The organism is Mesorhizobium carmichaelinearum (assembly GCF_900199455.1).
GTDB lineage: Bacteria > Pseudomonadota > Alphaproteobacteria > Rhizobiales > Rhizobiaceae > Mesorhizobium > Mesorhizobium carmichaelinearum.
Genome location: NZ_FZQR01000003.1, coordinates 283,978 through 510,073, shown reverse-complemented (window position 1 = coordinate 510,073; position 226,096 = coordinate 283,978). Strand labels below are relative to the sequence as shown.

220 protein-coding genes, 2 tRNA genes and 3 pseudogenes (2 of these 225 running past the window's edge) are annotated in these 226,096 nt (G+C 63.3%); 108 read left to right on the top strand and 117 right to left on the bottom strand.

Going from position 1 to position 226,096, the window contains the following annotated elements; genetic code table 11:
- From phnD to phnG, 12 genes are all read right to left on the bottom strand, one after another.
- Window positions 1-858 carry the 5' portion of a phosphonate ABC transporter substrate-binding protein gene (gene phnD, locus CKW40_RS09120; protein ID WP_095199588.1) on the bottom strand. It extends 51 nt beyond the left edge of the window, so 858 of the gene's 909 nt are visible here — the first part of the coding sequence; it begins with the start codon at window positions 856-858; its stop codon lies beyond the left edge, outside the window.
- 102 nt (window positions 859-960) lie between these two features.
- Entirely contained in the window at window positions 961-1,818 is an 858-nt protein-coding gene (gene phnC / locus CKW40_RS09115; protein ID WP_095199587.1) for a phosphonate ABC transporter ATP-binding protein, read from the bottom strand.
- A gap of 130 nt (window positions 1,819-1,948) precedes the next feature.
- Window positions 1,949-2,659 (bottom strand): DUF1868 domain-containing protein, encoded by a 711-nt coding sequence (locus tag CKW40_RS09110; protein WP_095199586.1) that lies wholly within the window; start codon window positions 2,657-2,659, stop codon window positions 1,949-1,951.
- 79 nt (window positions 2,660-2,738) lie between these two features.
- A complete protein-coding gene (locus tag CKW40_RS09105; RefSeq protein WP_143748264.1) occupies window positions 2,739-3,179 on the bottom strand; it encodes a hypothetical protein in 441 nt (146 codons plus the stop codon).
- Window positions 3,180-3,283: 104 nt separating this feature from the next.
- Window positions 3,284-3,901, bottom strand: a complete 618-nt coding sequence (locus tag CKW40_RS09100; protein WP_095199584.1) for a DapH/DapD/GlmU-related protein — start codon at window positions 3,899-3,901, stop codon at window positions 3,284-3,286.
- Window positions 3,898-4,605, bottom strand: coding sequence for a phosphonate C-P lyase system protein PhnL (phnL, locus tag CKW40_RS09095; RefSeq protein ID WP_095199583.1), 708 nt, complete (start codon window positions 4,603-4,605; stop codon window positions 3,898-3,900). Before phnL ends, CKW40_RS09100 begins: the two co-directional genes overlap by 4 nt.
- Before the next feature lie 2 nt (window positions 4,606-4,607).
- Complete coding sequence (gene phnK, locus CKW40_RS09090; protein ID WP_015315654.1) at window positions 4,608-5,384, bottom strand: phosphonate C-P lyase system protein PhnK; 777 nt, start codon at window positions 5,382-5,384, stop codon at window positions 4,608-4,610.
- On the bottom strand, window positions 5,381-6,280 hold the full coding sequence (locus tag CKW40_RS09085) for an alpha-D-ribose 1-methylphosphonate 5-phosphate C-P-lyase PhnJ (protein WP_095199745.1): 900 nt from the start codon (window positions 6,278-6,280) through the stop codon (window positions 5,381-5,383). The genes phnK and CKW40_RS09085 overlap by 4 nt, the downstream gene beginning before the upstream one ends.
- A 274-nt stretch (window positions 6,281-6,554) precedes the next feature.
- On the bottom strand, window positions 6,555-6,974 hold the full coding sequence (gene fosX / locus CKW40_RS09075) for a FosX/FosE/FosI family fosfomycin resistance hydrolase (RefSeq protein ID WP_095199581.1): 420 nt from the start codon (window positions 6,972-6,974) through the stop codon (window positions 6,555-6,557).
- Window positions 6,971-8,083 (bottom strand): carbon-phosphorus lyase complex subunit, encoded by a 1,113-nt coding sequence (locus CKW40_RS09070; protein WP_095199580.1) that lies wholly within the window; start codon window positions 8,081-8,083, stop codon window positions 6,971-6,973. Before CKW40_RS09070 ends, fosX begins: the two co-directional genes overlap by 4 nt.
- Window positions 8,084-8,085: 2 nt before the next feature.
- Window positions 8,086-8,697 (bottom strand): phosphonate C-P lyase system protein PhnH, encoded by a 612-nt coding sequence (gene phnH, locus CKW40_RS09065; RefSeq protein WP_095199579.1) that lies wholly within the window; start codon window positions 8,695-8,697, stop codon window positions 8,086-8,088.
- The gene (gene phnG, locus CKW40_RS09060) at window positions 8,697-9,158 is read right to left on the bottom strand and encodes a phosphonate C-P lyase system protein PhnG (protein WP_095199744.1); all 462 of its coding nucleotides are present in this window, start codon (window positions 9,156-9,158) and stop codon (window positions 8,697-8,699) included. Before phnG ends, phnH begins: the two co-directional genes overlap by 1 nt.
- A gap of 122 nt (window positions 9,159-9,280) precedes the next feature.
- On the opposite strand from phnG, the gene phnF reads away from it, so the two are divergent.
- Window positions 9,281-10,030: a phosphonate metabolism transcriptional regulator PhnF gene (phnF, locus tag CKW40_RS09055; RefSeq protein ID WP_095199578.1), complete on the top strand. Its 750-nt coding sequence runs from the start codon at window positions 9,281-9,283 to the stop codon at window positions 10,028-10,030.
- A gap of 15 nt (window positions 10,031-10,045) precedes the next feature.
- Here the strand turns inward: phnF and CKW40_RS09050 are convergent, their stop codons facing one another.
- The 6 genes and pseudogenes from CKW40_RS09050 to CKW40_RS09025 form a co-directional block, all read right to left on the bottom strand.
- On the bottom strand, window positions 10,046-11,062 hold the full coding sequence (locus CKW40_RS09050; protein ID WP_095199577.1) for a zinc-binding alcohol dehydrogenase family protein: 1,017 nt from the start codon (window positions 11,060-11,062) through the stop codon (window positions 10,046-10,048).
- A gap of 71 nt (window positions 11,063-11,133) precedes the next feature.
- A complete protein-coding gene (locus CKW40_RS09045) occupies window positions 11,134-12,102 on the bottom strand; it encodes an ABC transporter permease (protein WP_095199576.1) in 969 nt (322 codons plus the stop codon).
- Window positions 12,099-13,652 (bottom strand): sugar ABC transporter ATP-binding protein, encoded by a 1,554-nt coding sequence (locus CKW40_RS09040; RefSeq protein WP_095199575.1) that lies wholly within the window; start codon window positions 13,650-13,652, stop codon window positions 12,099-12,101. Before CKW40_RS09040 ends, CKW40_RS09045 begins: the two co-directional genes overlap by 4 nt.
- A gap of 167 nt (window positions 13,653-13,819) precedes the next feature.
- Window positions 13,820-14,815, bottom strand: a complete 996-nt coding sequence (locus CKW40_RS09035) for an ABC transporter substrate-binding protein (protein WP_095199574.1) — start codon at window positions 14,813-14,815, stop codon at window positions 13,820-13,822.
- 335 nt (window positions 14,816-15,150) lie between these two features.
- Window positions 15,151-16,148 (bottom strand): annotated as a pseudogene (locus CKW40_RS09030) (aldo/keto reductase).
- Window positions 16,149-16,210: 62 nt separating this feature from the next.
- Window positions 16,211-17,716 (bottom strand): UxaA family hydrolase, encoded by a 1,506-nt coding sequence (locus CKW40_RS09025; protein WP_095199573.1) that lies wholly within the window; start codon window positions 17,714-17,716, stop codon window positions 16,211-16,213.
- A gap of 253 nt (window positions 17,717-17,969) precedes the next feature.
- On the opposite strand from CKW40_RS09025, the gene CKW40_RS09020 reads away from it, so the two are divergent.
- From CKW40_RS09020 to gnd, 6 genes are all read left to right on the top strand, one after another.
- Complete coding sequence (locus CKW40_RS09020; protein ID WP_095199572.1) at window positions 17,970-18,869, top strand: GntR family transcriptional regulator; 900 nt, start codon at window positions 17,970-17,972, stop codon at window positions 18,867-18,869.
- A 122-nt stretch (window positions 18,870-18,991) separates the two neighbouring features.
- The gene (locus tag CKW40_RS09015) at window positions 18,992-19,348 is read left to right on the top strand and encodes a DUF2946 family protein (RefSeq protein ID WP_095199571.1); all 357 of its coding nucleotides are present in this window, start codon (window positions 18,992-18,994) and stop codon (window positions 19,346-19,348) included.
- Between the two features lie 97 nt (window positions 19,349-19,445).
- Complete coding sequence (locus CKW40_RS09010; protein WP_095199570.1) at window positions 19,446-19,985, top strand: copper chaperone PCu(A)C; 540 nt, start codon at window positions 19,446-19,448, stop codon at window positions 19,983-19,985.
- A 39-nt stretch (window positions 19,986-20,024) separates the two neighbouring features.
- Window positions 20,025-20,546: a YcnI family copper-binding membrane protein gene (locus CKW40_RS09005; RefSeq protein ID WP_095199569.1), complete on the top strand. Its 522-nt coding sequence runs from the start codon at window positions 20,025-20,027 to the stop codon at window positions 20,544-20,546.
- Between the two features lie 55 nt (window positions 20,547-20,601).
- A complete protein-coding gene (locus CKW40_RS09000; RefSeq protein ID WP_095199568.1) occupies window positions 20,602-22,236 on the top strand; it encodes a copper resistance CopC/CopD family protein in 1,635 nt (544 codons plus the stop codon).
- Between the two features lie 146 nt (window positions 22,237-22,382).
- Window positions 22,383-23,810, top strand: a complete 1,428-nt coding sequence (gene gnd / locus CKW40_RS08995) for an NADP-dependent phosphogluconate dehydrogenase (RefSeq protein WP_095199567.1) — start codon at window positions 22,383-22,385, stop codon at window positions 23,808-23,810.
- 75 nt (window positions 23,811-23,885) lie between these two features.
- On the opposite strand, the gene CKW40_RS08990 is transcribed toward gnd, so the two are convergent.
- Entirely contained in the window at window positions 23,886-24,938 is a 1,053-nt protein-coding gene (locus tag CKW40_RS08990) for a LacI family DNA-binding transcriptional regulator (protein ID WP_095199566.1), read from the bottom strand.
- Window positions 24,939-25,344: 406 nt separating this feature from the next.
- On the opposite strand from CKW40_RS08990, the gene CKW40_RS08985 reads away from it, so the two are divergent.
- The 7 genes from CKW40_RS08985 to mgrA all read left to right on the top strand — a co-directional run bounded on the left by CKW40_RS08985 (window position 25,345) and on the right by mgrA (window position 32,869).
- Window positions 25,345-26,601, top strand: coding sequence for an ABC transporter substrate-binding protein (locus CKW40_RS08985; RefSeq protein WP_095199565.1), 1,257 nt, complete (start codon window positions 25,345-25,347; stop codon window positions 26,599-26,601).
- A 183-nt stretch (window positions 26,602-26,784) separates the two neighbouring features.
- Window positions 26,785-27,681, top strand: coding sequence for a carbohydrate ABC transporter permease (locus CKW40_RS08980; RefSeq protein WP_095199564.1), 897 nt, complete (start codon window positions 26,785-26,787; stop codon window positions 27,679-27,681).
- Window positions 27,678-28,613 carry a carbohydrate ABC transporter permease gene (locus tag CKW40_RS08975; protein WP_095199563.1) on the top strand — a complete coding sequence of 312 codons (936 nt, stop codon included), beginning with the start codon at window positions 27,678-27,680 and terminating at the stop codon, window positions 28,611-28,613. The genes CKW40_RS08980 and CKW40_RS08975 overlap by 4 nt, the downstream gene beginning before the upstream one ends.
- Window positions 28,613-29,713, top strand: a complete 1,101-nt coding sequence (locus CKW40_RS08970) for an ABC transporter ATP-binding protein (protein ID WP_179297890.1) — start codon at window positions 28,613-28,615, stop codon at window positions 29,711-29,713. The genes CKW40_RS08975 and CKW40_RS08970 overlap by 1 nt, the downstream gene beginning before the upstream one ends.
- Before the next feature lie 75 nt (window positions 29,714-29,788).
- A complete protein-coding gene (locus tag CKW40_RS08965; protein WP_095199562.1) occupies window positions 29,789-30,535 on the top strand; it encodes a sugar phosphate isomerase/epimerase family protein in 747 nt (248 codons plus the stop codon).
- An 11-nt stretch (window positions 30,536-30,546) separates the two neighbouring features.
- On the top strand, window positions 30,547-31,689 hold the full coding sequence (locus CKW40_RS08960; RefSeq protein WP_095199561.1) for a Gfo/Idh/MocA family protein: 1,143 nt from the start codon (window positions 30,547-30,549) through the stop codon (window positions 31,687-31,689).
- Between the two features lie 133 nt (window positions 31,690-31,822).
- Window positions 31,823-32,869: an L-glyceraldehyde 3-phosphate reductase gene (mgrA, locus tag CKW40_RS08955; protein ID WP_095199560.1), complete on the top strand. Its 1,047-nt coding sequence runs from the start codon at window positions 31,823-31,825 to the stop codon at window positions 32,867-32,869.
- Window positions 32,870-33,020: 151 nt separating this feature from the next.
- Here mgrA and CKW40_RS08950 read toward each other — a convergent pair whose 3' ends face one another.
- Both CKW40_RS08950 and CKW40_RS08945 read right to left on the bottom strand, forming a co-directional pair.
- On the bottom strand, window positions 33,021-33,527 hold the full coding sequence (locus tag CKW40_RS08950) for a GNAT family N-acetyltransferase (RefSeq protein WP_095199559.1): 507 nt from the start codon (window positions 33,525-33,527) through the stop codon (window positions 33,021-33,023).
- A gap of 26 nt (window positions 33,528-33,553) precedes the next feature.
- Window positions 33,554-34,651: a S1 family serine peptidase gene (locus CKW40_RS08945; RefSeq protein WP_095199558.1), complete on the bottom strand. Its 1,098-nt coding sequence runs from the start codon at window positions 34,649-34,651 to the stop codon at window positions 33,554-33,556.
- Window positions 34,652-35,164: 513 nt separating this feature from the next.
- On the opposite strand from CKW40_RS08945, the gene CKW40_RS08940 reads away from it, so the two are divergent.
- Together CKW40_RS08940 and CKW40_RS08935 are read left to right on the top strand one after the other, a co-directional pair.
- Complete coding sequence (locus CKW40_RS08940) at window positions 35,165-36,145, top strand: trypsin-like serine peptidase (protein WP_244571135.1); 981 nt, start codon at window positions 35,165-35,167, stop codon at window positions 36,143-36,145.
- A 167-nt stretch (window positions 36,146-36,312) separates the two neighbouring features.
- Window positions 36,313-38,121 carry an MORN repeat-containing protein gene (locus CKW40_RS08935; RefSeq protein WP_244571134.1) on the top strand — a complete coding sequence of 603 codons (1,809 nt, stop codon included), beginning with the start codon at window positions 36,313-36,315 and terminating at the stop codon, window positions 38,119-38,121.
- A gap of 153 nt (window positions 38,122-38,274) precedes the next feature.
- On the opposite strand, the gene amrB is transcribed toward CKW40_RS08935, so the two are convergent.
- From amrB to CKW40_RS08905, 5 genes are all read right to left on the bottom strand, one after another.
- Complete coding sequence (gene amrB / locus CKW40_RS08930) at window positions 38,275-39,939, bottom strand: AmmeMemoRadiSam system protein B (protein ID WP_095199742.1); 1,665 nt, start codon at window positions 39,937-39,939, stop codon at window positions 38,275-38,277.
- Window positions 39,940-40,145: 206 nt separating this feature from the next.
- The gene (locus tag CKW40_RS08920) at window positions 40,146-43,124 is read right to left on the bottom strand and encodes a caspase family protein (RefSeq protein WP_244571133.1); all 2,979 of its coding nucleotides are present in this window, start codon (window positions 43,122-43,124) and stop codon (window positions 40,146-40,148) included.
- Between the two features lie 56 nt (window positions 43,125-43,180).
- Window positions 43,181-43,888, bottom strand: coding sequence for a DUF4760 domain-containing protein (locus CKW40_RS08915; RefSeq protein ID WP_095199555.1), 708 nt, complete (start codon window positions 43,886-43,888; stop codon window positions 43,181-43,183).
- Entirely contained in the window at window positions 43,885-44,265 is a 381-nt protein-coding gene (locus CKW40_RS08910; protein WP_095199740.1) for a hypothetical protein, read from the bottom strand. Before CKW40_RS08910 ends, CKW40_RS08915 begins: the two co-directional genes overlap by 4 nt.
- 121 nt (window positions 44,266-44,386) lie before the next feature.
- Window positions 44,387-46,588, bottom strand: coding sequence for a caspase family protein (locus CKW40_RS08905; protein WP_179297888.1), 2,202 nt, complete (start codon window positions 46,586-46,588; stop codon window positions 44,387-44,389).
- Between the two features lie 245 nt (window positions 46,589-46,833).
- Here CKW40_RS08905 and CKW40_RS08900 point away from each other — a divergent pair, with 245 nt between their 5' ends.
- Window positions 46,834-47,238, top strand: coding sequence for a Fur family transcriptional regulator (locus CKW40_RS08900; protein ID WP_095199553.1), 405 nt, complete (start codon window positions 46,834-46,836; stop codon window positions 47,236-47,238).
- 9 nt (window positions 47,239-47,247) lie between these two features.
- On the opposite strand, the gene CKW40_RS08895 is transcribed toward CKW40_RS08900, so the two are convergent.
- Window positions 47,248-47,799 (bottom strand): hypothetical protein, encoded by a 552-nt coding sequence (locus CKW40_RS08895; RefSeq protein WP_143748263.1) that lies wholly within the window; start codon window positions 47,797-47,799, stop codon window positions 47,248-47,250.
- A gap of 1 nt (window position 47,800) precedes the next feature.
- Window positions 47,801-50,764, bottom strand: coding sequence for a DNA polymerase I (gene polA, locus CKW40_RS08890; protein WP_179297896.1), 2,964 nt, complete (start codon window positions 50,762-50,764; stop codon window positions 47,801-47,803).
- 525 nt (window positions 50,765-51,289) lie between these two features.
- Between polA and CKW40_RS08885 the strand changes: the two are divergent.
- The 11 genes and pseudogenes from CKW40_RS08885 (at window position 51,290) to CKW40_RS08835 (ending at window position 62,304) form a co-directional block, all read left to right on the top strand.
- Window positions 51,290-52,664: pseudogene (locus CKW40_RS08885) on the top strand (M20/M25/M40 family metallo-hydrolase).
- Window positions 52,665-52,742: 78 nt separating this feature from the next.
- Window positions 52,743-53,363: a ribonuclease D gene (locus CKW40_RS08880; RefSeq protein WP_095199551.1), complete on the top strand. Its 621-nt coding sequence runs from the start codon at window positions 52,743-52,745 to the stop codon at window positions 53,361-53,363.
- A gap of 93 nt (window positions 53,364-53,456) precedes the next feature.
- Window positions 53,457-53,660 carry a hypothetical protein gene (locus CKW40_RS08875; RefSeq protein WP_095199550.1) on the top strand — a complete coding sequence of 68 codons (204 nt, stop codon included), beginning with the start codon at window positions 53,457-53,459 and terminating at the stop codon, window positions 53,658-53,660.
- A 111-nt stretch (window positions 53,661-53,771) separates the two neighbouring features.
- The gene (locus CKW40_RS08870) at window positions 53,772-54,026 is read left to right on the top strand and encodes a GlsB/YeaQ/YmgE family stress response membrane protein (RefSeq protein ID WP_095199549.1); all 255 of its coding nucleotides are present in this window, start codon (window positions 53,772-53,774) and stop codon (window positions 54,024-54,026) included.
- A gap of 25 nt (window positions 54,027-54,051) precedes the next feature.
- The gene (locus tag CKW40_RS08865; RefSeq protein WP_082525739.1) at window positions 54,052-54,198 is read left to right on the top strand and encodes a hypothetical protein; all 147 of its coding nucleotides are present in this window, start codon (window positions 54,052-54,054) and stop codon (window positions 54,196-54,198) included.
- Between the two features lie 34 nt (window positions 54,199-54,232).
- On the top strand, window positions 54,233-55,147 hold the full coding sequence (locus tag CKW40_RS08860) for a hypothetical protein (protein ID WP_095199548.1): 915 nt from the start codon (window positions 54,233-54,235) through the stop codon (window positions 55,145-55,147).
- Between the two features lie 46 nt (window positions 55,148-55,193).
- Window positions 55,194-57,161 (top strand): acyltransferase family protein, encoded by a 1,968-nt coding sequence (locus CKW40_RS08855; protein WP_179297886.1) that lies wholly within the window; start codon window positions 55,194-55,196, stop codon window positions 57,159-57,161.
- A gap of 159 nt (window positions 57,162-57,320) precedes the next feature.
- Entirely contained in the window at window positions 57,321-58,331 is a 1,011-nt protein-coding gene (locus CKW40_RS08850) for a beta-propeller fold lactonase family protein (protein WP_095199546.1), read from the top strand.
- A gap of 112 nt (window positions 58,332-58,443) precedes the next feature.
- Window positions 58,444-58,824 (top strand): hypothetical protein, encoded by a 381-nt coding sequence (locus CKW40_RS08845; RefSeq protein ID WP_095199545.1) that lies wholly within the window; start codon window positions 58,444-58,446, stop codon window positions 58,822-58,824.
- Between the two features lie 359 nt (window positions 58,825-59,183).
- Window positions 59,184-61,460 carry a transglycosylase domain-containing protein gene (locus CKW40_RS08840; protein WP_095199544.1) on the top strand — a complete coding sequence of 759 codons (2,277 nt, stop codon included), beginning with the start codon at window positions 59,184-59,186 and terminating at the stop codon, window positions 61,458-61,460.
- Between the two features lie 91 nt (window positions 61,461-61,551).
- Window positions 61,552-62,304 (top strand): SDR family NAD(P)-dependent oxidoreductase, encoded by a 753-nt coding sequence (locus CKW40_RS08835; RefSeq protein WP_095199543.1) that lies wholly within the window; start codon window positions 61,552-61,554, stop codon window positions 62,302-62,304.
- Window positions 62,305-62,313: 9 nt separating this feature from the next.
- Here CKW40_RS08835 and CKW40_RS08830 read toward each other — a convergent pair whose 3' ends face one another.
- Entirely contained in the window at window positions 62,314-63,234 is a 921-nt protein-coding gene (locus CKW40_RS08830; RefSeq protein ID WP_095199542.1) for a zinc-binding dehydrogenase, read from the bottom strand.
- A gap of 103 nt (window positions 63,235-63,337) precedes the next feature.
- On the opposite strand from CKW40_RS08830, the gene CKW40_RS08825 reads away from it, so the two are divergent.
- A complete protein-coding gene (locus tag CKW40_RS08825; RefSeq protein WP_095199541.1) occupies window positions 63,338-64,144 on the top strand; it encodes an AraC family transcriptional regulator in 807 nt (268 codons plus the stop codon).
- A 264-nt stretch (window positions 64,145-64,408) separates the two neighbouring features.
- Entirely contained in the window at window positions 64,409-65,467 is a 1,059-nt protein-coding gene (locus CKW40_RS08820) for a CBS domain-containing anti-phage protein (protein ID WP_095199540.1), read from the top strand.
- Between the two features lie 72 nt (window positions 65,468-65,539).
- On the opposite strand, the gene CKW40_RS08815 is transcribed toward CKW40_RS08820, so the two are convergent.
- A complete protein-coding gene (locus CKW40_RS08815; protein ID WP_095199539.1) occupies window positions 65,540-67,321 on the bottom strand; it encodes a cation:proton antiporter domain-containing protein in 1,782 nt (593 codons plus the stop codon).
- A gap of 261 nt (window positions 67,322-67,582) precedes the next feature.
- Window positions 67,583-67,822: a hypothetical protein gene (locus CKW40_RS42825; RefSeq protein WP_143748262.1), complete on the bottom strand. Its 240-nt coding sequence runs from the start codon at window positions 67,820-67,822 to the stop codon at window positions 67,583-67,585.
- On the opposite strand from CKW40_RS42825, the gene cysG reads away from it, so the two are divergent.
- The 7 genes from cysG (at window position 67,814) to CKW40_RS08780 (ending at window position 75,233) form a co-directional block, all read left to right on the top strand.
- Window positions 67,814-69,265 (top strand): siroheme synthase CysG, encoded by a 1,452-nt coding sequence (gene cysG, locus CKW40_RS08810; protein ID WP_095199538.1) that lies wholly within the window; start codon window positions 67,814-67,816, stop codon window positions 69,263-69,265. The genes CKW40_RS42825 and cysG overlap by 9 nt on opposite strands.
- The gene (locus CKW40_RS08805; protein ID WP_032931682.1) at window positions 69,262-69,555 is read left to right on the top strand and encodes a DUF2849 domain-containing protein; all 294 of its coding nucleotides are present in this window, start codon (window positions 69,262-69,264) and stop codon (window positions 69,553-69,555) included. Before cysG ends, CKW40_RS08805 begins: the two co-directional genes overlap by 4 nt.
- Window positions 69,556-69,600: 45 nt before the next feature.
- On the top strand, window positions 69,601-71,271 hold the full coding sequence (locus CKW40_RS08800; protein ID WP_095199537.1) for a nitrite/sulfite reductase: 1,671 nt from the start codon (window positions 69,601-69,603) through the stop codon (window positions 71,269-71,271).
- A complete protein-coding gene (locus CKW40_RS08795) occupies window positions 71,246-72,010 on the top strand; it encodes a phosphoadenylyl-sulfate reductase (RefSeq protein ID WP_095199536.1) in 765 nt (254 codons plus the stop codon). The genes CKW40_RS08800 and CKW40_RS08795 overlap by 26 nt, the downstream gene beginning before the upstream one ends.
- A gap of 172 nt (window positions 72,011-72,182) precedes the next feature.
- On the top strand, window positions 72,183-72,716 hold the full coding sequence (locus CKW40_RS08790; RefSeq protein ID WP_095199535.1) for a DUF934 domain-containing protein: 534 nt from the start codon (window positions 72,183-72,185) through the stop codon (window positions 72,714-72,716).
- A gap of 95 nt (window positions 72,717-72,811) precedes the next feature.
- On the top strand, window positions 72,812-74,419 hold the full coding sequence (locus CKW40_RS08785; RefSeq protein ID WP_095199534.1) for a GMC family oxidoreductase: 1,608 nt from the start codon (window positions 72,812-72,814) through the stop codon (window positions 74,417-74,419).
- 193 nt (window positions 74,420-74,612) lie between these two features.
- Complete coding sequence (locus CKW40_RS08780) at window positions 74,613-75,233, top strand: DJ-1/PfpI family protein (RefSeq protein ID WP_095199533.1); 621 nt, start codon at window positions 74,613-74,615, stop codon at window positions 75,231-75,233.
- Between the two features lie 45 nt (window positions 75,234-75,278).
- Here CKW40_RS08780 and CKW40_RS08775 read toward each other — a convergent pair whose 3' ends face one another.
- Both CKW40_RS08775 and CKW40_RS08770 read right to left on the bottom strand, forming a co-directional pair.
- Window positions 75,279-76,301 (bottom strand): fatty acid desaturase, encoded by a 1,023-nt coding sequence (locus CKW40_RS08775; RefSeq protein ID WP_095199532.1) that lies wholly within the window; start codon window positions 76,299-76,301, stop codon window positions 75,279-75,281.
- 141 nt (window positions 76,302-76,442) lie between these two features.
- Window positions 76,443-76,640, bottom strand: coding sequence for a hypothetical protein (locus CKW40_RS08770; RefSeq protein ID WP_439330971.1), 198 nt, complete (start codon window positions 76,638-76,640; stop codon window positions 76,443-76,445).
- A 241-nt stretch (window positions 76,641-76,881) separates the two neighbouring features.
- On the opposite strand from CKW40_RS08770, the gene grpE reads away from it, so the two are divergent.
- Window positions 76,882-77,514 (top strand): nucleotide exchange factor GrpE, encoded by a 633-nt coding sequence (grpE, locus tag CKW40_RS08765; RefSeq protein WP_095199530.1) that lies wholly within the window; start codon window positions 76,882-76,884, stop codon window positions 77,512-77,514.
- 103 nt (window positions 77,515-77,617) lie between these two features.
- A complete protein-coding gene (locus CKW40_RS08760) occupies window positions 77,618-78,250 on the top strand; it encodes a trimeric intracellular cation channel family protein (protein WP_095199529.1) in 633 nt (210 codons plus the stop codon).
- Between the two features lie 155 nt (window positions 78,251-78,405).
- Here CKW40_RS08760 and olsB read toward each other — a convergent pair whose 3' ends face one another.
- The 6 genes from olsB to CKW40_RS08730 all read right to left on the bottom strand — a co-directional run bounded on the left by olsB (window position 78,406) and on the right by CKW40_RS08730 (window position 85,513).
- Window positions 78,406-79,281 (bottom strand): l-ornithine N(alpha)-acyltransferase, encoded by an 876-nt coding sequence (olsB, locus tag CKW40_RS08755; protein WP_056577807.1) that lies wholly within the window; start codon window positions 79,279-79,281, stop codon window positions 78,406-78,408.
- A gap of 286 nt (window positions 79,282-79,567) precedes the next feature.
- Complete coding sequence (locus CKW40_RS08750) at window positions 79,568-81,850, bottom strand: ATP-binding protein (protein WP_095199528.1); 2,283 nt, start codon at window positions 81,848-81,850, stop codon at window positions 79,568-79,570.
- A gap of 144 nt (window positions 81,851-81,994) precedes the next feature.
- Window positions 81,995-82,984 carry an acrylyl-CoA reductase (NADPH) gene (acuI, locus tag CKW40_RS08745; RefSeq protein ID WP_095199527.1) on the bottom strand — a complete coding sequence of 330 codons (990 nt, stop codon included), beginning with the start codon at window positions 82,982-82,984 and terminating at the stop codon, window positions 81,995-81,997.
- A 57-nt stretch (window positions 82,985-83,041) separates the two neighbouring features.
- A complete protein-coding gene (lspA, locus tag CKW40_RS08740) occupies window positions 83,042-83,539 on the bottom strand; it encodes a signal peptidase II (RefSeq protein WP_095199526.1) in 498 nt (165 codons plus the stop codon).
- 13 nt (window positions 83,540-83,552) lie between these two features.
- Window positions 83,553-84,410, bottom strand: a complete 858-nt coding sequence (locus CKW40_RS08735) for a TrmH family RNA methyltransferase (RefSeq protein ID WP_095199525.1) — start codon at window positions 84,408-84,410, stop codon at window positions 83,553-83,555.
- 17 nt (window positions 84,411-84,427) lie between these two features.
- Complete coding sequence (locus CKW40_RS08730; protein WP_095199524.1) at window positions 84,428-85,513, bottom strand: RsmD family RNA methyltransferase; 1,086 nt, start codon at window positions 85,511-85,513, stop codon at window positions 84,428-84,430.
- Window positions 85,514-85,838: 325 nt separating this feature from the next.
- On the opposite strand from CKW40_RS08730, the gene CKW40_RS08725 reads away from it, so the two are divergent.
- The 5 genes from CKW40_RS08725 (at window position 85,839) to CKW40_RS08705 (ending at window position 89,323) form a co-directional block, all read left to right on the top strand.
- Window positions 85,839-87,056 carry an RNA ligase RtcB family protein gene (locus CKW40_RS08725; RefSeq protein WP_095199738.1) on the top strand — a complete coding sequence of 406 codons (1,218 nt, stop codon included), beginning with the start codon at window positions 85,839-85,841 and terminating at the stop codon, window positions 87,054-87,056.
- Complete coding sequence (gene prfH / locus CKW40_RS08720; RefSeq protein WP_095199523.1) at window positions 87,043-87,654, top strand: peptide chain release factor H; 612 nt, start codon at window positions 87,043-87,045, stop codon at window positions 87,652-87,654. The genes CKW40_RS08725 and prfH overlap by 14 nt, the downstream gene beginning before the upstream one ends.
- An 81-nt stretch (window positions 87,655-87,735) precedes the next feature.
- Complete coding sequence (locus tag CKW40_RS08715; RefSeq protein ID WP_095199522.1) at window positions 87,736-88,425, top strand: helix-turn-helix transcriptional regulator; 690 nt, start codon at window positions 87,736-87,738, stop codon at window positions 88,423-88,425.
- 77 nt (window positions 88,426-88,502) lie between these two features.
- The gene (locus tag CKW40_RS08710) at window positions 88,503-88,883 is read left to right on the top strand and encodes a VOC family protein (protein ID WP_095199521.1); all 381 of its coding nucleotides are present in this window, start codon (window positions 88,503-88,505) and stop codon (window positions 88,881-88,883) included.
- On the top strand, window positions 88,880-89,323 hold the full coding sequence (locus tag CKW40_RS08705) for an EVE domain-containing protein (RefSeq protein ID WP_095199520.1): 444 nt from the start codon (window positions 88,880-88,882) through the stop codon (window positions 89,321-89,323). Before CKW40_RS08710 ends, CKW40_RS08705 begins: the two co-directional genes overlap by 4 nt.
- Here the strand turns inward: CKW40_RS08705 and lhpI are convergent.
- The 4 genes from lhpI to sppA all read right to left on the bottom strand — a co-directional run bounded on the left by lhpI (window position 89,313) and on the right by sppA (window position 92,030).
- Window positions 89,313-90,278, bottom strand: a complete 966-nt coding sequence (lhpI, locus tag CKW40_RS08700) for a bifunctional Delta(1)-pyrroline-2-carboxylate/Delta(1)-piperideine-2-carboxylate reductase (protein WP_095199519.1) — start codon at window positions 90,276-90,278, stop codon at window positions 89,313-89,315. The two genes, CKW40_RS08705 and lhpI, sit on opposite strands and share 11 nt — an antisense overlap.
- A 37-nt stretch (window positions 90,279-90,315) precedes the next feature.
- Window positions 90,316-90,672 (bottom strand): DUF1049 domain-containing protein, encoded by a 357-nt coding sequence (locus tag CKW40_RS08695; RefSeq protein WP_095199518.1) that lies wholly within the window; start codon window positions 90,670-90,672, stop codon window positions 90,316-90,318.
- Window positions 90,673-90,708: 36 nt separating this feature from the next.
- Complete coding sequence (locus CKW40_RS08690) at window positions 90,709-90,993, bottom strand: integration host factor subunit beta (protein WP_006200394.1); 285 nt, start codon at window positions 90,991-90,993, stop codon at window positions 90,709-90,711.
- Window positions 90,994-91,073: 80 nt separating this feature from the next.
- Window positions 91,074-92,030 (bottom strand): signal peptide peptidase SppA, encoded by a 957-nt coding sequence (gene sppA / locus CKW40_RS08685; protein WP_095199517.1) that lies wholly within the window; start codon window positions 92,028-92,030, stop codon window positions 91,074-91,076.
- A gap of 360 nt (window positions 92,031-92,390) precedes the next feature.
- On the opposite strand from sppA, the gene lptC reads away from it, so the two are divergent.
- From lptC to ptsN, 6 genes are all read left to right on the top strand, one after another.
- Window positions 92,391-93,104, top strand: a complete 714-nt coding sequence (lptC, locus tag CKW40_RS08680; RefSeq protein ID WP_095199516.1) for an LPS export ABC transporter periplasmic protein LptC — start codon at window positions 92,391-92,393, stop codon at window positions 93,102-93,104.
- Entirely contained in the window at window positions 93,091-93,681 is a 591-nt protein-coding gene (locus CKW40_RS08675) for an LptA/OstA family protein (protein WP_095199515.1), read from the top strand. The genes lptC and CKW40_RS08675 overlap by 14 nt, the downstream gene beginning before the upstream one ends.
- Entirely contained in the window at window positions 93,681-94,499 is an 819-nt protein-coding gene (gene lptB / locus CKW40_RS08670; protein WP_019861197.1) for an LPS export ABC transporter ATP-binding protein, read from the top strand. The genes CKW40_RS08675 and lptB overlap by 1 nt, the downstream gene beginning before the upstream one ends.
- A gap of 252 nt (window positions 94,500-94,751) precedes the next feature.
- The gene (gene rpoN, locus CKW40_RS08665) at window positions 94,752-96,278 is read left to right on the top strand and encodes an RNA polymerase factor sigma-54 (protein ID WP_095199514.1); all 1,527 of its coding nucleotides are present in this window, start codon (window positions 94,752-94,754) and stop codon (window positions 96,276-96,278) included.
- 321 nt (window positions 96,279-96,599) lie between these two features.
- Window positions 96,600-97,184 carry a ribosome hibernation-promoting factor, HPF/YfiA family gene (gene hpf / locus CKW40_RS08660; protein WP_095199513.1) on the top strand — a complete coding sequence of 195 codons (585 nt, stop codon included), beginning with the start codon at window positions 96,600-96,602 and terminating at the stop codon, window positions 97,182-97,184.
- Between the two features lie 59 nt (window positions 97,185-97,243).
- A complete protein-coding gene (ptsN, locus tag CKW40_RS08655) occupies window positions 97,244-97,708 on the top strand; it encodes a PTS IIA-like nitrogen regulatory protein PtsN (protein ID WP_095199512.1) in 465 nt (154 codons plus the stop codon).
- A 156-nt stretch (window positions 97,709-97,864) separates the two neighbouring features.
- Here the strand turns inward: ptsN and CKW40_RS08650 are convergent, their stop codons facing one another.
- Entirely contained in the window at window positions 97,865-98,119 is a 255-nt protein-coding gene (locus CKW40_RS08650; RefSeq protein ID WP_095199511.1) for a BQ00720 family protein, read from the bottom strand.
- Between the two features lie 77 nt (window positions 98,120-98,196).
- On the bottom strand, window positions 98,197-98,622 hold the full coding sequence (locus tag CKW40_RS08645; protein WP_013893014.1) for an Hsp20 family protein: 426 nt from the start codon (window positions 98,620-98,622) through the stop codon (window positions 98,197-98,199).
- A 256-nt stretch (window positions 98,623-98,878) separates the two neighbouring features.
- Here CKW40_RS08645 and CKW40_RS08640 point away from each other — a divergent pair, with 256 nt between their 5' ends.
- Window positions 98,879-99,820, top strand: coding sequence for a nucleoside hydrolase (locus CKW40_RS08640; protein ID WP_095199510.1), 942 nt, complete (start codon window positions 98,879-98,881; stop codon window positions 99,818-99,820).
- Window positions 99,821-99,878: 58 nt separating this feature from the next.
- Here the strand turns inward: CKW40_RS08640 and CKW40_RS08635 are convergent, their stop codons facing one another.
- The 10 genes from CKW40_RS08635 to CKW40_RS08590 form a co-directional block, all read right to left on the bottom strand.
- On the bottom strand, window positions 99,879-100,253 hold the full coding sequence (locus tag CKW40_RS08635; RefSeq protein WP_095199509.1) for a hypothetical protein: 375 nt from the start codon (window positions 100,251-100,253) through the stop codon (window positions 99,879-99,881).
- 3 nt (window positions 100,254-100,256) lie between these two features.
- Window positions 100,257-100,580: a hypothetical protein gene (locus tag CKW40_RS08630; protein WP_095199508.1), complete on the bottom strand. Its 324-nt coding sequence runs from the start codon at window positions 100,578-100,580 to the stop codon at window positions 100,257-100,259.
- 106 nt (window positions 100,581-100,686) lie between these two features.
- Entirely contained in the window at window positions 100,687-101,301 is a 615-nt protein-coding gene (locus CKW40_RS08625) for a LysE family translocator (RefSeq protein ID WP_010911482.1), read from the bottom strand.
- 107 nt (window positions 101,302-101,408) lie between these two features.
- Window positions 101,409-102,854: an amidase gene (locus CKW40_RS08620; RefSeq protein ID WP_095199507.1), complete on the bottom strand. Its 1,446-nt coding sequence runs from the start codon at window positions 102,852-102,854 to the stop codon at window positions 101,409-101,411.
- 1 nt (window position 102,855) lies between these two features.
- A complete protein-coding gene (locus CKW40_RS08615; RefSeq protein ID WP_095199506.1) occupies window positions 102,856-103,761 on the bottom strand; it encodes a ribokinase in 906 nt (301 codons plus the stop codon).
- Window positions 103,762-103,949: 188 nt separating this feature from the next.
- Entirely contained in the window at window positions 103,950-104,435 is a 486-nt protein-coding gene (locus CKW40_RS08610) for a hypothetical protein (RefSeq protein WP_179297885.1), read from the bottom strand.
- Window positions 104,407-104,931 (bottom strand): hypothetical protein, encoded by a 525-nt coding sequence (locus CKW40_RS08605; protein ID WP_095199504.1) that lies wholly within the window; start codon window positions 104,929-104,931, stop codon window positions 104,407-104,409. Before CKW40_RS08605 ends, CKW40_RS08610 begins: the two co-directional genes overlap by 29 nt.
- Window positions 104,898-105,218 (bottom strand): hypothetical protein, encoded by a 321-nt coding sequence (locus tag CKW40_RS08600; RefSeq protein WP_244571147.1) that lies wholly within the window; start codon window positions 105,216-105,218, stop codon window positions 104,898-104,900. Before CKW40_RS08600 ends, CKW40_RS08605 begins: the two co-directional genes overlap by 34 nt.
- 92 nt (window positions 105,219-105,310) lie before the next feature.
- Entirely contained in the window at window positions 105,311-105,781 is a 471-nt protein-coding gene (locus tag CKW40_RS08595) for a hypothetical protein (protein ID WP_095199502.1), read from the bottom strand.
- Window positions 105,782-106,002: 221 nt separating this feature from the next.
- A complete protein-coding gene (locus CKW40_RS08590; protein ID WP_095199501.1) occupies window positions 106,003-106,881 on the bottom strand; it encodes a methylated-DNA--[protein]-cysteine S-methyltransferase in 879 nt (292 codons plus the stop codon).
- A gap of 115 nt (window positions 106,882-106,996) precedes the next feature.
- On the opposite strand from CKW40_RS08590, the gene CKW40_RS08585 reads away from it, so the two are divergent.
- Window positions 106,997-107,812, top strand: a complete 816-nt coding sequence (locus tag CKW40_RS08585) for a class I SAM-dependent methyltransferase (RefSeq protein ID WP_095199500.1) — start codon at window positions 106,997-106,999, stop codon at window positions 107,810-107,812.
- Between the two features lie 2 nt (window positions 107,813-107,814).
- Here CKW40_RS08585 and CKW40_RS08580 read toward each other — a convergent pair whose 3' ends face one another.
- Window positions 107,815-108,309 carry a DUF2244 domain-containing protein gene (locus CKW40_RS08580; RefSeq protein ID WP_095199499.1) on the bottom strand — a complete coding sequence of 165 codons (495 nt, stop codon included), beginning with the start codon at window positions 108,307-108,309 and terminating at the stop codon, window positions 107,815-107,817.
- 22 nt (window positions 108,310-108,331) lie between these two features.
- Here CKW40_RS08580 and nth point away from each other — a divergent pair, with 22 nt between their 5' ends.
- Window positions 108,332-109,144, top strand: coding sequence for an endonuclease III (gene nth, locus CKW40_RS08575; protein ID WP_095199498.1), 813 nt, complete (start codon window positions 108,332-108,334; stop codon window positions 109,142-109,144).
- Here the strand turns inward: nth and CKW40_RS08570 are convergent.
- Window positions 109,132-109,587, bottom strand: a complete 456-nt coding sequence (locus tag CKW40_RS08570) for a DUF2214 family protein (RefSeq protein ID WP_095199497.1) — start codon at window positions 109,585-109,587, stop codon at window positions 109,132-109,134. The genes nth and CKW40_RS08570 overlap by 13 nt on opposite strands.
- A gap of 229 nt (window positions 109,588-109,816) precedes the next feature.
- Between CKW40_RS08570 and CKW40_RS08565 the strand changes: the two genes are divergently transcribed.
- Window positions 109,817-110,356: a GNAT family N-acetyltransferase gene (locus CKW40_RS08565; RefSeq protein ID WP_095199496.1), complete on the top strand. Its 540-nt coding sequence runs from the start codon at window positions 109,817-109,819 to the stop codon at window positions 110,354-110,356.
- Between the two features lie 14 nt (window positions 110,357-110,370).
- Here CKW40_RS08565 and CKW40_RS08560 read toward each other — a convergent pair whose 3' ends face one another.
- Both CKW40_RS08560 and CKW40_RS08555 read right to left on the bottom strand, forming a co-directional pair.
- A complete protein-coding gene (locus tag CKW40_RS08560; RefSeq protein WP_095199495.1) occupies window positions 110,371-112,860 on the bottom strand; it encodes an EAL domain-containing protein in 2,490 nt (829 codons plus the stop codon).
- A 270-nt stretch (window positions 112,861-113,130) separates the two neighbouring features.
- On the bottom strand, window positions 113,131-113,901 hold the full coding sequence (locus CKW40_RS08555) for an IclR family transcriptional regulator (protein ID WP_095199494.1): 771 nt from the start codon (window positions 113,899-113,901) through the stop codon (window positions 113,131-113,133).
- Between the two features lie 185 nt (window positions 113,902-114,086).
- Here CKW40_RS08555 and CKW40_RS08550 point away from each other — a divergent pair, with 185 nt between their 5' ends.
- From CKW40_RS08550 to CKW40_RS08530, 5 genes are all read left to right on the top strand, one after another.
- Window positions 114,087-115,064 carry a Bug family tripartite tricarboxylate transporter substrate binding protein gene (locus CKW40_RS08550; RefSeq protein ID WP_095199493.1) on the top strand — a complete coding sequence of 326 codons (978 nt, stop codon included), beginning with the start codon at window positions 114,087-114,089 and terminating at the stop codon, window positions 115,062-115,064.
- Between the two features lie 146 nt (window positions 115,065-115,210).
- Window positions 115,211-115,747, top strand: coding sequence for a tripartite tricarboxylate transporter TctB family protein (locus tag CKW40_RS08545; protein ID WP_095199492.1), 537 nt, complete (start codon window positions 115,211-115,213; stop codon window positions 115,745-115,747).
- 4 nt (window positions 115,748-115,751) lie between these two features.
- Window positions 115,752-117,275: a tripartite tricarboxylate transporter permease gene (locus tag CKW40_RS08540; RefSeq protein ID WP_095199491.1), complete on the top strand. Its 1,524-nt coding sequence runs from the start codon at window positions 115,752-115,754 to the stop codon at window positions 117,273-117,275.
- 14 nt (window positions 117,276-117,289) lie between these two features.
- Window positions 117,290-118,474 (top strand): CaiB/BaiF CoA transferase family protein, encoded by a 1,185-nt coding sequence (locus CKW40_RS08535; protein ID WP_095199490.1) that lies wholly within the window; start codon window positions 117,290-117,292, stop codon window positions 118,472-118,474.
- Entirely contained in the window at window positions 118,471-119,322 is an 852-nt protein-coding gene (locus tag CKW40_RS08530; protein ID WP_095199489.1) for a citryl-CoA lyase, read from the top strand. Before CKW40_RS08535 ends, CKW40_RS08530 begins: the two co-directional genes overlap by 4 nt.
- A 2-nt stretch (window positions 119,323-119,324) precedes the next feature.
- Here CKW40_RS08530 and CKW40_RS08525 read toward each other — a convergent pair whose 3' ends face one another.
- On the bottom strand, window positions 119,325-119,801 hold the full coding sequence (locus tag CKW40_RS08525) for an NUDIX hydrolase (RefSeq protein WP_095199488.1): 477 nt from the start codon (window positions 119,799-119,801) through the stop codon (window positions 119,325-119,327).
- A gap of 128 nt (window positions 119,802-119,929) precedes the next feature.
- Window positions 119,930-120,238: a hypothetical protein gene (locus tag CKW40_RS08520; RefSeq protein WP_244571132.1), complete on the bottom strand. Its 309-nt coding sequence runs from the start codon at window positions 120,236-120,238 to the stop codon at window positions 119,930-119,932.
- Window positions 120,239-120,708: 470 nt separating this feature from the next.
- Between CKW40_RS08520 and CKW40_RS08515 the strand changes: the two genes are divergently transcribed.
- Window positions 120,709-121,290: an invasion associated locus B family protein gene (locus tag CKW40_RS08515; protein ID WP_095199737.1), complete on the top strand. Its 582-nt coding sequence runs from the start codon at window positions 120,709-120,711 to the stop codon at window positions 121,288-121,290.
- 63 nt (window positions 121,291-121,353) lie between these two features.
- Here CKW40_RS08515 and coaBC read toward each other — a convergent pair whose 3' ends face one another.
- From coaBC to ubiE, 3 genes are all read right to left on the bottom strand, one after another.
- Window positions 121,354-122,823, bottom strand: a complete 1,470-nt coding sequence (coaBC, locus tag CKW40_RS08510) for a bifunctional phosphopantothenoylcysteine decarboxylase/phosphopantothenate--cysteine ligase CoaBC (RefSeq protein WP_198421141.1) — start codon at window positions 122,821-122,823, stop codon at window positions 121,354-121,356.
- A gap of 91 nt (window positions 122,824-122,914) precedes the next feature.
- A complete protein-coding gene (gene ubiB, locus CKW40_RS08505) occupies window positions 122,915-124,489 on the bottom strand; it encodes a 2-polyprenylphenol 6-hydroxylase (protein WP_095199735.1) in 1,575 nt (524 codons plus the stop codon).
- A 67-nt stretch (window positions 124,490-124,556) separates the two neighbouring features.
- Window positions 124,557-125,333: a bifunctional demethylmenaquinone methyltransferase/2-methoxy-6-polyprenyl-1,4-benzoquinol methylase UbiE gene (gene ubiE / locus CKW40_RS08500; RefSeq protein ID WP_095199486.1), complete on the bottom strand. Its 777-nt coding sequence runs from the start codon at window positions 125,331-125,333 to the stop codon at window positions 124,557-124,559.
- Between the two features lie 134 nt (window positions 125,334-125,467).
- Between ubiE and CKW40_RS08495 the strand changes: the two genes are divergently transcribed.
- The 3 genes from CKW40_RS08495 (at window position 125,468) to CKW40_RS08485 (ending at window position 127,882) form a co-directional block, all read left to right on the top strand.
- The gene (locus tag CKW40_RS08495) at window positions 125,468-126,442 is read left to right on the top strand and encodes an adenosine deaminase (RefSeq protein WP_095199485.1); all 975 of its coding nucleotides are present in this window, start codon (window positions 125,468-125,470) and stop codon (window positions 126,440-126,442) included.
- Window positions 126,443-126,567: 125 nt separating this feature from the next.
- On the top strand, window positions 126,568-127,197 hold the full coding sequence (upp, locus tag CKW40_RS08490; protein WP_095199484.1) for a uracil phosphoribosyltransferase: 630 nt from the start codon (window positions 126,568-126,570) through the stop codon (window positions 127,195-127,197).
- Window positions 127,198-127,318: 121 nt separating this feature from the next.
- Window positions 127,319-127,882 carry a TIGR02281 family clan AA aspartic protease gene (locus CKW40_RS08485; protein ID WP_095199483.1) on the top strand — a complete coding sequence of 188 codons (564 nt, stop codon included), beginning with the start codon at window positions 127,319-127,321 and terminating at the stop codon, window positions 127,880-127,882.
- On the opposite strand, the gene deoA is transcribed toward CKW40_RS08485, so the two are convergent.
- From deoA to CKW40_RS08455, 6 genes are read right to left on the bottom strand one after another with little or no spacing between them, the layout of a single operon-like run.
- Entirely contained in the window at window positions 127,883-129,202 is a 1,320-nt protein-coding gene (gene deoA, locus CKW40_RS08480) for a thymidine phosphorylase (protein ID WP_095199482.1), read from the bottom strand.
- The gene (locus CKW40_RS08475; protein ID WP_095199481.1) at window positions 129,202-130,011 is read right to left on the bottom strand and encodes a purine-nucleoside phosphorylase; all 810 of its coding nucleotides are present in this window, start codon (window positions 130,009-130,011) and stop codon (window positions 129,202-129,204) included. Before CKW40_RS08475 ends, deoA begins: the two co-directional genes overlap by 1 nt.
- 13 nt (window positions 130,012-130,024) lie before the next feature.
- Window positions 130,025-130,417 carry a cytidine deaminase gene (gene cdd / locus CKW40_RS08470; RefSeq protein WP_095199480.1) on the bottom strand — a complete coding sequence of 131 codons (393 nt, stop codon included), beginning with the start codon at window positions 130,415-130,417 and terminating at the stop codon, window positions 130,025-130,027.
- Window positions 130,418-130,473: 56 nt separating this feature from the next.
- A complete protein-coding gene (locus tag CKW40_RS08465; RefSeq protein ID WP_095199479.1) occupies window positions 130,474-131,445 on the bottom strand; it encodes an ABC transporter permease in 972 nt (323 codons plus the stop codon).
- A 1-nt stretch (window position 131,446) separates the two neighbouring features.
- Entirely contained in the window at window positions 131,447-132,586 is a 1,140-nt protein-coding gene (locus CKW40_RS08460) for an ABC transporter permease (protein ID WP_095199478.1), read from the bottom strand.
- Window positions 132,583-134,112, bottom strand: a complete 1,530-nt coding sequence (locus CKW40_RS08455; protein WP_095199477.1) for an ABC transporter ATP-binding protein — start codon at window positions 134,110-134,112, stop codon at window positions 132,583-132,585. Before CKW40_RS08455 ends, CKW40_RS08460 begins: the two co-directional genes overlap by 4 nt.
- A gap of 218 nt (window positions 134,113-134,330) precedes the next feature.
- Here CKW40_RS08455 and CKW40_RS08450 point away from each other — a divergent pair, with 218 nt between their 5' ends.
- Both CKW40_RS08450 and CKW40_RS08445 read left to right on the top strand, forming a co-directional pair.
- Window positions 134,331-134,537 (top strand): SlyX family protein, encoded by a 207-nt coding sequence (locus CKW40_RS08450; RefSeq protein WP_179297894.1) that lies wholly within the window; start codon window positions 134,331-134,333, stop codon window positions 134,535-134,537.
- A 22-nt stretch (window positions 134,538-134,559) separates the two neighbouring features.
- The gene (locus CKW40_RS08445) at window positions 134,560-134,961 is read left to right on the top strand and encodes a hypothetical protein (protein WP_095199475.1); all 402 of its coding nucleotides are present in this window, start codon (window positions 134,560-134,562) and stop codon (window positions 134,959-134,961) included.
- Here the strand turns inward: CKW40_RS08445 and CKW40_RS08440 are convergent.
- The 5 genes from CKW40_RS08440 to CKW40_RS08420 all read right to left on the bottom strand — a co-directional run bounded on the left by CKW40_RS08440 (window position 134,956) and on the right by CKW40_RS08420 (window position 138,562).
- The gene (locus tag CKW40_RS08440) at window positions 134,956-135,396 is read right to left on the bottom strand and encodes a GNAT family N-acetyltransferase (protein ID WP_244571131.1); all 441 of its coding nucleotides are present in this window, start codon (window positions 135,394-135,396) and stop codon (window positions 134,956-134,958) included. The two genes, CKW40_RS08445 and CKW40_RS08440, sit on opposite strands and share 6 nt — an antisense overlap.
- Before the next feature lie 103 nt (window positions 135,397-135,499).
- Window positions 135,500-136,489, bottom strand: coding sequence for a BMP family lipoprotein (locus CKW40_RS08435; protein ID WP_095199473.1), 990 nt, complete (start codon window positions 136,487-136,489; stop codon window positions 135,500-135,502).
- A gap of 212 nt (window positions 136,490-136,701) precedes the next feature.
- On the bottom strand, window positions 136,702-137,364 hold the full coding sequence (msrA, locus tag CKW40_RS08430) for a peptide-methionine (S)-S-oxide reductase MsrA (protein WP_095199472.1): 663 nt from the start codon (window positions 137,362-137,364) through the stop codon (window positions 136,702-136,704).
- A gap of 38 nt (window positions 137,365-137,402) precedes the next feature.
- Window positions 137,403-137,726 carry a hypothetical protein gene (locus CKW40_RS08425; protein ID WP_095199471.1) on the bottom strand — a complete coding sequence of 108 codons (324 nt, stop codon included), beginning with the start codon at window positions 137,724-137,726 and terminating at the stop codon, window positions 137,403-137,405.
- Window positions 137,727-137,842: 116 nt separating this feature from the next.
- Window positions 137,843-138,562, bottom strand: a complete 720-nt coding sequence (locus tag CKW40_RS08420) for a hypothetical protein (RefSeq protein WP_244571130.1) — start codon at window positions 138,560-138,562, stop codon at window positions 137,843-137,845.
- 366 nt (window positions 138,563-138,928) lie between these two features.
- On the opposite strand from CKW40_RS08420, the gene CKW40_RS08415 reads away from it, so the two are divergent.
- Window positions 138,929-139,018 (top strand) — tRNA-Ser (locus tag CKW40_RS08415).
- A gap of 181 nt (window positions 139,019-139,199) precedes the next feature.
- Here CKW40_RS08415 and CKW40_RS08410 read toward each other — a convergent pair.
- Window positions 139,200-140,702 carry a winged helix-turn-helix domain-containing tetratricopeptide repeat protein gene (locus CKW40_RS08410; protein ID WP_095199469.1) on the bottom strand — a complete coding sequence of 501 codons (1,503 nt, stop codon included), beginning with the start codon at window positions 140,700-140,702 and terminating at the stop codon, window positions 139,200-139,202.
- A 732-nt stretch (window positions 140,703-141,434) separates the two neighbouring features.
- Between CKW40_RS08410 and CKW40_RS42815 the strand changes: the two genes are divergently transcribed.
- Window positions 141,435-141,728, top strand: a complete 294-nt coding sequence (locus tag CKW40_RS42815; RefSeq protein WP_143748260.1) for a hypothetical protein — start codon at window positions 141,435-141,437, stop codon at window positions 141,726-141,728.
- A gap of 14 nt (window positions 141,729-141,742) precedes the next feature.
- Entirely contained in the window at window positions 141,743-142,045 is a 303-nt protein-coding gene (locus CKW40_RS08400) for a DUF982 domain-containing protein (RefSeq protein WP_095199468.1), read from the top strand.
- A gap of 139 nt (window positions 142,046-142,184) precedes the next feature.
- Here CKW40_RS08400 and CKW40_RS08395 read toward each other — a convergent pair whose 3' ends face one another.
- On the bottom strand, window positions 142,185-142,382 hold the full coding sequence (locus CKW40_RS08395) for a hypothetical protein (RefSeq protein WP_095199467.1): 198 nt from the start codon (window positions 142,380-142,382) through the stop codon (window positions 142,185-142,187).
- 119 nt (window positions 142,383-142,501) lie between these two features.
- On the bottom strand, window positions 142,502-142,738 hold the full coding sequence (locus CKW40_RS08390) for a DUF6894 family protein (RefSeq protein WP_095199466.1): 237 nt from the start codon (window positions 142,736-142,738) through the stop codon (window positions 142,502-142,504).
- A gap of 222 nt (window positions 142,739-142,960) precedes the next feature.
- Between CKW40_RS08390 and CKW40_RS08385 the strand changes: the two genes are divergently transcribed.
- A complete protein-coding gene (locus CKW40_RS08385) occupies window positions 142,961-143,680 on the top strand; it encodes a Crp/Fnr family transcriptional regulator (protein ID WP_095199465.1) in 720 nt (239 codons plus the stop codon).
- Between the two features lie 265 nt (window positions 143,681-143,945).
- On the opposite strand, the gene CKW40_RS08380 is transcribed toward CKW40_RS08385, so the two are convergent.
- Window positions 143,946-144,443: a YciE/YciF ferroxidase family protein gene (locus CKW40_RS08380; protein ID WP_179297884.1), complete on the bottom strand. Its 498-nt coding sequence runs from the start codon at window positions 144,441-144,443 to the stop codon at window positions 143,946-143,948.
- 441 nt (window positions 144,444-144,884) lie between these two features.
- On the opposite strand from CKW40_RS08380, the gene kdpF reads away from it, so the two are divergent.
- From kdpF to CKW40_RS08345, 6 genes are all read left to right on the top strand, one after another.
- Complete coding sequence (gene kdpF, locus CKW40_RS08375) at window positions 144,885-144,974, top strand: K(+)-transporting ATPase subunit F (protein ID WP_032918612.1); 90 nt, start codon at window positions 144,885-144,887, stop codon at window positions 144,972-144,974.
- A gap of 31 nt (window positions 144,975-145,005) precedes the next feature.
- Entirely contained in the window at window positions 145,006-146,709 is a 1,704-nt protein-coding gene (kdpA, locus tag CKW40_RS08370) for a potassium-transporting ATPase subunit KdpA (protein ID WP_095199463.1), read from the top strand.
- A gap of 215 nt (window positions 146,710-146,924) precedes the next feature.
- On the top strand, window positions 146,925-149,018 hold the full coding sequence (gene kdpB / locus CKW40_RS08360) for a potassium-transporting ATPase subunit KdpB (RefSeq protein WP_095199461.1): 2,094 nt from the start codon (window positions 146,925-146,927) through the stop codon (window positions 149,016-149,018).
- 11 nt (window positions 149,019-149,029) lie between these two features.
- Window positions 149,030-149,593: a potassium-transporting ATPase subunit KdpC gene (gene kdpC / locus CKW40_RS08355; protein ID WP_095199460.1), complete on the top strand. Its 564-nt coding sequence runs from the start codon at window positions 149,030-149,032 to the stop codon at window positions 149,591-149,593.
- A 57-nt stretch (window positions 149,594-149,650) separates the two neighbouring features.
- Complete coding sequence (locus tag CKW40_RS08350) at window positions 149,651-152,392, top strand: DUF4118 domain-containing protein (protein WP_095199459.1); 2,742 nt, start codon at window positions 149,651-149,653, stop codon at window positions 152,390-152,392.
- A gap of 6 nt (window positions 152,393-152,398) precedes the next feature.
- Window positions 152,399-153,088 carry a response regulator transcription factor gene (locus CKW40_RS08345; protein WP_095199458.1) on the top strand — a complete coding sequence of 230 codons (690 nt, stop codon included), beginning with the start codon at window positions 152,399-152,401 and terminating at the stop codon, window positions 153,086-153,088.
- An 83-nt stretch (window positions 153,089-153,171) separates the two neighbouring features.
- On the opposite strand, the gene CKW40_RS08340 is transcribed toward CKW40_RS08345, so the two are convergent.
- From CKW40_RS08340 to CKW40_RS08305, 8 genes are all read right to left on the bottom strand, one after another.
- Window positions 153,172-154,602, bottom strand: a complete 1,431-nt coding sequence (locus CKW40_RS08340) for an MFS transporter (RefSeq protein ID WP_095199733.1) — start codon at window positions 154,600-154,602, stop codon at window positions 153,172-153,174.
- A 218-nt stretch (window positions 154,603-154,820) separates the two neighbouring features.
- Window positions 154,821-155,303 (bottom strand): DUF992 domain-containing protein, encoded by a 483-nt coding sequence (locus CKW40_RS08335; protein WP_095199457.1) that lies wholly within the window; start codon window positions 155,301-155,303, stop codon window positions 154,821-154,823.
- 84 nt (window positions 155,304-155,387) lie between these two features.
- Window positions 155,388-155,864 carry a DUF992 domain-containing protein gene (locus CKW40_RS08330; protein ID WP_019861134.1) on the bottom strand — a complete coding sequence of 159 codons (477 nt, stop codon included), beginning with the start codon at window positions 155,862-155,864 and terminating at the stop codon, window positions 155,388-155,390.
- A gap of 222 nt (window positions 155,865-156,086) precedes the next feature.
- The gene (locus CKW40_RS08325; RefSeq protein WP_095199456.1) at window positions 156,087-156,929 is read right to left on the bottom strand and encodes a tetratricopeptide repeat protein; all 843 of its coding nucleotides are present in this window, start codon (window positions 156,927-156,929) and stop codon (window positions 156,087-156,089) included.
- A gap of 144 nt (window positions 156,930-157,073) precedes the next feature.
- Complete coding sequence (rpsU, locus tag CKW40_RS08320) at window positions 157,074-157,340, bottom strand: 30S ribosomal protein S21 (protein WP_027056687.1); 267 nt, start codon at window positions 157,338-157,340, stop codon at window positions 157,074-157,076.
- 176 nt (window positions 157,341-157,516) lie between these two features.
- Entirely contained in the window at window positions 157,517-157,903 is a 387-nt protein-coding gene (locus CKW40_RS08315; RefSeq protein WP_095199455.1) for an SET domain-containing protein, read from the bottom strand.
- Between the two features lie 111 nt (window positions 157,904-158,014).
- Window positions 158,015-158,773 carry an SDR family oxidoreductase gene (locus tag CKW40_RS08310; RefSeq protein WP_095199732.1) on the bottom strand — a complete coding sequence of 253 codons (759 nt, stop codon included), beginning with the start codon at window positions 158,771-158,773 and terminating at the stop codon, window positions 158,015-158,017.
- Window positions 158,774-158,882: 109 nt separating this feature from the next.
- Window positions 158,883-159,251, bottom strand: a complete 369-nt coding sequence (locus tag CKW40_RS08305; RefSeq protein ID WP_095199454.1) for a DUF2568 domain-containing protein — start codon at window positions 159,249-159,251, stop codon at window positions 158,883-158,885.
- Between the two features lie 215 nt (window positions 159,252-159,466).
- On the opposite strand from CKW40_RS08305, the gene CKW40_RS08300 reads away from it, so the two are divergent.
- From CKW40_RS08300 to CKW40_RS08265, 8 genes are all read left to right on the top strand, one after another.
- Window positions 159,467-160,720, top strand: coding sequence for a sarcosine oxidase subunit beta (locus CKW40_RS08300; protein WP_095199453.1), 1,254 nt, complete (start codon window positions 159,467-159,469; stop codon window positions 160,718-160,720).
- A 2-nt stretch (window positions 160,721-160,722) separates the two neighbouring features.
- Window positions 160,723-161,145: a hypothetical protein gene (locus tag CKW40_RS08295; protein ID WP_095199731.1), complete on the top strand. Its 423-nt coding sequence runs from the start codon at window positions 160,723-160,725 to the stop codon at window positions 161,143-161,145.
- Between the two features lie 11 nt (window positions 161,146-161,156).
- Window positions 161,157-161,453 carry a sarcosine oxidase subunit delta gene (locus tag CKW40_RS08290; protein ID WP_095199452.1) on the top strand — a complete coding sequence of 99 codons (297 nt, stop codon included), beginning with the start codon at window positions 161,157-161,159 and terminating at the stop codon, window positions 161,451-161,453.
- Entirely contained in the window at window positions 161,450-164,443 is a 2,994-nt protein-coding gene (locus CKW40_RS08285; protein WP_095199451.1) for a sarcosine oxidase subunit alpha, read from the top strand. The genes CKW40_RS08290 and CKW40_RS08285 overlap by 4 nt, the downstream gene beginning before the upstream one ends.
- Window positions 164,436-165,020 carry a sarcosine oxidase subunit gamma gene (locus tag CKW40_RS08280; RefSeq protein ID WP_095199450.1) on the top strand — a complete coding sequence of 195 codons (585 nt, stop codon included), beginning with the start codon at window positions 164,436-164,438 and terminating at the stop codon, window positions 165,018-165,020. The genes CKW40_RS08285 and CKW40_RS08280 overlap by 8 nt, the downstream gene beginning before the upstream one ends.
- Before the next feature lie 58 nt (window positions 165,021-165,078).
- Window positions 165,079-165,309 carry a hypothetical protein gene (locus CKW40_RS08275; RefSeq protein ID WP_095199730.1) on the top strand — a complete coding sequence of 77 codons (231 nt, stop codon included), beginning with the start codon at window positions 165,079-165,081 and terminating at the stop codon, window positions 165,307-165,309.
- Between the two features lie 77 nt (window positions 165,310-165,386).
- A complete protein-coding gene (locus CKW40_RS08270) occupies window positions 165,387-166,172 on the top strand; it encodes a ThuA domain-containing protein (RefSeq protein ID WP_095199449.1) in 786 nt (261 codons plus the stop codon).
- Window positions 166,173-166,188: 16 nt separating this feature from the next.
- Complete coding sequence (locus CKW40_RS08265; RefSeq protein ID WP_095199448.1) at window positions 166,189-167,238, top strand: Gfo/Idh/MocA family protein; 1,050 nt, start codon at window positions 166,189-166,191, stop codon at window positions 167,236-167,238.
- Window positions 167,239-167,288: 50 nt separating this feature from the next.
- On the opposite strand, the gene CKW40_RS08260 is transcribed toward CKW40_RS08265, so the two are convergent.
- The 6 genes from CKW40_RS08260 to CKW40_RS08235 form a co-directional block, all read right to left on the bottom strand.
- Window positions 167,289-167,537: a DUF680 domain-containing protein gene (locus CKW40_RS08260; RefSeq protein ID WP_095199447.1), complete on the bottom strand. Its 249-nt coding sequence runs from the start codon at window positions 167,535-167,537 to the stop codon at window positions 167,289-167,291.
- A 189-nt stretch (window positions 167,538-167,726) separates the two neighbouring features.
- Window positions 167,727-168,371, bottom strand: coding sequence for a TetR/AcrR family transcriptional regulator (locus CKW40_RS08255; RefSeq protein ID WP_095199446.1), 645 nt, complete (start codon window positions 168,369-168,371; stop codon window positions 167,727-167,729).
- Window positions 168,372-168,474: 103 nt separating this feature from the next.
- A complete protein-coding gene (locus tag CKW40_RS08250) occupies window positions 168,475-169,251 on the bottom strand; it encodes an SDR family NAD(P)-dependent oxidoreductase (RefSeq protein ID WP_095199729.1) in 777 nt (258 codons plus the stop codon).
- Between the two features lie 12 nt (window positions 169,252-169,263).
- A complete protein-coding gene (locus tag CKW40_RS08245) occupies window positions 169,264-170,298 on the bottom strand; it encodes a phosphotransferase family protein (protein ID WP_095199445.1) in 1,035 nt (344 codons plus the stop codon).
- Window positions 170,295-170,780 carry a MaoC family dehydratase gene (locus CKW40_RS08240; RefSeq protein WP_280175382.1) on the bottom strand — a complete coding sequence of 162 codons (486 nt, stop codon included), beginning with the start codon at window positions 170,778-170,780 and terminating at the stop codon, window positions 170,295-170,297. The genes CKW40_RS08245 and CKW40_RS08240 overlap by 4 nt, the downstream gene beginning before the upstream one ends.
- Before the next feature lie 39 nt (window positions 170,781-170,819).
- Window positions 170,820-171,635 (bottom strand): SDR family oxidoreductase, encoded by an 816-nt coding sequence (locus CKW40_RS08235; protein WP_095199444.1) that lies wholly within the window; start codon window positions 171,633-171,635, stop codon window positions 170,820-170,822.
- A 114-nt stretch (window positions 171,636-171,749) separates the two neighbouring features.
- Here CKW40_RS08235 and CKW40_RS08230 point away from each other — a divergent pair, with 114 nt between their 5' ends.
- The 7 genes from CKW40_RS08230 (at window position 171,750) to CKW40_RS08200 (ending at window position 178,205) form a co-directional block, all read left to right on the top strand.
- Complete coding sequence (locus CKW40_RS08230; RefSeq protein WP_095199443.1) at window positions 171,750-172,991, top strand: acyl-CoA dehydrogenase; 1,242 nt, start codon at window positions 171,750-171,752, stop codon at window positions 172,989-172,991.
- 58 nt (window positions 172,992-173,049) lie between these two features.
- A complete protein-coding gene (locus CKW40_RS08225; protein WP_095199442.1) occupies window positions 173,050-174,087 on the top strand; it encodes a zinc-binding dehydrogenase in 1,038 nt (345 codons plus the stop codon).
- A gap of 74 nt (window positions 174,088-174,161) precedes the next feature.
- Complete coding sequence (locus CKW40_RS08220; protein WP_179297883.1) at window positions 174,162-174,641, top strand: hypothetical protein; 480 nt, start codon at window positions 174,162-174,164, stop codon at window positions 174,639-174,641.
- A gap of 184 nt (window positions 174,642-174,825) precedes the next feature.
- Window positions 174,826-176,007, top strand: coding sequence for a glycosyltransferase family 87 protein (locus CKW40_RS08215; RefSeq protein ID WP_095199441.1), 1,182 nt, complete (start codon window positions 174,826-174,828; stop codon window positions 176,005-176,007).
- Window positions 176,000-176,983, top strand: a complete 984-nt coding sequence (locus tag CKW40_RS08210; RefSeq protein ID WP_095199440.1) for a glycosyltransferase family 2 protein — start codon at window positions 176,000-176,002, stop codon at window positions 176,981-176,983. Before CKW40_RS08215 ends, CKW40_RS08210 begins: the two co-directional genes overlap by 8 nt.
- Complete coding sequence (locus CKW40_RS08205) at window positions 176,980-177,798, top strand: ChbG/HpnK family deacetylase (protein ID WP_095199439.1); 819 nt, start codon at window positions 176,980-176,982, stop codon at window positions 177,796-177,798. The genes CKW40_RS08210 and CKW40_RS08205 overlap by 4 nt, the downstream gene beginning before the upstream one ends.
- Complete coding sequence (locus CKW40_RS08200; RefSeq protein WP_095199438.1) at window positions 177,795-178,205, top strand: GtrA family protein; 411 nt, start codon at window positions 177,795-177,797, stop codon at window positions 178,203-178,205. Before CKW40_RS08205 ends, CKW40_RS08200 begins: the two co-directional genes overlap by 4 nt.
- Before the next feature lie 62 nt (window positions 178,206-178,267).
- On the opposite strand, the gene CKW40_RS08195 is transcribed toward CKW40_RS08200, so the two are convergent.
- Window positions 178,268-179,095: a MurR/RpiR family transcriptional regulator gene (locus CKW40_RS08195; RefSeq protein ID WP_095199437.1), complete on the bottom strand. Its 828-nt coding sequence runs from the start codon at window positions 179,093-179,095 to the stop codon at window positions 178,268-178,270.
- Window positions 179,096-179,231: 136 nt separating this feature from the next.
- Between CKW40_RS08195 and CKW40_RS08190 the strand changes: the two genes are divergently transcribed.
- The 9 genes from CKW40_RS08190 to CKW40_RS08150 all read left to right on the top strand — a co-directional run bounded on the left by CKW40_RS08190 (window position 179,232) and on the right by CKW40_RS08150 (window position 189,949).
- The gene (locus CKW40_RS08190; RefSeq protein WP_095199436.1) at window positions 179,232-180,050 is read left to right on the top strand and encodes an N-formylglutamate amidohydrolase; all 819 of its coding nucleotides are present in this window, start codon (window positions 179,232-179,234) and stop codon (window positions 180,048-180,050) included.
- A gap of 22 nt (window positions 180,051-180,072) precedes the next feature.
- Window positions 180,073-181,614: an amino acid permease gene (locus CKW40_RS08185; protein ID WP_095199435.1), complete on the top strand. Its 1,542-nt coding sequence runs from the start codon at window positions 180,073-180,075 to the stop codon at window positions 181,612-181,614.
- 96 nt (window positions 181,615-181,710) lie between these two features.
- The gene (locus CKW40_RS08180) at window positions 181,711-183,081 is read left to right on the top strand and encodes a glutamine synthetase family protein (protein WP_095199434.1); all 1,371 of its coding nucleotides are present in this window, start codon (window positions 181,711-181,713) and stop codon (window positions 183,079-183,081) included.
- Window positions 183,082-183,168: 87 nt separating this feature from the next.
- Entirely contained in the window at window positions 183,169-184,557 is a 1,389-nt protein-coding gene (locus tag CKW40_RS08175; protein ID WP_095199433.1) for an aldehyde dehydrogenase family protein, read from the top strand.
- Between the two features lie 18 nt (window positions 184,558-184,575).
- Window positions 184,576-185,748 (top strand): iron-containing alcohol dehydrogenase, encoded by a 1,173-nt coding sequence (locus tag CKW40_RS08170; RefSeq protein ID WP_095199432.1) that lies wholly within the window; start codon window positions 184,576-184,578, stop codon window positions 185,746-185,748.
- 243 nt (window positions 185,749-185,991) lie between these two features.
- Entirely contained in the window at window positions 185,992-187,098 is a 1,107-nt protein-coding gene (locus CKW40_RS08165; RefSeq protein WP_095199431.1) for an ABC transporter substrate-binding protein, read from the top strand.
- A gap of 66 nt (window positions 187,099-187,164) precedes the next feature.
- A complete protein-coding gene (locus CKW40_RS08160) occupies window positions 187,165-188,082 on the top strand; it encodes an ABC transporter permease (RefSeq protein ID WP_095199430.1) in 918 nt (305 codons plus the stop codon).
- The gene (locus CKW40_RS08155) at window positions 188,079-188,870 is read left to right on the top strand and encodes an ABC transporter permease (protein WP_095199429.1); all 792 of its coding nucleotides are present in this window, start codon (window positions 188,079-188,081) and stop codon (window positions 188,868-188,870) included. Before CKW40_RS08160 ends, CKW40_RS08155 begins: the two co-directional genes overlap by 4 nt.
- Window positions 188,871-188,884: 14 nt before the next feature.
- The gene (locus tag CKW40_RS08150; protein ID WP_095199428.1) at window positions 188,885-189,949 is read left to right on the top strand and encodes an ABC transporter ATP-binding protein; all 1,065 of its coding nucleotides are present in this window, start codon (window positions 188,885-188,887) and stop codon (window positions 189,947-189,949) included.
- Between the two features lie 104 nt (window positions 189,950-190,053).
- Here the strand turns inward: CKW40_RS08150 and CKW40_RS45950 are convergent.
- Window positions 190,054-190,162, bottom strand: a pseudogene (locus CKW40_RS45950) (ClpX C4-type zinc finger protein); the annotation flags it as partial.
- Between the two features lie 43 nt (window positions 190,163-190,205).
- Window positions 190,206-190,832, bottom strand: a complete 627-nt coding sequence (locus tag CKW40_RS08140; RefSeq protein ID WP_095199426.1) for a glutathione S-transferase family protein — start codon at window positions 190,830-190,832, stop codon at window positions 190,206-190,208.
- A gap of 125 nt (window positions 190,833-190,957) precedes the next feature.
- Between CKW40_RS08140 and CKW40_RS08135 the strand changes: the two genes are divergently transcribed.
- The 3 genes from CKW40_RS08135 to CKW40_RS08125 all read left to right on the top strand — a co-directional run bounded on the left by CKW40_RS08135 (window position 190,958) and on the right by CKW40_RS08125 (window position 194,488).
- Entirely contained in the window at window positions 190,958-192,511 is a 1,554-nt protein-coding gene (locus CKW40_RS08135) for a cation:proton antiporter (protein WP_095199425.1), read from the top strand.
- Between the two features lie 215 nt (window positions 192,512-192,726).
- Window positions 192,727-193,635, top strand: coding sequence for an endonuclease/exonuclease/phosphatase family protein (locus tag CKW40_RS08130; RefSeq protein WP_095199424.1), 909 nt, complete (start codon window positions 192,727-192,729; stop codon window positions 193,633-193,635).
- 7 nt (window positions 193,636-193,642) lie between these two features.
- Window positions 193,643-194,488, top strand: a complete 846-nt coding sequence (locus CKW40_RS08125) for an EamA family transporter (RefSeq protein WP_095199423.1) — start codon at window positions 193,643-193,645, stop codon at window positions 194,486-194,488.
- Here CKW40_RS08125 and CKW40_RS08120 read toward each other — a convergent pair.
- The 14 genes from CKW40_RS08120 to CKW40_RS08045 form a co-directional block, all read right to left on the bottom strand.
- Entirely contained in the window at window positions 194,485-195,708 is a 1,224-nt protein-coding gene (locus tag CKW40_RS08120) for an MFS transporter (RefSeq protein ID WP_179297880.1), read from the bottom strand. The two genes, CKW40_RS08125 and CKW40_RS08120, sit on opposite strands and share 4 nt — an antisense overlap.
- 90 nt (window positions 195,709-195,798) lie before the next feature.
- Window positions 195,799-196,116 carry a Dabb family protein gene (locus tag CKW40_RS08115; RefSeq protein WP_095199421.1) on the bottom strand — a complete coding sequence of 106 codons (318 nt, stop codon included), beginning with the start codon at window positions 196,114-196,116 and terminating at the stop codon, window positions 195,799-195,801.
- Between the two features lie 11 nt (window positions 196,117-196,127).
- Complete coding sequence (locus CKW40_RS08110) at window positions 196,128-197,756, bottom strand: GMC family oxidoreductase (protein WP_095199420.1); 1,629 nt, start codon at window positions 197,754-197,756, stop codon at window positions 196,128-196,130.
- Between the two features lie 12 nt (window positions 197,757-197,768).
- Window positions 197,769-198,530 carry a 3-ketoacyl-ACP reductase gene (locus CKW40_RS08105; protein ID WP_095199419.1) on the bottom strand — a complete coding sequence of 254 codons (762 nt, stop codon included), beginning with the start codon at window positions 198,528-198,530 and terminating at the stop codon, window positions 197,769-197,771.
- Window positions 198,531-198,729: 199 nt separating this feature from the next.
- A complete protein-coding gene (locus tag CKW40_RS08095) occupies window positions 198,730-200,247 on the bottom strand; it encodes an FAD-dependent oxidoreductase (RefSeq protein ID WP_095199417.1) in 1,518 nt (505 codons plus the stop codon).
- A gap of 88 nt (window positions 200,248-200,335) precedes the next feature.
- Window positions 200,336-201,451, bottom strand: a complete 1,116-nt coding sequence (locus CKW40_RS08085; RefSeq protein ID WP_095199415.1) for an ABC transporter ATP-binding protein — start codon at window positions 201,449-201,451, stop codon at window positions 200,336-200,338.
- A gap of 20 nt (window positions 201,452-201,471) precedes the next feature.
- Window positions 201,472-202,416 (bottom strand): carbohydrate ABC transporter permease, encoded by a 945-nt coding sequence (locus CKW40_RS08080; protein WP_095199414.1) that lies wholly within the window; start codon window positions 202,414-202,416, stop codon window positions 201,472-201,474.
- Window positions 202,413-203,363, bottom strand: coding sequence for a carbohydrate ABC transporter permease (locus CKW40_RS08075; RefSeq protein WP_095199413.1), 951 nt, complete (start codon window positions 203,361-203,363; stop codon window positions 202,413-202,415). Before CKW40_RS08075 ends, CKW40_RS08080 begins: the two co-directional genes overlap by 4 nt.
- Before the next feature lie 150 nt (window positions 203,364-203,513).
- A complete protein-coding gene (locus tag CKW40_RS08070; protein WP_095199412.1) occupies window positions 203,514-204,767 on the bottom strand; it encodes an ABC transporter substrate-binding protein in 1,254 nt (417 codons plus the stop codon).
- Window positions 204,768-204,825: 58 nt separating this feature from the next.
- Complete coding sequence (locus CKW40_RS08065) at window positions 204,826-206,337, bottom strand: aldehyde dehydrogenase family protein (RefSeq protein ID WP_095199411.1); 1,512 nt, start codon at window positions 206,335-206,337, stop codon at window positions 204,826-204,828.
- 14 nt (window positions 206,338-206,351) lie between these two features.
- Complete coding sequence (locus tag CKW40_RS08060) at window positions 206,352-207,128, bottom strand: enoyl-CoA hydratase/isomerase family protein (protein WP_095199726.1); 777 nt, start codon at window positions 207,126-207,128, stop codon at window positions 206,352-206,354.
- Window positions 207,121-208,722 (bottom strand): acyl CoA:acetate/3-ketoacid CoA transferase, encoded by a 1,602-nt coding sequence (locus tag CKW40_RS08055; protein ID WP_095199410.1) that lies wholly within the window; start codon window positions 208,720-208,722, stop codon window positions 207,121-207,123. The genes CKW40_RS08060 and CKW40_RS08055 overlap by 8 nt, the downstream gene beginning before the upstream one ends.
- Window positions 208,719-209,735, bottom strand: a complete 1,017-nt coding sequence (locus CKW40_RS08050; protein WP_095199409.1) for a Gfo/Idh/MocA family protein — start codon at window positions 209,733-209,735, stop codon at window positions 208,719-208,721. The genes CKW40_RS08055 and CKW40_RS08050 overlap by 4 nt, the downstream gene beginning before the upstream one ends.
- Complete coding sequence (locus tag CKW40_RS08045) at window positions 209,732-210,790, bottom strand: LacI family DNA-binding transcriptional regulator (RefSeq protein ID WP_095199408.1); 1,059 nt, start codon at window positions 210,788-210,790, stop codon at window positions 209,732-209,734. The genes CKW40_RS08050 and CKW40_RS08045 overlap by 4 nt, the downstream gene beginning before the upstream one ends.
- Window positions 210,791-211,029: 239 nt before the next feature.
- On the opposite strand from CKW40_RS08045, the gene CKW40_RS08040 reads away from it, so the two are divergent.
- The gene (locus CKW40_RS08040; protein ID WP_095199407.1) at window positions 211,030-212,184 is read left to right on the top strand and encodes a dihydrodipicolinate synthase family protein; all 1,155 of its coding nucleotides are present in this window, start codon (window positions 211,030-211,032) and stop codon (window positions 212,182-212,184) included.
- Between the two features lie 787 nt (window positions 212,185-212,971).
- Here the strand turns inward: CKW40_RS08040 and CKW40_RS08030 are convergent.
- Together CKW40_RS08030 and cpdR are read right to left on the bottom strand one after the other, a co-directional pair.
- Window positions 212,972-213,046, bottom strand: a tRNA-Val gene (locus tag CKW40_RS08030).
- Window positions 213,047-213,151: 105 nt separating this feature from the next.
- A complete protein-coding gene (cpdR, locus tag CKW40_RS08025; protein WP_010911372.1) occupies window positions 213,152-213,514 on the bottom strand; it encodes a cell cycle two-component system response regulator CpdR in 363 nt (120 codons plus the stop codon).
- 163 nt (window positions 213,515-213,677) lie between these two features.
- Between cpdR and CKW40_RS08020 the strand changes: the two genes are divergently transcribed.
- Complete coding sequence (locus tag CKW40_RS08020) at window positions 213,678-214,619, top strand: N-formylglutamate amidohydrolase (RefSeq protein WP_095199724.1); 942 nt, start codon at window positions 213,678-213,680, stop codon at window positions 214,617-214,619.
- Window positions 214,620-214,989: 370 nt separating this feature from the next.
- Window positions 214,990-215,763 carry a histidinol-phosphatase gene (gene hisN, locus CKW40_RS08015; RefSeq protein WP_095199723.1) on the top strand — a complete coding sequence of 258 codons (774 nt, stop codon included), beginning with the start codon at window positions 214,990-214,992 and terminating at the stop codon, window positions 215,761-215,763.
- A 30-nt stretch (window positions 215,764-215,793) separates the two neighbouring features.
- Here hisN and CKW40_RS08010 read toward each other — a convergent pair whose 3' ends face one another.
- The 4 genes from CKW40_RS08010 to CKW40_RS08000 all read right to left on the bottom strand — a co-directional run bounded on the left by CKW40_RS08010 (window position 215,794) and on the right by CKW40_RS08000 (window position 218,374).
- Window positions 215,794-216,624: a helix-turn-helix transcriptional regulator gene (locus CKW40_RS08010; RefSeq protein WP_095199722.1), complete on the bottom strand. Its 831-nt coding sequence runs from the start codon at window positions 216,622-216,624 to the stop codon at window positions 215,794-215,796.
- Between the two features lie 217 nt (window positions 216,625-216,841).
- On the bottom strand, window positions 216,842-217,078 hold the full coding sequence (locus CKW40_RS08005) for a DUF1127 domain-containing protein (protein WP_095199406.1): 237 nt from the start codon (window positions 217,076-217,078) through the stop codon (window positions 216,842-216,844).
- A 3-nt stretch (window positions 217,079-217,081) separates the two neighbouring features.
- Window positions 217,082-217,237, bottom strand: a complete 156-nt coding sequence (locus tag CKW40_RS43695) for a hypothetical protein (RefSeq protein ID WP_179297878.1) — start codon at window positions 217,235-217,237, stop codon at window positions 217,082-217,084.
- A 159-nt stretch (window positions 217,238-217,396) separates the two neighbouring features.
- Window positions 217,397-218,374, bottom strand: a complete 978-nt coding sequence (locus CKW40_RS08000; protein WP_095199405.1) for an alpha/beta fold hydrolase — start codon at window positions 218,372-218,374, stop codon at window positions 217,397-217,399.
- A 479-nt stretch (window positions 218,375-218,853) separates the two neighbouring features.
- On the opposite strand from CKW40_RS08000, the gene CKW40_RS07995 reads away from it, so the two are divergent.
- On the top strand, window positions 218,854-219,321 hold the full coding sequence (locus tag CKW40_RS07995; protein ID WP_013893124.1) for an Hsp20 family protein: 468 nt from the start codon (window positions 218,854-218,856) through the stop codon (window positions 219,319-219,321).
- 82 nt (window positions 219,322-219,403) lie between these two features.
- On the opposite strand, the gene CKW40_RS07990 is transcribed toward CKW40_RS07995, so the two are convergent.
- A complete protein-coding gene (locus CKW40_RS07990) occupies window positions 219,404-220,456 on the bottom strand; it encodes a threonine aldolase family protein (protein ID WP_095199404.1) in 1,053 nt (350 codons plus the stop codon).
- 513 nt (window positions 220,457-220,969) lie between these two features.
- Here CKW40_RS07990 and gltB point away from each other — a divergent pair.
- Together gltB and CKW40_RS07980 are read left to right on the top strand one after the other, a co-directional pair.
- Window positions 220,970-225,715, top strand: coding sequence for a glutamate synthase large subunit (gltB, locus tag CKW40_RS07985; RefSeq protein ID WP_095199403.1), 4,746 nt, complete (start codon window positions 220,970-220,972; stop codon window positions 225,713-225,715).
- A 141-nt stretch (window positions 225,716-225,856) separates the two neighbouring features.
- Window positions 225,857-226,096, top strand: the start of a protein-coding gene (locus tag CKW40_RS07980; RefSeq protein WP_095199402.1) for a glutamate synthase subunit beta. It continues 1,215 nt past the right edge of the window; 240 of the gene's 1,455 nt are visible here — the first part of the coding sequence; its start codon is at window positions 225,857-225,859; its stop codon lies beyond the right edge, outside the window.

Here is a 226,096-nt window from a genome sequence, read left to right as displayed (position 1 = left end):
AGGCTTCACCGGGACGTAGCCGGTGAAATCGCCGCCTTCAACGCCCTCGAAGCAAGCCTTGTCCTTCTTCGGCAGCTGCGTGAAGAAATTGGCAAGCTTGGCGGTCATGTCGTCGCCGAGCGCGGTGCGCACGACCAGCGGGCCGTTCGGGATCAGGCCCGAACGCCAGACTTCGACGAAGTCGTTGGGGTCGACGGCGCCCTTGGCGACTTCCTTGTGGAAGGTGCCGGAGGTGTAACCGTTCTTGAAGTCGCCGATGCCGGAGGAATCGTCCACCGCGACATCGACCTTGCCGTCGCGCACGGCCAGGATGTTGTTCTCGTGGCCGCCATTGAACTGCGTCGAAGCAAAGAAGGCTTCGTTCGAGGCGCCGGTCGTCTTCGGAATCTGGGTCAGCGGGATCAGGTAGCCGGAGGTCGAATCCGGATCGGCATAGCCGAGCTTCTTGCCCTTGGCCGACTTGATGTCGGTGATGCCGGAAGACTTGAGCGCCAGGCCGATCGAATAATAGCCGGTGGCGCCGTCGGTCTGCTGGGTGGTGAGGATCGGGGTGACGGCCTTGGGGTCCTTGATGTAGACGCTGGCGTAGCCGGAAGCGCCGAGTTCGGCGAAGTCGAGCGTGCCGCCGAGCAGGCCCTGGATCACGCCGTCATAGTCGGCGGCGGGGAACAGCGAGACCTTTTCGAAGCCGAATTCGGCCTTCAAATGGTCGGCCAGACACTGGTAGTTGCGCAGCCGGTCGGTTTCGTTTTCACCGCCGAGGATGCCGACGCGGAATTCCTTCAGATCGGCGGCGTGGGCCATGCTGGTCGCCATGGCGAGCACCGAAACGGCGCTGAAAACCATCTTCCTGAACATTTGATGTCTCTCCTGTAAGTTCCGGCCCCGCGCCGGCAGCGTTCTTGATCTTGACGATTGCCCTTGACGTGGGCGGACGATCCGAGCCGCTCTTTCTTGAACTCAGTAACCTGGGAATGCAGGTTCGAGCGGTCCGGCGGATGCAGCGATCTTTTGCTTGAAGGCAACGCTTGTGGAGGTGATGGCCTCCGATATCTCTGCGCCATTGCTGTCGGCGCCGTAGACGAGGCGGACGGCCTCACGGTTGAGCTCTTCGGGTGGGCCATCGAAGACGACCTTGCCGGCGGCCATGCCGATGATGCGGTTGCAGTAGGTGCGGGCGGTATCGAGCGTATGCAGATTGGTGACGACGGTGATGCCTTCGCGCAGATTTATGTCCTGAAGCGAATCCATCACTACCTGGGCGTTGAGCGGGTCGAGCGAGGCGATCGGCTCGTCGGCGAGGATCACCTTGGGCTGCTGCATCAGCGCGCGGGCGATAGCGACGCGCTGCTGCTGTCCGCCGGACAGGGTGCCGGCGGGCTGAAGTGCGGTGCGGGCTATGTCGAGCCGCTCGAGTGCGGCGACGGCCTCGGCGCATTCGGCGCGCGAGAACATGCCGAGAAGGTTGGACAGGGTCGAACGGTGGTTCAACTTACCAAGCAGCACGTTGGTCAGCACGTCGAGGCGCGGCACCAGGTTGAACTGCTGGAAGATCATGGCGCAGTCGCGCTGCCAGCGCCGCAGCGGCGAGCCGCGCAGCTGGGAGACCTCGGCGCCGTCAAAAAAAATCGACCCCTGGCTGGGGTCGACAAGACGGTTGATCATGCGAAGAAGGGTCGATTTGCCAGCGCCCGAACGGCCGATGACGCCGACCATCTGACCCTGCGGGATCGAGATGTTGACGTCGCTGACAGCGGTGTTCTTGCCAAATCGTCGGCTGACACCGCGGATTTCGAGCGTGGCAGAGCTTGCTGACATGAGCAGGTTCCAGTCCGGACCTTATTGATCGTCAGGCATTCGCCTAGCGCAGCCACATGAACCTGCCGTGTCGCCACCATGTCAGTTTTGTTACGCTCCACAGGCTTGGCGACCGGCGACTTGCGGACAATCAGCCGAGCACCAGCAATTCCTCGAAATGCTTCATGTCGCGGAAGGCGCAGAAGGCGGGTGGCTTGATCTCGATCACCGGCGCCTGCCGTGCGAAAAGCGCCAGGTAATCGTCGAACAGCGCCTGCCATGCCGCAGCCCTGTCATCTGCCAGACGCTGGATCTGATAGGCAAAGGTGATGTGGAAGACATAGGCGTCGTGATCGGGATGCCGGTAGCCGAACGGCACCGCCAGCGTATCGCGCCATTGACGCATGATGCGTACGTCTTCGTCCGTCGCGCCAGCAACGGTGAGGCCAGTCGGCACGATCTCGACCACCTTGATGTTGAACGGACCGAAGCCCTCGAAACCCTTCAGGCGCTCCAGATAGAGCCGGGTCATGGCGTCGATGCTGGTGTCGAGCGGCACGTCCTGTGGCCAGTAGGGCAGGCGGCGGCGATATTCGATGATGCCTTGGAACAGCGTCATGTGCAGGCTGGAGACGGGCGTGAAGGCAAGCCGGTCGGCGTCGGGCATCGCCAGCATCTTGTCTCGCACCGCAAGCACCACAGCCTCGGACGGCGAACCGCTGACGAGATGACTGACCACAGTGTTGCCGGGCTCGGTCAGGAAATTGCCTGAGGTGTCGTAGCGCGTGCCGAGATGCGTCGGCGGCATCGGATTGGAGCCGGCAAAGAATCCGGCGAGCGAGGGTGTGACAGTGTCGAGCATGGCGATCTCCTTGGGGGAGATGGCGTCCTGTCCGAGTCATGTGTCAGGGATATGAAACAGGACCGGACGCGAAGGGTTTTCAAAGGCAAGGATTTGCTACAGGCTCACGATCAACTTCAAGGAGCTTATCCATATCGGCAATGATTTGCCGACGGTCGACCGACTTGATTGCATTGTACATTTGCACACTCTCGCTGTCCGGCTGGCATGAGACGCTGCTGCGATGCGCCTCGCTCGCCCGGACTTGGCGTTGCTGCTCTTCGAGCGCCGCCTGCGTGGTATTTGAATTCCGCACGATAAACGCTTTAATGCGATCGATCTGAGATTGAAGGAAGACGAGAAAGTCGCGATCCTGTTGCGGAGAGCAGGCCTCGCCGACCGCTTCAATTTCGGTATAAATCATCCAAGCGCACAAGACAGCGCCGCGAGGATCGGTCTTTGGCACTTCGGCCGTGATGGCATGCTGAGGCAGGAGCGCCGCTAACCCAAATAGGCAAGGCCCAATCCACCGTTTGAGCATACCGACCTCCACGACTCTCAAGCGTGGTAAAAGTACACCCAATGATGGGCTAAATACGGCCTCAAGGCCGATCGCTATTCGCCGCCGCGGGCGAACGCAAATCGTCAGCCGCCATGCTTCTCGAGGAAAGCCTCAGCCCCAAGCTCGCGAAAATCCTCTAGGCAGGCGCGCAGTCTGGCATGGTCCCAGTCCCACCAGGCAAGTGCCTGGTAGCGTTCGGCGGTGCGGCGGTCGAAGCGTTCGCGGATCGGCTTTGCCGGCACGCCGGCGACGATGGTGTAGGGGGCGACATCCTTCGACACGACGGCTCCGGCGCCGACCGCCGCGCCATCGCCGACGGTGACGCCGGGCAGGACGGTCGAGCCGTGGCCGAGCCAGGTGTCGTGGCCGATGGTGACGCGCTTGGCGCGGCGCTGGGCGAAGAATTCACTCTCATGCTCGGCGTCGTCCCAATAGTCCGAGGCGCGGTAGGTGAAGTGGTGCAGCGTCGGCCGCCAGGTCGGATGGTTGGTGGCATTGAGGCGCACGCTTGCGGCGATGTTGGCGAACTTGCCGATTGTCGCGCACCACACGGCGCAGTCCTGCATCATGTAGGAATAGTCGCCGAGTTCGCTTTCCGAAACCCGGCTGCGGTCGGCGATCTCGGTCCAGCGGCCGAGCGTCGAATTGTGCACCTCCGCCGTCGGGTGGACCAGCGGCGTCTCCGACAATTTCCTGGTCATGCGGCGAGTTTTCCCGGGGCAAAAGCGGTGACGTCGATGATGCGGTCGGCCACCGCCTCGCGCACATCATGGTCGTGGAAGATGCCAAGCAGGGCGACACCCGCTGCCTTCTTGGCGGCGATGAGTTCGATCACCACGTCGCGGTTGGTGGCGTCGAGCGAGGCGGTCGGTTCGTCGAGCAGCAGGATCGGGTGTTCGGTGATGAAGCCGCGCGCGATGTTGACGCGCTGCTGCTCGCCGCCGGAGAAGGTCGCCGGCGGCAAAGCCCAGAGTTTTTCCGGCAAGTTGAGCTGCGCCAGCAAGGCGCGCGCCTTGCCGCGGGCAATTTCGCGCTCTTCGCCGCGCTCGACCAGCGGCTCGGCGACGACATCGAGCGCCGAGACTCGCGGCACGGTGCGCAGGAACTGGCTGACATAGCCGATCGTTTGCCGGCGTACGGCAAGCACGGTGCGCGGGCTGGCATGGGCGAGATCGATCAGCCCGTCCTCATGCTTGACGATGATCTGGCCTTCGTCGACGGCGTAGTTGCCGTAGAGCATTTTCAGGATCGAGCTCTTGCCGGCACCGGACGGGCCGCCAAGCACGGTGCATTCGCCGGCCTTGATCGAGAACGAGACACCGGAAACGACAGGCAGTTTGATGCCATCGCGCAGATGCATGGTGAAGCTCTTGGCGACGTCGGAGACAACGAGGGGCGTCGGCATGGTTACACCTGCAGGATGGAAGAAACGAGGAGCTGCGTATAGGGCGCGCGGGGATCGTCGAGCACGCGGTCGGTGAGGCCGCTTTCGACGACGCGGCCGTCCTTCATCACCATCATGCGCTGCGAAAGAAGCCGCGCCACGGCGAGATCGTGGGTGACGACGATGGCCGCCAGACCAAGATCGGTGACCAGTCCGCGCAAGAGATCGAGCAGGCGTGCTTGCACCGAGACGTCGAGGCCGCCCGTCGGCTCATCCATGAACACCAGCCGTGGGCCGGTGACGAGGTTGCGGGCGATCTGCAGGCGCTGGCGCATGCCGCCGGAAAAGGCGCGCGGCTCGTCGTCGATGCGGTCTTCCTCGATCTCGACGCGCGACAGCCAGTCGACCGCCGTGGCGCGGATCTTGCCGTAGTGGCGGTCTCCGACCGCCATCAGCCGCTCGCCGACATTGGCGCCGGCCGACACCGTCATGCGCAGGCCGTCGGCCGGGTTCTGGTGGACAAAGCCCCAGTCGGTGCGCATCAGGAAGCGGCGCTCGGCCTCGCTCATGCGGTAGAGTTCGCGGAACTGGCCGTCGCGCATGCGATAGCTGGCGGTGCCGGAGGAGGGTAAGAGCCGCGTCGACAGGCAGTTGAGCAGCGTCGTCTTGCCGGAGCCGGATTCGCCGACGACGGCCAGGACTTCGCCCGGCCATAGGTCGAAGGAGACGTTGTCGCAGCCGACGCGCGAACCGTAGAATTTGGAGAGCGCCGAGACACGCAGCAGCGGTTCGTCGGTCATTGTGCCGGCTCCATTTTTTGCGAGGTAGGATGGGTCTCGGGGGCAAGGTGGCCGCGATGGCCATCCGCCCGCCGCTTCTCGCAATGGTCGGTGTCGGAGCAGACGAACATGTGGCCGCCATGGTCGTCGAGGATGACCTCGTCGAGATAGACATTCTCGGCCGCGCACAGCGCGCAGGGCTGGTCGAAGGTCTGCACCTCGAATGGATGGTCCTCGAAGTCGAGGCTGACCACTTCCGTGAAGGGCGGCACCGCGTAGATGCGCTTTTCGCGGCCGGCGCCGAACAGCTGCAGCGCCGGCGAGCGGTGCATCTTGGGATTGTCGAATTTTGGCGTCGGCGAGGGGTCCATCACATAGCGGCCCTCGACCTTGACCGGATAGGCGTAGGTGGTGGCGATGCGGCCGTGCTTAGCGATGTCCTCATAGAGCTTGACGTGCATGAGGCCGTATTCCTCCAGCGCATGCATCTTGCGCGTTTCGGTCTCGCGCGGTTCGAGGAAGCGCAGCGGCTCGGGGATCGGCACCTGGTAGACCAGCACCTGGCCCGCGGTCAGCGGATGTTCGGGGATGCGGTGGCGGGTCTGGATGATGGTGGCGCTGGCGGTGTCGGTGGTGACGGCGACATTGGCGACCTTCTTGAAGAAGGCGCGGATCGACACCGCATTGGTGGTGTCGTCGGCGCCCTGATCGATGACTTTCAGCACATCGTCGGGGCCGATGATCGAGGCGGTGACCTGGACGCCGCCTGTGCCCCAGCCATAGGGCATCGGCATTTCGCGCGAGGCGAACGGCACCTGGTAGCCGGGGATGGCGATGCCTTTGAGGATCGCGCGGCGGATCATCCGTTTGGTCTGCTCGTCGAGGTAGGCGAAGTTGTAGGTGGCGATGTCGGTCATGGCGATCACATCCACATTGTGCTATTGAATTGGCGTCCAGGACGCGGAAACAGGGGCGAATTCAGATGAACTCGACCGGATGGATGCATCTCGGAATTCTGCTGGTGGTGTTCGCTAGCGTTGTTCTCTTTTTCCTTCGGCGCATGATTCTTCCCGCCCCTAAAGAGGGCTCTCACGGTGAGTCCATGGGCGGCGGAGGTGGCGGCTACTCCGGGTATGATGGCTATGGCGGTCATTCCCACGATGGTGGCGGCCATGGGGGCGGGCACTAAGTTCATCGCGCAGCCTCCAATCCCTTGGCATAGCGCGCCAGCCGCTCGGTGAGCGTGCCGGTGTGCAGTTCGAACATGTGGTTGTCGTCGTCGTAGAAATAGATCGAGCGACCTTCACCCTCGACGCGCGGACGCGGCGGGCGCATGTCGAGGCCTAACTTGCCGATGCGCTCGGCATAGCGGTCGAAATCGGCGCCATCGATCTTGAAGGCGATGTGGTTGTAGCTGCGCTCCGGCAGCGCCTCGCCTTGCATGATGGCGATCCAGATGTCGCCGATCAGGAAGAATTTTTCGCGCGACAGCGAGAACTGCGCGGCGTCGCTGGCGTAGACCTCTCGCGCGTCGAAAACTCCGGTCAGGATCTCGGTCATCCGGTCTAGATCGCGGACGATGAAGGTCATGTGGGACAGGCCTTCGATCATTCCGCGGCCTCCCGCTTTTCTTCGGCCTTGGCGGGGTTCTCTCGGGCCTCGTACTCGGCACGCATGCGGCGCACGAGGTCGAGCTCGGCCTGGAAGTCGACATAGTGCGGCAGCTTCAAATGCTCGACGAAGCCGGTCGCCTGGACATTGTCGGAATGCGAGATGACGAACTCCTCGTCCTGCGCCGCGGCGACAATATCCTCGCCGAGCTCGGAGGCGCGCAGGGCCCGGTCGCACAGCGCCATCGCCATCGCCTTGCGCTCGCTCTGGCCGAAGACCAGGCCGTAGCCGCGAGTGAATTGCGGCGGCGCCTTGGCCGAGCCTTTGAACTGATTGACCATCTGGCATTCGGTGACCCGCACGGTGCCAAGGGGGGCTGCGAAGGGCAGTTCGGGAACGTCGAGTTCCAGCTCGACCTCACCGATGCGGATTTCGCCGACAAAGGGATGGTTGCGAGCATAGCCGCGCTGGGTCGAATAGCCGAGCGCCAGCAGGAAACCCTCGTCGCCGCGCGACAGCGCCTGCAGGCGGATATCGCGCGCCATCGGGAATTCCAGCGGCTCGCGGGTGATGTCGCCCGGCACGTGGTCCTGAGGCATCTCGCCGTCCGGTTCGATCAGGCCTTCGCGGGCGAGGATCGCCGAGACGCGCGGCATGGCCTGGGCTTCCGCCTCGCGCTGCAAAGGCTCGGCGACATCGGCGCTGGCGGCAAGTTCGGGGTCGAGCAGCCGGTGGGTGTAGTCGAAGGTCGGGCCGAGAAGCTGGCCGCCGGGCAGGTCCTTGTAGGTTGCCGAGACACGCCGTTCGACCCGCATGGTGCCGGTGTCGATCGGCTTCGAATAGCCGAAGCGCGGCAGCGTCGTGCGATAGGCGCGCACCAGGAAGATCGCCTCGATCATGTCGCCGCGCGCCTGGACGATGGCGAGTGCGGCGAGCTCACGGTCATAGAGCGAGCCCTCGCTCATCACCCGGTCGACACCAAGCGCCAGCTGCTCGACGATCTGGTCGAGGCGCAGTGCCGGCACCGAACGGTCGCCGCGCCGGCGGTCGGCAAGCAGGCTGTGGGCGTTGGCAATCGCGGCCTCGCCGCCTTTTACCGCGACATACATCTTCAAGCCTCCATCGTCTTGATGCGCGTCGTGCGCGGCAGGCAGGCTAAGCCTTCCGACGTGGCGAGGATGATGTCGACGCCGCGCGGAAAGCGCTTGTTGTTCTGCTTCCACTGCTCAGTGAAATGACGCGGCATCTGCGCCGGCGCGATCGTGGCGCTGGTTTCGATGCCGGGGCCTTCAAGCCGCAGCGGAGCGCCCGAGGTGAAATCGCTGACCTGGAGGATCAGGGTGGTCGAGCGGTCGGGATAATCCTGCGTTCCCTGCGAAAAGCCGTCGAGCGCCATCATCTCGGCCGGCGTGGCGACAAAGGCGAAATGCGCATCAGCCGGCGTATTGGCCAGTGGCGCGCCAGAGTGGAAGCCAAGCCAGGAGATGACCGCGGCGGAGGCGTGCAGGGCCGGGTCGAGCCAGAGCGGCGTGTCGTTGTCACAGAGCGCCAGTGCCACGGCGCCTGCTGTTGCCGAGAGCGGCGCCGGTGGGCGGGCCAAGGCTGACAGTGGCTGTACGCTGCCCGGCCGTGCCATCGCGTCCATGACCGCGCGGAAAACGGTCTGGGCGTTGAAGACCGAATCGGCGAAACCGCCTTCGATCGATTGCGCTGCGATATCCATCAGTCTTCTCCGCGAACCATGGTGAAGAAATCCACCTTCGTTGCCGCCGTCTCGGCGCGTCGTTTTTCCTGGGCAGTCGTGAGCGCCGACCGCAAAGGCGCGATCAGACTGGTCTCCACCTCGGCGCGGCGGGCAGGGTCCTGCCACAGCGCGTCGGCTATTGCCGCCAGCTTCGCCTTCTGCTTGTCGCGGCCAAGCGCGTAGCAATGGCCGACCTGTCCGGACGGCAATCGGACAGTGGCCCGGGTGACGGTCGCCTCGCCGACATTGAACGGCGCGCCGCCGCCGCCGATGCGGCCGCGCAGCGTCACCAGACCGGTCTCGGGGCCGCGCAGCAACTCGGCTTGCGAAGGCAGGCTGGCTTCGTTCCAGAGCCGGACGATGTCGTCGCCGCTCGATTGCGCCAGCGTCGCCATGGCGGCCTTGCGTTCGGCTTGGTCGCGGGCTTCCTGTCCTCGCATCGGCAGCATTCCTCTTTGCTAAATTTGTCTATTGATATAGACAACTATACAAATTATACATATTACCTAACGCGAGTCCATGACGGGTGGATGACAAGGGGTAGAAGCTTGGGGGGCAATCCATGATCGGGCGACAGGAAGCCGACAGCATCGAGCGGCGCAGCGGCGTCTCGCTGTGGCGGCAGATCGCCGACAGGATCCTGCAGGCGATCGCCACCGGCGATTTCGCCGAGAATGCCGCGCTGCCGCCAGAGGTGGTGCTGGCCGAGCGCTATGGCGTCAACCGCCACACGGTGCGCAGCGCCATATCGGCACTTGTGCAGGAAGGGGTGCTGCGGGCCGAACAGGGACGCGGCACCTTCGTGCTGTCACGCAAGCGGCTGTCCTATCCGATCGGCACGCGCACACGCTTTTCGACAGGCCTGCAAAGCCAGACCTCGGAACGGCACATCGTGCTGCTCTCATCATCGGTCGAGCCGGCCAGCCAGCGTGTCGCCGAAGGGCTTGGGCTGGCCAGGGGCACCGAGGTGATACGGTTGGAGACACGCGGCGAAGCCGACGGACGGCCTGTTTCGCGCGCCGCCGGTTGGTTCGAGGCCAGGCGCTTTGCCGGTATCGACAGGGCGATGGCCGAGACAGGATCGATCACCGCGTCGCTGGCGCGTTTCGGCATCGACGATTATCTCCGGCAATCGACCGTGCTGTCGGCGCGCCACGCCGATGCGGCCGATCTTGCCGACCTCGACCTGCAGCCAGGCGCCATCGTGCTGGTTACGGTGGCCGTCAACGTCACGCCGGACGGCGAGCCGCTCCAGTTTTCCGAGACGCGTTTCTCGGCTGAGCGGGTGGAATTGAGGCTGTCGGCGTTGTGAGCCGGATTCTGCTGGCTATCCGATCTCGATCACAGCCTTGATCAGGCCGGATTTCTCCTGCGCCCAGCGCGCGAGATCGTGCGGCGTGCCGGCCAGCGTGGTGCGGTGGGTGACGAGTTTGGCCAGAGGCACGGCGCCGTTGCGGATCGAGGCGGCGACGTGGTCGAAATCGGCCTTCAGCGCATTGCGGCTGCCGACCAGCGTCATCTCGCGCTTGTGGAATTCCGGGTCGGAAAAGACGATGTCGTCCTTGACGACGCTGACCAGCACCAATGTCCCGCCATGCGCGACATGGGCGAAGGCCGACTGCACCGATTGGGTGTTGCCGGTAGCGTCGAAGACCACGTCGAAGCCTTCGCCCGCTGTCGCTTCCCTGACCAAATCCGGCACCGCGCCGCGTGAGCCATCGAGGATACTGAAACCAAGTTCGTTTTCGGCGAAAGCGAGGCGTTCACTGCTCATGTCGAGCAGCGTCACGTCGAGGCCGGCAATGCGGGCGAAGATGGCGTTGCCGAGCCCGATCGGGCCGGCGCCGATGACCAGCGTGCGGGCGCCGGGCTCGGCGCGGGCGCGCCGCACGGCATGCGCGCCGATGGCGAGGAATTCGACGGCGGCAGCGTCGGCCAGCGACAGGCCGTTGGCCGGATAGAGATTTTGCGCCGGGACAAGAATATTTTCGCACATGGCGCCGTCGCGATGGACGCCGAGCACTTCGATCCAGACGCAGCAATTCGGTTTGCCGTGCCGGCAGGCGATGCATTTGCCGCAGGAGAGGTAGGGGTTGATGACGACCGGTTCGCCAATGGCAAGATCGACACCGTCACCGGTTTCGACAATCGTTCCCGACACTTCATGGCCCATGATGCGGGGATAGGCGAGGAACGGGTGCTTGCCCTCGAAAATGTGGTAGTCGGTGCCGCAGATGCCGACATGGCTGACCGCCACCAATGCCCAGCCAGCAGGCGGCGCGACAGGCGCGGGCCGGTCCTCCAGAACGAGTTCGCCCGGTGAGCGGCAGACGACGGCTTTCATGCTTCAATCCAGTCAAGGTTTATAAAAACGCCGGCCCGTCATGACAGGCCGGCGATCGATCTCGGTGGTGATCACTTGCCGCCGCGGCGGCGCAGGCCGTCAAAATAGACGATGACGATGATCAGCACGCCGGTGATGATGCGCTGCCAGAAGGCGTTGACGTTGAGCAGGTTGGCGCCGTTGTTGATGGTGGCGAGAATGAAGGCGCCGAGCAGCGGGCCGTGCACCGAGCCGACTGCGCCGAACAGCGAGGTGCCGCCGATCACCGAGGACGCGATCGCCTGCAGTTCCCAGCCCTCAGCCTGGGTCGGGTTGCCGATGCCGATGCGCGAGGCGAGCAACACGCCGACAAAAGCCGCGCACAGGCCCGACAGCGTGTAGGCCATGTAGATGGTGCGCTGGACATTGACGCCGGACAGGCGCGAGGCTTCGGCATTGGAGCCGACCGAAAAGAGGTAGCGGCCCCAGCGGCTGTGATGCAGGAAGATATAGGCCGGAATGCCGACCAGGATCACCATCCAGAACAGATTGGGGACGCCGAGGAAGGAGTTGCGCGAGAACTCCTGGAAGGCATCGTTGTTGATGGAGATCGAGTTGCCGTTGGTCATCAGAAGGCCGATGCCGCGCAACGATGTCAGCGTCGCCAGCGTGATGATGAAGGGCGGCAGGCCCATCTTGACGATGCCAAAACCGTGGAACAGGCCGATGGCGACGCCGACCAGCAAGGTGAGGAGGATGGCGAGGAAGACGGGCACCCCGGCATTGATCAGCATCGCGGCAATGACGGTGGCAAAACCGACCACCGCACCGACGGACAGATCGATGCCGCCGGTGATGATGACGAAAGTCTGGCCGACCGCCAGGATGGCGATCATCGAACCCTGACGCAGAAGGTTCGAGATGTTGTTGGCCGAGGCGAAGCTCGATGTCGACAGCGACAGGATGACCCACAGCAGCACCAGCAGCGCCAGCAGCGTCAGCCCGAACAGGGCGTTGTAATTGCGCTTGGGTTTTTCGGCAGGAATCGCCTCGGTGCTCATGTCTTTCCTCCCAGCTTTTCTTGTTTCTCGGCGAGCGCCTGTGTGAGAATTTCCTCGTGATCGGCGGTGCGGAAGCCGTGTGTCGCCACCAGCTTGCCGCGGCGAAACACATGCAGCGTGTCGGCCAGTTCATAGACTTCCGGCAGATAGGACGAGATCAGGATGATGCCGGCGCCCTTCGACAAGAGTGCGCCGAACAGGCGGTAGATTTCCGCCTTGGTGCCGACATCGACGCCGACCGTCGGCTCGTCGAAGATGAACAGCTTGGCGCCATGCGCCAGCCATTTGCCAATGACGATCTTCTGCTGGTTGCCGCCCGACAGGCTGGAGGCCAGCGCATGGCGTGTCGGCGTCTTGATGCGGAGATCGGCGATCTGGCGGTCGGCCTGGGTCTTCTCCTGCGCGCCGGAGATCAACAGATTGTTGGAGATGCGCTTGTAGATCGGCAGGTTGAGATTGAGGCCGACCGGCAAATTGAGACAGAGGCCCTGGTCGCGGCGGCTTTCCGGCGCCAGCGCCATGCCGAGCTTGATCGCGTCATGTTCGGAATTGACCTGAACCGGCTTGCCCTCCCACAGGATCTGACCGGCCGATTTCTTGTGACGCCCATAGAGGGTGGTGACGAACTCGCTGCGTCCGGCGCCGATCAGGCCGTAGAGGCCGACGATCTCGCCGGCGCGGACCGTCATCGAGACATTTTCGAAGCCCTTGCCCGACAGATTCCTGGCCTCGACGATCGCGGCGCCCGGCGTGAAATGCTCCTTGTGGTAGACCTGCTCGATCGAGCGGTTGATCATCAGCTTGACCAGTTCGGCGTCATTGGTCTCGGCGATGTTGCGGGTGCCGACCAGTGTGCCGTCGCGCAGCACGGAGACGCGATCGGCCAGCTCGAAGACTTCCTCCATGCGATGGCTGATATAGATGATCGTCACACCTTCACCCTTCAGCCGGCGGATCAGGGTGAAGAGTTGGTCGGCCTCCTTGCGGGTGAGGTAGGCGGTCGGCTCATCGAAGATCAGGAATTTGGTGCCGCGCACGGTGGCGCGGGCGGCGGCGATCAGCTGCTGCTGGCCGATGGTGAGGTCGCCGAGCACGACATGCGCCGGCAGGTCGAAGCCGAGATCGTCGATGATCTTCTGCGCTTCCTTGACCATGGCGCGCTGCTGCAGGATGCCGAAACGCGAATTCTCCTCGCCGAGGAACATATTGGCGGCGACGGTCAAATGACGGCAGAGCACGACTTCCTGGTGCACGGCATTGATGCCGAGCGCCATCGCCTCATGCGGGGTCGCCAGCGGCGCCGGCTTGCCTTCCCAGATGACCTCGCCTGAGGTGCGCGGCATGACGCCGGTCAGAAGCTTGATCAGGGTGGATTTGCCGGCGCCGTTTTCGCCAACGATGGCGTGGATTTCGCCGGACTTGAAAGCCAGCGTCACTGGCTTCAGCGCATGGGTGCCGGGATATTTCTTCTCGAGGCCGCGCAGTTCGAGGATCGTCCTGCCGGGCTCCAGCACGGGGGCAGGGTGCAGGTCTTGCGCCGTCGATGTCATGACAATCCTCCCAGATTGGCCTCCCAGATTGGTCTCACGATCTGGCACGCGGCGAGGCTTTGAAATGCCCGCAAGAGCAACCTAGCCCAGGCTGGCGGATTTCCAAGCGATATGGCTGTCGTTTCCGGGGCACGAGGCCCCGGAAACGAGTGCGGCTACGCGAAGGCTCAGTTGAGCTTCGGGTTGAGCAGCGCGTCGATCTTGGGGTCCTTCATATTGGCCTTAGTGACAAGGTTGGCACCGGTGTCGACATTGGCCTCGACCTTCTCGCCCTTCGAAGCGGCGAGCGCGGTCTTGATGCCGTCATAGCCCATCCGATAGGGATCCTGGACGACGAGGCCGGAGATGACGCCGTCATTGAGGAACTTGATCAGCTTCTCGTCGCTGTCGAAGCCGATCAGCCCGACCTTGCCGGCAAGCTTGTTCTCGGCGATCGCCTGACCGACGCCCTGCGCCATGATCAGGTTGGAGGCGAAGATGCCCTTCAGGTCCGGATTGGCGGTGATCAGGTCGGTCGCGATGTTGAGGCCGGTGGTGGCCTGGCCGTCGGCATATTTGTCGGCGATCAGTTCGAGGCCGGGATACTTGGCCTTGAGCTGTTCCTTGAAGCCCTGGGCGCGCTGCTCGAGCGAACCGGCGCCGGGCAGTGCGGTGATCAGGGCAACCTTGCCTTCGACCTTGCCGCCATTGGCCGCGCCGATGGCAGCTGCAAGACCGTCCGCGGCGACGCGGCCGCCCTGGACGTTGTCGGTGGTCAGGAACGAGGTGAAGGCCTTGGAGTCGGCGCCGGAGTCGATGCCGATGACCTTGACCTTCGCCGCTGCCTCGTCGATCGGCTTGCCGAGCGCCTTGGCTTCGGTCGGCGCGATGACGACGGCGGCCGGGTTGCCGGCGACGGCGTTCTCGAGGATGGAGATCTGGCCGTTGACGTCGGTTTCAGCCTGGGCGCCGAGTTCCGGCACGTTGACGCCGAGATCCTTGCCGGCCTTGCGGGCGCCGGCGAGCACGATCTGCCAGTAGAAGGACGTGGTGTCCTTGACGATGATCGGAATGGTCACGTCCGCTGCCGAAACCGGCGCCGAATGCATGACGCCGGCGAGCATCGAGGCTGCTGCCAGAGCCATGACGGCGCGGCGGTTGAGAATGCTGGTCACGAATTTCATAGGATTCCTCCCTAAGTCGCCCGGTGAACGTTACGGAAAGCTCCGTTCGGATAGGCGTGGCCCAAACAGAACTTTATCAATAAAAAACATTTACGCTGTTTTGATAGTGCATCGACCTGGACGATGCAAGCGGTGTTTCGCACCTGACCTCCCATGGCAGGCACAGACACATTCACACGCCGCTCCTCCCTGGACGCAGCCAACGCTCCCGTTCCGTTCCGTAAACACATGGAATATTAATTCCATATGTTAGTCAATATGGAACATTCATTCTTTCTGCCGGGTCGCGGGTTTGTGAAGTCGGGCCTCTCCCACCAAGGCCGATAGTGCCGCCTTCACGCCAGCTCCTGCACCACCGTGTAGGGACGATATTTCTGGTATTCCGTCTCCGGCACGTCGATGTCGAGCAGTTCGAGGTTGCGTGTCAGGTTCGCCAGTTTGGCTGTGCCGGTCAGTACGGTGGCGACCGTCGGCTCGTGCAGGGGAAACTGGAACGCGGCGGCGGGCAGAGGATAGCCGCCTTCGCCGGCGATCTTCTCCATGGCGTCGACCCGGTCGAGCATATCGCGGCTGGCGGGCAGGTAGTCGAAATGCGCGCCTTGCACCGGCCCGGTCGCCAATATGCCGGAGTTGAACACGCCGCCGATCACCAGTGACGTCTGCTGCTCGCGGCACAGCGGCAGCAGTTCGGCTTCGGCGCTGCGGTCGAGCAAGGAATAGCGGCTGGCAAGCAGGATGCAGTCGAGCGGCGCCGGCGCATGACGTCGCGGCAGATCTGGACTTCGTTGACGCCAAGCCCATAGGCGGAAATCGTACCGGCCCGCTTCAGTTCCTCGAGCGCCTTGAGTCCGCCATCCATAAACTGGCGAAAGTGCAGCTCGGTCTTCTCGACGCCATGCGTGTAGACGCCGATGTCGTGCACATACAAGATATCGATCTTGTTCAACCCAAGCCGCGCGTAGCTGAAGTCGACCGAGCGCATGATGCCGTCATAGGAATAGTCGTAGTCGAGCGCGAATGGCAGCGGATCGACATAGGAGTGGTCGGGCACCTGGTCTTCAGGCACCGGGCGGAACAGGCGGCCGACCTTGGTGGACAGCACGTAGGAATCGCGCGGCTTGTAGCGCAGGAAATCGCCGAAGCGGCGTTCCGACAGGCCGAATCCGTAGAAGGGCGCGGTGTCGAAATAGCGCAAGCCTGCCTCCCAGGCGCCCTGCAGCGTCTCCATCGCCGCTTCGCGCGAACAGGCGCGGTAGAGGCCGCCGATCGCGGCACCACCGAAGCTGACCTCGGTGACCTCGAGCGCCGTCTGGCCGATGCGGCGTTTTTCCATGCAAAGCCTCCCCGTTGCCGACCGCTGTCCGGCTTGGCCATTCTACCACATATCAGCCAAATCTAGAGCGTCGCGCCGAGATGCCAGGGCACGAACTCGTTGTCGCCGTAGCCGAAATCCTCGCTCTTGGTCTTGCGGCCGGAAGCCGTCTCGACGATCAGTTCGAAGATCTCGCGGCCCATGCCGGCGATGGTCTTTTCGCCCGAGGCGATGACGCCGCAATTGACGTCCATGTCCTCTTCCATCTGGTGATACATGGTCGAGTTGGTGGCGACCTTGATCGACGGCGTCGGCCGGCAGCCGAAGCAGGAACCGCGACCGGTGGTGAAGACGATGACATTGGCGCCGCCCGCGACCTGGCCGGTGGCCGAGACCGGGTCGTAACCGGGCGTGTCCATGAACACCAGTCCGTTGCCGGTGACCTTCTCGGCATAGCCGAAGACGCCATTGAGCGGTGTCTGGCCGCCCTTGGCGACCGCGCCCAGCGACTTTTCCAGGATGGTGGTGAGGCCGCCGCGCTTGTTGCCGGGCGAGGGGTTGTTGTCGATCGAGGCGCCATGCTTGGCGACGTGATCTTCCCACCATTTCACGTAGCCATCAAGCTTCTTGGCGATCTCGGGCGTCGCCGCGCGATAAGCGAGCAGGTGCTCGGCACCGTAGATTTCCGTTGTCTCGGAGAGGATGCCGATGCCGCCGACGCCGGCCAGTATGTCGACGGCCGCACCGAGCGCCGGGTTGGCGGTGATGCCCGACATGCCGTCGGAGCCGCCGCATTGCAGGCCCACGACGATTTCGCTGACCGGGATCGGCTCGCGCTTCAACTGGCCGACTTCCTCGGCGATTTCGGCGAGCACGCCCATCGCCTTTTCCACCGATTTGCGTGACCCGCCGGCATCCTGGATGTTGAAATGGCGTTTGCCGGCGGCAACGCCCTTCTGGCCATAGAGGGTGAGCTGGTTGACCTCGCATCCCAGGCCGACCATCAGCACACCGCCGAAATTCGGGTGGCGGGCATAGCCGGCGAGCGTGCGGTGCAGCACCATCATGCCGTCGCCGGTGCCGCTCATGCCGCAGCCCTGGCCATGGACGATCGGCACGAAGCCGTCGATGCCGGGATATTTCGGCAGCAAGGTCCGGTTGGCGGTGTCGGCGATGGAATGGCAGACCGTGGCCGAGCAATTGACGCTGGCGATGATGCCGATGAAGTTGCGCGTGCCGGCGCGGCCATCGGCGCGGCGATAGCCCATGAAGGTGCGGGCGCGGTCGGCCTCGGTTGCGTGCTCGGCCTCGCTCGGCGGCACCACGGGCAGGCGGCCGGCCTCGAACACCAGATTGTGCGAATGAACGTGTTCGCCGGCTGCGATGTCTTGCGTGGCGCGGCCGATCGCCTGGGCGTATTTGACCACGGCTTCACCGGCGGCAATCGGCTTGATCGCCACCTTGTGGCCGGGCTCGATGATTGCGGAGGCAAGCGCGCCGCCCGGCAGAACAGTGCCGATTTCGATGCGGCCATTGGCAACGGCGACATTGTCGGCGGGGGACAGAAGAATGGTGTTCGAGACGTTCACGGGCGGTTTCCTGGGTGATCCTGGGATGCGCTGATTGACACGCGCCTGTTAAGAGTTAATGTCTTTTATCGTGAAAAAACAGTTTTGCGTCAATTGTTTTTTCGCGGGCGTTCCGCGTGCCCCGGGTGTGTGTTGGCGCTGCAAACAATGAACCGGACCCCGGCGAAAGCGATTCCTGCTTCTCAGGGTCACGGGAACGTCATATTGCGCTTCAAGCCGGCCGCCGCAAGCGCCGGCATGATTGGGTCAGGGGATGTCGAAGAGCAACAACGTCTACAAGGACGCCTACAACAGGTGCCTCAGGCTGCTCGACGAAACGCGCAGCCTGCCGTCGGAACCGGAACTGGGCACACTGCTCGGCGTCAGCCGCACCACCGTGCGCAGCATCCTGGCGCGCATGGAGGAAACCGGGCTGATCGCCTGGAACAAGCGCGCCAAGACGGTGCTGCGCGACCCGCGTCCCGACGACTTCTTCCCCGAGGAAGAGACCGATACGCTGGCCGAGATCATCGAGCGCTCATTCATGCGGCGCCTGCTCGCCGGCGGCGCCGAGGCCGGCATGCAGATCAACGAGCTTGAACTGGCGCGCGAGATCGGCGTCGGCACCACCAGCGTGCGCGAGTTCCTGATCCGCTTCTCGCGCTTCGGCCTTATCGAGAAGCGCCGCAACAGCCATTGGGTGCTGAAGGGTTTTACGCGGGCCTTCGCGCTCGAACTGACCGAGATCCGCGAAATGTTCGAACTGCGGTCGGCTGCAGCTTTTGCCGCTCTGCCGACGGACAGCCCGGTGTGGGCCGATCTCGAACGGTTGGAGGACGAACACCGGCAGCTGGCACGAGAGATCGCCACGCGCTTCAACGCGTTTTCCGAGCTGGACGAGCGCTTCCACCGGCTCATTCACCGTGCCTCGCGCAACCGCTTCATCGTCGATTTCTACGACGTCATCGCCATGATCTTCCATTACCACTATCAGTGGAACAAGGCGCAGGAGCGCGAGCGCAACGAAGTCGCGGTCGGCGAGCATCTCGCCTATATCGAGGCGCTCAAATCGCGCGATCTCGGCAAGGTCGACGCTGCTTGCCGCAAACACCTGAAGTCGGCGCGACAGACATTGCTGACCTCGATCCCCGAAAGCCGTTCCCCAAAATCCTGATAGCGCCGCGTTGCCGCAGCATCGAATTGGCGATTTTCGACCTGCCGCTGCCATGATACGTATCCTTCCAGGAATTGCTTGAAGAGGCAGATGGCTTGAACCGCCGGGGGAGACGCTGGAGCATGCCGGCCGCGCTTGTCGCGGCCTACCTGCTGCTGCTCCAGTCGACGCTCGGCGCGTTCGCCTTTGGCACCGGCCCGAATGCAGCGCAGCTCGACGCTTTCGGCAACGTCATCTGTACCCGCGATGGCGCCACCCAGCTTCCCGGCGGCGACCAGCATCCGTCCCATCTGCCGGCCTGCTGCACGCTTGGCTGCAGCATGTTTTCATCGGCCTTCGCGCCGCCGCCCGATGCCGGGCTAGCCCTGGGCAGCCTTTCCGTTGAAGCGGTCGCCTTCGTCTTTCCGGCGAGCACTCATCTCGACTTTGCGCGCGAACGCTCGCCGTCGAACCCGCGCGCGCCGCCGCCGGCGGCCTGAGCCTTTTTGCCCGTCGGAACCTTTCGCGGGCGCACCCATCCAAAGATCAAACGGCTCGCGACCGGCAACGGCGCGATCATCACTTCATGGAGCAACCATGTCCCATTCTTCCCTCACAGCGGCAGGCACGCTGTTCAGCCGCATTCTGTCCCACGTCAGGGAGCATCTCGGCGCTGTCGCACTGGCTCTGGCGATCATGCTCGCCGGCGCCCAGTCCGTCCTGGCGCATGAGTTCAAGGTCGGCGATATCGAGATCGGCCATCCCTGGTCGCGTGCCACGCCGGCCGGCGCCAAGGTGGCCGGCGGCTATTTCACCATCACCAACAATGGCAGTACGCCGGACCGGCTGCTGTCGATTTCGTCCGACATTTCAGACAAGGCCGAGCTGCATGAGATGGGTGTCAAGGACGGCGTCATGACCATGCGGCCCGTTGTCGGCGGCCTGGAGATTCCAGCCGGCGGCAAGGTCGTTTTGGGTCCCGGCAGCTATCATGTGATGTTCATGGATTTGAAGCAGCCACCCAAGCAAGGCGAGATGTTCGCCGCCACGCTGACCTTCGAAAAGGCCGGGACGGTGACGATCAAATTCGCCGTGCAGGCCATCGGCAGCGCGGCGCCTCAAGAAGACAACGACTGAACCGGCCATCGTACCGATCAAGATTCTAGAGGGACCATCATGAACAAGTATGTTTTGTCGGCTGCAGCGCTTCTCGCGCTGGGGACAAATGCCGCCTTTGCGCACATCACGCTCGAAACCCAGGAAGCGGCGGTTGGCTCGACCTACAAGGCAGTGCTGCGCGTGCCGCATGGTTGCGACGGCAAGGCGACGACCGCTGTGCGCGTGCAGATTCCGGAAGGGGTGATCGCGGTCAAGCCGATGCCGAAACCCGGCTGGACGCTGCAGACCAAGAAGGGCAAATATGAAAAGTCCTATCAGCTCTATGGCCAGGCGGTGACCGACGGCGTCAAGGAAGTCGACTGGAGCGGCGGCAATCTCCCTGACGAATTCTACGACGAGTTCGTCTTCCGCGCGACGCTGACGGCGGATCTGCCCGTCGGCCAAAAACTCTACTTCCCAGTGGTGCAGGAATGCGGCGACGCCGCCGACGACCGCTGGATCGAAATCCCGGCGGCCGGGCAGGATGAAGACGCGCCCGAGAACCCGGCGCCCGGCATCAAGCTCACGCCGAAGAAATAGCTTTCTCCCCTGGCGCGCTCTGCTCGCGGAGCGCGCCGCATCCCCGTGGCATGGCATGACCGCAATATTTTCCCGAATGGTCGATACCAACAGCAAGTTCGTCGGCTGGATTGCCGGCGGGCTGCTGGCCCTGCTCATGGCGCTTATCGTCATGGCATCGACAGATCAGGCCTTTGCCCATGCGGCGCTGATCAAGACCGATCCGTCCGACGGTGCGGTCCTGACAGAGGCTCCGAAGCAATTCTCGCTAACCTTCAGCGAGCCGGTTTCGCCGTTGGTGCTGACCCTGGTGACGCCCGACGGCACGCCGGTCGCGCTGACGTCCTTCCGCCTCACCGACCAGACGGTCGAGATCGACAATCCGCAAGCGCTCAAATCCGGCACGCATGTGCTGAGCTGGCGCGTCATTTCCGCCGACGGCCATCCGGTCGGCGGTTCGCTGCTGTTTTCCATCGGCGCACCGAGCGAACCGCCCGCTGTATCCGAAGCCGTCGATTGGTCGCTGCGGTCGGCGATCTGGATCGGCAAGGTCTTGCTCTACATCGGCCTCTTCTTCGGCGTCGGCGGCGCCTTTGCCCTTGGCTGGCTGGGCGGCGACGGACGAACCGGTCAACGCTTTGTCGCAGCCGCGATGCTGTGCGGCCTGGTGGCGGCACCCTTGTCGTTGGGCTTTCAGGGGCTCGACGCGCTCGGGGCGCCGCTCTCCCATCTGGGACAGCCGGTGATCTGGCGGACCGCGCTCGGCACCAGTTTCGGTTGGACGGTGCTGGTCGCCCTAATTGCGCTGGGGCTCGGTCTGCTGTCGCTGGCCGGACCGCGTGTGGCCGCCAGGCCATTTGCGCTTGCTGGGCTGGCTGGCGTCGGCGTCGCGCTCGCCGCCAGCGGCCACGCCAGCGCGGCCGAGCCGCAATGGCTGACGCGGCCGATGGTGTTCGTGCACGGCGTCGGCATCGCCTTCTGGGCCGGCGCCCTGGTGCCTCTCGGTCTCGCGCTGAAGCGCCAAACGACCGATGCTGTCGCGTTCCTGCGCCGCTTCTCCGCAGCGATCCTGCCTGTCGTGGCCGTGCTTGCCGCGGCCGGCATCGTGCTGGCCGTCATCCAGGTGCAGACGCCCTCGGCGCTGATCGGCACCGCCTATGGTCGGCTGCTGCTGGTCAAGCTGGCGCTGCTGGTCTTCCTGTTCACGCTGGCCGCCGTCAACCGCTGGAAACTCACTGCTTCGGCCGAGGCAGGATCAACGGAGGTGCAACGCAGGCTAACCCGCTCGATCGGCGTCGAAATGCTGATCGTGCTGGCGATCTTCGGCGTTGCCGCGGGCTGGCGCTTCACGCCGCCGCCACGGGCGCTGGCGATCGCGGCGGCGCAGCCGGTTTCGGTCCACATCCATGCGCTGCAGGCGATGGCCGATCTCAGCATCACGCCCGGCCATGCCGGGCCGGTCGCCGCCTCGATGATCATCATGACCGGCGATTTCGGTCCGCTCGACGCCAAGGAAGTGACGCTGGTGCTGTCGAAACCCGACTCCGGCATCGAGCCGCTGAAGCGCGCGGCGACCAAGCCCGGCGATGGCAGCTGGCGTGTCGACAACCTCGTCATTCCGGTTCCCGGGCGCTGGATGGTGCGCATCGACATCCTGGCTTCGGATTTCGAGATGGTGAAGATCGAGGCGCCGGTGGACATCAGGCCGTGATGGTCTATATGGCCGCCTGCGAAGCGGCCGGGTGTCTTGCTTGCAACACAATTCGGCGAGGCGGTTGACGCGGCGCGAAAGGCCCGTCAATCATCCGCGCAAATCACGGGCTCCGACCAACAAGATCCGAAAGCAGGGAAGAAACGATGGAAAAAGCCGAAATCGGCCTGATCGGCCTTGGCACGATGGGCTCCAACCTGGCGCTGAACATTGCAGAACACGGGCACCGCATCGCCGTCTTCAACCGCACCCGGGCACGCACGGACGCTTTCGTCGAGAATGCCGGCGCGCTGAAAGACATGGTGGTGCCTTGCTACAGCCTGGAAGAACTCGCCGCAGCGATCAAACCACCTCGCCCGGTCATCATCATGGTGCTGGCCGGCAAGCCGGTCGATGAGCAGATCGAAGCCTTGCGCGGCGTGTTGTCGGCCAACGACATCGTCATCGATGCCGGCAACGCCAATTTCCGCGACACGATGCGCCGTTTCTCCGAATTGTCCGGCTCGGGCCTCACCTTCATCGGCATGGGCGTGTCCGGCGGCGAGGAGGGCGCGCGCCACGGCCCGTCGATCATGGTCGGCGGCACGGAAGATAGCTGGAAGCGTGTCGAAAAAGTGCTGACTGCCATCTCGGCAAAATTCAAGGACGAGCCCTGTGCCGCCTGGCTCGGTACTGATGGCGCCGGGCATTTCGTCAAGACCATCCACAACGGCATCGAATATGCCGACATGCAGATGATCGCCGAGATATACGGCATCCTGCGCGATGGCCTGGGCATGGGGCCGACAGAGATCGGCACGGTGTTTTCCAACTGGAACAAGGGCCGCCTCAATTCCTACCTGATCGAGATCACCGCCAAGGTGCTGGCCGCCGACGATCCCAAGACCGGCAAGCCGGTGGTCGACATCATCCTCGACCGCGCCGGCCAGAAGGGCACCGGCAAATGGTCAGTCATCGAGGCGCAGCAGCTTGGCATTCCGGCGACCGCGATCGAAGCGGCGGTGGCGGCGCGCGTGCTGTCGTCGATCAAGGACGAGCGGCAGGCGGCAGAAAAGGCCTATGGCAACATCGGTGTGACGAAAATTTCCGGCGACAAGGACGCCCTGCTGCACGACCTCGAATTGGCGCTGTTCGCCGGCAAGATCGCCGCCTACGCGCAGGGCTTCGCGGTGATGAGCGGCGCCTCGAAGGAGTTCAACTGGAACCTGCCGATGCCGACCATCGCCAGGATCTGGCGCGCCGGCTGCATCATCCGCTCGCAGATGCTGGACACGATGGCCGAGGCGTTCAGCAGCGGCGGCGCTTCCACCAATCTTTTGATGGCGCCGGCTTTCATCTCATTGATGCAGGAGGCGCATCCGTCGCTGCGGCGTATCGTGGCCAAGGCTTCCGAAGCCGGTGCGCCGGTGCCGGCGCTGTCCTCGGCACTGGCCTATTTCGACAGCTATCGCCAGGGCCGCGGCACCTCGAACCTGATCCAGGCGCAGCGCGACTTCTTCGGTGCGCATGGCTTCGAACGCATCGGCGAGCAGGGCGCATTCCACGGCCCGTGGGGCAGCGGCGCTGCCGGCTAGCTAGAGCATCTCTAACTCTTTGTTTTTGACGCAATTCCGGACGGAAAACCGCTTCACACTTTTCCTGGAATTGCTCTAGTCCGTGGAACGCTTGTAAGCCAGGACCTCGCCTGGCACGCTGAGACTTTGCAGCGAGCCGGGCGCGGCGCCGCCGATCCAGCCGAGCACCGAGCGGGCGAGTTCCGAGCCCGCCAGCCGGAAGTTCTCGTTGACGATCAGCAGTTCGGGCCGAAACAGATGCAAAAGGTCCGATGATTGCTTGGAGACGATATCGACGTCACGGCCAAGCTTGAGGCCGGCATCCTCGATGCCGGCAACGAGCGCGAGCGTGGCGGCGGCGGCGCTGCTGACAAAGCCGTCCGGCCTGACATCGCGGCGCATCAGCTGCGCGGTCCTCGTCCTGATCTGCTCGATCGAATGGTCGATCGACACGGTGCTGAACGGGATCTCGGTGGCGCCGACCTCGCTCAGCGCATCGGCAAAGCCGTTGACCGTATGGCCGTGATAGGTCAGTCCGACGGGTGGCGTCAGCAGAGCGAGCTTGCGGCGCCCCATGCCCGCAAGGCGCCGTACGGCTTCGACCGCGAAAGCGTGATTGTCGAAATCATGATAGGGATGAACCAGCCCCATGTCGGTGCGGCCATGCGTGGCAAACGGAATGCCGTGCTCCAGCATATAGCGGGCCCTGGCATCGTTCGGCTGCGTGCGTGAAATGATGACGCCATCGGCGGAACCGGTCTCGACCAGATAGCGTATGGGGTCGAGCGGATCCTGGGAACGCGAATAGGGCGTGACGATCAGGTGATAGGGCGTGTCGGCGAGCACTTCCGAAACGCCGTAGATGATGTCCGAGACGAAGCTCATGATCTCGCGCTCGGTGTTGAGTACCAAGCTAATGACATTGGTCCTGCCGGTGCGCAGGCGCACACCGGCGCGGTTAGGCCGGTAACCGATCTGTTTGGCGACCAGCTGGACGCGCCGCCTGGTCTCGGCGCCGATCTCCGGAGCGTCTTTCAGGGCGCGCGATACGGTGGTCACGCCAAGCCCGGTCATGAAGGCAAGCGTCTTCAGCGTCGGCCGTTCCTTGGCCGACGTCTCGTCGTTCTTTTCCGTACGCCGTCTGTCCATTCATCCCGCCCGTCAGGCGCATAGCAGTCGCAGGGCGGGTCGGCAATCGCCGCGATTTGCGGCGTCGCACAATTTCAAGCCCGGCGAAGGTGGCAATATACTGAAACGTTACAGATTGCCAATCTCGATTGCCGGTTGGCGAATGAGCAGGCGGACACGGGGTCGTGATTTCTCTTGAGAATACAAGGCGAAGCGCCCTTCCGGCACTCCCTTTGCCGACTTCCGCAGCTGAACTGTTTGTTTTGCGCTGCGATGGCTCATATTGCGGCGCACAACAAGAAGGTTGGCAGCACATTTTATTCGCGACTCGAAAAAATATCGGACGGGCCGCCTGACCAGGGTTGCGTCGTCCCTGCAATTGCCTTATCCAAAATCTGTAACGTTTCAGATTCTGGGAGGAACCGAAATGCGATACAGGATTTTGGCCGCTGCGCTGGCAGCATCGGCCGCGCTGCAGTTTGCCGGCCCGGCCAGGGCCGCGGACCTGGAAGTCATCCACTGGTGGACGTCGAAGGGCGAGTCGGCTGCGGTCTCGCAGTTCGCAAAGGCCTTCGACAATGACGGCCATGGCGACAAGTGGGTGGACAGCGCGATTGCGCTCGGCGAAACCGCCCGCTCGACAGTCATGCAGCGCGTGCTCGGCGGCGATCCGCCCGGTGCGGCCCAGTTCAATCCCGGTCGGCAGTATGAGGAACTGATTTCGGGCGGCAAGCTGCTCGACCTCACCGACATCGCGACCGCCGGCAAGTGGGATCAGGTCATTCGACCGAAGGCAATCGGCAGCGCCTGCCTCGTTGACGGCCACTGGTGGTGCGTTCCGGTCAACATTCACTCGAACTACTGGGCCTGGTATTCCAAGCCGGTGTTCGAGAAAGCCGGCGTACCGGAGCCGAAGAGCCTGGCCGATTTCATCGCGGCCGCACCGAAGATCAAGGAGGCAGGCTTCATTCCCTTCGCCATCGGCGGCGACGGAAACGGCTGGCAGATCCAGTTGCTCTTCCAGGACATGGTCACCGAGGCTCTCGGTGTCGCCAAGCGTGACGAGATGTATACCAAGAAGAGCGCCGAAATTGCAGGCGGCCCCGAGATGAAAGGCGTCTTCACGCAGTTGAGGGCGCTGAAGCAGTACACTGACAATGGCTACGCCAATCGCAACTGGAACGACACCACGAATCTGGTGATCACCGGCAAGGCCGGACTTCAGGTGATGGGCGACTGGGCGCGCGGCGAATTCGCGGCCGCCGGCATGACCGGCGTCAAGGATTTCGGCTGCATGATCGGCCTGAACGAGGCCAAGCCGGTGGTCAGCACCGACGGCGACATCATCGTCTTCTTCAAGCAAAACAATCCGGATGTCGAGGCAGCGCAGAAGCGTCTCGCCGCACTGCTCATCAGCCCGGAGGTGCAGGTCGCCTTCAACAACGCCAAGGGTTCGATGCCGGTGCGCGGCGATGTCGATATGTCGACGGCCGATCCCTGCATGCAGAAGTCGCTGAAAGCGGTGGAAGATCCGGCCAACATCGTCACCGCGACGAACCGGTTCATCACCGAGAACACCAATCAGCAGCTCAATGAGCTCGTCGCGCAATTCTTCGCCGACGACTCCATGACGGCTGACGACGCCACCGCGAAGTTCTCCACCATCATCGGCAATTCCGACTAGGAGCCGATCAGCATCCGAGGCGCCGCACTTGCAGCGGCGCCTCGGCCTAACTCGCTCGCCAAGCAAGAAGACTTTGCCGGCGGGCTGACAATCGCCGGATCGGAAGCCGCGGCGGTTCGGAAGGCTGGTTTGCGCGCCGGCAGATGGGCCCGGCGTGTCGGTAGAAGCGGAGAAAAACGGACGATGCAGAGGAGTTGGAGGCAGAGATTTCACCTGCCCGCCGTGATCGGCACGATACCGATGATTCTCGTTGCCGTCGGCGTGTTCGTGATCGGCATCGGCTTCTCGGTGCTCTGGTCGTTCACCAGCTCGAAGCTCTTCCCAACCTACGATTTCGTCGGCCTGGCGCAGTACAGGCGCCTTTGGGCCGACAGTCGCTGGCTGGTCTCGGTCAACAACATCTGGTTCTTCGGCCTGATGTCCATCAGCTGCAACATGGTGTTCGGCTATCTGCTCGCCGTTTTCATGGACCAGCGCATCCGCCAGGAAGACCTGTTCCGCTCGATCTTCCTCTATCCCTTCGCCATGTCGCTGATCGTCACCGGCCTCGTCTGGCAATGGGTGCTCGATCCCAATCTCGGCCTGCAGGCGGCAATGCGCAATCTGGGCTGGTCGAGTTTCAGCTTCGCCCCTCTGGTTGACGCCAACACCGCGATCTACGCGCTGGTCGTCGCCGGCATCTGGCAGGGTTCGGGCGTGACGATGGCGATCCTGCTTGCCGGCCTGCGCGGCGTCGACGAGGAGATCTGGAAGGCGGCAAGGGTCGACGGCATCCCAACCTGGCGCACGCATTTGTCGATCGTCGCGCCGATGATGAAGGGTGCCTTCGCCACCGCCTTCGTTCTGCAATGTGTCGGCGTGGTGCGCGTCTATGACCTGGTCATTGCCATGACCGGCGGTGGTCCCGGCATCGCGACCTCCATGCCTGCGGTCTATGTCATCCAGCTAATCACCGTTCGCCAGAATGTCGGCCAAGGCATGGCCGCGGCAACGATGATGCTGTTGCCGGTGCTGGTCGTGCTGGGTTTCAGCGGACTTGTCCTGTGGCGGCGAAATCGCCGGCAGGGGGCGCGCGTATGACCGCCGGCCAGATCACCGCAATTCAACCCGTCCAGGACGCGCCGGATCAGGCCGGCGTGGCGCCCTTCGGGCCAAAACCGCGGCACGTATCGCCCGGCCGCATCGGCATCTACGTATTCCTGGTCGTTGCGGCGCTGTTCTTCCTCATCCCGGTCTACATCATGATCGTCACGTCGCTGAAGGGGATGCCGGAGATCAGGCTGGGACATCTTTTCAGCCTTCCGGCCGAGCCGACCTTCCAGCCCTGGGCCGACGCATGGCTCCATGCCTGCACCGGCCGCGACTGCAACGGCCTGAGCCCCGGCTTCTACAATTCGCTGAAGATCACCGTGCCGAGCGTGATCATCTCGATCATCTGCGCGTCGATCAACGGTTACGCGCTGACCTTCTGGCCATACAAGGGCGCCAATCTGCTCTTTGGCTTACTCGTCTTCGGTGCCTTCGTGCCCTATCAGGTCGTGATCTATCCCCTGATCATCGGACTGAGCTCCGTCGGGCTGTTTGCGACCCTTCCCGGCATCATCATCGTCCACACGATCTTCGGCATGCCCATCCTGACGCTGCTGTTCCGCAATTTCTACGCGGCCCTGCCGGTCGAGCTGTTCAAGGCGGCGCGGGTCGACGGTGCCGGGTTCTGGCGCATCTTCTTCTCCATCATGTTGCCGATGTCGGTGCCGATCACAGTCGTCGCCGTCATCCTGCAGGTCACCGGCATCTGGAACGACTTCCTGTTCGGCATCGTGTTCGCCGGCCGGTCCAACTGGCCGATGACGGTGCAGCTCAACAACATCGTCAACACCACGACAGGCGTGAGGGAATACAATGTCAACATGGCGGCCACCATTCTGACGGCGGCGGTACCTCTGATCATCTACTTCGTCTCCGGAAGATGGTTCGTGCGCGGCATCGCCGCCGGCGCGGTGAAAGGCTGATGGATATGGCGCAAAACGGTACCAGCGTATCGATCCAGGACCTGTCGCTGAACTTCGGCGCGGTGTCGGTGCTGAAGACGCTCAATCTCGATGTCGCCGAAGGCGAATTCGTCGTGCTTTTGGGCCCCTCCGGCTGCGGCAAGTCGACTTTGCTCAACTGCGTCGCCGGCCTGCTCGATATCTCCGAGGGCCGCATCTTCATCAAGGGCAAGAACGTCACCTGGGAAGAGCCGAAGGATCGTGGCATCGGCATGGTGTTCCAGTCCTACGCGCTCTATCCGCAGATGACGGTGGAGAAGAACCTGTCGTTCGGCCTGCGTGTCGCAGGCCTGCCGAAGGAGGAAATCGCCAAACGCATCGCGCGTGCCGCGGAGATCCTGCAGATCGAACCGCTGCTGCAACGCAAGCCCTCGGCGCTTTCCGGCGGCCAGCGCCAGCGCGTGGCGATCGGGCGGGCGCTGGTGCGCGATGTCGACGTCTTCCTGTTCGACGAGCCGCTGTCTAACCTCGATGCCAAATTGCGCTCGGAGCTGCGCGTCGAGATCAAGCTGCTGCACCGCAAACTGCAGAACACCATGATCTATGTCACCCACGACCAGATCGAGGCGATGACGCTCGCCGACCGCATAGCGGTGATGAAGGGCGGTGTGATCCAGCAGCTCGACGCCCCGCAGACCATCTACAACCGCCCGGTCAACCGTTTCGTTGCCGGCTTCCTCGGCTCGCCGGCGATGAATTTCATCGACGGCAGGCTGGAGAAGGACAAGGGCGACTGGTACTTCATCGTCGAGGATGTGCGCATTCCGCTTGCGACCTATGCCTTCGAGAAGGAACCGGTGCCGGGGCCGGCCGTATTCGGCATGCGCCCCGAGCACGTCGCCTTCAACAGCGGCACCGGCTGGCCGTTTACGGCTGACGCAAATGTCGAAGTCGTCGAGCCGATGGGCTCCGACACACTGGTCTGGCTGAAGCTCGGCAAACAGAATTTCACCGTCCGGGTGACATCGGAGCGCACGCCCAGGAATGCCGATGCGGTGAGCATCGGCTTCGACCCGATGCGGGCCTCGCTATTCGACGCCGAAACCGGCAACCGCCTTTAATTTTCCCCCAGGATCCATCCCCCCAAGAGATCCATCCCCCAAGAGACCCACCCACAAGCAGAACGGACAAAGACGATGAACTGGTCATTCCAACTCTACAGCGCCCGCAACTTCCAACCCTGGGAAGGCGTGCTCGCCACACTCGGCAAGCTCGGCTACACGCAAGTCGAAGGCTTCGGCGGCGTCTATGAAAATCCCAAAGCCTTCCGCGCCGAACTCGACAAGAACGGCCTTTCGATGCCGACCGGGCATTTCTCCATCGATGCGCTGGAAAAGGATTTCGACGGCGTGCGCAGGACAGCCGAAGCGCTCGGCATCAAGCTTTTGATCTGCCCCTATCTGATGGCCGAGGACAGGCCGTCCGATGCCGCCGGCTGGCGCGGGTTCGGTGAACGCCTGGCCAAGGTCGGCGAGGTGGCCTCGAAGGCCGGCTACGGCTTTGCCTGGCACAACCATGATTTCGAGTTCAAGGCACTCGCCGACGGTTCGCTGCCGCAGGACCACATCCTGTCTTCCGCCCCCGGTATCGGCTGGGAGATGGACCTCGCCTGGGTGGTGCGCGGTGGCGCCGATCCGCTGCCCTGGATCGAAAAGCATGGCAAGCGCATCGTCGCCGTGCATGTGAAGGACATCGCCAGGCCGGGCGAAGGACTGGACGAGGATGGCTGGTCGGATGTCGGCCATGGCACGATCGACTGGGCCGGCCTGATCAAACTGTTGCGGGCCAAGAGCGCGGCAAATTACTTTGTCATGGAACAGGACAACCCCAACGACATCGAGCGCTTCGCCCGCCGCTCGCTCGCATCCGTCAAGGCTTACTAGGAACAATCATCATGGCAAAGAAACTGGGTATTGGCGTCATCGGCTGCGGCAACATCTCGAAGGCGTATTTCTCGCTGGCGCCGCTGTTTCGCGGCATCGAGATGCGCGCCTGCGCCGACATCAACATGGACGCGGCCAGGGCGCGGGCGAAGGAATTCAAGCTGCGCGCCGAGACCGTCGAGGACCTGCTCAAGGCCGATGACATCGACATCATCGTCAATCTGACGATACCGGCCGTGCATTACGAGGTGTCGAAACGGGTGCTCGACGCCGGCAAGCACGTCTATTCGGAAAAGCCGTTCGTGCTGTCGCTCAAGGAGGGCCAGGACCTCAAGGCGCGGGCTGAAAAGAAGGGGCTGCGCATCGGCTCGGCGCCCGACACTTTCCTCGGCGGCGCGCACCAGCTGGTGCGTGAGCTGATCGACGAGGGCAAGCTTGGCAAGATCACCAGCGGCACCTGCCATGTCATGGGCCACGGCATGGAACACTGGCACCCCAATCCGGATTTCTTCTTCCAGCCGGGCGCCGGACCGGTGCTCGATATCGGGCCGTACTACATCACCAATCTGATCCAGCTGATCGGGCCGGTGAAGCAGGTGGCGGCTTTCGCGACAACCCCTGCCAAGGAGCGGACGATTTCATCGAAACCGCGCGCGGGCGAAAAAATCCCGGTCAACACGCCGACCACCATCCACGGGTTGCTGGAGTTCGAGAACGGCGCCGTGGTGACGCTGAACACCAGCTGGGATGTCTGGGCTCACGGCCACGCGCCGATGGAACTCTATGGCGAGGCGGGCACGGTGTTCGTGCCGGATCCGAACTTCTTCGGCGGCGACGTGCGCTTCACCGAAGAGGGCAAGCCGGTCAAGAAGCTGCCGAAATGGAAGCATCCGCTTGGCGTGCCCAATGAGATGCATGGCCAAGGCATGATGGCCAATTACCGCACGTCAGGCCTCGCCGACATGGCGCTGGCGATCGTCGAGGGGCGGCCGCATCGTTGCTCGATGGAGCTGGCGCTGCATGCCGTCGATGTCATGACCGGCATCCTGCGCTCCGGCGAGACAGGAAAATTCGTCGCCATGCAGACCACGTGCGAGCGGCCGGCCGCGCTTGGCGTCAAGGCAGCCAAGGAGTTGCTGGCCAAGAAAAAGTAGGCCGCAAGGATTATCAATAATTTTTCAAATCTCCCTCTCCCCGTTTCGCCGGGGAGGGGGTAAGGAGAGGGCGAGCATCGATTCAATCGTTCCTTCCGGCGATCCCCGCGCCGCCTGATCCTGAGGATTTCCCATGCCCTACATCGCCGCCGAAAACCGCTACGAAAAAATGATCTACAACCGTTGCGGACGGTCCGGTCTCAAGCTGCCGGCGATCTCGCTTGGGCTGTGGCACAATTTCGGCAATGACACGCCGCACAAGACCAAGCAGGCGATCGCCCGCAAGGCGTTCGATCTCGGCATCACTCATTTCGACCTCGCCAACAATTACGGGCCGCCGCCCGGCTCGGCCGAGACCGCTTTCGGCGAAATCCTGCGCACCGATTTCGCCGGATATCGCGACGAGCTGATCATCTCGACCAAGGCTGGCTACGAGATGTGGGCGGGGCCCTATGGCGAATGGGGCGGGCGCAAATACATGCTGGCCAGCCTCGACCAGAGCCTGAAGCGGATGGGGCTCGACTATGTCGACATCTTCTATTCGCACCGCTTCGATCCCGACACGCCGCTGGAAGAAACGATGGGCGCGCTCGACCATGCGGTGCGCTCGGGCAAGGCGCTTTATGCCGGCATCTCGTCCTACAATTCGCAGCGCACCCGCGAAGCCGCCGATATTTTGAAGCAACTCGGCACGCCCTGTGTCATCCACCAGCCGAGCTATTCGATGCTGAACCGCTGGGTCGAGGAGGACGGCCTGCTCGACACGCTGGAAGGGCTCGGCGTTGGTTCGATCGTGTTCTCGCCGCTGGCCCAGGGCATGCTGACCGACAAATATCTCGGCGGCATCCCTGAAGGCAGCCGCGCCTCCCAGGGCAAGTCGCTGAAGTCGGCTTTCATCAACGACCGCACCATCGCCAACATCAAGGCGCTCAACGCCATTGCCGGCAAGCGTGGCCAGACGCTGGCGCAGATGGCGCTGGCCTGGGTGCTGCGCAAGGGTAAGGTGACGTCGGCGCTGATTGGCGCCAGCCGGCCGGAGCAGGTCGAGGACTGCGTCGGCGCACTGAAGGTGCTCGACTTCAGCGATGCCGAATTGGCCGAGATCGATAGTTATGCGCGCGAATCCGACATCAATCTGTGGGCGGCCTCCGCCGAGCGCAAAGGCCCGCCGAGGAAATAGGCTTGTCCGACAAGCCGGCAACAAACGGCGAGGGTCTCTCTCGCCGTTTGTTGGGCCTCAAATGGCGCGAGGGAGCGGAGCGCCGACCTCCGGACGTTTGGTTTGCCACGGTTGCCCGCACCCGTCGGTCGTGGGCCAGAGGATTTCGTCGTCAGATGGCCCGCTCCATGAGGATGGAGGGCAACATCGGCCCAGGGCCAATGCGCAGTTCGATCCGTCTCACCGCTCGAAAGCCCAAGGCGGCATAGAACCCCTCCGCGTTGAGGCTGGCCTGGCATTCGAAACGGCACACGCCGGACGACCGGGCATCTTCCTCGCAACGCCGGTACAATTCGCGCCCTATCCCTCGACGCAACCACTCGGGATGTGTGGCGAAATGCCTGATATGCGCGAGGCCGGGCGTCACCTCGGAGCTTCCTGGCAGTTCCCGGGACCAACCGCCGCAGCCGACGGCAAGGTCATCGTCATTTGCCGCGAGATAGTAGGTGCCTGAAGAAAGCAGTGCCGGGTTCGCGCGTGTGATCAAAGGCAGCGCGCCCTCGAGAATGGCCTCATCGTACGCCGTGCGCATCGAGCCGGGGTAGGAAGCGAGCAGCAACGCACTTACCCCGGCTTCGTCCTGCGGTGTGGCGCGCCTGACTGTGAAGGTGGCAGACACGCGCTTTCCCCGGGATCGCGCCGGCGTCAGGGCGTTTTGGGCTTCTGGGCGGTGCCGAGCCCGGCTTTCGGCTTTTCCGGCGCCGGAGCAGGGGTCTTCATCTTCGCCTCGATCCAGCCGCCATAGTTGGCCAGCCGCGTGTAGATGCCATAGGCGTCCTTATGGCCGCAGGCCGCGCTGCCGTCGGCCGGGCCTTCGCCCCAGCTGACGACGCCGACCTGGACCGGGCCGCCGGCGCCGGTCATGAACAGCGGGCCGCCGCTGTCGCCGTTGCAGGCGTCTCGCACGCCGCTGGTGGTGCCGGCGCAGATCATGTTGCCGGTCAGCGGGTCGGTCATGTCGGCGGCAATCGCGTTGGCGGCGGCATCGATGCCCTTTTCCGAATAGCGCATGCGGTGAGACAGATCGCCAAGCGCCGCCTTCAGATCATGCGCATAGATGGCCTTGATGCCGCTGTTGCAGGCGCTGTTCGGCTGCAGATCGAGATCGGCGACCATCAGCGTCGTCGGGAACGTCCCGTCCTGCATCTTGCCCCAGCCGGTGACGGTGGTCTTGCCGGTGTCGGGGGTCGCGTCATGGGTGAGCTTGATGGTCGGCGCATCGGCCGGCTCGGCAAGCCGGAGCAGGCCAAGGTCGTTGTCGAGCGTCTGCTCGCTGTAGCCCTCGTTGACGATGACCTGCAGCACCTTGTGGCGCTTGCCTTCGCTGAGGTCGGTGGCGCCGGTCAGCACGGTGACCGCGTCTGGCGAGATCGGCTTGCCCTTGTCGTTAAGGCAGTGCGCCGCCGTCAGCACCCATTGCGGCGCGATCAGGCTGCCGCCGCAGAATTGCGCATTGGCCTGCGAGGCCGGGTTCTCGTCCAGCCTGGCGGTGGTGAGCAGCGCGACCTGGAAAGGATAGGCGCCCTTTTCGGCCTGGTTGCCGCCATAGACCCGGTCGGCGCCGTCGGGATTCTCCGCCGCTGCCTTGGCCCTGGCCTCGGTCACCCGCTGCATCGGCGAGACCGCCGCTTCAGGCCTTGCGGTGTTTTCATCCGCCAGGCCGGTGTTGATTGAAGTAATGGCAGCGGCAAAGCCAAGCAGCGATGCGGCAACGATTGGCCCGAACCGATTTGTGATGTGCACCTGAACCTCCTGAGACAATTCTCCCGCGCAGATCGACGCCGGGCATTGTGCAAGGAGGTGTTGCCGGTTCAGCGATCCGCACGCGTGCCGTATCGAAACGGCGCGCGATCGGTCACAAAACCGAATCCCACTTTTGCTAACCGTGCCCGCGAGCAGAACCCGCACAAAACCCTATAGCCCCCCACGGGCTACGTGGAAGCGATTTGTCATTGCCAATCTTGGATTATTTTAGGCAGTATGTCGCGATAGGGTCTTTTGGCGGGGGCTTAGATTGACCGTGGCAAACAACGATCCGGTACGTGCGCCGATAGCTTTAACCATTTTTTCGGTACCACCACGATCTCGACAATATTTCTGTATTTTGATCCAGTCCTTGCTGACTTTTGGGAGAGTCTCACCATGACAAAACTGACAAACGCACTCATTGCGTCTGCATTGCTTTCCACCGCAATGTGGACGGTCCCGGTCTTGGCCGCTGACCCTGGTTCCGCCAGTGCCGGTAATGGCGAAAGCATGCGGGACGTATCTTCAGGCGACTTCAAGGCCGGTCGGGCAAAACCGATCACGACACCGAAACTTACTGACGAAGACAACCGCGCCGCGCCGCTCACCGACGAGAAGACGGCTGTCAAATCCTATGGCATCGTCGGACGGTCCGCCGACGGCAAGGAGATCAAGATCGAGCCGAGCGAAGCGCTGCGCGAGCTCATCATCAAGGAACTGAACGCTCCGGCCAATGGCGCGGAGGGGGCTCAGCGCAAGACCGAGGATCCCGGTCTCGGCGAAGGCGAAGCCGGCCGCCAGGTTTTCGGCCCTGACGATCGCGAGCAGGTCAAGAACACCAAGACCTATCCGTTCTCGGCAATCGGCTATCTCGAAGCCAAGTCGGCGAAGACAGGCAGCTATGGCAGCTGTTCGGCGACGCTGATCGGCCCGCGCACGGTGCTCACCGCGGCGCACTGCCTCTACAGCCATGAGGACAAGGACTGGCTCTCTGAATATCTGTTCGTGCCAGGCCTCAACGGCAGCACCGCCGACGACGCACCGTTCGGCGCTTTCACCTTTGAAAGCGCCTATGTGCTGCAGGGCTTCATCGACAACTACCAGGGCTATTACGGTTCGGTGATCCCGTGGGACCTCGGCATCATCACGCTGAAGCAGGATGTCGGCACCAACCTCGGCTGGCTGGGCTACGCCAACTATGACGATCTCGGCGACTTCACCGCCAACCTCGTCGGCTATCCCGGCGACAAGCCGATGGGCACGATGTGGAAGGCAAGCTGCGAAGTGCATGCCGAGAACATCGCTCCGGAATATTTCCAGTATGACTGCGATACGTTCCCGGGGTCGAGCGGCAGCTCGGTCTATGCCTATGACACCAAGTCCAAGCAGCGCATCATCACCGGCGTCAACGTGGCGGAAAGCCCCGACGCGAACACCGCCGTGCGCCTGAACGCCGCCAACGTGCAGTGGATCAACAGCCTGTACAAATAACACGCGTACAAGCAGTTACAAAAACGGCGGCGGAGCAATCCCGCCGCCTTTTTCGTGCCGATCCTTCCGCGCGGCTTCTCTTGCACGCGGCAGGCGCGCCGACTACGCTTGGCTTGCCAAGAGGGCGAGGCATCCAAGGGGTTCAAGGGATGGCGCGGGCAAGGGTAGTGTTCGGGGTCGCGGCCGCATCGACGCTGGCCACGCTGATGCTTTCGACGGCTTTCGCCGATCCCGCCCCAGTCGGCGGCGCCTGGGCGGAGCGCGTGCAGATCCTCTATCAGGCCGACACACGCTCCGTGCTGCGCAGGACCGTGCGTGTCTGGGACTTTCATCCCGAGAAAAACCTCGACTTCGTCTGGGAGCCGGCACCGGGCCAGTCGCCCGACAAGACGATCGGCCAGGACGGTACCATCAACGGCAAGGGCAGGCTGGTGTGGCGGGTGCGCGGCTCGGCGAGCTATGATCCGAAGACCGTCTATTCCAGCTATTTCGGCGATGTCAGGAACGGCCGGCCCGATGGGCAAGGCCGGCTCGAACTGCGCTCGGGCGAGGTTTTCGACGGCCATTGGCTTTCAGGAGAACTCGACGGAAAAGGTATTCATATCGATGCCGACGGCAACCGCTATGAAGGCCAATTCGTTGACGGCATCCCGAATGGCGAGGGCCGGTTGCTGTCGAAGACAGGCGAGATCTTCGCCGGCTCTTTTGTCGGAGGGCTGAAGAACGGCAAGGGCCAGACACGGCTCGCCGGCGGCACCGTCTATGAATCGCAATGGGCGATGGGCAAGGAAGTCGACGGTTCGCGCCCGGACGTTCTGGCCGATGCCAGGGTCGGCGGACTGCTCAAGGCGCAGGCCGGCGGCGGCGATGCCGACAAGGTCGAGATCGGCGTCATCGTCGACCAGCGCATGACGCAGCAGGCCCAGACACAATACCAGCATCTGGTGCGGGACGAGGACATCGCGATCTATCCCGCGGATAATCTTTACAATGACGCCTGGAACGGCACCGGCACGGTCAACACCACCAATGTCTATGACGGTCCGGATTGGGAGGACACGCCGGCCTTTGCCGAGGTCGACCTGAAGACGACAGACGAGTCCAGGGTCAAGCTCGACAGTCTGGAAATGAAGGTCGCGGCAAGCGATGCCTACCGCAAGCCGATGCTGTCGATCTCCGAGCATTTCGGCTGCATCGGCTTCCGGCCGGATTTCTCTGTTCTCAACAATGGCTGGGGCGACGCCAAGGACATGAAGATGTCGATCCAGTTCACCACGGTGGACGAGGAAGGCAATCCGACCGGCCAGCCTAGCCGCATGTTCACTAAGGACATCGGTGGTTTCGGCGATGGCGTCGACGTGTCGATCAAGAGCGTGCTCGACGAGGCCGGCGTCGATACGGCGAGCCTGGAAACGGGGCGTTTTCCCTGTCCCTCGGTCGACAGTCTCAATGTCTGCCGCAGCCAGCTCACCAACAAGATCAAGTTCGGCGAGGTCGGCGACTATCTCGGCAATTTCAACCAGGCGATGACGCTGAATGCGATCGGCAAGTTGGACTATTCCTGGGCCGACGATCAGGGCAATGTCTACCAGCAGAGCGAGCCCTTCCGTGCCCAGATGACCATGGCTGTCTTCGAGACCCCTGAATCGATGGCCGAATGCGGCGATGGCGGTGGCGGCAGCCCGGAAGCGATGCGCTACCAGAACATCGAATTCCCGATCGGCAAGCACGACTACACGATCGCCATGCCGGTGCGCGGCAACAAGAATGTCAGCGCCTACACGGCACGGCTGAAAATGTGGTCGGCGATGTCGTCGATCCACAGTTTCAGCATCGCCGCGCATTTCGCCGACGGCAGCGTGCGCGAGAGCAAGCCGGTGACCTTCTTCTATTTCCGGCCGAAGCAGTCGCTGTTCGAGACCAAGACCGAGCCGGCGGCGTGCTATTTGCCTCGCCAGATGGCCGGCTGCGGCTAGGTATGTCGATATTCAGGTGAGGCCGGCCTCCAAACGGAGGTTCCCTGCGCTTCCGGTGCTCACGTGCTTAAGTACGCTCCGCTCCGGTTCTCGGTAACCACCGTTTTCGACTCGGCCTGACCTGAATCTCAACATACCTTGGTCGGGCAGACGCTATTTGCGGCCCATCTCGAAATAGTTGGGCAGCGGAATGAGGCGGGTGAAGATCGTGCCCTGGGCGAAGACGCGCAGTTCCAGCATCGATCCGGACGAGCGCTCTGCGCTCTGGTCGAACAGGAAATTGCCGAGCGAATAGACTTCCGCCACATCGCCGCCGGCAAGCGGGACGATCGCCTCGCTCGACACATGCGGATGGCCGCCGACAATAACTGAAGCGCCGCGCAGCCGCATCTCATCGGCAAGCATGTCTTCGCGCACCGAAGGTTCGGTCTTGTATTCGCGGCCCCAATGGACGAAGGCGACCACTGGCCGCTGCGCGTTCTCGTGCAGCAGCCGGTCGAGCAAGGCAGGGGTCAACAGGTCGGTGTTTTTCGAACCGTTGGTGTCGATGTCGGTCAGGCCGACGAGATCGAGATCGGCAAGCGCCAGCGTCTCGCCCTGGCCGAAATGCGGGATGCCGGCCTCGTCTAGGGCGCGCAGCGTCTCGGCATAGCCGGACGGGCCGAGATCATAGGCGTGATTGTTGGCAAGGCTGACGCCGGCGACATGCAGCCGCTTCAGCATGCTGGCGGCGAGATCCTCCGGCATGGCTAGCGTCATGTCGTCGATCGCTTCCGGCACGTTGGGCAGGATGACACCTTCGAGATTGACGATCAGCGGCCGCGATCCGGTCAGCGCCAGGATGCTGTCGACGATCCTGTCGGCGACACCGTCGCGGACCAGGATCTTCTTCATGGCACGGCCGAAATTCACGTCGCCGGCAAGATAGTAGATCCTGTCCTTTGGCCGCGCCGGGTTGTCGAAGCCGGGGCCAAAGGCGCCGAACAGCGCCACGACATAGCTGGTGGTGCGCTCGACATAATCGGACGTATGTTCCTGTGAGTTCTCGTTGGCGATGACCAGCGGCTGGGCGCCAAACAATTCGCGCTGCAGCCTGGTCTGGATGTAGAGCGCGCCGACGGAATCGGCATGATCTGGCTGGCGAAGTGCGGCGATGCCGTCGAGCGATCCGGCGGCCAGCATGTTCAGCGTCTGCTGGTCGAAGCGCCTGGAATCATGCTGCGGCAGATAGTGCGAGAAATCGGTGGATTCGACGATCAGCGTGTCCTGGTCGACGATGGGTTTCAACGCCTCGGCCAGCCTGTCCCAATCGCCGCGCTTTGCCTTCACCGACATCGCCACCGGCACGATCTTCGCCTCAGGGAAGTAATGGTGCAGGAACGGCAGCATGGCGCGCACGCCATGTTCCTTGTCGAACAGGCAGGAGTCTTCGACCATGTCGCCATGTGTTTCGAGAAGACGCACGGCATCGCTGTCGGTGGACACCGGGCCAAGCACGGTGTCGAAGCCGCGCAGCGTGGTGGCGTAGAGCTTGTGCGTCTTGTGGAAATGGTCCGGCGACAGGATGACGATGCGCTTGTAGCGGAAGCCTGACGCGGCCCGGAAGCCGAGTGCCACGAGGTCGGCGGCCAAGAGATGATGCGGCACGGTGATGCCGGTCAGCCGCTGGTTGGAGGGCTGGATCGTGGCGACGCTGGCGATGGAATCCTTGAACAGCGTGGCGTCGTCGTAGAAAGGCGGAAAGTTTTCGGTGCCGGGTGGGCAAACGATCGGGGCGGCGAAGGCGTGGGAAGGCAACGTGAAGAGGAATAGTAGCATTACCGCGATAATGGGCCACGATCGCGCGAGACGGCCCCCCTCTGTCCTGCCGGACATCTCCCCCTCAAGGGGGGAGATTAGTTTCTTCGTCGCTGGTTGATCGCTTGAGACGTTGGCGATTGGCGAAGTCGAAGATAACAGCCGATCTCCCCCCTTGAGGGGGAGATGTCCGGCAGGACAGAGGGGGGCAACTTGGCGCAGACCCCTCACGGCTCAGCCAACACGATATTCTCCACGCCACCGACATAATAGAACGGCTTCTGCTTCGACGCGGTCAGCCGCACCACCTCGCGCGAAATGAAATCGGCGAGCCCGAACAGCGTCACGCCGCCGTCGGATGTCCGCGCCTTGCCGCGCAAGCCTTCGAGGATCGAATAGGTGAAGACGCCGTGGCCGAGTTCCGGCAATTCGGCGGCGGTGTTGTTGGCCGCGGTGGCGGAGAACACGACGATGCGCGCGTCCTGCGCATCCTTTTCCAGGCGCGGGTTGAAGGCATTGGCGGCGTGGCAGGTGTCGAGCAGCATGAAGCGCATGCCCTTGGCCCGTTCGACCGATTTCTGGATGTCACCCCAATCGACAAGCGACGAACGCTTCCAGCGTTCGGCATCCTGTTTGCGGCCATCGGTCGGGATGAAATAGTAGTCCTCGTCGATGTTGATGCCATGGCCGGCGACGAAGACGATGGTGGTGTCGTGCTCGCCAGGCTTGTCGAGGAAGTCGGCGAGCTGATCATCGATCGTGTGCGAATCCGGCTCCATGATGTTGTCGGCGCTGGCGACCGTGTAGGTCTGTTGCGCCTTGTCGGGGCTTTCGTCGAGCGCCTCGCGGTTGACCAGAACCAGCGTCTCCATCGACGAGAACAAAGGCGCCGATTTCTGTGCGACCACTTTGAGGAATTCGGTGGCGTCGTCGACGGGGTAGCGCAAATCGCAGGCGTGGCCGGAGCAGGCGTCGGTCAGGAACGGATATTTGTCGACGCCGATGACGGCGACATAGAGCTTGCCCTTGGCTTCGGCCTTCTCGGTCTTCCTCGCCAGCGCCGTCACGCTGCGTTCGGTCAGATAGCCATATTCGTTGGTGCCGGTGATGCGGATGGTGTTTTGGCCGTCCTCGACCGGCACCTCGACGATGGTGTGGTTGCCGTCCGCCGAACGCGTGGTGACGTCGCCGACATTGCGGCTGTTCGACAGGATCGAGAAACCGGCGACATCGGCGCCGGCTTCCTTGGCGCCTGTGATCTCGACGGCGACATAGCCGTCGCGGACCTGGCTCTGGTCTTCGGCCAGGCGGATGCCGAATTCCGGCGGCTTGCGCTGCAAAAGCTTCTGCAGCTCATTGTCGACGCCCGGCCGCATCTCCTTGACCGCCTGTTTGGCGCTGCGCAGGATGATCGCCCTGCGCACCATTTCCGGGCTCCAGAGATATTTCTTCAGCTGGCCGGCGCGGATGAAGCGGCCTTCATGATCGCGGCCCTGGTTGACGTGCCAGCCAATCAGCTTGTCGCCCTCGTCAGAGGAATAGTAATAGCCCTGCGGCATCCAGGCGATCCATTGCGAGCCGGCAAAGAACATCGACACGATCAGCTCGTGCGTCGTCAGGTTCCACAGCCTCACCGTCTGGTCGGCACTGCCGGTGACCAGCAGGCCGGCTTTCTCCGAGGCGACCATGGCGTTGATTTCGCCAGTATGGCCGGTGAATTCGCCGGAAACCCTGGCGGTCGCGGCCTTGTATTCCAGCAGCGTGCCGTCATTGCCGCCGGTGATCAGCCCAAGCCCGTTGTCGATCAGCGTGAAGGCGGAATGGACAAAGCCGTTGGTGGCGTCGTTCTCGATCGAGCGCACCGTCTTGCCGCCATTGGCGATCTCCAGCACCGCGTTTTCCAGCGCGTCCTTGCCGCCTGCCGTGGCATGCAGCGACCACTCACCGTCAGTCAGCGTGGCGCGGGCAAACGAGCCCGGCTCCGTCAGAGGTTGGGGATCCTCGAAGAACCGCTCGGTGGTGGGCAGCTCCAGCTTGTTGTCCAGCGCGCCCAACTGCTCCGGGCAAGCCACGCGCTCGGGGCAAGGGTTGGCATTGCCCCAGGCGATGATGCCGTTCGCCGCGTCGAGGCCGATGGCGGTCACCGGCTCGCCCGCCCCTTGCAGCAAGGCCTTGCGCTCGCCGGTCGCCGGATCCCAGACCTGGATGGCGTTGCGGGTGCCGCCGGCGGTCGCCACCAGCGAGCCGTCGGCATTGACGGCGCCGGCATAGACGGTGCCGTCATGGCCGCTGTAGTCGCGCAGCTTCTCACCGGTGTCGGTATTCCAGACGGTGGAGCGATGTTTGTCGGCGCAGCGATAGCCGCAGGAGGCAACCAGAAGCGATCCCTTGGCGAAGGTCAGCGAGCCGATGAGGAAATCCTGCTTCGGCATGGCGCGCACCAACGTGCCGTCGACGGCGTGCCAGAGCTGGACCTGGCCGTCCTTGCTGCCGGTGGCGAACAGGCTGCCGTCCTGCGAGGCGGCCAGCGCCATGACGCTGATGTCCCGCAATGGCTCGGCGTCAGCCGGCAAGGCGATCTCCTCGCCCTTGGCGACATCCCAGAGCCGGATGCCGTTGTCGGTTGTCGTTGCCGCCAACCGGGTTCCTCCTGCGGCGAAAGCCAGCTTGTCGATGTGCCAGGAATCGGCATCGAGCTTCCTGTCCAGCGTCCAGCCGGACGTAGCCTTGTCGTCCTGTTTCCAGAGATAGACGACGCCGTCGGCACCGCCGGCGGCAAGCGTCTTTCCATCGGGCGAGAAGGCGAGGTCATAGGTCGCGTAGTCGGCGGCCTTGAGCAAGGCCTTGATCTTGCCGGTGGCGAAGTCGAACAGCCTGATATCGCCATAGGGCGGCTTGTCGCCGAGGCCGGCGCCGAAATAGCCGCCGGCGGCGATCGTCTTGCCATCCGGCGAGACCGCGACCGCGAAGATCTTGCCGTCATTGCCATTGCCGAGATAGCCGCGGATGGTGCGCAGCGTCACGCCGCTCTGCCAGTCCCAGATGCGGATGGTCTTGTCGTCGGATGCCGAGACGAGATCCTCACCGTCGGGTGTGAAGGCAAGGTCGGCAATCCGTGCGGTATGGCCGCCAGTGTCGAGGTCGAGATGGAAATCAGGGGCGTCCTCGGCACGGACGGCCGAGGCCGTGACCAAGGCTCCAGCCATGGCCAGCCACCTGCAGGCACGCATGAGGCGGACGCTGATCCCGGCCTTTCCCATCGCTATTTGGCTTCGGCCGCCGGTTGCCCGTTGCGCACATAGGCCTCGATCGCCGTGGCGAAAGTCGGCGAACCGGCCTTGCGCTGCTTGTCGACATAGCCGGCAAAATAACTCCAGAACGAGACGGCATAGTCGCGGAAATAGGCGTCGGTCACCTTGCGCGAACACAGGTTACCGTCGACGCAGAAGGACAGGCGGTTGAGGAAGTAGACGATGCGGTCGAAATTCTCGTTGAAATCGGCAAGCGGCATGTCGCCACCGGAGGCGGTCATCGCCTCGATGCCGATGCGTTGCCGAAAAACCTGTTCCTCGGTCGGCGAGGGATTGGCGCTGAGCAGATTGTCGTATTTGGCATTGAGGGCGGCGAGACGATCCTTCAGTGCCCGCTGCGCCTGCTGGTAGTCCTTGGTTTCCCAGAGCTCGACCAGCGACATGGTCTGCTCGACGCGCTTCTGCTCCTGGTTGGCCAGGAACTGATAGACCGAGAATGCCAGGGTGAAGATGATGGCGAAACGCACCAGCAAGCCCGACCAGGCATAGACGAGCATGCGCCAGTCGCGATCGGTGAAGGGATTGCTCTCCTTCTTGATCTCATGGCTGCTTGGCCAGGGAAAGCCTTCGGTGGTTTCCGGCAGTGTCTGCTTCGCCGCCGGCGCCTTGGCGGGCGCTGCCACCTCTGCCTGCTTTGTCGTGCCCCCCGGCTTCTTCATTTGCAGTTGTCCAGTTCGATGGTGGCGGAGGGATCAAGCACGATGCCCGGCGTCTCCAGCTGCTTCTTCAGGCACTGCAGTTGCGGGCGCGAAACCATGAACTGCACGTCCGGTTCCGCAGGCGCCTTTGTCGGTGACGGCAGTGCCTCGACGATGCCGCGCGAGGCACAGCTCGAGAGATCGACCACGACGGCGTTGCTGTTGCTTTTGGCGATCTGATCGTACTGATCGAGAAAACAGGTCGCCAGTTCCGAGTTGGTGACGATCTGCTTGACGCACAGGCCGCAAGCGTCCTCTGCCGAAGCGTTGGCGATCAGCAACAGGCTGCCGGCCAAGCCGGCCACCGCGCCACGCCAGGAAAACACAGAATTCTTCACAATCGATCCTATCTGCTTTTGTCCGGCCATCATGCGCCATGGCTGCGGCCGGGAATGTTCTCATATCGCGCCAATCGCGCAAGAGCCGGCTGCACCGGGCCGTGCGGTCCGGCGCCGGAATTCAGGCGCGTGGCACCGTCTCCATCGGGAAGATCATCACCGCGCCCTTCGGCCCGCTCTTGTCGGCAAGCCGCATCACCGAGCGGGTCGGTGGCGCCGCGCCGATATCGGCGAGCATGTCGGAGAAGCTGGCGGGGCCGAGGCCGCGCGTCATCGACGCGACGCCGTCCTGCGCCAGGAAGCTCAGATCCTCCTTCTCGCTCTCAGGCGGCGCCTCGGTCAGCACCGCGATCATCCGCTCCATGCCGAAGCTGGTGTCGGTGAAGGCGAGCAGCCCTTCCTCCAGCGTGGCTTGCGGGGCGAGGCGCTCGGCAACGATGTGGGTGATCGAATAGTCGCTGCCGACATAGAGCACGTTGATGTCGACCAGCTGGGCCGAGCTGTTCTTGGCCAGCACATGCACCTCGTCCCCCGGCGAGACGCGCGGCACAGCGGAAGCTTGCAAGGGCTCGAGCCCATCCTTGTCACGGCGCTTGACCTGGAACTGGACGTCGACATCCTCGGGCTTGTAGTCGGAGGCCGCCGCCAGCCGCGACAGCCCGGTGGCCCGGAAGATGGTGCGCAAATTCCTGGTCGTGGCATCGACCAGCTTCTGGCGGTCGTCCGGATGGATGATGATCAGCGGCGGCTTGCTGCCGTCCTTCAGGGTCACGTCGCCCGATGCCGGCAGGAACCACAGCGCCGGCTTGTCGGACGCGTCCTTGGCGGCGCCTGCAATGGCGTTCTCGCGCATCACCGCAAAGCGCAGCTCGGCGCTCTTGCCGGGATCGACCAGCTCGATGTTGAAGCCGGTCTCCTTGGCCGCGGCCAGCTCGTCGAGAACCGAATTGACCAGCTCGGTTTCCTTCTCCAGTCCCTTGGTCGCGGCCGGCCGCGCGACGGCGAGTTTGTAATCGACGGCGATCTCCGCCACCCGCGCATAGGCGTTGGCGGGAATGTCGGCCAGTTTGAGTGCCGGCTTCTTCTCGAACTCGACCGGCTTGACGTGGCTTTCCAGGTTTTTTGCCGATTGCACTTCGAGATAGCCGACCGCGTCGGACAGCGACGACAGCGCCGACGGCAGGATGGCGAGCTTGCTGCCAGGGGTAAGGCGATGCAGCAGGCCGGCGCCGATCGTCGCTTCACCGTCCTTGACGACGATGGGCCACTGCATGACCGCGTCGGTCTTGTCGGTGCCGAAGACGCGCGCGTCGAGTTCGCCCTCGAACAGCGGCGTCGGCCGGGTGCGGCTGTCGGCCGAATATTGCTGCAGCACGGCCTGGCCAAGCTGGCGATAGGTGACGTTGGGGTTTTCAGCCAGTTTCGACAGGATGGTGAAGGTGAACAGGCCGAAGCGCGGCGCATCCGTCGTGCCCTTGGGCAGCGGCATCTCCGGCGTCGTCTCGACCGTCTGCGCGGCATAGAAGGCGACCAGCTTGCCCTTGGTGATCGGCTCGCCGCCGGTGGGCGTCAGGTTGAAGGCGGGTTTGCGCGCGCCGTTCTCGTCGAGGCCGCGCGAAGCGCTTGCGACCGTGTCCTCATAGGTCTTGATGGCGGCCGCCCTGGCAGCCTCGTCGCCGCCGACCAGGTCGGCGAATTCGACCTTGCGTTCCAGCTCGTCGTCGACCTCGACGGCGCGGGTCGCGGTGCCGGAATGGCAGCAGTCAAAGACAGCCCAGACGAAGGCGCCCTTGTTGCGGATGGCATCGAGCGCATCACCGATCTCATTGTCGACCAGCGCGTTCGGGACGCCGGCGTCGCGGTTTATCCATTTCTCGATGTCGACCGGCAGGAAAATCTCGTCGAGCCCGTCGGTCTCGTCGCCCTTGACCATTTCAGGCTGCTGGGCGCCATGGCCGGACAGATGCAGATAGACGAAATCGTCACGCTGAACCTTGGCCGCCAGATCTGCCAACGCCGCCTTGATCGCCGCATGGGTCGGCAAGCCATTGGCGCCGGGCACATCCTTGGCGAGCAGCGTGACATTTTCAGGCGCGAAGCGCACCGGGTCGGGCACGTTCTTCAGCAGATACTCGTGCACCAGGCCGGCATCGTTCTTCGGCCCGATCAGCCAGTTCCTCTGCGGCAGGGCAGGATATTCGGTGCAGGCGACCAGCAGCGCATGGTAGGTGCGCGATGCCGCCAGTGCGCGGAACGAGAGCGTACCGGCCGCCATCAGCGCGGACGTGCCGACAAGCAGCGTCCGGCGTGTCAATTTGATCATATCGCTTCCCCAAGCCCGATCGAATTTCCCAAGCGAAACCACCCTCGTCGAGGATTTTGTCAGTATTTTGAATGTCGCTGCGCCATCAACCCTGTCATCGTCAAATGTGCCGGCACTTTATCGATTGGCCCGGGACAACAACAGAAGAGTAGCAAAGACGACGGTTCGTCGCTATCTGAATGGGATCGGGCCGTTTGCACAGGCAAACAGCTCGGGGATGGCGCAGGACAAGTTGGAACAGAACCATGGCGGCAAGGGATGTGCTGACGAAAAACCAGGTGTGCGTGCTCGAGAAACTCGAGGCCGCCAGCGGGCCGCTCAGCGCCTACACCTTGCTTGACCAGCTGCGCGAGCGCGGTTTCCGCGCGCCGTTGCAGGTCTATCGAGCCCTCGACACGCTGGTGAAATCCGGCTTCGTGCACCGGCTGGAAAGCATCAATTCCTTCGTCGCCTGCGCCGAACCGCACGACCACAGCCATTCGATGACCGCTTTCGCCATCTGCGACACCTGCGGGCAGGTGACCGAGATGTCCGATCACGATGTCGACCACCGGCTGAACGAATGGGTCAGTTCGACCGGCTTCGCCGCCAAGAAGGCGGTGATTGAGTTTCGCGGCGTGTGTGCCAAGTGCCGGGCTGAGGCTGCTTAACTGCCAATTTCAGAACAGCATGGCTAGGTTTGCAAATGTGACGGCCGACGGTGACGTCCTGATCCTCACAAACACAAAAGATTCGCTTGGGTCGTTCGAATCTAGGTACGGCGCGAGCGAGGCTGTTACCTCTTTTACAGAACTGTCGTCGTCCATAACGCAGTACCAACGAGAGTCCGGCTCAAGGCTCGCGATAATTTCGCCTTTTTGAGTAGGCGCGCGAAGTGCGTCGATTATTCGCTTTAAGCGATTGTCCAGATCGCCGCTCCTGATAACCGCCTGCTGCTCCGGCAAACCAGTCAGTAGTTTGATCTCTAGTTTCACGCCGACGCCGGCCGCCTCGCTGTAAAATGGAACGAACAGTTGATCGCCGACTTTGCGTAGAAAGTTCGGTGCCTTTGCAGCGAAATTCGAATCTTCCCATTTTTTGAGGATTGCGAAAGGCTCTTTGCCCCAAAGCTTCATCAACTGGCCATGGAAGCTCCTTCGCATGTTCCAAATCGCGTCCAAGCTGCTTTTTTTCGACGGAATTTGGCCGCGGTAGGTGAGATAGATGTCCACCTCAATGCGCCTCATCCCAGTTGTTAGCGGCTCGCGCGTCGACATGCAGCGGCACCGACATCGATACCGCCGGCATCGCCGCGTTCTCCATGACATGGCGCACGACGGGGATGGTAGCCTCGACTTCGGCCTCGATCGTCTCGAAGATCAGTTCGTCATGCACCTGCAGGAGCATCCGGGCCGACAGTTTCGCGTTGTCCAGCGCTTCCTCCATGCGCACCATGGCGCGGCGGATGATGTCGGCGGCGGTGCCTTGCAGGCGGGCGTTGATCGAGGCGCGCTCGTTGAACGCGCGCAGCGACGGGTTGGACGAGCGGATGTCCGGATAATGGATGCGGCGGCCGAAGATGGTTTCGACGAAGCCGTGCTCGCGGGCATAGGCCTTGGTTTCCTCGATATAGTCGCGGATGCCGGGGAAACGCTCGAAATATTTCTTGATGTAGTTGCTGGCTTCCTCGCGCGGGATCGACAGCTGGTTGGCGAGGCCGAAGGCGGAGATGCCGTAGATGATGCCGAAATTGATCGCCTTGGCGCGGCGGCGGATTTCGGACGGCATGCCCGCCACCGGTACGTTGAACATTTCCGACGCGGTGATGGCATGGATGTCGGCGCCGTCGGCGAAGGCCTGCCGCAATTGCGGGATCTCGGCGACATGGGCGAGCACGCGCAGTTCGATCTGGCTGTAGTCGGCCGAGACCAGCCGGTTGCCCTTGTCGGCGATGAAGGCGGTCCTGATCTTGCGGCCTTCGGCGGTGCGCACCGGAATGTTCTGCAGATTCGGATCGGAGGAGGATAAACGGCCCGTCGTCGTCGCGGCCAGCGCGTAGGATGTGTGGACGCGCCTGGTGTCTGGGTGGATGAAGCCGGGCAGCGCATCGGTGTAGGTCGATTTCAGCTTGGTCAGCTGCCGCCAGTCGACGATTTTGCGCGGCAGTTCGTGGCCTTCGGCGGCAAGGTCTTCCAGCAGTTGCGCCGAGGTCGACCATTGCCCGGTCTTGGTCTTGGAGCCGCCGGGCAGGCCCATGCGACCGAACAAGATATCGCCGAGCTGCTTGGGCGAGCCGATGTTGATGCGCTCGCCGATGAGCTGGTAGATTTCCTCTTCGAGCCGGGCAGCGCCTTGCGCCAGTTCGCCCGACAGTCGCGACAGGATCTGCCGGTCGACGGAGATGCCGCGCTGTTCCATGCGCGCCAGCACCGGCACCAGCGGCCGTTCCAGCCGCTCATAGACCGAGACCAGGCCCTTGGCGGCAAGCCGGGGCTTCAACACCAGCCAAAGCCGCAGCGTCACATCGGCGTCCTCGGCGGCATGAGCGGTCGCCCTGTCGATGTCGACCTGGTCGAAACCAACCGAGCTCTTGCCGGATCCGGTCACATCCTTGAGCTGGAGCGGGGTGTGGCCTAGCCATTTCTCGGCCAGCGCGTCCATGCCGTGACCATGTGGCGTGCCGGCATCGAGCACGTAGGAGATCAGCATCGTGTCATCGAACGCCGCGACATCGATGCCGTAGCGGCTCATGATGACCAGATCGTATTTCAGGTTCTGCGCGATCTTGAGGACCGATTTGTCCTCGAACAGCGGTTTCAGCACCGCCAGCGCCTCGCGAAGCGGGATCTGGTTTTCGAGCGTGCCGCCGCCGAGCAGGTCTCCATTGCCGCTCTTATGGGCGAAGGGAATGTAGCCGGCGCGGCCGGGCGCCGTGGCTATCGCCATGCCGATCAGTTCGGCTTGCATCGGATCGCCCGATGTTGCCCTGACGTCGAAGGCGGTGATGCCAGCCTCGCGCGCCTCGGCGACCCAGGCTTTCAAGGTCGCGATATCGCGAATGCAGGGATAGGCCGCCGTGTCGATCTTGCCGGTTGCCGCACGCTCCAGCCGCAAGGCTGAGAGCAGGGAAGGGGTATCGCCTTGCTTGGCGGTGTCCGTCGTCGGTGTGGTGGCTGCCGCGCCGTTGGCCTGGCCCGGATCGGCACCGCTGCGGGCCACAACCGGCGCTCCGGCGCCGACATCAGGGCCGTGCGCGTGGTCGGCGCGTTCGACCGTCACCGCGACGGCCTGGACGTCGCCGGCCTCGGTGCTGGTGGCTTCCGCCACGCGGCGGGTCAGCGAGGTGAATTCCATGGTCTTGAGGAAGCCGATCAGCTTCGGCCCGTCCGGCGCATGCAGGACGAAATCGTCCAGCCCGTCGGTCACCGGCACGTCGTTCTTCAGCGTCACCAGTTGGCGCGAGATCAGCGCCTTGTCGGTGTTGGCGATGATCGATTCGCGCCTTTTGTCCTGCTTGATCTCGGCGGCGCGGGCCAGCAGCCCATCGAGGTCGCCGAACTGCTCCAGCAACTGCGCCGCCGTCTTCGGCCCGATGCCGGGCACGCCGGGCACATTATCGACGGAATCGCCGGTCAGCGCCTGCAGGTCGACCATCTTTTCCGGCGGCACGCCCCATTTCTCGATGACCTCGGGAATGCCGATCTGACGGTCCTTCATCGGGTCGTACATGCCGACCGTGTCGCCGACCAGCTGCATCAGATCCTTGTCGGAGGAGATGATGGTGGTGTCGCCGCCGGCTTCGCGGGCCAGCCGGCAATAGGTGGCGATGAGATCGTCGGCCTCGAAGCCTTCCATCTCGATGCAGGGCAGGTTGAACGCCTTGGTCGCCTGGCGGATCAGGCCGAATTGCGGGATCAGGTCCTCCGGCGGCGCCGAGCGGTTGGCCTTGTATTCGGGGTAGAGCTCGTTGCGGAAGGTTTTCGAGGAATAGTCGAAAATGACCGCGAAATGCGTCGGCACAATGCCTACATCGGTGTTGCGGGCATCCTGCATCAGCTTCCACAGCATGTTGCAGAAACCGGAAACGGCGCCGACCGGCAGACCATCGGACTTACGGGTCAGCGGCGGCAGTGCGTGATAGGCCCGGAAGATGTAGCCGGAGCCGTCGATGAGGAAGAGATGATCGCCTTTTTTCATGCCGGCAGGGATAGCGCGGCGCGATGGCTTGGTCCATGCCAAAGACACCGCCCGGTATCGGTTCCGGCAACACCCTGACAGATCGGGGTCATACAGGCCCGGTCACGAGCACGTTACAAAAGTGTAACGTTGATGCCCTTGAATCGCCACGTTCGGAGACCCAAATACACGTCATCGGCAGTTTTCGCCGAAGTCCGGAGCAAGGCCCGTCCCCCGCCTATCCCGGACAATTGCGGCAGCCTATCCCCCCTCTCCGGGCTGCCGCATCGTTTCGAGTATGAGGCCGCCGTGGTTCCCCCTCCACCACGGCGGTCTTTTTTTGCCTAAAGCGCATCGCGTTTGATCGGATTCGGGCGATGCGCTTTAGGTCATTGTTTTTATGCATGTCGTTCTCCCAAAACCGGGGCCACTTTTGGGCGACATGCATTAGCGGCAGCCGACTTGGGCCGTGGTCCAATCGTCCCGGGCTTTTCGTTTCGCCGCTCTGCCTTTACGGTTCCGGCACTGAATCGAAAGGCTTGCCAAATGTCCGCAGTTTCCCCCGTCCTCGACCGTCTCGACAAGAATCTCGACCAGAGCCTCGAACGCCTGTTCGGCCTGCTCAGGATCAAGTCGATCTCCACCGATCCGGCCTATGCCGCCGACTGCCGCAAGGCGGCGGAATGGCTGGTGGCGGAGCTCAAGCTGATCGGCTTCGACGCCAGCGTGCGCGACACGCCAGGCCATCCGATGGTGGTTGCGCATCATGAGGGCCCGGCCGGCGCGCCGCATGTGCTGTTTTACGGCCATTACGACGTGCAGCCGGTCGACCCGATCGAATTGTGGGAAAACGATCCGTTCGCGCCCGCCATCAAGCAGGTTGGGCCCGACCACAAGGTGATCACCGGGCGCGGCTCGGCCGACGACAAGGGCCAGCTAATGACCTTCGTCGAGGCTTGCCGCGCCTGGAAACAGGTGCATGGCAATCTGCCGTGCCGTGTCACCATCCTGTTCGAGGGCGAGGAGGAATCCGGTTCACCGTCGCTGAAGCCGTTCCTCGAGGCCAATGCCGCCGAGCTCAGCACCGATTTCGCGCTGGTCTGCGACACCGGCATGTGGGACCGCGAGACGCCGTCCATCTGCGTTTCGCTGCGCGGGATGGTTGGCGAGGAGGTCACGGTCAAGGCGGCTGACCGCGACCTGCATTCGGGGCTTTATGGCGGTGCTGCCGCCAATCCGATCCGTATTCTGGCCAAGGTGCTGGCCGACATCCACGACAAGGATGGCCACATCACCATCCCCGGCTTTTATGACGGTGTCGAGGAAACACCCTCACAGGTTCTGAAGTCTTGGGAAAGTCTGGGCGAGACGGCTGAGACTTTCCTCGGGCCTGTCGGCCTGTCGATCCCGTCAGGCGAAAAGGGCCGCTCGGTGCTGGGCGCGGCCGACGGCCGAGTTCAACGGCATCATTGGCGGCTATACCGGCAAGGGATTCAAGACGGTGATCGCGGCGGAAGCCTCGGCCAAGGTATCATTCCGCCTCGTCCACAAACAGGACCCGAAGGCAATCCGTGCTGCGTTTCAGGCGTTCGTGCGGGAACGTATCCCGGCCGATTGCTCGGTCGAATTCCACCCGCATGGCGGCTCGCCGGCGATCCAGCTTTCCTACGACTCGCCGTTCCTGGCCAAGGCCAAGGACGCACTGTCGGACGAATGGGAGAAACAGGCGGTCACGACCGGCAGTGGCGGATCAATCCCGGTTGTCGGCGATTTCCAGACTTATCTCGGTATCGAGTCACTGCTGGTCGGCTTCGGCCTCGACGACGACCGCATCCACTCGCCCAATGAGAAATATGAGCTCTCCTCCTTCCACAAGGGCCAGCGCTCCTGGGCGCGTATTCTCGATGCACTGACGCGCTGAGCGGCGGAGAAGTCGTTTTCTTGTTGATTTTTCACCGGATCGCGGCGAGGACGGGGAACGCCGCGACCGGAGAAGACAATGGCCGACATCCGTTTCCACAAGCATGATTTGCCCGACCTTTCGCATTACAATGTCGAGGCGGTGGCTATCGACACCGAGACGCTGGGGCTGAACCCGCATCGCGACCGGTTGTGCGTGGTGCAGATATCGCCCGGCGACGGCAGCGCCGACGTCATCCAGATCGCACCCGGCCAGAAGAAGGCGCCGAACCTCGTCAGCCTGCTCAGGAATCGCAGCGTCACGAAGCTCTTCCATTTCGGCCGGTTTGACCTTGCCGTGCTCTACAACGCGTTTGGGGTGATGCCCGAACCGGTGTTCTGCACCAAGATCGCCTCACGGCTGACCCGCACCTATACCGACCGGCACGGACTGAAGGATATCTGCTTCGAGCTTCTCGGCGTCGGCCTGTCCAAGGCGCAGCAATCGTCGGACTGGGCGGCCGAGACGCTGTCGCCCGAGCAGCTCGAATATGCCGCCTCCGACGTGCTCTATCTGCACCGGCTGCGCGATGTGCTGGCCGGGCGGCTGGCACGCGATGGGCGGACAAAGGAAGCCGATGCCTGCTTCCGCTTCCTGCCGACGCGGGCGAAGCTTGACCTGATGGGCTGGGACGAAGAGGATATCTTCGCTCACAGCTGATGGCTTGAAAGCCTTCTGGCCGGTGGCTGGCTGGAACCAGATGCTGGCCGCCGCGTTTTGTCGGCGCAGGTTAACGGCTCAATGGGGGATTGGATGGCCGACCGAAAGCCGATATCGACAGCGCCGACCGACGGCTCCAAGTTTTCTGTCATGTGGAAAGACAGCGACGGCGTCGTCAACGAATCCATCGCGCAATACCGCGATGGCGGCTGGTGGGTCTACATCGACAGCAATACGCAAAAGAAGGTCGAGCCGACCAGTTGGCGACCCACTGCCGGTGACGATGACGACCAGTGAGCGCGAAGCTGGCGAGGCCAGTTGCTTTCGAATAGCCTGAAGCCGTTGATATCGGGGCCGATTCGGAGCCTTCCGCTCCGCGCTTGCCCTCTTTGCTCGGAGGAAATCGCCATGGGCGTCGAAAGCCTGCTCGTCTTCATCATCATTGGTGCCATCGCCGGCTGGCTTGCCGGTCTCATCGTTTCCGGTTTCGGCTTCGGCCTGATCGGCAACATCATCGTCGGCATCGTCGGCGCGTTTATCGCCGGCTGGCTGTTGCCGCGGATCGGCTTTTCCATCGGCGGCGGCATTCTCGCTTCCATCATCCACGCCACGATCGGCGCCATCATCCTTTTGGTGCTGGTCAAGGTCCTGAAGCGAGCGTGAGGCTCGGCAACCGAAAGAGCGCGCCATGAAGCAGAACACACTTTATCTCCTCATTGGCGCGCTCGTCGTCGTGGTCATTGCTCTCGGCATCTATGTCTACCGCGAGCAGACGAAGCCGAAAGGCGTCGAACTCAAGATCGACGACAAGGGCATTTCGATCCAGCAGAACTGAGCCTGCCGATAATTGGCGGATGCAGGAGCGCGCTATGGGGGCTTCCGACGCGCCGGAAGGTGAAAATCCGCCCAGGATTTCCATTGCGGAATGGGAGCGGCTGAACAGGCCGCCAAGGCGCGAGGCGTTGCTGCGCTATCGCTGGCGGACTTTTCGCTTCCTGAGGACATCTGCGCCGGTCAGTGAATTGCAGGGGCGACAGCAAGCGTTTCGCAACGCGATCGTCGCCACCGTCGCCTTCAATCGGCCTGATGTGATCGCATGGCAAATCCATCTCGTGCGCCGATACCTGGCCGAGCACGAGAGCTACATCGTCTTCGACAACAGCAAGAAGGAGGAGGCAAGGGACGCAATCCGCGACCTCTGCCGTCGCCAGCACGTCCCCTATGTCTCGTTGCCGAGGAACAGGCTGGTGGTCAGCAGATCGCACGGCCAGGCGCTCAACTGGATCGTTCGGAATTTCATGACCGGCTTTGGCCCGAAGCTCTTCGGCTTCATCGACCATGACATCTTTCCGACGGAGCCATTTTCAATCCGTGACCGGCTTGAAGGCAAGAGCCTCTATGGCAGCGTGCGGCACGACACGCCGACGCCGGGCGGCTGGTTCCTATGGCCTGGCTTCTGCTACTTCGACGGAAGCCTGCTGCGACGACCGCTGGATTTCGCCCCGAGCTACAGGTTTCATATGGATTCCGGCGGCGGCAACTGGCCGCTGCTTTACCGGTCGATAGATCCGGCGTCGGTCAGGTTCACGCAGAACAGCTTGCTTCGCTTCGGCGAGGGAGATGATCAGCATGAGGACTTTTTCATGTTGGTTGATGGCTGGCTGCATGTAACGAATGCCTCGAACTGGCGAAAACAGCCGGTCGACAGGCGCGAACACCTGGTTGCCCTGCTGCGGCAAGCCGGTGGTCCTGACCAGCCGGATGTGAAGTTCGAGCCGATCTGAAAAATGGGGGTCATCACATCGCTCGATTTCCAGATGGCGGGCAGCCTTGATCGATAGAAGCGAGGAGCATGGCTGGCGCCCCGAAATCCAGGGGTTGCGCGGCGTTGCCGTCGCCCTGGTGGTGGTTTTCCATCTCTGGCCCACGGTTCTTCCCGGCGGCTATGTCGGGGTGGACGTGTTTTTCGTCATCTCGGGCTTTCTCATCACCGGTCTGCTTGCCCGCATGGCGACAGCCGGCGGCCGCGCCTGGCTGGTCACATTCTATTCGCGGCGCGTGCGGCGGCTGTTGCCGGCGGCGGTCCTGGCCCTTCTCGTCACGCTCGCCGGGACGCTGTTGTTTCTGTCCAAGGCGCGATGGGAAGAGACGGCCGTCCAGGTCGCGGCCAGCGCGCTCTACGTGCAGAACTGGCGGCTCGCCTTGCAGGCGGTCGACTATCTCGGGGCGGCGGAAGCGCCAAGCCCGGTGCAGCATTACTGGTCGCTGTCGATCGAGGAGCAGTTCTATATCGTCTGGCCGTTGCTGGTGGCGGCGGTCATCTGGCTTGCCCGGCGTCTCGGGCGATCCCCGAAGGCTGCATTGCTGGTCGCACTGACCCTTGTTTTCGCCGGATCCCTGGCGGCCTCGGTGGTCGTGACCCAAGCCGATCCGGCCTGGGCCTATTTCGTCACCCATACCCGTCTCTGGGAACTGGCGCTGGGCGGGCTGTTGGCGCTGGCCGGCGAAGGGTTCTCGCCAGCCGCGCCATCGCGCCTTGCCATGGTGGCGGCAGGTATCGGCGCCATCGTGATCTCGGCGTTGCTGTTTTCCGCCTCGACACCGTTTCCCGGCTTCCACGCCTTGCTGCCGACGCTGGGCGCCGTGCTGGTCATAGCGGCTGGCGATATCAGGCTTGGCCGGTTCCGCGGGCTCGACGTTACGATCCTGCGCTATGTCGGCGATCGCTCTTATTCGATCTACCTCTGGCACTGGCCGCTGATTGTCTTCTACACGGCAGATCGCCCCGCTGTCGGAGTGCTTGCGGGGCTTGGGCTGATGGCGCTGACGCTCGGCATCTCCGAGCTGTCATACCGCTATATCGAACAGCGGTACCGCCGGCCGCAATCGCGAACAGAATGGCGCCCGCTGGCCTACGGTTCGGCTGCAATTGCCGTCTGCGTGATAGCATCCGGCGGTCTTGGCTACGCGCTCGACCGTCAAGGCGTCGACATCAACCTGATCGGAACCCCTGGATATCCCGGGCCTGCCGCGCTGCTGGCCAATGCCGCGGTTCCGGATGGCGTGGAGTTGCTGCCGCCGCTTGGCAAGCTGAAGCGCGACGTGCCGGTCGTCTACCGCCTGAAATGCCACCAGGAGCAGGACAGCACGGAGCCGGTGGGCTGCCAGCTGGGCGATCCGGAGGGAAGCCGGACCATTGTGGTCACCGGCGATTCGCATGCCGCGCAATGGGTTCCCGCCATCGACAAGATCGCCAGGGACCGCAAATGGAAACTGGTCACCTTCACCAAGGCGGCTTGCCCTTTCACCCGCGCTGTGGTGACGGAAAACGGCAAACCCTATGAAGCCTGTGTGCAATGGCGCGACAATGTGCTGGCCGAGATCGGCAAGCTACGGCCCGATCTGATGTTCACCAGCCAGTCGCGCTATTCCGACACGCCGGAGCCGGCGATGATCGAAGGCCTGCGCAGCATCTGGAGCGAGTTGAACAAAGCGGGTGTGAAGATCATCGCCATCCGCAACACGCCCTTCGTCAAGTTCGATCCCGGCGACTGCCTGGCCGCCGACCCGGACAAATGCATCACCGCGCGCAAGGAGGTGGAGGCAAGCAACGTCTTTGCGCTCGCCGCCGCGCCATTGCCTGATGTCCGTGTCGTCGACATGAACGATGCCATGTGCGGCAAGGAAACATGCGCCGCTGTTGTCGGCAACATCGTCGTCTGGCGCGATTATCACCATATGACGGCGACCTACGCGCTGGCGCTCGCGCCCTATCTGGCGAAGGCGGCGGGACTCTAACCGGTATGGCCTGGGAATCCCTGTATTGCGCTTGACCGTCGAGGGCGCGATCGGGCTTAGTCGGCACCATCAAAGCGGGGCAAGCAGTCGTCGATGGACCGGGAACAATTAGACACTTCTCGGTCCTTTCCATCGTTCGATATCCTGGGCGGATCGCAAATGATTCCCGGGATCGCCTTCAAGGCCAGCGCGGCGGTGCGGGCGGCGCTTTCGGCTATCGGACGCACGGAGGACCTACGCTTTTCACCGGACAATCGATTGCTGGCCATTGCCGGCTATGCGCGCAAGTGCTTGCTGGTCCTGCGCATCGACATCGAGGCCGGATCCGATGGTCCAGATGTCACGATCCACGATTTCATGGAGCTGACATCAGACGATATGGGCGAAATCCATGGCCTGGATTTCATCGACGACCGCACCCTGGCGATCGCCAACCGCGATGGGCTCGTTGCGATCTTCAGCCTGCCGCGTGAGGAACCGGCTGGCCAGAGTTGCGCGATATCAGCTATGCGCCGGGTGAAGGGCAGGCGGCTATGCAAACTGAATTCGCCGGGTTCGATTGCCGTCAGGCTTGAGTTGCACGGCCGCGTCAGCCTGCTGGTCTGCAACAACTACACGCATCTGGTCACCCGGCACGTGATCAACCGTTGGCTTGGCTATCGCACGACAAGCAACCAGCGGCTGCTGGAACGTGGTCTCGATATACCGGACGGCATTGCGCTCAGCCATGACGGCCGCTGGATCGCGGTCAGCAGCCACGGCACCCAGGATGTGAAACTCTACCGCATGTCTACGTCGCTTGGACCAGACACCGAACCCGCCGGCGTCCTGCAGCACGCCGGCTATCCGCACGGCGTGCGCTTCACCGGCGACGACCGGCACATCCTCGTCGCCGACGCCGGCAGCCGGATGGTGCGTGTCTATGCCGGCGATGGTGACTGGACGGGACCGCGAGCGCCCGCGCGCTCGGTCACCGTGCTCGACGAGGACACCTTCCTGCGCGGCAGGGCCAGCCCCGAGGAAGGCGGCCCGAAAGGCCTCGACATCGACCGGTCGAACAGCGTCGTGGCGGTGACCTGCGAGGAGCAGACGCTGGCCTTTTTCGCGCTGTCGTCGATACTCGGTGGGGTTGAAAATTGCCGGCAAGACGGGGCCATTGCATCGGCGTAGTGCCGGAAGCGCGCTTGCGCCCACATGGAATTAGAATGACGGATCGACGCTTCGGCGCTATGATGTCGATACAGGGCGTTTGGGGTCAACCAACTATTACTAGGAGGTTGCCATGAAACACCAAACACTGGACCAACTGCATGCAGTGGCCGAGGTCAACACACAGCCGGTAATGAGCCGAACCCAACGTCTCGCACGTTGGGCCGAGCTTCTTGAACGTGAGCCCAGCCGGCTGCTGACCGCGCTTGCCGGGACCGAATACCGTGCGCTGCCGGAGCGCGATGTCATGCGAGGCGATGGCTCGCCGATAGCGGTTGCCTTCACGGACCCCATTTTGCACGACGAGGGTCTGAAAGACGACAGTTATGGCGAAGCCAAGCGCTTCTTCGAGCTGACCGACCACCAACTGCACGAGATCGTCTGCTACTGCCATGTCGGCGAGGTTATGCAATCGTCCAGGGCAGCGCTCTCGGTCCGTGCGGCGATCGGCTGACGCATGTCCACCAGGTGATCACCTGGTGATGGGTGATTTGGGGCGCGGTCGAACGCGAAGCTGTGACCATTTGCGATCGCGCCCTAATGCGGAACATGTCCGCGACTGCATGGGTCGCGGTTGAGAGTGGCTTTGGCTTGCCGCCCCAGACAAAATGCCATGGCGAGGATTGTTCCATCGCGGCGGCCGCGACCGTTTGCCAGCGCCAAAATCAGGGCCTCGAACAGAGCGATAGCTGCCTGACCCCAGGCATTTGATTATCAATTGCTTTGAATTTTTCCGACTTAACCCGCCTTTAAACCGCCGCATCTACTCTTCAACCCGGACGCCGTTAGCACCGGGGATATCAAGCGCAAGGCATGGCGAACCGCAGAGACAGCCGCATCGAGCCCAGTTTTGAGGGACCGCCTCAGACGCGATCCCAGACGGGCCTTTCGGTGAGCGAGGAGGACCGCGTCGTGCCGAGCAACCGCAAAGCCTCCGCCAAACGCAGATCGTCGAAGGCGAAATCGTCGCGCGGCGGGCGCGGCAGGAGCCGCCGCGGCCTGTTCGGCGTGCTTGGCCGGCTGTTCTACTGGTGCTTCGTGCTCGCCATCTGGGGCGGCATCGCTGTGGCGGGCGTCGTCATCTACTACGGCGCCAAGATGCCGGCGGCCACCACCTGGTCGATCCCCGACCGTGCTCCCAACATCAAGATCGTCTCGGCCGATGGCCAACTGCTCGCCAACAGGGGCATGAGCGGCGGAGAGGCGGTCGGCCTGCACGAAATGTCGCCCTATATTCCGGAAGCCGTCATCGCCATCGAGGACCGCCGGTTCTATTCGCATTTCGGCGTCGACCCGATCGGCCTGTCGCGTGCCATGGTGACCAATCTGCTTGGCGGGCATTTCTCGCAAGGCGGTTCGACGCTGACGCAGCAATTGGCCAAGAACCTGTTCCTGAAGCCTGACCGCACGCTGGAGCGCAAGGTGCAGGAGGTGTTGCTGGCGCTGTGGCTGGAGCACAAGCACACCAAAGACCAGATCCTCGAAATGTACCTCAACCGGGTCTATTTCGGTTCCGGCGCCTACGGTGTCGAGGCGGCGTCGCGGCGTTATTTCGGCAAGAGCGCGCGCGATGTCACTTTGTCGGAGGCCGCCCTGCTTGCCGGGCTCTTAAAGGCGCCGTCGCGGCTGTCGCCGGCGCGCGATCCCAAGGCCGCCGAGGAGCGCTCGCAGCTCGTGCTCGCAGCGATGCGCGAAGAGGGCAAGATCAGCGACAAGGAGTTGAAGACGGCGCTGAGCGCGCCGGCAACGCGTTCGCCGTCCTACTGGACGGGCTCGGAAAACTATGTCGCCGACACGATCATGGAAGAACTGCCCGACCTGATCGGCGACGTGCGCGGCGACATCGTCATCGACTCCACCGTCGACCTGAACCTGCAGAAGCTTGCCGAACAGTCGATCCGCCGGCTGATCGATGAAAGCGGCAAGAAGCTCAACGTCACCCAGGGCGCGCTGGTGTCGATCGACGATTCCGGCGCGGTGCGCGCCATGGTCGGCGGCTACGACTATTCGACCAGCCAGTTCGACCGCGCCTCGGAGGCGCGCCGGCAGCCGGGCTCGGCGTTCAAGCCGTTTGTCTATATGGCCGCGCTTGAAGGGGGCCGCACGCCAGACAGCATCCGCAACGACGCGCCGATCAAGATCGGTAACTGGACGCCGGACAATTACGGCGGCAAGTACTTTGGCAAGGTCACACTGGCGACGGCGCTGGCCAAGTCGCTGAATTCGGTTGCAGCGCAACTGACCATGGAGGTCGGGCCGAACGCGGTGGTGGAGGCCGCGCATCGCATGGGCATCCAGTCCGAGCTGCAGGCCAACACCTCGATCGCGCTCGGCACTTCGGAAGTGACCCCGCTGGAGCTGACCTCGGCCTATGTGCCGTTCGCCAATGGCGGCTACAAGCCGGATATCCACTTCATCCGCCGCATCACGACCGCCGAGGGCAAGGTGCTCTATGACAGCGGTGGCGGCAGCGCGCCGCGTGTGGTCAAACCCGAGATCGTCGGCATGATGAACTCGATGATGACCGGCACCGTCGAGATCGGCACCGCCAAGAAGGCGGCTTTTGCCTGGCCGTCGGCCGGCAAGACCGGCACCAGCCAGAATTCGCGCGATGCCTGGTTCGTCGGCTACACCGCCAATCTCACCACCGGCGTGTGGTTCGGCAATGATGACGGCACGGCGATGAAGAAGGTCACCGGCGGCGCGCTGCCGGCGCAGGCCTGGCACGAATTCATGGTCGCAGCACACGAAGGCGTGCCGGTGCGGCCGCTGCCCGGCACCTGGAAATCGACGCCGGCCGATACGATCGTGCCCGACGACATACCGTCGGCCGACAACAACCAGCCGGCGCCGGTTCCCTCAGCGTCGATTGGCCAGCAGGCGCCATCAGCGCAGGCAGCCGCGCCGGCGGCCCAAGCGCCGGCCCGCGTGGCGCGGCCTGCCCAGACCGTCGATGCCGATGGCTTCAACATGCCGGCGGACGACGGCACCACCGCTTCGGTCGGGCATCCGGTGCCGCCGGGCAATGTTGGCGGTCCGCTGAAGAAGAAGAAACAGACCTCGATCCTGGATATTCTGGGCGGGGGCTGAGCGGCGATCGCCCCGGCGGCTCGTAGAGGCGTCAATCCGCCTCTCGCCAGCGCCACGGTGTTCGGCTACACCTCCGGCCGGAGACCGCGACATGGCTGAACTCGACACCAGAAAAACCATCGTGCTGACCGGCGCCAGCCGCGGCATTGGCCATGCTACGGTCAAGCGTTTTTCACGCGAAGGCTGGCGCGTCATCACTTGTTCGCGCCAGGCCTTTGCCGAGGATTGCCCGTGGCCGGCAGGCCCCGAGGACCACATCAAGGTCGACCTTGCCGACCAGGAAGATGTCGGCATTGCCGTCTCGGAAATCCGCCATCGGCTGGAAGCGCATGGCGGGCAGTTGCACGCGCTGGTCAACAATGCCGGCATTTCGCCCAAGCTCAAGGACGGCAACAGCCGCATGGACTCGATCGACACGCCGATGCATGTCTGGCGCGACGTGTTCCAGGTCAATTTCTTTGCGCCGATCATGCTGGCGCGCGGCCTGTTCAAGGAGTTGGCGGCGGCCAAGGGCTCGATCGTCAACGTCACCTCGATCGCCGGCACCCGCGTGCATCCCTTCGCCGGCACCGCCTATGCGACATCGAAGGCCGCACTCGGCTCGCTGACGCGCGAGATGGCGCATGATTTCGGCCCGCACGGCATCCGCGTCAACGCCATTGCGCCGGGCGAAATCGACACCGCGATCCTGTCGCCGGGCACGGACAAGATCGTCGAGACCATTCCGCTGCGGCGCCTCGGCACCACGGCCGAAGTCGCGGACATCATCTTCTTCCTGTGCTCGCAGCAGGCCTCCTACGTGACCGGCTCGGAAATCCACATCAATGGCGGCCAGCACGTGTGAGCCGGTTGCTTATCCGGCCATGGTGAGAACAGCCTTGCCGCTGAAGCTGCGCTGTCGCAGGGCGTCCAGGGCCTGGGCGATGTCTGTCCATGGCAAGGTCAAGGCTACGCGGGTCTCCAGCCGGCCGGCCGCGACCAGGGTGAGCAGCGCGGCGATATCAGTGCCAATGCCTGAGCCGGACGTGTAGTAGGCGAAGGTCTGAAGCCTCGCGCCCTCATGGCCGGGAACAAACTGGCGGAATCCAACCGGCGTCAGCTCGCCACTGCTCGAACCGAACATGACGATGGTCCCGCCAGGTGCGACGCTTTCGATCGCGTGAGCGAGGCTTTGGCCGCCGACCGATTCAGTGATCAGCGAAAACGGTCCCTTGGCCAATTCGATCGCGTCGACGACTTGTTCGGCACCCAGGCCGCGAAGATCGTCGCCATGCCGGGCGGCGGCGATTGCTGTTACCGACGCGCCTTGCTCGCGGGCGATCTGGATCTGGAAACGGCCGACCGCACCGCTCGCACCGGTGATCAGTACCTGCTGGCCAGTGAGGTCACCGCCGTGGCGCAAGGTCCTCAGCGCCGTCGTGCCCGCCACCGGAAGCGTGGCCGCCGAGACGAAGCCGACCTCATCGGGCAGAACGGCGAGACGCTCGGTCGGAACGGCGACACGTTCGGCCCAGCCGGCTTCGTCGACCAAGGCCACGACCCTTGTGCCCACGGCCGGCCCGGAACCATCGGCTGCCGCCCGTTCGACGATCCCGACGACGTCCTGGCCTGGAATCCAGCCGTCCGGGCGTATGGTGAGCAGGCGCAGTTCGCCGCGGTTCAACGAGGTCGCGCGGACGGCGATCAGAGCTTCGTTCGCGCAAGGCTGTGGCTCGTCCACTTCGGTGAGTTTCAATCTGGTGGCATTGTCGGAAGAGATGGTGAGGGCGAGCATGGGTGCACCTTTGCCAATTGTGGCGAGAACGACCCGAGCCTATCGATTTGCGCTGACGAATAATCTAGATATAAATGCAATCGATCGCTAAAAACGGGCAAGTATGAGACAGCCGCTTCGCTACCCATGGCTCGATTTCGACGTCGATGACGTCCTTGCTCCGGCGATCGCCGTGCGCGTCGACGTCACCGAGACCAAGGCCGAGGTGTCGCAGCATTGGCATCGCAAGGGACAACTCGTCTTCGCGCTTAGCGGCGGCGTTACCTGCCGCGTTCCCAGCGGCTTGTGGATGGTGCCGCCGCATTGCGGCGTCTGGGTGCCGAGCCGCATGGAGCACAGCAACATCGCGACCGCCAATGCGCGGATTTTCTTCGTCTATATCGAGCCGGGCGCGGCCGAACTGCCGGATCGGTGCTGCACGCTTTCGATCTCGCCGCTGCTGCGCGAGCTCATCATCGAACTGTCGGACTGCGCGCCGGACGATGCGAGGTGCGCTTTCCTGGGAAGTGTCCTGCTTGCCGAACTGCCCGGTATGCCGGTCCAGCAATTGCATCTGCCGATCTCTTCCGAGCCGCGCTTGCGGCGGATCGCCGAAGCGTTGGCAAACGATCCTGCCGACCGCAGCACGCTGGCCGAGTGGGGAAAACGCGTGGCGCTGAGCGAGAGTAGCCTGGCGCGTCTCGTGATGAAGGAGACGGGGCTCAGTTTTGGGCGCTGGCGCCAGCAGTTGCATCTGATCGTCGCGTTGCGGGAGCTTGCCTCGGGCGCCAGCGTGCAGCAGGTCTCAGGGGATCTCGGCTACGAGTCTGTCACCGCCTTCATAACCATGTTCAAGAAGGCGCTGGGCAAGCCACCGGCAAAATACCTCAGCGATATATCACAGGCCGGCGGTTCCGCATTCGCGGCCTGACCAACCCGCTTGCGAGCGTGGCCGAGGCGATCCCACTCCGGCGGCTCGGCGTTACGAGGACGCCGACACATCTTCGTCCTGTGCTTGGGCCAAGCGTCCTGTGTGACAGGGCCAGAGATCCGCATCAACGACGGCCAGCACGTGTGAGCGGGCTGGTGGCGGAGCTTTGGTTGATAATCAAGCCGGTACGCCCGACGCCATCAGAACTTGCAAATCTAAGGAGTTGGGCAGAAATAGGAACCCTGGTTCTAAGGGGAGGAAATCTTGGCGACCGACATTCAAGAGCTCAACAATGTTCTAAAAGATTTAAAGGACGGTAAAACAGCAACTCCGGCTACGATAAGAGATTTCTTGAGTTGGTTTGGAGCTCAGAGGCGTACATCTGCAAACGTAGATTTTATAAATAAGCAATTAAAGAAAGCTGGCGTGCGTACAGTTCCTAACTACCTAAATATATGGGTTGACACGCCTATAGCATTTGAACTTGTTGCTGAGCATCCGATTGAGAGCAATGGCGTCGAAATTAAAGACGTTGGATCTACTGCGAGTCAGGGCATTGGGACTGAAGGTGATGAGCCATCGGCAGGCGATCCCTCTTATCGGATTGGTAGAATCGCTTCTGCCAACAATCCGCCAGTCAGCGTAAAACCGAACGCGACCTTACTAGAAGCAACGACTCTGATGCTTTCCCGAAATTTTTCTCAACTTCCTGTCATGACGACTGAACGTGAGATAAAAGGGGTGATAAGCTGGGAGTCGATCGGCGCAAGGTCAGCAGCGAATGTCGGAGGATCCGACGTTCAGTCATATATGGACGAACATCACGAGATCCCGGCAACTGCTTCTTTATTTGTAGCTATCAAGACTATTGTTGAACACAATTATGTTCTCATTAGATCTTCTGACAGAAGAGTGTCGGGGATCGTTACTGCGACCGACATTGCCCTTCAGTTCGAAGAAATAAGCACTCCTTTCCTCCTTTTGGCGGAAATCGAAAATAGCATCAGAATTTTGGTTTCTGCAAAACTCAGTATATCAGATGTCAAAAATGCGTGTAGCCCTGAACATCTCCCAGCAGGATTTTCAAAGATATCCGACCTTACGTTTGGCAACTATGTTAAAATCCTCGAGAATCCTCCGAGCTGGGAGAAGATTGGTTTGAAACTCGATAGGGCGACATTCTGTTCGGAATTGGCAGAAATCAATAATATACGAAACGATGTTATGCACTTTGATCCAGATCCGATAACCAGCAAAAATCTCTCGAAACTGAAGAACGTAGCTAAAATGTTTGATTTGCTTAGAAGCATAGGGGCATTCTAGCATCCCTCGTGAACGCAGCTTGAACGCATATCGAGAGGATTCCGTTCGGATAGGCTGGCACCTACAATCCGCTTAGGGTCCCGATGTCTGCTCCACGTCGCTTCCCAGCACCTCTTCGACGATGCCGCGCGCGATTTCGCGTTCGCCCATGATCACCGTGTCGGCGCCGAGCCCTTTGAGATGCTCGACCTCAGCATCGGAATGGGCGCGGGCGACGACGTTGATCTTGGGATTGGCGGAGCGCGCCCTGAGCACGATCTGGCCGGCCTCGAACGCATTGGGGATGGCGAGGATCAGCCGGCTGGCGCCTTCGGGATTGGCGGCAGCGAACACTTCGGCATTGGCCGCATTGCCGGCGACGGTTTCGACGCCGTCGGCCTTCAGCTTGGCCAGCGTCTTGTCGGCGTCCTCGATGACGAGGAAGGGCAGGGCTGCTTCTTTCAGCGCCGCGCCGACGAGGCCGCCGACACGGCCATAGCCGATCAGGATGGCATGGCCGGTAAGCGCCGTCTTCGGCGGCGGTCCGTCTTCCTCTTTGGAGGTTGCGGCGGCGACAGAGGCCACCTGGCCCGGTTCCGTCGCCGGGCCGACCGGCTTGGCGTCTGCCGGCGGCCCCGTCCTGGCGGCGCGGGCCTCAAGCCATGGCTTCATCCAGTCGATGACCAGGAACATCAACGGGTTGAGCACGATCGACAGGATGGCGCCGGCCAGGATCAGGTCGCGGCCCTGTTCGGGCAGTAGTTTCAGCCCGACGCCGAGTTCGGCCAGGATGAAGGAGAATTCGCCGATCTGGGCAAGGCTCGCCGAAATCATCAAGGCTGTCGCCAGGGGATAGCCAAAGGCGACGACGATGACGAACGCGGCCAGCGACTTGCCGATGACGATGATGGCGAGCGTGGCCAGGATCGGCAGGCCGTTGCTGAACAGGCTGAATGGGTCGAACAGCATGCCGACCGAGACGAAGAACAGCACCGAAAAGGCATCGCGCAGCGGTAGCGATTCTTCGGCCGCGCGGTGGCTGAGCTCGGACTCGCTCATGATCATGCCGGCGAAGAAGGCGCCGAGCGCCAGCGACACGCCAAACAGTTTCGCCGCGCCGAAAGCGACGCCGAGCGCGATCGCCAGCACAGCCAGCCGGAACAGTTCACGCGACCCGGTATGGGCGACGTAGTGCAGGATCCAGGGAATGACCCGGCGGCCGACCACCAGCATGACGACGACGAAGGCGGCGACCTTGGCGAGCGTAATGCCGACGACGCCCCAGATGCCGTAGCTGGCCGGCAGCGACAGCAGGCCGCTTGAATGCACATCCGCCTGTTCCTGGCCGCCGAGCACGCCGGCAAGGGCCGGCAGCAGCACCAGCGCCAGCACCATGGCGAGATCTTCGACGATCAGCCAGCCGACCGCGATGCGGCCACGTTCGGTCTCGATCAGCCGGCGCTCCTGCAGCGCGCGCAGCAGCACGACGGTCGAGGCGACCGACAGCGCCAGGCCGAACACCAGACCCGCGCCCATCGACCAGCCGAGCATCCAGGACAGCCCGGCGCCAAGCGCCGTGGCAAAGCCGATCTGGACAATGGCGCCAGGCACGGCGATGGCGCGGACCGACAGCAGATCCTTCAGCGAGAAATGCAGGCCGACGCCGAACATCAAGAGGATGACGCCGATTTCGGCCAATTCATTGGCAAGGCCGGCATCGGCGACGAAACCGGGCGTGTTCGGCCCGACCAGCACGCCGGCTACGAGATAGCCGACCAGCGGCGGAATGCGGAAACGATTGGCGAGAGCCCCGAAGACGAAAGCCAGCCCCAGACCGGCGACGATGGTGGCGATAAGGGGCGTGTCATGCGGCATTGTCTATGGAGCGCCTTTCAAGCTGGGGATGTCGGATGTGCGCCGCCCGAAGCCGCCGCCTGTTTTCCAATATGGTGGAAGGGGTGACGGTGATGCAACCCGCAGGGGGTGTGAAATCGACGGTGGGACGACAAAATGCTTGGCCGGCCGCGCCAGGAGTTCCCCTATCGGGCTGAATTCACAAGCGGATTGCGCCTCGGCATGCGGCATCAAAGACGGGAGCAGCCAGCAGACGACTTTAATCTACTAAATTGGTAGAAATTAGAAAAAACTATTTTGCGCGACTGCGGGCAGGCGGCTAAAAAGACCTGAAATCAAGGCCCGCTTCAGCGGCTTGAATCCGTCCGCGTCCTGGATGTGGAATATTTTTCTCCTGCCTTTCGCAGTTGCGAAAAAGCGATTGCCTGCCATCACAGGATGCGCGAGTGCTTTGCTTCTGGTTTTTCGCGCCCGGGCGTAAAACTGCCAATCTGTTCCAGGATTGCACTTGTCATGCCGCATGCCGTGCCCAAGCTCAACGCCTTTCCCGTCTTCGTGCGGGTCGAGGGCGAAGCCGTGGCCATTGTCGGCGGCGGCGACGAAGCCCTGGCCAAGGCGCGGCTGATCGGACAGTCGAGCGCGGTGCTGCGCATCATCGCCGAAAATGCCGAACCCGAGCTGCTTGCCTTCATCGCTCAGTCCGGCGCCAGTCATATTATGGCGGCTTACGATGCCTCGCAGCTCGACGGCGCGGTCATGGTGTTTGCCGCCAGCGGCGATGAGGCGCTTGACCGCCGCGTCGCCGCGGACGCGCGTCGGCTGGGCATTCCGGTCAATGCCGTCGACCGGCCGGAGCTCTGCGATTTCTTCACCCCGGCGCTGGTCAATCGCGCGCCGGTCGCCATCGCCATCGGCACCGAAGGCGCAGGCCCGGTGCTTGCCCAGATGCTGCGCAGCCGCATCGACCAGATGCTGTCGCCGTCGCTCGGTTCGCTGGCAACGCTTGCCGCTTCATTGCGTGGTGCCGCCGAGAAAGTGCTGCCGAGAGGCAATGCCCGCCGCCGCTTCTGGAGCAGTTTTTTCCAGGGCGCGCCTGCCCATGCCGTGGAAGCCGGCCAGCTGTCGCGGGCGCATGACGCGGCCGTGGATCTGCTGCTGTCGAACGCACCCGCTGCCGGCCACATCGCCCTGGTCGGCGCCGGTCCCGGCGCCGAGGATCTTCTGACGCTGCGGGCGCATCGCCTGCTGATGGAGGCCGATGTCATCGTCCATGACGCGCTGGTGCCGGAGACGGTCGTCGCCATGGGCCGCCGCGATGCCGAGCGCCTGCCGGTCGGCAAACGCAAGGGCTGCCACACCAAGAGCCAGGCCGAGATCAACGCGCTGCTGGTCGAGCTCGGCCGCCAGGGCAAGCGCGTCGTGCGGCTGAAGTCGGGCGATCCGCTGGTATTCGGTCGCGCCGGCGAGGAGATGGCGGCACTGCGCGACGCCGGCATCGCCTATGAGGTGGTTCCGGGCGTCACCGCGGCCTTTGCCGCCGCCGCGGATTTCGAGCTGCCACTGACCTTGCGCGGCGTGTCGTCGTCGATGGTCTTCACCACCGGCCACGACCTCAAGGGCAATTCATTGCCCGACTGGGCCAAGCTCGCGATTTCCGGCGCGACGGTCGCCGTCTATATGGGCCGCTCGGTCGCCGCCGAAGTCGCCGGCCGGCTGATCGAGGCCGGCCTGTCGCCGGATACGGCGGTGGCCGTGGTCGAGAATGCCAGCCTGGCCAACCGTCGGCGCTTCCACGGCACGCTGGCCGATCTGCCGTCGCTGGAAGCGCGTGGTGATCTTTCCGGGCCGGTCATGACCATCATCGGCGACGCGGTCGCCGGGGCCAACTTTGAACGGTCCGAGCCGCTTGCGGCACACAGGAATGAAGGCGCGGTCCCAGCCGCGAGTGAGAGAGTTCAGCCATGAAGATACTGACCGCCAACCGCCTGACCGACGGCATCGCTGTCTGGTACGCTGATGGCGGCTGGGCCGAGACGGTGGGCCAGGCCGACCTTGCCCATGACAAGGCTGCCGAGGATCGGCTGGAGGCGATCGGCGCCAAGGCCTATGCCGACAATGAAGTGGTCGATGTCAATCTGATCGACGCGGAAGTGGTCGACGGTGTCGTCGAGCCGGTGCGGCTGCGCGAAAAGATCCGCGCCGCCGGCCCGACCATCCGCGGCGATCTCGGCAAGCAGGCCGAGCGGGCGGCATAGCCAGGATTTGAGTGAAACGGGCGGACGCGCCCTGAAAGACGAAGCATGTACCGTTACGATGAGTTCGACCACGATTTTGTCCAGGCCCGTGTCGCCGAGTTCAGCGACCAGGTCCAGCGCCGGCTGTCCGGCGAGATCACCGAGGACCAGTTCCGGCCTCTGCGGCTGATGAACGGCGTCTACCTGCAACTGCACGCCTATATGCTGCGCATCGCGGTGCCCTATGGCACGCTGAACGGCAAGCAGCTGCGCATGCTTGGCCACATCGCCCGCAAATACGACAAGGGCTACGGCCATTTCACCACGCGCCAGAACATCCAGTTCAACTGGCCGGCGCTTTCGGACATTCCGGCGATCCTGGCTGATCTGGCCAGCGTCGAAATGCACGCCATCCAGACCAGCGGCAACTGCATCCGCAACGTCACCGCCGATCATTTCGCCGGTGCCGCCGCCGACGAGGTCGCCGATCCGCGCCCCTATGCGGAGATCCTGCGGCAATGGTCCTCGGTGCATCCGGAATTCTCGTTCCTGCCCAGAAAATTCAAGATCGCGGTGACCGGGGCCGAGCGCGACCGTGCCGCCATCCAGACGCACGATATCGGCCTGCACCTGAAGAAGAACGCCGCCGGCGAGCTTGGCTTCGCCGTCTATGTCGGCGGCGGCCAGGGCCGCACGCCGATGGTGGCGAGGAAAATCCGCGACTTCCTGCCGGAAGCCGACCTGCTATCCTACTGCACGGCGATCCTGCGCGTTTACAACCTCTATGGCCGCCGCGACAACAAGTACAAGGCGCGCATCAAAATCCTCGTCCACGAGACCGGCGTCGAGGAAATCACCCGCCAGGTCGAGGCCGAATGGCAGGAATTGAAAGACGCCGAGCTGAAGCTGCCGGATGCCGATATCCGCGCCATCGAGGCCTATTTCGCGCCGCCAGCGCTCGCTGATCGGCCGGAAGGCGACCAGGCGGTCAAGCTGGCACGTCTCGATTCCAAGGGCTTCTCCGAGTGGCTCGACCAGAATGTGGTGACGCACCGCCATCCCGACTATGCGGCGGTGACGATCTCGCTGAAGGGCATCGGCGAGGTGCCGGGCGATGCTTCCGACAGCCAGATGGAAGCGGTGGCCGACATCGCCGAGAAATATGCCTTCGACGAGCTGCGCGTCAGCCATGAGCAGAACCTGATCCTGCCGCATGTGGCGCGCGCCGACCTCAAGGCGGTCTATGACGCACTCGTCGACATCGGGTTGGCGACGGCCAACTCCAATTTGATATCGGACATCATCTCGTGCCCCGGCCTCGACTATTGCGCGCTGGCCACCGCACGCTCGATCCCGATCGCGCAGGAAATCTCGCAACGTTTCGCTTCGCTGGAGCGGCAGCGCGAGATCGGCGAACTGAAGCTGAAGATCTCGGGCTGTATCAATGCCTGCGGCCATCACCATGTCGGCCATATCGGCATCCTCGGCGTCGAGAAGAAGGGCTCCGAGCTCTATCAGGTGACGCTGGGCGGTTCGGCCGACGAGAACACGTCGGTCGGCGAGATCATCGGCCGTGGCTTCTCGTCGGAAGAGATCACCGACGCCATCGAGCAGATCGTCGAGACCTATCTCGGCCTCCGGCTCAACCCACAGGAAAAATTCATCGACGCCTACCGCCGTGTCGGTCCCGCGCCGTTCAAGGAGGCGCTCTATGCTGGCGAAACCAAGGCCGCTTGACCGTATCGCCGATGTCGATGACGGCGTCGCCGCCAAGGCGGCGGGGCTGGATGCGCTCTACGGCCATCTGAAGCCGCTCGAGATCATCGAACGTTCGGCGCGCGAACTGTTTCGCGACGAGATCGCCGCTGTGTCGTCCTTCGGGGCGGATTCGGCGGTGCTGCTGCACATGATCGCCGAGATCGACCGCACGCTGCCGGTCATCTTCCTCGACACCGGCAAGCATTTCGAGGAGACGCTCGGCTACCGTGACGCGCTCGTCGCCGATTTCGGTCTGACCAATATTCAGGTGATCAAGCCGGACGAAGCCGCGCTCGAGCGGATCGATCCGACGGGCAATCTGCACCAGAGCAACACAGATGCCTGCTGCGACGTGCGGAAGGTCGAGCCGCTGGCGCGTGGCGTGGCGCCCTTCCGCGCCTGGTTCACCGGCCGCAAGCGTTTTCAGGCCTCGACGCGGGCGGCTTTGCCGGTGTTCGAGGCGGTCGGCGCGCGCATCCGCATCAATCCATTGGCGCACTGGACGACGTCGGACCAGGCCGACTATATGCGCGCCCATGCATTGCGCGAAAATCCGCTGGTCGCCTATGGCTATCTGTCGATTGGCTGTTTCCCGTGCACGCAACCGGTGCAGCCGGGCGAGGACGCACGCAGCGGCCGCTGGGCCGGTCATGCCAAGACCGAGTGCGGCATTCACCTGTCGGGGCTGGAAGTGTCGCTGACCGACGCATCCCTATAGGATATGCCGATATTCAGGTGAGGCTGGCCTGCAAACGGCAGCTTCCGGTGCTCACGTACTTCAAGTACGCTCCGCTCGTCGCAAGGGCGACCCCGGAAGCCGCCATTTTCGGCGCAGCCTGGCCTGGATATCAACACATCCTTGGCTCGTTTGAATATTTAGGACCTTTTTTATGACCGAAACGACGACACCGGAGACCCGGCTCTGGACCCCGCAGGGGTTTCGCGAGGACGAATGGGCCCATGCCGAAAGTGCTGACGCGCTTTCCGGCAATGGCCGCTTCATCCTGCCGCTGCAGGCATTCCTCGGCCTTGATCCGGAGGTGCGCCGGTCCGCCAAGGAGCGGCTCGGCGTGGTGCTGCAGCCCGGCGATCTGCTCGAGAAGATTGCTGACCTGCTCGACCAGCTGTCGCTGGTGGCGCTGGTCTTCCCGGCCTTCAGCGACGGGCGCTCCTTCTCCAAGGCTGAACTGCTGCGCAGCCGCTATCATTTCGAAGGTGCCGTTCGCGCTACCGGCCAGGTGCTGGTCGATCCGTTGCCGCATATGCTGCGTCTCGGTTTCGACGAGTTCGAGATCTCCAATCCAGTGTTGTTGAAGCGCCTGGAAGAGGGCCGCGTCGGCGGGCTGGGCCTCTACTATCAGCCAACCGAAGCGTCGGAGCCGAAGGGACCGAAATACTCCTGGCGGCGCGTTCGCAACAGCTGACGCAGCGGTAATCGCGCGCGTCTTTACATCGGCTGTGATCAGGCCTTCTCTTGGCTGTCCGGACGGAAACATCCGCCGGGCGGGAGGAGAAGATCATGGATTTCGACTATGTCATCGCCGGTGGCGGATCCGCCGGCTGCACGCTTGCCGCGGGGCTTTCCGAAGATCCGTCGAAAACGGTGTGCCTGATCGAAGCCGGCGGCGAGGGCAAGAACCTGTTGATCCGCGCGCCTGCCGGCATCATCGCGCTGCTGCCGGGACGGCCGAAGATCAACAACTGGGCCTTCCAGACGGTGCCGCAAGAGGGTCTCAACGGCCGCAGGGGTTTTCAGCCGCGCGGCAAGGCACTGGGCGGGTCCAGCGCCATCAATGCCATGCTCTATACGCGCGGGCACCGCGGCGACTATGACGAATGGGCCGACCTCGGCTGCGACGGCTGGTCATGGGACGAGGTGCTGCCCTATTTCCGGCGGGCGGAAGGCAATCAACGCGGCGCTGATGCTCTGCATGGCGGTGACGGGCCGCTGCGGGTTGCCGAGCAGCAAGAGCCACGTCCGCTCTCCCGCGCCTTTGTCGAGGCCTGCGGCGAAAACCAGATCCACCGCAACGATGATTTCAACGGCGTCGAACAGGAAGGTGCTGGACTTTATCAGGTGACGCAATTCTGGGGCGAAGGCCGTAATGGCGAGCGCTGCTCGGCGGCCGCTGCCTATCTGCAACCGGCCATGAACAGGTCGAACCTTACCGTCATCACTGGGGCGCATGCCACGACGGTCATCCTCGATGGCAAGCGCGCCACCGGCGTGCGGTATCGCGCGGGCAAGGGCGAAGCCGTTGCGAAAGCCAGGCGCGAGGTGATCGTCTGTGGTGGCGCCTTCGGTTCGCCCCAGCTCCTGTTGCTGTCTGGCATTGGCCCCGCTGCCGAGCTTGCCGTGCATGGCATCCCGGTCATTCATGAACTGCCCGGTGTCGGCAAGAACCTGCAGGATCATCTCGATTTCATCCTGGGCTGGACGTCGAAGGATGCCGATATGATGGGCATTGGCCTGCGCGGCCTGCCTGCCCTGCTGCGGCATGTGTTGCGCTGGCGCAAGGACGGCGGCGGTATGATCGCCACGCCCTATGCCGAAGGCGGTGCCTTCCTCAAATCCGATCCGGCGATAGAACGGCCCGACCTGCAACTGCATTTCTGCATCGCGATCGTCGATGATCATGGCCGCAAGCTGCATATGGGATATGGCTTTTCCTGCCATGTCTGCGTGCTGCGGCCGCATTCGCGCGGTGAAGTCGGGCTGTCCACACATGATCCCATGGCACCGCCGCGCATCGATCCGCGCTTTCTTTCGGACGACCGCGACGCCGAGCTTTTGCTCAAGGGGGTCAGGATGATGCGCGGTATCCTGCAGGCGCCGGCGCTGGCCAGATATCGCCACAAGGAAATCTACACCGCCGGTGTTTCGAGCGACGCGGAGTTGATGTCCCACATCCGTGCCCGCGCCGACACCATCTATCACCCGGCCGGCACCTGCAAGATGGGCGTCGACGAGATGGCGGTGGTCGATCCGCAGTTGCGGGTCTACGGGCTCGAGGCCTTGCGGGTCGTTGACGCCTCGGTGATGCCGACGCTGATCGGCGGCAACACCAATGCGCCGACCATCATGATCGCCGAAAAGGCGGCAGATATGATTAAGGCAGCGGCCTGACTGCCGCTCTGGTCGAACCAGCGGTGCTGTTTTCGTTAGAAGCAGGACTGCCTGGAGCGTCTGTGGCAGAGAATGAAGAAAACTGGTCGTACCAATTGTGCGATTTGCACTTTCCCTTTCGCTGCCCTGCCCTTAGGATAGGTCTATTATTTCACGATCCGAAATAAATATGGCCACAAGGGAGGAACCGGGAATGGCTGGCAAGAAAATATTGATGCTCGTTGGCGAGTTCAGCGAGGAGTATGAGATCTTCGTCTTTGAACAGGCCATGCATGCCGTCGGCCACACGGTGCATGTCGTCTGCCCGGACAAGAAGGCGGGCGATGTCCTGAAAACCTCGCTGCACGACTTCGAAGGCCATCAGACCTATACGGAAAAGCTTGGCCACGACTACATCCTCAACAAGACGTTTTCCGAGGTGGATCCGGCCCAATACGATGCCGTCTACGCGGCGGGTGGGCGCGGCCCCGAATACATCCGTATCGACAAGCGGGTGCAGGCGCTGGTGCGGCATTTCCACGAGGCCGGCAAGCCGATCTTCACCATCTGCCATGGCGTGCAGATCCTGATCGCGGTCGACGGCGTGGTGCGGGGCAGGGAAGTGGCGGCACTGCACTATTGCGAGCCGGAAGTGACGCTGGCCGGCGGCATCTATATCGACGTCGCGCCGACCGGTGCCCATGTCGACGGCAATCTCGTTTCAGCCAAGGGCTGGCCTGGCCTATCCAACTTCATCCGCGAATGCCTGAAGGTGCTGGGCACCGAAATCCGCCATGGCGAGATCCTGATGCGCGACGAGCGCCAGGCAGCCTGAACAGGATTTTTGTTCCCACCGCCGCGCCACGGCGCGGCGGTCGTTCTACATCGTCGCTCGTGCTTCTCGGAACGAGACCAGCTTGCGGCGGTTTTCGTCCCACAATGCCAGTTTGACGCAGCGCAGGCTGTCGAGCAGCGTGACGCGGCCGATGCCGCGCAACTCCGGATAATCGCGCAGCACTTCCTGCAGCCGATAGCCCGGCACCTTGGCGGAGAGGTGGTGTACATGGTGGACGCCGATGTTGCCGGTGAACCAGTTCAGCACCGGCGGCAGGTCGTAATAGGACGAGCCGTGCAGGGCGGCATGCTGGAACTCCCAGTCGTCATCCTTCGCCCATTCCGTCTCCTCGAACTGGTGCTGAACGTAGAACAGCCAGATGCCGGCCGAGCCGGCGAGAATGACGATCGGCAGATGGACAACCAGGAACGCACCGGGGCCGACGGCCCAGATGAGAAGGGCTGCCGCAAGCGCGATGGCGAGGTTGGTGGTCATCGACGACACCCATGGCGTCAGGCCGCCGCGCATCATGCCGATGGGCAACCTTTGCGAGAAGATGAACAGCCAGATCGGTCCCAGGCCGAACATCACCAGCGGATGGCGATAAAGGCGGTATGCGAGGCGCCCGCGCCAGGACAATTGCCGGTATTCAGCAACGGTCAGCGTCCGGATATCGCCCATGCCGCGCTCGTCGAGATTGCCGGCGCTGGCATGATGCGTCGCGTGGGCGCGCCGCCAGCAATCGTAGGGCGTCAGCGTCAGGACGCCGAGCGCGCGGCCGATCCAGTCGTCGGCGTATCGATTGGCGAAGAAAGAGCCATGGCCGCAATCGTGCTGGATCATGAAGATGCGCACCAGGAACCCGGCCGCCGGCAGGATCAGGATCAGCCCCCACCAATGGCCATAGGCATAGGCCGCCGAGGACAGCGCCCAGAGCGTGGCAAACGGAATGAGGGTGATGGCGAGTTCGATGGCGCTGCGTCGCCGGTCCGGCTTCTTGTAGCGCGCCAGAATCTTCAGCCAGGCGCGCTTGCTGTTGGCGGCCGCATCGGGGGAAATCATGTTCATCAGGAAGCATAAGCGGGGCGTGTGGCCGCCGCAAGGCAACCTTCACGCAAAATTACTGTGCGTAATTGTCGCGCGAAAGGCGCTCCCGGGGTCGGTCCACTAAGAGTCCGCAGATCCCGGGATGGCCGGCCGGGGTGCCCCCTATTGGCGGCCACCACCGAGGCTTTTGCTCTCCATCCGATCGAGATGGTCAAGCAACTCCCTGAAGTGATTGGGAATGTCGGCTTCGGCGCGGAAAGTCGGCAAGGTGCGCAGAAAGCGCGTCATCGCCTCGGCACCGAACTGGCGCCTGACTTCGGTGGCGAGCTTTTCTCCTTTTTCGGCCTTGTCGCGGGTCATCACTACAATATCCTGTGTCGGCTCGGAAACTCCTCCAGCAAGGGAATGGTTCCCTCATCACGCTTCTGTGGCAAGCCAAGCCGGCAGTTTTGGTAAAATTTGAATTAAAATCGAAGGATCGCCATTGGTCGCCGCTCATTTCCGGCCAAAGGCCTAACGGTCGCTTACCCCTTGATTTTTGGCTGCCAAACCTCGATATCGGGCACAAAATCCATACCATTCGAGATGACGGGAAACGGCGATGAGCGACCAGGCAAAAGACGAACGCGCGCCCAGTGAAGCCGAGGCGGCCGAGGCCAATGCCGAGCGCACGGAAGGCAGCATTGACGGCGATTATGAAGCGCTTGTGCGGCTGCTGAAGGAAAATGAAGAGCTGAAGGACCGCGCGCTGCGCGTCGCGGCCGAGATGGAGAACCTGCGCCGCCGCACCGCGCGCGACGTGCACGACGCGCGCACCTATGCGGTTGCGAATTTCGCCCGCGACATGTTGTCGGTGTCGGACAATCTGCGCCGCGCGCTGGATGCCATTCCGGCCGAGGCCAAGGCGTCGGGCGACGCCGGCTTCAAGGCGCTGATCGAAGGCGTCGACCTGACCGAGCGCGCCATGCTGTCGGCGCTGGAACGGCACGGGGTCAAGAAACTCGCGCCGGAAGGCGAAAAGTTCGATCCCAATTTCCACCAGGCCATGTTCGAAGTGCCCAATCCCGATGTCCCGGCCAACACCGTGGTCCAGGTCGTGCAGCCGGGCTATTCGATCGGCGAGCGGGTGCTGCGCCCGGCCATGGTCGGCGTCGCCAAGGGCGGCCCGAAGATTGCCGCCGAGGCGCCGGTCGAGCCGGGGCCGGTGAATGACGAGGCGGAGAAGGATGCGTGATAGTGAGTAGCGAATAGGGAGTAGTGAGTAGGGGCCTGATACTAATCCGCAGCTTCGTGCTATTCCCCTACTCACTATTCGCTACTCACTACGCACTCGGCCCATGCATCCCATCGCCCTTCTCGACTATGCCGGCGTCGCCGTATTTGCGGCGACCGGGGCGTTGGCGGCTTCGCGTAAGCAGCTCGACATTATCGGGTTCCTGTTCCTGGCCAGCGTCACCGGCATTGGCGGAGGGACCTTTCGTGATCTCATCCTCAATGTGCCGGTCTTCTGGGTGGGAAACCGTGACTATGTGCTGATCTGCGCTGTCGTGGCGGTTCTGGTCTTCTTCACCGCGCACCGCGTCGAATCCCGCTACAAGCTGTTGCTGTGGCTCGACGCCATCGGGCTGGCCGCCTTTTCGGTGATGGGCGCGGCAAAGGGCCTGGCAATCACCGGTTCGCCGGTGGTTTCGATCATCACCGGCATGCTCACCGCGACCTTCGGTGGCATATTGCGCGATCTCCTGGCCGGCGAGCCATCGGTGCTGCTCAGGCCGGAAATCTACGTCACGGCCGCCCTGGCGGGCGCCGCCATCTTCACACTGGGCGATGTCACCGGATTGCCGCAGATCGTCTCGGGGCTGGCCGGCTTCGTCGTGGCACTCGCCGTACGCGGCGGCGCGCTGCGTTTCGGCTGGTCGTTTCCGTCCTACAAGAGCCGGCCCGGCCGACGGCCGGAAGATATTCCGTGAAAAGGAAGCGAATAGGGATGACAGTCCGCAGGAGTGCGGCTTAGCTCTCGCTATTCGCTATTCGCTATTCGCTATTCGCTATTCGCTATTCGCTATTCGCTATTCGCTATTCGCTATTCGCTATTCGCTATTCGCTATTCGCTATTCGCTATTCGCTACGCCGCGAAGCGCTGCGCTTCGCCGCCATAATAGTTGACGTAGCGGGCGCCGATCTCCTTGACCGGCATCACCACGAAGACGTCGACGGTCGAGAATTCGCGGTCGATGACGCAGCCATCGCCGATGCGGGCGCCGACCCTCAGATAGCCCTTGACCAGAGGCGGCATTGCCGCGATCGCTGCTTTGGCATTGACCGCCTCGATCGGCATCAGATCCATGGAGCAGTACCGATCGGAAACCGCGCGCACGTCCCAGGCGGAGTTGGTGCGGCAGTGATGGGCAAGATAGGTGAGCGCCTCCGCGTGCGCGGCCGGCACGGTGCCATGGAAGGAAGCGCAGCCGGTCATCACGCCGATTTCGTAGTGGTTGATGTAGGCCCAGATGCCTTGCCACAGCGCCTCGATGGTGCGCTTCGAACGGTATTGCGGCAAAACGCAGGAGCGGCCGAGTTCGAGAAAACGCTGGCCGGGATGACGGGCGATGAGCTTGGTCAGTTCGAACTCGCCTTCGGAATAGAAGCCGCCGGCGGTGGCCGCGATTTCTTGCCGCAGCAGGCGATAGGTACCGACGATACGGCGATGTTCGGGACCGGAAAGCGTCGTATCCAGGACCAGAAGATGGTCGCAGAGCGGATCGAAGCGGTCGGCGTCGCGACGGTCCTGCGCCTGGAAGAGGTCCTTCCGGGCGCCAAGCTCGTCGTAAAATACCCGGTAGCGCACTTCCTGCGCGGCCGCGATCTCGGCCTCGTTGCGGGCGAGCCGCACTTCGAGATTGCCGATACGGCCGAGTGCTGCGCCTTTTATGACGGAATCGACATTACGTCCGGCAAGCAAGGCGCTGCTGGCGTTTGGCCGAGTGTCACATTCCGGCATAACTGTATGCACGAGTGATTCTCCTTCGAGCCATCCCTCTTGGCACGGGGATACGGTGTAGGTGCAACAGGATTGTGACAGTACCGTGATACGGCGTCGCGGGCAATACTTCGTCGGCTGGCGAAAACGGTCAACCGGCTATGTTCGGGGAGGAGAGCGGAGGCATGTCTCGTCCACGCGAGCCCATGCGAAGCGCTCAAGGTCCCTGTTTCCACGCATGTCATCCTTGCAGAATGGCGGTCACTTTTGGGTGACATGCATCAGCCGCGCGTGGAAAAAAAGCAGATCAAGCGGCGACCTGGCCCTCGACCGCGTTGACCAGCGCGTCGGGGTCGAGCGGCTTGGTGACGAAGCCGCTGGCGCCGTGGGCGAGCACCGCATGGCGGGTCTTTTCCTGGCTGTCGGCCGACAACACCATGATCGGTACGGGCGGCGCCGATGTTTCCTCTTCATGGCGCCGGATCGCGGCAATGGCGTCCAGCCCGTCCATGATCGGCATATGCAGGTCCATCAGCACAACGTCGAAGCGGTGCTTGTGCCCGGCGCCAGTGACGGCCTCGACGGCCGCTTTGCCATTGCCGACCACCTTGACGCGGTGCCCCGCCTTCAACAGCGTGGCGCGGGCCAGCATGGCATTGATGTCGTTGTCTTCGGCGATCAGCACGGACAGGCCTTGCTGGCGGTCGCTCGAGGCGCGAAGCGCCGGGGTGCCGCGCTTTTCCGGCTGTGGCTGGGCAACGGCCGGTGCATGGCTGGTCAAAAGGACACGCAAAAGTGTTCCACCGCGCACCGGCCGGGCCAGGAAGGTCGCGTAGCCGCTGGCGCGGAACTCGCCAAGCATGCCGCGGTCGGTCGGCGCGATCAGCGTGATGGCTTCGCAGTCGGAAAAGCCGCTTTGGCGCAGCCGCTTGAGCACTCTCCCGTCGCTCTCCTCCATGGCCGCGTCGACCAGAAGCACGTCGCAGCCCTCGGCCAGGGGTGCGGCCTGCGCCACGGTGGTGGCGATACCGGCGGTGCCGCCATTGGCGCGGATGGTGCGGGCGATGGCGTCGGCCTCGACGGCGTTCCTGGACAGGATCACCGCGCGCCTGCCGGCGAGCACGTTCTGCCGGCCCTGCGGCGCCCCGGTGGCCTCCGTGGCCGGGATTTCGAAGACGAATTCCGATCCTTGGCCAAGCCGGCTGGAGACTGAAATCGTGCCGCCCATGGTAGCCACCAGGCGCTTGGAGATGGCAAGCCCCAGCCCCGCCCCGCCATGCGTGCGTGTGGAGGTGCCGTCGGCCTGCTCGAACTCCTCGAAGATGCGCTCCATATCCTCCTCGCGCAGGCCGGGGCCGGTGTCGGTGATGGTGAAACAGATGCGGTCGCTGGTCTCGGTGCGGGCGCGCGCGACGCTGACCAGCACGCCGCCGCTGTCGGTGAATTTGATGGCGTTGCCGATCAGGTTGAGCAACACCTGCCTGACGCGGCCCGGATCGGCGGTGATCAATTGCGGTACATCCGGTTCGACATGGCAGCCGAGGCCGATACCCTTGGCGAAGGCGCGCGCGGCGAGCAATTCGACGATGTTGTCGGCGATCTCGCGCACCGACATTGGCTGCGGTTCCGGATCGAAACGACCGGCCTCGATCTTGGAATAGTCGAGCAGGTCCTCGATCAGGGCGAGCAAGGCGCTGGCCGAGGTCGAGATGGCGCCGACATAGGTCTGCTGTTCCGGCGACAGGCTGGTGTCGGCCAAGAGCCTGGCCATGCCCATGATGCCGTTCATCGGCGTGCGGATTTCATGGCTGACGGTGGCGAGAAAGCGCGATTTGGCCTGGCTTGCGTATTCGGCCCGCTCGCGCGCGGTGATCAGCGAGGATTCGGCGCGCTTGCGGGCGGTGATGTCGCGGGCGATGGCGCGATGCGAAACCGCTCCGCTCTCCTTGTCGCGCACCGACAGTTCGATCCACGAGAACCAGCGCGGGCCGCTTGGCGTGCGGATGGCAACGTCGGTGGAACTCAGGCACTCATGGTCGGAAAAGGCGGCGTCGGGCACGATGCCGACTTCGACACCGAGCTCGGCCAGGGTCTTGCCGGCAAGATCGCGCTGATCGGTTTCGACCAGATCGGCGAACACCTTGTTGGCATAGACGATGTAGCCGTCGCGGTCGCGATGGATGACGAGATCGCCAAGCGCGTCGATGAGACCGCGAAAGCGCTCCTCGCTCTCCTGCATTTCCCACATGCGGTCGGCCAGCGTCTCGATCTCGGCGCGACTGCGAGCGGTGGTCTCGTCCAGCAACACCACGGTCCGGTGGACGCTGCGCCTGGCATGCAGATGCAGGCCAAGGCCGGCGAGGCCGGTTGCCAGCAAGGCGAGGCTGATGAAGATCGGCGCCCCGGTCAGATGCGCGAGGCCCGCCAGGACCATGATGGCAACGAAGGTGAGCAGCGGCAGGCTTTCCCGCCTGGCCAATTGCTGCTCGGGCACCAGCGGCGGCGCAGCGATAAACCGCCGCGCCGGCGCCGGAACCGCATCGACGTCGTCGCCTTTGTCCACCTGCTGGCTGTCGGATTCCGCGATCATGCGAAACCCTTGCCAGACAGAGATTATGGAAAATTGCGGCGGATCGTTCGAATTTTAGCGGATAGGGCGTTTTTGCCCCGGTAGCGGCGGATTTGCCACCGGATCTGGCAATTCCGTCCGCTGCCTGCGACCGGCCAGGCGGGTCTACATGTCGACGACGACGCGTCCGCGGATCTTGCCGTCGACGATATCGCGCGCGGCATCGATGATGCCGCCGAAGCCGATGGTCGTGGACAGGCTGGCGAGCTTCTCCAGGTCGAGATCGGAGCTGATGCGCCGCCAGGCCTCCAGGCGCACAGCCTTCGGCGCCATCACCGAATCGATGCCGAGCAGCGAGACGCCGCGCAGGATGAAGGGGGCCACGCTCGACGGCAGATCCATGCCGCCGGCCAGGCCGCAGGCCGCGACCGCGCCGCCATAGGAGGTCATCGACAGCACATTGGCCAGCGTGTGGCTGCCGACCGAATCGATGCCGCCGGCCCAGCGTTCCTTGGCCAGCGGCTTGGCCGGCTGGCTGAGTTCGTCGCGCGAGATCACCTCGGCGGCGCCGAGGTTGATCAGATAGGGGCTTTCGGCATTGCGGCCGGTCGACGCTACGACGTGGTAGCCGAGGCTGGACAGGATAGAGACCGCGACCGAACCGACGCCGCCGGCGGCACCTGTCACCACAACCGGGCCGCGGTCGGGCAGGATACCGTGCCGTTCCAGCGCCATGACGCAGAGCATGGCGGTGTAGCCGGCGGTGCCGACCGCCATCGCGTCATGCGCGCTGATGCCTTCCGGCAACGGCACCAGCCAGTCGCCCTTGACGCGGGCGCGCGACGCATAGGCGCCGAAATGCGTCTCGCCGACGCCCCAGCCGTTCAGGATGACCTTGTCCCCCTTGCGCCAGTCGGGATTGGAGGACGAGATGACCGTGCCGGCGAAGTCGATGCCCGGCACCAGCGGCCAGCGGCGGACCACCGGCGCCTTGCCCGTAATGGCCAGCCCATCCTTGTAGTTCACCGTCGTCGCCTCGACCGCGACGGTGACGTCGCCCTCCATCAGGTCGGCGTCGGTGAGGTCGGTCACGGCGACCGACTGCTTCTTGTCGGCGTCGCGCGAGACGAGGATGGCTTTGAAGGTTTCGGACATCTTTTTCTCCGCGAGCTGGCTTGGCGTCCTGGACTGTGCGGCGATGGCCGCGTGGGGTCAATCTTTGGAAGGCTTGGCGTTCGAAGGTTTGGGTTCGCGGCGCCAGCCGATGAGTTCGTCGAAGACGACCAGTGCCGCGCCGACCGAAATGAAGGCGTCGGCGAGATTGAAGATCGCAAAGGACCAGATCGGCGTGTGGAACAGGATGTAGTCGATGACGTGGCCGTAGACGGCGCGGTCGATCAGATTGCCCAGCGCGCCGCCGATGATCAGGGCAAAGCCGGTGCGGGCGATGACATGGCCTGATGGCGTGCGGGTGGCGAGGTAGAGCACGAAAGCGACGACCAGCACGGCAATAACCACCAGGCCGGTGTCGCCAAAGGATGAGAACATTGAGAAGGCGATGCCGGTGTTGTAGGTGCGAAACAGCGCCAGGAACGGCACCAGATCGAGCTTTTCCTGGAAGGGCAAGCCGGTCTCGACCAGATGCTTTATCCACTGATCGAGCGCGATGGCCGCGACGACGAGCAGCGCGTAGGGGGACCATGATCTCACGGGCGGGCAACCTTCATTGCTGGTCGGCGATTGGTTCGAGCTTCAGCGCGCCGCGCCGGATCTCGAACAGCATGATGCCGGTGGCGACGGCGAGATTGAGTGAATCGGCGCGGCCCGCCTGCGGAATCCTGAGCAGTCTGTCGCAGCTCGCGGCCAGGCTTTCGGGCAGGCCCTGCTGCTCATTGCCCATCATCAGCAGCACCGGCCCACGGGAAAAATCGACCGAGCGGTAGTCGACGGCACCTTTCAGATGCGTGCCGGCGACGAGGCCCGAGAATCCGCCGCGCCAGGCAAGGAATGCCTCGGTGGTTGCTTTGGCCACCGGCACGGCGAAGATCGAACCCATCGTGGCGCGCACCGTCTCGACGGAAAACGGATCGGTGGTGTCGCCGACCAGGATGACACCCTTGGCGCCGACGGCATCGACGGTGCGGATGACGGTGCCGAGATTGCCGGGGTCGCGCACCCGGTCGAGCGCCACCCAGACATCGCCATTGTCGGCGCGGATATCCCTGAGGGCCAGGAATCTCTGCGTGAAGACGCCGACCACCATTTGCGGATTGTCGCGGCGGGTGATGGCGACAAGCACTTTTTCCGACACTTCGAGCACCGTGCCGCCGGCGGCAACCGTGCGCGCCGCGACCTTTTCCACCGCGGCATTGCCGCGTCCGGCCTTGGCGAACACCAGCGTCCTGATCTGCCAGCCCAAGTCGAGCGCGTCGATGACCAGCTTCAGTCCCTCAGCCATGAAGGCGTTCTGCTGGTCGCGGAATTTCTTCAAGGCGAGCGCCTTGATGTCCTTGATCAGCGGATTGGCGAGGCTGGTGACTTCCTTCACCTGGCCGGGTGCGCCGACGTGCCGCTCGTTCATTCAGGACTCCGAGGCATTCAGGCCACCCAACGCGAAAACAGTGAGGTCGAAAGCGCCCTGCCGGCGGACTTTTCGCGAATGATCAGCTCACCCGATTCAACCTTGCCGCCCATGCCGGCGAAGGTGTCGCGCATCAAGGCATGGATGGCGAAGAAGGAGGCGCGGATCGAATAGGCGGTCAGCACCACGGCAAGTGGTTTCGGCGTCAGGATCGCGCGGCAGAGGTCGGTCAGATCAGGCAGATCCTCGAACAATTGCCAGACCTCGCCCTTGGGGCCGCGGCCATAGGCCGGCGGGTCGAACAGGATGATGTCGTAGCGGCTGCCGCGGCGCTCTTCGCGCTCGGCGAATTTCACCGCGTCGTCGACGATCCAGCGGATCGGCTTGCCGCCAAGCCCGGCCATCTCCTGGTTTTCACGCGCCCAGCCGATCGCCTTCTTCGAGGCGTCGACATGGGTGACCTCGGCACCGGCGCGGGCCGCCACCAGCGAGGCAAGGCCCGTATAGCCGAACAGGTTGAGCACCTTGACCGGCCGCTTCGCCGCCGCGATCAGGCCGGCCATATGATCCCAGTGCGAGGCCTGCTCGGGAAAGACACCGACATGGCGGAACGAGGTGAAACGGCCGAGATAATCGATGCCGTCATGCTTCATCGGCCAGGTCTCACCGAGCGGCGTCTTCGGGAAACGCCAGCGGCCGATGCCTTCCTCGTCGGTGTCGCCGGTGAAGATGGCGTCGGCACGCTCCCAATCCTTCGCCGGCAAGGCTTTCTGCCAGATCGCCTGACCCTCGGGTCGCACGATGCGGTAGGGGCCGTATTGTTCGAGTTTTTGGCTGGCGCCGCTGTCGAGCAGTGCATAATCGGCGTTGGGCGCCACTTCGAGAATCAGCGGAAGCTGCTCGGCCGGCAGGACGCCGTCACGGCGGGTAAGGATGCGCGGTGCGGATTTCGCTGCGGGCTGGCTATCCGGTTTCATGTCGCGCGGTTCGCGCGGCCTGGCGTCCGGCCGTGGGGCTCCACGTGCCTCGTGCGGACGCACCTCTCCGGTTCCGCCTTTCGCGGGCGGGCGGTTGTCGCGGCGTTTGTCGCGAAAAGACTTCAAGCGGGAGCATCTCCGAGCGGCGTGCCGCTTTTGGCATGAGGACAGCGGCGGTGCAACAAGCGATGGCCCGCAGGTCGATTGGTGCAGCTGGAAGCCTTCGCCTTCGAAGTGGTGCGGCGGTGTTGCGGCATCGCGCTTGTTTTTTCGCGCGCTTGGTTTATGAGGGCGCTATTGTTGTTTCTGGAATGGGAGCGAAAGATGACGAACATCTTCACCGCGCACCCCTCGAGGGTTCCGGCGTAAGCCAGCATTTTGCTGACTGAAGCCGGTCGAACGGATGCCTGACAGCGTCCGGTTTGTGACCTTTATCCAGAAGTGTTCCATCATGGGCAATTTTATCGGGGGCCCAGGCCTCCCTTCGTCGTGCGCCGCGCCTGTTGCGCATATCCAGCATTGTTTTTCGCCGCAGACATGGATCGAGGGCGCGGCGCTCCAGCAGCTCGGCAACGTCGCGGCCTTGCCGGGCGTCACCTCGGTTGCGGCCTTTCCAGACCTGCATCCGGGCAAATACGGTCCGACCGGCATTGCCGTGTTGTCGCAGCGGCTGCATCCGCAACTGATCGGCAATGACATCGGCTGCGGCATGTCGCTGTTCGAGCTCGATCTGCCGCTGCGCAAGCTCAGGATCGACAAGGCTGTCGAATGCCTGCGCCGGATCGAAGCGGAAGACATCGATCCGCACGCGGCGCTCGCTGCCTCGGATTTGCCGACGGATCTCTATCCGGATGCGCTGGGCACGATCGGCGGTGGCAACCATTTCTGCGAGCTGCAGGCGGTCGACCAGACCGATGTGGCCGGCGAAGGCCTGTTCGACCGCCAGAAGCTCTATCTGCTGGTGCATTCCGGCTCGCGCGGACTTGGCGCCTTTGTCTTCGGACAGATGCTCGACCTCCAGTCCGCGGTCACGGCCGGGCTCGATCCGGAGTCCGCGGAGGGCAGGAACTGGCGTCGCCAGCATGACCTTTGCGTCACCTGGGCGTCACTCAACCGCCGGCTGATCGCCGAGCGCGCGGCAAGCGCCTTGCGCAGCGAAGTCCGGCTGGTGGCAGATGTGCCGCACAATCTTGTCCGCGACCGGGCCGATGGTTTCGTCCATCACAAGGGCTCGGCCGCGGTGCGGGCGGGAGATGTCGCACCGATCGCCGGTTCGCGTGCCAGCCTGAGCTATGTCGTGCGGGCGCTCGACGCGACGGGTCCGTCGCTGGGCGGCATTTCGCATGGAGCCGGCCGCAAATACGACCGTGCCACCATGCACGGCCGTGCCGGGCGCAACAGGTCGGAGCGCGACGCCTTGCTCAGAAATGCGTGGGGCGGGCAATTGATCTGCGACGACCGCAACCTGGTCATCGAGGAAGCAGCCTCCGCCTACAAGGATGCCGGGCAGGTGGTGCAGGATCTTGCCGATGCCGGCCTGGTCGTGACGCTTGCGGCGATGAAACCGCTGGTGACCTACAAGAAGGCGATGGAAGGTCCGCCCGACCGGACGCGCAGGAAACCATCGCGCGAACGTGTGGCAAGGAGGGCGAACCATGGCCGCGATTGACATGCTCGTCACCTCAGGCAACGGACCGGTCGAATGCCGCATCGCCTTGATGGCGCTAGTCGAGATCATCGAGAAGGAGGCCGATCGGCTTGGTTGCGCGGTTGAGGTCACGTTTGGTCACAGACCGGACCGGCATGGTGCCAAATCCGCCGTGCTCAGCCTCGACGGCCGCAACGCCGAAGCACTGGCACAGGCGTATTGCGGCACCGTCAAGTTCGTCTTCAAGAGCCCGGTGCGCGCAGGCCACAAGCGACAGAACTGGTTCGTCGGTGTGCAGGTGGTGGATCTGGCGGATGCCGCTACCGTTTCGATCGCACCGTCCGACGTCCGTTTCGAAACCTTGCGGGCCGGGGGTCCCGGCGGACAGCATCAGAACACCACCGACAGCGCCGTGCGCGCCGTTCACCTGCCGACCGGCATTGTGGTGACGGCGCGCAACGAACGCTCGCAGCACCGCAACAAGGCCATCGCGCTGCGCCGGCTGGAAGCGATGCTGCGTGTCCTTGCCGAGCGTGAGGTTGAAATGTCGAAGACGCAGATGTTCGTGGCCAACAAGGCCCTGGAACGCGGCAACGAGGTCAAGGTATTCCACCTCTGACGGCGCGGCGGCGTCAAGCTCAGACGCCGGCGCGCTTCGGAGCGAGATATACTATCGTGAAGACTGCAAACCGCGAGAATCATGTCCCGCTCCGAACGCCTGCTTGACCTGATCCAGCGCCTGCGCCGGCATCGCCGGCCGGTGAGCGGACAGGTGCTGGCGGATGAGCTCGGGATTTCGATCCGCACGCTCTACCGCGACATCGCCACGCTGCAGGGGCAGGGCGCACCGATCGAGGGCGAGGCGGGGCTGGGCTATGTGTTGAAGCCCGGCTTCATGCTGCCGCCGCTGATGTTCAGCGACGAGGAGATCGAGGCCATCGTGCTGGGATCGCGTTGGGTCGCCAAGCAGCCGGACCAGCGCCTGTCGGCTGCCGCCGCCAACGCGCTGGCCAAGATCGCGGCCGTGCTGCCGGATGATTTGCGCGAGGATCTCGATGCCTCGACGCTGCTGGTTGGGCCGCCGGCGCATGCCATCGAGGGCATCGATCTCGGCACGGTGCGGCAGGCCATCCGCAACGAACGCAAGCTCGGCTTTCTCTACCGCGATGCCGGCGGTGCCGCTTCGCAACGTGTGGTCTGGCCGTTCGCGCTCGGCTTCTTCGACAAGGTGCGGGTTGTGGTGGCTTGGTGCGAGATGCGGCAGGATTTTCGGCATTTTCGTGCCGATCGCATATCCGGCCTCAACGCCATCGATGCGCGCTATCCGCGGCGTCGCCAGGTGCTGCTCAAGGAATGGCGGGCGACGCTCGACAAGCCGCGTGGGTCATGATTGCTACTGCCAGAATCTGACAGTAGGGCATCTTATATCAGCCAAGTCGAAACGCTGAAACAGCTTGGAGAGCAGTCATGACCACGCCGAATTTCGTTATTCTCTATGTCGACCAGCCGCTCAAGAGCGGCGCCTTTTACAGTGCGCTGCTGGGGCGCGAGCCGGTTGAAAGCGCGCCGACCTTCGTGCTGTTCGTGCTCGACAACGGCTTCAAGCTCGGCCTCTGGTCGCGCCATACGGTCGAGCCGGCGGCGGCTGCCGCAGGTGGCGGTTCCGAGATCGTGTTTGCGCTGGAGACGCCTGAGGCGGTCGACGCCACACATGCCGACTGGGCAGGGCGTGGCTTGAAGATCCTGCAGACGCCGACCGACCTGGATTTCGGCCGTACGTTCGTTGCGCTCGATCCCGACAATCACCGCCTGCGCGTCTACTGGCTGTCCGACGGGGAACAGAAATGAGCGCGTATTGGATCGCCGTGGCGTCGGCGCAACATGTGCGGCGCGGCCGCGAGGCCGGCTTCATGCAGGTCAACCACGGCAAGGCGGCACCGCTGCGCCGCGTCAAGCCAGGTGATGGCATCGTCTATTATTCACCGACCACCGTTTTGGGCGAAAAGGACGGCCTGCAGGCTTTCACGGCAATCGGCACGGTGCGGGAAGGCGAGCCCTATCAAGGCGAGATGGGCGGCGGCTTCACGCCGTTCCGCCGCGATGTCGAGTGGATGGCGGCAGAAGAAGCGCCGATCAAGCCGCTGCTCGACCGTCTGCACTTCACCGCCGGCAAGTCGAACTGGGGGTATCAGCTTCGCTTCGGCCTGTTCGAAATCAACGATCACGATTTTCATCTAATCGCCGAGGCGATGGGTGCCGCGAAGAAGCTTGCTGAGGCTACGGCTTGAGTGCGTTGTAGACGGCAATGCCGGCGGCGAGGTCCTCGAGTGCTGCGCCAACCGACTTGAACAGCGTGATCTCGGTGGAACTTTGGCGGCCCTGTTTCTCGCCGCGCGCCAGTTCATGCAGGTCGGCGAGGATGGCTTCCGGCTTCAGCACGCCCGACGCAAGCGGGATGACGATGTCGCCGGCCTCCTTGGTGGCGCCGGCGCGGGTGTCGACATAGACGCGGGCGCGCCGGATCGCATCGTCGTCGCTTTCGCGCATGGTCGGCGTGAAACCACCGACCATGTCGACATGGGCCCCCGGCTTCAGCAGCGCGCCCTTGATCAGCGGCTTGGTGGCGATCGTTGCCGAGGAGATGATGTCGGCCTCGCCAAGTTCGGCATCGAGATCACTTGCAGCACTTGCCGCGAAGCCATCGGCGCGCAGATCGGTCGCGACCTTCTCGGCATTGGCCAATGTCCGGTTCCAGATGCGGATGGTCTTGATCGGCCGCACGGCCGAATGCGCTTTGGCGAGAAAGGGTGACAGTGCGCCGGCGCCGATCACCAGCAGCCTGGAGGCGTCCTCGCGTGCCAGATAGGAAGCCGCCAGCGCCGAGGCGCAGGCCGTGCGCCACTGGGTCAGCCGCTGGCCGTCGATCAGGGCCTCCGGTTCGCCGGTGGCACCATTGAGCAGGAGATAGAGCCCCATCACCGCGGGCTTGCCGATGGCGTTGTTGTCAGGCGAGACGGTGACGATCTTGACGCCGATATGACCGCCGGAAGACGTGCCGGCGGCGTTGAAATCGGTCCATGCCGGCATCAAGAGCAAGGTCGAGGCCGCACCATCCGGCCGCTCCACGGGGTGATGGTGTCTTACCGGCTGAACCGCGCCGTCGCGAAAGGCGGCGCGCAGTGTCTCGACCAGGCCGGGAAAGGTCAGTGCGCGATCGACCTCGGCAGCCGAAATGGTCAGCATGAAAGGCTCCGTGGAAAGAAAGGCGCCGGCCGGCTCATCAATTGGTCGGCTTCGGCAATGCCTGTCCTTGGGCTGGCCCTGGGACCGGCCCTTGCGGTGCCGATGGCGCGCGGCTGACCGCCTGGCGCAGGTTTTCCGCCTCGACGCCGCGCTGGCGCGCCAGCTTGCGGTAGCGGCCCTGCTTGACCCAGGTCGCCAGGCTGCCGACGATCATGCCGATGGCAAGCGCCAGGAACAGGAAAATGAACAGCGGCAAGGTGAGCGTCAGCTTCGGATTGCCGGGGTTGAACGGGTCCAGCGTGAAGGCGACGAGTTCGCGGTTGGCGACGGCCAAGGCAATCAGAATGATCGCCAGGGGCACGAAGACCACGATGAGCATGAAACGATTGAGCATTGTGTTTTCCGTCGGAAGCTGGCGCTGAAGCCGCGCCTACTTGCCGCCGTTCAGCCTTTCGCGCAGTTCCTTGCCGGTCTTGAAGAACGGCACCCATTTCTCCTCGACCTCGACGGATTCGCCGGTACGCGGGTTGCGGCCGGTGCGGGCGGGGCGGTTTTTCACCGAAAAAGCACCGAAGCCGCGCAGCTCGACCCGGTTGCCTTCGGCAAGGGCGTCGGTGATCTCGTCGAAGATCGCGCCGACAATGTTTTCGACGTCGCGCAGGAAAAGATGCGGATTGCGCGTGGCAATAATCTGCACAAGTTCGGACTTGATCATCAGACGGGTCCCCGTGAAAGCAGTTCGGTCAAAATTATGAGGATGATTTTATTGGCTTTTTCAGCTATCCCAAACCGCGCTCAAGGGTGCCAGACGGAAACGAGGCCGTCAAGAAACAAGCGGTCGGCGCCAAGCTCGTGGATGATATCGCCGCTGGAATCCGGCAGGCCGACCGCGCTGCCGACCATTTTCACCATGGCTTTTGACCACAGGAAGCTGCCGCGCCGGTCCGTGTCCTTCCATTCGACGACCTTGAGCTTGGCGTCGACACCCTTGGTCGCCAGCCAGTCGACCGCCTCGGTCTCGCCGCCGACGGCGTCGATCAGCCCGTTGGCGACACCCTGGCGGCCGGTGAAGATCGACCCGTCGGCGAGCGCCAGCGCCTGTTCGTGGGTCATCTTGCGGCGTTCGGCGACGATGCCGACGAACCAGTCGTAGCTGTCGAGGATAAGCTTGCGGACCATGGCGCGCTCGTCGTCATTGGTCGGCTTGAAGGGAGACGGCGAGGCCTTGAGCGGCGAGGATTTCACCTCCTCCAGCTTGACGCCGAGCTTGTCCATCAGGCCGCTGACGTCAGGATACTGGATCAGCACGCCGATCGAGCCGACGATCGAGGTCTTGCGGGCGACAATGTGGTCGGCGGCACTTGCGATCATATAGCCCGCCGATGCGGCGAGCGTGCCGACCTCGGCCACGACAGGCTTGTCGGCGGCCACCTTGCGCACTTCTTCGTAGATTGATTCACCGCCAACGGTGGTGCCGCCGGGTGAATCGATCGCAAGGATCACGCCCTTCACCTTCGACGACTTGCGGATGTCCTCCAGACGCTTGATGAGTTCCTCGTCCTCGGTGATCGTGCCTTCGATCCTGACCTTGGCGATATGGTCGACAGACGAGCCGCCAAGATCGTCGCGATAGAACCAGGCCGACAGCGCAATCACCCCGATTGCCACGATGCCGATGGCCGCAACACGCCAGAATGTCAGCTTGCGCCGCAAACGGCGGCGGTCGATCAGGTCGTCGGCTCTCAATGCCATGGTCAGCCTCACAGTCGGCGGGAAGAGACGCTTTTAGACCATGAAGTCCTCATCGGGAAGCAGTTCCGTCTTCCCTATGGCGCGGCAATCCGCCCGCCGCGATCCCAGCGCTGTCTGTTTTGTGACTGGCCTGCGCAAGGGACGCAAGGTAAAGGGGAGCAACGGCGGCGATGAAAAAACGGCGCAAGGACGTTCATTTCTGCTATGAAGTGGCGGCTGTTGTGCCGACCTCGTTTTCGTTTGTACAACAACAGTTGTCACATTTTTGCGGTTTTCGTGGGCTTGTGCTTGCTTGAGGGCGCCGGCCCCCCACCTATAGGCGGTGCTCCCTGGCGGGCAGGGGTTTAGAAGAAAGCAGTCATGTTAGCGCGATCGAATGAACCGACCAGCCCCGAGATGGAGTTGGCTCCCCCGGCGGATGGCTGGGAGCGGGGCGATGCGTTCGACCGCGCCCAGCGTCATTCGCGCCGTGTGCGCGTGCTCAAATTCGCCGTGCCCCTGGCCGCGGCGCTAATCGCCGTCGCCTTTCCGGTTTATTCCTATCTGGCCGCACCGGTCTCCGTCGCGGTGCAGGCGGAAGGCGCCGCCTTTTCCAACGGCAAGCTGGTGATGGCCAATCCCAAGCTCAACGGCTTCACCAAGCAGAAGCAGCCCTATTCGATGACCGCCCTGCGGGCGATACAGGATGTCAACACGCAAGGCATCATCGAACTCGAAGGCATAGACGCCAAGGTGCCGGTCGGTCCGGACAATGTCGCCGCGATCAAAGCTTCGCGCGGTACCTACGATCGCGACGGCAATACCATGAAAATGACCAGCGACGTCACGATCACCACGACCGACGGCATGCAAGCCAAGTTCAAATCAGTCTTCCTCGACATGGGCAAAGGCACTATGAAGACGGATGATCCCGTCGACGTCAGCAGTGGCGGGTCGCAGATCACAGCGAATTCCCTGTCGGTCCAGGACAATGGCAAGATCCTGGTGTTCGAGAACAGGGTGCGCGTCAACATCGATCCCGCCAGTGCGAAGGCGGCTGAGGCAAAGGGCGAAGAAGCGAATGTGGCTCAATAGTTCGACACGGCTTGCGGCCGCAACTTCGGCGTTGCTCCTGCTGAGCCTTGTGCCGTCGCTGGCGCAGTCCAGCGCCACCAGTCAGGTATCAGGCCTCAAACTGTCCGGCGACAAGCCGATCCAGATCGAAAGCGACAAGCTTGAGGTCCGGCAGGCCGAAAATGTCGCCATCTTCACGGGCAATGTCACCGTCGTCCAAGGGCCGACGCTGATGAAGGCCGGCAAGATGATGGTCTATTATATCAAGGATCCCAATGCCGCGGCCAAGGGCACGGAAGCCGCGGGCGCGGCGATGACGGGCTCGGCCAACATCGACCATCTGGAGATTTCCGACAAGATCTACATCAAGTCGGATCAGCAGGTCGCGACCGGCGATCAAGGCAGCTTCGACATGAAGAGCCAGGTGCTGGTGCTTTCGGGCAAAAAGGTCGTTCTGTCGCAGAACGACAACGTCCTGGTCGGCTGCAAGCTGACCGTCCAGATGAAAAGCGGGCTGGCCCAGGTTGATCCATGCTCTGGGCAGCGTGTCCAGATGTCGATCACGCCGCCGCCGAAATCGGGAGCGACGAACCCCTGATGGCCAGCCTGTCATCGCTGACGGCGCGTCTTCCGGGACGAGCCGCGGCTAAGGTTTCGGCTCCGGCCACGATCACCGTCGACAAGGCGAAGTTCAAGGGAACCTTGATCGCCAAGGGCCTGACCAAGAGCTACAAGGGCCGCAAGGTGGTCAGTGGCGTTACGCTCGGCGTGCGTGCCGGCGAGGCCGTCGGGCTGCTTGGCCCCAACGGCGCCGGCAAGACGACCTGTTTCTACATGGTCACCGGCCTGGTGCCGGTGGATGAAGGCACGATCGAGATCGACGGCTTCGACGTCACCTCGATGCCGATGTATCGTCGCGCGCGTCTCGGCATCGGCTATCTGCCGCAGGAGGCGTCGATCTTCCGCGGCCTCAATGTCGAGCAGAATATCCGCGCCGTGCTCGAAGTGGTCGAAAAGGACCGCAAGGTGCGCGAGCGCAATCTCGATGAGCTGCTCGAGGAATTCCACATCAGCCATCTGCGCAAGGCGCCATCCATGTCGCTCTCCGGCGGCGAGCGGCGGCGCCTGGAGATCGCGCGCGCGCTGGCGACGCGCCCGGCCTACATGCTGCTCGACGAGCCCTTTGCCGGCATCGATCCGATCGCCGTTGCCGATATCCAGCAGCTGGTGCGTCACCTGACCGCACGCGGCATCGGTGTCCTCATCACCGACCACAATGTGCGCGAGACGCTCGGTCTGATCGACCGCGCCTACATCATCCATGCCGGTCAGGTGCTGACCCATGGCCGCGCCGACGAGGTGGTGGCAAACCCGGATGTGCGGCGGCTTTATCTCGGCGAGGGTTTTACACTCTGACCCGTTTTTCCCGCACAATTGCGGACCGCAACACACTTGGCCTGGAATTGCCTTGGGCGTGAAATTTGTTTCCTGACACGATTTTTTGCGTGTGACGGCCTGATTTTCGGCGATTTTGCTCCGAGATAACGCTCCGGTAAGCGGCTTTTGCTAGGCTTTGCCTTGACAAGCAAAAGCCGGGCCAGTTTCTATGGTCGGCCGCGAAATTTGCGGCAAGTCCGGACGCGTAGAGGAGGCGTTTGAAACCGAACCATGGCGTTGGCGGCGAAACTACAGCTCCGACAGTCGCAGTCGCTGGTGATGACGCCGCAGCTGATGCAGTCGATTCGGCTGCTGCAGTTCACCCATGTCGAACTCGAGCACTTCATCGACGAGGAAATCGAGCGCAACCCGCTTCTGGAGCGCGCCGAGCCGCAGGATGACGCGGCGAGCGACCAGGCGCAGAAGATCGATGCGGAGCCGCAAGCCGCCGTCGAGGGCGACTGGTTCGAGAACGAGGCGGGATGGAGCGCCGAGGCGATCTCGGAGAAACTCGATACGTCGCTGGAGAACCTGTTTCCCGACGATCCCGGCACCAGCGAGCGGCTCGGACCCGACCTGACGGCGCAATGGAAATCGGCTGCCGGCAATGGCGGCGGCTCCTCGTCCGAGGGGCTCGACGCCGGCGACATGGCGGCGGGCGCCATCACCTTGCGCGACCATGTCGGCGAGCAAGTCGCACTCGCCTTCGCCGATCCCGCGGCGCGCCTGATCGCGGCCGATCTCGCCGACGGGCTCGACGAGACCGGTTATCTACGCGCCGACCTGGCCGAAGTCGCCGCGCGCCTGGGCACTGACGCAGCGGCCGTGGCCAAGGTGCTGGCGGTGTGCCAGACCTTCGAGCCAGCCGGCCTGTTCGCCCGTGACCTTGCCGAATGCCTGTCGCTGCAGCTTGCGGTGCGCGACCGCCTCGACCCGGCGATGAAGGCCCTGGTTGCCAATCTCGAGCTCCTGGCGAGACGCGATTTCCAGACGTTGAAGCGGATCTGCGGCGTTGACGAAGAGGATTTGCTCGACATGCTGGCCGAGATTCGGGCACTCGACCCGCGCCCGGGCATGGCGTTTTCGGGCGGTGCCAGCGACGCCATCGTCGCCGATGTCGAGGTGCGCGCGGCCAATGACGGCAGCTGGACCGTCGAACTCAACGCCGAAACGCTGCCGCGCGTGCTGGTCGACCATATCTATTTCGCCCAGGTCTCGCCGCATGCGAAGAACCAGGCGGAAAAGGATTTCCTGGCCGAGTGCCTGCAAAACGCCAACTGGCTGACGCGCAGCCTCGACCAGCGGGCAAAGACCATCCTCAAAGTGGCCTCGGAAATCGTGCGCCAGCAGGATGCGTTCCTGGTTCATGGCGTGCGCCAGCTGAAGCCGCTCAATTTGCGCACGGTGGCCGACGCCATCGGCATGCACGAATCGACCGTCAGCCGCGTCACCGCCAACAAATACATGCTGACCCCGCGCGGCGTGTTCGAACTGCGCTATTTCTTCACCGCCTCGATCGCCGCGTCGGGCGGCGGCGACGCGCATTCCTCGGAAGCGGTGCGGGATCGTATCAAGCAGCTGATCGACGAGGAGAAACCCGTCGATGTCCTTTCGGACGACGCGATCGTCGACATGCTCAAGGAGAGTGGCGTCGATATCGCCCGGCGCACGGTCGCCAAGTATCGGGAAGGCATGAATATTCCGTCTTCGGTGCAGCGCCGACGCGAGAAGCGGGCGCTCGCCAGCGCCGGGCGTTAAAGCAATTCCAGGAAAAGTGTGAAGCGGTTTTCCCACAGGAATTGCGTCAAACAAAGAATTCCCGATTTTCCACAGCTTTCGAGCTTCATTGACAAGCCGCGGGGAAGTGGCTAGAAGCCCGCCCGCATGAGACGGGCCCGATGCCCGCTAGCGGATGGTCCGTCACGACAATGGCCTCGGGACGGTCAAAACGGCGGCTTGTGATCAACCGGAAAGTTCGGATTTAAATCGGCGCGAGTGACGCCGCAAAGCTTGTGCGCACGGATCACGAGTATAAACTCGGGCCAGTTTGAAGCCTGAGCAAGGAAGGTCAGTTTTCAGATGAATCTGCGCATATCGGGAAAACACATGGATATCGGCGATGCGTTCCGCACACGCATCAACGATCGTGTCGGCGAAGCGATCGGCAAATATTTCGATCGCGGTTTTGCGGGACACGTCACCGTCATCAAATCGGGTTCGCGCTATTCGGCGGATTGCATGATCCGGCTGGATTCCGGCGCCTCGCTGCAGGCCACGGGCGATGCCCAGGATCCGACGCTCGCCTTCGAGGCCGCGGCCGATCGGCTGGAGACCCGGCTTCGGCGCTACAAGCGCCGTCTCAAATCGCACAATTCGGGCAATGGCAATGATGGGTTGACCGACATCGCCTATACGGTGATGGCGCCGCTGGCCGATGACGACGAGGAGATCCCGGAGGATTTCGCGCCGGCCATCGTCGCCGAATCAACCATGACGCTGAAGACCATGTCGGTGGCCTCGGCGGTCATCGAGCTCGATACCAAGGACAGTCCGGTGTTCGTTTTCCGCAACGCCGGAACCGATCATCTCAATATCGTCTATCGCCGGCCCGACGGAAACATCGGCTGGATCGACCCGTCCACGACCAAGGTCGCACAGGGATAAAAGCCAGCCGCACGAGGGGTGAGGACTGGTGACGGCAGGCGAACAAGGGATTTTCAAGCATGGATCTGAGCGATCTTATCAGCGTTCCGGCGATTTTGCCGGCGTTGAAGGCGAACTCCAAGAAGCAGCTTCTGCAATTGCTGTCCGAGCGGGCCGCGGGGATTTCGGGCATTCCGGAGAGGGAAGTGTTCGACACCATCCTGCAGCGCGAGCGGCTGGGTTCGACCGGCGTCGGCAACGGCATCGCCATTCCGCATGGCAAGCTCGCCGGCGTGAAGCGCATCGCCGGCGTTTTCGCCCGGCTGGAAACGCCGGTCGATTTCGAGTCGCTGGACGACCAGCCTGTCGATCTGGTGTTTCTGCTGCTGGCACCGGAAGGGGCTGGCGCCGATCACCTGAAGGCCCTGTCGCGCATCGCGCGGGTGCTGCGCGACGCCGACACGGTGGCCAAGATCAGGGGGACGCGCGACGCCACGGCGATCCACGCGCTGTTATCGGACACGCAGGCCTCGCACGCCGCCTGAAGCTGGATTTTTGAGAAAGACTGCCAAGGGCCGCCGCGAGCGGCCCTTTTCGTTTCAGCCAACCGGTCGCCAATTCTTTGTTTTGGCGCAATTCCCAAGGGAAAACGCCATGCGTTTTTCCCGGGAAAACCGCCAAACACTTTTCCTGGAATTGCTTTAGTGAATGGCGACGGTGGTCAGGTCGTTTTCCATGGCGCCGGCCAGTGCGCGGTCACGCGCATCGGAAAGCAGGATCGGCTGGCCGTTTGCGGCAAACAGGGCCCACAGCTCCAGGCCGGGCGCGATTTCACCGATGTTCGGGAAGCGCCCGAGCAGGTCATCGCTCGAGACCTTGCGCAGATAAGCGACCGAGCCTTCGCCGAGATGGGCGAATTCGCCATTGGTCATGGTGATCGTTTCAGTTCTGGTCATTTCAAGCCTCCTTGGCGCGTGGACGCCGCCCTTTCCTGGGGCAATAGGCCATCCCGCATGAGAGCCATCGGTAAAGATCAGTCTTTCACCGATATGTTTATTTTCCGTACCAGCCGTTCGGACTCCGGCCGATCGAGGTCGATCGACAACAGGCCGTTCTTCAGCTCCGCCGCGATCACCCGCATGCCGTCGGCCAGCACGAAACAGCGCTGGAACTGGCGCGCGGCGATGCCGCGATGGAGGAATTCGCGCTCGGTGTCGTCGGTCTGACGGCCGCGCACGACCAGCTGGTTTTCCTCCGTTGTCACATCGAGATCGCTTTCGGCGAAACCGGCGACGGCGAGCGTAATGCGCAGCCTTTCGGCCTTGCCGTCGGCACCGCTGAGCCGTTCGATGTTGTAGGGAGGGTAGCTGTCCCCGGATTTCGCCAGGCGCTCCAAGGTCTTTTCCATGGCGTCGAAACCAAGGAGAAGCGGGCTGGAGAAAGGCGTCATTCGGCTCATGTTACACTGTCCTCTCAAGAGCGACATAAAGTGGAAAAACCCAGATGGCATTTTTCCCGATGGTCTTGATATGGTCCGCCCCGCGACCAAGTTCAAGCCACCACAAGACCCGCCCAAAAAGACCAGGCCTTGGACTCACAGGAATAATCGACATGGCGCTTGAAACGACGCGCGGATGCAAGGAGAAGCGCCGAGGTCGTCCTTCAGGCGTGCTCTCGATCCGGTGAGCTCACGGCCAGCCAAACAAGGAATTGAAATGCCCCAACCACGCAAGATCATCATCGACACCGACCCCGGCCAGGACGATGCCGTCGCCATTCTGCTGGCGCTCGGCAGCAGCGAATTGGAGATCGTCGGCATCACTGCCGTTGCCGGCAACGTGCCGCTGAAGCTCACCGAAAAGAATGCCCGCAAGATCTGTGAACTGGCCGGCCGGCCGGAGATCAAGGTCTATGCCGGTGCCATCCGTCCCCTGGCGCGCACGCTGGTCACCGCCGAGGAAGTGCATGGCAAGACCGGCCTCAACGGGCCGCAACTGCCCGAACCGACGATGAAGCTGCAGGAGCAGTATGCCGTCGACTTCATCGTCGAGACGCTGATGAAAGAAGAGAGCGGCACCATCACGCTCTGCCCGCTCGGGCCGCTGACCAACATAGCGCTGGCGCTGATCCGCGAACCGCGCATCGCTCCGCGCATCAAGGAAATCGTGCTGATGGGCGGCGGCTTCTTCGAGGGCGGCAACGTCACGCCCGCGGCCGAATTCAACATCTATGTCGATCCGCAGGCCGCCGATCTGGTGTTCAAGTCCGGCATCCCGATCGTGATGATGCCGCTCGACGTCACCCACAAGGCGCTGACGACCACCAAGCGCACGCAGGCCTTCCGCGCGCTCGGCACCAAGGTCGGCATCGCGACCGCTGAGATGCTGGAGTTCTTCGAGCGTTACGACGAGGGCAAATACGGCACCGATGGCGGCCCGCTGCACGACCCCTGCGTCATCGCCTATCTCTTGAAGCCGGAGCTGTTCAAGGGCCGCAGCTGCAATGTCAGCGTGGAAACCGCCTCGGAACTGACCATGGGCATGACCGTGATCGACTGGTGGGGCGTGACCAAGCGGGAAAAGAACGCCATGGTGATGCGCGATATCGACCATGACGGCTTCTTCGCGCTGCTGGTGGAGAGGCTGGGGCGGCTTTAGTTTTCTTCGATGTGGGTCGTCCACGGCTGTGCGCTTTGGACGCCCCGCATTCGCTTGCTTAATCGGGGAGCAGACGAAAAGTGTCGGCGCCTTTCTTATGGCGCTGCCGTTCGATCGTCACTTCCGATCCGATCGTGTGCGGCGTATCCAACTCGCCGTCGACAGATATCAGGGCATTGTCGTTAAGACGGATGCCATACTGGTAATAAAGTCCGCGACCGGAGACGGCCTTCGGGGCTACGGGCATGGACGTGGCGTTTTCAACGATGCCCGCAACGCGTTGTGTGCCGACGACAGGATTGTCCTGGTTCATCGCAATCGGGATCAGCGCCGCCAGAGGCAGTGCGCAGAAGAAGGCGAGGCCAATGACCGCCTCGCGATATTCGGCCTGAAGCAGGAGCAAGCGGCTTTTGCGAGAAAATCCTGTCGCCATGTCTCACTCGGGAAACCGGTAGAAGACGACGCCATTTTCGCGCGTGACGCGTTCGATGCTGGCATCTGACTCAATCAGATGCGGGCGGTCATCGTCGATGAGCACGGACGAGCCATCATTGAGAACAAGCACATAGAGGATGTACTTACCGTCTCTCCATTGGGCACTTTTGATCGTTGCATCGATGGCACCGACAGACCGGATTGGGCTTGCGTCGTTGGCCCATTTGTTTGCCGCCAACATAGTTATAATCGCAAACGCACCAATGAAAAGGATCACGCCAGGCGCGTTCCTCTTCAAACCATCCCAAGTCCAAAAGACAGACATGAATCCCTCAGTGCAGATTCATGTGGTGGTGGGAGAACAGACTTTCAATCGATTGCCATTCCAGGGCGCCGCAACTTTCGCGGCGCCGGGCTCGCGACCGCTGCCGTTACTTCGACCTTGAAAACGCCAGCCACAGGCCGCCGCCGACCAGGAAGCTGCCGCTGATCCTGGACATGAGCTTGATGCGGCTGGCCGACAGCAGGCGCCCGGCGCGGCCGGCGGCGAGTGCGTAGGTCGAATCCGACATGGCGGCGAAGATCATGGCGGTCAGGCCCATGACGACGATCTGCAGCGAATAATTGCCTTGTGGTGCGATGAACTGCGGAAAGAAGGCACCGAAGAATACCAGCGTCTTGGGGTTGCTCAGCGCCACCAGCAGGCCTTGCAGGAAGAAGCCCCCGCGCGGCTTCCTCGCGGTGCCGTCGGCGTTCAGCGTGCCCTTGGAGCGGAACATCTGCACGCCCATCCAGATCAGGTAAGCGGCGCCGATCAGGCGCACCCATTCGAACCAGTGGCCCATGCCCGCGATCAGCGTGTTGAGGCCGATGCCGACGATGGCGATCATGATGGCAAGCCCGGCCTGCGTGCCGGCGACATTGGCGAGGCCGGCGCGGGTTCCGTGGCGAATGCTGTTGGCGATGATCAGCGTGACCGTCGGACCGGGCACCAGGATGATGACGATGCAGGCGAGGACATAGGCAGCGTAGAGTTCCAGCGACATGATTTTTCCTCAAAATGCCGCCAATGCGGCGTAGTGGACGACAATCAATGCATGGCGACAGCCTCCGCGCAAGCCGCACGCGAAGGCGCCGGGCCGCTACACGCGCGTCAAGCGCCGGCTTGCCAGGGCAGTGTCGCCTCATAGGCTGCGGCCGCCCTCAGCACGGCGAGGTCGCCGCGCGGCCGGCCGATTAGCTGCATGCCCATTGGCCGGCCCTTGTCGTCGAAACCGACCGGCACGTTGACCGCCGGGCAGCCGCCCAGCGTGGCAAAGGCGGAAACCTGCATCCAGCGGTGATAGCTGTCCATTGGCCGTCCGGCGACCTCGCTTGGCCAGTGCGTGCCGATCTCGAAGGGGAAGACCTGCGCGGTCGGCAGCGCGATGAGATCGAAGCGGTCGAAGATCGACAGCAGCGTGCGATGCCAGGAGGTGCGGATCACCGAGGCCGCGCGGATCTGCAGCGCCGTCAGCCGCATCGCGTTCTCGATTTCCCAGATGGCTTCCGGCTTCAGCAGGCCACGCCTGGAGGGGTCGTCGTAATGGACCTTGAGGGCGCAGCCGCTGCTGGCCTGGCGCAGCGTGACGAAGGCATGCCACAGTGCTTCGAAATCGAAATCCGGCAGCAAGGGTTCGACCGCGAAGGACTGGCCCGCGAGCCGGCCGAGTGCCGCCTCGCACAGATCGAGGATGCCCGCTTCGATCGGCAGATGGCCGCCGAGATCGCCAAACCAGGCGATGCGGCCGCCGGTCGGCGGTATTGCGAGGCCTTCGAGGAACGAGCCCGGTTTCTCATAGGACAGGGGTGCCTGCGGATGGTAGCCCGCCTGCACGTCGAGCAGCAGCGCCATGTCGGCGACGTTGCGGCCCATCGGCCCTTCGACGCCCATCTGTGCATGAAAGACCTCGAAGTCCGGTCCGCCGGGCACAAGCCCCTGCGACGGGCGGAAACCGTAGACATTGTTCCAGCCTGCCGGATTGCGTAGCGAGCCGCCGAAGTCGCTGCCGTCAGCGACAGGCACCATGTCGAGCGCCAGCGCCACCGCCGCACCGCCGCTCGAGCCGCCGGCGGTGAGCGCCGGGTCGAAGGCGTTCAGCGTCGGCCCGAAGACATTGTTGTAGGTGTTGGATCCCAGCCCGAATTCGGGGACATTGGTCTTGCCGATGATGATGGCGCCGGCGTCGCGGATGCGCTCGACGAAGAAATCGTCTTCCTGCGGCACGAAATCGGCGAAGATCGGCGAGCCGAAGGAGGTCCTGAGCCCGGTCGTCGAGGCGAGGTCCTTGATTGCGATCGGCAGGCCAAAGAGCGTACCGGTTTCGCCTCCCCGCCTGCTATCGGCTGCATCGGCCTCGCGCAGGATGTCGCTGCGGTCGCGCAAAGAGACGATGGCGTTGACCAGCGGGTTGACCGCTTCGATGCGGTCGAGGAAGGCGGTCACCACCTCGCGTACGGATAGTTTCTGGCGGCGGATCGCGTCGGCAAGCTCGATGGCGGACAGGCGGCAGATATCGCCGGCCGGCGGCACGGCATGTTTCGTCGCGGGACGCATCATCTCAACGGGTTTCCTGCAAGGCCTGATCGACATCCTTGGCCAGCGGGATAGCCGGTTGGGCACCCGGCTTGAGGCATGCGAGCGAGCCTGCCGCACCGGCGCGCGCCAGCGCCTTGTCGAGCGCAAGGCCGGACGACAAGCCGGCGGCGAAGTAGCCGCAGAAGGTGTCGCCGGCGCCGACCGTGTCGACAGGCGTGATCTTCATGGCTGCAACAGTCAGGAAATCGCTCGGCGTCGCCGCCATCACACCGTCGCTGCCGAGGGTGACGACGATGGTGCGGCCGGTTTTTGCTGCGAAGTCGCGCATGCGTGCCGCCCGGTCGCGGCCCTTCAACGCCAGCGCCTCGCCATAGAGGTCGAACTCGGTCTCGTTGGCGACGGCATAATCGGCCTTGCCGAGGAAAGCCGCCGCATCGCCCTGGAAGGGAGCGGTGTTGAGCACGGTGATGGCGCCGGCGACCCGTGCCTGGTCGAGCGCGGCATCGACGGTCGCCAGCGGGATCTCATGCTGGAGCAACACGACGTCGCCCTTTTTCAGGAAGGCCTTGGAAAGATCGCCGGGCACCACCGACGCATTGGCGCCGGGGACCACGGCGATGATGTTCTCGCCGTCGTGGCCGACCATGATCAGCGCCGTGCCGGTCGAGGCAAAGGTTTCCCCCACGCCCGACAGGTCGACCTTGGCCTCGCGCAGCAATGCCAGCGCCTCGCCGGCAAAACTGTCCTTGCCGACGGCGCCGACCATGCGCACGGGGACACCGGCGCGCGCGGCGGCCAGCGCCTGGTTGGCGCCCTTGCCGCCGGGCGCCGTGGCGAAACCGGAGCCGCTCACCGTTTCGCCGGGGGTTGGCAAGCGGTCGACTTTGGCGATTAGGTCGAGGTTGATCGAGCCGATGACGACTATCAAGAAAGTGCCTCCCTGCCAGCGCTGGCCGGAAATCAGGATCGACTTTCGGAAAGCACGATGTGGATCGAAGATGGCGGGGTGCGCCGATGCATCACTATGGCTGCACCGGCACCCCGGTTGCGCGGGAAGCTAGCGCGTCATGCGGTGACTTGCCAGACCATGTGGATATCAAAAGGCGATTTGTCGCCTCACTCGCAGCGCACGGTGACCGTGCCCTGATAGCTGCCGGCGGGAAAGATGCCCGATGATTTGGTGGCGGTGAGGTCAACCTCGATAGTGTGGGTGCCGTTGACGACGCGCTGCGGCACGCTTCCGGAGGTGTCGACGCCGGTGCCGTCGAGGCGGTAGACGGTGCTGAAGTTGACATTGGTGCCGCCGCCGCTTGGCGCCGACGAGAACGATGCGGGCGCCGGTGCGGAAACGGAATAACAATCGAGCAGGTTGAGCAAGGTGCAAAGCAGCGAGCTGGCGGTGATGGTGGCGCCCGCGCTCGATCCGCCGGCCTGCTTGGAGCCGAACACGTTGAGGCCGGGATTTGCCTTCATCGTTCCCGACGCCCCGACCATGATGGTGCAGGTGCCGATGATTGCCGCCGGCGCAGGCTGGCAGAAGCCGGCAAGGGCTGCCATCGCAAGCAGCGTGCGGCTATTTCTTCTTCCTCTTTTTCTTGCCATCGCCATTTCCGGTCCTGATGCTCCAGCCTTCGTTGGCCCATCCAGGTGACGCGGCCGCGGTGGCGGGAGCGCCGGCGGCCACGCTTCCCGTCGGGCCGTCGCCGCCGAGGCCCATTTTGAGCAGTTTCAGCTCCAGCTGCAGGCGCTGGACCTCAAGTTCGTACAATCGGCTGCAGTCGAGACGCGTCGGTGTACGCCCGATCGGGATCACCACCCGGCCATAGGTGGCGACGCCATTGTCCGTCTGGTTGTTGCCTCTGATAACGCCGAGATCCATATAGGCACCGGAACCGGAAACGGCGGAACGGCAAGTGGTGCCGTCCGCGGCATGGACCTCGTCCTGGCCCTGGGGCAAGGTGACACCGGGCAAATTGAAGCCGTTCTCGTTCTGGTTGAGATTGTAGATCTGGTCCTGGGCCTGGGTTGGAACGGTGCTTGTCACAGCAACCGCGACTGCCAGCGTCAGGACTTGCGGTGCCCAAAAAACTTTCCGCATATCTGTGCCCTTATCTGCGTCTGTTGATTGGGGAAGGGGATGCTTTCGGTACAGATACGCACTTTACGCTCGGCAGCGCCGCCGAAAGGCACGACCACAAGGACAGGACGGGAAGCCTGGGAACCCAGTTGGAAGGCACTCGGAGAGATCCTGGCGGCGACCGGCTGAAAATCCTGATCGTAGACGTGGATTTCGACCTTGATCTTCTGGTCGTATGGATTGGCCGGGTATACGCGGACCGCGAAGACGTCGGTGAAACTGTTGACCTCGCCGCGCATCGGCGACATCGACTGCGCCGCCGCGGCAACGGGGATCAGGCCGACGGCCAGCGCCGCCGTCAGGGTTCCAAAACGTGTCAAGGATGCCTCCTTCCCGGGCGCTACTCGCAGCGAAGCGTTACCGTTGCCTGATAGTTTCCGTTGGCGAAGCGGTTGCTGCCACCCTTGGTGCCGGCGAGATGGACCGAGACAAGGTCGGCGCCAGGTGTGCTGATGGCGGTCGCCGAGCCGGTCTCGACGATGGAGTGCGCACCAGCGGAAGAGTAGGTTGGTGTCCAGGTGGTCGATGTCGTGTCGGCCGCCGGCACCGTCGTGGTGGTGACCGGATCGACGCTCAGCGACACGCCGCCGGTCGTCGTCAGCGTGACGGTTCCGGCCGAGCCGCCGCTGTTGTGGGAGCTGAGGGTCTGGAGGTCGGGACTGACCGTCATGGTGCCATTGGTGGCAATGACAAGCGTGCAGGTCGGGGAGATCGTGCCATTGAAAATGACATTTTGTGTCGTTGCCAATGCAGGCTTGTCCAGACATGCGACCAGCAAGGCTGCACCGAAAGCGGTGCGAAACAATTTCATCGAGACCTCCTATTAAGTCGGCTCGCCCGAATTAATATGGGTCATGATCGCTTTATCGTGGTTAATTTAGCGTAAACTTAAATAATGCGCGGCAATAATAACCATGAAGAAACCGATGGTTGTCCTCGGTTGCATCCGGAAATTCCGATGAGAAATCGCACTAATACTTTATAGTGCGACTATTCATATATTTCTTGAGTCGAAATTGAAAAATCGACATTTTAAGACGAAACCTGCCCTGCCTCCCAGCCCAGGATGGCGCGCTTGCGGGTCAGGCCCCAGTGGTAGCCGGTGAGGTCGCCGGACTTGCCGATGGCGCGGTGGCAAGGCACCACGAAGGAGAGCGGGTTGGCGCCATTGGCGGCGCCGACCGCGCGGCTGGCGCTCGGCGCGCCGATGCTGGCGGCGATCGAGGAATAGGTGCGCGCCTTGCCCATCGGGATCTGCAGCAGCGCCTCCCAGACGCGGACCTGGAAGTCGGTGCCGATCATGACGACATGCAGCGGCTGGTCGGGGCGCCACAATGTTGGATCGAAGATGCGCGCGGCATAGGGCCCGGTCGCGGCCATGTCCTCGACATAGAAGGCGTTCGGCCAGCGGCTGGACATGTCGGCGAAGGACGCACGTTCCTCGCCGGGGTCGCTGAAGGCGAGGCCGGCTAGGCCACGGTCGGTGGCCATGATCAGGGCGGTGCCGAAAGGCGAGGCATGGTAGCCGTAGCGGATGGTGAGGCCGGCGCCGCGTGTCTTGTAGTCGCCCGGCGACATCGCCTCATGGGTGACGAACAGGTCATGCAGCCGGCCGGGACCGGACATGCCCAGTTCGAACGAGGTTTCGAGCAGCGGCATGCCGGAATCGAGCAGCCGGCGCGCGTGGTCGAGCGTCACCGCCTGCAGGAACGCCTTGGGCGACAGGCCGGCCCAGCGGGTGAAAAGCTTTTGCAGGCCGGTCGGCGTCTCGCCGACCTCTTCGGCAAGCTCCTCGAGCGAAGGCTGGTCGCGGTAGTCGAGGCTGATCTTCTCGATGGCGCGGCGCACGATCTCGTAGTCGCTGCCTTGCGGCGTGATGTCCTTCTTGAGGACGGCTGTCTGTGTGCTCATCGAACTGTCTCCTTGGCCAGGAATATCGCCCCTTGGGGCGGCGATCGCCACCCGAAACTTGCCTTCTTGCCGCACATGCCCAGATAGACTCGGGGTTTCGTGCCAGGAGTCGCTTATGGCTGGCGAGAAAGTGCATCTGACAGGGGCCAAGGAAACCTTGCTGATGACGCTCTATGGCAAGGCGCTGGAGAGCCGGCTGCCGCATTCGCTGCTTGCGGATCATTTCGCCGACGAGGCGGTGCGCAAGATCGACTATGATTTCTCCAGGCTCAAAGTAGACGAGAATCTCGGCATTGGCCTGGCGATCCGGGCCAAGACGCTGGACGTTCGTGTCGAGGATTTTCTGGCCAGAAATCCCGGCGCCATCGTGCTGCATCTCGGCTGCGGGCTCGATACGCGCATCTTCCGTGTCGATCCGCCACCAGGCGTGGACTGGTTCGATGTCGACTATCCCCAGGTCATTGAGCTCAGGCGCAGGCTCTACCCGTCCCGCGACCATTACCACCTCATCGCTTCGTCGGTGACCGAGCCCGGCTGGCTGGCCGACGTGCCCCGCAACCGCCCGGCCATCGTGGTGGCGGAGGGGCTGACACCCTATCTCCCCGCAGACGAAGGGCTACGCCTGGTTTCGCGGCTGGTCTCGCACCTTGCCGGCGGCGAATTGATGTTCGACGCCTACAGCCGTTTCGGCCTGACGCTGCTTCGCCTCAATCCGACCATCAAGGTGACGGGTGCCGAGGTCCACTGGGCGATCGACGACCCGCACGAGCTGGAACTGGCGGTCCCCAAGCTGCGGTTCGTTGAGGATATCTCCGCCTACAAACCTGAACACGCCGCCCGCATGGGCTGGTCCGCCAAACTGTTCGTTAGGCTGTGGAAACACATTCCGGCGCTGCGCAAGGTCGGCAGGCTTTTGCGATATCGGTTCTAGATTCAGCGTGCCTTGGCGGTCGCCAGTGCGCGTGAGAAAGCGGTGGCAAAGCTCTCGCGGGACTCGGGGTCGAGAAAGCCGCCGATCGGCACGTTCTGGCCTTGCCCTTCGACGGTCATTTTGGTGATGCCGATCTCGGCGTGACGAGCGACCGAAAACCGCGCCCAGAACGGGTTGAAGCGGTGCGCTTCCGATTTCCCCGAGGGGGCCGTCTTGCGGATGTCGAGGCTGGTGCGCGAGACCGACACTTCCTCGCGGGCGCGGGCGGCGCGGTAGTTGGCGCGGAAGGCGATGTAGACGGCGATCACGTCGAGGCCGAAGAAGCCGAACACCGGCCAGGCGCCGCGCGACAGGAAAAACGCGCCGGTCACCAGCCAGCCGAACAGCAGCGCGCCCATCAGGACCAGGAAGCCCGTCCTGCCCAGCGACCGGTGCGGCGTCAGCAATGCGTGAAAGAAGGGCTCGTCAGCCTGAAACGAGGCGTTTGTGTCGCTCATGACAGGATATTATAGGAGGGAAATGGCGCCCCCCAAGTCCAAAGATTCTTCCATGCCCAAAAATGAGTTGCCAGCCGGCCGGCGTGACGGTTCGAACGCCAAGCCGCGTCCACGGCCGGTGCGGCGGACGTCGCGCTACAGTCCGGCGGAAGTGCACGAGATCTTCCGGCGCTTTTCGATCCAGCGGCCGGAGCCGAAGGGCGAACTCGAACATGTCAACGCCTTCACGCTACTGGTGGCGGTGGTGCTTTCGGCGCAGGCGACCGACGCCGGCGTCAACAAGGCGACGCGGGCGCTGTTCCAAGTCGCCGATACGCCGCAGAAGATGCTGGCGCTGGGTGAGGCCAAGGTTGGTGACTATATCAGGACCATCGGTCTGTGGCGCAACAAGGCCAAGAACGTCATCGCGCTTTCAGAAGCGCTGATCCGCGATCATGGAGGCGCGGTGCCTGATGATCGCGATGAACTGGTCAAGCTGCCCGGGGTCGGGCGCAAGACCGCCAATGTCGTGCTCAACATGGCCTTCGGCCAGCACACGATGGCGGTCGACACGCATATTTTCCGCATCGGCAACCGGCTCGGCCTTGCGCCCGGCAAGACACCCGAACAGGTCGAGCAGGGGCTGTTGAAGATCATCCCGGACGAGTATATGCGCCATGCGCATCACTGGCTGATCCTGCATGGCCGCTATGTCTGCAAGGCGCGCAAGCCGGATTGCCCGGCCTGCGTCATCGCCGACATCTGCAAGGCCGAGGACAAGACGACCAGCGTTCCAGCGCCGCTGGTGCCGATCGCGCCGCTTGAAACGGCGGTCTCTGGCGATCAGGTGCCGTAACCGCGCGCCATAGCTGCCGCGAAAACCGGGATCAGCAGGAAGACGAAGGCCTCAGTGCGGATATAGGTCTTCACCGAGGCCAGTTCGCTCGCCGGCACGGCGAAGGAGGGATTGGCGCTGGCCTGCCGGTTCCAGGAAATCAAGCGCACGGTCGGGATGATCGACAGCAGGCCGACAATGCCGAAGGCCGCCATCTTGGCCCAGAACACCCAGTTGTAGATGTAGAACTCCCAACCCTTCAGACCCCAGAAGACACGACCGATGCCGACGATGATGATCAGCGCGGCGATGATGCCATAATGGCGGTCGATGCCGGCGAGCCGCTTGAGCGTCGCGGCCGGCAGGTCGCCGCGGATCAGCACGAATTCGGCGCCGATGATCCCTGCCAGGGAAAACACCAGCAGATGATGGACAATGGCAAGCACAAGGTCGGTCGTGTCCATGCTTCTTTCCCTGGGTTTGAGCACCAGCCCGCATCTGAAAAGGTCGAGTTGCCAAGTGCTGAATCAGCCTGCCGGGAAAATAGCACCGTCGGACAGAATTCCCATAGCGGAGCCGCCACCGCAGAACATTGCCCGCTGCCGCTTGTCTGGATGATGGCGCATCTTCTGCTGGCCCTTGCACCGTAGGGGCCATTTGCTAAGCGCAGGCACCATTAGCGAGGCAAGTCCCATGAACAACCGCCAAGTGACCGTCGCCCCCGTCATCGAGACGCAGCGGACCATCCTGCGGGCGCACCGGCTGGACGATTTCGACGCCTATGTCGCCATGTGGTCCGACCCGGTCGTCACCCGTTTCATCGGCGGCAAGCCGCGCACGCGCGAGGAAAGCTGGATGCGCTTCCTGCGTCATGCCGGCCTGTGGTCGCTGCTCGGTTACGGCTTCTGGGCGATCGAGGAGAAGGCGACAGGCCGCTTCGTCGGCGAGGCCGGCTTTCATGACCTGAAGCGCGACATGGAACCGTCGATCGAAGGCATTCCCGAGGCCGGATGGGCATTGGCGCCGGCCGTCCACGGTGCCGGCCTTGCCACCGAGGTTGTCGGCCGTGTCCTGGCATGGGGTGAAGAAACATTCGGGCGCACGAAAACCGTCTGCATCATCGATCCGGAAAATACGGCTTCACAGAATGTCGCCAGGAAGTGCGGCTACAGCGAGGTGACGCGGACCCTCTATCACGATGCCCCGACCATCCTGCTGGAGCGACGGCCCTAAACCGGGGTGAGGCCCTAACCGGCCTTGCGGCGCAGCTTCCGTGTCAGATCGGCCCATGGATCGGCGCTCTCCGCGGCCGGCGTGGCACCCCGGCCAAGCAGCACCGTCGAGGCATCGAAAGGCTTCGGCCTGGCGATCCCATAGCCCTGGGCATAGTCGACGCCGATCGTCTTCAGGGCGGCGATGATGCCGTCGCTTTCGACGAATTCGGCGATGGTGCGCTTGCCCATGACCTTGCCGATATGATGGATCATCTCGACCATGGCGCGGTCGATGCGATCCTCCAGCATGTCCTTGACGAAGCTGCCGTCGATCTTGAGGTAGTCGACCGGCAGGTGCTTCAGATAGGCGAAGGATGACATGCCGGAGCCGAAATCGTCGAGTGCGAAACGGCAGCCCAGGCCGCGCAGATCGGCGATGAAGCGCATGGCATTGGTGAGATTGGCGATGGCGCTGGTTTCGGTGATCTCGAGGCAGATCACGGCCGGTGAAATGCCATGGACGAGGAACTGCTCGCGCAGGAAGCCGAGAAAGGTCTCGTCGCCGAAAGTCGCACCGGAAAGATTGATGGCGCATGTGGCGATCGGCGGCGTGAGCGGATCGGCTTGCCGTGCGGCCAGGATGCGGAAGGTGTTGCGCACCACCCAGCGGTCGATCGACGGCATCAGGCCGTAGCGCTCGGCTGCGGGAATGAAGCTTTGCGGGGTGACGAAGGTGCCGTCTTCGTCGGTCAGCCGCAACAGGATCTCGATATGCGCTCCCGCCTCGGCGGCGGCGTCGTTGAGCGGCCAGATTTCCTGGGCATGCAACCTGAAGCGGTTTTGCTCCAATGCGGCGTGCAGGCGCTGCACCCAAGCCATCTCACCGAAACGCTCGCGTAGGGCCATGTCGCCATCGCTGTGGATCTGGACGCGGTTGCGGCCCTTTTCCTTGGCCATGTAGCAGGCGACATCGGCGGCACGCAGCGTCTCCTCGATTGTCACGTGCGCATCGGCGATCTGCACCATGCCGATGCTGACACTGGTGTTGAAAGGCCTGTTATCCCAGGCGAAATGCAGGTCCTGCACGGCTGTGCGCAGCCGTTCGGCGGTGTCGGCGGCGGTTTCGCAGTCACTGTCCACGAGCAGCACACCGAATTCGTCGCCGCCCAGCCTGGCCAGCACGTCGCCGGGCCGCAATTCGTGGGTCAGCAGCGCGGAGATCTGGCGCAGCAATTGGTCGCCAGCGGCATGGCCGCAGGTATCGTTGACCAGCTTGAACTGGTCGAGATCGAGATACATCAAGGCGTGCTGCCGGGGCTGGCCCTGCAATTCGACGATCGTCCTTTCCAGCCGGCTTTCAAAATCGCGCCGGTTGGCGAGCCCGGTCAACGCATCGTGCGATGCCTGCCATGAAAGCCGCTCGATATAGTCCTCTTCGCGCGTCATGTCGTGGAAGGCGAGCACCGCGCCGACGACCTCACCGGAAACGAGCAGCGGCGCGCCGGTCAGCGCGACGGGAACAACAGAGCCGTCCGGCCGCTGCAGCAGTTGCGGACGGGCGCTGGAACGGCGTGGTTCGCCGGCCAGGAGACGCTCGACCAGCTGCGTTTCTTCAACGCTGGTGTCCTTGTCGACAAGGCGAAACAGCGATGCGATCGGTTTCCCCCTGGCAGTGCCGAACGGGCAGGCCAGCAGTTTCTCGGCAACTGCGTTCATGTAGTCCAGCCGCCCGTCACGGCCGGTGCTGATGACAGCCTGGCCGATCGAAGCCAGCGTGACCTGGGCGCGCTCGCGCTCGGCATTGAGCGCCAGCTGGAAGGCCTGGCGCTGGGCCAGGAGTTTGCGCGTCCGCAACACGGCAAGCAGGATCAGCAAGGCGGCGGTGACGAGATTGGCGAAGGTGAGCAGCATCCGGATGAAGCGCGACCCCTCGCCGAGACTGTCCGAGAAAGCCTTGGAAAGGGGGCTGATCTGACGATCTAGCTGATGGATATACGTCTTCCAGGCGTTGATCTCAGCCGGTGACGCCTGCCCCTTGCTCAACGTCGCGTGCATCGCGTCGCCGAGCTGCTGGATGGCCAGGATCATCGCGTCGGCAGCGGTCCAGTGCCGGATAGCGGTGTCGAGATAGATAAAGCCGCGGAAATTCTGGAACAGCCAGATCATCCCGGTCACGTCGTCAGCGTGGTTGCCGCCCTGCAGGAAGCCGGTCCGTGCCGCGTTGATGTCGGGCTGGGGCTGCTCGAGCGCCAGGCGGGCCGAGCGGTCGGCCAGCGGAACAGCGATCGCTGCACGATACTCGCTGAAGAACTCCTCCTTGCCGGTGTCCGCATAGAGGCTAAGGAAATAGATGGCGTGCTTCTGCCCCTTGGACCATTGGCTTTCGCCGCCGACATAGGCGCGAACCGCCGAAAGCGTGTAGAGGCTGAGGCTGGCGACCAGCGCCTGGATGAGGACGACGGCGATGAACGGCCAGACGAGCCCGAGAAGACGGGGATTGGCGTTCCTCGATGACAGCTTCATCGAATTCACGGACGTGCCATGATCCTGTCAGCGCGTCCATCCGACTGTTTCATCCGTCGGTTCAGGACGCTGTCCTTCCCTCATGTCGCTCAGATGGCGACAACAGTCCGGTTATCACGGCCGGACTTAACAGCGAATAAATAATTTCCTTTTTACAAAACCGATTCTTGCCGCGAGTGAGCCTAATATTACGCGACGTCAAGCAATTGCTTCAAGTTTGATCAATTTGTATTTGAAATATCGAGCCTTTCCGGGCTGCGACCGCGGGAACTAGGGCAAAGCCTCCGCCGCAAGACTTGCCTGTTCGAGCATGGAGGCATCCTCACCAAAGGCGCGGGTGGCGCGAGCCGCCGCCTCGAGCAGCGGACGTTTCATGCGCTGAAGGAAGGCGGCATCGACGCGTGTGCTCGGACCGGCCAGCGTCAAGGCGCCGAGCAGGACGCGCCCCGGTCCGAACACCGGCGCCGAGATGCCTGCCGTCTCGGGATCGCGATCGCCGACGGCGAGGCAGTTGCAAGTCCTGCGGATGGTCTCGTAGGGTTCGCCCGGCTGACCGGAAAACGCCGCAAGCACGCGTCCGCCGGAACCGACGAGCAAAGGCAATACGTCGCCCTCCCGGATGGTGTAGCGGATCGGATGTTTGGATTCGACGCGGTAGAGACAGGTGCGGACGTCGCCCGAGCGGACATAGAAGGCAACGCTCTCCCAGCTTCGCTCGGAGAGGTCGCGCATGATCGGCAGCAGGATGTCGACCGCCACGACCGAACGCTGATAGAGCGCGCCCAGCCGAAAGGCGGCCGGCCCGACGCGGTAACGCCCATCGTCGAGGCGCTCGAGCAGTTGCCCGCGTAGCAGCGAATTCGCCAGCCGCAGGATCGTGCTCTTGTAGAGGCCGGTACGCGCCGCGATTTCGGCCAGGCTGAGCGAGCGGTCGGTCGCGGTGAAGGCATCGAGGATGGCAATCGCCCGATCAAGTGCCGCAACACCTTCGGCCGAGGCGCGCCGGCTTTCCGCATTAGTCGATCTGCTTGGTAGGTCCATCGCGGTTCCCAGTTCGGAGAAGCCCGAGCGGAGCCACTCTGTCGCGCCACTGGACCGTTCTGTCCAGCAGAATATCGTTCCCGTTGACAGAACTCAGTAACATCTGCTTGAACTCGATCACGGGTCTGTGAATGCAGGCGCGTTTGGCAGGCACCGGAGGAGGTGTCGTGATCTGGAGGAATCCCATGCTGAACAGACGCAGATTTTTGATGAGCACGGCGGCGGCAGGTGCTGCCGGCCTTGCAGGACTTCATCTCACGCCCGCTTTCGCTGAAGGCGCACCGCAGATCCAGATTTTCGTGCCGGCGGCACCCGGCGGCGGCTGGGACCAGACCGGGCGCACGATGGATCAGGTGCTGCGCAGCGAGAAGCTGATCTCCGGCTCGCAGATCACCAATGTCGGCGGCGCCGGCGGCACGGTCGGGCTGCCGCAGTTCATCAGCCAATGGAATGGCAAGGGCAATTCGCTGATGGTTGCCGGCATGGTCATGGTTGGCGCCATCATCGCCAACAAGGCCGCCAACAATCTGACGCAGGTCACGCCGATCGCCCGCCTCACCGGCGAATTCGAGGCCCTGGTGGTGCCGGCGGAGTCGCCGTTCAAGACCGCCGCCGATTTCGTCGCCGCGCTCAAGGCCGATCCGACCAAGGTTCCGGTGGCCGGCGGTTCCGCCGGTGGCTCCGACCACATCCTGTTCGGCCTGATCGCCAAGACGGTCGGCGTTCCGGCGACCAGTCTTTCCTATGTGCCGTTCGCCGGCGGCGGCGAGGCCTTGTCGGCGCTGCTCGGCAACCAGGTGGCAGCCGGCATCTCCGGCTTTGGCGAATTCTCCGAGCAGATCAAGGCCGGCGCACTGAGGCTGCTCGCCATCTCGGCCGACAAACGCCAGGACGGTATCGACGCGCCGACGCTGAAGGAAGCCGGCATCGATGTCGAACTGTTCAACTGGCGCGGTGTTTTCGCGCCTCCCGGGGTGTCCGACGCCGACAAGGCAGCGATGATCACACTGGTCGAGACCATGGCCAAGAGCGATGCCTGGGCCACCGAATGCAAGAACCGCAACTGGACACCCATCCTGCTCACCGGCGATGACTATGCGAAATTCGTCGCCGAGGATTCGGCGCGCATCGAAGCCATCCTCAAGGATCTCGGCCTCGCCTGATTTTCCCCAGGGGGACGGCGCGAGCCGTCCCTCATTTTTCTATTCCAGCCGATCGCAGGAGAGAGTGCGGTCGGCCAATGAGTGAAGGTACGTGAAGCCGGCAGCGGCTGCCGGTTGTCTTGGCCAACTACCGGGGAGGGACGTTCATGAGCACCATCAACCAGCCAGCGGCGCCCTCGCGCCTTGCTGTGCCGGAATTGCTTGTTGGCATCGGCCTTCTGGCCTGTGCCGGCGCCGTGGCCTGGCAGACGCTGGCGATTCCGGTGTCGCCGCTCTATTCCAAAGTTGGCCCGACCGTCTTCCCCTATCTCACCATGGTCGGCCTGGTGGTGCTCTCGCTGCTGCTCATCCTCGCAGCACTTCGCGGCGGCTGGCAGCCGGAGGAGGAAAAGGAAACGCCGACCGACTGGAAGGCGATGGGCTTCGTTGTCATCGGCCTGATCGCCAACCTGCTGCTCATCCGGCCTCTCGGCTTCACAGCGGCATCGGTCATCATGTTCGTTCTCGTCTGCTACGGCTTCGGCAGCAAGCATACGCTGCGTGACGCGCTCACCGGTCTCATCCTGGCGCTGGCCGCCTATTTCGGCTTCGCCAGGGCGCTCGGCGTCAACATCGGCGCCGGATTCATCGAGAACCAGTTGAACACGGTGATCGACGCGATCATCGACGCTCTGGGAGGCTGATGCCATGGAAACGCTTGGCCATCTCGCCCACGGATTCTCGGTCGCCTTCACACCGATGAACCTGATGTGGTGCCTGCTCGGCACCACGCTCGGCACGGCCATCGGCGTTCTGCCCGGCCTCGGGCCGGCACTGACCATCGCCTTGCTTCTGCCGATCACCTATCAGGTGGCGCCGGAGGCGTCCTTCATCCTATTCGCCGGCATCTACTACGGCGCCATGTATGGCGGCTCGACGACGTCGATCCTGCTCAACACGCCGGGCGAAAGCGCCACCATCGTCACCGCGCTGGAAGGCAACAAGATGGCGCGGTCTGGCCGTGGCGGTGCCGCACTCGCCACCTCGGCGATCGGCTCCTTCGTTGCCGGCACGATCGGCACGCTGGGCGTCGCTTTTCTGGCGCCGGTGGTGGTCAAGTTCGCGCTGGCCTTCGGCCCGGCCGAGTATTTCTCGCTGATGGTGCTGGCCTTCATCACGGTTTCGGCGGTGCTCGGCTCGTCTTCGGTGCGCGGGCTCACCAGCCTGTTTGCCGGCTTCGTCATCGGCATGATCGGTGTCGACCTGCAGACCGGCCAGCCGCGCTTCACCTTCGGCTCGACCGAGCTGCTCGACGGCGTCGACGTCATCATCGCCGCCGTCGGCCTGTTCGCGGTCGGCGAGACGCTCTACATGGCTTCGCGCCGCTATGCCGGCAAGGATGAGATCGTGCCGCTGAAAGGCTCGCTCTACATGACCGCGGCCGAATGGGGCCGGTCATGGAAGGCCTGGCTGCGCGGTGCGGCGATCGGCTTCCCGATCGGCGCCATGCCGGCCGGCGGCGCCGAAATCCCGACCTTCCTGTCCTACGCCATCGAAAAGAAGCTGTCGAAGCATAAGGAGGAATTCGGCACGGTCGGCGCCATCGAGGGCGTTGCCGGTCCCGAGGCCGCCAACAATGCATCGGCCGCCGGCGTGCTGGTGCCGATGCTGACGCTCGGCCTGCCGACCTCGGCGACGGCGGCAATCATGCTGTCGGCGTTCCAGAGCTACGGCATCAATCCCGGGCCGCTGCTTTTGACGACGCAGGCCGACCTGGTCTGGGGCCTGATCGCCAGCCTGTTCATCGCCAATGTCATCCTCGTCATCCTCAACCTGCCGCTTATCGGTCTGTGGGTGCGGTTGCTGAAGATCCCGGCGCCGCAGCTCTATGCCGGCATCCTGGTGTTCGCCACCGTCGGCACCTATGGCATCTCGCAGTCGCCGATCGATCTCGTCATCCTCTATCTGCTGGGGGCGGCGGGCTTCCTGATGCGACGCTTCGATTTCCCGACCGCGCCCGTCATCATCGGCATGATCCTGGGGCCGCTTGCCGAAACCCAGTTCCGCCGGGCGATGACGATCTCGAATGGCGACTGGTCGGTGTTTTATACGCACAAGCTGTCGCTGACGCTGCTGACGCTCGCCTTCATCGGCCTCGCCGGACCGCATATCTGGGCCTTCATCGAGCATCGCCGGCGGCGCGGACCGGAGCATGTGCCGGGCGATGCCTGACCGATTGAGACGATATGACTGACCTGCTTTCCGGTATCCGCGTCCTCGACCTGACCAATGTTCTGGCCGGGCCTTATTGTGCCTATCAGCTGGCGTTGCTGGGGGCCGACGTAATCAAGGTCGAGGGGCCGCAAGGCGGCGACCTGGCGCGCCAGCTCGGCGGCTCGCCAAAGCTCAACCAAGCCGGCATGGGCGCCTCGTTCTTGGCGCAGAACGCCGGCAAACGATCTGTCGTGCTCGATCTGAAGACGGAAGCCGATCGCGAACGCTTCCTCGATCTTGTCGCCAGCGCCGACGCGCTGGTAGAGAATTTCCGCCCCGGCGTGATGGATCGGCTCGGCCTTGGCTATGAGGCGCTGAAGGCGGTCCGGCCGGGCCTCGTCTATTGCGCGATATCGGGTTTCGGCCAGACCGGGCCGATGCGCGACAATCCCGCCTATGACCAGATCGTCCAGGGCCTGTCGGGCATTATGAGCATCACCGGCACGCCGGAAACGGCGCCGCTGCGTGTTGGCTATCCGGTCGCCGATACGCTGGGCGGGCTGGTCGGCGCTTTCGCGATCGCATCGGCGCTGGTCAGGCAGAAGACATCGGGCGAGGGCGCCTTTCTTGACGTCTCGATGCTCGAATGCACGCTTTCCGCGCTTGGCTGGCCGGTTTCGAACTATCTGACGGCAGGGGTCGATCCGAAGCCGATGGGCAATGAGAACATGACGGCGGCACCGTCCGGCGCCTTTCGTACCGGCGATGGACTGCTCAACATTGCAGCCAACAAGCAGGAGCAGTTCGTGACGCTTTGCCGGCTGATTGGTCGAGCGGAGCTGGCTTCGGACACGCGCTTTGCCGAGCGCGAGACGCGCAAGTACAACCGCGCGGCGCTGAAAGCCGAGATCGAGGAGGCTCTTGCAGGCGCCTCGGCGGCTGTCTGGGAAGAGACGCTCAACCGCGCCGGCGTGCCGGCGGGCAGGGTGCTGACGATCCCGCAAGTGCTGGCCGAACCGCAGGTGCTGGCGCGCCAGGTGACCGCGAATTTTGACGATGTTGCCGGGATGGACAGGCCGCTGACCGTCCTGCGCGCCGGCTTCATGGTCGATGGTGAAGCGCCTTTGCCGATGAAGCCGCCGCCGGTGCTCGGTGAGCATATGGACGAGATTTTCGCCGGCCTGCCGCCACGCGCCAAGGCAAAGGCCCGGGCATGAGCGATACGCAGAAGAAGTCAGGCCGTGAGCGCGGCGAGGAATGGTGGCAGACCGGCATCATCGAGATGAGCCCCGGCGTCATCCGGCTGCGCGGCTATGAGATCCAGGACCTGATCGGCCGCGTCAGCTTCCCGGCGATGATCTGGCTGATGCTGCGTGGCGAATTGCCCAGCGAGGACCAGGCGGCACTGCTTGGCATTGCGCTGGGGGCGGCCGTCGATCATGGGCCGCAGGCACCGTCGATCGCCATTGCCCGCATGGCCGCCACCTGTGGCGTCGGCATCAACAGCGCCATGGCTTCGGCCATCAACGTGCTCGGTGACGTGCATGGCGGCGCCGGCGAACAGGCGCTGTCCTTCTACGGTGATATCGCCGTGGCGATCGATGGCGGGACGGTGCTGAATGAGGCGGTCGCGGCACGGCTTGACCGGTTCTTCGCCGAGGAAAAGGGTTATGTGCCGGGGCTCGGTCACCGCTTCCACCCCGTCGATCCGCGCGCGCCGCGGCTGCTTGAACTGACCCGCGCATTTGCCGCGCGTGGCGTGGTCAATGGACGGTTCGCCGACATTGCCGAGGCGATCGAGGCCGATGTCGCGCGGCGCAAGGGCAAGAAAATCCCGCTCAACATCGATGGCGCCACGGCGGTCATCTATGGCGAACTCGGCTTCCCGCCGCCGCTGACACGGGGGCTTTTCGTGCTGTCGCGTTCCGTCGGCATCCTGGCGCATGCCTGGGAGCAGTCGCAGCAGAGTGAGCGCAATAAGGGGCCGCTGCCGCGAGAATGGCTGTGGGCCTATACCGGCACGCCGCTGCGGCCGTTTTCGGGAGAGGACGAGGCCGGCGAGTGAGCCTATGACTCGCCGAGAGGCATAGGCCCGGGAAGCTTCAGCGTCCTCACCAGCGTCGAGAGGTCAGGCTCGTCGATCAGCGTCGCCGCGTCGGCCGGCGTAAGCCAGGCCCGCTGCCGCCGCTTGGCTTCCTGCCAGCTGGCCAGTTCCTCGGCCACCTCAAGCAGATAGACGATGACGTCGACACGAATGAAGTTGTTGGCCAGCCGTTTCCAGTAGGAATAAGTGCCCGCCGGTTGCTTCAATGTCTTGCCGAGCACGCCGGCTTCCTCCATTGCCTCGATGGTGGCTGCCTTGCGGCCGCTCTTACCCTTCATCGGCCATCCCTTGGGGACGATGAAGCGTTGCGTCGTCCGCGACGTGACCAGCATCACCTCGATATCGCCGACCGCGTTCAACCGAAAGGGGATCGCCGCGACCTGGCGGATCCGCTCGCCTTTCTTGGCCTTGCGCACGGCCTTTTTCTTGGTGGCTGCCATTCGTAACAATCCAGTCGGTGCAGTGCCCCATAGCGTGACGCGGCGCCTTTGCAAAACCCAAACTGCCGCAGGGGCACCTGAAAGGCCCCTATCATGTAAGTCGGCTAAATAAAAGAGTGGTCAGCCTGTCAGCGACAGGTGCTCACGGCGGTGTTGCCGATTATCTGTATCTGGCAACTCGACCTGACCTGCGGCACCACCAGCGGCGGTTGCTGGACGATCACGCGGTCTTGTGCGCGATACTGCTGTTGCTGCTGTTGAAATTGCTGCCGCTGAATCCGGTTCTGCAAGATCTGCAGATCGTTCTGCTGGACCAGCGCGTTGCCGTTGGCCGCGGGATTGAGCACCTGCGCGGAAGCGGGCAGCGCAAAGCCGGACACAAAAGCCGCGACCAGCAGCGCTGATGCAAGTTTCATCGATGGTCGACGCGCCGACATCCGCCCATTCCCGCGAAAAATCCTGTTCATCCGCCATATATAGGGCGTTCGCCCGGCGATGCCATGGCCGGCCCATCGGTCGCGTTGAAATCGATCACGCCCTCTGCTGGCCATCCGACCGCGACCGCGGATTGCCGACGACGCCAACGCTTGAGATCGGCATGGACATCGCGCCCGGCGACACTGCGGCATTCGCTTCATGGAAGTCCAGGTGGAGTTGCCCCAATAAAGGTCGCTTCGCGGCTGCGGAGAATCTACCCGGCAACCCCGCATTGCACTTGACGGAAGCGATCGATTCGCCGCTCTATCGGGTCGGCGCTGGCCTCGAACTGAATGGCGTCAATGGCGTCGGCATGTCCGTCAGGTACAACGGCGCCTTCGGGGAAACGGTCAAACAGAATGCAGCCAGCGCGTCTCGCAAGGTCAGTTTCCAGGCTGGCTCGAGACGGAGCCGGGCGGGAGAGGTCTTGATGAGGAAGTACGTGTTTTTCGCAGCCATGCTGGGTGCGGCCTGCACTGCCGGCCTGCCGGCAGTGGCCGCGCAGACCAAGGGCGACAAGGTTGCGGCGGCGCCCGCGCCCGCCGCGGATGCGCCGCAACTGCCCGGCGGTGCATCGGCCTTGTCCGAAACCCATGGCGACTGGACGGTCAACTGCCAGATATCGGGCACGAACAAGGTCTGCAGCCTGTCGCACCAGCAGTTCAACAAGCAAAGCAACCAGCGGCTGCTGGCGATCGAGCTGTCGAGCAAGACCGGCGACGATGCCACCGGCACCCTTGCCTTGCCGTTCGGGCTGGCGCTGGCCAAGGGCGTCACCCTGACCATCGACGACCAGAAGCTCGATGGCAGCCTGGCGTTCAACACTTGCCAGGTGGTCGGCTGCCTGGTGCCGGTGGCGTTCGATGCCAATGTCACGCCGCTGCTCAAGAACGGCACGACGCTGAAGATCGACGCCTTCGCGGCCGATACCGGGCAAGCGGTGAGCTTTTCCATTCCGCTCAACGGTTTCGGCGGGGCGCTTGCCCGCACGGCGGAACTGTTGTCGAACTGACGGCTTAGTCCGGAATCTGATGCGCGGCGTCCAACTGGCGCCGCGTATCTTGTCTTTTGCGCGTCAAACGACTGTTGTTTTCAACCGTTCGGCGATGAGGGCGGCGAGCCGCGCCGCCACCTGGTCCTTAGTCATTTCAGGCCATTCCTCGACGCCGGCCTTCGACACGATCCGCACCCGGTTGCGATCTCCACCCATGACGCCTGAAGGGCCGATGCCGCTCTCGTGCGAGACATCGTTGGCGACGATGAAATCGGCGCCCTTCTTCTTCAGCTTGGCCTCTGCATTGCGCAAAAGATCCTGCGTCTCGGCGGCAAAGCCGACGACCAGGCCGGGCCGTTGGCTGTGATGGCCGACGCCGGCAAGGATGTCGGGGTTCTCGACCATGCGCAGCACCGGTGGTCCTTCGCCCGCCACCTTCTTGATCTTCTCGCCGGCCGAATTCTCGCTGCGCCAGTCGGCAACGGCGGCGACAAATATTGCAGCGTCGGCGGGCAGAAGCTGTTCGACCGCATCGCGCATCTCTTGCGCACGTTCGACATGGATAGTCTTCACGCCGGCTGGATCGGCAATGCTGACGGGACCGGAGACGAGGCGCACATCGGCGCCAAGCCTTGCCAATGCCGCGGCGATGGCGTGACCCTGCTTGCCGGAGGAACGGTTGGCGATGTAGCGCACCGGGTCGATCGGCTCGTGCGTCGGGCCGGAGGTGACGATGATCTTGCGCCCCGCCAGCGGCTTGGGGCCGGCTTCGAGCAACGCCTCGATCGCCGCGACGATCTCCAGCGGTTCGGCCATGCGGCCTTCGCCGGCTTCATTGCTTTCAGCCATTTCGCCTCTGGCCGGGCCGACGAAGCCGATGCCGTCCTTGCCCAATGTCGCGCGGTTGCGGCGGGTGGCCGGATGCGCCCACATTCTGGGGTTCATCGCCGGCGCCATCAGCACCGGCTTGTCGGTGGCGATGAGCACCGTCGAGGCAAGATCATTGGCATGGCCGTTGGCAAGCTTGGCCATCAAATCGGCGGTGGCGGGCGCAACCACCAGAAGATCGGCCTCGCGCGACAGCCTGATGTGGCCGACATCGTGCTCGTCATTGCGGTCGAACAATTCGGTGTAGACATGGTCGGCGGAGAGCGCGCCGACAGACAGCGTGGTGATGAACTCCTGTGCAGCTGCTGTCATCACCACGCGCACCGCCGCACCACGCTCGCGCAACCGGCGGATCAGGTCGAGCGCCTTGTAGGCGGCAATGCCACCGCCGATGATGAGCAGGATGCGCTTGCCGGAAAGCATACCCGGCGGAAGGATCTTGCCCGCGGGGGCCGCAACCGGGGTCGCCGCACTGTGCGTGCTGGTCAGTTCGCGCAGGGTCCTTTCGATCTGATCGATACGGCCGGGTCCGATCTGACCGTCGACAGCGGCCCGGATCATCACCCGGGCCTGCTCTTCCATGGAGCGGTTGTTTTCCGCCGCCAATCGGCGCAGCAGCTCCTTGACCTCGTCGTCAAGGTTGCGGATCGTGATGCTTGCCATGTGATTGCACTTTGCTCATCTTAACCGATGGCGATGATAGCAATGCAATCAATTTGCCGCAAGTTGCCGGCCCGAGCTTCGATTTCTGGGCCTAAAGAATCTTCCAGGCGATATAGACCAGTGTCAGCGCAATCACCCACAGCGCCACGCGGCCGGAGCGGCTGTAGCGGGCCTCGGCCTTGCCGATGGCACGCGCCGTGGTCTCGTCGAAACGCAGGCCGTGCTCGGCCATCAGGTCGATCTCGCGCGACAGCCGGTCGGTGCGCGCGGCAAGCTCGGGCGCCTGGCGGGCGAGCGTCAGCAGCGCCTTGGCGCCGTCGCGGGCATCGACCATCATGCCGCGCGGGCCAAGGTTTCCGGCGATCCAGCCGCCGACCACCGGCTCGGCCGTCTTCCACATGTTGAAGGCCGGATCGAGCGTGCGCGCCACGCCCTCGACCACCACCATGGTCTTCTGCAGCAGGATCAGCTCGGGCCGCGTCGCCATGTCGAAGAGTTCAGTCACCTCGAACAGCAGTGTCAGAAGCTTGGCCATGGAGATGGTCTCGGCCGGCTGGCCATGGATCGGTTCGCCGATGGCGCGGATCGCTTGCGCGAAGGCCGCGACATTGTGCTGGCGCGGCACGTAGCCGGCCTCGAAATGCACCTCGGCGACGCGCAGATAGTCGCGCGTGATGAAGCCGTAGAGGATTTCCGCGAGGAAGCGGCGCTCCTTCTTGCCGAGACGTCCGGCAATGCCGAGATCGACGGCGACAATGGTACCGCTCGCCTCGACGAACAAATTGCCGGGATGCATGTCGGCGTGGAAGAAACCGTCGCGCAACGTATGGCGCAGGAACGACTGGATGAGGTTCGCGGCGACCGCCTTCAGATCATGGCCGGCCTCCTCCAGGCCTGCGATGTTGTTCATCTTGACGCCGTCGACCCATTCCATGGTCAACACGTCGCGACCGGTGCGTTCCCAGTCGACGTAAGGCACGCGAAAGCCGGGATCATCCCTGGTGTTCTCACCAAGTTCGGAGAGTGCCGCCGCCTCGAGGCGCAAATCCATCTCGATCTTGGTGGTCTGCGCCAGCGTCTCGGTCACCTCGACAGGCCGAAGCCGGCGTGAGGAGGGGATGTATTTCTCCTGCAGGCGGGCGGCAAGGAAATAGCTTTCGAGGTCATGGAAGAAGCGGCGGCGCACGCCGGGACGGATGACTTTCACCGCGACCTTGGTGGCAACGCCGTCATGGATGGTTTCGGCGGCATGGACCTGGGCGATGGAAGCGGCGGCGACCGGGTCGCCGAACTCGGCGTAGAGATCGCCCACCTTGCGCCCGAGCGAGGCTTCGATGGCGGCGACCGCCTCGGCCCTGGGGAAGGTGTGCATCTTGTCCTGCAGCATGGCGAGGTCGAGCGCCATGTCGTTGCCGACGACATCGGGCCGTGTCGCCAGGAACTGGCCGAGCTTGACATAGGACGGGCCGAGCCGAACCACCGCCTTGGCCAGCCGGTCGCTGCGCTCATAGGCCAGCGCGCGGCGGCGGGTGAACAGCCGCGCCAGCCGCCAGCCGAATTTCGGCAGGCCGGACAACTCCTCGCCCGGCAGAGCGGCGATGACGCCCTCGCGCACCAGCACCCAGCCGGCCCGTGCGAGCCTGAAACCAGCGCCGACGCTGCTCATGGCTGCACCTTGGCCGGTCCTTGCGACCGGCACGAGCCATATCGGGGATGGGAAATGCGGGCCAGCCTCAAAGCTTCCAGCCCGAATGCAGCGCGGCAATACCGCCGGAATAGTTGCGGAAGGAAACGCGGTCGAAGCCGGCGCGGGAAATCATCGCCGCAAAATTCTGCTGGTTGGGGAATTTCGCGATGGACTCGACCAGATAGGAATAGGGCTCGCCGTCGCCGGTGACCATCTTGCCGATCCTGGGAATGGCGTTGAACGACCAGGCCTCATAAGCCTTGTCGAGCAGCGGCATCTCGACCTCGGAAAATTCCAGGCACAGGAAGCGGCCACCTGGCTTCAGCACGCGGAACGCTTCGCCGAGCGCGATATCGATGCGCGGCACGTTGCGGATGCCGAAAGCGATGGTGTAGGCGTCGAATGTGGCATCGGCGAAGGGCAGTTCCTCGGCATTGGCCTCGACGAAATCGGTGTTGCCGGATAGGCCCTTCTTTTCGGCCCGGTCGCGGCCGACACTGAGCATCGAGCCGTTGATGTCGAGCACGGTGGCATGAGCATGGCCGTGGCTGGCTTCGACGATGCGGAAGGCGATGTCGCCGGTGCCGCCGGCCACATCCAGGACCTTCCAGCCTGCGCGCTTCGGCGGATTGAGCCATGTCACCATGGCATCCTTCCACAGCCGGTGCAGGCCAGCCGACATCAGATCGTTCATCAGGTCGTAGCGGTTGGCAACCTTGTGGAAAACGTCGTTGACCAGGGACTGCTTCTCGCCTTCCCCTACACGCTTGAAACCATAGGAGGTTTCCATGCCGCCGGCGGCCGTGGTTCTCTCAACTGACATTTTTTTGATCCGTCATAAAACCGGCGGGACCATAGCCGATCGATGCTGTGGGCGCTATTGTTTAAGGCGCGGTGTTCAGCCGCGCTTCCAGGTGGTGGGTTTTCAAGACCTGGACTGACCGACGGGATGTTTGAATGCCTTTGAAAGCGGAACTGCACTGCCACATTGAAGGGGCAGCGGCGCCAGAGCTCGTCATCCGCCAGGCGCAGAAATACGGCAAGGACACCTCGCCCTATATCCAGAACGGTTCCTTTGTCTGGCACGACTTCACCTCCTTTCTTGCGGCTTACGATTTTTCCGCCGATCTGTTCCGCACCGAGGAGGATTACGCACGACTGGCCGACCATTATCTGACCAGCCTGGCCCGCGACGGCGCCATCTACTCCGAAGTGTTCACCTCGCCGGACCATGCGACGAAGGCAGGCCTGTCGCCCAAGGCCTATACCGACGCGCTCGGCGAAGGCATGCTCCGCGCCAAGGCCAAGACCGGCATTGAGGGCCGCATGATCGTCACCGGCGTGCGCCATGTCGGCGTCGAATCGATCGAACAGGCGGCGCGCTTTGCGGCGCGCTGCGGGCATCCGCTGGTCACCGGTTTCGGCGTTGCCGGCGACGAGCGCATGGGCGAGATGGAAGACTATGTCAGGGCTTTCGAGATCGCCCGCGAGGCCGGGCTCGGCATCACCATCCATGCCGGTGAGCTGACGGGCTGGGAGACTGTCCAGGCGGCGCTCGACCATATCCGCCCATCGCGCATCGGTCATGGCGTGCGCGCCATCGAGAATCCTGATCTGGTCCGGCGCATCGCCGACGAGGGCATCGTGCTGGAATGCTGTCCTGGTTCCAACATCGCGCTCAAAGTGTTTGACAATTTTGCCGACCATCCGTTTCCCGCCTTGCAGGCGGCCGGCTGCAAGGTGACGCTCAACTCCGACGACCCGCCCTATTTCTGGACCTCGCTGAAGCGCGAATACGATATCGCGGCGGAGCATTTCGCGATGAACGAGAAAGCGCTGGCGGCCGTCACCCGAACCGCCATCGAAGCCGCCTTCGTCGACAGGAAGACCAAGACAGCACTTCTGGCCCGGCTGAACGGTGCGGCGCGCTGATTTTCTCCGACAAAGCTGTGGTCGATGGCGGCCAAGCGGTTCCTTGGCCGGTGCATTGTCGTTAGGGTCGTTCCAGCTGCCTGAAGCGCGTCCGCGCGCCGGGCGACACGCATCAGGAGAACACCATGAAGGGCGTCACCGTCGTCGACCACCCGCTTGTCCAGCACAAGCTGACCATCATGCGCAAAAAGGAGACCTCGACGGCCGGCTTCCGGCGGCTGTTGCGCGAGATATCGCTGCTGCTCGGCTACGAGGTGACCCGCAATCTCGAACTGACCACCACCACCATCGAGACCCCAATCGAGGAAATGGAAGCGCCGACGCTGGAGGGCAAGAAGCTGGTTTTCGCTTCGGTGCTGCGCGCTGGCAACGGCTTGCTGGAAGGCCTGCTCGACCTGGTGCCGGCGGCGCGCGTCGCCCATATTGGCCTCTACCGTGACCATGAGACGTTGGAGGCGGTCGAATATTTCTTCAAGGCGCCGAGCGATCTCGCCGACCGGCTGGTGATCGTCGTCGACCCGATGCTGGCGACCGCCAATTCGGCAATCGCGGCGATCGACAAGCTGAAGGGGCGTGGCGCCACCAACATCCGGTTCCTGTGCCTTTTGGCGGCGCCCGAAGGCATCGAGCGTTTCACCAAGGCGCATCCGGACGTTCCGGTCTTCACCGCGTCCATCGACCGCCAGCTCAACGAGAAGGGCTACATCATGCCCGGCCTCGGTGACGCCGGCGACCGCATGTACGGGACCAAGTAGCACCAGGCAAAGTTGCCTGGTACTATTTACCGAATGTTTACGAAACGGAGCGGTTTTGGCGCCTGTTAAAGCGGCAAACACCATCCCGGGCTAAAGGATCGGCCATCACAAAGGCCGATCCATGCTGCGCAAGCTTCTCATTCTCAGCGTCTTTGCCGGAGCATCGGCATCGATCCCGGTCGTCTATCAGTCGAATCCGCAGATATTCGAAACCCTGCTGAAATCGGCGGTGACGGCCAAGCCCGCTACCGAGGCTCAACCGGAGGTCAGCCTGGCATCCGTTCCCGACAAGCCGGCAGCGCCGCTGCCGATCGGCCGCAAGGTCGTCGTCACCGCGGACGGGCGCGGCCATTTCTCGTCGACCTTCAAACTCAACGGCCGCCAGGTCGACGGCATGATCGACACCGGCGCCACCCTGGTCGCGGTCAACACGTCGACGGCGCGCCGGATCGGGCTGTCGCTCAATCCGTCCGATTTCAGCCACGAGGTCAACACCGCCAACGGCTCGATCAAGGCGGCGGTGGTGATGATCGACCGGCTGCAGATCGGCAGCATCAGCGTCGATGGTGTGCAGGCCATCGTTCTCGACGACAAGGCGTTGCGCACCAATCTGATCGGCATGAGCTTTCTCAGCCGACTCGGCAAATACCAGGCCGAAAACGGCACGCTGCTGCTCGTCCAATAATCAACCGCGCGGCAGGATCCGCCGGATGACGGTTTTGTCGGCCGGCGGTTTCGAAGCGCCGATGGCGTAGGCTGAAACCACAGAGGCTGCCGCTACCTCGGCATCGGAGGGGGAGCGGGCGTAGATCAGCGCCAGCACATCTCCGGCATGCACTTCCGCCCCTATGGGCAGCAGCCTGGTGATGCCGACGGCGAGGTCGATCTTGTCGTCAGACCTTGTGCGCCCGCCGCCCAGGCCAACCACCGCAAGGCCGATGTCGCGGGTGGCGATGCCGGTGACGAACCCGTTTGCCGTCGCCTTCACCGCGAATTCGGTTGGCGCGTCGGGCAGATATTTTTCGGGCTTCTCGATGAAATCCGCGGGGCCGCCAAGCACCGCCACCATGCGCGCGAAGGTGGCGGCGGCGCGGCCGCTGGTCAGCGTCTCGGTGGCGCGGCGCAAGCCATCCTGGTTGGATGACACCAGCCCCGCCGACTGCAGCATTTCGGCGGCCAACGCCAGCGTCACATCCTCCAGCCGCCGGTCACGCAGACGGCCGGTCAGAAAATCGACGGCGTTGCGTACCTCGACGGCGTTGCCGGCGGCCGAGGCCAACGGCTCGTTCATGCCGGTGATCAGCGCCGAGACCTTCAGTCCGGCGCCGCTGGCGACCTCGACCAGGCTGTTGGCAAGCGCGGTCGCGTCGCGCGACTTCTCCATGAAGGCACCATTGCCGACCTTGACGTCGAGCACCAGCGAGCCCAGGCCGGCGGCGAGCTTCTTCGACAGGATCGAGGCGGTGATCAGCGGTACCGATTCCACGGTGCCGGTGACGTCGCGGATGGCATAGAGCCGGCGGTCGGCCGGCGCCAGATCGGCGGTCTGGCCTATGATGGCGCAGCCTGTTTCCAGCACCGCCTGGCGAAACAGCGCGATATCGGGCTGGCTGGTGTAGCCGGGGATCGCATCCATCTTGTCCAGCGTGCCGCCGGTATGGCCAAGGCCACGGCCCGAGATCATCGGCACATAGGCGCCACAGGCAGCGACGATCGGCGCCAGCATCAGCGAGACATTGTCGCCGACGCCGCCGGTCGAATGCTTGTCGGTGACCGGGCCGGGCAGGTCCGACCAATCGAGCACATCGCCGGAATCGCGCATGGCCAGCGTCAACGCCACGGCCTCGTCGCGATTCATGCCGTTGAAGAACACCGCCATGGCAAAAGCCGCGGTCTGGCCATCGGTGACGGCGCCCGAGGTCACGCCGTCGACGAAGGCTGCGATTTCACTGGCCGAGAGCCTGTGGCCGTCTCGCTTGTGGCGGATGATTTCCTGCGGAAGCATCAGCTTTCCAGCAGTCCGTCACGGAACACTCTGTGCAGGACCGTTGCCAGCCGCGACCCGCCGACCGGCGCCATGTCCTTGGTCTCCTGGTGCGAAAGTTCGGCTCCGGTCATGCCGGCCGCCAGATTGGTGATGACCGAGCAGGCGGCGACGCGCAGGCCAAGGAAGCGGGCGAGAATGACTTCCGGCACGGTCGACATGCCGACGGCGTTGGCACCCATGATGCGTGCCATGCGGATTTCGGCCGGCGTTTCGAAACACGGGCCGGAAAACCACATATAGACGCCCTGGTGCAGCGTGGTGCCGGTCGCCTTCGCCGCGCGTTCGATGGCCTTGCGGATGCCGGCATCATAGGCTTCGGTCAGGCCGACGAAACGGCGGTCGCTGGGCTCGCCGATCAGCGGATTGCTGCCGGAGAAGTTGATGTGGTCGGTGAGCAACATCACCGAGCCCGGCGGCATGTCTGGGTCGACCGAACCGGCGGCGTTGGTGAGGATCAGTTTGGTGATGCCGATGCCGGCGAGCACTTCCAGCACCGGGCGCATTGCCGCCGCGTTGCCATGCTCATAGTAATGGGCGCGGCCGGACAGCATCAGCACCGGCGTGCCGGCAAACAGCCCGGCCACCACTTCGCCGGCATGGCCGCTGACGCCGCTCCTGGGAAAGCCAGGCAGCTCGGCATAGGGGACGCGGATCGGGTGCTCGATCCGGTCGACCAGCACGCCGAGGCCCGAACCCAGCACCAGCGCTGTCGACGGCGCCAGGCCGTCCAGCCTTTCGATCAGATGGTCCACCGTTTTTTCGGTCATTGCAGCCCGCTCTTCATTTGAGAATATCGCCGCGAAAACCGTAGGGCAGCATGTCGCCCATGGTCACGGTCTCGGCCACGCCCGTGTTGTCGCAGAGGTAGAGTTTTGTGTCCGGCCGGCAGAATTCGGCCAGCCGCTGGCGACAGCCGCCGCAGGGCGAGCATTTGGCCATGCGTTCGGCAATGACGGCGATTTCGACGATTTTGCCACCGCCGCCCATGATGTAGTGGCCAAGCGCGGTGGTCTCGGCGCACCAGCCCTCCGGATAGGAGGCGACCTCGATGTTGGCGCCGGTGAAGACGCGCCCATCCTCGGTGCGCAAGGCGGCACCCACGGGAAATTTCGAATAGGGCGCATAGGCCTTGGCCATGGCGGTCCTGGCCGCTTCGAACAGATCATGCGACATTCAGTTCTTCTCTCCGACGATCGTGTCCAAAACCCGGCGCGTGCCTCGCGCCGGGCCTAGCGTTCCTTGACGTAGGGCACGCCGCCGGCGCGCGGCGGGATCGCCTTGCCGATGAAGCCGGCGAGCAGGATGACGGTGAGGATATAGGGCAGCGCCTGCATGAACTGCACCGGCACCTTGCCGATGATCGGCAGCGGCGAGCCCTGCAGGCGGATCGCCGCCGCGTCGAGGAAGCCGAACAAAAGACAAGCGAACATGGCGTTGACCGGCTTCCACTTGGCGAAGATCAGCGCGGCCAGCGCGATATAGCCCTTGCCGGCGGTCATGTCCTTCACGAAGCCGCCATTCTGCACCATCGACAGATAGGCGCCGGCGACGCCGGTGAGGATGCCGGTGCAGATCAGCGCGCGGTAGCGCAGCCAGGCGACCGAAATGCCGGCAGTGTCGACAGCGGCCGGGTTCTCGCCGACGGCGCGCAGCCTAAGGCCAAAGCGGGTGCGAAACAGCACCCACCAGGTGAACGGCACCATCAGAAAGGCGAGGTAGACCAGCAGCGAATGGCCTGAGATCAGTTCCGCATAGATCGGCCCGATGATCGGCACATCCCGGACCGCTTCGGCGCCGGGCCAGACAATCGCGTCGAACCGCTCGCCCGGTTGCAGCGCCGGCGTGCGCCCGCCTTGGCTGAACCAGGCCTGGCCGAGGATGATGGTCGAGCCGGCGGCGATGAAATTGATCGCCACGCCGGAAACGATCTGGTTGCCCCGATGGGTGATCGAGGCGAAGCCGTGCACCATGGCAAAGGCGACCGAAATCAGGATCGCCATGCCGAGGCCGATAAAGGCCGAATGGAACACGGAAGCCGCGGCGGCGCCGGCGAAGGCGCCGACCAGCATCTTACCTTCCAGGCCGATGTCGAAGATGCCGGAGCGCTCGGAAAAGAGGCCGGCGAGGCAGGCGAGCAGCAAGGGCACCGACAGGCGGATGGTCGAGTCCAAAATCTGCACGATGGCGATAAAGACATCCATCTCAGGCGCCCTTTCCCTTGACCGCTTCCATGCCGACCGACCTCGGGCTGAACGAGGCGAACAGCGCCTGGATGTAAGGCCTGAACATGTGTTCCAGCGCGCCGGCGAACAGGATCACCAGACCCTGGATGATGACGATCATGTCACGGCTGATCGCCGGCATCTCGAAGGCGAGTTCGGCACCGCCCTGATAGAGCATGCCGAACAGGACCGCCGCCAGCACGATGCCGACCGGATGCAGGCGCCCCATCAGCGCCACGGCGATGCCGACGAAACCGGCGCCGGAGACGAAGTCGATCGCGACATTGTGCTGGTCGCCCATCACCGGATTGAGCGCCATCATGCCGGCCAGCGCACCCGAGATCATCATCGCGGTGATGATGATGCGGGTTTCCGAAATGCCGGCATAGCGCGCCGCCTTCGGGCTGTGGCCATAGGTGCGCATCTCATAGCCGAGCTTGGTGCGCCAGATCAGCAGCCAGACCAGGAAGGCCATGAGCAGCGCCAGCAGGAAGGTGACGTTGAGCGGCGCCGAGCGGATCTTGGCGCCGAACAGCTCGATGATCCAGTTGAGCTTCGGCAGTTCGGCCCCGGCGAAGAAGTTGCGCGTCTGCGGGGCTTGCGACCCTGCAGGCTTCAACGGTCCGACCAGCAGATAGACCATGATCGAGGCGGCGATGAAGTTGAACATGATGGTGGTGATGACGATGTGCGAGCCGCGCTTGGCCTGTAGATAGGCGGGGATCAACGCCCACAAAGCGCCGACAACCGCCGAAGCGACGATGGCCAGCGGAAATGTCAGCCACCAGGGCAGCGTGCTGTCGAAGGACAGGCAGACGATGGCGATGCCAAGGCCAGAAATGTAGGCCTGCCCCTCGGTGCCGATGTTGAACAGGCCGCAATGCGCCGCCACCGCCACCGAAAGTCCGGTGAAGATGAAGGTGGTGGCATAGAAGAGGGTGAAGGCGATGCCGGTTCCCTTGCCGAAGGCGCCCTCGACCAGGATGACGGCGGCGCGGAACGGGTTCTCACCGACCAGCAGCACGACGAAGCCGGCGACGATGAAGGCCACCGAGAGGTTGATCAGCGGGATCAGCCCATAATCGGCCCAGGCCGGCAGTTTGGCGTAAGGCGTGCTCATGCGGCGGCCTCCTGCTCGACGCCCGCCATCAGCAAGCCAAGCTCGCCCTCGGTCGCCTCCGGGCCGCGCTCGCCGACGATGCGGCCGGCAAACATCACCAGGATGCGGTCGGAGAGCGAGCGGATCTCGTCGAGCTCGACCGACACCACCAGCACGGCCTTGCCCTGGTCGCGCATGGCAATCAGGCGCTTGTGGATGAATTCGATGGCGCCGACATCGACGCCGCGCGTTGGCTGGCCGACGATCAAAACACCCGGGTCTTGTTCCATTTCCCGCGCGAGCACGATCTTCTGCTGGTTGCCGCCGGAGAAATTGGCCGTCTTCAGCCGCGGATTGCTTGGCCGGATGTCGTATTTCTCTATCTTGTCCTTGGCGTCAGCCATGATGGCATCGACGTTGAGGAACGGCCCTTTGAGATAGCGGGGGTCGTCGTGATAACCGAGGATGGAATTCTCGTTTTCCTCGAAGGCCAGCACCAGCCCGACATGATGGCGATCCTCCGGCACGTGAGCGAGCCCGCGGTCGCGCAGTTCGCCGGGGTCGGCCTTGCCGGTGAGATCGATCGGCTTGCCGTCCAACATGACGGAGCCGGAAACGGCGTGCCTGATGCCGGAAATCGCCTCGAGCAGTTCGGATTGGCCGTTGCCTGCGACGCCGGCAATGCCGACGATCTCGCCGGCGCGCAGGTCGAAGGAGATGTCGTCGACCATGGTGACGCCACGGGAATCCTTGACCGTCAGGTTCTTGACCGCGAGCTTGACGGCGCCGGCTTCGGCTTCGCCCTTCTCGACCCGCAGCAGCACACGGCGCCCGACCATCAGTTCGGCCAGTTCCTCGACGGTGGTTTTCTTGGTCTCGCGGGTCGCCACCATCGTGCCTTGGCGCATGACCGAGACGGTGTCGGTGATGGCCATGATCTCGCGCAGCTTGTGGGTGATCAGCACCACCGTCTTTCCCTGCTCCTTCAACTGCTTGAGGATGCGGAACAGGTGGTCGGCCTCGGCCGGCGTCAACACGCCGGTCGGCTCGTCGAGGATCAGGATTTCGGCGCCGCGATAGAGCGCCTTGAGGATTTCGACGCGCTGCTGCAGGCCGACCGGCAGTTCCTCGATGATGGCGTCGGGATCGACCTCGAGCCCGTATTCGCGCTCCAGCCGCTCCAGCTCGGAACGCGCCTTGGTGATGCTGCGCTTCAGCAGCGCATCGCTTTCGGCGCCAAGAATGATGTTTTCCAGCACCGTGAAATTGTCGACCAGCATGAAATGCTGGTGCACCATGCCGATGCCGAGCGCGATCGCGTCGTTGGGCGTCTTGATCGACGCCGGCTGGCCGCCGACGCGGATTTCGCCGCTGTCGGCCTGGTAGAAGCCATAAAGGATCGACATCAGCGTCGACTTGCCGGCGCCGTTCTCGCCGACGATGCCATGGATGGTGCCGCGCGCGATCTCCAGATTGATGTCGCGGTTGGCACGCACGGCGCCAAAACTCTTGTTGATGCCGATCAGTTCGATTGCGGCTTGCGCCATGCAGCCAGTCCCACTCTTATTTTTTTATCGCTTGGTCAAAACGCCTAGCATGACGCTCCGCCCATGCCAATTGGCCGGAGCAGTATCCACTCTCGGCAAATCACGGTGTGCTTGTCAATTTCCAACGTGTCCGCCAGCTTCATATTCGCTAATATGACGACGTCGAAATTCGCATCACGATGCAAGGCATTGTGGCGCAGCATCAGGGACTGCAAATGATCATGCCCGCCGACCGGCTGACGACGCTGGAAATCCGCGCCGCCGAGCAGGAAAAGACCATCGAGGAACTGTCGGGCCAGATCGCCGAGCAGTGGAAGGTGGTCGAACGCATGCAGCGCAAGCTCGACGCCCTGACCGACCGTTTCCTGGCGCTGGAGGAACAGTCGGCACCCGACGTGCCCGTAACCAAGCCGCCACACTGGTGAGGAAAAGGGGAGGGCGCAAATCATGGCCAGTGAAAGCGACCGTATCGCAAGGGCCGGCGACTATGTGCTCGGCCTGATGAACGACGCGGAGCGCGAGCGGGCCGAGCGCGACCTCGAGATCGATCCCGCCTTCCGCGACGCGGTCGTGCGGCTGGCCGAACGCATGCATGTCTTCGACCGCGTCGAAAAACCTGCCTTGCCCGCCAATCATTGGGCGCTGGTCACGCAACGCCTCGCCGAATTGCCGCAGATGCGCAGCGTCGGTCTGGGCAGCAGCGATGCCAAACCGGGGACGGTGATTCGAAGCCTGTCCCGGCCACCATACGGCATTGGCGTGCATTCGCTTGGCGGCCGGCGCGGCACCGTCATCGCCATCGTGCGGATAGTGGTCTTCGCACTCGGCTATCTCGTGGGCCGCTTATAGCCGGAGTTCGCGCGACATCAGCAGCATTGGGTGACTGTCCTGCTCGAACGGCTCGACGACCACCCAGCCGAGCGCAGAATAGAAATCACGCGCTTCCCACGTATAGAGGTAGAGCCTCTCCACACCGATCGACGCCGCATGCGCTTCGATGGCCGCGACCAGCGCGCGGCCGATCCCCTTCTTGCGGTGGTTGTGATCGACGACCAAGCCAGCCAACCATGGCGTCAGGTCGTGCGCGGGTTCCAATTCGCGGCGGACCAGCAGGCATGTGCCGGCCGCTACGTCGTCGACCCGCGCCACCAGCGCCGTCTCGAAGCCGTCCCCGGCCAGGAGTGTCCGGAGCCCGGCAGCGTCCTCATCCGGCGTCCTCGCGCTACCCTCGAAAAAGGCGGCAACGCGCAATCGTGTCACCGCCTCGACGTCGCGTTCGGTCATGGGTTCTATGATCGGCTTCACTCTTGCCTCGGTCGTCAGACGTCTTCCAAAAACAAAACCGCCGGGACAAAGCCCGGCGGTTCGCAAAATGAGTGTTTGCCGATCAATAGGGGCAGGCGTTGTCGGCCGTGTAGTCGTGCACCTGGATCTTGCCGGCGATGATGTCGGCCTTGGCCTTCTCGACCGCCGCCTTCATCTCAGGGGTGACCAGCGCCTTGTTGTTGTCGTCCATGGCGTAGTCGACGCCGCCTTCCTTGAGGCCGAGGTTTTCGAGGCCGCCCTTGAAGGTGCCGTTCTTGCCGTCCATGAAGGCGGTGTAGACGGCAACGTCGACGCGCTTCATCATCGAGGTCAGGACCTTGCCTGGCTGCAGGCCATTCTGGTTGGAATCGACACCGATGCCGAGCTTGCCGGCATCCGCCGCCGCCTGCAGCACGCCGACGCCGGTGCCGCCGGCGGCGGCGTAGACCACGTCGGAGCCCTGGTCGATCTGCGTCTTGGCGATTTCGCCGCCCTTGGCCGGGTCGTTCCAGGCGGCCGGCGTGTCGCCGGTCATGTTCTGGATGACGTCGGTCGCGCCGGCGGACTTGGCGCCGCCGACATAACCGCATTCGAACTTGCGGATCAGCGGGATGTCCATGCCGCCGATGAAGGAGACCTTCTTCGTCTTCGATGCCATCGCCGCCATGATGCCGACGAGGTAGGAGCCTTCATTCTCCTTGAACACCAGCGAGCGGACATTGGGCAGATCGACGGCGTCGTCGATGATGGCGAAGTTGAGATCGGGATATTCGGCCGCGACCTTCTTCAGCGCATCCTCCCAGGCAAAGCCGGCCATGACGATCGGGTTGTGGCCGTCCTCGGCGAAGCGGCGCAGCGCCTGCTCGCGCTGCGAGGCGTTGGAGACCTCGAACTCGACATAGGGGACGCCGGTCTCGGTCTTGAATTTCTCGGCGCCATGGAAGGCAGCCTCGTTGAAGGATTTGTCGAACTTGCCGCCCAGATCATAGAGGATGGCCGGCTGGACATCCGCGGCGAAAGCCGGAAGAACCATTGCGGTTGCGGCCAAGAGGCCGAGAACGATACGTTTCATGTGATCCACACCCTGTCGGTTATTTTTTCCGTTACGCACCGCCTGGCTGCCCGGTTCACCGGCAACCACGCGACGTCAGCCAGGAGTGTATTCCCCTCCCGCTCCTGGGCAATCTGGCACGGCCCGAAACAAAATTCACGCGGAATTTTGACCTTTTGGAAAAGCGTGCCACGGGCGGACCATGCCGCAGTCCGATCCTTGCGCGTAAGCCCTCAGGCGGTGGCGGCCGGCATGGCGCAGGCGATGCCCGTGCCCTTGAGGTTGCAATAACCGTAAGGGTTCTTTGCCAGATATTGCTGGTGATCGGCCTCGGCGAAGTAGAAGGCGGGCGCCGGTGCGATCTCGGTGGTGATCCTGCCGTGGCCGGCACCGCGCAGCGCGGCCTGATAGGCGTCGCGCGAGGCGTTTGCCGCCTGGAATTGCGCATCGCCGGATGTGTAGATCGCGGAGCGGTAGGTGGTGCCGACATCATTGCCCTGGCGCATGCCTTGCGTCGGGTCATGGCTTTCCCAGAACAGCCGCAGAAGGTCGGCATAGGAGACGATCTTGGGGTCGAAGACGACCAGCACTACTTCGGCATGGCCGGTCAGCCCGGTGCAGGTTTCCTGATAGGTCGGATTGGGCGTGATGCCGCCGGCATAGCCGACGGCGGTAACCCAGACGCCTTCGGTCTGCCAGAACAGGCGCTCGGCGCCCCAGAAGCAGCCGAGCCCGAACATCGCCGTCTCCAGCCCCTCGGGGTAGGGCCCCTTGAGCGGCCTTTTCAAGACATGGTGCTTGGAAATTGTCTGGATCGCCTTGGCACGACCCGGCAAAGCCTCGGACGGCTTCGGCATATTGAGCTTCTTGTTCAGCATGTCGCTGAGAAAGAACATGCGCGGCTTTCCTTCCCGTCAGGATGCAAGAAAATTGATCAGTTGGCGGCGAATTGGCCCGTGCGCCGCTGCCAGCGGTAGCCGATGGCGTAGAGCAGGAAGGCCAGCACCGCGAACACGGCAAAGCCCGGCTGGTTGAGCACCCAGGCGATGGCGCCGTCCCACAGCAGCGGACTGGCCTTGGCGCGGACGAAGGTTTCGAAGGCGGCCCGCGTGTCCGGCGAGACGGCCAGCCAGCTGGCATTGAGCGGGGTCAGCACAAGCGCCGAAGCCGCCACCGTGCGCGTCGTGTCGAGCACCGCCATGATGACGGAAACCGACAGCGCGACCATGGCCGCAAGACGAAAAATGAAGCGAAACATCAAGCTCTCCCCCGGCCGATCCTGGACGGGATCTCCGGCACGTATCCCCTGCGAGAAATAGAGTGCGCATGACTTGCCCGCAACCGCGATACGCGAATTTGAAGGGCTTCCTCTCCCTATGTCACTGGCTTGCGCCTGCGCCGGTGAACGAGCCAGACGGCAAGAATGCCGCCGGCAATGGCGCCGACCACCAGCCCGCCCAGGCCGAAGAAGGCGGCGAAATAGCCGCAGCCACCTTCGAAGCAGCTTACCTCGGCGACATCGGCGATCACCGAGCCGGCAAGGAAGCCGCCCACGGCACCGACGACGGCGCCGAGGACGATGCCAAGCAAGGCGGCGGCGATCGAAGCGCCGACCGGCGGCGCTTCGGTTTGCGGCTTGGCGTAGACGGTCTCGGCGCCGGAGCCGCCGCGCAGCAGGTAGATGCAAAGCAGGCCGATGCCGATTTCGATGGCGGAGATGCCGAGGCTCCTGGCGGAGAAGACGAAATCCGGCACGACAAGCACATAGGCCTGCCTTGCCAGCACCCAGACGATGAGGGCGATCTGCCAGACAGTGAAATGGCGAGGGAAGCGCCCCGAGCGGCCAAAGGCGAGGCCGAGCAGGTAAAGCCCCCACAGGATGATGATGACATTGGCGACGAGGCCGCCGAGCAGGAAATTGAAGATCTTGTCCGGCAGGCCGGAATTCCCGACCAGCCACCAGGCCGACGCCAGGCCATAGACCGACCACGCCATGACGAAGATGAGCCAGCCGACTGGGACGTAAAAAAGGTCGCCGCCCGGGCGGCCGGCTGGCGTCTGCCCAGTGCCCGGTTGTTCGCTGCTCGATGTCATATCCGGACGATGCCCCCGCAAAGCCTCTGTCTCACTCGACGCGCGACCAGCAGGGAAGTCAAGCGCGGCCGGCCTTGCTGCCTTGCCTGTGCACATCATTCGGGGCCGACTCCCCGGAAACAGGCGCGGCGGCGGCCTCGCGAAACGCTGTGTGGCCGGCAAAGCGAATAGACTGCGCTTATGGCTTGGCATTCGGCGCGGGATCGACTAGATGAGCCCCGCGCCTGTTGCTTTGACGGCTCAGGTGCCGGGGAAGATGTCCGCTGGTTGGGCGGCATTCATGGCGCGGACATTCCGCGCCGCAGCCCCAAGGAGATGCATCTCCCCAACCCGCGCGGCGAAACCGGCCGGCGCGAAGGCAAGGACGGAGAGGTGGCCGAGTGGTTGAAGGCGCACGCCTGGAAAGTGTGTTTACGGGAGACCGTAACGCGGGTTCGAATCCCGCTCTCTCCGCCAGTTTTTCGCCTAACGTATTGATTTTGTAAGATAGTTGTCGACGTCGCTTGCCTCCCTCCCAATGCGTTTCCCAAGGAAAATGCACCAGAAAGTCCTAGGCTTCGGGCGAAGCCGATTCCGCAAGCCCCCTTGGAGGGTGTTCCTTAGCGCTTCTTCGGCTTCCATATTGTCGCGGACAGTCTCACGCGGGAAAACCGGCCTTTCTGAAGCCTGACGTGAACAGCTCGAGGGCGACTTGGTCGGCGAACGGTAGACCTGAAATCAGCCGAACGGTCAGGTCGTGTTTCCTCGTCAGTGCTTCCTCGACTTCAGCACGCGCCTTCTGCGTCTCGCCCAAATGCGCGTACGTCGCAGCGAGGAAGGCATGAATGAAGAAATGGTCGCCGGCCATCTGATACGAACGGACGGCTTCCGAGTACCTTCCAAGCAGGAAGAGGGAGCTGCCCTTAACCTCCCAGAACCATATCGGAGGTAACGGGTCGCGCAGGAGCGCGGTTTCGAGCACGTTCAGCGCCGTCTCGGCCTGTCCGCCGTAGTTGAGCCAGTTTGCGTAGTCACCCGCTATGTTCACGTCTAGCGGGTTCAACGAGCGCGCTCGCTCGAAATGCGCTCCCGCATCGCTGTGCTGGCGCATGTGCGTAAGCACTAACCCCATGCTCTGATGACAGACACCATCGCTCCTGTCGAGAGCGAGTGCCGTTCGTGCCGAGTCCCAGGCCTTCTGTAGCGTCCGCGGATCGTTGTCGTACCAAAATCTGCCGACGAGGGCTTGCGCGAGGAAGGCGTGGCCTTGAGCGAACGTCGAATCGAGCTCGACGCTCTGGACGAATAGCGGCTCGGACTTGTCCAGTTCATAACGGTAGAAGTGTGCGCGCCCCTGCAGGTAGTAGTCGTATGCATCCCAATCGGCCGGAGGCTTGCGTCTGGTCCGGCTCGCCGAATCGGCCTCCGCCTGGCCTTCGACCATCGAGGCGATAAGAGCCGCAACCTCGTCTTGCAATGCGAAGATGTCGTCGAGGGCCCGATCGTACCGTTGAGCCCACAGGTGGGTGCCGGTGGCGGCGTCAATCAACTGTGTGGTGATGCGAATGCGATCACCAAGCTTTCGTATGCTGCCTTCGACGAGGTAGCGAACGCCGAGTTTGCGATGGACTTCGGCAATGTCCAATGCCGGATGGCGAAACTGAAAAGATGAATTGCGCGCGATGACGAGGAGGGAGCGGAACCTGGCCAGCTCCGTAATTATGTCCTCGGTTATGCCGTCGCTGAGATACTGCTGGTCCTGATCGCCACTCAAGTTGGCAAAAGGCAGCACCGCAATCGACGGCTTGCCGGCGGGTGGTATCGGTCTGTGGGATGCGCTCGCCACCGGCTCGACAGCCCCGGTGAAGCGGTAGCCGACGCGGGGCACCGTGGCGATCCACTCGCCGCCTTTTTCAGCCGGACCGAGTGCCTTTCTTAGTGTCGCGATTTGGACGGTAAGGTTGCCTTCCTCAACGGCGGTGCCCGGCCAGGCAGCGTCCATCAGCTCGGCCTTGGTCAGGATTTCACCGGGCCGGGCCGTAAGCGCGGCAAGCAGCGTCAGCCCACGATGCCCGACAGCGATCGGGATTTGCTCTTTAAGGAGCGTCCCGGTGTCGGGATCGAGTAGGAACGGACCAAAAGCGATGCGGGTGCCCTGCATGTGGGCATACTAGACGTTTCGGAAGTTTTCGGAACAGTTTCGGCACCGCCTCCAGAACTCGAAACCGTTGCGACGTTTATCGAGCCAAGGCCTGACCTGTTTTCTTCAAAGAGAGCCGACACGTCTATCTCTCCATGAAGCATGCGAGGCAAGCGTGGCACCGTTCTTGCTTCTACAGCTTCAGGCAATGCCGGGCGCTAAGACGCTGTTTCATATCGACACCGGCGTGTGAGGTTGGGACAATGATGTCGCGTAAGCTTCTGTTCGGGCTTCTGGCAGTGTTCTTGGCCATCGCCCTAGGGTTCGCCCCCTTGCCGCCCTCGTGGAGGTTTTTGACCGCGGCTCAAAACAATTCGGTCTTTTGCTCAAGCGCTCCACCAGCCGAGACCTTATCGGCGGCGGCGTCAGTGTCGCGGACCGTGCGATCATGTCCGCCGGCCATCACAAGATCATAGGAACCACCTCGATGGCGACGAGACTATGGATCGGAATTGAACAGCCTCACGCAGCGGCATCTTGCAGAGATTGGGTCACAGGACGTCTGGCGGTAATCAATCGGTTGGCATCAGCCTTTCGCGAATTCATCGCACCGCGCTACCGACCAGAGCTTCACTATATGCGCGGCCCCGGACCGGCCTGCGCGCGCCGCGTGAACGCGCGTTTCCTTGCCGACCGCTCTCCTACAAAAACGAAGCGTCCCCGCCTGTAGCCCGCGCCATGCATTGATGAGCCATGCGGGGGAAAGGCCTTCCTGCTTGCCGCAAGGCGCTCGTGGGTGCTGCTCCCGATGACGAGCACTGGACCATCGGCACGCCGCTCTACTGGGCGGCGATGGTCTACGGCATAGGAATGCTGCTGATCCGCGTCAGCAGCAGCCATGGCTGGTGGACCGGGCATCTGATGGAGTGCCGTCGGCGATCGGCGCGCAGGAACAAAAGCGTCCATCTGGAACCTCTCGCGCTGCCGCGCGTTTCACGGCGTCCCGTCCGTGGACCAGCCCGGATATCTCTCCTGGCGCTGCGATAATCAGGAGCCGTTTCATGTACGACAAGCTGTTTCATTCGCCGGTGGCGCTCACCGTCGGCCTTGGCTTCAAGCGCGAGATTGCCTCGCTGGCCGAAATGCACGATTTCCTGACCGACTGGACGACTTCGCGCCGTGGTCCGCTCCATCGCCATGCCGTCGAGGCGTGTGGGCTTGCGCTGGAAGGTTGCATCACCAGGGATGAGGCGCGCCATGCGCTCGTCGCATTCGCGAAGGCCGCCGGCATTCTCTGGCCCGAGATCGAGCCGGTCATCGTGGCGCGCGCCGTCGCGCGCGGCTGTGGCGGCTACGCCGCCTGAGTTTGAGGCCATCCGCTCGTGGTGGCCAATTCCGCATCGACCGTCACTGAAAGCCCGGCCAGGACCTCCCGAGCCGGGCTTTCGCTTTTGCTGCAGGAAGATCGCAACCATCACCCGATGAATGTTTGCCCAGGGGCAATCACCCTTTCGACGGTGTGCGCCGGCGTGCCGGCTTGGGCCTCGTCGGATCAGGCGCTTGCGCTGATTGCGCGGCAAGGCGCTGCTCTCTCAATCTGGCCGTCTTTTCCTCGCGGGCCGCCCGCTCGGCATCGATCACGATCTGCGATTCACGTTTGGCGCGCTCGTCACGCTGGGTGTCGACTTTTGCACGGTTCATGTGCTGCTACCTCCATCCTCTTCCGGCCCCGCATGCTGCAGCGTCGCGGCGGGGGCGGCGATTACAAATGATGGTCAAACACTTTTTGTCATCGGGGCTCCATTGGGTGAAGAGCGCCGTCAGTCGCACCAGCCTGACGAGACGACGAGCGAGGCCTCGAAGATCTGGCGTCCGTCTTCGTCGCGTACCTTGACGGTGATAGCGGTGTGGTCGTTTTCGATGATCTCATCACGGACGATGTCGGGCAGGATGCGGATAGCCTCCCGCCGTAGGCGATCGCGCGTTTCGAAGACCTGGCCGTCATCATCCACCGTCAGACCGTCGCCATTGTAGAGGTCGAGATAATATCGAGGCATGATGGGCTTAACCTCAGGCTGATGAAATGGCGAGATAGTCAATCGACAATTCGCGGGCTAGGCAGTTGTTCCATCAGCGGGCGGCATTTGCCGTGGAACAAGCAGGCCTAACAAATGTTAATGCCCGTAACCTTCCAAAGGCCTAGTCCATCCCAAGCCGCCTTTTGCTTCCGACAGAACACATGGCGATCGGCTTCTCAGGCCCTTTCGCTGGAGGTTGCGGTGCTTGAATCCCTCTATCTCAACCTGGGCCAGCATGACGCGCTGTCAGACGCCGAGAAGGCGCTGCTGGCCGGCGCCATGACTTTCGAGCGGCATTTCGCCACCGGCCAGGACATCGTCGCATCGGGGTCGCGGCCGACCTATTCGACGCTGATCCTCGACGGGCTGGCGGCGCGCTACAAGGTGCTGGAGGATGGCGGCCGGCAGTTCACCTCATTGCAGGTGCCCGGCGACTTCGTCGATCTCCATGCCTTCCTGCTGAAGACCATGGATCACGGCATCGTCGCTTTGTCGCCCTGTCATGTCATGTTCGCCGATCACAGCCGGCTTCGCACCATCACCGAGCAGGCGCCGCATCTGACCCGGCTGCTGTGGCTGGACACGCTGGTCGACGGCGCCATCCACCGCGAATGGATCGTCGCCATGGGGCGACGCTCCAAGACCTCGCATCTGGCGCATCTGGTCTGCGAGCTTTTCGTGCGGTTGCAGGTGGTGCAGCGGACCAACGGCATGAGTTTTCACCTGCCGCTCTCGCAAGCGGAGATGGCCGACGTGCTCGGCCTGTCGGTGGTGCACATGAACCGCGTCATCGGCGCCTTGCGCAAGGTCGGCGTCGTCAGCTGGGCAAACCACGCGGTGACCATTTTAGACTGGCACCGGCTGCAGGACATCGCCGAGTTCGACCCGACCTATCTGAGCATGATGCGGGAGCCACGCTAAAGGTGTATCGATATTCAGGTGAGGCCGGCCTGCAAACGGTGGCTTTCTGCGCTTCCGGCCTTCGCCGGCCGAAGCTGCCATGAGTGACGTGGCAGTTAAGGCTACGGCCGGCGTAGGCCGGTGCTCACGTACTTAAGTACGCTCCGCTCCGGTTCTCGAAAACCACCTTGTTTGGTCGCTTCGCGCCCGTCTTCGACTCCGGCTCGGCCTGACCTGAATCTCAATACACCTTGGGCCGGTCAGCGCGGCCCCCGATCTTGTAGATTTACGCCGCTTCGGCGGCGACGTTGACCGCCGACTCCGCGATCTTGGTCAGCGCCTGGTCCGTAGCCTTCTCTTCCTTGAGCGTCGCTTCGAGAAGTGTCACGGCGTCATTCAGGCCGAGTTCACCGGCCCATGTCCTCAGCGTGCCATAGCGCGAGATCTCGTAGTGTTCGACCGCTTGCGCGGCGGCCAGCAGGCCGGCATCGAGCGCGGGAGATCCCTTGTACTCTTCCATGATCTCGGCACCTTCCTCGGTGATGCCCATGATGGCGGCGCAGGTCTTGCCGACCGGCTTCTTGCCGATCACGCCGAAGACCTTCTCCAGTCTGGCGACATGGCCCTCGGTTTCGGTGCGGTGCTTTTCGAAGGCGGCCTTCAGTTCGGCGCTTTGCGCGGCCTTGGCCATTTTCGGCAGCGTCGCCAATATCTTCTTTTCGGCGAAATAGATGTCCTTCAGCGTGTCGTGAAACAGGTCGTCGAGCATTTTCTGTTTTGCCATCGTCATATCCTTTGATGCGTGAACCCTCAGGTCGACAATCTCCCGCGGGATGATTTGTTCCATTCACGCCGCACAGCGCGGTGAAGCGGTTCACCCCGGCGAATCCTCATCGAGACGCCATCCGCCCGTCGGCGATGGGCTGGCAAAAACCTTTATAAAATTCCTATTTCTTTCCGCCCCGCGCCGTCTCGAACCTTTATGGCGATCGGGTCCATATTCTCCAGGGAACACACAGCTCGGTCGCGATTATCTATCGTGGCGGAGTGGTTCCATTTGGTTTCCACCTGCCGATTGCAGGCGTACAGCGCAATGCGCAAATAAAACGAAGATAAGGAACATGCACGATGGATATCGTCGTTATCGGGCTGGAGATTTTGTTTTTCGCTCTCTCCATCGCCTACATCAAAGTCTGCGACATTCTTTGAACCGGAGGATCGCAACATGCTTCTCGACTATATCCTCGGCGGCGGTGTGACCTTGTTCCTGCTCGCTTACCTGACATACGCCCTCGTTCGCCCAGAACGCTTCTGACGGCAACAGCAAGGCACGGAAAGCTACTTCAATGACTCTCAACGGATGGATACAGATCCTCGCCTACTGCGTGGTCGTCGTTCTGCTGGTGAAGCCGCTCGGCGGCTACATGTACCGCGTTTTCAACGGCGATCGCACATTCCTCTCGCCGATCCTCGGGCCCGTCGAACGGGCGCTCTACCGCATTTCGGGAACCAGCGAGCGCGAGGAGCAGCACTGGACCGCTTATGCGGCCGGCATCATGTTCTTCAGCCTGGCCAGCTTCCTGGTGCTCTATGCCCTGCAGCGCCTGCAGGGCGTCCTGCCGTACAATCCGGCCGGGATGCCCGCCGTTGAGCAGAACCTCGCCTTCAACACCGCCGTCAGCTTCGTGACCAACACCAACTGGCAGAATTACGGCGGCGAAAGCACGATGTCCTACCTCGTGCAGATGGCCGGCCTGACCGTGCAGAACTTCATGTCCGCGGCGGTCGGCATCGCCATCGCGGTGGCGCTGATCCGCGGCTTCGCCCGGCATTCGGTCAAGTCGATCGGCAATTTCTGGGTCGATATGACCCGCTGCACGCTCTACATCCTCCTGCCGGCCTGCATCGTGCTCACCCTTGTCTATGTCTGGCTCGGCATGCCGCAGACGCTCGGCCCCTATGTCGACGCCACCACGCTCGAAGGCGCCAAGCAAACGCTCGCCCTTGGTCCCGTCGCCTCGCAGGTCGCCATCAAGATGCTCGGCACCAATGGCGGCGGCTTCTTCAACGCCAATGCCGCGCATCCTTTCGAAAATCCCGACGCGATCTCCAACTTCATCCAGATGGTCACCATCTTCGCGCTCGGCGCGGCGCTGACCAACGTCTTCGGCCGCATGGTCAGCAACCAGCGCCAGGGCTGGGCGATCCTGGCGACGATGGGTGTCCTGTTCATCGCCGGCGTCACCATTTGCTACTGGGCGGAAGCATCAGGCAACCCGCTGGTCCACGCACTGGGCATCGACGGCGGCAACATGGAAGGCAAGGAGACCCGCTTCGGCATCGCCTTGTCGGCACTGTTCGCCGTCATCACGACGGCCGCCTCCTGTGGCGCGGTCAACGCCATGCATGACTCGTTCACCGCGATCGGCGGCTTCATACCGATGATCAACATGCAGCTCGGCGAAGTCATCGTCGGCGGCGTCGGCGCCGGTTTCTACGGCATCCTGATGTTCATCGTCATCGCCGTCTTCGTCGCCGGCCTGATGGTCGGCCGCACGCCCGAATATCTCGGCAAGAAGATCGAGGCCAAGGAGGTCAAGATGGCGATGCTCGCCATCCTCGCTCTGCCTCTGGTCATGCTGGTCTTCACGGCCATCGCGGTCGTGCTGCCAAGTGCTGTGGCCTCGATGGCCAATGGCGGTCCGCACGGCTTCTCCGAAGTTCTCTATGCCTACACTTCGGCGGCGGCGAACAACGGCTCCGCCTTTGGCGGCCTCAGCGGCAACACGCCCTGGTATAATATCACGCTCGGCATCACCATGTGGGTGGGTCGCTTCTTCGTCATCATTCCAGCACTTGCCATCGCCGGCTCGCTGGTGGCGAAAAAGACGGTGCCAGCGTCGGCCGGCACCTTCCCGACCGATGGCCCGCTGTTCGTCGGCCTGCTGGTCGGCGTCATCCTGATCGTCGTCGGCCTCACCTTCTTCCCGGCGCTGGCGATCGGACCGATCGTCGAACACCTGGCCATGATCCACGGGCAAACCTTCTGAGATCGCCATGTCCTGGTTCAAAAACACGCGTCGCAACGTTGAGCGTCGGACCGACAAAGAGGGGGAGAGAATCCCCCCTCCTTTCCCAACCGTGTCCACATTCCTCGGCATTGCGGCAGCCATGATCGTGATCTGGCTGCTGGTCTATGGGCCGCCGCATCTTCCTTCGGCATCCGATCGATCGGTGCCCGCCAACAACATACTGGAGCCAACAAATGAGCCAGTCCAAATCCGCTAGCATCATGGACGCCAGCATCCTGTGGCCCGCCATCGGCGGAGCCTTCAGGAAACTGAACCCGCGCACCTTGATCAAGAACCCGGTGATGTTCGTCGTCGCCGTCGTCTCGGCGCTGACATCAGTTCTCTTCGTCAGGGATCTCATCACCGGTGGCGGTGACTTCAAGTTCACGCTGCAGATCATCATCTGGCTGTGGTTCACCGTGCTGTTCGCCAACTTCGCCGAAGCGGTCGCTGAAGGCCGCGGCAAGGCGCAAGCCGACTCGCTGCGCAAGGCGCGCACCGAGACCCAGGCCAAGCTGCTGGCCGGCGAGGACCGAGCCAAGTTCAAGCTGGTGCCCGGCACCAGCCTGAAGGTCGGCGATATCGTCCTTGTCGAAGCCGGAGACATCATCCCGTCGGACGGTGAAGTGATCGAAGGCGTCGCCTCGGTCAACGAAGCGGCGATCACCGGTGAATCGGCCCCGGTCATCCGCGAATCCGGTGGCGACCGCTCGGCGGTCACCGGTGGCACGCAGGTGCTGTCCGACTGGATCCGCGTGCGCATCACGGCTGCCTCCGGCCACACCTTCCTCGACCGCATGATCTCGCTGGTCGAAGGCGCCGAACGCCAGAAGACGCCCAACGAGATCGCGCTCAACATCCTTTTGGTCGGCATGACGCTGATCTTTGTGCTGGCCACCGCGACCATCCCGAGCTTTGCCGCCTATTCGGGCGGCTATATCTCGGTGACTGTCCTCGTCGCCCTGTTCGTCACCCTGATCCCGACGACGATCGGCGCACTGCTGTCGGCGATCGGCATCGCCGGCATGGACCGCCTGGTGCGGTTCAATGTGCTGGCCATGTCGGGCCGTGCCGTGGAGGCGGCCGGCGATGTCGACACGCTGCTGCTCGACAAGACCGGCACCATCACGCTCGGCAATCGCCAGGCGACGGAATTCCGTCCCGTGAAGGGCGTCACCGAACAGGAACTGGCCGACGCGGCCCAACTCGCCTCGCTCGCCGACGAAACGCCGGAAGGCCGCTCGATCGTCGTCCTGGCCAAGGAGAAATACGGCATCCGCGCCCGTGACATGGCAACGCTGCACGCAACCTTCGTTCCCTTCACCGCGCAGACCCGCATGAGCGGCGTCGACGTCGACGGCTCGTCGGTGCGCAAGGGCGCGGTCGATTCCGTGCTTGCCCATGTCAACCAGTCGACGGTCGCCGCCCACGGCACGCGCCCAAGCAGCGAGTCGGTCAAGGATCTCCAGGCGATCGCGGACGAGGTCGCCAAGTCCGGCGGCACGCCGCTGGCGGTCGAGCGTGACGGGCGGCTGCTCGGCGTCGTCCATCTCAAGGACATCGTCAAGGGCGGCATCAGCGAGCGCTTCACGGAACTGCGCCGCATGGGCATCCGCACGGTGATGATCACCGGCGACAATCCGCTGACGGCGGCGGCCATCGCCGCGGAAGCCGGTGTCGACGACTTCCTTGCCCAGGCGACGCCCGAGGACAAGCTGAAGCTGATCCGCGACGAACAGGCCAAGGGCAAGCTGGTCGCCATGTGCGGCGACGGCACCAACGACGCACCCGCCCTTGCCCAGGCCGATGTCGGCGTCGCCATGAATACCGGCACGGTTGCCGCGCGCGAAGCCGGCAATATGATCGATCTCGACAGCGATCCAACCAAGCTCATCGAGATCGTCGAGATCGGCAAGGCTCTGCTGATGACGCGCGGCTCGCTGACGACCTTCTCGATCGCCAACGACGTGGCCAAGTACTTCGCCATCATCCCGGCCATGTTCGCCGTCTTCTACATCGCGCCGGGGCAGACCACCGGCCCGCTGCAGGCGCTCAACATCATGCATCTGGCGACGCCGCAGAGCGCCATTCTGTCGGCCATCATCTTCAACGCGCTGATCATCATCGCGCTGATCCCGCTGTCGCTGAAAGGCGTCAAATATCGCGCGATCGGCGCCGGCGCGCTGCTCAGCCGCAACCTTCTCGTCTACGGCCTGGGCGGCATCATCGTGCCGTTCGTCGGCATCAAGATAATCGACATGGCCGTCACGGCCCTTGGCCTTGCATAAGGATCATTCCGATGCTCAAGCAAATCAGACCCGCGATCATCATGATCGTCTTCTTCACCGTGCTGACCGGCCTGGTCTATCCCCTGGGCATGACCGGCATTGCGCAGGCGTTGTTCCCTCGCCAGGCCAATGGCAGCCTGATCGAGAAGGACGGCAAGGTCATCGGCTCCGAACTGATCGGCCAGGCCTTCGCCAGCGACAAGTATTTCCATGGCAGGCTGTCGGCGGCCGGCAACGGCTACGATGCCACGGCGTCGGGCGGCACCAATCTCGGCCCGACCAACCCGAAGCTGATCGAGCGCATCAAGGCCGACGCCGAGAAGCTGAAGGCGGAGAATCCGAACCAGCCCGTGCCGATGGACCTGGTGACGACGTCCGGCAGCGGCCTTGATCCGCAGATCAGCCCGGAGGCCGCCTATTTCCAGGTTCCGCGTGTCGCCAAGGCCAGGGGCATCGACGAAGCCAAGGTCAAGGCGCTTGTCGACGGCCAGGTCGAAGGCAGGGAACTCGGCTTCATGGGCGAGCCGGTGGTCAACGTGCTGGCGCTCAACTTGGCGCTGGACGCCGCGAAATAGTTTACGGCGAGGGCCGGGGATCGACAGCATCCCCGGACCTCTCCATGATCGATCCTGATGCCAGAAGACAGAAGCAACGAGAACCGACCTTCCCCCGACGCGCTGCTCGAGCATGCCGAGCGGGAGGGGCGCGGCCGTTTGCGGATTTTCCTTGGCGCGGCGCCGGGTGTCGGCAAGACTTACGAAATGCTGATGTCAGGCCGTGCCAGGCTGGCCGACGGCATCGATGTGGTGATCGGTGTCGTCGAGACGCATGGCCGCAAGGAAACCCTGGCCCTGGTCGACGGGTATGAGGTCATTCCCCGCCGCAAGGTCGACTACAAGGGGCGCATCCTCGACGAGATGGATATCGACGCCATCCTCGCCCGGCGCCCGGCGCTGGTTCTCGTCGACGAACTCGCCCACACCAACGCGCCCGGCAGCCGCCATCCCAAGCGCTATCTCGACGTCCAGGAAATTCTGACGCAAGGCATCGACGTCTACACGACGCTCAACGTCCAACATGTCGAAAGCCTGAACGATGTCGTCGCCCAGATCACCAAGGTCAGGGTGCGCGAGACGGTTCCGGACTCCATCATCGACCAGGCCGACGATGTCGAGATCATCGATCTCACCCCCGACGACCTGATCAAGCGGCTGGAAGAGGGAAAGGTCTATTTCCCCAACACCGCCCAGCGCGCCATCGAGAACTATTTCTCGCCCGGCAATCTGACGGCGCTCAGGGAACTGGCGCTGCGCCGCACCGCGCAGCGCGTCGACGAGCAGTTGCTCAATCACATGCAGTCCCATGCCATCCAAGGCCCCTGGGCTGCGGGGGAAAGGGTCCTCGTCTGCCTCGACGCGCGCCTGGGCGGCGCGGCCCGCATCCGCTATGCGCGCAGGCTGGCCGACCGGCTGCGTGCCCCGTGGACGGCACTGCATGTCGACAGCCCTCGCTCGGCCAGCATGCCCGAGGAGGACAAGGACCGGCTCGCAAACAATCTGCGCCTCGCCCAACAGCTTGGTGCCGAGGTGACGACCATTCCGGGTCAGAATGTGGCGCAGGACATCGTGCGTTACGCGACGGCGAACAATTTCACCCATATCGTGGTCGGCAGGCCGACCCGGTCGCGCTGGCGCGAACTGATCGAGGGATCGCTGACCTATGATCTCATCCGCAATGCCGGCGATATCAGCGTCCATGTCATTTCGGGAAACGAACGCAGCACCGAGGCGACGTCGAGGAACGTAAGGACCGCGGACGAGCAGACGCAATTCCAGTTCTGGCCCTATCTCCTGGCCACGGCCTATGTCGCCGGCTCGCTCGCCTTCGCCGCGCTGCTCGACCAGTTTCTCGATGTTCGCAACCTTGCGATCATCTTCCTCATCGGGGTCCTGGCGTCGGCGGTGACCGGCGGTCTGTGGCCGGCTCTGTACGCCTGTCTCACCAGCGCCCTTGCCTTCAACTATTTCTTCCTGGAGCCGCGCTACACGCTGACGATCCGGGATCCGGAGAGCATTGTCGCGCTCGGCGTGTTCCTGGTCGTCGCCGTCATTGCCAGCAATCTGACGGTGCGCGTGCAGCGCCAGGCGATCGCCGCCCGCTCGCGGGCGCGGGCCACGGAGGACATCTACCTCTTTTCCAAGAAGCTCGCCGGCGCCGGCACGCTCGACGACGTTCTGTGGGCCACCGCCTTCCAGATCGCCTCGATGCTGAAGCTGCGGGTGGTGCTGCTTCTGCCCGAAGACGGCACCATCACCGTCAAGGCCGGCTATCCGCCCGACGATACGCTGGCCGAGGCCGACATTGCCGCCGCCCGCTGGGCGTGGGAGCACAACCGTGCCGCCGGGCGCGGTGCCGATACGCTGCCCGGCGCCAAGCGGCTCTATCTTCCCTTGCGCACAGGGCGCACGGCAATCGGTGTCGTCGGCCTCGACAATGACAAGCAGGGCCCGCTGCTGACGCCGGAGCAGCAGCGCCTGCTCGACGCGCTGGCCGACCAGGCAGCGGTCGCCATCGAGCGTATCCAGCTCGTCGCCGATGTCGACCGGGCCAAGCTCGCCGCCGAGGCGGACAGGCTGCGCTCGGCGCTGCTGACCTCGATTTCGCATGATCTGAAGACGCCGCTCGCCGCCATCATGGGGGCGGCCGGCACGCTGCGGGAATTCGCGCCGGCTCTTCCCGAACAGGACCAGGCCGAGTTGCTGATGACCGTGCTCGACGAATCCGAGCGGCTGAACCGCTTCATCGCCAATCTGCTCGACATGACCAAGATCGAGTCCGGCGCAATGGAGCCGAATTTCGCTTTCCACTATGTCGGCGACATCGTCGGCTCGGCCCTGCGGAGGGCGAAGAAGATCATCGCCGAGCATAAGACCGAGATCGACATCCCGGCGGATTTACCGATGTTGAAGGTCGATCCCGTGCTGTTCGAGCAGGCGCTGTTCAACCTCCTCGACAATGCGGCGAAATACGCGCCGGCAGGCTCGACGATCCGCGTGCAGGGTTGGACCGACAATGGTTCCGTCATCCTGCAGATCATGGATGAGGGGCTGGGCATTCCTCCTGGCGATCTGGAACGGATTTTCGACACGTTCTACCGGGTGCGCAAGCGCGACCAGGTTCGCGCCGGCACCGGGCTCGGCCTGTCCATCTGCCGCGGCTTCATCGAGGCGATGGGGGGCACGATCACCGCGGCAAACCGAACCGACCGTTCGGGTGCGGTTTTCACCATCAAAATGCCGAAGCCGACGAACCCGCCCGATCTCGGCGCCGCCAGTACGGACGACAATGATGTGGGTGATTTGGGATGTGGGTGATTTGGCATGACGAACACGAATGTCAGGATACTGGTCGTCGATGACGAACCGCCTATACGCAAACTGCTGCGCGTCGGCCTCGGCAGCCAGGGCTATGCGGTCAGCGAGGCGCCGAACGCCAAGGCGGCGATCGAGCTGATGGAACAGGAAAAGCCGGACCTGGTGCTGCTCGATCTCGGCCTGCCCGGCATGAGCGGCCATGAGCTGCTGCGCAAATGGCGTGACGACGGCCTCGACATTCCCGTCGTCATCCTCTCCAGCCGCACCGACGAGGCCGGCATCGTCAGCGCGCTCGAACTCGGCGCCGACGACTATATCACCAAGCCGTTCGGCATGAACGAACTGGTGGCGCGCATCCGCGTGGCGCTGCGGCACAAGTTCCAGCAGCAGGGCGAGAAGCCTGTCTTCCAGAGCGGCGACCTCAGCGTCGATCTGGTCAAGCGCATCGTCAAGGTCGAGGGCAAGGAGATAAAACTCTCACCGAAGGAATACGACATATTGCGCATCCTGGTGCAGCATGCCGGCAAGGTGCTGACCCACCATTTCATGCTGAAGCAGATCTGGGGCGATTCGACCGACGTGCAGTATCTCAGGGTCTATGTCCGGCAGCTCAGGCAAAAGATCGAGAAGATCCCGGACCAGCCGCATCACATCACCACCGAGACCGGTGTCGGCTACAGGCTGCGTGTCGACTGAGACACTGTATTGAAGTTCTAACTTTTTGCTTTCACGCAATTCCGGACGGAAAACCGTAAACACTTTTCCTGGAATTGCTCCAGTCAGCCGATGGCTTCCAATGGCCGGTTCGTCGCGGATGCCCGCAGGGCGGCGAGACAGCCGAGGATGCCAAGCGGCACGAAGGCGAGGAACAGCCAGCTCGCGACATTGGCCGCCGCGTCATGGTTCAGCCCTTGCGAAAAGCCGCTGGCATTGGCGACGATGCCGGCAAGGGCGGCACCGACGGCATAGCCGATGCGCTGCATGGTCGGCACCGCGGCCGAGGCGATGGTCTGCTCATCGTCCGGGGCGGAGGCGACGATGACGCGGGTCAGGAACGGCCAGGCAATGCCGAAGCCGCCGCCCTGCAGCAAGGCGCAGATCAGGATCAGCGGGATCGAGCCCAGCGGTATCGTATAGGCAAAGCCGGCAATACCGGCCGCGATCATCAGTGCACCGACGACGATGATCAGCCGCTCGCGCTGCGGCGCGTTGGCGACGAGGATCGACAGGATCGACCAGGCGATCGATTCGGCGGCGATGATGTAGCCGGTGGTCAAGAGCGGAATGTCGTGCAGGCTGGTCAAAAGCAGCGGTCCGTAGACGCCGAAGGAACAGGTCGCCACCGAAAAGGCTGCGACCATGGTCATGCCGGCGCCGACCGGCGTGCGCCACGAGAACAGGCCCGACGGGAACAGCCGGGAGCGCGGCTTCAGCGCGTCGATATAGAAGAACAACGCCAAGCCGGCGAGGCCCAGCACGATCAGCAGCGAGGAGCGCAGCACGGCGATGTCGACGCCGGCCGAGGCGATCAGCACCACGGCGACGGCAAGGCAAGCAAGGGCGGCGAACGGGAAGGGCGGCACCTTGCCCGCGCTCGTGACGGGTCGCGTTGCTTCCGGGGTGTTGAGCACCAGGAAGCTGGCCAGCGCCATCGCTGTGCCGCCGAAAGTGAAGACGCCGAAGGCCCAGCGCCACGACAAAAGCTCGGTCATGATCGCGCCGAGCAACGGGCCACTGAAGGCGGCAACGCCCCAGATCGCCGACATGATGCCGAAAAGCTGTGGCCAGATGGCGCGCGAAAACAGCCGCTCGACCGAGACGAAGGCCAGCGACACCAGTGCGCCGCCGCCCAGCCCCTCGATCAGGCGGCCGGCCAGGAACAATTGCATGGACGGCGAGGTGGCGCAGATCAGCGCGCCTGTGGCGTAGAGCAGGGCTGCGACCACCATATTGGTGCGCAGCGCCACATAGCTCACCAGCCGCCCGGCGGCGGCACCGGCGACGATGGCGCCGAGCTCGTAGATCGCCAGCGACCAGCCGACGAGTTGCACCCCGGCCAGTTCGCCGACCATGGCCGGCATGACGGTCGCCACCATCGTCTCGTTGGTGGCGTGCAGCAGGATGCCGAGGCTGATGAAGCAGAAGCGCGCCAGGTCGCCGCTCGCCCACAATGCGCGCCAGTCGACCCTGTTTGTGCCGATTTCAGTCATGTCCACCCCATGCTTTGCATATCTCGATGCCGGTGTATGGCACCAGAAGCCAGCAAGGCTTTCCGGCAGGACCATGCGCAGCAATAGCGCCGCATCCAGGCGCTGCTCAGTTGGGGCAGGTTTGTAAGACCTCAACCACGGTTGAGTTCAAGCGGTTCGTTTCGGTGGACCATCGCAACGTTCGAGATTGGCCGAAGCCGCCTCTGACGTCGACGCGATCAGTTCTCGGTGCTGCGCAGCTGGAACTGGCTGACGCCGATGGCGAGATTGATGCCGGTCTGCGTCTGCAGGCTGAGCGGCTGGAGGGTGAAGGCCTGCGAGGAACCGCCGACCAAAAGATTGGCGCCGGCACCGACGGCCGCCGTCACCTCGGCGCTGGCGCCGATATAGTCGCCCGCCAGCGCGCCGGGCGCGTAGATGTTCTTCAGCGGCGTCAGCACCAGCCAGCGCATCACCGCCTGCTTTGTCGTGCCGATATCGAGGCCGTATTTGTTGACGGCGCCGAAATAGGCTTCCGGCGCGAAGGTCTTGTCGGCCGGAGTGAAGGTGCAGCTCAGATCCTTGGTCGAGCCGAAAATGAAGCCGGTGCCCCCGCCTATGGCGCATTCAAGCGTGCCGAGCTCAATGCCCCGGTCTTGCGCCTGTGCCGCGCCGGCAAGCAGGGTTGCAATTACGGCAGCGGCGGTGGCTGTCTTCGGCATTGCGGTCCCCTCAAAATCAAACGGCGCGGAACCATCCTATCCGGTTCCGCGCCGCAAGGTAGAGAGGAGCGCGTGGCTGTTCGTTTACTTCAGCGAATGGATCAGCTGAAGCGAGGTCACGGCGACGGCGAGATTGACGCCGGTCTGTGCCTGGACGCTGAGCGGCTCCAGCATGAAGGCGCCGTCGAAGCCGCCGACCAGCAGGTTGGCACCACCGCCGGTGACGACGCTCGCCTCGGCGTTGACGCCATAATAGCTGCCGGCAAGGTCGCCCGCGTCACGGTCGCGGGTCGCGGCGAGAACGGCCCAGACGAGCTGGCCCTGATGCGTCTGGCCGAGATCGACACCGATCTTGGAGATGACGCCGGTGTAAATCTCCGACGGTCCGTGATGGTAGGGACGGAAGACGCAGGACACGCCCTTGTTGGAAGCGACGATGTAGGCGGTGCCGCCATCGATGGTGCAGTCGAGCGTGCCGAGCTGCAGCTTGCCGGCGCTGGCCGGGGCGGCAGCGAACACGGTCGTTGCAAGGGCAGCGGCACAGACGAGTTTCTTGATCATGGGGGGTCCTTTCGCAAATCGCTTGGAAATAACGGCTTGAGTGGCCAGACCGTTCCGTCGAAAACTTGGCGTGAACAAGGCAAGGGTTAACGGCTTGCTGCAGGGGTTAACGCGCGGTTGCCGGATTGGCGGCGATCTTCGGCGTTGCGTGTCCTTTTGGACACGCAAACAACCCGTAATGCTCAGCCGGATCTGCCGAAGCCCGGATCTGCCAAAGCTATGTCAGCTGACGCGGGCGAGGCCGTCCTTAGCCGGCTGGTAGCTGGGATTGAGGCGGACGGCTTCCTTATAGGATTTCGCCGCCTTCGCCTTGTCGCCGCGCCGCTCGTAGATCAGCGCCTGGTTGGCCCAGGCCTCGGCGTTCTGGCCGTCGAGCTTGATGGCCATGTTGAAGTCGGAGAACGCATTGTCCTCGTCGCCCGTCGCCAGATAGGAGAGGCCACGGCCGTTGTAGGGCTCGGCTGCATCCGGCGCCAGCGAGATGGCGGTCGAGAAATCCTCGATGGCGAATTTGTGCTGGCCCTGGCTCTGATAGATCAGGCCGCGATTGTGGTAGGCGCGGGCGTCCGTCGTGTCGAGCTGGATCGCCTTCTGGAAGTCGTTGAAGGCATCCTGGGTGCGGCCCGCCTTGCGGTAGAGATTGCCACGGCCGATATAGGCGGCGTCATAATTGCCGTTGATCTGAATCGACTTGTTGTAGTCGTCGAGCGCGGCCGCCTGATTGCCAAGGAAGCGCTGGATAAGCGCCCGGTTCGAATAGGCCTGGTAGAAATTTGGGTTGAGCTGGATGGCCTGGTTGAAATCCTTGAGTGCTGCCTGGTACTGGCCGCCACGGCCATAGGCCGAACCGCGCACATTGTAGCCTTCAGGATCCTGGGGATTGCGCTGGATGACCGCCGACAGCGAGGAGATGTTTTCGCTCGACCCTTGCGCCTTGTCGATGTTGTTGAACTCGCCGGTCGGACCCGATGTCTGGCAGCCGGCCAGCACCAGTCCGGAAAGCAGGGCGGCTGTCAGGGCGAAACCACGCAATGCGGTCCCGCGCTCCACGCTTGTTGCGTTCATGTCTGCCCTGTCCTCACTTCAAGCCGCGTCGTTCAGGTCCGGATCCCCCCTCCGGGCCGGGTCACAATCAAAATAAAAAGGTGGCGGCGATTCCGCATCGCGCCACCTCAGTATCCTTCGAAAAGGACGAAATATTGGCGATAATCAGCGCGGCGGACGCGCCGCACCAGCAGCACCACCGGCAGGAACGGGACGCGGCGTCATCGGCAGCAGGCCTTCGCGCTGGGCGCGCTTGCGGGCCAGCTTGCGGGCGCGGCGCACGGCCTCGGCCTTTTCACGCGCGCGCTTCTCGGAAGGCTTCTCGTAGTGGCCGCGCATCTTCATTTCGCGGAAAATGCCTTCGCGCTGCATCTTCTTCTTGAGCGCGCGAAGCGCCTGATCAACGTTATTGTCGCGGACGAGTACCTGCACGGGCAATCCTGTCTTTCGGGTTTGATATCAACAGGCAAGTGGCCATAGCCACTAGCCTCCGCGGCGGTCGACACCACGAATTGTGGCGGCTGATAGCAGAATCAGGCTGCGCTGTCCACAGTCGAAATGCAGGACAACAGCCAAATTGCCACGGTAGGCCTGAGATAGGGCGCCAGCTACGCGGTGGCCAGGTGCAACCGTTCGAAATCCTCGAAGAATTCGCCGTAGTCGCAGGTGATCTCTTCACCCACGGCAATGTCGCGGGTCGCGGTCGCGCCACCATATTGCGAAAAGTCGGTGTTTGGCGTCGCCGAATGGTTCATGAAGCGGCCATTGTCGACCTCATAAACCATGAAGCCCGGACGATCCGGGCTCGGATAGGCGTAGCGGTCGAGCAATTCCTTCAGAGGCTGGGGTGCGGCCTCATATTTGTCCATCGGGATCAGCCGGTCGAAATCCGGGTCGAGGCGCCAGATCGAGGCGCCTTTCCGGATCGGCTCGGCGGCGAACATGCCGACGCCTTCGATTGCGCTCGCGGCCACATAGGTTCGGATCAGCATCATGGTTTCGGGACCCGTTTCGACGACAAAACGGAATCGCCAAATCGCGCGGAAAAAGCAAGACCAGCCGCCTGCGTCATAGCGGCGAACCGGCCTGTTCGACGCAAAAAACCTTCACGTCCGGTTGATCGAGACGCCGCCATCGGCAAACAGCGCCGTTCCCGTGGTGAAGCTCGATGCGTCGGAGGCGAGATAAAGCGCCGAGCGGGCGATCTCCTCGGGCTGCGCCATGCGCTTCAAGGCATGGATGCCTTCGACGAAAGCGCGAGCCTCGGGCGTCGTTGTCGTCGCGCCCGGCGTGTCGGTGCCGCCCGGCAGCAGTGCATTGACGCGTAGCCCCTTCGGCCCGTATTCGGCGGCCAGAACCTGTGTCAGGCCGATCAGGCCGGCCTTGGCGGCGGCGTAGGCGGCCATGCCCGGCATGCCGGCGGTGTAGCCGACAAAACTCGACGTGAAGATCAGCGAGCCAACACCGCGCTCCAGCATGGCCGGTATCTGATATTTCGCGCCGAGAAAGGCACTGGTCAAATTGATGTCCATCGTCTCGTGCCATGTCGCCGGCATCATGTCGGGCAGGGGTGCCATCAAGCCGACGGCGCCGGCATTGTTGAAGGCGATGTCGAGGCCGCCAAAATTTTCGACAGCCAGATCGACAAGCGCCTTCGCATAGGCTTCGTCCCTGACGTCGCCGGCAAGGGCGACGGCCGTGCCGTCAGCGTCTGATATCTCGGCGACCAGCGTGTCGAGCTCGGCCTGACGGCGGGCGGAGACGACAATCCTGGCGCCTTCCTCGGCGAAGAGTTTTGCGGTGGCGCGGCCGATGCCGGAACTGGCGCCGGTGACAATGGCGATCTTGTTGGCGAGTGCGAGCATCTTTTGCATCCCTGTTTTTCGCGCCGGTCTCAGCGGCAATCGGGATGCTTGGTCGCAGATGGGGTGGGGAGGAGCCACCCGAAAGCTGCGAAGGTGTCGCAGTCCGGACCTATTGCTTCAGAAGCCAGCTCAGCCGGTCGAGCGAAAATGCGTAGCTGATGGCGATGAGCAGGGCGACGATGATACCCGTGGTCGTGTAACCCGCGGCATAGAATCCGGCAGCGCCGCCGAACAGGATGATCAGTTCGAGCGCCAGCCTTACCGTGCCCGGCACAGGCACCGGTGCGCGGCCCGACCGGCTTGGATCGTTGAGCACCGCGAAGGTGCCCCACAGCGCGGCCGCAACAAGCGGCACGGCCAAAGCGAGGACCCAGCGCCACCATCCGTCGGAGAGGGTCCAGCCGGCAATGCCGAGACCAAGCAGGGCGGCAAGCTCCAGCAGGAAGCGCAACGTCAAATTCCACCAGGCATTGCCCACGATCGCTCTCCGAAGATTCGCGACAGGCAATGTGGCTGAAGGCCGTCACGACAGCCAGCCCGCATGCCTCTTTTTCGTCGTGGCGCAAAACGGCAAGCGCCGTCGCAAACAGCGCAAGGGTGGAAGCGCTGTTTCGCTAGTGATACACCTCGCGCGCCGGGCCGAACAAAAGCCCGGCTGCAATCCGCGAGATCTGTTGGCGCGAGGCTGGGACGTTGAAAAAATATTCGGTATTCGCCATCGCACGCGAGGCCATGCGCGGCCACAAGGGCTGGGAGGAGCAGTGGTCCTCGCCGGAGCCCAAGAAGGAATACGACGTCATCATCGTCGGCGCCGGCGGTCATGGGCTGGCCACCGCCTATTATCTTGCCACGGTGCATGGCATCACCAATGTCGCGGTGCTGGAAAAGGGCTGGCTGGGCGGCGGCAACACCGGCCGCAACACCACCATCATCCGCTCCAACTATCTCTATGACGAGAGCGCCGGCATTTACGACCATGCGCTGAAACTGTGGGACGGGCTCAGCCAAGAGCTCAACTACAACGTCATGTATTCGGCGCGCGGCGTCATGATGCTGGCGCACAATGTGCACGACATCCAGGTGCTGAAGCGCCATGTCCATGCCAACCGGCTGAACGGCATCGACAATGAATGGCTGTCGCCGGAGCAGGCCAAGGAATTCTGCCCGCCACTGAACATCTCCAGGGATGCACGTTACCCGGTCGTCGGTGCCGCCTTGCAGCGCCGCGGCGGCACGGCGCGCCATGATGCGGTGGCCTGGGGTTATGCGCGCGGCGCTTCGGCGCGCGGCGTGCACATCATCCAGAATTGCGAGGTCACCGGCGTCAAGCGCGCCCCGAACGGCGCGGTGTTGGGCGTTGATACGACGCGCGGCTTCATCGGCGCCAAGAAGGTCGGCGTGGTGGCCGCCGGCCATTCCTCGGTCATCATGAACATGGCCGGCGTGCGCATGCCGCTGGAAAGCTATCCGCTGCAGGCGCTGGTGTCGGAGCCGATCAAGCCGGTCGTGCCTTGCGTGGTGATGTCGAACACGGTGCACGCCTATATCTCGCAGTCCGACAAGGGCGAACTGGTGATCGGCGCCGGCACCGACCAGTATGTCTCCTATTCGCAGACCGGCGGTCTGCACATTCTGCAGCATACGCTGGACGCCATCTGCGAGATGTTCCCGATCTTCACGCGCATGAAGATGCTGCGTTCGTGGGGCGGCATCGTCGATGTCACGCCGGACCGCTCGCCGATCCTGGCCAAGACGCCGGTGCCCGGCCTCTATGTCAATTGCGGCTGGGGCACGGGCGGCTTCAAGGCGACGCCGGGTTCGGGCCATGTCTTTGCCCACACCATCGCCAAGGACGATCCGCACCCGATCAACGCGCCCTTCACCATCGAGCGCTTCCGCACCGGCCGGCTCATCGACGAGGCGGCGGCGGCGGCGGTGGCGCACTGATGATGATGGCCGAGATGGCTGTCGCGATGCCGCTGATGCTGGCGGGGGAGCAGGGCATGTTCCATATGCCGTCCGCTGAAGAGGTACGGCTGCAGCCGATCGCGCGTGCTGGCAACGAGGCTGGATGGCCGTTTTCGGTCGACGAGGGAACGCTCGCCTGCGTCTGGGGCGGCGGCCAGAAAGTTGTGATGTTCTTCGAAGGCCGGCCGAATGGCCTGGATGAAGACGAGGATTTCAAACCGCGTGGCGTCATCGTCACGACCGACCCGATGCAACTGACGCTCGGCAACATGGCCAACCGCGCCCTGTTTCGTGATTCCGCTGATGTCGCGGAGCGGCTGCGGCTCGTCGCGCCGTTCGTGACCATGGGCCAGAAGCTTTGCGACCAACCCCCCGGCGCGCGCGTCGGCCACGGCGAATTGTAGGAACGAACAGAATGCTTCTCATCCGCTGCCCCTATTGCGAGGAAGAGCGCCCGGAGCTCGAATTCCGCAACGCCGGCGAGGCGCATATTGCGCGCTCGGCCAACATTGCGGGCGAGAGCGACGACGACTTCGAAAAGTTCTTCTTCATCCGCTCCAATCCCAAGGGCATCATCTATGAGCGCTGGCGGCACATGCATGGCTGCGCGCGCTTCTTCAACGCGGTGCGCGACACCGTCACCGACAAGTTCGTCATGACCTACAAGGCCGGCGAACCCAAACCCGCCAAGCTGCCGGGAGTTGCCAAATGAGCGGCGCGTTCCGCATCCCGAGAGCCGGTCGCCTGAGCCAGGCCAAGACCGCGCGGTTCAGCTTCGATGGCCAGTCCTATGCCGGCATCGAGGGCGACACGCTGGCCTCCGCACTGCTTGCCAATGGCGTGCATCTGGTCGGCCGCTCGTTCAAGTATCACCGGCCGCGCGGCTTCCTGTCGGCAGGCGCGGAAGAGCCGAATGCGCTGGTGCAGATCGTGCGTGACGAGGCGCGCAAGACGCCGAACGTGCGCGCCACCGTGCAGGAACTCTATGACGGGCTCGCCGCCAATTCGCAGAACCGCTGGCCGTCGCTGTCCTTCGATGTCGGCGCGGTCAACGATATTGCGTCGCCGATGTTTTCGGCGGGCTTCTACTACAAGACCTTCATGTGGCCGAAGGCGGCCTGGAAGAGCCTTTACGAGCCCAAAATCCGCGAAGCCGCCGGCCTCGGCGTTTCACCCGACAAACCCGATCCCGACCACTATTCGTCGCGCTACGCGCATTGCGACGTGCTGGTGCTGGGCGGCGGTGCGGCCGGCATCGCGGCGGCCTTGGCTGCGGCCGAGACCGGCGTGCGCGTCATCCTCGCCGATGAGCAGGCCGAGTTCGGTGGCAGCCTGCGTTTCGAGACGGGTGCCAAGATCGACGGGCAGAATGGTTTTGTCTGGGCGCAAGCGGCGATTGCCAAGCTCGCCGCCATGGGCAATGTCCGCGTGCTCTCGCGCACCACGGCCTTCGGCTATTACGCGCAGAATTTCGTCGGCCTGGTCGAGCGCGTCAGCGATCACCTCAAGGCCCCCGGCCACGACCTGCCGCGCGAGCGGCTGTGGCAGGTGCGCGCGAAGCGCGTCGTGCTGGCCTCGGGCGCCATCGAACGCCATATGGTGTTCGCCAACAATGACCGGCCCGGCATCATGCTGGCGGGCGCGGCGCGCACCTTCCTCAACCACTATGGCGTGGCGGTCGGCAGGAATGTCGGCGTCTACACCGCCAATGACTCGGCTTACGCTGCGGCGATCGACCTGAAGAAGGCCGGCGTCAACATCGCGGCGATCGTCGATCTGCGCGACAACCCGACCGGTCCGGTGATCGACGAGGCGCGGGCGCTCGGCATCGAGGTCAATTTCGGCCGCGCGGTGATCCGCGCCGGCGGCAAGTTGCGCGTGTCCTCGATGACGGTGCAGCCGAAGAATGGCGGCGGCGAGCGCACCATTCCCGTCGATGCGATCCTGATGTCGGCCGGCTGGACGCCGTCGGTGCATCTGTTCTCGCAGTCGCGCGGCAAGGTCGCCTTCAACGACGAGACCAAGCGCTTCGTGCCGGGCACCTATGCGCAGGACTGCGTCTCCGTCGGCGCCTGCAACGGCACCGATGGGTTGTCGGCAACGATGGACGAAGCCTACGCGGCTGGCGACCAGGCAGCCAAGGATGCCGGCGCGAAAACCGCCAAGGGCACCAAGCCGAAGGTCGACGCCTCGGAAAGCTGGTCGCGCGGCATGCTGGGCGCTGCGCCCGGCGCCGGCCCGGACACGACAGTGAAGGCCTTCGTCGATTTCCAGAACGACGTCACCGCCAAGGACATCCGCCAGGCGGTGCATGAAGGCATGCGTTCGATCGAGCACGTCAAGCGCTTCACCACCAACGGCATGGCGACCGACCAGGGCAAGACCTCGAACATGCACGGTCTGGCGATCGCGGCGGAAACGCTGGGCAAGCCGATCCCCGAGGTCGGCCTGACCACCTTCCGGGCACCCTACACGCCGGTCACCTTCGGCGCGATCGTCAGCCATGCGCGCGGGCCGCTGTTCGACCCGACGCGCAAGACGGCAACGCATCCGTGGGCCGAGGCGCAGGGTGCGGTGTTCGAGGACGTCGGGCAGTGGAAGCGCGCCTGGTATTTCCCGAAGGCCGGCGAAGACATGCATGCGGCGGTCGACCGCGAATGCGTCGCGGTCCGCACGACGGCCGGCCTGTTCGATGCCTCGACGCTCGGCAAGATCGAAGTGGTCGGGCCGGATGCGGCCAAGTTCATGGAACTGCTCTACACCAATCCGTGGGAGAAGCTGGAGCCCGGCCGCTGCCGCTATGGCATCATGCTGCGCGAGGACGGTTTCATCTATGATGACGGCGTCGTCGGCAGGCTGGCGCCGGACCGTTTCCATGTGACGACGACGACCGGCGGCGCGCCGCGCGTCATGAACCATATGGAGGACTATCTCCAGACCGAGTTCCCGCACTTAAATGTCTGGCTGACCTCGATCACCGAGCAGTGGGCTGTCATTGCGGTGCAGGGGCCGAAGTCGCGCGACATCATCGCACCGCTGGTCGAAGGCATCGACATGTCCGACGAGGCGCTGCCGCACATGTCGGTGCGCGAAGGCAAGATCTGCGGTGTGCCGACCAGACTGTTCCGCATGTCGTTCACCGGCGAGCGTGGCTTCGAAGTCAACGTTCCGGCCGACTATGGCCAGGCCGTCTGGGAGGCGCTGTGGGCAGAGGGCCAGAAGCATGGCGCCACCGCTTACGGCACGGAGTCCATGCACGTGCTGCGCGCCGAAAAAGGCTACATCATCGTCGGCCAGGATACTGACGGCACGGTGACGCCGAATGATGCCGGTCTCGACTGGGCGGTCGGCAAGAAGAAGACCGACTTCGTCGGCATCCGCGGCATGGCGCGGCCGGACCTAGTCGCCAAGGGCCGCAAGCAACTGGTCGGCCTCAAGACCAAGGACCCGAAGGTGGTGCTGGAGGAAGGCGCGCAGATCGTTGCGGATCCCAAACAGGCGATCCCGATGAAGATGATCGGCCACGTGACGTCCAGCTACTGGTCTCAGAATTGCGGCCGCTCGATCGCGCTGGCGTTGGTTGCCGGCGGCCGCGACCGGATGGGCGACACGCTCTACGTGCCGATGCCGAACGGGGTGATCGAAGTGGAGGTTACCAGCATGGTGTTCTTCGACGAGACGGGAGGCCGCCTCAATGGCTAAGGCTGCTGCAAAGAAGACGACTTCGGCCACATCGCCTTCGGTCGACCGCCGTCCGGCATTGGCTGGACGCGCCGTCTCCGCGACAGGCGTCAAGGTCGAGGTGCTGCCGCCGGCGGAGCGCATCTCGCTGCGCGCGCCGGAGGCTTCGGTCGCGGCGCTTTCCAAGGCGCTCGGCCTGACCTTGCCGAAGAAGCCGAAGACTTCCGCGTCGAAGGCAGGCCGCACCGCTCTGTGGCTCGGCCCCGACGAGTGGCTTGTCATCGACGAGGGCGGAAACGATCCGCTCGCCGACTGTGCGACGGTCACCGCGCTGCATTCGGCGGTCGGCATTTCACACCGTAACATCGCGATCTCGGTCGCTGGTCCGGCGGCCGAAGCCACGGTCAATTCGGGCTGCCCGCAGGATCTGTCGCTCGACGCCTTCCCGGTGGGCGCCGCTTCGCGCACCATCCTCGGCAAGGCCGAGATCGTGCTGTTGCGCACGGCCAACGACGCCTTCCATGTGGAGTGCTGGCGTTCCTTCTCGGACTATGTCTTTACTTTCCTGTCCGAGGGAGCTCGCGACGCGGCTGGCTGACCCGGAACGTTTTGCCGCCCGCGTTCGTTGTGCGGCAACAGGTCGAGGGAGAATGCCGATGCCGTCAAAGTCCGCGCCAAAGTCGCCGGTGAAAAAGACGCCGGCCGTCCGTTCGCTCGAACATGAGCAGCATGAAGCGTCGAGCGCCGAAGAGGAACTCGAGGAAGGCCTCGAGGATACGTTCCCGGCCAGCGATCCGATATCGATCACCAGTTCGGCGATCCCCGGCGGGCCCGCCAAGCCCGGCAAGGCCAAGACCGTCCCTGGACGGAAACCCCGCAAGCGCTGACTTCAGCAATTTTGGTCGAAAGGCATCTTCCCAAGATATCGCCAGTTGAGATATTCAAAGCGCTTTGGAGAGGAAAAATGCCGATAAAAGCTGTTGTCTGGGGCGAGAATGTCCATGAGCAGACCAATGCCGCCGTGCGCGACCTCTATCCACTGACCATGCATGGCACGATTGCCGCGGCGCTTAACCAGGACAAGGACATCGAGGCGACCACCGCCACCTTGCAGGAACCCGAGCACGGCCTGAGCGAGAAGCGCCTTGCCGCCACCGACGTGCTTTTGTGGTGGGGCCATGCCGCGCATGGCGAGGTCAAGGACGAGATCGTCGAGCGCGTGCAGAAGCGGGTCTGGGAAGGCATGGGGCTGATCGTGCTGCATTCCGGCCACTACTCGAAGATCTTCAAGCGGCTGATGGGCACGCCCTGTTCGCTGAAATGGCGTGAGGCGGGCGAGCGCGAGCGCGTCTGGGTGATCAACCGCAGCCACCCGATCGCGCAAGGCATCGGCGAATGCCTGGAGATCGGCGAGACGGAAATGTATGGCGAGCCCTTCGCGGTGCCGGAGCCGCTGGAGACGGTGTTCGTCTCCTGGTACGAGGGCGGCGAGGTGTTCCGTTCCGGGCTGACCTACCAGCGCGGCGCGGGCCGCATCTTCTATTTCTCACCCGGCCACGAGACTTATCCGATCTATCACAATGAGGGCGTGCAGCAGGTGCTGCGCAATGCCGTGCACTGGGCGCATAATCCGGCACCCGCATGGGCCGGCATCACCAATGCGCCGAACGTGCCGACGGACAAGGCCAAGGAGAAGATCGTGCAGAAGGGCCTGCGGCTGCATGCCGACGGCGACAAGGGGTTGAGCTGATGGGGGATTTGAGCTGATGCACCGCCTTCTCCTGCTCGGCACCGGCTGGATCGCCGGACATCATATCGAAGAGTTCGCTAAGGTTCCTGGCTGCAGCATTGTCGCCTGTGTCGATCAGCTGCCTGGCCGCGCGGCGGCCTTTGCCGCTGCCAACAAGATCGGCGTTTCTTTCGAGAGCCTTGAAGCGGCGATCGCCTGGGGCGATTTCGACGCCGCCATCAACGCTACTCCGGATGGTGTGCACAAGGCGACGACGCTGGCGCTGCTTGCCGCGGGAAAACATGTCTTTTGCGAAAAGCCGCTGGCACCGAACCATGCCGACGCGCTTGCCATGACCGAAGCGGCCGAGGCCGCCGGCCTCGTCAATATGGTCAATCTCACCTACCGCAATTCACCGGCGATCCAGGAAGCACGGCGTCTGGTGTTGGCGGGCGCGATCGGCGAATTGCGCCATGTCGAGGCGAGCTACAAGCAGAGCTGGCTGGTCAGCAAATCCTGGGGGGACTGGCGCGTCGAGGACAAATGGCTGTGGCGTCTGTCGAGCCGGCACGGTTCGACCGGGGTTCTGGGCGATGTCGGTATCCACATCCTCGACTTCGCCACCTATGGCGCGGCCCAGGATATCGTCAGCCTGAATGCCGATCTGGCGACGTTTCCGAAGGCCGAGGGCGATCGGATCGGCGACTATGTGCTGGACGCCAATGACAGTGTGGCGATGACGGCACGGCTCACATCCGGCGCGCTGGCGACGATCATGGCGAGCCGCTACACAACCGGCCATGGCAATGATTTGTCGCTGGCGCTGCATGGCACCAAGGGAGCGCTCAAGGTCGAGACCGATGGCAAGGCGGCGCGGCTGTCGGCGTGCCTGGGAGAGGACGTCGATGTTCAGCTCTGGCGAGAGCAAGCCCTGCCGGACGTCAAGCGCAACGCCCAGCGTTTTGTCGACGCGCTGGATGCCGGGCAGAATGGCGCCCCGTCCTTCCGGCGCGCTGCCGACATGCAGAAGCTGATCGACGCGGCCTTCGAGAGTTCGGCGAGCAGGCTGCCGGTCTCGATTGGCTGATATATTCACCTGGCCGGCCTGTGCCGGCCAGAAGCGTTTCTGCGTAAATATTAGAACGCGCTCGGCACGATCCACGGATTGATGCTAATGCCAAGGCGCGGGCCTTTGCCTTCAGCGGTGTTTTCCGTGGTGCCCTTCTTCTCGACCGAGCCGGTCGAGGCGCAATCCAGCTTCACATTGGTCTTGGTGTCGACGCAGGTCGCGGCCGGCACGTGCTTGACCGGGTGGGTGGAGTTGGCGGCGAAGGCCGAGCCGGAAAATGCCAGCACGGCGGCGAGGGTGAGGAGCGTCTTTTTCATTGTCAGTCTCCGTTTTCGACGGGTGAATTTTTTCCGTACATGTACGATGCTGCGTACAAAATACGTCCGCCGATCGCGAAGTTCAAGCCGAAATCGTACGCGTACGGTAAAATTTTGTTAACCAAGAAATTCGCCCTCCGGTAGGCCGGGGAAGGTCGCGAGGAAGTATGGAAACGAAGGAGTTGGCGTTCAGCAGTTGACCGGTGTCTCGGTCAGCGGCGGCACGTTCTGCGTGCTGAGTGCGGCCAGTTGGAAATCGCACATGCGTTTCACGAAAGCATGCGGGTCGCCGAAGGGGTAGAAGGGGAAGGTGATCAGCAGCGAGATCGTGCCGTGGCCGACCGCCCACAGCATGGTGGCGATGGCGCGCGGATCGCCCTGCAATTTTCCGGCGGCGACGCAGGCCTCGACCCGGCTGATCAGCGCCTTCATCGCCGGGTTGGCCTCGTGCATTTCTTGAAAACTCTGGCCCTCCGGCGGCCTGGTCTTCTCGGTCATGAAGACGGTGCGGTATTCGTTGGGATTGCCGAGGCCGAAGGCGGCATATTCGGTCATTACCGCCTGCAAGGCCTCGATCGGATCGTCGGACGGATGCTCCTCGATGCGGCGGGCAAGCGTCTCGAACGCATCTTCGGCCAGCGCGAACAGAATGTCCTGCTTGTCGGCGAAATAAGAATAGACCGACATCGGCGCATAGCCGACCCGCTTGGCCAGTTTGCGGATGGTCAGGCCTTCATAGCCTTCTTCCCGGACGAGCTTGTGCGCGGCCTCGACCAGCTCGGAGCGCAACTCGGCCTTCTGTTTTTCGCGGCGTTTCTGGACGCTCGGCGGCAAGTCTGGTGCCTTTCGGTGGTGTCTGGGGTTGATGGTATCTGGCTAAATTATATACGCTGTACGGAAACGGACAAGGGCGCCGCGGGTTCCCAAGCGGTAGGCATCAGATCGCGCCGACACCGCCATCGATGGCCAGCGCATGGCCGGTCATGAAGGAGTTGGCCGGGTCGGCGGCGAACAGGATGGCAGTGGTGATCTCGTCGACTTCCGCCACGCGCTTCATCGGCACGCCGCGTGTCAGTTCGGCCAACGCCTCTGCCTCTGGCGCACCGGAGGCGCGCACGAAACTGTCCACCATTGCCGTCCTGGTGTGGGCCGGGCAGATGGCGTTGATGCGCACACCCTTGGTTGCGTATTCGGCGGCCGCCGATTTGGTCAGCCCGACGACGCCATGCTTGGCGGCGGCATAGATCGAGAGTTTTGGCGCGCCGACCAGTCCGGCAACCGAGGCGATGTTGACGATTGCGCCGCCCCTGGCCGTTACCTTGAACTGCCGCTCCATCTGGGGGATCTGCTGCTTCATGGCATAGAAGACGCCGAGCAGGTCGATCTCAAGCACGCGGCGGGCCTCGTCCGACGGAACCTGCGGCAGGCGCACGAAACTCTGGACGATGCCGGCATTGTTGACGGCGACATCCAGCCGGCCGAATCTTGCGACCGCCAGCCTGACCAGGTCCTCGGACAGTCTCTCGTCCGCTACGTCGCCGGCCAGGATCGCGGTTTCGGCTGGCAAGGTCGCGGCAAGATCGGCGAGCGCCATTTCGTCGATGTCCGACAGCACCAGCCGCGCGCCCTCGGCGGCAAAGCCTTTCGCGGCACCCCGGCCGAGGCCGCCGGCGGCACCCGTGATCAGCACCGTTGCTCCGTCAAAGCGGCCCATCATGTCTCCCCGTCATGTCTGCTTGTCGATTAGTCTGGCGGCGAGGTGCGAAAGCAGTTTCACCGCCTCGCCATAGGTTCTGGCCTTTTCGGGATTGGAGGCATTGCCGTCCAGCGCGCGCTTGTAGACGCCCTGGCAGATCGCCGCCAGACGGAAGAAGGAGAAGGCAAGGAAGAACGTCCAGTTGCCGATGCCGCTGAGCCCGCGCCGCCGGCAATAGGCGGCGACATAGTCTTCCTCCGAAGGCAGGCCGAGCGCGGCGCGGTCGATTCCGCTCAGGCCGCGAAAGCCGGATGCATGCGGCAAGCGCCATTGCATGCACTGATAGGCGATGTCGGCGAAGGGGTGGCCCAGCGTCGACAGCTCCCAGTCGAGCACCGCGATGACGCTTGGCTGGTCCGACGCGAAGATCAGATTGTCCAGCCGGTAGTCGCCATGCACCAAAGAGACACGGCCATCATCTGCTGGCATATGCGTTTCCAGCCAGGCGATCAGCCGGTCCATGTCGGCAATGGTGCCGGTTTCCGAGGCACGGTACTGGCTGGTCCAGCGTGCCAGCTGCCGCTCGAAATAATTGCCTGGCCGGCCGAAATCGCCAAGACCCACGGCCCCGACATCGACATCGTGCAGGGCCGCGAGCGTGCCGTTCATGGCGTCGTAGATCGCGGCGCGCTCGTCATTGTCGCGTGCCTCAGGCAGCGCCGGATCCCAGAAGATGCGGCCGTCGAGGAAATCCATGACATAGAACATGCGGCCGATCGGCGACTCCTCGGCCGACAGATGCAGCATTGCCGGCACCGGGACGGCGGTGCCGGCAAGCGCCTTCATCACGCGGAATTCGCGGTCGACCTGATGCGCCGATTTCAGCAATTGCCCCGGCGGCTTGGCGCGCAGCACATAGCTGCCGCTGGCCGCCGTGATGAGATAGGTCGGATTGGACTGGCCGGATTTGAACTTTTCGATTGACGCAAGCCCGGAAAAACCCGGGATTTCAGCCTCGAGGTAAGGCGCAAGCGCTGCCTGGTCGAGCGCGTTGGCGTCGCTCATGCGGTCTCGGGCTGGCGTTCGATCAGCGTCAGCGTCAGCCAGCGGGCGGTCAGCGCCGGTTTCTTCGAGCCCTCGATCTCGATCGTCACGTCGTGCGCGGTCTGCACCCAGCCGGATGGCCTGACCTTGACATCGGCCAGTACGAAATGGGTGCGGATGCGTGCGCCGGTCTTCACCGGCGCCAGGAAGCGCAGCGAATCGAAGCCATGGTTGACGCCCATCTTGCCGTTTTCCAGCGGCGGCATGGTCTCGAAGGTCATCGCCGACAACAGCGACAGCGACAGGAAGCCATGCGCGATGGTGCCGCCGAACGGCGTCTCGCGCTTGGCCCGCTCGGGGTCGCAATGGATGAACTGGTGGTCGTCGGTGGCGTCGGCGAACTGGTCGATCATGCGCTGCGTGACCACACGCCAGGGCGAGACGCCAACCTCCTTGCCGACACTGGCCAGAAGCACATCGAGACTGATCGGTTCCACGCTCATGTCCTCCAGTTCACCTCCGGCTTCTACGGCCGGAAAATGTCATTCCTTGAACAAGGTCAATCCATGCTGCACCGACTGCCCGCCGTCGATCGGCAGGATGGCGCCGGTGACATAACTGCCTGCACGGCTGCACAAATAGAGCGTTGCGCCGGCAATGTCATCCGCCGCGCCGATACGGCCGATCGGAACATGACTGCCGACATGTTTGGCCTGCTCATCCGTGCCGGTGGCAAAGGCCGTCATCCGGCTCTGGAAGGGGCCCGGGGCAAAAGCGTTGACGGTGATGCGGCGGGCGGCGAATTCGAGCGCGAGCGTACGCGTCAGATGATGCACCGCAGCCTTGGACGCCGTGTAGGAATAGGCGTCGTCGGCCAGCGGTTGCGTGCCCATAACCGAACCCAGATTAATCACCCGGGCCGGATCTGCGTCGCTGGCGGCTGCTTCGAGCAGCGGCAGCAATTCGCGCGTCAGATGGAAGACGGCGGTGACATTGACGCCGAACACCTTGGCCCATGCCGAATAGGGAAAACTTTCCAGCGGCGCGCCCCAGGAAACGCCGGCATTGTTGACCAGAATGTTGAGCCTGTCGGTCCGTGCCTTGACCTCGGCGACGAGTGCGGCGATGCCGGCCTCGCTGGAGACGTCGCCGGCAAAGCCCTCGGCCCGACCCGGGGCGCCGAGCGTGTTCAACGCATTGGCGACCTTGATGCAATCCTCGCCCTTGCGCGAGGCGATCATGACGCTGGCGCCGGCTCTGACCAGCGCTGTCGCCGCCATGCGGCCGATGCCGGTCGCCGCGCCCGTCACCAGCGCGGTCTTGCCGGCCACCGAAAACAGCTCGTCAAGATAGGCCATTCCAATCCTCCGCGCTTTGCCTTGGGCAAAGAGTTCGCGTTGACAAGGCTATCCGAAGTACGGTCATCCTTGCCACGGGTAAATTGCCGGGCCTCTATGAAGGGTTAGCGACCGATGACGGAGATGAATCTCGGCATGACCGGGCGGCTGAAGCCGATCCACGCGCGCGTCGCGGCCATGGTGCGCGACGAGATCATGCCGCTCGACAAGGAATTTTTGGGCGAGGTGGGCAAGGCAGGCAACCGCTGGACCTACAGCGCCCGCCAGAGCGAGATCCTCGAAGGGCTGAAGAAGACCGCAAAAGAGCGTGGCCTGTGGAATTTCTGGCTGACCGACTCGGAACGCGGCTACGGCCTGTCCACCGTCGAGTATGCCTATCTCGCCGAGGAGATGGGCAAGGCGCATCTCGGCGCCGAGACCTTCAACTGCTCGGCGCCCGACACCGGCAATATGGAGGTGCTGGAACGCTACGGCTCGGCCGACCACAAGAAAACATGGCTGGAGCCGCTTTTGGACGGAAAAATCCGCTCGGCCTATCTGATGACCGAGCCGGATGTCGCCTCGTCCGACGCCACCAACATTTCGATGCGCTGCGACCGACAAGGCGACGACTATGTGCTCAACGGCGAGAAATGGTGGGCATCGGGCGCCGGCGATCCACGCTGTGCCATCTACATCGTGATGGTGCGGACCGGCGGCGACGGGGAGCCGCAGCACCGCCGCCATTCGATGATCCTGGTGCCTGCGGACACGAAAGGCGTGACCAAGGTCCGCGCCATGCAGGTCTATGGCGACGATGACGCGCCGCATGGCCATATGCACCTGCGCTTCGACAATGTCAGGGTCCCGGCAACAAACCTGATCCTCGGCGAGGGCAGGGGGTTCGAAATCGCACAAGGCCGGCTCGGTCCCGGCCGCATCCATCACTGCATGCGCGCCATCGGCCAGGCCGAGATGGCGCTGGAGATGCTGTGTCAACGCTCGGTGCGCCGCGAGGCCTTCGGTCAGCCTCTGGCAAAACTCGGTGCCAATTTCGACATCATCGCCGAGTGCCGCATGGAAATTGAGATGGCGCGGCTGCTGTGTCTCAAGGCGGCGTGGATGATCGACCAGGGCGATGCGCGCGCCGCTGCCCCATGGATCAGCCAGATCAAGGTCATCGCACCGCGCGTCGCACTCAAGGTTACCGACGAGGCGGTGCAGATGTTCGGCGCGCAAGGCATCAGCCAGGACACGCCGCTGGCGCGCTCGTGGACGCATCTGCGGACATTGCGCCTCGCCGACGGGCCTGATGCCGTGCATCGCCGCCAGGTGGCGCGGACGGAGCTGAAGAAATACACGCAGGAGAAGGTCTGAGCAGCAGCTCGGTCCGCTGCGCTATGATCCTTCCGCCAAAAATCAAGGAGTGTCACCGATGACCATTCCCTCCGAAATGAAGGCCCTGCTCCTGGTCGGCGATGGCTACACCAAGACGCCGAGCGGCAGTGCGCTTGAGGCGATGGAGCCTTATCTCGCGCCGGGCAGCATCGCGGTGCCGTCGCCCGGACAGAGCCAGGTGCTGATCAAGGTCAGCCTGGCCTCGATCAACCCATCCGATGTCGCCTTCATCAAGGGCCAGTACGGCCAACCGCGCGCCAAGGGCCGGCCGGCCGGCTTCGAGGGCGTCGGCACCGTCGTCGCCGGCGGCGACGAGCCCTATGCCAAGAGCCTCGTCGGCAAGCGCGTCGCCTTCGCCACCGGCCTCAGCAATTGGGGCTCGTGGGCTGAGTTTGCCGTCGCCGAGGCGGCGGCCTGTATTCCGCTGCTCGACACCGTGCGCGACGAGGATGGCGCGGCAATGATCGTCAATCCGCTCACCGCCATCGCCATGTTCGACATCGTCAAACAGGAGGGTGAAAAGGCCTTCGTCATGACCGCCGGCGCCAGCCAGCTCTGCAAGCTGATCATTGGCCTGGCCAGGGAGGAAGGGTTCCGGCCTATCGTCACCGTGCGCCGCGACGAGCAGATCGCCCTTCTGAAGGAGATCGGCGCTGCCCATGTGCTGAACGAGAAGGCGCCGGATTTCGAGGCCACGCTGCGCGAGGTGATGAAGGCCGAACAACCGCGCATCTTCCTCGATGCGGTTACCGGGCCGCTGGCTTCAGCCATCTTCCATGCGATGCCGAAACGGGCGCGCTGGATCATCTATGGCCGGCTGGACACCGACGCCACCATCATCCGCGAGCCCGGCCAGTTGATCTTCCAGCACAAGCATATCGAAGGCTTCTGGCTGAGCGAATGGATGCGGCAATTCAAGGAGCGGCGCGGCCCGGCGGTCCTGGAAGCGCAGAAGCGTTTTTCCGACGGGCGCTGGTCGACCGACGTGACAGCCGTCGTGCCGCTCGCCGAGGCCATCGCGCGGGTGCCGGCGGAACTCGCCAAGCCCAACGGCAAGGTTTTCATCCGGCCTTGAGTGACCATGACCGAGTGAGATGAAGTCCGGCAACTGCAAAGAAACGGGGGCTGCTTATGAGAAGATGGTGGTTTGTGCCGATCGTCCTGCTGTCGATGGTCGGCGCCATCGGGGCACAGGCGTCCGACAAGTTTCCGCCGTTTTGGCGCAAGGCCATGACGAACGATCCGAATACGAATTACTTTCTCAAGAAATATTCCGCTCCCCTGGACGACCCCGCCGCGACCGCGGTCAGGAACATCATGCTGGCGCGGGTGGTCGGTGCCGAATGTCAGTCGTCCAGGCTCAACAAGGCCAAGATCAAAGCCTACCGCGACAGGGCGATCGCCCCGCTCACGCCCGAGCAACTCAAAGCAGCAGCATTCGACAGTGGTATTGCGTTGCGCGGTTTCGGCTACCAGGATCTCGCTTACCTTTGTGCCGGCATCGACTATCAATTCGGACCGAAAGGGGTGCTGATCCCGGGGGCTGTTTCAACCGGCAGGGGTGAGCCGAATCATCGATACGACCCCAGCAATCCCTATTTTAGCCTGCCTGAATTTACAGGCGACTAGTCAGGTCGCCTGCTTCGGGGTGGCGAAGACGAAGATGGATTCCGGCATTCCATGCGAATGAAGGTGTGGCCTTTGCGCCGATCAACCCCCCTATGCCTCGCCGCTTTGTCCGTGATATGCCGCCGCCATCGTATGCCGGGACAGTGCTGGACCGAGCCTGTTCCGGATGTTGTGGGGTGTCTTGATGACGATGTCCAAGCCGGTTTTCGACCGTTTGGGACTTGGCCTGTGGATCGGAGCGTTCCTGGTCGTTCTTGTCCTCGTCCTGTTGGCGCCCGACACGCGCAGCGTGCTGTCGGCCTACAGATATGGCAGCCAGGAGTTTCTGGCCGGCCGGCCGCTCTATGATCTCCAGTCCGAGATGGGGTATCTCTACGCGCCGGCCTTTGCCGCGCTCTATGTTCCGCTGTTTAAGCTCGGCCCGCATCTGGGCGGCCTGGTGTGGCATATCATAGGCTTCGCGGTACTGACCTTCGCCGCGATGCGGCAGGTGCGCAAGCTCGGCGGCGGAGAGTTGCCATGGTTGCTGTCCTTCGGGCTGTTCCTTGCCCTGCCGATGGCGCTGGGGGCGATCCGCAACGGCCAGGCGACGATCCTGTTGACCGGCGCCTGCTGGCTTCTCACCTTGTCGGCGCTCGAAGGACGGCGCGCCGAAACCTTCTTCTGGGCTTCGGTCGCCATCATCGCCAAGCCGACAGCGATCATCATGCTGCTGTTGGTGGGCGCCCTGCGCCTGCGGCTGATACCGGTGCTGGTGCTGGCGGTGCTGTTCGTGCTCGCACTGCCTTACGCTTTCGCTCCCGCAAGCTATCTCAACGACCAGTATCGTGTTTTTGGCCAGATGCTGACCTCGATGGCCGTCGACAACACCAGCCATTTCGTTCCCACCGATTTCACGGCGCCGTTTACCAAAATGGGGCTGCCCCTCCCGGAATTCTGCGCCACGATCGTGCGCATCGTCATGGCCCTGTTCACGCTTTCAGCCGTCATCTGGTTCGACCGCAAGCTCGAACGCGGAACGGCTGGTCTCGCCATCTTCCTGACGGCGACGTTCTACATGTGCGTCTTCAACCCGCGCGTCGAGCCCAACACCTATGCCATGATCGCCGTGCCCGCCGGTCTCGCTGTCGCCTTGTTGTGGCGCGAGGAACGCGGCGGTGCTCTGGCGTCGGTGCTCGCGGTGACCCTGTTCCTGACAGGGCTGACCGGCGTCGAGCGCCATATCCAGGATTTCACCTACCCTTGGTTCCGGCCGATCGCGGTCACCGTTATCGCCAGCTCCCTGATCTGGTGGTTCTGGGCGAAAGCAGGAGACAAGGTGACGCGAGGTAAGATGATGAATGAAAGGCCTGTCGCAAATGGCTGAGTCGCGGCCCGTTCTCGATATCGTGGCGCCGTTCTTCAACGAGGCGCAATCGGCGTCGGCGTTTGCCGCATTGCTCGGCAAGCTTGAAGCCGAAGTGTCGCAACGTTTCGGCATGCAAGTCCACAAGATCCTGGTCGACGATGGCAGCCGCGACGATGGCGCCGAGCGGTTTTCGCGGGCGCTGTCGGGGTCCTGGGAGATCGTCCGGCTCAGCCGCAATTTCGGCAAGGAGGTCGCGGTGCTCGCCGGCCTAGACCAGTCGCGCGGCGACATGGCACTGGTCATGGACGCCGACCTGCAGCATTCGATGGACACCAGCCTGAGGATGATCGCCGAGCTGGTGGAAAACCCGGATATCGATGTCGTCTTCGCGCAGAACGACCGCCGCGAGGCCAGCTGGCGGCGCAGCCAACTGGCGAAGCTGTTCTATAGCCTGATCAACAGCAGCCAGCGTTTCGACATTCCGGAGAACGCGGGAGATTTCCGCGTCATGCGTGGCGCCGTGGTGGGCGCGCTGACCAGCCTGCGCGACAAACGGCGCTTCAACAAGGGCCTGTTCGCCTGGGCCGGCTTCCGCCAGAAAGCCATACAATATTCGCCGGAAAACCGCGCTATCGGCACGTCGAAATGGAGCCGGCTCAACCTGATCGCCTTCTCGCTGGAAGGGTTTACGTCCTTTTCCGTCATTCCGCTGCGCATCATCAGCCTGAGTGGGATGCTGGCAGCGTTGGCGGGCATCATCTACGGAGCCAAAGTGTTCTTCGAGGTGATGTTCTACGGCATCGCCGTCCCCGGCTATCCCAGCCTCATGGTCGCCGTCGTTCTGCTCGGCGGCCTCAACCTCACCTTGCTCGGCCTGATTGGCGAATATGTCTGGGTCACGCTTTCGGAAAGCAAGGATCGGCCGGTCTATATCGTGCGCGATGTCGTGCGTGGTGACGTTTCGGACAGGCCGCCAGGCGCGCCCGGCGCATGACGCGGCGCATCCGCCTGATCGCCGACGACTACGGCCTGGCGCCCGGCGTCTCCGCCGGGATTCTCGACCTGCTCGATCACCGCCGCCTGACCGGCACCAGCTGCATGACCGGCTTTCCGGAATGGCCTGATGCGGCGGCGCGTATAAAGCCGCTGTGCGGCCGCGCGGCGGTCGGGCTGCACCTGACCCTCACCGACCAGCCGGCTGTCACCGGCCAATCGAGCCTGGCGCCGGAAGGCCGGCTGCCGCCGCTGCGGTCGCTGGCACTGCCGGTCCTGCGCGGAAACATTGACGAGCGGGATGTCCATGCCGAGCTCGACGCGCAGTACAGCCGTTTCGTCGAAGCTCTTGGCCGCCAGCCTGACTTCATCGACGGGCACCAGCACGTGCACTTCCTGCCTGTCGTGCGCAAATGGCTGCGGGCGCATTTTTCCGAAGAGGGCGGCAGGCCGGCGCTGCGCGGTGCGCCGGCGCTGGGCCATGCCGCCGTGGCGCCGAAAGTCGCGGCAATCGCTGCCGTAGCCGCCGGCTTCAACCGCTCTATGGCGCGCGCCGGCTTCACCCTTTTCGCGCCGCTCGCCGGCATCTATGACTGGCGGCAACCCGAGCGGTTCGCGCCGGTTCTGCAGGCCGCCGTGGAAACGCTACCGGAACAAGGCCTGTTCATGTGCCATCCCGGCTATGTCGACGAGACGCTGCGGGCGCGCGACCCGATGCAAGGCGTGCGCGAGGTGGAATACGCGGTCTTGGCCTCGGACGATTTCGGCGCGAGCCTCGCCCACGCCGGTGTCGAGATCATGGACGGCAAGGGATGAGCGGCACGGACCAGCCCCGCCGTTCGACCGGCAGCAAGATCGTGCGCTTTGCCATTGTCGGGCTGGTGAATACGGCGATCGACCTTGCCGGCTTTTTCCTGCTGCTCAAGCTGCATGTCCCGCCGCTGCCGGCCAACGTCGTCTCCTGGTCGATCGCCGTCGTCTTCTCTTTCGTGGCCAATGGCTTCTGGTCGTTCGAGCGCAACCACGCCATCCGGCTGCATGACGCCTTCCTGCGCTTCGTCTCGCTTGGGGCGCTGATTTCGCTCGGCGTTTCCAGCCTGTCGCTCGCACTGTTCGCCGGCATTGCCGGGGTGTGGCCGGCAAAGATCGGCGGCGTCATCGTGGCGGCGGTGCTGAATTTCCTCGCCGCGCGCTGGTCGATCGAAGGCCGGCTGCTGAAGTAGTGGCTACTGCGCCGCGCGGATGTTGTGTCCCGCGCTACGAGACATAGCTTCCCATCTTTGCCCTAACGCAACTCTTCCATTTCCCGAATACGCCGTGCGCCGTCGGCCTCGAGTTGCCTGGTGACGGCGCCGATCAGCGTTTCGGCGACGACGAAAAGCGCGGCCGAGGAATCCCATGCCGACGGCACAGCGGTTCGGCCGGCGATGACGTGGCGGGCAAACCGGGCGATCGGCGACAGCCACTGGTCGGTGAAGAGCACGATCTGGACGCCGCGCTGATGCGCCTTCTCGGCGAAGCGGACGAGGCTGTCCTGGTAGCGCCTGATGTCGAAGATCACCAGCACGTCGCGCTTGCCCATGTCGATCAGCCTGTCGCGCCACATGCTCTCCTGTCCGGCGAGGTGAAAGACATCGGGCTGGATGACAGCGAGGTGGGCGGCCATGTAACGTGCCAGCGGATCGGTGAAGCGGCCGCCGATCAGGAATGTCTTGCCACGCCGGTCGGCAAGCCGTGCCGCGATATCGGCAAGCTGCTTGTCGGAGAGATGGCGGAAGGTCTCGCGCATATTGTCGAGCGTTGCTTCCAGCATCGGCGAAACCGTGCCGCCGCCGGGCGAGGGCGGGTTGAGCGTGCGTATCGCCGGCGACTGCAGCTGCGCCGCCAGTTCGTCCTGCAGGCTCGACTGGAATTCCGGATAGTTCTGGAAGCCGAGCCGGGCCACGAAACGCAGGATTGTCGGCGAGGAGACGCCGGCTGCGGCCGAGAATTCGGCAACCGTCTTCAGGCCGATCATCGGATAGCTGGCAATCAGCGTCTGCGCCGCGCGCCGTTCGCCGGCCGGCATCGTGCCGAGGCGGTCGGCGATCAGTTCGGCAATGCTGGAAATCATCTTTTCCCCCACCCCTTGGCCTGGCCCACGAGATCGCATTTGACAAAGCCGGGTAAACTGTATGAAATCATCCATAGGGACGCAATGAGGCAAAATACGTAACATACGATACAGCGCTCCCCGGGGACCGCAGACTATGGAGAAAGCACGGCCCGCCAGCCTTGCATCGTCCGATACCGTAGGGGTGACCAACCCGGGCGGATCGAGCCCTTTCGTGCTGACCTGCGATCACGCTTCCAATTTCCTGCCCGCCGAATTCGGTACGCTCGGCCTTGCCGCCGAGGACCTGTCGCGCCACATCGCCTGGGATCCGGGTGCGCTGCCGGTGGCGCTGCGCATGGCGCAGGCCCTCGATGCGACGCTGGTCGAAACCCGCATTTCGCGTCTCGTCGTCGATTGCAACCGGCCGCTCGATGCGCCGGACCTGGTGCCGCCGGTCAGCGAGACGACAGCCATACCGGGCAATGCCGGCCTGTCGGAAAAACAGCGCGCGGCGCGGGTCGCCCTGTCGTGGCAGCCGTTTCACAGCACTATCGAGCAGATTGTCGAAGACAGGCTGGCGCGCGGCCAGGAGACCCGGCTGGTTTCCGTGCATTCCTTCACCCCGGTCTACAAGGGCAACATCAGGCCCTGGCATATCGGCATCATCCATGATGAGGACCGCCGGCTGGCATCGCCGCTGATATCGGCGCTCAAGCGGCTTGCCGGCATCACCGTCGGCGTCAACGAACCCTATTCGCCGGCCGACCGCGTCTATTTCACGCTGGAACGGCATGCGCGCTCGCGCGGGCTGCCCTGTGCGATGATCGAAATCCGCAACGATGAAATCGCCGGCGAGACCGGGCAGCGGAAATGGGCGGATCTGCTCACGGGCATTTTTTCGAATCTGGAGCCAGAGGAGGCCAAGGGCTCTCGACGAAGCGCAGTCGGAAAGTCAGTTCAATCGGCCAGCTAAGAACCAATAGGGGAATTCTGACATGACAACACCTGATCACTCTGACAAGTCGGAGGACACAAAGATCCTTCACAATATGGGCTACGCCCAGGAATTGGCTCGCCGCATGAGCGGCTTCTCCAACTTCGCCATTTCCTTCTCGATCATCTGCATTCTGGCGGGCGGCATTACGTCTTTCCCATTGGCCATGGCCACCGGCAGCGGTTTCGAGGCGACCATCGGCTGGGTCATCGGCGGCGTCTTCGCGCTCGTGGTCGCGGCTTCTCTCGGCCAGATCGGCTCGGCCTATCCCACCGCCGGCGGCCTCTATCACTGGTCGTCGATCCTGGGCGGACGCGGCTGGGGCTGGGCCACGGCCTGGATCAACTTGCTCGGCCTGATCTTCGTTGTCGCTTCGGTGAATGTCGGCGTCTATCTGCTGTTTCAAGGGCTCGTGGCGGGTCCGATCTTCGGTTGGGACACATCGGCCTGGGGCTTCTGGCAGCAGACGGCGGCAGTCGTCTTGATTACCGTCACCCAAGGCCTCTTCAATCATCTCGGCATCAAGACAACGACGATGTTGACCGACTTTTCCGGCTACCTCATCCTCGTTGTTGCGGTTGTCCTGACGCTGACCTTCCTGATCTGGGGCGCGCATGGCTTCGATCTTGCGCGGTTGACGACTTTCGTCAACACGACCGGCGATCTCGGTGGTGGCTATGTTCCGACGGCTCGCACCGCACTCGTAGCCTTCCTGATCGGCCTTCTCTATCCGCTTTACACCATCACCGGCTTCGACGCCTCGGCGCATACGGCCGAGGAAACGCACAATGCCCGCGTTGCGGTGCCCAGAGGGATGATCCATGCAGTCTTGTGGTCTCTCGTCTTCGGGTTCGTCATGGCGGTCTCCTTCGTCCTGGCCAGCCCCGATCTCCTGGCGACCGCCAAGGACGGCGGCAATGCCTGGTTCAACCTGTTCAATAATCTGCCGGCGCCAACCTGGCTGAAGGCTCTGCTCGGCATCGCCATCGTGCTGTCGAACTATCTGTGCGCGCTGGCCGGGCTCACTTCGACATCGCGCATGATCTTCGCATTCTCGCGTGACGGGGGCCTGCCCGGGTCGTCTTTGTGGAAGCAGGTTTCGCCAACCTGGCGCACGCCGGTGCCTGCCATCTGGCTCGGCGTGGTGCTCTCGATTGCCGCTACCCTTTATTCGCCGGCGTTCGCGGCGCTGGCAGCCGGCTGCGCTCTTTTCCTTTATGTCTCCTACGCCATGCCGATCGCAGCCGGACTTCTCGCGGAAGGTAAGAGCTGGACTGAGTTCGGACCGTTCCGGCTCGGCATCTGGTCAAAGCCGTTCGCCATCATCACCGTGCTTGGTGTTCTGGTGTTGATGTATGCCGGCATCCAGCCGCCCTTCGACATCCTGATCAACTATGCGATCGGATTGATCGTTCTGCTCGTCGTTTTGTGGTTCGCCGTTGAAAATCGCCGCTTCCAGGGTCCACCCATCGGCGAGGCGGCAATCGCCAAGCGCACGGCGACCATCGCAGCGGCCGAAAAGGCCGTCGGCGAATCCGCCTAAACAGCCAATCAAACCGTGGCGGGTTCGCTCGCCACGGTTTTTTATTTCCGTTCAATATGACAAGCCCGAAACGTCAAGCGCTGGAGTGCCAAAGGAATGGCCGGAAATTTCTCGTTCGATCAGTTGAAGAAAGCGGTCTCCAGCGGTGAGATCGACACGGTGCTGGCCTGCATCGTCGACCTGCAGGGGCGGCTGGCGGGAAAACGGTTCCTGGCGCAGTACTTCGTCGATTCCGCGCATGACGAAACACATGGCTGCAACTATCTGCTCGCCGCCGACATCGATATGGAGCCGGTGCCCGGCTACAAGGCGGCAAGCTGGTCGAAGGGCTATGGCGACTTCGTCATGAAGCCGGATCTCGCCACGCTGCGGCGCATTCCGTGGCTGGAAAAGACCGCGCTGGTGATCTGCGACGTGCTCGACCACCACACCCATGACGACCTGCCGCATTCGCCGCGCGCCATCCTGAAGAAGCAGGTCAAGCGGCTCACCGAGCGCGGCTATATCGGCTACTTCGCCTCCGAGCTCGAATTCTATCTGTTCAACGAGACCTACGATTCCGCCCGCAAGAAGCACTGGCAGGGTCTCGACACGGCGTCGCCCTATATTGGCGACTACCAGATCGGTATCACCACCAAGGAAGAAGGCGTCATGCGCCGGCTTCGCAACGAGATGGATGCGGCCGGCATCCCGATTGAGAACTCGAAGGGCGAATGGGGCCCGGGCCAGGAAGAGATCAATGTGCGCTATGCCGAGGCGCTCGACATGGCCGACCGCCACGTCATCCTGAAGAACGGTGCCAAGGAGATTGCCGAGTCCGAGGGCAAGGCGATTTCCTTCATGTCCAAGTACAATTACGGGCTCGCCGGCAACTCCAGCCACATCCACAATTCGCTGTGGAGCGCCGACGGCAAGACGCCTTTGTTTTTCGACAAGAAGGCGGACTGGACGCTATCCACCCTTGGCCAGCAATGGGCCGCCGGACAGCTGAAATATGCCAAGGAGTTCACCTGGTTCCTGGCGCCCTACATCAACTCCTACAAACGCTTCCAGGCCGGCACTTTCGCGCCGACCAAGATCATGTGGAGCGAGGACAACCGCACCGCCGGCTTCCGCCTGTGCGGCGAGGGCACCAAGGGAATCCGCATGGAATGCCGCATCGGCGGCGCCGACCTCAACCCTTATCTCGCCTTCGCGGCGCTGATCGCCGCCGGCCTCGCCGGCATCGATGAGAAGCTTGAACTGCAAAAGCCGTTCGTCGGCGATGCCTATCAGGCCTCGCGCCTGCCGGAGATCCCGAAGACGCTGCGCGACGCCACCGAGACGCTGGCCAAGTCGAAGATGCTGAAGCAGGCGCTCGGCGAGGACGTGCTCGAACATTATGTCCACACCGCCAAGTGGGAGCAGTTCGAATACGACCGCCGCATTACGGATTGGGAACTGCACAGAGGGTTTGAGCGGTACTAAACTATGTCCGGAGCCGCCCCCTGGCCATCGTCTGAATGGCGGGCGGCGTCAAAAATCAAGATTTCATGAAGTGCGAGGACTGAAGGAATGACCGAAACGGTCAAGTTGATATCTCCCATCGATGGCTCGATCTATGCCGAGCGGCCCGTGGCAACGGACCAGGCGGTCAATGCTGCTGTCGAGCGCGCCAAGGCGGCGCAGGAGAAGTGGGCTGAGACGCCGATCGTCGAGCGCGGCAAGTACATGCTGGCGATGCTCGAAGCGCTGGTCGCGATGACCGACGAGATCGTGCCGGAGATCGCCTGGCAGATGGGGCGGCCGGTGCGCTATGGCGGCGAGTTCGGCGGCGTCAAGGAACGCACCACCTACATGGTCGAGATCGCCGAGCAGGCGCTCAAGTCCGTGCCGGCCTCCAATCCCAAGGACGGCTTCCGCCGCTATGTGAAGAAAGATCCGCTCGGCGTGGTGATGGTGATCGCGCCGTGGAACTATCCCTATCTCACCGCCGTCAACACCATCGTGCCGGCGCTGATGGCCGGCAACGCCGTCATCCTCAAACATGCGGCGCAGACGCTGCTGGTCGGCGAGCGTTTTCAGCAGGCCTTCGACAAGGTGGGCCTGCCCAAGGGCGTGTTCCAGAATGTCGTGCTCAATCATGCGCAGACCGAGAAGCTGCTCGGCTCGGGCAAGATCGACCATGTCAATTTCACCGGTTCGGTCGGTGGCGGCCGCGCCATCGAAAAGGCGGCGGCCGGCACCTTCATGACGCTCGGCCTCGAGCTTGGCGGCAAGGATCCGGCCTATGTGCTGCCCGACGCCAAGATGGATCATGCGGTTGCCAATCTGGTCGATGGCGCCTTCTACAATTCCGGCCAGTGCTGCTGCGGCATCGAGCGCGTCTATGTGCATGAGAAGGTCTATGACGAGTTCGTCGAGGGGTTCATCGCCGAGACGAAGAACTATGTCGTCGGCAATCCACTGGAGCAAGCGACGACGATGGGGCCGATGGCGCAGGCGCGTTTCGCCGATCTGATCCGCGAGCAGAAGGCCGAAGCGCTGCGCAAGGGTGCCAAGGCGCACATCAACATGAAGGTGGCTAACGACAGAGCCGGCTCGCCTTACTTGGCGCCGGAAGTGTTGACCGAGGTCGACCATCAGATGAGTGTCATGCGCGAGGAAAGCTTCGGCCCGATCGTCGGCATCATGAAGGTGCGCAACGACGAAGAGGCGGTCGCGCTGATGAACGACAGCGCCTATGGGCTGACGGCCTCGATCTGGACCCGCGACACCGAGCATGCGGTGGCGATCGGCAACCGCGTCGAAACCGGCACGGTGTTCATGAACCGCTGCGACTATCTCGATCCGGCCCTGGTCTGGACCGGCGTCAAGGACACCGGCAAGGGCGCCGGACTGTCGGCCATTGGCTACGACAATCTGACCCGGCCGAAATCCTTCCACCTGCGCGAAGCCATCTGATTTTTCGAAAGACAAAAAATGTCCAAGCTGATCTCCAAATGGAACTACCCCACCACCGTCCGCTTCGGCGCCGGGCGCATCAAGGAACTGCCCGAGGTGCTTGATGCCACCGGCATCAAGCGGCCGCTCTTCGTCACCGATCCGGGGCTCGCCAAGCTGCCGGTCGTCGCTTCGACGCTGAAGATCCTCGACGACGCCAAGGTGCCTTATGGCGTGTTTTCCGAGGTGAAGCCGAACCCGGTCGATTCCAACCTCACCGCCGGCATCGCCGTGTTCAAGAAGGGCAAGCATGACGGCGTCATCGCCTTCGGCGGCGGCTCGGCGCTCGATCTTGGCAAGCTGATCGCCTTCCAGGCCGGCCAGACGCGGCCGGTGTGGGATTTCGAGGATGTCGGCGACTGGTGGACGCGCGCCAATTCGGACGCGATCGCGCCGATCATAGCCGTGCCGACCACCGCCGGCACCGGCTCGGAAGTCGGCCGCGCCGGCGTCATCACCAATGAGGAGACGCACACCAAGAAGGTCATCTTCCATCCGAAGCTCTTGCCGGCGATCGTCATTGCCGATCCGGAACTGTCGGTCGGCATGCCAGCTTTCATCACTGCCGGCACCGGCATGGATGCGCTCGCCCACTGCCTCGAAGCCTATTGCGCGCCGGGCTATCACCCGATGGCCGACGGTATTGCCGTCGAGGGTGTCCGGCTGGTGTTCGAGAACCTGCCGAAGGCCTATGCCAACGGCAAGGACCTTGTCGCGCGCGCCCATATGATGAGTGCGGCCGCCATGGGCGCTGCCGCCTTCCAGAAGGGACTGGGCGCCATCCACTCGCTGTCGCACCCGATCGGCGCGCTCTACGACACCCATCACGGCATGACCAACGCCGTGTTCATGCCCTATGTGCTGGCCTTCAACCGCGACTCCATCGAGGAGCGTATTGCCCGGCTCGCCGCCTATTGTGGCATCAAGGGCGGTTTTGACGGCTTCGCCAAGGCGATCATCAAGCTGCGCAAGGAGCTGAAGGTGCCGCACGCCCTGTCGGGCCTGATCAAGGGGCTCGACATGGACAAGAAGCGCAAGGCGCTGATCGCCGACATGGCGGTGGTCGATCCGACGGCGGGCGGCAACCCGGTCAAGCTGACCAAGAAGGCGGCGCTGACGCTGCTGGAAAACGCCATCGCAGGGACGATCTGACGGCATCGTCATTGCCGAAAATTGATCTGGAAAATCAGGGCAAACCAAGGGGGAAAGGATGAAATGCAAGGCGGAAAGTGATTAGCCGGAAAAATAAGTGATGGCTAATTGCTACAGCCCGTTAAAAAGAGTTAACTTTTTCTGCTGCCGGCCAATGGTTTCATAAAGCTTTCATCTGGCTGTCACATGAAAACGATACCGCATCGCAGGCGTCCAACGGCGTCAGTTCAACGGAGAGAACACATGTTCAAATTCACGGGGAAGGTGCTTTCCCTTTCGGCCGCGACCCTTATGGTGTCGTCGGTGATTTCGTCCGCGGCTTCGCTGGATGATCTCGTCAAGGCCGCAAAGGCTGAAGGCCAGCTCACCACCATCGCGCTGCCGCATGACTGGTGCGGTTACGGCGACGTCATCGCCGGCTTCAAGGCAAAGTATCCGGAAATCACCGTCAACGAACTCAACCCCGATGCCGGCTCCGGCGACGAGGTCGAGGCGATCAAGGCAAACAAGGACAATAAGGGCCCGCAGGCGCCCGACGTCATCGACGTTGGCCTGTCCTTCGGCCCGACCGCCAAGAAGGACGGCCTGTTGCTGCCTTACAAGGTGTCGACCTGGGACTCGATCCCGGACAGCGCCAAGGATGCCGATGGCGCCTGGTACGGCGACTATTACGGCGTTCTGTCGTTCATGGTGAACAAGGACCTGATCAAGGAATCGCCGAAGGACTGGGCCGATCTCCTGAAGCCGGAATTCGCCAACGCGGTTGCTGTCGCTGGTGATCCGCGCGCTTCGAACCAGGCCATCCAGGCGGTGTATGCCTCCGGTCTGTCGACGGGCGCCGCTGCTGGTGAAGCCGCCGGCACCGCCGGCCTCGACTTCTTCAAGAAGCTCAACGCCGCCGGCAATTTCGTCCCGGTCGTCGGTAAGCCCGCAACGCTCGCTCAGGGCCAGACCCCGATCCTGATCAACTGGGATTACAACGCGCTTGCTGGCCGTGATACGCTGAAGGGCAACCCGCCCGTCGACGTCATCGTGCCGAAGACCGGCGTTGTCGCTGGTGTCTACGTGCAGGCGATCAGCGCCTACGCGCCGCACCCGAACGCAGCCAAGCTGTGGATGGAATACCTCTATTCCGACGAAGGCCAGATCGGCTGGCTGAAGGGCTATTGCCACCCGATCCGCTTCAACGATCTCGCCAAGGCCGGCAAGATCCCGGCTGATGTGCTGGCCAAGCTGCCGCCGGCGGAATCCTATGCCGCGGCCGCGTTCCCGACGCTTGATGAGCAGGGCAAGGCCAAGGAAGCCATCAGCAAGAACTGGGACGCCGTTGTCGGCGCCAACGTCAAGTAAGACTTGGATAATCCACCGGGCGGTCGCGAGGCCGCCCGGCTTTCCCTCGAAGACGGTAGCCGGCGCATGACCGATCTCTCGCTTTCAAATCGAACGATTGCCACCAAGCCCGCGCCGCCGAATGCGGCGACCGCTTTCCGGTTCCCGACGCAATGGATCGGTGTGGCGCCGTTCTTCATTTTCACCATCATGTTCCTGATCCTGCCGACGCTTTATCTTGTCGTTGGCGCCTTTCAAGACGGGGACGGCCACCTGACGCTGGATAACCTCCTGCAACTGGTGAGCGACCCGTCCATCAGCAATGCCTACTGGGTTTCGATCAAGATCAGTTTCTGGTCGGCCATCATCGGTGCATTTGCCGGACTCGCGCTGGCTATCGCTATCGTGCGCGGCGGCCTGCCCAACTGGATACGGTCGGCGACCCTGACATTCTCCGGTGTGGCCTCTAACTTCGCCGGCTTGCCGCTCGCCTTCGCGTTCATAGCAACGCTCGGTCGCGTCGGTATTGTGACGGCGCTCCTGCGCGATGTGTTCAACCTCAACATCTACGCGATGGGGTTCAATTTCCTGACCACGGCCGGGCTGATCGTGGTTTACCTGTTCTTCCAGATTCCGCTGATGGTGGTCATCATCGTGCCGGCAATCGACGGTTTGAAGAAGGAATGGGGCGAGGCGGCCGCCACACTCGGTGCCACCCAGGCGCAGTACTGGCGCATGGTGGTCATACCGGTGTTGTGGCCAAGCTTTCTCGGCACGGTCATCCTGCTGTTCGCCAATTCCTTCGGCGCCATTGCCACGGCTTATGCGTTTGCCGGCCCGGCGCTCAACATCGTGCCCATCAAGCTGTATTCTCAGATCAATGGCGACGTGCTGCACAACCCGCAACTCGGCTACGCCATCGCCTTCGGCATGATCGTCATCACGGGCTTGGCCAATGTCTTCTACATCTGGTTCCGGACGCGTTCTGAGAGGTGGCTCAAATGAAGTCGGGAAAATTCTGGGCTTGGGTCGTTTTCGCGCTTAGCGCGGCATATTTCTTCATTCCTCTGCTCGCGACGTTCGAGTTTTCGCTGCGCCTGCGGCGCGGCGTCCATTCCTTCGACGCCTATCAGATCGTGTTGGGCGACCCACGGTTCCAGGCAACGTTCATGTATTCGGTGATTGCCGCGATCTTCACCATCATCCTGGGTGTGCTGGTCGTGGTGCCGGCGGCCTACTGGATCCGGCTGCGGTTGCCGCAGCTGCGGCCGATTGTCGAGTTCATCACCTTGCTGCCGCTGGTCATCCCGGCCATCGTCATCGTCTTCGGCTACATCAGAATGTATGGCTCAAATTCGCCACTGCCGTTCCTTGCCAGCGATCTGGGCGCCAGTTCCTTGCTGGTGATCGGCTATGCGACGCTGTCGCTGCCCTATATGTACCGCGCGGTCGATACCGGACTTCGCACCATCGACGTGCGCACGTTGACCGAAGCGGCGCAGATACTTGGTGCCGGCTGGTCGACGATCATCACAAAGGTTATCCTGCCCAATGTGCTGATCGCGGTGTTGTCGGGCGCGTTTCTGACCTTCGCGATCGTTATCGGCGAGTTCACCATGGCAAGCCTGCTCAACCGGCCGGCCTTTGGGCCCTACCTGCAGAACATCGGCGCCAACCGCGCCTATGAGCCGGCGGCGCTTGCCATCATCGCCTTCGCCATCACCTGGGGCTGCATGTCGCTGATCCAGATACTGTCCCGCTTCGCGCCGAAATCGGCGAACCGCCCGAATTGATCGAGAGAAAAGCCATGGTCGAGCCATTCCTGTCCATCCAGCATGTGCGAAAGTCCTACGGCACCAACACCGTGGTCCAGGACTTCAGCCTCGATGTCGAGCCGGGCGAGTTCGTCTCATTCCTCGGGCCATCGGGCTGCGGCAAGACCACGGTGCTGCGCATGGTCGCCGGGTTCGAGGAGCCGTCGGCCGGCAAGATCGTCGTCGCCGGCAAGGACATTACCCGGCTGAAGCCCAACCAACGCAATGTCGGCATGGTGTTCCAGGCCTATGCGCTGTTCCCGAACCTGACCGTGGCGCAGAACATCGCCTTCGGGCTGAAGGTTGGCGGCATGAACAAGCCGGACGCCGACCGGCGCGTCGCCGAGATGCTCGAGATCATCAAGCTGCCGCAGATGGCTGAGCGCTACCCCTACCAGCTCTCGGGCGGCCAGCAGCAGCGCATCGCGCTGGCGCGCGCCATCGCGCCGAAGCCAAAGCTGCTTCTGCTCGACGAGCCGCTGTCGGCGCTCGACGCCAAGGTGCGCGTGTCGTTGCGTGAGGAAATCCGTTCGATCCAGAAGAAGCTCGACATCACCACCATCTTCGTTACCCACGATCAGGAAGAGGCGCTGTCGATCTCCGATCGCATCGCCGTCATGTATGGCGGCAAGGCGGAGCAGGTTGGTACGCCGTTCGAGATCTACAACCGCCCGGCGACGAAGTTCGTCGCCAATTTCGTTGGCACACTGAATGTGCTGGAAGGCACCGTCACCGACGCAGCGGCGGGCACGGTGCGGGTCAATTCCGAACAGGTCTCGCTGAAGGGCAAGCTCAACGGATCCAAGTCGGGCGATACGCTGACGCTGGCGCTGCGTCCCGAGGCGATTTCGCTCGGCCGTCAGCCCGGTCGCGATTCCAGCCTGTCCGGCGAGATCTCCGAAGTGCATTTCCTCGGCTCGGTGATCCGCGTTCGCGTCGGCATTGGCGGCAACACGGTGTCGCTCGACACGTTCAACAGCCCGGCAACGCCGCCACCGGCTGTCGGCGAAAAGGCCGAGATTTCATTCTCGTCCGACGACATGCTGGTCTTGCACTGATCTCGCCTGGCGGCGCGTTCAATATCGAGATTTCGAGGGTAGCGTCGTCAGGAATTGACGATGCTGCTCCAGCCAGTCGGGATTTTGGGGTGCGACGATCTCGACGCACATCTGGACACATTCATTGCAAATGAAAGCATCTGGGCCTGCAATTATCTGCAGCACCTCTGCTTGGGACTTTCCACAAAACGAGCAGTGCGGTTCCGGTGCCATAGCGCAGTCCTTCAAGCCTTCTGCAGGCTGAGTGTTAGAGCATTCAAGCCGGTGCGATAAAGGCCTGTGAAATCTCTTGGAAGACCGGCAGGGCTTCCATCCGCGCGGCGTGGGCTTCCAGAGCCGGAAAGGCAGCCAGCGACACAAGCCCCGGATGCGCCTCGCCGATGAAACGCAGCACGGCGGCAACCGCGATGTCGGCATGACCGATACGGTCGCCGAACCAGTAAGGTGTCGACCGTTTGGCACGGTCGGCCTCCAGCACGGCAAGCACCGCCGCGATCTGCGTGCGGCAGCGGCTGGCCCATACGTCAGAGACCTTCTCGTGCAGTCGCTTCTCGTAGAACAGGCTGACCGCCTTGTCGCCGAGCCCTGTGGCCAAGGCCGAGATTTTCAGCGCTTGATGGCGTAGCGGCTCCTCTGTCGGAAACATCCTCTTTTCGGCCGGGACCAAACCGTCCAGATAGTCGAGCATCAAATGGCTTTCGATCAGCACCTCGCCATTGTCCAGCACCAGTGTCGGCACCCGCGTCAGCGGGTTGTAGGGCCGGATCTTGTCGGCATCGCCGAAGGCCGACCACGGACGGTGCTCGAAAGGTATGCCATACAGGGTCAGCGCGATGCCGACACGGCGCACGAAAGGCGAGTCATATTGGCCGATGAGGATCATACCGGTGTTGTAGGGCAGGAGGCTGCTTGAGGCGTACGGCCAGAGGGCTTGAGTTTGTTGGCCAATCCACCGCATCCTGCACGAATATTTGCACCGGCACTCCCGTCTCATTGAAGTAACCGCCCATGGCTCTTTTCGAACTCACCCTTATCCTGCTTTTGACGGCCGTTGCGCTGACGGCGCTGTCGCGGCGGCTGGAGATTCCCTATCCGTCCCTGCTGGCCTTGGCCGGGGTCGCCATTGCTTTCGTGCCTGGCGCGCCAATCATCGAGATCGATCCGGAACTGGCGCTTGCGCTGTTCATCGCGCCGGTGCTTCTCGATGCCGCCTATGACACGTCGCTGCGTGACCTGAAGCGCTACCGGCTGTCGCTGTTGCTGCTGGCGCTTGGCGCCGTCGTCTTCACCACTGTCGTCGTTGCCTTCGTCGGCTGGAAGATGGCCGGCCTGCCCATCGCCGCGGCGATCGCGCTCGGCGCCATCGTCGCGCCACCGGATGCAGTCGCGGCATCAGCCGTGCTCAGCCAATTCAAGGTGCCGCACCGCATCACCGCCATCCTGCAGGGCGAGAGCCTGCTCAACGATGCCACAGCACTCTTGATCTACCGCCTGGCGGTTTCGGCAGCACTCGGTTCGATCATGCTGAGCAACGCCATTCCGACGATCCTGCTGTCAACCATAGGCAGCCTGATCGCCGGCTATCTGCTTGGCCGCTTCTCGCTGCTGACGCTCACTCGGATCGAGGATGCGGCGAGCAGCACGGTGGTGCAGTTCGCCGGGACATTCGGTGTGTGGATCCTGGCCGACAAGCTCGGTCTTTCCGCCATCATCACCATCGTCGTCTACGCCATCACCCTTGCGCGCAGGGCGCCACGCCGCATGTCGGCAAGGCGGCGCGTCAGCACCTATTCGGTGTGGGAGTCGGCGGTGTTCGTGCTCAACGTGCTGGCTTTCGTGCTGATGGGCCTGCAGGCGCGATCGATCGTCGGCCGGCTTTCGGGCGAAGGGCAAGGCCAAGCCTTTCTCTTCGCCGCGACGGTGCTGGTCGTGGTCATTGTGGCACGCCTCGTCTGGGTGGCGAGTTACGTTGCAATCATACGATGGTTTGCCCGCTTCGGTGGCGAAGACAGGAAGCGGGATGTGCCGACATTTGGCGGCGCCGTGCTCGTCGGCTGGTGCGGTATGCGCGGGCTGGTGACGCTGGTGGTGGCCATCGCGCTGCCCGCCGGCTTTCCCGGTCGCGATCCGATCGTGCTTGCCGCCTTCGCCGTGGTTCTGGGCACGCTGGTGCTGCAGGGGATGACGCTGAAGCCTCTGCTGCGGGTACTCAACTTCGATCCGGATAGGACGGTCGACAATGAGGTGGCGCAGGCACGTGTCGCCATCATGCAGGCCGCACTCGACGTGTTGAGCCGCAAGACGTCAGCCGCGGCGGCTGTCGTGCGCGAGCAGTACGAGGCTCAGCGCGTCGTTGCGGAAAACCCGGAGGACGCTCAAGCCGCGACCGAATACGACCGGCTGCGCCTCTACGCGATCAACCGCCAGCGCGACACCCTCGAGGAACTGCGCCGCAACGGCACGATCGGCGATGAAGCCTATCACCGGCTCGAGGAAGAGATCGACTGGGCGGAACTGGCGGCGTCTCCGGCTGGCCGGTTCCAGCCGCTGACGACCTATTAGGACGGCTCATCGTCAGACCTGAGCCGCCGGCGTCCCTGAGGCGCCTCGCGGCGTTTTCCGGCGTGCGGAGGATACCGGAGCGGTCCGGAATCGGTGCATGATCGCGCAGCAGGGTCGGAGGAGGGCTTCTGGCACAAGCCGCTTGCATTCTCCTGCACATTGCAAGCAATCCCCTGAGCCGCTACTGCCATCACCGAAAGTGAGCCGGATAAGCAATGAAGCTGGTCAGCTACAACATCCAGTACGGGTTTGGCGGTGACGGCCGCTACGATCTTTCGCGCGCGGCCCGGGTCGTTGACGGCGCCGACATCATTGCCCTGCAAGAGGTCGAGCGGCACTGGCAACGCAGCAATTTCGACGATCAGCCGGAACTGCTGTCGCGCCTGCTGCCTGACTATCACTGGGTCTACGGCCCGGCCTTCGACATGGATGCCAGCGAGCGGCAGGACGGCCGCCTGGTCAACCAGCGCCGGCAGTTCGGCACGATGGTGCTGTCGAAGCTGCCAATCGTCTGGTCACGGCTGCATGCGCTGCCGATGCGCCGCACCTTGCGGCCGCTCAACACCCGCAACGCGGCTTTGGAATGCATGATCCGCACGCCGGCCGGCCCGGTGCGGGTGTTTTCGCTGCATCTTGCCCATATCGCCGCGGAGGAGCGGCTGGAGCAGATCAACTACCTGCTTGCCGAACATCGCCGCGCGCCCTCCGAAGGCGGGCCGTGGAGCGGCACTGATGACGAGCCTGCGCGCAACTGGACCAGCGGCGAAGCCGCGCCGGAAAATCCGCTGGCGGCGATCTGGATGGGCGATTTCAACATGGAGCCGGGCAGCGCCGAATATCGCCGCATCGTCGGCAGCACGCCCTATCATCGCGGTGCGGCCTATATCGACGGCTTCGTCGATGCCGCCGCCGTTGCTATCGAACCGGCGAATGACTTCCATACCCATGAGAAGATCATCGACGGCAGGCTGGCAAAGCGCCGGCTCGACCACTGTTTCGTCGGCGGCATGTTCGCTGGGCGGGTCCGCTCGATCAACGCCGACATAGGCGAGGTGGCGTCCGACCACTTCCCGGTCCGGATCGATATCGATCTCGAAACGCCGCTCGGCTTGGGAGGTCGGTAAGGCCGAAATGACGCTTTTCGTCTTCTTCGCGGTGCTTGCCGCCGCCGCCATGCACGCGATCTGGAACGCGCTGGTCAAGGTCCATCTCGACCGCTTCCTGTCGATCACGCTGATGACGCTCGGCATGGGGGCGGCCGCACTCGTGGTGCTGCCCTTCGTCGAGTTCCCGAAGGCGGAAGTGTGGCCCTACATCATCGCCTCCGTCATTTTCCACATGGGCTACCGCACCTTCCTGATCGGCGCCTACCAGGCTGGCGATTTTGCCCAGACCTATCCGCTGGCGCGCGGCACGGCACCTTTGCTGGCCGCGATTGGCGGCATGTTCGTCGTCGCCGAAGTGCCGGCGCCGCTCGCCATAGTCGGCATCCTGCTGTTGTCGGCCGGCACGCTGGTGATGTCGTTTCGTGGCGGCGCACATCTGGAGAAGCTCAATCTGCGCGCCGTCGGCTTTGCCTTCGGCACATCGGTGTTCATCGCCAGTTATACGCTGTCCGACGGCAGCGGCGCGCGGCTGGCGGCAACCGCGCAAAGCTATGCCGCCTGGCTGTTCATCTGCGATGCCTTTGGCGCGCTGGTGCTGTGCCTCATCTTCCGCGGGCCCAAGGCGCTTCCTATCCTGGCGCGCGACTGGAAGACCGGACTGTTCACCGGCGTGCTCAGCGGCGCGGCCTACTGGATCGTGATGTGGGCGATGACCAAGGCGCCGATCGCCTCGGTGGCATCGCTGCGCGAGACCTCGATCCTGTTCGCCATGCTGATCTCGGTCTACGCGCTCGGCGAGAAGATGACGGGCTGGCGCGGCGCCGCCGCGCTCAGCATCGTCGCCGGGGTTATCGCGCTGAGGCTTGGTTAGCTGCGCTCCAGAACCGTCATCACTTGGCCGCGCCGTTCCGGACTGAAGCGGATGACGACGATGATGCAGACGGCGACCACGCCAGCGAAAAGCGCCAGCGCGTAGCCGTAACTGCCTCCGGCGCTTTCCGCGATTCCCGCCTGATACGGACCGCCATAGGACGCCGCGAGATTGCCGGCCTGATAGATGAAGCCGGGCAAGGTCGCGCGCACCGCGCCGGGTGACAGTTCGTTGAGATGCACGGGGATGACGCCCCAGGCGCCCTGGACCGCGATCTGCATGACGAAGGCGCCGATGGCGAGCATGAACGGCGTCGTGCTGTACGCCCACAGCGGAATCGACGGCAGGGCGATCAGGCAGGCCAGAGTGATGGCGTTGACGCGGCCGATCTTCTCGGACAGCGCGCCGAATGTCAGGCCGCCGACAATGGCGCCGAGATTGGCGACGATGGTGATCCAACTCACCGTGTGCGGATCAAAGCCGTGCTGCTTCTTCAGGAAGGTCGGGTAGAGGTCCTGCGTGCCATGGCTGAAGAAATTGAAGAACATCATCAGCACGACGGCATAGAGCGCCACGCCCCAGTGCTTCTGCAGCGTTTCCAGGAGCCCCGGCTTGACGGATTTCTGCGCCTCGACGAAGGCCGGCGATTCCGGCACGTGCGAGCGGATGAAGAGCACGATCAGCGCCGGCACGAAGGAGAGCAGGAACATGGCGCGCCAGCCGACCGTGTAGCCGCCGATCGTCTGTTGATAGAGCAGACCGTAGACCACCGCCGCCAAGAGGTAACCGGCCGGATAGCCGCATTGCAGAATGCCCGAGACCATGCCGCGGGCGCTGGGCGGGATGGATTCCATGGCGAGCGAACTGCCGAGCCCCCATTCGCCGCCCATGGCGATGCCGAACAAAGCACGTAGCGCTAGGAAGATGCCGAGATTGGGCGAGAAGGCGGCGAGCGCGCCGATCACCGAATAGCTGACGATGTTGAGCATGAGGATGGGCTTGCGCCCGTATTTGTCGGCGAGCATGCCAAAGAAGAACGCGCCGATGAAGCGCGTCGCCAAGGTCAGGAACAGTGCCTTTGAGACTGCCGGGACATCGGTGTGGAATTCACTCGCAATATCGGTGAGCAGGAACGTCAGAAGGAAGAAATCAAAAGCGTCGAGCGTCCAGCCCAGGAATGAGGCCAGAACGGTTTTCTTCTGCTCGGCGGTGAGATTCAAGGCGTCCTCCTTTGGCTCCCCCAAAGGAACGATATGTCGCCCTGCTTGCAAAAGAGAACAGCGATCAGCCGGCTTTCGAAGAACCGCCGGTCACTTTTTCGTAAGGTCGAGGTCGAAGACCATCAATCCATCGGTGCCGCCTTCGAGTGCTGCGACCAGTCTTGCGCCGGCGCGCTGGTGCGCTTCATGCACGAGATAGGCGTCGCGCGCGGCGACATCGCGGAAATCGATGGTGAAGCCATGGCTGAAGCCACGTGCGAAAGGTTCGGGGCTGACGTTGGCGCTGAACTGGACGGTGTCCATGCCGTCGATCACCTGGCGTAGCGCTTCGAGGTCGGCATGGATCGCCGCGCGCTCGTCCTCGGGAACATCGTCGCGAAACCTGACGAAGACACAGTGCCTGATCATTTTCTTTCCCTTCAAGCAGCCCGGTTGCCGGAAAACACAGCCGGCGGCAGCGGTTCGCGACCGAGGATCAGGTCGGCGCCCTTTTCGCCGACCATGATGGTCGGGGCATTGGTGTTGGAGGAAGGCACGCGCGGCATCACCGAGGCGTCGCAGACGCGCAGACCTTCGATGCCGCGCAGCCGCAGGTCCGGTGTCACCACGGCCATCTCGTCATGGCCCATGCGGCAGGTGCCGACGGGATGGTGGTCGGTCTTTGCGGTGCGGCAGGCGTAGTCGAACAGTTCTTCGTCGGTCGCCAGCGATGGACCAGGCAGCACTTCGCGCAGCACGTAAGGAGCAAGCGCCTTCTGCCGCATGATCTCGCGTGCCAGCCGCAGCCCTTTGATCGACATGGCGCGGTCATAGGGATCGGACCAGTAGTTCGGGTCGATCAATGGATGGTCGGCCGGGTCGGCGCTCTTCAGCCGCACCGTGCCGCGCGAGCGCGGGCGCAGGAAGGCCGAGTTCAAGGTGACGCCTGGGTTGTTCAGCTTCTCGACACCGGCTTCGATGCCGGAGCCCAGGCCGAGATGGAACTGGATGTCGGGCGAGGCGGCTGTCGGGTCGGCGTACCAGAAGCCGCCGGTCTCGAACAGGCTGGAGGCCACGGGGCCCTTCTTCAGCAAGAGATATTGCAGGCCGGCCCAGGCCGTTCGGTGCAGCTTGGCGTAGTTGTCGTAAGTGTGATCGCCGGTGCATTCGGCGATGACGAACAGATCGAGATGGTCCTGCATGTTCGAGCCGACGCCAGGCAGGTCATGCACGGGTGTCACGCCCACCGATTTCAGGTGGTCGGCCGGACCGATGCCCGACTGCATCAGCAGTTTTGGTGAACCGATGGCGCCGGACGAGACGATCACCTCGCGATCGGCACGCAGGATTTTCTTTTCGCCGCCGGGCCGGTCAACGATTTCGACGCCGATGGCGCGGCCCTTTTCGACGATGATGCGGGTCACCAGGACATCGGTCCGGACGGTCAGGTTCTTGCGCGCGCGGATCGGCTTGAGATAGGCGACCGAAGCAGACGAGCGCCGGGCGTCCTTCTGGGTCAGCTGGTAGTAGCCGACGCCTTCCTGGCTCGCTCCGTTGAAATCCGGATTGAAGGGAATGCCCATCTCCTGGCCGGCGCGGAAATAGGCCTCGCAGATCGGCAGCGGCGAGATCGGGTTCGAAACGCCGAGCGGTCCCTGGTCGCCGTGGAAATCGTTGGCGTAGCGCTGGTTGTTCTCGGCGCGTTTGAAATAGGGCAGCACGTCGCGGTAGCTCCAGCCGCTCAGCCCCTCTTCCTTCTCCCACGCGTCATAGTCGCGGGCGTTGCCGCGCGTGTAGATCTGGGCGTTGATGGAGGAGCCGCCGCCGACGACCTTGGCCTGGGTGTACCAGAAGACGCGGTCCTTCATGTTTTTCTGCGGCACGGTCGACCAGCCCCAGGACGCGATGCCCTTGGTCATCTTGGCGAAGCCCGCCGGCATGTGGATGTAGGGATGCCAGTCCTTGCCGCCGGCTTCCAGCAGCAGCACGGAATTCGAGGGGTCCTCGCTCAGCCGGTTGGCCAGAACACAGCCGGCCGGGCCGGCGCCCACGATGATGTAGTCGGTCATTGTCTCATCCACTTACAGTCGCGGCACGGAGAGCGCGCCGTCGACGTTGATGATCGAGCCGGTCGAAAAGCCGAGCTTGCCGGCGGCAAGTGTCGCCACCATCGCGCCGATGTCGGAGGCCTCGCCCCAGCGTTTGGCCGGCACCAGCCCGCTGTGGATCAAGGCATCGTATTTAGCGGTCACGCCTGCCGTCATATCGGTGCGGATGATGCCTGGCCGCAGCTCGAACACGCCGATGTTTTCAGGGGCGAGGCGCAGTGCCAGGTTCTTCACCCACATGGAAAGCCCGGCCTTCGAGATGCAATATTCGGAGCGCTCGGGCGAGGCCATCTCGGCGCTGACCGAGGTGACGGTGATGATCGATTTTGCGTGGTCGCCCGGTGCGGCCAGCATCGCCTTGGCGACGGCCTGGCTGAGGAAGACCGTGCCGCGCAGGTTGATATCAAGCGTACGGTCGAAATTTTCGGGCTTGAGCTCCAGCAGATCGCCGCGCACCACGGCGCCGACGCCAGCATTGTTGACCAGGCAGTCGATGCGGCCGAAGGCATTCGTTGCGGCGTCGACCAGCGCGGCGTGACCATCGAGGTCGGCGATATCGCATCTGACGTAGGCGAATTTTGCGCCGCGCGGGGTGATGTTTTCGGCGAGCCCGTCGGCAGCACGTTCAGCAAGGTCGGCGATGAGGATGTCGAAGCCGGCATCGGCCAGCGCTTCCGCACAGGCCAGCCCAATGCCGCGCGCGCCGCCGGTGACGATGGCAGCGGGGCGGGTCATTGGACGCTAGCCTTGAGGATGTCAGCACCGCCCCTCATCGCCCTGCCGGGCACTTCTCCCCGTATAGTGACGGGGAGAAGGATGCTGTCATCGCCGCTTTCGCCAATTGCCAAGGAAGCGCCGAGGTTGCGGCCAGCTTTCTTCTCCCCGTTCACGGGGAGAAGGTGCCGGCAGGCGGATGAGGGGCGGCGCTGACCTATCATGCGGCGAGCTCCACCTTGCGGATATGGTCCGCCACCCGCAGCGCCTGAGCCGCGATCGACAGCGCGGGATTCACGGCAGCCGAGTTGGGCAAAAAACTGCCGTCGACGACGAACAGGTTCTGGTGGTCGAACGACCGGCAGAAGGGGTCGAGCGGGGAGATTGCCGGATCGTCGCCCATTTTGACCGTGCCGCATTGGTGCGAGGGGGTGCGCTTGTCGAAGGGGCGCGACAGCACGATGGGATAACCGCAGGCGCGGAAGTTCTCGCGCATCACCTTGGTCAGCCCGTCGAGCGACTGCATGTTGGAACGCCGCCACTGCATGACGATGTCCTTGCCGTCGACCATGATGCAGCTTTCGGGATCGGGCAGGTCCTCGCACATCAAATACCAGTCGACGGCGTGGCCGGCCATGTAATCCAGCGCGAATTTCGGCATCGTCTTCACATTGGCCTTGAGCATGTTGCCGTCGATCTTGCCGAGCAACTGGACATTGCCGAGCGGCTTGCCGCCCTTGCCGTCGGACAAATAATAGTCGTTCAGCATCAGCGTCTTCTGGTAGACGGCATCGTTCCTGCGGCGTGGATCGATGGCCAGCATGGCGCTCGAATTGTGGTTCATGAAATTGCGGCCAACCTGGTCGGAGCGGTTGGCGAGACCCTTGCCGCCCCCCTTTCCATTGGCGGATGAAGGCGAGCGCAGCAGGATGACGGCGGAATTGACTGCGCCGGCGGAGAGGATGACCAGCTTCGGCGACACTTTCTTCAGCTCGCCATTCTGGCGATAGTGGATCGCGACGATGCTTTTGCCGTCGGGTGCCGCCTCGAGATACTCGACGTAGCAGCCGGTCTCGAGCCGTATGTTGCTGTCCTTGAGCGCCGCCGCCAGTGGCGCCGTCTGGGCGTCCATCTTGCCCTGGCCGGTGTTGGGGAAAGCGTCCCAGCCGGTTCTGCCTTCCCTGAGCCAGGTATCGATGTCGACGCCGAGCGGCAGTGAGGCCGGATGCAGGCCGAGGCCCTTGAGCTCTGCGCGGGCGCGGGCGATCGGCGCCTCGTCGGGCACCGGTTTGTAGGCATAGGGGATCGAATGAAACGGCTCGGTCGGATCCTCGCCCAGTGTGCCGCGCACGCGAAACAGCTGCTCGGCCTTGGAATACCAGGGTTCGAACTCGTCATAGGAAAACGGCCAGGCCGGCGAGACGCCGCCAAAGTGCTCCATGGCCGAAAAATCTTCCTTGCGGTAGCGGATCAGCACCGCGCCGTAGAATTTCGAGTTGCCGCCGACATAGTAGTAATTGCCGGGGTTGAAGGCCGCCCCGCCGGCCTCGCGCCACATCTCCTTTGGCCGGTAGTGGCCGTCGACGAAGATCGACCTCGTGTCGCGCGCATGCGGGGTTGCCGGCAAGGGCTCGCCACGCTCCAGCATCAGGATCGAGGCGCCGCTGCCGGCCAGACCGGAGGCGATCGTGGCGCCGCCGATGCCGGAGCCGATGATGACGATGTCCGGATTTGTCATAGCCTAAATCGCGTCCTGACGCGCTTTAGGTTTTTGTTTTGATGCATGTCGTTGCCCCAAAACCGGATCCACTTTTGGGCGACATACATTAGCGGATGCGGTTCTCGGTCGCCGGATCGAAGAACACCGCCTTGGTCAGGTTGAAGGCGAGCGGCGTGCTGGTGCCAGGCTGGATGTTGGCGTCGGCGCGCAGCCGCGCCACAACGGGCTTGCCGCCGAGATTGGTCACCGCGAAGGTGTCGGAACCCGCCGGCTCGACGACTTCGATGTGCAGGTCGGCGGTGGCAATGTTGGAGGCGTTGCGTTCGGCACCCTCCGGATCGGTCAGCGCTTCCGGCCGCACGCCGAAGATGATCGGCTTGCCCTGGAATGCCGAGAGACCCGTCGGCGCGTTGGCCATCGGCAGCGTGATCGGCTCGCGCGCCTCGCGCTGCAGCACGACGGACAGCGCATTGCCCGATGTGGCGATGGTCGCCGGGATCAGGTTCATGGCCGGGGAACCCATGAAATCGGCGACGAACAAATTGGTGGGGTTGTTGTAGATCTCGGCCGGGGTGCCGAACTGCTGCACCTCGCCGTCGCGCATGACGGCGATCTTGGTCGCCAGCGTCATTGCCTCGATCTGGTCGTGGGTGACGTAGACGATGGTTGTGCCTGTCGTGGCATGCAGGCGCTTGATCTCGATGCGCATGTCGACGCGCAGCTTGGCGTCGAGGTTGGACAAAGGCTCGTCGAACAGGAACAGCTTGGGGTCGCGCACCAGTGCACGGCCCATGGCGACGCGCTGGCGCTGGCCGCCGGAGAGCTGGCTCGGCTTGCGCTGCAGCAAGTGGCCGATCTGCAGGACCTTCGCCACCTTGTCGATCGCCTTCTGGCGCTCGTCGGCGGGTACGCCGCGCATTTCCATGCCGAAGGAGATGTTTCCGGCCACGGTCATATTCGGGTAGAGCGCGTAGCTCTGGAACACCATGGCGATGTCGCGCTTGGACGGATGCAGATCGTTGATGGCGCGGCCCTCGACGCGGATCTCGCCCTCGGTGATCTGCTCCAGCCCGGCAATGGTGTTGAGCAGCGTGGACTTGCCGCAGCCGGACGGGCCGACCAGCACCAGGAAGCCGCCCTTTTCGAGCTCGACATCGATGCCTTTCAGGATCTCAACATTCCCGAAGCGCTTCTTCAGCCCGTCAATTTCCAGAAAAGCCATGGTCGTTCCTTCTGAATTGGTCAGCCTTTGACCGCGCCTGCCATCAGCCCGCGCACGAAATAGCGGCCGGCGACGACATAGACGATCAGGGTGGGGAGAGCCGCGATCATCGCGGCCGCCATATTGACGTTGTATTCGACGACGCCGGTCGAGGTGTTGACGACGTTGTTCAGCGCCACCGTCATCGGCATGGCGTCGCCGGTGCCGGCATAGGCGGACGCGAACAGGAAGTCGTTCCAGATGTTGGTGAACTGGTAGATGACGGTGACGACGAAGATCGGCATCGAGTTCGGCAGCATGATGCGGCGGAAGATCTGGAAGAAGGAGGCGCCGTCGACCTGGGCGGCCTTGATCAACTCAGTCGGGAAGGCCTCGTAATAGTTGCGGAAGAACAGCGTGGTGAAGCCGATGCCGTAGACGACGTGGACGAAGACGAGATTGACCGTCGAATTGCCGAGACCGAAGCTTGTTCCGACCGAGTTCTGCAGCGTCACGCCGAAACGGCCGACGCTGCCGAGGATCGTCGCCATCGGCAGCAGCACCGACTGGAACGGGATGAAGCAGGCGAACAGCATCAGGCCGAACACCAGTGTCGCACCGCGAAAGCGCCATTTGGTCAGCACGTAGCCGTTGAGCGCGCCGAGCATGGTCGAGATCAGCACGGCGGGAACCACCATCTTGATGGAGTTCCAGAAATAGCCCTTGATGCCGGCGCAGGTGAGGCCGACGCAGGTCTCGCCCCAGGCCTTTAGCCACGGGTCGAAGGTCGGCGCCTTGGGCAGCGCCAGCATGTTGCCGTTCTGGATCTCGTCCATGGTCTTGAACGAGGTGACCAGCATGACGAACAGCGGCATCAGGTAGAACAGCGCAAACAGGGCCAAAAGCCCGTAGATGACAATACGGTTGAGGGTCTTGGTGCTCATGCCGCTAGAGGCCTGGCGGGCAGGGGTGGCGACAGCGCTCATCGCGGCTTCTCCCGCAGTTCCGAATAGAGATAGGGCACGATGATGGCGACGATGGTCATCAGCATGATCACCGCACTCGCCGAGCCGACGGCCATCTCGTTGCGCTTGAAGGTGTACTCATACATGAAGTTGGACGGCAGCCAGGCCGAGCCGCCGGGGCCGCCGGAGGTTAGTGCGACCACCAGATCGTACGACTTGATGGCGAGGTGCGCGAGCACGATGAAGGCCGACAGGAAGATCGGCCGCAGCAGCGGAATGACGATGCGGCGATAGAGCTGGAAGGTGGTGGCACCGTCGATCTGCGCCGCCTTCATGATCTCGCCGTCGATGCCGCGCAGGCCGGCCAGGAACATCGCCATGATGAAGCCGGAGGCCTGCCAGACGCCGGCGATGACCACGGTGTAGATGACGAAATCCTTGTTCTTGATCCAGTCGAAATGGAAACTCGTCCAGCCCCATTGATGCAAGGTCTGTTCGAGGCCGAGGCCGGGGTCGAGGAACCACTTCCAGGCGACGCCGGTGACGATGAAGGACAACGCCATCGGGTAGAGGTAGATGGGGCGCAGCACGCCTTCGCCGCGGATCTTCTGGTCGAGCAGGATGGCGAGGAACAGGCCGAGCGCCAGGCAGATCAGGATGTAGAGAAAGCCGAAAATGCCCATATTGGTGATCGACGTGTACCAGCTCGATGGCGGGTCGGTGTCGAAGGTCCAGCCCCACAGCCGCTGATAGGCGCGCGAGCCGGTGATGACATAGGACGGGAAGGTCTTGGAGTTGGTGAAGGACAGATAGATCGTCCACAGGATGAAGCCGTAGACGAAGACGATGGTGATGGCGAAGCTCGGCGCCAGCACGATCTTCGGCAAGGCGTCCTGCAGGCGCGAGCGCACGGAGGGGCGCGACCGCTCCGGCGTCAGCTTGATCTGGCTTGTTGCTACCGTGCTCATGAGCTCCTCCCGCTTCGGGTCGTCCGTGCTCTGCCGTCAGGCGGCAAGGCGACCCATGCATACGGGTCTTTGGTCGGCATGGTGTCGAGCCGGCCAATCCTGAGATGAAACCTTCCCCGCCGAAGCGGGGAAGGTGTTTTTCTGGCTAGCTTACTTGGCGTCGTCGATGGCCTTGACCAGTTCGGTCACGGCTTCGTCCGAGGTCTTGATCTGACCATGGACGAACTTCGAGACGACGTCCTTGTAGGCATTGGCAACCGCCGGAGGCGCGCCATAGCCCTGGGCCAGCGAGCCGAACAGCGTGCCGCCGTCGTTGGCCTTCTTCAGGTCGGCGATGCCCTTCTTGCCGCAAGCGTCGAAGTCGGTGTCCGGAACGTCGGTACGGGCCGGAACCGAACCCTTGACGACGTTGAAGGCCGACTGGAAGCTCTTCGACAGTGTGGCGGTGGCCAGTGCGACCTGGGCGGCCTTGCGGTCGTCCGGAACGTTGAACATGCCGAACATGTCGGAGTTGTAGATGACGGAGCCGTCGGTGCCCGGGAAGCGATAGCACAGGAAGTCGGTGCCGGGGGTCTTCTTGGCGGCGTGGAACTCGCCCTTGGCCCAGTCGCCCATGACCTGCACCAGAGCATCGCCCTTGATGACCATGGCGGTGGCAAGGTTCCAGTCGCGGCCCGAGAAGTTCGGGTCGACATAGGTGACGAGCTTGGCCAAATTGTCGAACGACTTCTTCATCGTGTCGGATTTGAGCGAGGCGTCGTCGAGGTCGTTGAAGGCCTTCTTGTAGAACTCAGGTCCGCCGGTCGACAGCACGACCGAGTCGAACATGGTGGCTTCCTGCCAGTTCTGGCCGCCGAGAGCGAGCGGGATCACGCCTGCCGCCTTGGCCTTGTCGAGCAGGGCAATGAAGTCGTCGAAGGTCTTCGGCTCGGTGCCGCCGATCTTGTCCATGACGGCCTTGTTGATCCACAGCCAGTTGACCGAGTGGACGTTGACCGGAGCCGCGACCCACTTGCCTTCATAGACGGAGAACTTCTGCAAGGCGGCCGGAACCGACTTGTCCCAGCCTTCCTTCTTCGCCGTCTCGGTCAGGTCGCCCATGACGCCGGCCGCCGCATAGTCGAGCACGGTGTAGCCGAGCATCTGCGAGGCGGTCGGATAGTTGCCGGCCGCGACCATTGCCTTCAGCGCGGTCATGGCAGCGTCGCCGCCACCGCCGGCCACCGGCACGTCCTTCCAGGCATAGCCTTCCTTGGCCAGATCGCCCTTCAGCACGTTGAGAGCAGCCGCTTCGCCGCCCGACGTCCACCAATGCAACATCTGCACTTCCTTGACGTCCGCGGCATGCGCCGAGAACGCAAAGCTCGTCGCAAGAGCCGTTCCGATAAGCAATTTGCGCAACATGTACTTCCTCCCTTGTTGCATTACACGACCGGTGGCAGCCCACCGGGTTCTTCCAAACTCAGCCGACCCACCATCCGGTGCGCTGGCCGCGATGAAACTGGATTGTCTTTTCCTCGGTATAATCCTCGACGGCGCGTTTGCCGAGTTCGCGTCCGAGACCGGACTGCTTGTAGCCTCCGAAAGGCAGCTCGGGATAACCTTCCATGAATGTGTTCACCCAAACCGTCCCCGAACGCACCCCACGCGCCACCGACATGCAAGTGTCGATGCTGGCGCTCCACACGCCCGCAGACAGACCATAGGGCGTGTTGTTGGCGATGTGCAACGCCTTTTCAATCGTTTCAAAAGTCAGCACGGAGAGAACCGGGCCGAACACTTCCTCGCGCGCAATCGCCATGTTCTCGGTGACGTCGCGTAAGATGGTCGGATCGAGATACTGGCCGGCATTGGAGGCCAGCTGCTTGCCGCCGCTGTAGATGTTGCCGCCTTCGTTCGCAGCCACCGCAACGTAATCTGTTACCTTGGCCAGATGCTCGGACGAGATCATCGCGCCGACCTTGGTTCGATCATCCAGTGGATCTCCCACTGTCACTTTCGACGTAAGTGCCTTCACAGCGGCAAGAAAATCGTCGGCGATCGCTTCATGCACGATCAGCCGGCTGCCGGCATTGCAGCATTCGCCGGCGTTGAAGAAGCCACCGAAAACCGCCGCGTCGGCCGCCGCTTCGAGGTCGGCATCGGGGAAAACGATCTGGCCATTCTTGCCGCCAAGTTCCATCGAGACTTTCTTCAGTGACTGCGCGGCCGACGCCATGGTCATCTTGCCGACGCGGGTGGAGCCGGTGAACGAGACCATCTCGACCAGCGGATGGCTGACCATCGGGGCGCCGACATCGGCGCCAAGACCAGCGAGGATGTTGACGACGCCTGCGGGCAGGCCGGCCTCAAGCAGGATGTCGCCGAGCACGAAGGTCGAGGCCGAGGTCATTTCGCTCGGCTTGACCACGGCCGTGCAGCCGGCGGCGAGCGCGAAAGGCAGTTTCTGGCTGACGATCAGGAACGGGAAATTCCACGGCGTGATGATCGAGACGACGCCGATTGGCTCGCGCACGACCACGCCCAGCATGGCGTCGCCGAGATTGGCATAGCTCTCGCCATGCAACGTGCGGGCGAGCGATGCGGCATAGCGCCAGATGTCGACGGCGCCGCCGATCTCGCCGCGCGCCTGAGCGATCGGCTTGCCGGATTCCAGCGCGTCGAGCCGGGCGATGTCTTCCAGCCGCGCCTCGATCAGGTCGGCCGCCTTGAGCAGGATGGCGGCGCGTTCGGAGGCTTTCATGCGCGGCCACGGGCCGGCCTCGAACGCTTTGTGCGCGGCCTGCATGGCGGCTTCCACCTCGGCCTCGCCGGCCTGCGCATAGCGCGAAACGGTGAAACCATGGCCGGGGCTCTTGCGCTCTAACGTACGGCCGTCGCGGGCATCGACATGCTTGCCGTCGATCAACAGCCGATAGGTTCTTGGCGCGGCTGACGCCTCGGCGGGCATGGCGATGTTGAGGGGGGCGTTCATCAGGATTGTCTTCTCTAGCTTCTTGAAAATGCCGGCTTCTGCTTGGTCTTGAAAGCAGTCACACCAGCCTTGAGATCACCGCTGAGCGCGATGAAGCCGCTGGCCAGCGCTTCGGTCGCGGCGGCACTTTCCTCGCCTTCGGCGACCGCGATCATCAGCTTGGCCGCTTCCGTCGCCAGCGGGCCGCGCTCGGCGATCTTTTCGGCCCAGCTTCTGGCTTCGGCTAACCCGCTACCGGTTTCGACAACTCTGTCGACGATGCCCAAACGAAGCGCCTCTGCCGCCAGGAAAACTTCACCGCCCAGCGCCATGCGCCGCACCGTCTGCGCGCCGAAGCGGCGCACCGCGCGTTGCGTGCCGGACCAGCCGGGCACGACGCCGATCGAGGTTTCCGGGAAGCCCAGTTTCACATGCGCCTCGGCAACCCGGAAATCGCAGGCGGCCGCCAGTTCCAGCCCGCCACCCAGCGCATGGCCGGACAGCACGGCGATGGTCGGTTGTCGCAGCCGCGCCAGCCGGTCGAAGACACGGTGGCCGTAGCGCACCCATTGCACCTGGAAATCGGCGGCGCTCATCTGCGCCCACGCCTCGACATCGCCGCCGGCGCAAAAGCCCTTGCCTTCGCCGCGAAGCAGCACGACGCGGACGCCTTCGGCCATCTCCGCCTCGTCGAGCGCGGCTTCCAGCGCGCGCAGCATCGGGATATCCAGCGCGTTGAACTTTTCCGGCCGGCGCAAGGTGACGATGCCGATGGCGCCATCCTGCTCAAATGTAACGAGGCGCTCAGCCATGCGCGCCTCCGAGCGAGGCGCCGCCATTGAGCGACAGGCCGATCGGCCGGTCCTGGTAGAGCGCTGCCGGCGTCACCTTGAGATCGTTGGCGACACCGAGAGGCATCTCGGCCTGGGCCAGGACATCGCGCTCGAGGTCGATGCCGGGTGCCAGTTCCGTCACCATCAAGCCGTCCGGCGTCAGCTTCATCACGCAACGCTCGGTGACATAGGTGATGTCCTGACCTTGAGCGACGGCACGCTTGCCGGAGAAGGAGATGTGCTCGACCTCGTTGACCACCTTCTTGACCTTGCCTTCAGCGTCGATGCGGATGCCGCCATCGGCCAGTGAAAGTTTGGCGCCGGCGTTGAAGAAGCCGGAGAAGACGATCTTCTTCGCCCGCGCGGTGATGTCGACAAAGCCGCCGGCGCCGGCGGTGACATGCGGACGCGCCGACAATTTCGACACGTTGACCGAGCCGTGGCGGTCGATCTGCAGGAAGGAGAGTAGCGAGGCGTCGAAGCCGCCGGCCTGGAAATAGATGAACTGATGCGGCGAGGGCATGATCGCCTCGGCGTTGGAGGCGCAGCCGAACTTGAAGTCCAGTAGCGGCACGCCGCCGACCGCACCCTGTTCGATCACCCAGGTGACCTTGCCGTGCTGGCCTTCTTCCAGAAGGATGCGCGGCACATTGGCGGAGATGCCGAAGCCGATGTTGACGGCCATGCCGTCGCGCAATTCCATGGCGACGCGGCGCGCGATCACCTTCTGCACGTTCATCTCGGCATTGCGGAAGGTCGACAGCGGCCGGAAGATCTCACCCGAAATCGCCGGATCGTAAGGCGTCAGCGTTGTCTGCAACTGGTCCGGCGCGACGACGATATGGTCGACCAGCACGCCGGGCACGCGCACATCATGCGGCTTCAGCGTGCCGTTCTCGACGACGCGCTTGACCTGCGCGATGACGATGCCGCCATTGTTGCGGGCGGCGAGCGCCTGTTCGAGGCCGCCGAGATAGGCGCCCTCGTGCTCATAGGTGAGGTTGCCGCGCTCGTCCGCCGTGGTGGCGCGGATGATCGAGACCTGCGGGACGATCGAGCGGAAATAGAGCCATTCCTCGCCATCGAACTGCTGCACCGACACGATCGGCTCGCTGGCGGCAGCATTCATGGCGCAGCCCTGGTGACGCGGGTCGGCAAACGTGTCGAGACCGACCTTGGTCAGTACCCCCGGCCGCTTGGCGGCGGCCTCGCGGTGCATGTCGAACAGGATGCCGGATGGCACGTTGTAGGCGGCGACCGAATTGTCGCCGATCATCTTCCAGATCTGCGGCGGCTCGGCGGAGGAGGGGCCGGACGGATAGGAGCCGCACAGCGTGCGCTTCAACAGGCCGGGCTTGGCCAGATGATCGATGCCCTTGATGCCGTACATGTCGCCGGCGGCGATCGGGTGCAGCGTGGTGATGTTCTTCGGATGACCTTCGGTATCGAAGCGTTCGCCGATAGCGGCCAGCACGGCGTCCGGGCAGCCAAGGCCGCTCGATGACGACACGGAGACGGTCATGCCATCCCTGATCAGGCTGGCTGCCTGTGCTGCGGAAACGACCTTGCTCAATTCATGCTCCCGAGTTTCGGGTCGATCTTGATGGCCTTGCCGGAGCTGGCCGATTGCAATGCCGCCTCAGCTGAGGTGAGTGACCAGATACCGTCCTCGCCGGTGGCGGCAGGCTGGCCGACACCGTGGATAGCGGCATGGAACCGCCGGACGGACCTGACGTAGAGATCCTCGTGGTCGAAGCTCAATGGCTCCTCACCCTTGTCCGTGCGCAACAGCACCGAGCCGTCCGGCTTCTGGGTCATCACATTGCTGGCGATCAGCGAGCCTTCCGAACCATGCACCTCGAAGCCGGTGCCGGCGAATTTGGTGGTGAAGCCCTCATGCGACTGGGCGATGAGGCCCGACTTGAAGCGCCAGATGCACATGGCGCCGTCTTCCAGCCCGCCGCCGGCCATGCCGGCGGCTTGCGTAAAGGCCGTGACCTCGACCGGATCGTCGCCAAGCACGAAGCGCAGCGTGTCGGCATCGTGCACGGTGATGTCGAGCACCACGCCGCCGCCGGCTTCCGGCTTGGTGATGCGCCAGCCCTGCAGGTTCTCCGGCAGATAGACGGAATGGAAGACGCGCGCGGCGATCGGCTTGCCGATGCGCCCCGCTGCGATCGCCTCGCGCATGGCGCGATGTGCGCCGGCATTGCGCAGATGATGGTTGGTGCCGAGCACGATGCCAGCGGCCTTGGCCGAACTGACCATCCTACGCGCATCGGCGCTGGTCAGCGCCAGGGGCTTCTCGCACAACACATGTTTTCCCGCCTTGATGGCGGCAAGCGCCTGTTCGAGATGCAGTTCATTGGTGGTCGAGATGTAGACCGCGTCGATATCCTCACCAAGGAGCTCGTCAAGCGTCGAGACCGCAAGCGGAATGTTGTTTTCCACGGCATATGCCTGGGCCCGCTCCGGGCTGGAGCTCATCACCGCCGCGATCTTGCCATCGGCCTGCGCACGAATGGCATTGATCATGAATTGCCTGGCGATCGTGCTGGCGCCGATCAGCCCCCATTTGACACTCACGCGGCGCCTCCCGTTCCCGTAGGTCTGTTTCGCGTGCGGCGATCCGGACCGCAGCTTTCCCTGACCACGAGATTGACCGCGCCGATATGATCTTCGGCGCGGGTGGTGCGCGACTGGATCATTTTCAGCATGACATGGGCGGCGCGTTCGCCGAGTCCCGCGGAGTCCACAGCGACGCTGGTCAAAGCCGGCATATAGTGCTCGGCCTCGGCGACGTCGTCGAAACCGACGATGGCGAAATCCGCACCAGGCTCAAGCCCACGCTTGCGCAACGCCAACATGGCGCCAAAGGCGACGGCGTCGTTGAAGCAGAGGGCCGCGGTCGGCGGTTCAGCCATCGCCAGAGCCGTTTCGAGACACGCGATACCACCTCTGCGGCTGGTCTCCCCCTCGACGACAAGCGCGTCGCGCGCGGCGATGCCTTGCGTCTCGCAGGCCTCGCGAAATCCGCCAAGGCGCTCGTGATAGACCACCAGATCGGACGAGCCGCCGAAGAAGACCAGCCGGCGATGTCCCTTGCCGATCAGATGTGCGGTGGCGAGATACGCGCCGCGATGATTGTCGGGCGCAATCACCGGGATGCGGCTTTCCGGCAAGCGGCGCATGGCGAAGACCACCGGCACGCCCGCCATCTCCAGCCGCCGGAAAGCGCCTGGCGTGGTGCCGCGCGCCGGCGACACGATGAGCCCGGCGACGCCCTGCTCCATCAGCGACTTCAGTACCTCTTCCTGGCGCACCGGATTCTCCGCCGTGTTGCCGATGAAAGGCACGATGCCGGCCGACTGGAAGACACGCTCCATGCCGACCGCCAGTTCGGCGAAGAACGGATTGGTGAGATCGTTGATGACCATGCCGATGACGTTGGAATGGGCCTTGCGCAGATTGGCGGCGCCGCGGTTGTAGACATAGCCGACATCCTCGATCGCCTTGCGCACCTTGACCGCGGTCTCAGGCCGAATCAGCCCGCTGCCCTGGAGCACGAGCGACACCGTCGATTTGGACACGCCCGCCTCGCGGGCAATGTCGAATATCGTCGCCTTGGCCCGGCTGGCCATCCCAGATATCTCCTCCCGGTTTCTCATCAAATCTATTGGAACGTTCTAATCATTGGTTCAATCGTGAGTCAACCACGATTTTTTCTCGGCCTGAAAAACCGATTGTGCGTACTCAAATGGCTTATCGTACAAGGCTTTCGGTATTGCAACGCAGCATTTGCCCGCCAATGCGTTCCCGATCTAAAGGTTCTTGATTTATTGGAACGTTCCATTTATAGGCGCTGCGAAGGGAGAGATCCATGGACATTGCCTTGCCTGGTGAGGGTGGCCGCAGCACCCGTTACACGCTTGTCGGACAACCGGTGCAGCCGGTGACCGGCGCGCGGTTTTCGCGCATCGCCTATGCCGCCGCGCATGTCGTTGCCGATCCCCTCGAAATGACCGATCCATGGTCGCGTCCGGTGGTCGACTGGGACAGGACGATGGCGTTCCGCCACCATTTGTGGCGGCTCGGCTTCCGCATTGCTGAGGCGATGGACACGTCGCAGCGCGGCATGGGTTTCGACTGGGCCAATGCGAAGGAATTGATCCGCCGTTCGATCGCTGAGGCGCGAACGGTTCCGGGCGCCGATCTTGCTTCGGGCGCCGGGACCGACCATCTGGCGCCGGCGTCGGCCAGGACACTGCACGATGTGATCGCCGCCTATGAGGAGCAGTTCGCTTTCATTGAAGGCCAGGGCGGCAAGGCGATCATAATGGCCAGCCGCGCTTTGGCGGCTGTCGCGAAGGAGCCGGACGACTACGCCGCCGTCTATGACCGCATCTTAAGCCAGGCCTCCGGCAAGGTCATCCTGCACTGGCTGGGCGATATGTTCGACCCGGCCTTGAAGGGCTATTGGGGCAGCGGCGATTTCGAGACCGCGCTCGATACGGTGGTCGCCATCATCGAGCGCCATGCAAGCAAGGTCGAAGGCATCAAGATATCGCTGCTCGATGCCGGCAAGGAGGTCGCGCTGCGCAACCGGCTGCCGGATGGTGTCGTGATGTTCACCGGCGACGATTTCAACTATCCCGAATTGATCGCCGGCGATGGGAAGAAACATTCACATGCGCTGCTCGGCATTTTCGACGCCATCGCGCCAGTCGCCAACGCCGCTCTGGCGAAACTGGCCGCCGGCGATCAGGCTGGCTATGACGCGCTGATGGCGCCGACCGTGCCGCTGTCGCGAAAGATCTTCGAGGCGCCAACCGAATATTACAAGGCCGGCATCGTCTTCATGGCCTGGCTGAACGGCCACCAGGACCATTTCGCGATGGTCGGCGGCATGCAGTCGGCGCGCGGCATCCGCCATTATGCCGAAATCTTTCGCCTTGCCGACCAGGCAGGCCTGCTGGCCGATCCCGACCTTGCCATATCGCGAATGAAGAGCCTGTGCGCCGTCGCGGGCGTTTGAGCCTGACGAAATTGGGTGGGAAGTATCCCTCTGCCTCGGGGATTTGCGGAGGTGCAGAGACGCAGTCCTGCGAGATCTACAATCTCGGGCACCAGAGCCACGTCCGCGGCTCGCCGTGGCCTGGCGTGTATCATTTTAATACAATCCCCAATTGGTAGACTCGCGCGAGATACCGGCAGTTAATTCCTCCCGTCAGGCCAAAGAGGAGGGAAAGGCCGCAGACCGGGAGGAAACGATGTCTGTACAAAAAGAAGATTATCGAACGAACAAAGCCGACTATCTGATTGCTGCGACGTATGGCCGAACGACCGCGGATGATGGCGACCGCGATGAGCTCCTGGCAAAAGGGAAGCTCCTGCGGCTAAGAGATCGGCGATTCGCCAAATTGGCGGCAAACCCGGCGGAAAGCTCGCCAGGGCCGAGAGCCAGACCGCGTGGTTAGCGCCGGCAACTCGTTTAGCGAGCTGAATGCATGAAAAGCCCCGCCGACCGGGAGTCAAGCGGGCTTTCTGGACAGCGTTTTGGGATGTCCAACGATCCGAGAGGATCGGTTTCAATGTGGAGTCCTCTTCGATCCGGCGCATCGGCCGAATAGATGAAGGCCGACCGATTGGACGTCTGCCAAGAACAACGACTATCTGAGTTGGCAAGGATTCCAGGCGCTCACGCTTGTTCAGGACGGCGTGGGAAACGGCGACCGACAACGGTGACTCGATCCGACCATTATCGTGGAGCGGCCAACGCGATCGGCAAAAAAGCAGATCTATCGCCTATATCTTTGTCTGGATGGTGGGCGTGACAGGGATTGAACCTGTGACCCCTGCAATGTCAATGCAGTGCTCTCCCGCTGAGCTACACGCCCATCCGAAGCCGCGCATACACCATTTTTGGTCCGGCGCGTCAATAGCGAGAAAAAGGAAAGAAGGCGTCGTCTCGCCGCAGCGGCGATGCCTTAGCGGAAGGCGGCTCAGGCCGCGTGCAGCATCTTCTCGACCTCGTTGACGAGATCGCGCAGGTGGAAGGGCTTCGACAGCACCTTGGCGTCTTTCGGCGCCTTGGAATCCGGGTTCAGCGCGACGGCGGCGAAACCGGTGATGAACATGACCTTGAGGTCGGGATCGATCTCCGTGGCGCGCCGCGCCAGTTCGATGCCGTCCATCTCCGGCATGACGATGTCGGTCAACAGCAGCGAGAACGGTTCCTCGCGCAGCCGCTCATAGGCGCTGGCGCCATTGTCGAAATCGCTGACCTGGTAGCCGGCGCGTTCCAGCGCCTTGACGAGGAACCGACGCATATCGTCGTCGTCTTCCGCCAGAAGAATGCGTGCCATGATATCCCGTCCGAATCACCCGCTCGAGACTGCCGTCGGGCAGGCCCGTTAACCATCCTGTATATGAGGAGGTGACGGTAAACATCAAGTGAACGCGGCGAAGCATTATCCGCATTCGGCAAGGCGACGCGCGTGGCGAAATGCTGGACATGCGGCCAGCAAGGTGGCACTTTCATACCATGATGCATCGGTGTTTTCGGGTTCGTGCAAATTGAAGACGGCAGCCGAGGATTTTGCGGTCGTTCAACCCTTCGAAATCCGATCGGGCGCCGAGCAGCGCGTCCCCTTCCTGTTCAACTCGCCGCATAGCGGCCGCTACTATCCGGAACGCTTCCTCGCTATGGCGAGGCTCGACCGCAACGCCATCCGCCGCTCGGAGGATTGCTACGTTGACGAGTTGTTCGGCGGCGCCGTGGCGCTTGGCGCGCCGATGCTGGCGGCGAATTTCCCGCGCGCCTATCTCGACGTCAACCGCGAGCCGTGGGAACTCGATCCGCGCATGTTCGCCGAGCCGGTGCCGTCCTTCTGCAACATCCGCTCGGCGCGGGTGGCGGGCGGACTTGGCACCGTGCCCAAGCTGGTGGGCGAGGGGCTCGACATCTATTCCGGCCGCCTGCCGCTCGCTGAAGCAGTCGCCCGCATCGAGGCCGTCTACAAGCCCTATCACGAGACGCTGAAGCGGCTTTTGACCAGGACCCATGCCCGTTTCGGCTTTGCCGTGCTGATCGATTGCCATTCGATGCCGGCAAGCATCCGTGTCGGCGACAGCGGCCTGCGACCGGACTTCATCATCGGCGACCGTTTCGGCATTTCCGCCACCGCCGCCCTGACCGAGACGGCGATCGGCCTGCTGACCGCCATGGGCTATACCGTCGCCCACAACAAGCCTTATGCCGGCGGCTTCATCACCGAGCATTACGGCCGCCCGGCGCGCCATCTGCATGCGCTGCAGATCGAGGTCAATCGCGGGCTCTACATGAATGAACGGACCTTCGAGAAGATCGCCGGCTTCGATGCGCTTGCCGACGATCTGACGCGATTTTCAGCGGATCTGATGGCAATGCCCGACCATCACTTTATCGACCTGCCGCTGGCGGCGGAGTGAAATCGCGGCTTGTTTTCATGCATGTCGTTGTCCCAAAACCGCTAAACACTTTTGGGCGACATGCATTGGAGCCGCAAGGCGAAAAAAAGACCGCATCGTTTGCACGATACGGTCGAAGTCTAGGGAGGAAACGCCCAAGGAGGGCATGGACAGGAAAACCTGTCCGAGGTCGAGGGTATTGTGCGGTGCACAAATGTCAAGCGACCTTCAGGCTTTTTTAATTCAGAGTGATGTGGAAATTGCGTTTCGATGACGTTCATGTGACATTTGGGCAACAGCTGTCACGGCGAATAAATCGATAAACAGGCTTGTTTTGGCGGGAAAGTGTCGGCAGAGCCCGGTTGGGCACTCGGCAATGCGGGAGAATCAGTTGGACGTCAGCATCGATTTCATGCGCCGTATCGCGCAAGCGGCAGCGGCCGAGACCTTGCCGCGCTTTCGCGCCCAGGGTGCCGTGGCCAACAAGGAAAAGGGCAGCTTCGATCCGGTCACGGAAGCTGACCGCGAGACCGAACGCGCCATCCGGGCGCTGATATCGGCGCAGTATCCCGACCATGGCATTCTCGGCGAGGAGCATGGCAGCGAGAACATCTCCAGCCGGCATGTCTGGGTGATCGATCCGATCGACGGCACCCGCGCTTTCATCTCCGGCCTGCCGGTGTGGGGGACGCTGGTCGGGCTGACGGTCGACGGCGACGCGGTCGCCGGCATGATGGCGCAGCCCTTCACCGGCGAACTGTTCTACGCCAACGCCTCGGGCTCGCACTATGAGGGGCCGGGCGGACCGCGCAAGCTTTCGACCCGCAAGACAACCAGCCTCGCCGATGCAACGCTGTTCACCACCACGCCGGCGCTGTTCAAGGGCGAGGCACGTACGCGCTACGACGCGTTCGAAAAGCAAGTCCAGCTCGCCCGTTACGGCGCCGATTGCTATGCCTTTGCCATGATCGCATCGGGAAGCGTCGACATCGTCGCCGATCCCGGCCTGAAGCCCTATGACATCGTGGCGCTGATCCCGATCATCGAGAAGGCGGGCGGCGTCGTCACCACCTTCGACGGCGGACCAGCGGAAAAGGGCGGCGATGTGCTGGCGGCGGCGACGCCGGAGCTTCACGCCGCCGCCATGGCAGCCCTGCGCGGCTGATATCTTCGCGCCTTCCTTGGCGAAATGGCTTCAGCGCGGCTTGATCGAGCGCTGGAATTCCGCCGGCGTGCGTCCGTAGACCTGCCTGAACGACGCGCTGAAATGGCTGTGGCTGGAAAAGCCGAGATCCATGCCCAGCGTGGTCAGATTGTCGTAGCGGCCGAGCAGGTCGAGCGCGCGCGCCAGCCGCAGGCGCAGATGATAGCGATAGAGCGGCATGGCCTCGACCTGCTGGAACATTTGCGTGAGATAAACCGGCGAAACGCCGACCTCGGCGGCAATCTCGGCTAGCGTCCAGCGCCGTGACAGGTCCGACGCCAGGACGAGCTTGGCGCGGTCGACCAGCTTCTGCCGTCCGGGGCTGGCGCCGGCGACATGCGAGGTGCGCTCGCCGAGCGAGCGCCGCACCAGTGTCAGCGCCAGCGTCTCGGTCTCCAGCGTTTCGGCGACATTGCGGCGCAGGCTGTGGCGCAGCAGGGCCACCAGCGCCTGCGCGCGGGGATCGATGCGCCGGCGCTGGCGACGAAAGCCCAGGACGCCGCTGGAACGCAACTGCCCCTTCGGCGTCAGCTCGCGCAACTGGCCCTCCTCGATGACGAGATCGAGGCAGGCATCACCGCCCTCGACGGGATGGCTGACCCGGTAAGGCTCGGCCTCATTGAAAAACAGCAGCTGATTGGCTTCCGCCACGGCGTCATTGCGGCCGACATGGCGCACGAAGACGCCGCGATAGGGGAACACCAGATGCGTCGCCGACGTGCACTCTTCATCGCTCCGGTGACGGCATTCGCCGCTGCAGAGGACGTCCCGCACCTTGGCGATGCCGGTGTCGAGAAGCGGCTGAACCGTGAATTGCGACATGGCCGTTGTGCTCATCCCTATGCCGGAAATGATTCCGGCATTGCGATGAGCACATTACGCAAGCGGCCTGCCCAATCCTGTCAGGAGACTTCTCGGCAAGCGCCTCTCAATCCCACAGAAGCAGTTCGCCGTTTCATGGAATCGGCGAACTGCTCCTGCTTTTTGTTTTGACGCAATTCCCGTGGGAAAACCGCTTCCCACTTTTCCCGGAATTGCTTTAGCGCCGCCTGAACTCCGAATAGGCCTGGCCGCGCGACAGACCGATGTCCTTGAGCTGTTCGTCGGTCATTTCCAGCAAGGCAAGGCGGCCTCGGCGTTTCTCCATCTGGCGGGCGATCCATTTCGCTGCCGCGATGCATTGGGCGTGCAAGGCTTGCAGGATGGTCGTGGTGCGGACTGGCGGCGCCGGGACCTGGCCAGCCAGGCGTTGTGCCGCTGCACGATCGAGGCGCATGGCTCAATCCTCGCTCACGCCGGACGCCGATGCGCCGGCCTCGTTCAGCGCCTTCGCGCATTCCTCGCAGCAGACCTCGACGGTCTTGCCGCCGATCTTGACGCGGATCGGGTTGGCGTCGAGCTGGCAATCGCAGGCGGCGCAGGTTTTCTCGGTCATGATCTCATCTCCATGGCGTTCAAATTCGACGCATTGAGATGAGCATTCCGAGGCAGGCGCGGGCTGTCAGAATCTTTAGCGGTTTACGTGCCGTGGCGCGCGGCTGGTCGATCATCCTGACAACGGTGTGTCAGCTATGCCGACCTGTGAAGGCGCCGGTCAGGCCGTCGGGTCGTCCGAGCCGGGGATGAAGGCGTCGAAGGCGGCGAGGAATTGTTCGCGGTAGAGGTCGACTTCCTGCAGGATTTCATGCTTGGAGCCGTCGATCATCAGCATCGAACCGAGCCGCAGACTTCTGGCGTAGGCTTCCACCGCCTTGGTCGAGACGACCTGGTCGGCGCCGGCGGCGATGATCAGCAGCGGCACCTGAATCCTGGCCATGAAGTCGGGATCGCTGACCGCTTCCGACGCCTTCGCCGCTGCCTGCAGCCAGCGGATCGTCGGGCCGCCAAGCGCCATTCGCGGGTGCTCCTCATAGATGCGCGTATTGCGGCGATAGCGCTGCGGATCCGACGTCACCTTGTTAGCCTCGAAAGGCAGCGTGTGTCTGGGACGTGGACCCCAGGCGGCATAGAGCCGGCCAAGGCCCAGAGCGCAGAAAATCGAACAGATGCGGCGGACCGTCGTGATCGAGACCGGCAGGTCGGGCAATGTCAAGAACGGCGCGATCAGCACCATGCGGCGCACGCGGTTCACCATCGACGGCGCGGCAAGCAGCGCGATCACTGCGCCTGCGGAATGGGCGAGGATGTAGTACGGCCCGCGGCAATCGGGCAGCACGATCTCCTCGAAGAACTGTTCCAGATCGGCCGTATAGTCGCGGAATGAGCGGACGTAGCCGCGCTGGCGATCGCGGATCAGCCGGTCGGAATCGCCCTGGCCGCGCCAGTCGAGCGTGGCCACGCCAAAGCCGCGGGCGGCAAGGTCGCGGATGGTTTCGAAATATTTCTCGATGCACTCGTTGCGGCCGGACAGCAGCACCACGGTGCCCCGCATCGGACGCGTCACTGCGGCGAACAGGCCATAGCGGATCTTCTTGCGATCGCGCGTGACGAAGAAGCCGCCGGTGGCGTTTTCCGGTCGCGGATTGCCCTCGGTTTCGTGGAAAAGCGGCGTGTCGTCGAAAAGGTCCGTCATTCGGCGCTTTGTGCTCGGCGTCTTCAGGGGCCAGCCTCTCGCGGTTGGCCTCGTCAAGGTGATAGACGCCAATGCATCAAAAGCAAAGCAAATCCGGCCTATGCCGGCACTGTAACGGGGAAGGCCGGAAGCCGCTCGATGGCGTGCTTCCGGCCCCTGTCGATCCGGGAGGAAGGGACGTTAACACCCGGTCGGCCTCGTTGCGGCACCTCTGCAAAATCCGGCGCCGCCAATCCTTGATCTTGCGGTCACTCTAGCGGCGCCTGTCTGAACGAGCGCCGAAGCGACGGTTCATCTGCCGTTCATCAAGGGCAGGGCGCTTCGCTTTTTGCCATACGGCGAAACTTGAAATGCCTTCCGGCGCTCCCCAGATGTGGGTTGCGGTCGCCAATGTTGGGGCCGCTGGTCCTGCCGAAACGCCGCTTACGGGTTTCGCACCGGCCATACGCAAACCATGTTGCTCAACAGGAGAACACCTCATGCGTCACGTTGATTTTTCCCCGCTTTACCGTTCGACCGTCGGCTTCGACCGTCTCTTCACCATGCTGGATTCGCTGGCGCAGCCCGATGGCGCGCAGACCTATCCGCCCTACAACATCGAGCGCACCGGAGAGGATTCCTACCGGATTTCGATGGCGGTTGCCGGCTTCTCGGACGAGGAAATCTCGATCGAAGCCCACCGCAATGTGCTGACGGTGAAGGGTGAGCGCAAGGACGAGGGCACCGGCGAAGGTTCCGAGCTGCTCTATCGCGGCATTGCCTCCAGGGCTTTCGAGCGCCGCTTCCAGCTTGCCGACCACGTTGAAGTCGTCGGCGCCGCGCTGAAGAACGGCCTGCTCTTCGTCGACCTCAAGCGCAACATCCCCGAGGAACTGAAGCCGCGCAAGATCGCGATCACCTCGGCTCCGGCCAAGGCCAAGCAGATCGAGGCCAAGACCGCTGCGTAACGCAGCCCAGGAATAGAAGCGTCTCCTCCCGAGACGAAAGCGGCGCCGAAAGGCGCCGCTTTTTTGTTGTCCGGAAAGCTGATTATCCGGCGATCAAGTGGCCAAAGCGGTCGACTTCCTCTGGAGTCGTGGCAAAGCTGGTGACGAAGCGGTAGAGCAATTCGTCCTCGCCAATATGGCCGTCAAAGCCGTGCGGCTTGTGCCAGTCGTAGAAGGCAGCGCCCGCCGCCTGCAGCCTGTCGGCCTCGGTCTTCTTGATCACCGCGAACACTTCGTTGGCCTGCGGCAGCCAGGCCAGCTTGGCGTGGGCCGAATCCTCGATCGCCGCGGCGAGGCGCGCGGCCATGGCGTTGGCATGGCGCGCGGTGTCGAGCCACTGGCCGTCCTTGAAATAGGCTTCGAACTGCGCGGCGACGAAACGCGACTTCGAAAACAGCTGAGCGGCACGTTTGCGCAGGAAGGCCAATTCCTTGGCGCGGTCGAGGTCGAACAGCACGATCGCCTCGGCGCACCAGCAACCATTCTTGGTACCGCCGAAGGAGAGGATGTCGACACCGCGTTTCCAGGTCATTTCGGCCGGTGTCGTTTCGAGTGCCGCCAGCGCATTGGCAAAGCGGGCGCCATCCATGTGCAGCGGCACGGAATGCCGTTTGGCGATGGCCGAAATCGTCTCGATCTCGTTCAAACCGTAGATGGTGCCAACCTCGGTCGACTGGGTGATCGAAACCGCCATCGGCCGCCCCCAGTGGACGATTTCGGGCGCGAAGCGGCCAATAGCCCGCTCCAGATTGTGCGGGTCGATCTTGCCCAGGGCACCGTCGACGGCATGCAAGCGCGCGCCGCCTGAGAAATATTCCGGCGCACCGCACTCGTCTTCGATGACATGCGATTCGCGATGGGCAAAGGAGATGCCGCCGGGCTTGTTGAAGGTGGTCAACGACAGCGCGTTGGCGGCGGTGCCGGTCGCCACGAAGAACACCGCGACCTCGCGTTCGAAAATCTCACTGAAGCGCTGGTAGACCGCCTGGTCGAACGCGCTGTCGCCATAGGCGGTGGCAAAGCCGCCGGCCGCGGCCGACAGGCCGGCAACGATCTTGGGATGGGCGCCTGCCCAATTGTCGGAAGCGAAGAACATGCATCTGCCTATGTTGGGGGAAATCGGGGTTTTGGGGGAAATCGGCGCGGAGTTGACCGGTTTCACGCCCCAACCGCAAGGGGCCAGATGCCGGAAAACCGTTGAAGCCAATCAACTCAGCGCTACGGGATCGGCGACTGAAGCTTACGTTTTCCCTCAACTTCACGTAATTTTATGTCGCGGAAAGCCCAAGTTTTTTGTGAATCGGTCTTGTGTGCGTCGGGGAATTCTGCCATAAAAATTTAGGACAGTAGTGCTGTCTTATTTTGTCGCACAAAACAGGCTGGATTGGCGTAACATATTGGCCTCTCCGGCTGTTGCTGCGAGCGACAGGTGGACGGTCAGACTCTGGCCTGTACGATACCAGACGCGAACCATGCGGAAAGCCGCCTGGTTCGGCAAGGATTTCGAAAAGACGTGCCGCAAGGATCAGGGTGAGCCAAGCGCTTGCCGAGGCAAATTAGCGACCGAAGAATGGCCAGCGCCTGAAGGGCTGGAATGGAGGACAGGACAATGACGGACATGACGCTCTCTGCGACGAACGGCCAGGCCGCGCAGACGAAAGCGGCTGCCGTCAAAAATACGTCGCGAACCGATACTGGCCGAACCGATATCGGCCAAACCGGTTTTGCCCCTCGCGGCCTCTACGATCCGCGCAACGAACATGATGCCTGCGGTGTCGGCTTCATCGTCAACATGAAGGGCGTGAAGTCGCATCAGATCGTCGTGGACGGGCTTGCCGTGCTTGAAAACCTGACGCATCGCGGGGCCGTCGGCGCCGACCCGCTGGTCGGCGACGGCGCCGGCGTGCTGGTGCAGCTTCCCGACCAGTTCTTCCGTGAGGAAATGGCAGCGCAAGGCATCGAACTGCCGCCGGCGGGCCAGTATGGCGTCGGACACTGGTTCATGCCGCAGGATGCGGCGCTGCGCGCCCATATCGAGGACATCATCGCCGAATCGGCGCAGTCCGAGGGATTGCCGCTGCTCGGCTTCCGCGATGTGCCTGTCGACAATTCGTCGCTGTCGAAGGCGCCCGACATCGTCGCGTCCGAGCCGTTCCATCGCCAGGTGTTCATCGGCCGCACGGCCGATATTCCCGATGACGAGGAATACGAGGCCCGGCTCTATCTGCTGCGCAAGGTCATCTCGGGCCGCATCTATGCCGAGAACGACAACAAGGACATCGGCGCCTATTGCGTGTCGCTGTCGGCGCGCACCATTGTCTACAAGGGCATGTTCCTGGCCTATCAGGTCGGTGCCTATTACAAGGACCTCAAGGATCCGCGCTTCGAGACCGCGCTGATCCTCGTCCACCAGCGTTTCTCGACCAACACCTTCCCGTCGTGGAAGCTGGCGCATCCCTACCGCATGGTCGCGCACAATGGCGAGATCAACACGGTGCGCGGCAACAACAACTGGATGGCGGCGCGCCAGGCCTCGGTCGATTCCGAGCTGTTCGGCAACAACATCTCGAAGCTGTGGCCGATCTCCTATGACGGCCAGTCGGACACGGCCTGCTTCGACAATGCGCTCGAGTTCCTGTTCCAGGGCGGCTACAGTCTCAGCCACGCCATGATGATGCTGATCCCGGAAGCCTGGGCCGGCAACAAGCTCATGGATGCCGATCGCAAGGCTTTCTATGAATACCATGCTGCCTTGATGGAGCCGTGGGATGGGCCGGCGGCAGTCGCCTTCACCGATGGCCGCCAGATCGGCGCCACGCTCGACCGCAACGGCTTGCGCCCGGCACGCTACATCGTCACCGACGATGACCGCGTCATCATGGCTTCGGAAGCCGGCGTGCTGCCGGTGCCGGAAGAGAGGATAGTCAAGAAGTGGCGGCTGCAGCCCGGCCGCATGCTCCTGATCGACCTTGCCAAAGGCCGCATCGTGCCGGACGAGGAGATCAAGTCGGAGATCGCCACCAAGCATCCCTACAAGACCTGGCTCGCCAACACCCAACTCATCCTGGAAGATCTGAAGCCGGTCGAACCGCGCGCGCTGCGCAAGGATGTCAGCCTGCTCGATCGCCAGCAGGCGTTCGGCTACACCCAGGAAGACACCAAGCTGTTGATGTCGCCGATGGCGACCACCGGCCAGGAAGCCGTGGGTTCGATGGGCACCGATACGCCGATCTCGGCGATGTCGGACAAGTCGAAGCTGCTCTACACCTATTTCAAGCAGAACTTCGCCCAGGTTACCAATCCGCCGATCGACCCGATCCGCGAGGAATTGGTGATGAGCCTGGTGTCGTTCATCGGGCCGCGGCCGAACATCTTCGACCTGGTCGGCAATTCGCGCCGCAAGCGGCTCGAAGTGCGCCAGCCGATCCTGACCAATGGCGATCTCGAAAAGATCCGCTCCATCGGCCACACCGAGGACCGTTTCGACACCAAGACGATCGACATCACCTATGGCTCGAATGAGGGCGCCGCGGGCATGCAGGGCGCCATCGACCGGCTGTGCGAGCGGGCGGAGGCGGCGGTCGCCGGCGGCTATAACATCATCATCCTGTCCGATCGTCAGCTCGGCCCGGACCGCATCGCCATCCCGGCGCTGCTCGCGACGGCGGCGGTACACCATCACCTGATCCGCAAGGGGCTGCGCACTTCCGTCGGCCTGGTCGTGGAATCCGGCGAGCCGCGCGAAGTGCACCATTTCTGCTGCCTTGCCGGCTATGGCGCAGAAGCGATCAACCCTTACCTCGCCTTCGACACGCTCACCGATATGCACAAGCGCGGCGAGCTGCCGGAAGAGGTCGACGCCTACGAGGTCGTGTCGCGCTACATCAAGTCGATCGGCAAGGGCATCCTCAAGGTGATGTCCAAGATGGGCATCTCGACCTACCAGTCCTATTGCGGCGCGCAGATCTTCGACGCCATCGGGCTGAAGAGCGATTTCGTGCAGCAGTATTTCACCGGCACCGCGACGCTGATCGAAGGCGTCGGGCTGGATGAGGTCGCGGGCGAAACCGTCAGCCGTCACACGGACGGTTTCGGCAACGATCCGGTGCTGCGCAACAATCTGGAGGTCGGCGGCGAATATCTGTTCCGCATGCGCGGCGAGGCACATATGTGGTCGCCCGACGCGGTCGCCACCTTGCAGCACGCCGTGCGCCAGGGCTCGTGGGAGACATTCAAGGAGTATTCTGCGCAGATCGACAGCGAGACGGCCCGCGCCCAGGCCATCCGTGGCCTGTTCAAGATCAGGCTGGCGGAGGAGACCGGGCGCAAGACGGTCGCGCTCGATGACGTCATGTCGGCGGCCGATATCGTCAAGCGTTTCTCGACCGGGGCGATGTCGTTCGGCTCGATCTCGCGTGAGGCGCACACCACACTGGCGCGTGCCATGAACCAGATCGGCGGCAAGTCGAACACCGGCGAAGGCGGCGAAGAGGCCGACCGCTATCTGCCGCTGCCCGGCGGCGGCAAGAACCCGGAACGCTCGGCGATCAAGCAGGTCGCCTCGGGCCGCTTCGGTGTGACGGCGGAGTATCTCGTCAATTCCGATGTCATGCAGATCAAGGTCGCGCAGGGCGCCAAGCCCGGCGAAGGCGGTCAGCTGCCCGGCCACAAGGTCGATGCGACCATTGCCAAGGTCCGGCATTCGACGCCGGGCGTCGGCCTGATCTCGCCGCCGCCGCATCACGACATCTATTCGATCGAGGATCTGGCGCAGCTGATCTACGATCTGAAGAACGTCAATCCGGCAGCCGACGTCTCTGTCAAGCTGGTGTCGGAAGTCGGTGTCGGCACGGTCGCGGCCGGCGTCGCCAAGGCGCGCGCCGACCACATCACCATCTCGGGCTACGATGGCGGCACGGGTGCCTCGCCGCTGACATCGCTCAAGCATGCCGGCAGTCCGTGGGAAATGGGCCTGGCCGAGACGCATCAGACGCTGGTGCTGAACGGCTTGCGTTCACGCGTGGCACTGCAGGTCGATGGCGGCTTGCGCACCGGGCGTGACGTCATCATCGGCGCGCTGCTTGGCGCCGATGAGTTCGGCTTCTCCACCGCGCCGCTGATCGCGGCGGGCTGCATCATGATGCGCAAGTGCCACCTCAACACCTGTCCGGTTGGTGTCGCCACCCAGGACCCGGTGCTGCGCAAGCGCTTTAAGGGCACGCCTGAGCATGTCATCAACTTCTTCTTCTATGTGGCGGAAGAGGTGAGGGCACTGCTGGCGGAGATGGGCTACACCCATATCGACCAGATCATCGGCGATACCGACCTTCTGGAAAAGCGCGAGATGATCCAGCACTGGAAGGCGCGCGGGCTCGACTTCTCGAAGATGTTCTACAAGCCCGATGCGCCGCATGAAGCTGTGCACTGGACCGAGCGGCAGAAGCACCCGATCGATGATGTGCTCGACCGTAAGCTGATCGAGCTGGCCAAGCCCGCGCTGGAGGCCAAGCAGCCGGTCAAGATCGAGGTCGACATCCGCAACGTCGACCGTTCGACGGGCGCCATGCTGTCGGGTGAAGTCGCCAAGCGCTTCAAGCACAAGGGCCTGCGCGAGGACACCATCCAGGTGAAGCTGACCGGCACCGCCGGTCAGTCCTTCGGCGCCTTCCTGGCGCGCGGCGTTTCGTTCGAGCTCGTCGGCGCCGGCAACGACTATGTCGGCAAGGGCCTGTCGGGCGGGCGCATCGTCATCCGGCCGCCGGAAGAGGCCAGGATCGTCGCGGCCGACTCCATCATCGTCGGCAATACGGTGCTCTATGGCGCGACCGAGGGCGAAGCCTATTTCGCCGGTGTCGCCGGCGAGCGCTTCGCGGTGCGCAATTCGGGCGTTGCGGCCGTCGTCGAAGGTGTCGGCGACCATGGTTGCGAATACATGACCGGCGGTGTCGTCGTCGTCATCGGCAAGACCGGCCGCAACTTCGCCGCCGGTATGTCGGGCGGCGTCGCCTATGTGCTGGACGAGGCGGGCGATTTCGCCGAGCGCTGCAACATGGCCATGGTCGAGCTGGAGCCGGTTCCCGAAGAAGACGACCTGATGGAAAGGCTGCTGCATCACGGCGGCGACCTCGACCACAAGGGCCGTGTCGACGTATCCGGCGACATGACCAGCCATGACGAGGAACGGCTCTACCAGCTGATCTCGAACCACGTGCACTATACGGGTTCGGTGCGCGGCCGTGAGATCCTCGACGACTGGACGACGTTCCGGCCGAAATTCCGCAAGATCATGCCGGTCGAGTACCGCCGCGCGCTGATCGAGATGGAACGCATGCGCATGGGCGTCGCGGCCGAATAGTTTTATGAGAATCGCCGGGGAGCCCAGGCTTCCCGGCCCCTTCATCGACAGTTTGACCTCGGGTGCAAGGTTGCCATGGCTGCCTCAGGAGGTTAACGGGTGCGGCGAAAACCGCACCATCTGGACAGCAGGAACTGGACTATGGGCAAGGTAACAGGCTTTCTCGAAATCGACCGGCAGGTGCACAAGTACCAGCCGGCCTCCGACCGCATCCGGCATTTCCGCGAGTTCACGCTGCCGATGTCCGACAAGGAGGTCGAGAAACAGGCCGCGCGCTGCATGGATTGCGGCATTCCGTTCTGTCACGGGCCGACGGGCTGTCCGATCCACAACCAGATTCCCGACTGGAACGACCTCGTCTACAACAGGGACTGGGACAAC

Bases quoted from the DNA above. Each gene is read 5' to 3' on its own strand.
- CKW40_RS08830 (WP_095199542.1), bottom strand. From the start codon at position 63,234: ATGCTCGCCCTCACCATCTCTTCCGACAATGCCACCAGATTGAAACTC.
- CKW40_RS08770 (WP_439330971.1), bottom strand. From the start codon at position 76,640: ATGACCCGCGACAAGGCCGAAAAAGGAGAAAAGCTCGCCACCGAAGTC.
- CKW40_RS08275 (WP_095199730.1), top strand. From the start codon at position 165,079: ATGCCGTCAAAGTCCGCGCCAAAGTCGCCGGTGAAAAAGACGCCGGCC.
- CKW40_RS08535 (WP_095199490.1), top strand. From the start codon at position 117,290: ATGACTGACCTGCTTTCCGGTATCCGCGTCCTCGACCTGACCAATGTT.
- CKW40_RS08350 (WP_095199459.1), top strand. From the start codon at position 149,651: ATGCCAGAAGACAGAAGCAACGAGAACCGACCTTCCCCCGACGCGCTG.
- CKW40_RS08085 (WP_095199415.1), bottom strand. From the start codon at position 201,451: ATGGCTTTTCTGGAAATTGACGGGCTGAAGAAGCGCTTCGGGAATGTT.
- acuI (WP_095199527.1), bottom strand. From the start codon at position 82,984: ATGTCCGAAACCTTCAAAGCCATCCTCGTCTCGCGCGACGCCGACAAG.
- CKW40_RS08495 (WP_095199485.1), top strand. From the start codon at position 125,468: ATGCCTTTGAAAGCGGAACTGCACTGCCACATTGAAGGGGCAGCGGCG.
- CKW40_RS08440 (WP_244571131.1), bottom strand. From the start codon at position 135,396: ATGACCGAACGCGACGTCGAGGCGGTGACACGATTGCGCGTTGCCGCC.
- CKW40_RS08260 (WP_095199447.1), bottom strand. From the start codon at position 167,537: ATGAAAAAGACGCTCCTCACCCTCGCCGCCGTGCTGGCATTTTCCGGC.
- phnL (WP_095199583.1), bottom strand. From the start codon at position 4,605: ATGCCGACGCCCCTCGTTGTCTCCGACGTCGCCAAGAGCTTCACCATG.
- CKW40_RS08570 (WP_095199497.1), bottom strand. From the start codon at position 109,587: ATGGACACGACCGACCTTGTGCTTGCCATTGTCCATCATCTGCTGGTG.
- CKW40_RS08115 (WP_095199421.1), bottom strand. From the start codon at position 196,116: ATGATCAGGCACTGTGTCTTCGTCAGGTTTCGCGACGATGTTCCCGAG.
- CKW40_RS08590 (WP_095199501.1), bottom strand. From the start codon at position 106,881: ATGAGCACACAGACAGCCGTCCTCAAGAAGGACATCACGCCGCAAGGC.
- CKW40_RS08075 (WP_095199413.1), bottom strand. From the start codon at position 203,363: ATGAGCACGGTAGCAACAAGCCAGATCAAGCTGACGCCGGAGCGGTCG.
- CKW40_RS42825 (WP_143748262.1), bottom strand. From the start codon at position 67,822: ATGCGGCATGACAAGTGCAATCCTGGAACAGATTGGCAGTTTTACGCC.
- CKW40_RS08605 (WP_095199504.1), bottom strand. From the start codon at position 104,931: ATGCGGAAAGTTTTTTGGGCACCGCAAGTCCTGACGCTGGCAGTCGCG.
- CKW40_RS08650 (WP_095199511.1), bottom strand. From the start codon at position 98,119: ATGACCAGAACTGAAACGATCACCATGACCAATGGCGAATTCGCCCAT.
- CKW40_RS43695 (WP_179297878.1), bottom strand. From the start codon at position 217,237: ATGACCGAGAAAACCTGCGCCGCCTGCGATTGCCAGCTCGACGCCAAC.
- CKW40_RS08525 (WP_095199488.1), bottom strand. From the start codon at position 119,801: ATGGCAGCCACCAAGAAAAAGGCCGTGCGCAAGGCCAAGAAAGGCGAG.
- CKW40_RS08850 (WP_095199546.1), top strand. From the start codon at position 57,321: ATGATTCCCGGGATCGCCTTCAAGGCCAGCGCGGCGGTGCGGGCGGCG.
- CKW40_RS08635 (WP_095199509.1), bottom strand. From the start codon at position 100,253: ATGGCGACAGGATTTTCTCGCAAAAGCCGCTTGCTCCTGCTTCAGGCC.
- CKW40_RS08750 (WP_095199528.1), bottom strand. From the start codon at position 81,850: ATGATCGCGGAATCCGACAGCCAGCAGGTGGACAAAGGCGACGACGTC.
- CKW40_RS08380 (WP_179297884.1), bottom strand. From the start codon at position 144,443: ATGGCAAAACAGAAAATGCTCGACGACCTGTTTCACGACACGCTGAAG.
- CKW40_RS08475 (WP_095199481.1), bottom strand. From the start codon at position 130,011: ATGACCGAAAAAACGGTGGACCATCTGATCGAAAGGCTGGACGGCCTG.
- coaBC (WP_198421141.1), bottom strand. From the start codon at position 122,823: ATGGCAAGCATCACGATCCGCAACCTTGACGACGAGGTCAAGGAGCTG.
- CKW40_RS08325 (WP_095199456.1), bottom strand. From the start codon at position 156,929: ATGAACGCAACAAGCGTGGAGCGCGGGACCGCATTGCGTGGTTTCGCC.
- CKW40_RS08840 (WP_095199544.1), top strand. From the start codon at position 59,184: ATGGCGAACCGCAGAGACAGCCGCATCGAGCCCAGTTTTGAGGGACCG.
- CKW40_RS08130 (WP_095199424.1), top strand. From the start codon at position 192,727: ATGAAGCTGGTCAGCTACAACATCCAGTACGGGTTTGGCGGTGACGGC.
- CKW40_RS08835 (WP_095199543.1), top strand. From the start codon at position 61,552: ATGGCTGAACTCGACACCAGAAAAACCATCGTGCTGACCGGCGCCAGC.
- CKW40_RS08340 (WP_095199733.1), bottom strand. From the start codon at position 154,602: ATGACTGAAATCGGCACAAACAGGGTCGACTGGCGCGCATTGTGGGCG.
- CKW40_RS42815 (WP_143748260.1), top strand. From the start codon at position 141,435: ATGCGGGGGAAAGGCCTTCCTGCTTGCCGCAAGGCGCTCGTGGGTGCT.
- kdpF (WP_032918612.1), top strand. From the start codon at position 144,885: ATGCTTCTCGACTATATCCTCGGCGGCGGTGTGACCTTGTTCCTGCTC.
- CKW40_RS08780 (WP_095199533.1), top strand. From the start codon at position 74,613: ATGGCTGGCAAGAAAATATTGATGCTCGTTGGCGAGTTCAGCGAGGAG.
- CKW40_RS08715 (WP_095199522.1), top strand. From the start codon at position 87,736: ATGTCCCGCTCCGAACGCCTGCTTGACCTGATCCAGCGCCTGCGCCGG.
- CKW40_RS08065 (WP_095199411.1), bottom strand. From the start codon at position 206,337: ATGAACGCCCCCCTCAACATCGCCATGCCCGCCGAGGCGTCAGCCGCG.
- sppA (WP_095199517.1), bottom strand. From the start codon at position 92,030: ATGGCATTGAGAGCCGACGACCTGATCGACCGCCGCCGTTTGCGGCGC.
- rpoN (WP_095199514.1), top strand. From the start codon at position 94,752: ATGGCGTTGGCGGCGAAACTACAGCTCCGACAGTCGCAGTCGCTGGTG.
- cpdR (WP_010911372.1), bottom strand. From the start codon at position 213,514: ATGGCACGCATTCTTCTGGCGGAAGACGACGACGATATGCGTCGGTTC.
- CKW40_RS08175 (WP_095199433.1), top strand. From the start codon at position 183,169: ATGACCGAAACGGTCAAGTTGATATCTCCCATCGATGGCTCGATCTAT.
- cdd (WP_095199480.1), bottom strand. From the start codon at position 130,417: ATGTCGCATGATCTGTTCGAAGCGGCCAGGACCGCCATGGCCAAGGCC.
- CKW40_RS08915 (WP_095199555.1), bottom strand. From the start codon at position 43,888: ATGAAGAAGCCGGGGGGCACGACAAAGCAGGCAGAGGTGGCAGCGCCC.
- nth (WP_095199498.1), top strand. From the start codon at position 108,332: ATGGCGCCCCCCAAGTCCAAAGATTCTTCCATGCCCAAAAATGAGTTG.
- CKW40_RS08595 (WP_095199502.1), bottom strand. From the start codon at position 105,781: ATGAAATTGTTTCGCACCGCTTTCGGTGCAGCCTTGCTGGTCGCATGT.
- phnF (WP_095199578.1), top strand. From the start codon at position 9,281: ATGATCGGGCGACAGGAAGCCGACAGCATCGAGCGGCGCAGCGGCGTC.
- gnd (WP_095199567.1), top strand. From the start codon at position 22,383: ATGGAAAAAGCCGAAATCGGCCTGATCGGCCTTGGCACGATGGGCTCC.
- CKW40_RS08630 (WP_095199508.1), bottom strand. From the start codon at position 100,580: ATGTCTGTCTTTTGGACTTGGGATGGTTTGAAGAGGAACGCGCCTGGC.
- CKW40_RS08285 (WP_095199451.1), top strand. From the start codon at position 161,450: ATGAGCGGCGCGTTCCGCATCCCGAGAGCCGGTCGCCTGAGCCAGGCC.
- CKW40_RS08040 (WP_095199407.1), top strand. From the start codon at position 211,030: ATGGACATTGCCTTGCCTGGTGAGGGTGGCCGCAGCACCCGTTACACG.
- CKW40_RS08245 (WP_095199445.1), bottom strand. From the start codon at position 170,298: ATGAGCGACGCCAACGCGCTCGACCAGGCAGCGCTTGCGCCTTACCTC.
- CKW40_RS08695 (WP_095199518.1), bottom strand. From the start codon at position 90,672: ATGCTCAATCGTTTCATGCTCATCGTGGTCTTCGTGCCCCTGGCGATC.
- CKW40_RS08460 (WP_095199478.1), bottom strand. From the start codon at position 132,586: ATGAGCACGCCTTACGCCAAACTGCCGGCCTGGGCCGATTATGGGCTG.
- hpf (WP_095199513.1), top strand. From the start codon at position 96,600: ATGAATCTGCGCATATCGGGAAAACACATGGATATCGGCGATGCGTTC.
- CKW40_RS08125 (WP_095199423.1), top strand. From the start codon at position 193,643: ATGACGCTTTTCGTCTTCTTCGCGGTGCTTGCCGCCGCCGCCATGCAC.
- deoA (WP_095199482.1), bottom strand. From the start codon at position 129,202: ATGCTTCCGCAGGAAATCATCCGCCACAAGCGAGACGGCCACAGGCTC.
- CKW40_RS08520 (WP_244571132.1), bottom strand. From the start codon at position 120,238: ATGTCGGCGCGTCGACCATCGATGAAACTTGCATCAGCGCTGCTGGTC.
- CKW40_RS08860 (WP_095199548.1), top strand. From the start codon at position 54,233: ATGGGGGCTTCCGACGCGCCGGAAGGTGAAAATCCGCCCAGGATTTCC.
- CKW40_RS08980 (WP_095199564.1), top strand. From the start codon at position 26,785: ATGCAGAGGAGTTGGAGGCAGAGATTTCACCTGCCCGCCGTGATCGGC.
- CKW40_RS08235 (WP_095199444.1), bottom strand. From the start codon at position 171,635: ATGGCCTATCTTGACGAGCTGTTTTCGGTGGCCGGCAAGACCGCGCTG.
- CKW40_RS08485 (WP_095199483.1), top strand. From the start codon at position 127,319: ATGCTGCGCAAGCTTCTCATTCTCAGCGTCTTTGCCGGAGCATCGGCA.
- CKW40_RS08000 (WP_095199405.1), bottom strand. From the start codon at position 218,374: ATGACGGACCTTTTCGACGACACGCCGCTTTTCCACGAAACCGAGGGC.
- CKW40_RS08675 (WP_095199515.1), top strand. From the start codon at position 93,091: ATGTGGCTCAATAGTTCGACACGGCTTGCGGCCGCAACTTCGGCGTTG.
- CKW40_RS08170 (WP_095199432.1), top strand. From the start codon at position 184,576: ATGTCCAAGCTGATCTCCAAATGGAACTACCCCACCACCGTCCGCTTC.
- CKW40_RS08775 (WP_095199532.1), bottom strand. From the start codon at position 76,301: ATGAACATGATTTCCCCCGATGCGGCCGCCAACAGCAAGCGCGCCTGG.
- CKW40_RS08390 (WP_095199466.1), bottom strand. From the start codon at position 142,738: ATGCCTCGATATTATCTCGACCTCTACAATGGCGACGGTCTGACGGTG.
- CKW40_RS08975 (WP_095199563.1), top strand. From the start codon at position 27,678: ATGACCGCCGGCCAGATCACCGCAATTCAACCCGTCCAGGACGCGCCG.
- CKW40_RS08310 (WP_095199732.1), bottom strand. From the start codon at position 158,773: ATGCTCGCACTCGCCAACAAGATCGCCATTGTCACCGGCGCCAGTTCC.
- polA (WP_179297896.1), bottom strand. From the start codon at position 50,764: ATGAAAAAAGGCGATCATCTCTTCCTCATCGACGGCTCCGGCTACATC.
- CKW40_RS08555 (WP_095199494.1), bottom strand. From the start codon at position 113,901: ATGGACCTACCAAGCAGATCGACTAATGCGGAAAGCCGGCGCGCCTCG.
- CKW40_RS08785 (WP_095199534.1), top strand. From the start codon at position 72,812: ATGGATTTCGACTATGTCATCGCCGGTGGCGGATCCGCCGGCTGCACG.
- CKW40_RS08395 (WP_095199467.1), bottom strand. From the start codon at position 142,382: ATGAACCGTGCAAAAGTCGACACCCAGCGTGACGAGCGCGCCAAACGT.
- CKW40_RS08880 (WP_095199551.1), top strand. From the start codon at position 52,743: ATGGCCGACATCCGTTTCCACAAGCATGATTTGCCCGACCTTTCGCAT.
- CKW40_RS08545 (WP_095199492.1), top strand. From the start codon at position 115,211: ATGAGCACCATCAACCAGCCAGCGGCGCCCTCGCGCCTTGCTGTGCCG.
- CKW40_RS08160 (WP_095199430.1), top strand. From the start codon at position 187,165: ATGACCGATCTCTCGCTTTCAAATCGAACGATTGCCACCAAGCCCGCG.
- CKW40_RS08165 (WP_095199431.1), top strand. From the start codon at position 185,992: ATGTTCAAATTCACGGGGAAGGTGCTTTCCCTTTCGGCCGCGACCCTT.
- CKW40_RS08295 (WP_095199731.1), top strand. From the start codon at position 160,723: ATGATGGCCGAGATGGCTGTCGCGATGCCGCTGATGCTGGCGGGGGAG.
- CKW40_RS08420 (WP_244571130.1), bottom strand. From the start codon at position 138,562: ATGACATCGAGCAGCGAACAACCGGGCACTGGGCAGACGCCAGCCGGC.
- CKW40_RS08985 (WP_095199565.1), top strand. From the start codon at position 25,345: ATGCGATACAGGATTTTGGCCGCTGCGCTGGCAGCATCGGCCGCGCTG.
- CKW40_RS09020 (WP_095199572.1), top strand. From the start codon at position 17,970: ATGTCGAAGAGCAACAACGTCTACAAGGACGCCTACAACAGGTGCCTC.
- CKW40_RS08845 (WP_095199545.1), top strand. From the start codon at position 58,444: ATGAAACACCAAACACTGGACCAACTGCATGCAGTGGCCGAGGTCAAC.
- CKW40_RS07990 (WP_095199404.1), bottom strand. From the start codon at position 220,456: ATGTTCTTCGCTTCCGACAATTGGGCAGGCGCCCATCCCAAGATCGTT.
- CKW40_RS08110 (WP_095199420.1), bottom strand. From the start codon at position 197,756: ATGACCGACTACATCATCGTGGGCGCCGGCCCGGCCGGCTGTGTTCTG.
- CKW40_RS08290 (WP_095199452.1), top strand. From the start codon at position 161,157: ATGCTTCTCATCCGCTGCCCCTATTGCGAGGAAGAGCGCCCGGAGCTC.
- CKW40_RS08270 (WP_095199449.1), top strand. From the start codon at position 165,387: ATGCCGATAAAAGCTGTTGTCTGGGGCGAGAATGTCCATGAGCAGACC.
- CKW40_RS09050 (WP_095199577.1), bottom strand. From the start codon at position 11,062: ATGAAAGCCGTCGTCTGCCGCTCACCGGGCGAACTCGTTCTGGAGGAC.
- CKW40_RS08010 (WP_095199722.1), bottom strand. From the start codon at position 216,624: ATGTCGCAATTCACGGTTCAGCCGCTTCTCGACACCGGCATCGCCAAG.
- CKW40_RS08190 (WP_095199436.1), top strand. From the start codon at position 179,232: ATGGAGAAAGCACGGCCCGCCAGCCTTGCATCGTCCGATACCGTAGGG.
- CKW40_RS08990 (WP_095199566.1), bottom strand. From the start codon at position 24,938: ATGGACAGACGGCGTACGGAAAAGAACGACGAGACGTCGGCCAAGGAA.
- CKW40_RS08205 (WP_095199439.1), top strand. From the start codon at position 176,980: ATGACGCGGCGCATCCGCCTGATCGCCGACGACTACGGCCTGGCGCCC.
- CKW40_RS08705 (WP_095199520.1), top strand. From the start codon at position 88,880: ATGAGCGCGTATTGGATCGCCGTGGCGTCGGCGCAACATGTGCGGCGC.
- ptsN (WP_095199512.1), top strand. From the start codon at position 97,244: ATGGATCTGAGCGATCTTATCAGCGTTCCGGCGATTTTGCCGGCGTTG.
- CKW40_RS08530 (WP_095199489.1), top strand. From the start codon at position 118,471: ATGAGCGATACGCAGAAGAAGTCAGGCCGTGAGCGCGGCGAGGAATGG.
- CKW40_RS09085 (WP_095199745.1), bottom strand. From the start codon at position 6,280: ATGACCGACATCGCCACCTACAACTTCGCCTACCTCGACGAGCAGACC.
- CKW40_RS08150 (WP_095199428.1), top strand. From the start codon at position 188,885: ATGGTCGAGCCATTCCTGTCCATCCAGCATGTGCGAAAGTCCTACGGC.
- CKW40_RS08105 (WP_095199419.1), bottom strand. From the start codon at position 198,530: ATGACCCGCCCCGCTGCCATCGTCACCGGCGGCGCGCGCGGCATTGGG.
- ubiE (WP_095199486.1), bottom strand. From the start codon at position 125,333: ATGTCAGTTGAGAGAACCACGGCCGCCGGCGGCATGGAAACCTCCTAT.
- CKW40_RS08455 (WP_095199477.1), bottom strand. From the start codon at position 134,112: ATGGCGCAAGCCGCAATCGAACTGATCGGCATCAACAAGAGTTTTGGC.
- CKW40_RS08565 (WP_095199496.1), top strand. From the start codon at position 109,817: ATGAACAACCGCCAAGTGACCGTCGCCCCCGTCATCGAGACGCAGCGG.
- CKW40_RS08345 (WP_095199458.1), top strand. From the start codon at position 152,399: ATGACGAACACGAATGTCAGGATACTGGTCGTCGATGACGAACCGCCT.
- CKW40_RS08240 (WP_280175382.1), bottom strand. From the start codon at position 170,780: ATGAGCGTGGAACCGATCAGTCTCGATGTGCTTCTGGCCAGTGTCGGC.
- ubiB (WP_095199735.1), bottom strand. From the start codon at position 124,489: ATGAGCAGCGTCGGCGCTGGTTTCAGGCTCGCACGGGCCGGCTGGGTG.
- CKW40_RS08210 (WP_095199440.1), top strand. From the start codon at position 176,000: ATGGCTGAGTCGCGGCCCGTTCTCGATATCGTGGCGCCGTTCTTCAAC.
- CKW40_RS08195 (WP_095199437.1), bottom strand. From the start codon at position 179,095: ATGATTTCCAGCATTGCCGAACTGATCGCCGACCGCCTCGGCACGATG.
- CKW40_RS08215 (WP_095199441.1), top strand. From the start codon at position 174,826: ATGACGATGTCCAAGCCGGTTTTCGACCGTTTGGGACTTGGCCTGTGG.
- CKW40_RS09045 (WP_095199576.1), bottom strand. From the start codon at position 12,102: ATGAGCACCGAGGCGATTCCTGCCGAAAAACCCAAGCGCAATTACAAC.
- CKW40_RS08425 (WP_095199471.1), bottom strand. From the start codon at position 137,726: ATGTTTCGCTTCATTTTTCGTCTTGCGGCCATGGTCGCGCTGTCGGTT.
- phnH (WP_095199579.1), bottom strand. From the start codon at position 8,697: ATGGATATCGCAGCGCAATCGATCGAAGGCGGTTTCGCCGATTCGGTC.
- CKW40_RS08550 (WP_095199493.1), top strand. From the start codon at position 114,087: ATGCTGAACAGACGCAGATTTTTGATGAGCACGGCGGCGGCAGGTGCT.
- CKW40_RS08435 (WP_095199473.1), bottom strand. From the start codon at position 136,489: ATGAAACGTATCGTTCTCGGCCTCTTGGCCGCAACCGCAATGGTTCTT.
- CKW40_RS08230 (WP_095199443.1), top strand. From the start codon at position 171,750: ATGACGGAGATGAATCTCGGCATGACCGGGCGGCTGAAGCCGATCCAC.
- CKW40_RS08735 (WP_095199525.1), bottom strand. From the start codon at position 84,410: ATGAACGAGCGGCACGTCGGCGCACCCGGCCAGGTGAAGGAAGTCACC.
- CKW40_RS08180 (WP_095199434.1), top strand. From the start codon at position 181,711: ATGGCCGGAAATTTCTCGTTCGATCAGTTGAAGAAAGCGGTCTCCAGC.
- phnG (WP_095199744.1), bottom strand. From the start codon at position 9,158: ATGCGAGGACAGGAAGCCCGCGACCAAGCCGAACGCAAGGCCGCCATG.
- CKW40_RS08905 (WP_179297888.1), bottom strand. From the start codon at position 46,588: ATGATCAAATTGACACGCCGGACGCTGCTTGTCGGCACGTCCGCGCTG.
- CKW40_RS09070 (WP_095199580.1), bottom strand. From the start codon at position 8,083: ATGTATGTCGCGGTAAAAGGCGGCGAGGCCGCGATTGCCAACGCCCAC.
- CKW40_RS09100 (WP_095199584.1), bottom strand. From the start codon at position 3,901: ATGACCAGGAAATTGTCGGAGACGCCGCTGGTCCACCCGACGGCGGAG.
- olsB (WP_056577807.1), bottom strand. From the start codon at position 79,281: ATGCCGGAATGTGACACTCGGCCAAACGCCAGCAGCGCCTTGCTTGCC.
- gltB (WP_095199403.1), top strand. From the start codon at position 220,970: ATGACGGACATGACGCTCTCTGCGACGAACGGCCAGGCCGCGCAGACG.
- phnC (WP_095199587.1), bottom strand. From the start codon at position 1,818: ATGTCAGCAAGCTCTGCCACGCTCGAAATCCGCGGTGTCAGCCGACGA.
- CKW40_RS08080 (WP_095199414.1), bottom strand. From the start codon at position 202,416: ATGAGCGCTGTCGCCACCCCTGCCCGCCAGGCCTCTAGCGGCATGAGC.
- CKW40_RS09005 (WP_095199569.1), top strand. From the start codon at position 20,025: ATGAACAAGTATGTTTTGTCGGCTGCAGCGCTTCTCGCGCTGGGGACA.
- CKW40_RS08795 (WP_095199536.1), top strand. From the start codon at position 71,246: ATGCTGGCGAAACCAAGGCCGCTTGACCGTATCGCCGATGTCGATGAC.
- CKW40_RS09040 (WP_095199575.1), bottom strand. From the start codon at position 13,652: ATGACATCGACGGCGCAAGACCTGCACCCTGCCCCCGTGCTGGAGCCC.
- CKW40_RS08610 (WP_179297885.1), bottom strand. From the start codon at position 104,435: ATGGCAAGAAAAAGAGGAAGAAGAAATAGCCGCACGCTGCTTGCGATG.
- CKW40_RS08200 (WP_095199438.1), top strand. From the start codon at position 177,795: ATGAGCGGCACGGACCAGCCCCGCCGTTCGACCGGCAGCAAGATCGTG.
- CKW40_RS09010 (WP_095199570.1), top strand. From the start codon at position 19,446: ATGTCCCATTCTTCCCTCACAGCGGCAGGCACGCTGTTCAGCCGCATT.
- CKW40_RS08315 (WP_095199455.1), bottom strand. From the start codon at position 157,903: ATGATGCTGATCCGAACCTATGTGGCCGCGAGCGCAATCGAAGGCGTC.
- CKW40_RS08280 (WP_095199450.1), top strand. From the start codon at position 164,436: ATGGCTAAGGCTGCTGCAAAGAAGACGACTTCGGCCACATCGCCTTCG.
- amrB (WP_095199742.1), bottom strand. From the start codon at position 39,939: ATGCTACTATTCCTCTTCACGTTGCCTTCCCACGCCTTCGCCGCCCCG.
- CKW40_RS08970 (WP_179297890.1), top strand. From the start codon at position 28,613: ATGGATATGGCGCAAAACGGTACCAGCGTATCGATCCAGGACCTGTCG.
- CKW40_RS08225 (WP_095199442.1), top strand. From the start codon at position 173,050: ATGACCATTCCCTCCGAAATGAAGGCCCTGCTCCTGGTCGGCGATGGC.
- CKW40_RS08960 (WP_095199561.1), top strand. From the start codon at position 30,547: ATGGCAAAGAAACTGGGTATTGGCGTCATCGGCTGCGGCAACATCTCG.
- cysG (WP_095199538.1), top strand. From the start codon at position 67,814: ATGCCGCATGCCGTGCCCAAGCTCAACGCCTTTCCCGTCTTCGTGCGG.
- kdpC (WP_095199460.1), top strand. From the start codon at position 149,030: ATGCTCAAGCAAATCAGACCCGCGATCATCATGATCGTCTTCTTCACC.
- CKW40_RS08800 (WP_095199537.1), top strand. From the start codon at position 69,601: ATGTACCGTTACGATGAGTTCGACCACGATTTTGTCCAGGCCCGTGTC.
- CKW40_RS08515 (WP_095199737.1), top strand. From the start codon at position 120,709: ATGAGGAAGTACGTGTTTTTCGCAGCCATGCTGGGTGCGGCCTGCACT.
- lhpI (WP_095199519.1), bottom strand. From the start codon at position 90,278: ATGCTGACCATTTCGGCTGCCGAGGTCGATCGCGCACTGACCTTTCCC.
- CKW40_RS08005 (WP_095199406.1), bottom strand. From the start codon at position 217,078: ATGCGCCTCGATCGTGCAGCGGCACAACGCCTGGCTGGCCAGGTCCCG.
- CKW40_RS08645 (WP_013893014.1), bottom strand. From the start codon at position 98,622: ATGAGCCGAATGACGCCTTTCTCCAGCCCGCTTCTCCTTGGTTTCGAC.
- CKW40_RS08815 (WP_095199539.1), bottom strand. From the start codon at position 67,321: ATGCCGCATGACACGCCCCTTATCGCCACCATCGTCGCCGGTCTGGGG.
- CKW40_RS08940 (WP_244571135.1), top strand. From the start codon at position 35,165: ATGCGGGACGTATCTTCAGGCGACTTCAAGGCCGGTCGGGCAAAACCG.
- CKW40_RS08585 (WP_095199500.1), top strand. From the start codon at position 106,997: ATGGCTGGCGAGAAAGTGCATCTGACAGGGGCCAAGGAAACCTTGCTG.
- CKW40_RS08045 (WP_095199408.1), bottom strand. From the start codon at position 210,790: ATGGCCAGCCGGGCCAAGGCGACGATATTCGACATTGCCCGCGAGGCG.
- CKW40_RS08330 (WP_019861134.1), bottom strand. From the start codon at position 155,864: ATGATCAAGAAACTCGTCTGTGCCGCTGCCCTTGCAACGACCGTGTTC.
- CKW40_RS08790 (WP_095199535.1), top strand. From the start codon at position 72,183: ATGACCGAAACGACGACACCGGAGACCCGGCTCTGGACCCCGCAGGGG.
- kdpB (WP_095199461.1), top strand. From the start codon at position 146,925: ATGAGCCAGTCCAAATCCGCTAGCATCATGGACGCCAGCATCCTGTGG.
- CKW40_RS09105 (WP_143748264.1), bottom strand. From the start codon at position 3,179: ATGCTCAAACGGTGGATTGGGCCTTGCCTATTTGGGTTAGCGGCGCTC.
- CKW40_RS08690 (WP_006200394.1), bottom strand. From the start codon at position 90,993: ATGATCAAGTCCGAACTTGTGCAGATTATTGCCACGCGCAATCCGCAT.
- CKW40_RS08620 (WP_095199507.1), bottom strand. From the start codon at position 102,854: ATGATGCGTCCCGCGACGAAACATGCCGTGCCGCCGGCCGGCGATATC.
- CKW40_RS09015 (WP_095199571.1), top strand. From the start codon at position 18,992: ATGCCGGCCGCGCTTGTCGCGGCCTACCTGCTGCTGCTCCAGTCGACG.
- CKW40_RS08625 (WP_010911482.1), bottom strand. From the start codon at position 101,301: ATGTCGCTGGAACTCTACGCTGCCTATGTCCTCGCCTGCATCGTCATC.
- CKW40_RS08250 (WP_095199729.1), bottom strand. From the start codon at position 169,251: ATGGGCCGCTTTGACGGAGCAACGGTGCTGATCACGGGTGCCGCCGGC.
- CKW40_RS08580 (WP_095199499.1), bottom strand. From the start codon at position 108,309: ATGAGCGACACAAACGCCTCGTTTCAGGCTGACGAGCCCTTCTTTCAC.
- CKW40_RS08865 (WP_082525739.1), top strand. From the start codon at position 54,052: ATGAAGCAGAACACACTTTATCTCCTCATTGGCGCGCTCGTCGTCGTG.
- CKW40_RS08140 (WP_095199426.1), bottom strand. From the start codon at position 190,832: ATGATCCTCATCGGCCAATATGACTCGCCTTTCGTGCGCCGTGTCGGC.
- CKW40_RS08920 (WP_244571133.1), bottom strand. From the start codon at position 43,124: ATGGCTGGAGCCTTGGTCACGGCCTCGGCCGTCCGTGCCGAGGACGCC.
- CKW40_RS08825 (WP_095199541.1), top strand. From the start codon at position 63,338: ATGAGACAGCCGCTTCGCTACCCATGGCTCGATTTCGACGTCGATGAC.
- CKW40_RS08640 (WP_095199510.1), top strand. From the start codon at position 98,879: ATGCCCCAACCACGCAAGATCATCATCGACACCGACCCCGGCCAGGAC.
- phnK (WP_015315654.1), bottom strand. From the start codon at position 5,384: ATGACCGACGAACCGCTGCTGCGTGTCTCGGCGCTCTCCAAATTCTAC.
- CKW40_RS08600 (WP_244571147.1), bottom strand. From the start codon at position 105,218: ATGTCGCCGATGCGCGGCGAGGTCAACAGTTTCACCGACGTCTTCGCG.
- CKW40_RS07995 (WP_013893124.1), top strand. From the start codon at position 218,854: ATGCGTCACGTTGATTTTTCCCCGCTTTACCGTTCGACCGTCGGCTTC.
- CKW40_RS08870 (WP_095199549.1), top strand. From the start codon at position 53,772: ATGGGCGTCGAAAGCCTGCTCGTCTTCATCATCATTGGTGCCATCGCC.
- msrA (WP_095199472.1), bottom strand. From the start codon at position 137,364: ATGTTCTTTCTCAGCGACATGCTGAACAAGAAGCTCAATATGCCGAAG.
- CKW40_RS08540 (WP_095199491.1), top strand. From the start codon at position 115,752: ATGGAAACGCTTGGCCATCTCGCCCACGGATTCTCGGTCGCCTTCACA.
- upp (WP_095199484.1), top strand. From the start codon at position 126,568: ATGAAGGGCGTCACCGTCGTCGACCACCCGCTTGTCCAGCACAAGCTG.
- CKW40_RS09035 (WP_095199574.1), bottom strand. From the start codon at position 14,815: ATGAAATTCGTGACCAGCATTCTCAACCGCCGCGCCGTCATGGCTCTG.
- CKW40_RS08135 (WP_095199425.1), top strand. From the start codon at position 190,958: ATGGCTCTTTTCGAACTCACCCTTATCCTGCTTTTGACGGCCGTTGCG.
- CKW40_RS08400 (WP_095199468.1), top strand. From the start codon at position 141,743: ATGTACGACAAGCTGTTTCATTCGCCGGTGGCGCTCACCGTCGGCCTT.
- CKW40_RS08335 (WP_095199457.1), bottom strand. From the start codon at position 155,303: ATGCCGAAGACAGCCACCGCCGCTGCCGTAATTGCAACCCTGCTTGCC.
- kdpA (WP_095199463.1), top strand. From the start codon at position 145,006: ATGACTCTCAACGGATGGATACAGATCCTCGCCTACTGCGTGGTCGTC.
- CKW40_RS08725 (WP_095199738.1), top strand. From the start codon at position 85,839: ATGGGCAATTTTATCGGGGGCCCAGGCCTCCCTTCGTCGTGCGCCGCG.
- grpE (WP_095199530.1), top strand. From the start codon at position 76,882: ATGAGCGACCAGGCAAAAGACGAACGCGCGCCCAGTGAAGCCGAGGCG.
- CKW40_RS08070 (WP_095199412.1), bottom strand. From the start codon at position 204,767: ATGTTGCGCAAATTGCTTATCGGAACGGCTCTTGCGACGAGCTTTGCG.
- CKW40_RS08410 (WP_095199469.1), bottom strand. From the start codon at position 140,702: ATGCAGGGCACCCGCATCGCTTTTGGTCCGTTCCTACTCGATCCCGAC.
- CKW40_RS08155 (WP_095199429.1), top strand. From the start codon at position 188,079: ATGAAGTCGGGAAAATTCTGGGCTTGGGTCGTTTTCGCGCTTAGCGCG.
- CKW40_RS08265 (WP_095199448.1), top strand. From the start codon at position 166,189: ATGCACCGCCTTCTCCTGCTCGGCACCGGCTGGATCGCCGGACATCAT.
- CKW40_RS08710 (WP_095199521.1), top strand. From the start codon at position 88,503: ATGACCACGCCGAATTTCGTTATTCTCTATGTCGACCAGCCGCTCAAG.
- CKW40_RS09110 (WP_095199586.1), bottom strand. From the start codon at position 2,659: ATGCTCGACACTGTCACACCCTCGCTCGCCGGATTCTTTGCCGGCTCC.
- CKW40_RS08095 (WP_095199417.1), bottom strand. From the start codon at position 200,247: ATGACAAATCCGGACATCGTCATCATCGGCTCCGGCATCGGCGGCGCC.
- CKW40_RS09000 (WP_095199568.1), top strand. From the start codon at position 20,602: ATGACCGCAATATTTTCCCGAATGGTCGATACCAACAGCAAGTTCGTC.
- CKW40_RS08560 (WP_095199495.1), bottom strand. From the start codon at position 112,860: ATGAAGCTGTCATCGAGGAACGCCAATCCCCGTCTTCTCGGGCTCGTC.
- CKW40_RS08900 (WP_095199553.1), top strand. From the start codon at position 46,834: ATGGCGGCAAGGGATGTGCTGACGAAAAACCAGGTGTGCGTGCTCGAG.
- CKW40_RS08760 (WP_095199529.1), top strand. From the start codon at position 77,618: ATGCATCCCATCGCCCTTCTCGACTATGCCGGCGTCGCCGTATTTGCG.
- lptB (WP_019861197.1), top strand. From the start codon at position 93,681: ATGGCCAGCCTGTCATCGCTGACGGCGCGTCTTCCGGGACGAGCCGCG.
- fosX (WP_095199581.1), bottom strand. From the start codon at position 6,974: ATGATCGAAGGCCTGTCCCACATGACCTTCATCGTCCGCGATCTAGAC.
- prfH (WP_095199523.1), top strand. From the start codon at position 87,043: ATGGCCGCGATTGACATGCTCGTCACCTCAGGCAACGGACCGGTCGAA.
- CKW40_RS08805 (WP_032931682.1), top strand. From the start codon at position 69,262: ATGAAGATACTGACCGCCAACCGCCTGACCGACGGCATCGCTGTCTGG.
- mgrA (WP_095199560.1), top strand. From the start codon at position 31,823: ATGCCCTACATCGCCGCCGAAAACCGCTACGAAAAAATGATCTACAAC.
- CKW40_RS08875 (WP_095199550.1), top strand. From the start codon at position 53,457: ATGGCCGACCGAAAGCCGATATCGACAGCGCCGACCGACGGCTCCAAG.
- CKW40_RS08185 (WP_095199435.1), top strand. From the start codon at position 180,073: ATGACAACACCTGATCACTCTGACAAGTCGGAGGACACAAAGATCCTT.
- CKW40_RS08465 (WP_095199479.1), bottom strand. From the start codon at position 131,445: ATGGATGTCTTTATCGCCATCGTGCAGATTTTGGACTCGACCATCCGC.
- lptC (WP_095199516.1), top strand. From the start codon at position 92,391: ATGTTAGCGCGATCGAATGAACCGACCAGCCCCGAGATGGAGTTGGCT.
- CKW40_RS08445 (WP_095199475.1), top strand. From the start codon at position 134,560: ATGGCCAGTGAAAGCGACCGTATCGCAAGGGCCGGCGACTATGTGCTC.
- CKW40_RS08965 (WP_095199562.1), top strand. From the start codon at position 29,789: ATGAACTGGTCATTCCAACTCTACAGCGCCCGCAACTTCCAACCCTGG.
- CKW40_RS08060 (WP_095199726.1), bottom strand. From the start codon at position 207,128: ATGGCTGAGCGCCTCGTTACATTTGAGCAGGATGGCGCCATCGGCATC.